The organism is Plantactinospora sp. KLBMP9567, assembly GCF_033446045.1.
In the GTDB taxonomy this organism is placed as follows: domain Bacteria; phylum Actinomycetota; class Actinomycetes; order Mycobacteriales; family Micromonosporaceae; genus Plantactinospora.
Genome location: NZ_JAWQRR010000003.1, coordinates 57,672 through 267,593, shown reverse-complemented (window position 1 = coordinate 267,593; position 209,922 = coordinate 57,672). Strand labels below are relative to the sequence as shown.

167 protein-coding genes, 3 pseudogenes and 1 riboswitch (1 of these 171 cut by a window edge) are annotated in these 209,922 nt (G+C 72.1%); of the genes and pseudogenes, 78 read left to right on the top strand and 92 right to left on the bottom strand.

The genetic code is table 11. The features are described 5' to 3' along the window. Positions 1-110: 110 nt before the first annotated feature. Together R6Y94_RS01800 and R6Y94_RS01795 are read right to left on the bottom strand one after the other, a co-directional pair. Entirely contained in the window at positions 111-1,427 is a 1,317-nt protein-coding gene (locus tag R6Y94_RS01800) for an ABC transporter substrate-binding protein (protein WP_318393962.1), read from the bottom strand. Between the two features lie 46 nt (positions 1,428-1,473). Further along, positions 1,474-2,601 carry a branched-chain amino acid ABC transporter permease gene (locus R6Y94_RS01795; protein WP_318393961.1) on the bottom strand — a complete coding sequence of 376 codons (1,128 nt, stop codon included), beginning with the start codon at positions 2,599-2,601 and terminating at the stop codon, positions 1,474-1,476. 65 nt (positions 2,602-2,666) lie between these two features. Here R6Y94_RS01795 and R6Y94_RS01790 point away from each other — a divergent pair, with 65 nt between their 5' ends. Then, a complete protein-coding gene (locus tag R6Y94_RS01790; RefSeq protein WP_318393960.1) occupies positions 2,667-3,890 on the top strand; it encodes a transposase in 1,224 nt (407 codons plus the stop codon). On the opposite strand, the gene R6Y94_RS01785 is transcribed toward R6Y94_RS01790, so the two are convergent. The 6 genes from R6Y94_RS01785 to R6Y94_RS01760 form a co-directional block, all read right to left on the bottom strand. Beyond that, complete coding sequence (locus R6Y94_RS01785) at positions 3,887-4,777, bottom strand: branched-chain amino acid ABC transporter permease (protein ID WP_318393959.1); 891 nt, start codon at positions 4,775-4,777, stop codon at positions 3,887-3,889. The genes R6Y94_RS01790 and R6Y94_RS01785 overlap by 4 nt on opposite strands. Further along, positions 4,774-6,750: an AMP-dependent synthetase/ligase gene (locus tag R6Y94_RS01780; RefSeq protein WP_318393958.1), complete on the bottom strand. Its 1,977-nt coding sequence runs from the start codon at positions 6,748-6,750 to the stop codon at positions 4,774-4,776. The genes R6Y94_RS01785 and R6Y94_RS01780 overlap by 4 nt, the downstream gene beginning before the upstream one ends. Next, the gene (locus tag R6Y94_RS01775; protein ID WP_318393957.1) at positions 6,747-7,628 is read right to left on the bottom strand and encodes an ABC transporter ATP-binding protein; all 882 of its coding nucleotides are present in this window, start codon (positions 7,626-7,628) and stop codon (positions 6,747-6,749) included. Before R6Y94_RS01775 ends, R6Y94_RS01780 begins: the two co-directional genes overlap by 4 nt. Further along, on the bottom strand, positions 7,625-8,416 hold the full coding sequence (locus R6Y94_RS01770) for an ABC transporter ATP-binding protein (RefSeq protein ID WP_318393956.1): 792 nt from the start codon (positions 8,414-8,416) through the stop codon (positions 7,625-7,627). The genes R6Y94_RS01775 and R6Y94_RS01770 overlap by 4 nt, the downstream gene beginning before the upstream one ends. 545 nt (positions 8,417-8,961) lie before the next feature. Beyond that, the gene (locus R6Y94_RS01765) at positions 8,962-9,432 is read right to left on the bottom strand and encodes an NUDIX domain-containing protein (RefSeq protein WP_318393955.1); all 471 of its coding nucleotides are present in this window, start codon (positions 9,430-9,432) and stop codon (positions 8,962-8,964) included. Beyond that, on the bottom strand, positions 9,429-10,148 hold the full coding sequence (locus R6Y94_RS01760; protein WP_318393970.1) for an XRE family transcriptional regulator: 720 nt from the start codon (positions 10,146-10,148) through the stop codon (positions 9,429-9,431). The genes R6Y94_RS01765 and R6Y94_RS01760 overlap by 4 nt, the downstream gene beginning before the upstream one ends. 294 nt (positions 10,149-10,442) lie before the next feature. Here R6Y94_RS01760 and R6Y94_RS01755 point away from each other — a divergent pair, with 294 nt between their 5' ends. From R6Y94_RS01755 to R6Y94_RS01730, 6 genes are all read left to right on the top strand, one after another. Continuing rightward, positions 10,443-10,631 (top strand): hypothetical protein, encoded by a 189-nt coding sequence (locus tag R6Y94_RS01755; RefSeq protein WP_318393954.1) that lies wholly within the window; start codon positions 10,443-10,445, stop codon positions 10,629-10,631. Next, on the top strand, positions 10,628-10,879 hold the full coding sequence (locus R6Y94_RS01750) for a hypothetical protein (RefSeq protein WP_318393953.1): 252 nt from the start codon (positions 10,628-10,630) through the stop codon (positions 10,877-10,879). Before R6Y94_RS01755 ends, R6Y94_RS01750 begins: the two co-directional genes overlap by 4 nt. Then, on the top strand, positions 10,876-11,277 hold the full coding sequence (locus tag R6Y94_RS01745; protein WP_318393952.1) for a hypothetical protein: 402 nt from the start codon (positions 10,876-10,878) through the stop codon (positions 11,275-11,277). The genes R6Y94_RS01750 and R6Y94_RS01745 overlap by 4 nt, the downstream gene beginning before the upstream one ends. Positions 11,278-11,468: 191 nt before the next feature. Further along, positions 11,469-12,662, top strand: a complete 1,194-nt coding sequence (locus tag R6Y94_RS01740) for a sensor histidine kinase (protein WP_318393951.1) — start codon at positions 11,469-11,471, stop codon at positions 12,660-12,662. Continuing rightward, a complete protein-coding gene (locus R6Y94_RS01735) occupies positions 12,659-13,321 on the top strand; it encodes a response regulator transcription factor (protein ID WP_318393950.1) in 663 nt (220 codons plus the stop codon). Before R6Y94_RS01740 ends, R6Y94_RS01735 begins: the two co-directional genes overlap by 4 nt. Positions 13,322-13,499: 178 nt before the next feature. Beyond that, positions 13,500-15,644, top strand: coding sequence for an MMPL family transporter (locus R6Y94_RS01730; protein WP_318393949.1), 2,145 nt, complete (start codon positions 13,500-13,502; stop codon positions 15,642-15,644). A gap of 27 nt (positions 15,645-15,671) precedes the next feature. Here R6Y94_RS01730 and R6Y94_RS01725 read toward each other — a convergent pair whose 3' ends face one another. From R6Y94_RS01725 to R6Y94_RS01705, 5 genes are all read right to left on the bottom strand, one after another. Then, positions 15,672-16,238 carry a CHRD domain-containing protein gene (locus R6Y94_RS01725; RefSeq protein WP_318393948.1) on the bottom strand — a complete coding sequence of 189 codons (567 nt, stop codon included), beginning with the start codon at positions 16,236-16,238 and terminating at the stop codon, positions 15,672-15,674. A 142-nt stretch (positions 16,239-16,380) separates the two neighbouring features. After that, positions 16,381-17,784, bottom strand: coding sequence for a Si-specific NAD(P)(+) transhydrogenase (sthA, locus tag R6Y94_RS01720; protein WP_318393947.1), 1,404 nt, complete (start codon positions 17,782-17,784; stop codon positions 16,381-16,383). A gap of 99 nt (positions 17,785-17,883) precedes the next feature. Further along, on the bottom strand, positions 17,884-18,738 hold the full coding sequence (locus R6Y94_RS01715) for a phosphotransferase (RefSeq protein ID WP_318393946.1): 855 nt from the start codon (positions 18,736-18,738) through the stop codon (positions 17,884-17,886). An 18-nt stretch (positions 18,739-18,756) separates the two neighbouring features. Beyond that, complete coding sequence (locus tag R6Y94_RS01710; RefSeq protein WP_318393945.1) at positions 18,757-19,260, bottom strand: metallophosphoesterase; 504 nt, start codon at positions 19,258-19,260, stop codon at positions 18,757-18,759. A gap of 648 nt (positions 19,261-19,908) precedes the next feature. Further along, entirely contained in the window at positions 19,909-20,379 is a 471-nt protein-coding gene (locus R6Y94_RS01705; protein ID WP_318393944.1) for an Hsp20/alpha crystallin family protein, read from the bottom strand. A 100-nt stretch (positions 20,380-20,479) separates the two neighbouring features. Between R6Y94_RS01705 and R6Y94_RS01700 the strand changes: the two genes are divergently transcribed. Continuing rightward, positions 20,480-21,241 carry a hypothetical protein gene (locus R6Y94_RS01700; protein ID WP_318393943.1) on the top strand — a complete coding sequence of 254 codons (762 nt, stop codon included), beginning with the start codon at positions 20,480-20,482 and terminating at the stop codon, positions 21,239-21,241. A 280-nt stretch (positions 21,242-21,521) separates the two neighbouring features. Beyond that, the gene (locus R6Y94_RS01695) at positions 21,522-22,655 is read left to right on the top strand and encodes a lytic polysaccharide monooxygenase (RefSeq protein ID WP_318393942.1); all 1,134 of its coding nucleotides are present in this window, start codon (positions 21,522-21,524) and stop codon (positions 22,653-22,655) included. Between the two features lie 192 nt (positions 22,656-22,847). Here the strand turns inward: R6Y94_RS01695 and R6Y94_RS01690 are convergent, their stop codons facing one another. From R6Y94_RS01690 to R6Y94_RS01670, 5 genes are all read right to left on the bottom strand, one after another. After that, positions 22,848-23,789, bottom strand: coding sequence for a hypothetical protein (locus tag R6Y94_RS01690; RefSeq protein ID WP_318393941.1), 942 nt, complete (start codon positions 23,787-23,789; stop codon positions 22,848-22,850). Positions 23,790-23,890: 101 nt separating this feature from the next. Beyond that, positions 23,891-24,793 carry a DUF2726 domain-containing protein gene (locus tag R6Y94_RS01685; protein WP_318393940.1) on the bottom strand — a complete coding sequence of 301 codons (903 nt, stop codon included), beginning with the start codon at positions 24,791-24,793 and terminating at the stop codon, positions 23,891-23,893. 214 nt (positions 24,794-25,007) lie between these two features. Continuing rightward, positions 25,008-26,366 carry a ferredoxin reductase family protein gene (locus R6Y94_RS01680; protein WP_318393939.1) on the bottom strand — a complete coding sequence of 453 codons (1,359 nt, stop codon included), beginning with the start codon at positions 26,364-26,366 and terminating at the stop codon, positions 25,008-25,010. Between the two features lie 196 nt (positions 26,367-26,562). Then, the gene (locus R6Y94_RS01675) at positions 26,563-27,696 is read right to left on the bottom strand and encodes an NAD(P)/FAD-dependent oxidoreductase (protein ID WP_318393938.1); all 1,134 of its coding nucleotides are present in this window, start codon (positions 27,694-27,696) and stop codon (positions 26,563-26,565) included. A 196-nt stretch (positions 27,697-27,892) separates the two neighbouring features. Continuing rightward, positions 27,893-29,089 (bottom strand): monooxygenase, encoded by a 1,197-nt coding sequence (locus R6Y94_RS01670; RefSeq protein WP_318393937.1) that lies wholly within the window; start codon positions 29,087-29,089, stop codon positions 27,893-27,895. Positions 29,090-29,280: 191 nt separating this feature from the next. Here R6Y94_RS01670 and R6Y94_RS01665 point away from each other — a divergent pair, with 191 nt between their 5' ends. Further along, entirely contained in the window at positions 29,281-30,162 is an 882-nt protein-coding gene (locus R6Y94_RS01665; protein ID WP_318393936.1) for a YcnI family protein, read from the top strand. A gap of 51 nt (positions 30,163-30,213) precedes the next feature. Here R6Y94_RS01665 and R6Y94_RS01660 read toward each other — a convergent pair whose 3' ends face one another. Then, entirely contained in the window at positions 30,214-30,723 is a 510-nt protein-coding gene (locus R6Y94_RS01660; protein WP_318393935.1) for a hypothetical protein, read from the bottom strand. Between the two features lie 280 nt (positions 30,724-31,003). On the opposite strand from R6Y94_RS01660, the gene R6Y94_RS01655 reads away from it, so the two are divergent. Then, the gene (locus R6Y94_RS01655) at positions 31,004-32,581 is read left to right on the top strand and encodes a restriction endonuclease (protein WP_318393934.1); all 1,578 of its coding nucleotides are present in this window, start codon (positions 31,004-31,006) and stop codon (positions 32,579-32,581) included. A gap of 19 nt (positions 32,582-32,600) precedes the next feature. Here the strand turns inward: R6Y94_RS01655 and R6Y94_RS01650 are convergent, their stop codons facing one another. From R6Y94_RS01650 to R6Y94_RS01620, 7 genes are all read right to left on the bottom strand, one after another. Next, positions 32,601-33,008 (bottom strand): helix-turn-helix domain-containing protein, encoded by a 408-nt coding sequence (locus R6Y94_RS01650; RefSeq protein ID WP_318393933.1) that lies wholly within the window; start codon positions 33,006-33,008, stop codon positions 32,601-32,603. Positions 33,009-33,076: 68 nt separating this feature from the next. Then, positions 33,077-33,205 carry a hypothetical protein gene (locus tag R6Y94_RS01645; RefSeq protein ID WP_318393932.1) on the bottom strand — a complete coding sequence of 43 codons (129 nt, stop codon included), beginning with the start codon at positions 33,203-33,205 and terminating at the stop codon, positions 33,077-33,079. Positions 33,206-33,634: 429 nt separating this feature from the next. After that, on the bottom strand, positions 33,635-36,964 hold the full coding sequence (locus R6Y94_RS01640; RefSeq protein ID WP_318393931.1) for an MGH1-like glycoside hydrolase domain-containing protein: 3,330 nt from the start codon (positions 36,962-36,964) through the stop codon (positions 33,635-33,637). A 56-nt stretch (positions 36,965-37,020) separates the two neighbouring features. After that, positions 37,021-38,574, bottom strand: a complete 1,554-nt coding sequence (locus tag R6Y94_RS01635) for a ricin-type beta-trefoil lectin domain protein (RefSeq protein WP_318393930.1) — start codon at positions 38,572-38,574, stop codon at positions 37,021-37,023. 97 nt (positions 38,575-38,671) lie between these two features. Next, complete coding sequence (locus R6Y94_RS01630) at positions 38,672-40,123, bottom strand: glycoside hydrolase family 43 protein (protein WP_318393929.1); 1,452 nt, start codon at positions 40,121-40,123, stop codon at positions 38,672-38,674. Between the two features lie 146 nt (positions 40,124-40,269). Beyond that, positions 40,270-42,750: a beta-L-arabinofuranosidase domain-containing protein gene (locus R6Y94_RS01625; RefSeq protein ID WP_318393928.1), complete on the bottom strand. Its 2,481-nt coding sequence runs from the start codon at positions 42,748-42,750 to the stop codon at positions 40,270-40,272. 181 nt (positions 42,751-42,931) lie between these two features. Beyond that, complete coding sequence (locus R6Y94_RS01620; RefSeq protein WP_318393927.1) at positions 42,932-43,861, bottom strand: hypothetical protein; 930 nt, start codon at positions 43,859-43,861, stop codon at positions 42,932-42,934. A gap of 350 nt (positions 43,862-44,211) precedes the next feature. On the opposite strand from R6Y94_RS01620, the gene R6Y94_RS01615 reads away from it, so the two are divergent. Beyond that, positions 44,212-45,336, top strand: coding sequence for an acetate/propionate family kinase (locus R6Y94_RS01615; RefSeq protein ID WP_318393926.1), 1,125 nt, complete (start codon positions 44,212-44,214; stop codon positions 45,334-45,336). Positions 45,337-45,393: 57 nt separating this feature from the next. Here the strand turns inward: R6Y94_RS01615 and R6Y94_RS01610 are convergent, their stop codons facing one another. Genes R6Y94_RS01610 through R6Y94_RS01595 form a run of 4 tightly spaced genes read right to left on the bottom strand, consistent with a single transcriptional unit; the run spans position 45,394 to position 49,572 of the window. After that, positions 45,394-46,299, bottom strand: coding sequence for an NAD(P)-dependent oxidoreductase (locus R6Y94_RS01610; protein WP_318393925.1), 906 nt, complete (start codon positions 46,297-46,299; stop codon positions 45,394-45,396). Positions 46,300-46,322: 23 nt separating this feature from the next. Further along, positions 46,323-47,222, bottom strand: coding sequence for a carbohydrate ABC transporter permease (locus R6Y94_RS01605; protein ID WP_318393924.1), 900 nt, complete (start codon positions 47,220-47,222; stop codon positions 46,323-46,325). Beyond that, entirely contained in the window at positions 47,219-48,199 is a 981-nt protein-coding gene (locus R6Y94_RS01600) for a sugar ABC transporter permease (protein WP_318393923.1), read from the bottom strand. Before R6Y94_RS01600 ends, R6Y94_RS01605 begins: the two co-directional genes overlap by 4 nt. Beyond that, positions 48,196-49,572, bottom strand: coding sequence for an ABC transporter substrate-binding protein (locus R6Y94_RS01595; RefSeq protein ID WP_318393922.1), 1,377 nt, complete (start codon positions 49,570-49,572; stop codon positions 48,196-48,198). The genes R6Y94_RS01600 and R6Y94_RS01595 overlap by 4 nt, the downstream gene beginning before the upstream one ends. A gap of 131 nt (positions 49,573-49,703) precedes the next feature. Here R6Y94_RS01595 and R6Y94_RS01590 point away from each other — a divergent pair, with 131 nt between their 5' ends. After that, positions 49,704-50,981 (top strand): enolase C-terminal domain-like protein, encoded by a 1,278-nt coding sequence (locus R6Y94_RS01590; RefSeq protein ID WP_318393921.1) that lies wholly within the window; start codon positions 49,704-49,706, stop codon positions 50,979-50,981. 46 nt (positions 50,982-51,027) lie between these two features. Here R6Y94_RS01590 and R6Y94_RS01585 read toward each other — a convergent pair whose 3' ends face one another. Beyond that, on the bottom strand, positions 51,028-52,224 hold the full coding sequence (locus tag R6Y94_RS01585; protein ID WP_318393920.1) for an ROK family transcriptional regulator: 1,197 nt from the start codon (positions 52,222-52,224) through the stop codon (positions 51,028-51,030). A 312-nt stretch (positions 52,225-52,536) separates the two neighbouring features. Then, on the bottom strand, positions 52,537-52,704 hold the full coding sequence (locus R6Y94_RS01580; RefSeq protein WP_318393919.1) for a hypothetical protein: 168 nt from the start codon (positions 52,702-52,704) through the stop codon (positions 52,537-52,539). 301 nt (positions 52,705-53,005) lie between these two features. On the opposite strand from R6Y94_RS01580, the gene R6Y94_RS01575 reads away from it, so the two are divergent. After that, a complete protein-coding gene (locus R6Y94_RS01575) occupies positions 53,006-54,181 on the top strand; it encodes a low temperature requirement protein A (RefSeq protein WP_318393918.1) in 1,176 nt (391 codons plus the stop codon). Between the two features lie 433 nt (positions 54,182-54,614). Here the strand turns inward: R6Y94_RS01575 and R6Y94_RS01570 are convergent, their stop codons facing one another. From R6Y94_RS01570 to R6Y94_RS01560, 3 genes are all read right to left on the bottom strand, one after another. Continuing rightward, a complete protein-coding gene (locus tag R6Y94_RS01570; RefSeq protein ID WP_318393917.1) occupies positions 54,615-54,857 on the bottom strand; it encodes a hypothetical protein in 243 nt (80 codons plus the stop codon). 95 nt (positions 54,858-54,952) lie between these two features. Continuing rightward, a complete protein-coding gene (locus R6Y94_RS01565; RefSeq protein ID WP_318393916.1) occupies positions 54,953-55,546 on the bottom strand; it encodes a nucleotidyltransferase domain-containing protein in 594 nt (197 codons plus the stop codon). Between the two features lie 127 nt (positions 55,547-55,673). Beyond that, the gene (locus tag R6Y94_RS01560; protein ID WP_318393915.1) at positions 55,674-56,717 is read right to left on the bottom strand and encodes a LacI family DNA-binding transcriptional regulator; all 1,044 of its coding nucleotides are present in this window, start codon (positions 56,715-56,717) and stop codon (positions 55,674-55,676) included. A 450-nt stretch (positions 56,718-57,167) separates the two neighbouring features. On the opposite strand from R6Y94_RS01560, the gene R6Y94_RS01555 reads away from it, so the two are divergent. The 10 genes from R6Y94_RS01555 to R6Y94_RS01510 all read left to right on the top strand — a co-directional run bounded on the left by R6Y94_RS01555 (position 57,168) and on the right by R6Y94_RS01510 (position 70,232). Next, the gene (locus tag R6Y94_RS01555; RefSeq protein ID WP_318393914.1) at positions 57,168-58,151 is read left to right on the top strand and encodes an LLM class flavin-dependent oxidoreductase; all 984 of its coding nucleotides are present in this window, start codon (positions 57,168-57,170) and stop codon (positions 58,149-58,151) included. Positions 58,152-58,283: 132 nt separating this feature from the next. Continuing rightward, a complete protein-coding gene (locus tag R6Y94_RS01550) occupies positions 58,284-58,631 on the top strand; it encodes a hypothetical protein (protein ID WP_318393913.1) in 348 nt (115 codons plus the stop codon). A gap of 322 nt (positions 58,632-58,953) precedes the next feature. Next, positions 58,954-60,336, top strand: coding sequence for a M28 family peptidase (locus R6Y94_RS01545; RefSeq protein ID WP_318393912.1), 1,383 nt, complete (start codon positions 58,954-58,956; stop codon positions 60,334-60,336). Positions 60,337-60,470: 134 nt separating this feature from the next. After that, positions 60,471-61,421: a hypothetical protein gene (locus tag R6Y94_RS01540; protein ID WP_318393911.1), complete on the top strand. Its 951-nt coding sequence runs from the start codon at positions 60,471-60,473 to the stop codon at positions 61,419-61,421. A 70-nt stretch (positions 61,422-61,491) separates the two neighbouring features. Next, positions 61,492-63,186: an ABC transporter ATP-binding protein gene (locus tag R6Y94_RS01535; protein ID WP_318393910.1), complete on the top strand. Its 1,695-nt coding sequence runs from the start codon at positions 61,492-61,494 to the stop codon at positions 63,184-63,186. 88 nt (positions 63,187-63,274) lie between these two features. After that, positions 63,275-65,116, top strand: coding sequence for an ABC transporter ATP-binding protein (locus R6Y94_RS01530; protein WP_318393909.1), 1,842 nt, complete (start codon positions 63,275-63,277; stop codon positions 65,114-65,116). Positions 65,117-65,460: 344 nt separating this feature from the next. Then, on the top strand, positions 65,461-66,819 hold the full coding sequence (locus R6Y94_RS01525) for an extracellular solute-binding protein (protein WP_318393908.1): 1,359 nt from the start codon (positions 65,461-65,463) through the stop codon (positions 66,817-66,819). Positions 66,820-66,843: 24 nt separating this feature from the next. Further along, positions 66,844-67,788: a sugar ABC transporter permease gene (locus R6Y94_RS01520; RefSeq protein ID WP_318393907.1), complete on the top strand. Its 945-nt coding sequence runs from the start codon at positions 66,844-66,846 to the stop codon at positions 67,786-67,788. Positions 67,789-67,790: 2 nt separating this feature from the next. Next, complete coding sequence (locus R6Y94_RS01515; protein WP_318393906.1) at positions 67,791-68,690, top strand: carbohydrate ABC transporter permease; 900 nt, start codon at positions 67,791-67,793, stop codon at positions 68,688-68,690. Between the two features lie 33 nt (positions 68,691-68,723). Further along, the gene (locus tag R6Y94_RS01510; protein WP_318393905.1) at positions 68,724-70,232 is read left to right on the top strand and encodes an alpha-N-arabinofuranosidase; all 1,509 of its coding nucleotides are present in this window, start codon (positions 68,724-68,726) and stop codon (positions 70,230-70,232) included. Positions 70,233-70,296: 64 nt separating this feature from the next. Here the strand turns inward: R6Y94_RS01510 and R6Y94_RS01505 are convergent, their stop codons facing one another. The 6 genes from R6Y94_RS01505 to R6Y94_RS01480 all read right to left on the bottom strand — a co-directional run bounded on the left by R6Y94_RS01505 (position 70,297) and on the right by R6Y94_RS01480 (position 95,262). Continuing rightward, positions 70,297-70,905, bottom strand: coding sequence for a hypothetical protein (locus tag R6Y94_RS01505; protein WP_318393904.1), 609 nt, complete (start codon positions 70,903-70,905; stop codon positions 70,297-70,299). Then, positions 70,902-71,240 carry a hypothetical protein gene (locus tag R6Y94_RS01500; protein WP_318393903.1) on the bottom strand — a complete coding sequence of 113 codons (339 nt, stop codon included), beginning with the start codon at positions 71,238-71,240 and terminating at the stop codon, positions 70,902-70,904. Before R6Y94_RS01500 ends, R6Y94_RS01505 begins: the two co-directional genes overlap by 4 nt. Continuing rightward, on the bottom strand, positions 71,188-76,110 hold the full coding sequence (locus tag R6Y94_RS01495; RefSeq protein WP_318393902.1) for a caspase family protein: 4,923 nt from the start codon (positions 76,108-76,110) through the stop codon (positions 71,188-71,190). Before R6Y94_RS01495 ends, R6Y94_RS01500 begins: the two co-directional genes overlap by 53 nt. A gap of 147 nt (positions 76,111-76,257) precedes the next feature. After that, positions 76,258-76,503 carry an MbtH family protein gene (locus tag R6Y94_RS01490; RefSeq protein ID WP_318393901.1) on the bottom strand — a complete coding sequence of 82 codons (246 nt, stop codon included), beginning with the start codon at positions 76,501-76,503 and terminating at the stop codon, positions 76,258-76,260. After that, on the bottom strand, positions 76,500-94,169 hold the full coding sequence (locus tag R6Y94_RS01485; protein ID WP_318393900.1) for a non-ribosomal peptide synthetase: 17,670 nt from the start codon (positions 94,167-94,169) through the stop codon (positions 76,500-76,502). Before R6Y94_RS01485 ends, R6Y94_RS01490 begins: the two co-directional genes overlap by 4 nt. A gap of 70 nt (positions 94,170-94,239) precedes the next feature. Then, positions 94,240-95,262, bottom strand: a complete 1,023-nt coding sequence (locus R6Y94_RS01480; protein WP_318393899.1) for an iron-siderophore ABC transporter substrate-binding protein — start codon at positions 95,260-95,262, stop codon at positions 94,240-94,242. A 327-nt stretch (positions 95,263-95,589) separates the two neighbouring features. On the opposite strand from R6Y94_RS01480, the gene R6Y94_RS01475 reads away from it, so the two are divergent. From R6Y94_RS01475 to R6Y94_RS01465, 3 genes are read left to right on the top strand one after another with little or no spacing between them, the layout of a single operon-like run. After that, complete coding sequence (locus R6Y94_RS01475) at positions 95,590-96,663, top strand: iron ABC transporter permease (RefSeq protein ID WP_318393898.1); 1,074 nt, start codon at positions 95,590-95,592, stop codon at positions 96,661-96,663. Positions 96,664-96,668: 5 nt separating this feature from the next. Then, a complete protein-coding gene (locus R6Y94_RS01470) occupies positions 96,669-97,733 on the top strand; it encodes a FecCD family ABC transporter permease (RefSeq protein WP_318393897.1) in 1,065 nt (354 codons plus the stop codon). A 2-nt stretch (positions 97,734-97,735) separates the two neighbouring features. Beyond that, positions 97,736-98,617, top strand: coding sequence for an ABC transporter ATP-binding protein (locus tag R6Y94_RS01465; RefSeq protein ID WP_318393896.1), 882 nt, complete (start codon positions 97,736-97,738; stop codon positions 98,615-98,617). Between the two features lie 157 nt (positions 98,618-98,774). Here R6Y94_RS01465 and R6Y94_RS01460 read toward each other — a convergent pair whose 3' ends face one another. After that, positions 98,775-99,086, bottom strand: coding sequence for a hypothetical protein (locus R6Y94_RS01460; protein ID WP_318393895.1), 312 nt, complete (start codon positions 99,084-99,086; stop codon positions 98,775-98,777). 166 nt (positions 99,087-99,252) lie between these two features. Here R6Y94_RS01460 and R6Y94_RS01455 point away from each other — a divergent pair, with 166 nt between their 5' ends. Then, complete coding sequence (locus tag R6Y94_RS01455; RefSeq protein WP_318393894.1) at positions 99,253-102,276, top strand: glycoside hydrolase family 3 C-terminal domain-containing protein; 3,024 nt, start codon at positions 99,253-99,255, stop codon at positions 102,274-102,276. Positions 102,277-102,352: 76 nt separating this feature from the next. On the opposite strand, the gene R6Y94_RS01450 is transcribed toward R6Y94_RS01455, so the two are convergent. The 4 genes from R6Y94_RS01450 to R6Y94_RS01435 are packed head-to-tail and all read right to left on the bottom strand — an operon-like array spanning position 102,353 to position 107,649. Beyond that, complete coding sequence (locus R6Y94_RS01450) at positions 102,353-104,521, bottom strand: hypothetical protein (RefSeq protein WP_318393893.1); 2,169 nt, start codon at positions 104,519-104,521, stop codon at positions 102,353-102,355. Continuing rightward, entirely contained in the window at positions 104,518-105,810 is a 1,293-nt protein-coding gene (locus tag R6Y94_RS01445; RefSeq protein WP_318393892.1) for a sugar ABC transporter substrate-binding protein, read from the bottom strand. The genes R6Y94_RS01450 and R6Y94_RS01445 overlap by 4 nt, the downstream gene beginning before the upstream one ends. Before the next feature lie 50 nt (positions 105,811-105,860). Next, entirely contained in the window at positions 105,861-106,742 is an 882-nt protein-coding gene (locus tag R6Y94_RS01440) for a carbohydrate ABC transporter permease (RefSeq protein WP_318393891.1), read from the bottom strand. After that, positions 106,735-107,649 (bottom strand): sugar ABC transporter permease, encoded by a 915-nt coding sequence (locus R6Y94_RS01435; protein ID WP_318393890.1) that lies wholly within the window; start codon positions 107,647-107,649, stop codon positions 106,735-106,737. The genes R6Y94_RS01440 and R6Y94_RS01435 overlap by 8 nt, the downstream gene beginning before the upstream one ends. Positions 107,650-107,975: 326 nt before the next feature. Between R6Y94_RS01435 and R6Y94_RS01430 the strand changes: the two genes are divergently transcribed. Further along, complete coding sequence (locus R6Y94_RS01430; RefSeq protein WP_318393889.1) at positions 107,976-109,070, top strand: LacI family DNA-binding transcriptional regulator; 1,095 nt, start codon at positions 107,976-107,978, stop codon at positions 109,068-109,070. A gap of 12 nt (positions 109,071-109,082) precedes the next feature. After that, a complete protein-coding gene (locus R6Y94_RS01425) occupies positions 109,083-110,468 on the top strand; it encodes a glycoside hydrolase family 5 protein (RefSeq protein ID WP_318393888.1) in 1,386 nt (461 codons plus the stop codon). Positions 110,469-110,590: 122 nt separating this feature from the next. Here the strand turns inward: R6Y94_RS01425 and R6Y94_RS01420 are convergent, their stop codons facing one another. Together R6Y94_RS01420 and R6Y94_RS01415 are read right to left on the bottom strand one after the other, a co-directional pair. Continuing rightward, on the bottom strand, positions 110,591-111,007 hold the full coding sequence (locus R6Y94_RS01420) for a PPOX class F420-dependent oxidoreductase (protein ID WP_318393887.1): 417 nt from the start codon (positions 111,005-111,007) through the stop codon (positions 110,591-110,593). Positions 111,008-111,052: 45 nt separating this feature from the next. Continuing rightward, positions 111,053-112,405, bottom strand: coding sequence for a M14 family zinc carboxypeptidase (locus R6Y94_RS01415; protein ID WP_318393886.1), 1,353 nt, complete (start codon positions 112,403-112,405; stop codon positions 111,053-111,055). Positions 112,406-112,450: 45 nt separating this feature from the next. Between R6Y94_RS01415 and R6Y94_RS01410 the strand changes: the two genes are divergently transcribed. After that, positions 112,451-113,116 (top strand): helix-turn-helix domain-containing protein, encoded by a 666-nt coding sequence (locus R6Y94_RS01410; RefSeq protein ID WP_318393885.1) that lies wholly within the window; start codon positions 112,451-112,453, stop codon positions 113,114-113,116. Positions 113,117-113,224: 108 nt separating this feature from the next. Here R6Y94_RS01410 and R6Y94_RS01405 read toward each other — a convergent pair whose 3' ends face one another. Further along, the gene (locus tag R6Y94_RS01405; RefSeq protein WP_318393884.1) at positions 113,225-113,947 is read right to left on the bottom strand and encodes a restriction endonuclease; all 723 of its coding nucleotides are present in this window, start codon (positions 113,945-113,947) and stop codon (positions 113,225-113,227) included. 267 nt (positions 113,948-114,214) lie between these two features. Here R6Y94_RS01405 and R6Y94_RS01400 point away from each other — a divergent pair, with 267 nt between their 5' ends. Then, positions 114,215-114,646, top strand: coding sequence for a CU044_2847 family protein (locus R6Y94_RS01400; protein ID WP_318393883.1), 432 nt, complete (start codon positions 114,215-114,217; stop codon positions 114,644-114,646). A 17-nt stretch (positions 114,647-114,663) separates the two neighbouring features. Here the strand turns inward: R6Y94_RS01400 and R6Y94_RS01395 are convergent, their stop codons facing one another. The 3 genes from R6Y94_RS01395 to R6Y94_RS01385 all read right to left on the bottom strand — a co-directional run bounded on the left by R6Y94_RS01395 (position 114,664) and on the right by R6Y94_RS01385 (position 118,489). Beyond that, a complete protein-coding gene (locus R6Y94_RS01395; protein ID WP_318393882.1) occupies positions 114,664-115,347 on the bottom strand; it encodes a CPBP family intramembrane glutamic endopeptidase in 684 nt (227 codons plus the stop codon). A gap of 41 nt (positions 115,348-115,388) precedes the next feature. Next, positions 115,389-116,981 carry a polyprenol phosphomannose-dependent alpha 1,6 mannosyltransferase MptB gene (gene mptB / locus R6Y94_RS01390; protein ID WP_318393881.1) on the bottom strand — a complete coding sequence of 531 codons (1,593 nt, stop codon included), beginning with the start codon at positions 116,979-116,981 and terminating at the stop codon, positions 115,389-115,391. 146 nt (positions 116,982-117,127) lie between these two features. Beyond that, a complete protein-coding gene (locus R6Y94_RS01385; RefSeq protein WP_318393880.1) occupies positions 117,128-118,489 on the bottom strand; it encodes a lysine N(6)-hydroxylase/L-ornithine N(5)-oxygenase family protein in 1,362 nt (453 codons plus the stop codon). 197 nt (positions 118,490-118,686) lie between these two features. On the opposite strand from R6Y94_RS01385, the gene R6Y94_RS01380 reads away from it, so the two are divergent. Then, positions 118,687-119,646, top strand: coding sequence for a methionyl-tRNA formyltransferase (locus tag R6Y94_RS01380; RefSeq protein WP_318393879.1), 960 nt, complete (start codon positions 118,687-118,689; stop codon positions 119,644-119,646). Positions 119,647-119,809: 163 nt separating this feature from the next. Here R6Y94_RS01380 and R6Y94_RS01375 read toward each other — a convergent pair whose 3' ends face one another. From R6Y94_RS01375 to R6Y94_RS01365, 3 genes are all read right to left on the bottom strand, one after another. Then, positions 119,810-119,980: a hypothetical protein gene (locus tag R6Y94_RS01375; protein WP_318393878.1), complete on the bottom strand. Its 171-nt coding sequence runs from the start codon at positions 119,978-119,980 to the stop codon at positions 119,810-119,812. Between the two features lie 126 nt (positions 119,981-120,106). Then, positions 120,107-120,961 carry an AraC family transcriptional regulator gene (locus R6Y94_RS01370; RefSeq protein WP_318393877.1) on the bottom strand — a complete coding sequence of 285 codons (855 nt, stop codon included), beginning with the start codon at positions 120,959-120,961 and terminating at the stop codon, positions 120,107-120,109. A 90-nt stretch (positions 120,962-121,051) separates the two neighbouring features. Beyond that, on the bottom strand, positions 121,052-121,843 hold the full coding sequence (locus R6Y94_RS01365) for a histidine phosphatase family protein (RefSeq protein WP_318393876.1): 792 nt from the start codon (positions 121,841-121,843) through the stop codon (positions 121,052-121,054). Between the two features lie 335 nt (positions 121,844-122,178). On the opposite strand from R6Y94_RS01365, the gene R6Y94_RS01360 reads away from it, so the two are divergent. Continuing rightward, positions 122,179-122,970, top strand: a complete 792-nt coding sequence (locus R6Y94_RS01360) for an NAD-dependent deacylase (protein ID WP_318393875.1) — start codon at positions 122,179-122,181, stop codon at positions 122,968-122,970. 98 nt (positions 122,971-123,068) lie between these two features. Here the strand turns inward: R6Y94_RS01360 and R6Y94_RS01355 are convergent, their stop codons facing one another. From R6Y94_RS01355 to R6Y94_RS01330, 7 genes and pseudogenes are all read right to left on the bottom strand, one after another. Beyond that, positions 123,069-123,548: a hypothetical protein gene (locus R6Y94_RS01355; protein ID WP_318393874.1), complete on the bottom strand. Its 480-nt coding sequence runs from the start codon at positions 123,546-123,548 to the stop codon at positions 123,069-123,071. 614 nt (positions 123,549-124,162) lie between these two features. Further along, a pseudogene (locus R6Y94_RS44970) lies at positions 124,163-124,450 on the bottom strand (glycoside hydrolase family 15 protein); the annotation flags it as partial. 143 nt (positions 124,451-124,593) lie between these two features. Beyond that, on the bottom strand, positions 124,594-125,856 hold the full coding sequence (gene mmsB, locus R6Y94_RS01350; RefSeq protein WP_318393873.1) for a multiple monosaccharide ABC transporter permease: 1,263 nt from the start codon (positions 125,854-125,856) through the stop codon (positions 124,594-124,596). A 6-nt stretch (positions 125,857-125,862) separates the two neighbouring features. Next, a complete protein-coding gene (gene mmsA, locus R6Y94_RS01345) occupies positions 125,863-127,476 on the bottom strand; it encodes a multiple monosaccharide ABC transporter ATP-binding protein (RefSeq protein WP_318393872.1) in 1,614 nt (537 codons plus the stop codon). 108 nt (positions 127,477-127,584) lie between these two features. Continuing rightward, the gene (gene chvE, locus R6Y94_RS01340; protein WP_318393871.1) at positions 127,585-128,712 is read right to left on the bottom strand and encodes a multiple monosaccharide ABC transporter substrate-binding protein; all 1,128 of its coding nucleotides are present in this window, start codon (positions 128,710-128,712) and stop codon (positions 127,585-127,587) included. Positions 128,713-128,845: 133 nt separating this feature from the next. After that, on the bottom strand, positions 128,846-130,387 hold the full coding sequence (gene araA, locus R6Y94_RS01335; RefSeq protein ID WP_318393870.1) for an L-arabinose isomerase: 1,542 nt from the start codon (positions 130,385-130,387) through the stop codon (positions 128,846-128,848). A gap of 311 nt (positions 130,388-130,698) precedes the next feature. After that, positions 130,699-131,241, bottom strand: coding sequence for a DUF523 domain-containing protein (locus tag R6Y94_RS01330; protein ID WP_318393869.1), 543 nt, complete (start codon positions 131,239-131,241; stop codon positions 130,699-130,701). 532 nt (positions 131,242-131,773) lie between these two features. Here R6Y94_RS01330 and R6Y94_RS01325 point away from each other — a divergent pair. Next, entirely contained in the window at positions 131,774-132,184 is a 411-nt protein-coding gene (locus R6Y94_RS01325) for a four-helix bundle copper-binding protein (RefSeq protein ID WP_318393868.1), read from the top strand. Between the two features lie 56 nt (positions 132,185-132,240). On the opposite strand, the gene R6Y94_RS01320 is transcribed toward R6Y94_RS01325, so the two are convergent. Next, positions 132,241-132,444: a hypothetical protein gene (locus tag R6Y94_RS01320; RefSeq protein ID WP_318393867.1), complete on the bottom strand. Its 204-nt coding sequence runs from the start codon at positions 132,442-132,444 to the stop codon at positions 132,241-132,243. Between the two features lie 177 nt (positions 132,445-132,621). On the opposite strand from R6Y94_RS01320, the gene R6Y94_RS01315 reads away from it, so the two are divergent. The 9 genes from R6Y94_RS01315 (at position 132,622) to R6Y94_RS01275 (ending at position 143,943) form a co-directional block, all read left to right on the top strand. After that, positions 132,622-133,200, top strand: coding sequence for an RBBP9/YdeN family alpha/beta hydrolase (locus tag R6Y94_RS01315; protein WP_318393866.1), 579 nt, complete (start codon positions 132,622-132,624; stop codon positions 133,198-133,200). A 188-nt stretch (positions 133,201-133,388) separates the two neighbouring features. Beyond that, positions 133,389-134,885, top strand: coding sequence for a hypothetical protein (locus tag R6Y94_RS01310; protein ID WP_318393865.1), 1,497 nt, complete (start codon positions 133,389-133,391; stop codon positions 134,883-134,885). A 213-nt stretch (positions 134,886-135,098) separates the two neighbouring features. Continuing rightward, a complete protein-coding gene (locus tag R6Y94_RS01305) occupies positions 135,099-136,289 on the top strand; it encodes a trypsin-like peptidase domain-containing protein (RefSeq protein WP_318393864.1) in 1,191 nt (396 codons plus the stop codon). A 70-nt stretch (positions 136,290-136,359) separates the two neighbouring features. Further along, complete coding sequence (locus R6Y94_RS01300; RefSeq protein WP_318393863.1) at positions 136,360-137,442, top strand: glycosyltransferase; 1,083 nt, start codon at positions 136,360-136,362, stop codon at positions 137,440-137,442. After that, entirely contained in the window at positions 137,429-138,925 is a 1,497-nt protein-coding gene (locus R6Y94_RS01295) for a hypothetical protein (protein WP_318393862.1), read from the top strand. The genes R6Y94_RS01300 and R6Y94_RS01295 overlap by 14 nt, the downstream gene beginning before the upstream one ends. Beyond that, positions 138,922-140,136, top strand: a complete 1,215-nt coding sequence (locus tag R6Y94_RS01290) for a glycosyltransferase (protein WP_318393861.1) — start codon at positions 138,922-138,924, stop codon at positions 140,134-140,136. Before R6Y94_RS01295 ends, R6Y94_RS01290 begins: the two co-directional genes overlap by 4 nt. After that, on the top strand, positions 140,133-141,395 hold the full coding sequence (locus tag R6Y94_RS01285; protein WP_318393860.1) for a hypothetical protein: 1,263 nt from the start codon (positions 140,133-140,135) through the stop codon (positions 141,393-141,395). Before R6Y94_RS01290 ends, R6Y94_RS01285 begins: the two co-directional genes overlap by 4 nt. 27 nt (positions 141,396-141,422) lie before the next feature. Then, positions 141,423-142,694, top strand: coding sequence for a DUF1800 domain-containing protein (locus R6Y94_RS01280; protein WP_318393859.1), 1,272 nt, complete (start codon positions 141,423-141,425; stop codon positions 142,692-142,694). A gap of 1 nt (position 142,695) precedes the next feature. Further along, positions 142,696-143,943, top strand: coding sequence for a DUF1501 domain-containing protein (locus R6Y94_RS01275; RefSeq protein WP_318393858.1), 1,248 nt, complete (start codon positions 142,696-142,698; stop codon positions 143,941-143,943). Positions 143,944-143,962: 19 nt separating this feature from the next. Here R6Y94_RS01275 and R6Y94_RS01270 read toward each other — a convergent pair whose 3' ends face one another. The 3 genes from R6Y94_RS01270 to R6Y94_RS01260 form a co-directional block, all read right to left on the bottom strand. Beyond that, positions 143,963-145,519: a sugar transferase gene (locus R6Y94_RS01270; RefSeq protein ID WP_318393857.1), complete on the bottom strand. Its 1,557-nt coding sequence runs from the start codon at positions 145,517-145,519 to the stop codon at positions 143,963-143,965. Between the two features lie 258 nt (positions 145,520-145,777). Continuing rightward, complete coding sequence (locus tag R6Y94_RS01265; protein WP_318393856.1) at positions 145,778-146,857, bottom strand: LCP family protein; 1,080 nt, start codon at positions 146,855-146,857, stop codon at positions 145,778-145,780. 321 nt (positions 146,858-147,178) lie between these two features. Continuing rightward, positions 147,179-147,334 (bottom strand): hypothetical protein, encoded by a 156-nt coding sequence (locus tag R6Y94_RS01260; protein ID WP_318393855.1) that lies wholly within the window; start codon positions 147,332-147,334, stop codon positions 147,179-147,181. Positions 147,335-147,507: 173 nt separating this feature from the next. Between R6Y94_RS01260 and R6Y94_RS01255 the strand changes: the two genes are divergently transcribed. The 7 genes from R6Y94_RS01255 to R6Y94_RS01225 all read left to right on the top strand — a co-directional run bounded on the left by R6Y94_RS01255 (position 147,508) and on the right by R6Y94_RS01225 (position 156,502). After that, positions 147,508-148,017: a hypothetical protein gene (locus R6Y94_RS01255; RefSeq protein ID WP_318393854.1), complete on the top strand. Its 510-nt coding sequence runs from the start codon at positions 147,508-147,510 to the stop codon at positions 148,015-148,017. After that, a complete protein-coding gene (locus tag R6Y94_RS01250) occupies positions 147,971-149,473 on the top strand; it encodes a HAMP domain-containing sensor histidine kinase (protein ID WP_318393853.1) in 1,503 nt (500 codons plus the stop codon). The genes R6Y94_RS01255 and R6Y94_RS01250 overlap by 47 nt, the downstream gene beginning before the upstream one ends. Beyond that, on the top strand, positions 149,470-150,129 hold the full coding sequence (locus R6Y94_RS01245; RefSeq protein WP_318393852.1) for a response regulator transcription factor: 660 nt from the start codon (positions 149,470-149,472) through the stop codon (positions 150,127-150,129). The genes R6Y94_RS01250 and R6Y94_RS01245 overlap by 4 nt, the downstream gene beginning before the upstream one ends. A 200-nt stretch (positions 150,130-150,329) precedes the next feature. Further along, complete coding sequence (locus R6Y94_RS01240) at positions 150,330-151,553, top strand: phosphotransferase (RefSeq protein WP_318393851.1); 1,224 nt, start codon at positions 150,330-150,332, stop codon at positions 151,551-151,553. A gap of 139 nt (positions 151,554-151,692) precedes the next feature. Continuing rightward, a complete protein-coding gene (locus tag R6Y94_RS01235; RefSeq protein ID WP_318393850.1) occupies positions 151,693-152,181 on the top strand; it encodes a hypothetical protein in 489 nt (162 codons plus the stop codon). Positions 152,182-152,378: 197 nt separating this feature from the next. Continuing rightward, positions 152,379-154,778: an APC family permease gene (locus R6Y94_RS01230; protein ID WP_318393849.1), complete on the top strand. Its 2,400-nt coding sequence runs from the start codon at positions 152,379-152,381 to the stop codon at positions 154,776-154,778. Positions 154,779-154,966: 188 nt separating this feature from the next. Then, entirely contained in the window at positions 154,967-156,502 is a 1,536-nt protein-coding gene (locus tag R6Y94_RS01225; RefSeq protein WP_318393848.1) for a serine/threonine-protein kinase, read from the top strand. A 37-nt stretch (positions 156,503-156,539) separates the two neighbouring features. Here the strand turns inward: R6Y94_RS01225 and R6Y94_RS01220 are convergent, their stop codons facing one another. From R6Y94_RS01220 to R6Y94_RS01180, 9 genes are all read right to left on the bottom strand, one after another. Beyond that, positions 156,540-157,079, bottom strand: a complete 540-nt coding sequence (locus tag R6Y94_RS01220) for a DUF3558 family protein (protein ID WP_318393847.1) — start codon at positions 157,077-157,079, stop codon at positions 156,540-156,542. 13 nt (positions 157,080-157,092) lie between these two features. After that, positions 157,093-158,652: a hypothetical protein gene (locus R6Y94_RS01215; protein ID WP_318393846.1), complete on the bottom strand. Its 1,560-nt coding sequence runs from the start codon at positions 158,650-158,652 to the stop codon at positions 157,093-157,095. 157 nt (positions 158,653-158,809) lie between these two features. Continuing rightward, positions 158,810-162,037 (bottom strand): BTAD domain-containing putative transcriptional regulator, encoded by a 3,228-nt coding sequence (locus tag R6Y94_RS01210; RefSeq protein WP_318393845.1) that lies wholly within the window; start codon positions 162,035-162,037, stop codon positions 158,810-158,812. 4 nt (positions 162,038-162,041) lie between these two features. Beyond that, on the bottom strand, positions 162,042-162,326 hold the full coding sequence (locus R6Y94_RS01205) for a hypothetical protein (protein ID WP_318393844.1): 285 nt from the start codon (positions 162,324-162,326) through the stop codon (positions 162,042-162,044). A gap of 149 nt (positions 162,327-162,475) precedes the next feature. Next, positions 162,476-163,780, bottom strand: a complete 1,305-nt coding sequence (locus R6Y94_RS01200) for a radical SAM protein (RefSeq protein ID WP_318393843.1) — start codon at positions 163,778-163,780, stop codon at positions 162,476-162,478. Positions 163,781-164,048: 268 nt separating this feature from the next. Next, complete coding sequence (locus R6Y94_RS01195; protein ID WP_318393842.1) at positions 164,049-165,446, bottom strand: acyl-CoA synthetase; 1,398 nt, start codon at positions 165,444-165,446, stop codon at positions 164,049-164,051. Positions 165,447-165,581: 135 nt separating this feature from the next. Next, entirely contained in the window at positions 165,582-166,028 is a 447-nt protein-coding gene (locus R6Y94_RS01190; protein WP_318393841.1) for a VOC family protein, read from the bottom strand. A gap of 66 nt (positions 166,029-166,094) precedes the next feature. Continuing rightward, entirely contained in the window at positions 166,095-167,294 is a 1,200-nt protein-coding gene (locus tag R6Y94_RS01185; RefSeq protein ID WP_318393840.1) for a low temperature requirement protein A, read from the bottom strand. A 156-nt stretch (positions 167,295-167,450) separates the two neighbouring features. Further along, a complete protein-coding gene (locus R6Y94_RS01180) occupies positions 167,451-168,563 on the bottom strand; it encodes a glycerophosphodiester phosphodiesterase (protein WP_318393839.1) in 1,113 nt (370 codons plus the stop codon). A 339-nt stretch (positions 168,564-168,902) separates the two neighbouring features. Here R6Y94_RS01180 and R6Y94_RS01175 point away from each other — a divergent pair, with 339 nt between their 5' ends. The 3 genes from R6Y94_RS01175 to R6Y94_RS01165 are packed head-to-tail and all read left to right on the top strand — an operon-like array spanning position 168,903 to position 172,653. Further along, positions 168,903-169,460 carry a PadR family transcriptional regulator gene (locus tag R6Y94_RS01175; RefSeq protein WP_318393838.1) on the top strand — a complete coding sequence of 186 codons (558 nt, stop codon included), beginning with the start codon at positions 168,903-168,905 and terminating at the stop codon, positions 169,458-169,460. After that, positions 169,453-170,190 carry an ABC transporter ATP-binding protein gene (locus tag R6Y94_RS01170; RefSeq protein WP_318393837.1) on the top strand — a complete coding sequence of 246 codons (738 nt, stop codon included), beginning with the start codon at positions 169,453-169,455 and terminating at the stop codon, positions 170,188-170,190. The genes R6Y94_RS01175 and R6Y94_RS01170 overlap by 8 nt, the downstream gene beginning before the upstream one ends. A gap of 3 nt (positions 170,191-170,193) precedes the next feature. Then, positions 170,194-172,653: an ABC transporter permease gene (locus R6Y94_RS01165; protein WP_318393836.1), complete on the top strand. Its 2,460-nt coding sequence runs from the start codon at positions 170,194-170,196 to the stop codon at positions 172,651-172,653. A gap of 84 nt (positions 172,654-172,737) precedes the next feature. Here R6Y94_RS01165 and R6Y94_RS01160 read toward each other — a convergent pair whose 3' ends face one another. The 3 genes from R6Y94_RS01160 to R6Y94_RS01150 all read right to left on the bottom strand — a co-directional run bounded on the left by R6Y94_RS01160 (position 172,738) and on the right by R6Y94_RS01150 (position 177,680). Further along, entirely contained in the window at positions 172,738-174,063 is a 1,326-nt protein-coding gene (locus R6Y94_RS01160) for a cytochrome P450 (RefSeq protein ID WP_318393835.1), read from the bottom strand. Positions 174,064-174,150: 87 nt separating this feature from the next. Beyond that, entirely contained in the window at positions 174,151-175,224 is a 1,074-nt protein-coding gene (locus R6Y94_RS01155; RefSeq protein WP_412102668.1) for a ribonucleotide-diphosphate reductase subunit beta, read from the bottom strand. Beyond that, the gene (locus tag R6Y94_RS01150) at positions 175,215-177,680 is read right to left on the bottom strand and encodes a ribonucleoside-diphosphate reductase subunit alpha (protein ID WP_318393968.1); all 2,466 of its coding nucleotides are present in this window, start codon (positions 177,678-177,680) and stop codon (positions 175,215-175,217) included. The genes R6Y94_RS01155 and R6Y94_RS01150 overlap by 10 nt, the downstream gene beginning before the upstream one ends. Before the next feature lie 187 nt (positions 177,681-177,867). Next, positions 177,868-178,099: riboswitch (cobalamin riboswitch) on the bottom strand. A gap of 262 nt (positions 178,100-178,361) precedes the next feature. Here R6Y94_RS01150 and R6Y94_RS01145 point away from each other — a divergent pair. Then, complete coding sequence (locus tag R6Y94_RS01145; protein ID WP_318393834.1) at positions 178,362-179,180, top strand: SDR family oxidoreductase; 819 nt, start codon at positions 178,362-178,364, stop codon at positions 179,178-179,180. A 384-nt stretch (positions 179,181-179,564) separates the two neighbouring features. After that, the gene (locus R6Y94_RS01140) at positions 179,565-180,926 is read left to right on the top strand and encodes a condensation domain-containing protein (protein ID WP_318393833.1); all 1,362 of its coding nucleotides are present in this window, start codon (positions 179,565-179,567) and stop codon (positions 180,924-180,926) included. A gap of 160 nt (positions 180,927-181,086) precedes the next feature. On the opposite strand, the gene R6Y94_RS01135 is transcribed toward R6Y94_RS01140, so the two are convergent. Then, a complete protein-coding gene (locus R6Y94_RS01135; RefSeq protein WP_318393832.1) occupies positions 181,087-181,740 on the bottom strand; it encodes a class I SAM-dependent methyltransferase in 654 nt (217 codons plus the stop codon). Positions 181,741-182,025: 285 nt separating this feature from the next. Between R6Y94_RS01135 and R6Y94_RS01130 the strand changes: the two genes are divergently transcribed. Then, positions 182,026-182,427 carry a heme-binding protein gene (locus tag R6Y94_RS01130; RefSeq protein WP_318393831.1) on the top strand — a complete coding sequence of 134 codons (402 nt, stop codon included), beginning with the start codon at positions 182,026-182,028 and terminating at the stop codon, positions 182,425-182,427. A gap of 80 nt (positions 182,428-182,507) precedes the next feature. Here R6Y94_RS01130 and R6Y94_RS01125 read toward each other — a convergent pair whose 3' ends face one another. Together R6Y94_RS01125 and R6Y94_RS01120 are read right to left on the bottom strand one after the other, a co-directional pair. Continuing rightward, on the bottom strand, positions 182,508-183,056 hold the full coding sequence (locus R6Y94_RS01125) for a DJ-1/PfpI family protein (RefSeq protein WP_318393830.1): 549 nt from the start codon (positions 183,054-183,056) through the stop codon (positions 182,508-182,510). Beyond that, entirely contained in the window at positions 183,016-183,921 is a 906-nt protein-coding gene (locus R6Y94_RS01120) for an AraC family transcriptional regulator (RefSeq protein WP_318393829.1), read from the bottom strand. The genes R6Y94_RS01125 and R6Y94_RS01120 overlap by 41 nt, the downstream gene beginning before the upstream one ends. A 527-nt stretch (positions 183,922-184,448) precedes the next feature. On the opposite strand from R6Y94_RS01120, the gene R6Y94_RS01115 reads away from it, so the two are divergent. The 10 genes from R6Y94_RS01115 to R6Y94_RS01070 all read left to right on the top strand — a co-directional run bounded on the left by R6Y94_RS01115 (position 184,449) and on the right by R6Y94_RS01070 (position 195,488). Then, positions 184,449-185,651 (top strand): dipeptidase, encoded by a 1,203-nt coding sequence (locus R6Y94_RS01115; RefSeq protein ID WP_318393828.1) that lies wholly within the window; start codon positions 184,449-184,451, stop codon positions 185,649-185,651. Continuing rightward, positions 185,648-187,285 carry an ABC transporter substrate-binding protein gene (locus tag R6Y94_RS01110; protein ID WP_318393827.1) on the top strand — a complete coding sequence of 546 codons (1,638 nt, stop codon included), beginning with the start codon at positions 185,648-185,650 and terminating at the stop codon, positions 187,283-187,285. Before R6Y94_RS01115 ends, R6Y94_RS01110 begins: the two co-directional genes overlap by 4 nt. Before the next feature lie 35 nt (positions 187,286-187,320). Beyond that, on the top strand, positions 187,321-188,274 hold the full coding sequence (locus tag R6Y94_RS01105) for an ABC transporter permease (RefSeq protein ID WP_318393826.1): 954 nt from the start codon (positions 187,321-187,323) through the stop codon (positions 188,272-188,274). Positions 188,275-188,503: 229 nt separating this feature from the next. Then, the gene (locus tag R6Y94_RS01100) at positions 188,504-189,400 is read left to right on the top strand and encodes an ABC transporter permease (RefSeq protein WP_318393825.1); all 897 of its coding nucleotides are present in this window, start codon (positions 188,504-188,506) and stop codon (positions 189,398-189,400) included. Between the two features lie 3 nt (positions 189,401-189,403). Next, entirely contained in the window at positions 189,404-190,579 is a 1,176-nt protein-coding gene (locus R6Y94_RS01095; protein ID WP_318393824.1) for a Xaa-Pro peptidase family protein, read from the top strand. Next, the gene (locus tag R6Y94_RS01090) at positions 190,576-191,445 is read left to right on the top strand and encodes an alpha/beta hydrolase (RefSeq protein WP_318393823.1); all 870 of its coding nucleotides are present in this window, start codon (positions 190,576-190,578) and stop codon (positions 191,443-191,445) included. Before R6Y94_RS01095 ends, R6Y94_RS01090 begins: the two co-directional genes overlap by 4 nt. Further along, entirely contained in the window at positions 191,445-192,443 is a 999-nt protein-coding gene (locus R6Y94_RS01085) for an ABC transporter ATP-binding protein (protein ID WP_318393822.1), read from the top strand. Before R6Y94_RS01090 ends, R6Y94_RS01085 begins: the two co-directional genes overlap by 1 nt. Further along, the gene (locus tag R6Y94_RS01080) at positions 192,430-193,422 is read left to right on the top strand and encodes a dipeptide ABC transporter ATP-binding protein (protein WP_318393821.1); all 993 of its coding nucleotides are present in this window, start codon (positions 192,430-192,432) and stop codon (positions 193,420-193,422) included. The genes R6Y94_RS01085 and R6Y94_RS01080 overlap by 14 nt, the downstream gene beginning before the upstream one ends. A gap of 36 nt (positions 193,423-193,458) precedes the next feature. Then, entirely contained in the window at positions 193,459-194,661 is a 1,203-nt protein-coding gene (locus tag R6Y94_RS01075) for a dipeptidase (protein ID WP_318393820.1), read from the top strand. A 98-nt stretch (positions 194,662-194,759) separates the two neighbouring features. After that, entirely contained in the window at positions 194,760-195,488 is a 729-nt protein-coding gene (locus R6Y94_RS01070) for a GntR family transcriptional regulator (RefSeq protein WP_318393819.1), read from the top strand. A 40-nt stretch (positions 195,489-195,528) separates the two neighbouring features. Here the strand turns inward: R6Y94_RS01070 and R6Y94_RS01065 are convergent, their stop codons facing one another. Both R6Y94_RS01065 and R6Y94_RS01060 read right to left on the bottom strand, forming a co-directional pair. After that, positions 195,529-195,936 (bottom strand): GntR family transcriptional regulator, encoded by a 408-nt coding sequence (locus R6Y94_RS01065; RefSeq protein ID WP_318393818.1) that lies wholly within the window; start codon positions 195,934-195,936, stop codon positions 195,529-195,531. 120 nt (positions 195,937-196,056) lie between these two features. Continuing rightward, positions 196,057-196,671, bottom strand: a complete 615-nt coding sequence (locus R6Y94_RS01060) for a TetR/AcrR family transcriptional regulator (protein ID WP_318393817.1) — start codon at positions 196,669-196,671, stop codon at positions 196,057-196,059. A 225-nt stretch (positions 196,672-196,896) separates the two neighbouring features. Here R6Y94_RS01060 and R6Y94_RS01055 point away from each other — a divergent pair, with 225 nt between their 5' ends. Further along, a complete protein-coding gene (locus tag R6Y94_RS01055; protein ID WP_318393816.1) occupies positions 196,897-197,244 on the top strand; it encodes a nitroreductase family deazaflavin-dependent oxidoreductase in 348 nt (115 codons plus the stop codon). A 17-nt stretch (positions 197,245-197,261) separates the two neighbouring features. Here R6Y94_RS01055 and R6Y94_RS01050 read toward each other — a convergent pair whose 3' ends face one another. Together R6Y94_RS01050 and R6Y94_RS01045 are read right to left on the bottom strand one after the other, a co-directional pair. After that, a complete protein-coding gene (locus tag R6Y94_RS01050) occupies positions 197,262-198,104 on the bottom strand; it encodes an ABC transporter permease (RefSeq protein WP_318393815.1) in 843 nt (280 codons plus the stop codon). Beyond that, entirely contained in the window at positions 198,101-199,111 is a 1,011-nt protein-coding gene (locus R6Y94_RS01045) for an ATP-binding cassette domain-containing protein (protein ID WP_318393814.1), read from the bottom strand. The genes R6Y94_RS01050 and R6Y94_RS01045 overlap by 4 nt, the downstream gene beginning before the upstream one ends. Positions 199,112-199,197: 86 nt before the next feature. On the opposite strand from R6Y94_RS01045, the gene R6Y94_RS01040 reads away from it, so the two are divergent. Further along, positions 199,198-199,998: a TetR/AcrR family transcriptional regulator gene (locus tag R6Y94_RS01040; protein ID WP_318393813.1), complete on the top strand. Its 801-nt coding sequence runs from the start codon at positions 199,198-199,200 to the stop codon at positions 199,996-199,998. Positions 199,999-200,221: 223 nt separating this feature from the next. After that, complete coding sequence (locus tag R6Y94_RS01035; protein ID WP_318393812.1) at positions 200,222-200,497, top strand: hypothetical protein; 276 nt, start codon at positions 200,222-200,224, stop codon at positions 200,495-200,497. Between the two features lie 77 nt (positions 200,498-200,574). On the opposite strand, the gene R6Y94_RS01030 is transcribed toward R6Y94_RS01035, so the two are convergent. From R6Y94_RS01030 to R6Y94_RS01010, 5 genes and pseudogenes are all read right to left on the bottom strand, one after another. Next, positions 200,575-200,754, bottom strand: a complete 180-nt coding sequence (locus R6Y94_RS01030; RefSeq protein WP_318393811.1) for a hypothetical protein — start codon at positions 200,752-200,754, stop codon at positions 200,575-200,577. A 31-nt stretch (positions 200,755-200,785) separates the two neighbouring features. Further along, complete coding sequence (locus tag R6Y94_RS01025) at positions 200,786-201,022, bottom strand: IS3 family transposase (protein ID WP_318393810.1); 237 nt, start codon at positions 201,020-201,022, stop codon at positions 200,786-200,788. Next, positions 200,998-201,717: pseudogene (locus R6Y94_RS01020) on the bottom strand (IS3 family transposase); the annotation flags it as partial. The gene R6Y94_RS01025 and the pseudogene R6Y94_RS01020, both read right to left, overlap by 25 nt. Then, on the bottom strand, positions 201,708-202,019 hold the full coding sequence (locus tag R6Y94_RS01015) for a transposase (RefSeq protein WP_318393809.1): 312 nt from the start codon (positions 202,017-202,019) through the stop codon (positions 201,708-201,710). The pseudogene R6Y94_RS01020 and the gene R6Y94_RS01015, both read right to left, overlap by 10 nt. A 104-nt stretch (positions 202,020-202,123) precedes the next feature. Then, the gene (locus tag R6Y94_RS01010; protein WP_318393808.1) at positions 202,124-202,363 is read right to left on the bottom strand and encodes a hypothetical protein; all 240 of its coding nucleotides are present in this window, start codon (positions 202,361-202,363) and stop codon (positions 202,124-202,126) included. A 197-nt stretch (positions 202,364-202,560) separates the two neighbouring features. On the opposite strand from R6Y94_RS01010, the gene R6Y94_RS01005 reads away from it, so the two are divergent. The 5 genes and pseudogenes from R6Y94_RS01005 to R6Y94_RS00985 all read left to right on the top strand — a co-directional run bounded on the left by R6Y94_RS01005 (position 202,561) and on the right by R6Y94_RS00985 (position 206,433). After that, positions 202,561-203,601: an SDR family oxidoreductase gene (locus R6Y94_RS01005; RefSeq protein ID WP_318393807.1), complete on the top strand. Its 1,041-nt coding sequence runs from the start codon at positions 202,561-202,563 to the stop codon at positions 203,599-203,601. Positions 203,602-203,751: 150 nt separating this feature from the next. After that, positions 203,752-204,276, top strand: coding sequence for a MarR family transcriptional regulator (locus R6Y94_RS01000; protein ID WP_318393806.1), 525 nt, complete (start codon positions 203,752-203,754; stop codon positions 204,274-204,276). 552 nt (positions 204,277-204,828) lie between these two features. Then, positions 204,829-205,140: pseudogene (locus tag R6Y94_RS00995) on the top strand (molybdopterin cofactor-binding domain-containing protein); the annotation flags it as partial. Between the two features lie 22 nt (positions 205,141-205,162). Next, on the top strand, positions 205,163-206,125 hold the full coding sequence (locus R6Y94_RS00990; protein WP_318393805.1) for an XdhC family protein: 963 nt from the start codon (positions 205,163-205,165) through the stop codon (positions 206,123-206,125). Then, positions 206,119-206,433 carry an XdhC family protein gene (locus R6Y94_RS00985; RefSeq protein WP_412102667.1) on the top strand — a complete coding sequence of 105 codons (315 nt, stop codon included), beginning with the start codon at positions 206,119-206,121 and terminating at the stop codon, positions 206,431-206,433. Before R6Y94_RS00990 ends, R6Y94_RS00985 begins: the two co-directional genes overlap by 7 nt. Before the next feature lie 223 nt (positions 206,434-206,656). On the opposite strand, the gene R6Y94_RS00980 is transcribed toward R6Y94_RS00985, so the two are convergent. After that, complete coding sequence (locus R6Y94_RS00980) at positions 206,657-207,553, bottom strand: LysR family transcriptional regulator (protein WP_318393803.1); 897 nt, start codon at positions 207,551-207,553, stop codon at positions 206,657-206,659. A 59-nt stretch (positions 207,554-207,612) separates the two neighbouring features. Further along, positions 207,613-208,134 carry a chloramphenicol phosphotransferase CPT gene (gene cpt, locus R6Y94_RS00975; protein WP_318393802.1) on the bottom strand — a complete coding sequence of 174 codons (522 nt, stop codon included), beginning with the start codon at positions 208,132-208,134 and terminating at the stop codon, positions 207,613-207,615. Here cpt and R6Y94_RS44965 point away from each other — a divergent pair. The 3 genes from R6Y94_RS44965 to R6Y94_RS00965 form a co-directional block, all read left to right on the top strand. Next, entirely contained in the window at positions 208,056-208,562 is a 507-nt protein-coding gene (locus R6Y94_RS44965) for a pyridoxamine 5'-phosphate oxidase family protein (protein WP_412102666.1), read from the top strand. The genes cpt and R6Y94_RS44965 overlap by 79 nt on opposite strands. Beyond that, a complete protein-coding gene (locus R6Y94_RS00970; protein ID WP_318393801.1) occupies positions 208,457-209,299 on the top strand; it encodes a S1 family peptidase in 843 nt (280 codons plus the stop codon). The genes R6Y94_RS44965 and R6Y94_RS00970 overlap by 106 nt, the downstream gene beginning before the upstream one ends. Positions 209,300-209,384: 85 nt before the next feature. Continuing rightward, positions 209,385-209,922: the 5' portion of a nucleoside hydrolase gene (locus tag R6Y94_RS00965; RefSeq protein ID WP_318393800.1), read on the top strand. It continues 413 nt past the right edge of the window; the window shows 538 of its 951 coding nt (coding positions 1-538); the start codon lies at positions 209,385-209,387; the stop codon falls past the right edge of the window.

Sequence of the window (209,922 nt, the reverse complement as noted above, 5' to 3'; positions counted from 1 at the left end):
GGGGGGGGGGTGGGGGGGGGGGCGGCGCGGGGGGGGCATTTGGCGCCGGCCCCCCCCGCCCCGCTCAACCCCGGCCCACCCGGATCCCCCGGGGGCCGGTCCCGCGCTGGTCAGAACTTTTCGTAGCAGGGCCGGTCCAGGGTGTACGCCTGCGCGGTCGGGCCCGCGGTCAGCGGCCGGACCTGGGTCACCCCGGTCGGGGCGGCCCGGTCCGGCCGGTACACCGCGGTGACCCGGACCTGCCCGTCGTTCGGGCCGGCGGCGTAGTTGCCGGCGCCGGCCGGCAGCATGCCCTCGTAGTCGACCGAGGTCAGCGACTTGACCGCGGCCAGCACCCCGGCCCGGGTCAGGTCGCCGTCGGCCACCGCCTTGGCCAGCGCGGCCTTCATCGGATACGACCACACCCAGCCGGCGGTGTACCCGTCGTTCGGGGTGATCTGGCCCAGCGCCTGGCGCAGCGCCTGATGCCCCGGGGTGTCGGTGCCCCACGCGCCCCACGGCGCGGTCTGCTCGTAGCGGGCCAGCAGGGCCGGGGCGGCGGCACTCTGCAACAGCGCCGGGTTCCAGGTCGGGCTGGTGCCGATGAAGCGGCCGGTGAAGCCCCGGGCCGCCGCCTGGCCCACGATCGCCGCCGCGTCGGCCGGCCCCATGGTCAGGATCACCAGGTCCGGCCGGCCGGAGAGGATCGCCTGGATCGCGCCGGCCTGCTTGTCCGCGCCGGTGTCGGTCTTCACCGCGGTGAAGCCCAGCCCGAGGCTCTGCGCGGCGAGCTTGGCGCCGGCCGCCGCGTCGTCGCCGTAGTCCCCTGCCAGGTGTACGGCCAGCACCGACTTCACCCCGTGCGCCTCGCGGGCGTAGTCGAGCGCGTTCATCGACTCCAGGCAGTAGTTGGCGCCGGACTCGACGATCACGTCCTCGAAGGCGTACGCCGAGGTCCAGGCGGCCGGCGCCGCGACCACGCTGCTGGCCTTCATGTCGGCCAGGATGGCGGCGGTGGTCGGCGAGCCGAGGGTCTGGGCCAGGGCCAGCACGTTCGGCTTCATCTCCTGGTACGCCTGGTTGTGCGTCTGCGGGTTGTATTTGTTGTCCCGGATCCAGCGGGTCACGTCGACCTCGTAGTCGCCGATCCCGCCGGCGGTGTTCACCCGCTTCCAGAACGCCTTCTGGGCGTCGGTGATCGGCACCGCCAGCGCCCGGAACGGCCCCTCGGTCAGGTCGGAGATGATGCCGAGATAGATGCAGCCCTTGTTCCGGTCCACCGCCTCCGGACACGGCTCGGCGGTGACCCCGACGTCGGTCTTCACCCCGGAGGCGTCGGTCTCGGTGTCCCCGCCGCGACATCCGGCGAGTGCGGTGCAGAGCAGCAGGGCGACGGTCGCGGCGGCGACGCGACGCGATCCGGAGCCGGACAAACTGTTCCTTCCCATGGCTACCTCACAAGTCAGTAGGAGCAGCTCAGTAGGAGAACGGCGGTCAGTAGGAGAACGGCCAGGTTTTCCAGTAGTTGCGGACCCGTACCCAGATCCCGAACAGGCCCCGGGGCTCGAAGATGAGAAAGACGACGAGAAGTACGCCGTAGAGGATCGTCTCCACCTGGAAGACGTTCGGCACCTCGTTCGGCTGGGCGCTGAGGAACGGCACCCACGCCTGTAGCTCCCGGGTGAACCGGGGCAGCAGGGTGATGAAGAACGCCCCGGCGATCGCGCCGGAGATGGTACCCGCACCGCCGATCAGCACCATCGCGATGTACTGCACGGACAGCAGCAGGCTGAACGAGCCCGGGTCGAAGAACCCGGTGATGGTGTAGAGCAGTGCCCCCGCGCAGCCGGCGTACGCCGACGAGACGGCGAAGGCGATCGTCTTGTACCGGGCCAGGTTCACCCCGATCACCCCGGCCGCGATGTCCCGGTCCCGGATCGCGGTGAACGCCCGCCCCACCTTCGAGCGGGCCAGGTTGGCGGCGGCCAGCGCGAAGCCGAGCAGGAGCAGCAGCATCAGCCAGTAGAGCTTCTGGTCCCGGGTGCCGAGCGGGCCGGTGGCGGCGATCGGCTGCCCGAAGAACTCCAGGGTGGCCGCCGGCCGGCCGACCCCGGCGCCGCCGGTCAGCGCCGACCACTCGCTGAAGACATGCTGTCCGATGAAGACCAGGCCGAGGGTGACGATCGCCAGGTAGAGCCCGCGCAGCCGGGTGGCCAGCGGGGCGACGAGCATTCCGGCCAGCCCGGCGGCCAGGCCGGCGGCGGGCAGCCAGACCGCGATGTTGGTGATCCCGAACCCGATCACCCGGCCGTCCGGGTCGCCGCTGACCGCCGCCGCCGTGTAGGCGCCGACCGCGAGGAAGAACGCGTGCCCCAGCGAGACCTGACCGGCGTACCCGGTGACCAGGCCCAGCCCGATCGCCCCGATCGCCGCCACGCAGCAGAGCGCGAGCAGTTGCAGCACCTCGTCGGTGAGCAGGAACGGACACGCGAGGGCGACGACCAGCAGCACCGCCATCGCCGCCCGCTTGGCCGGGGTGTCGAAAAGGCTCAACTCTTGCGCGTACGAGGTGTGCAGGTCGGGACGTCCGCGCAGCCGGGTAGATCGGCCGGTGGCGCTCATCTACTACCACCCGAGAAGCCCCTGGCTGCAGCCATGGGGAGGTAAGGGTAGCCCGAGCTGTGGAAATGTCGTACCCGGCGGGGACGCTGGTCGGTGTGGAGGAAGTGGTGCGGTACACCTACCGGTTGCGTCCCGGCGCGGCTGCGACCGCCGCACTCCTGGCCGAGTGGGGCCGTTGTCGCTGGCTGTGGAACGAGGCCGTGCACCAGCAGAAGTCCCGGCGCAGGCCGACGTTCTGCAAGCTGTCGAAGCTGCTGACCGAGGCCCGTGCCCGGTCGTCGTGGCTGCGTGACGGTTCCCAGGTCGCCCAGCAGCAGACGCTGCGCACCTACGCCGCCGCCCTGAACGACTCGTTCAAGGTCAAGGGCCGTGGCCGGCCGAAGGTCAAGCGGCGCAAGGACGCCCGGCCGAGCCTCGAATACACCAGGCGCGGCTTCTCGATCCGGGACGGTCGACTGCGGCTGCCCGGCGGCGTGTCGGTCCCGGTCGTCTGGTCCCGGGACCTGCCGTCCGAGCCGACCAGTGTCCGGGTCTACCGGGACAACCTTGGCCACTGGCACGCCTCCTTCGTCGTCCGTCGTGAGGTCGCCGCGGCGCCCGACGCGGACGGGGCGATCGGTGTCGACTGGGGTGTGACGACGACCGCCACGACCACCGACCCGGTCTACGACCTGCCGCACCTCGGCCACCGGAAACGGTGCGCCGCCGAACTGGCCAGGGCGCAGCGCCGGATGGCCCGACGCCGACGGGACAAGGGCGCCCGGCCGTCGAACGGCTACCTGCGGGCCAAGCGCCATGCGGCGAAGGTCGCGAAAAAGGCGGCCCGGCAGAACACCCACGACGCCCGGCTCTGGGCGAAGCGGGTCATCGACAATCATGCGACGATCGCCGTCGAGGACTTCAAGCCGAGCTTCCTGACCAGGTCCCGGATGGCCCGCAAGGGCGCCGACGCGGCGATCGGCGCCGCGAAACGGGAACTGATCGACCCTGGCATGCGGGCGGGCCGGAAGGTGGTGCTGGTACCGCCCGCCTACACCACCATGACCTGCTCGCAGTGCGGTACGAGAGCCAAGCACCGCCTCGGGCCGGGTGTCAGAGTCTTCCGGTGCGACAGTTGCGGATACACCGCCTGCCGCGACCGGAACGCCGCGAGGACGATCCTCGCCACGGCAGAACGCGGCCGTGCTGGCGCCCACGACATAAGACATGCGATCACCTCCTTCCGGGAGGGCGTTCGGATGCGGTCCGAGCCAGAAATCCCCCGGCTTCCAGCCGTGGGGAAGCGTTAAACCCGCTCCACCTCCCTCGTGCCGAAGAGCCCGTACGGGCGGACCAGCAGGACCAGCAGCATCAGCACGTACGGGCTGATCACCGAGACGTTGCCGCCGAGCCAGGGCGCGTGCTGCTGGTAGGTCGCGGTGAGTTCCTGGATCGTGCCCACGGCCAACCCGCCGACCACCGCGCCGGGCAGCGAGTCGAGTCCACCGAGGATGATCACCGGCAGGGCGGTCAGCGCGATCAGCCAGAGCGCCGCGTCGACGCTGGCCCCGGCGGCGGCGAAGGTGCCGGCCACCGCTGCCAGCCCACCGGCCAGCCCCCAGGAGAGGGCGAAGACCGCACCCACCGAGACGCCCTGGGCCAGCGCCGCCTCCTGGTCGTACGCGGCGGCCCGCATCGCCAGTCCCATCCGGGTGTAGCGGAAGAACGCGAAGAGCCCGACGATCAGCACCGTGGTGGCGAGCAGCGCGGCGAGGTGCCGCTGTTGCAGGTCGATCCCGGTGCCGGGGACCGCCACCGTACGCAGCCCCCACGGGTCGCCGACGTGCCGGACGTCCAGCCCGATGAACCCGTTGACCACCACCCGGACGGCGACGTCCACCCCGAGGGTGATGATGGCGACCACGAACGCCGGCCGGCCGACCATCGGGCGCACCGCCACCCGTTCCACCCCGAGCGCCAGCCCGGCGGTGAGTACGGCGGCGACCGGCACCGCCACCCAGAAGCCGACCGGCCCGGCCAGATAGGTGACCAGCACCGCGCCGGCCAGCATGAAGGCGGGCTGGGCGAAGCTGATCACCCGGGTCGCCTTGTAGATGATGACGAAGCCGAGGGCCAGCAGCGCGTAGACGCTGCCGGTGCCCAGGCCGCGCAGCAGGCTCTCGACCAGCTCGGTCATCCCGCCTCCCCCGGTCCGGTGTCGGCCGCCTCCGCAACGGTCTTCGCCGGACCGCGGGCGTACAGCTCGTCGATCAGGTCGGCGAAGCGTTCGGCGACGGCGGCCCGGCGTACCTTCTGGGTGGCGGTCAGCTCGCCGTCGTCGTGGTCGAGTTCCTTGGGCAGCAGCGCGAACCGCCGGACCTGCTCGACCGGCGCCCGTCCGGCGTTCACGGCGGCGACCAGCCCCTCGACCAGGGCCCGGACCTCGGGTTTGCCGGCCAGGTCCCGATAGGTGGTGTACGCCAGCCCCCGGCGCTGCGCCCACTCCGCCACGGTCTCCAGCTCGATCCCGATCAGCGCGGTCAGGTACGGCCGGCGGTCGCCGACCAGGATCGCCTCCTTGACGTACGGCGACGCCTTCAGCGCGTTCTCGATCTCGGAGGGGCCGACGTTCTTGCCACCCGCCGTGATCATGATGTCCTTGGCCCGGTCGGTGATCCGCAGGTGGGTGCCGTCGACCCACTCGCCGACGTCGCCGGTGCGCAGCCAGCCGTCGGCGTCGAACACCGCCGCCGTCGCCGCCGGATCCCGGTAGTAGCCGGCGAAGACGCCCCCATGCCGGGTCAGGATCTCCCCGGTCTCCTCGTCGATTCGCACCTCCACGCCGGGGTGCGGCTCGCCGACCGTGCCGAGCCGGACCCGGCCCGGCCGGTTGCCGGTGGCCACCGCGGTGTTCTCGGTCATCCCGTACACCTCGTGCATCCGGATGCCGATGCCCATGAAGAACCGCAGCACGTCCGGGGCGATCGGGGCGGCACCGGAGGCGGCGTACCGGACCCGGCGCATCCCGATCCGTACCCGCAGCGCCCGGTAGCAGAACAGCCAGCCGATCCCGTACGCCAGCCGGGTGCCGGCGGTGTGCCGGCCACCGGTCCGGACCAGCGTGCCGGCGATCCGGTCGGCGACCCCGAGCCACAGCCGGGCGTTCCACCGCTTGACCGGCGAGGCGTTGGCCAGCCGGATGGTCACCCCGGCGAGGATCTTCTCCCAGATCCGGGGTACTCCGAACAGGATGGTCGGCTGTATCTCCCGCAGGTTCGACTGCACGGTGTCGATCGACTCGGCGAACGCCACCTGCACCCCGGCACCGGCATTGAACCAGGTGGTGAAGATCCGCTCCGCGACGTGGCAGAGCGGCAGGTACGACAGCAGCAGGTCGTACGGCCCCGGTGGCGGATCGGTGAACCCGCCACCGTCGACCAGTACCCGGATCGCGAAGTCCACGTTGGCCACGGTCAGCATCGCGCCCTTGGCCGGGCCGGTGGTGCCGGAGGTGTAGATCAGCGTGGCGACGTCCCCGGCGGTCGCGGCCGCCATCCGGGCGGCGACCGCCCCGGGCTCGGCGGCCCGGTGTTCGACGCCGATCGCCAGCAGTTCGTCCCAGCCGAGCAGTGCGGGGTGCCGGTAGCGGTGCCGGATGCCGCGCGGTTCGAGATAGACGACCCGCTCCAGCTCCGGGCACGCGTCGATCACCTCGAGCGCCTTGTCGACCTGCTCCTGGTCCTCGGCGATCAGCACCCGGGCGCCGGAGTGCGACAGCAGGTAGCCGACCTCCGGCGGCGGATTGGTCGGATAGAGCCCCACCGTCATCGCCCGCAGCGCCACGGTCGCCACGTCGGTGAAGAGCCACTCCCGACGGTTCTCGGCGTGGATCGCCACCCGGTCGCCGGGCTGCACGCCGAGCGCCAGCAGCCCGTGCGCCACGGTCTGCACCGTGTCCCAGTAGCTGGCCCAGGTCACCTCCTGCCAGATGCCCCGGTCCTTCTCCCGCATCGCCACCGCGTCGGGGGTGGCGAGGGCACGGTCCCGGACTCGTACCGCGATGGTGCTGGCCGGGACGGCGCCGGCCGGCGGGTCGGCGGTGCCGGCAGTGGTGGTCGCGGTCACCGCGACGGCGGCCGGCACGGTGTCGTCGGCGACGGGTTCGGTCATGACTGCTCCTCCCGTCGCGGATCGTCGCCGCCCTGCCCGGGGTCGCGCCGGCCGTCAGCGGTGCCGGGCGCGCTGCCGCCGAGGTAGGCCCGTACGACGTCCGGGTGGTGCGGGATCTCCGCCGGGCTGCCGGTCGCGACGACCTGGCCGAAGTCGACCACCAGCACCCGGTCGGCCAGGTCCATCACCAGGCCCATGTCGTGTTCGACCAGCACGATCGGGATGTCCAGCTCGTCGCGGATGTCGAGGACGAACCGGGCCATGTCCTCGGTCTCCTCCAGGTTCATCCCGGCGACCGGCTCGTCCAGCAGCAGCAGTTTCGGCTCCATCGCCAGGGCCCGACCCAGCTCGACCCGCTTCTGCACCCCGTACGGCAGCAACCCGACCGGCATCCGCCGCCACCGTTCCAGTTCCAGGAAGTCCACGATCTCCTCGACCGCGGCCCGGTTGGCGATCTCGGCCCGCCGGGCCCGGCCCAGCCAGCCGATCGCGGCGAGCGGGCCGTAGCGGATGTGGTGGTGCCGGCCGAGCAGCAGGTTGTCCAGCACGGTGAGGTTGCCGAAGAGTTCGACGTTCTGGAAGGTCCGGGCCATGCCCAGCGCCGCGATGGCGTGCGGCCGGCGGCCGACCAGGTCCACGCCGTCGAAGACGACCCGGCCGGTCTGCGGCCGGTAGACCCCGGAGAGGACGTTGAAGATGGAGGTCTTGCCCGAGCCGTTCGGCCCGATGACGGCGAAGAGTTCGTGCCGGCCCACCGTGAAGGTCACCCCGTCGATGGCCCGTACCCCCGCGAAGTGCAGCCGGACGTCCTCGAAGCGCAGGATCGGGTCGTCCTCGACCCGGCCCGCCGCACGCTCGGCCGCCGCCACGGCGGTCACGACAGCCACCGCTTACGCCGCCGGTAGTGCTTGACCTCCCGGAACGACCGCCGGCCCGCACCGGCCGCGGCGCCGAGACCGAGATAGAACTCCCGGATGTCGTCGTCGGCCAGCAACTGGTCGGCCGGCTTGTCCAGCACCACCTGGCCGGTCTCCAGTACGTAGCCATGGGTGGCCAGCGAGAGCGCCATGGTGGCGTTCTGCTCGACCAGCAGGACTCCGGCACCGGTCGAGTTGATCGCCACGATCAGCTCCCGGACCTGGTCGACCAGCCGGGGGGCAAGTCCGAGGCTGGGTTCGTCGAGCAGCAGGTAGCGCGGCTGCGCCATCAGCGCCCGGCCCATCGCCAACATCTGCTGCTCGCCGCCGGAGAGATATCCGGCGGTGTGCCGGCGGCGCCGGGCCAGCACCGGGAAGAGCCCGAAGACGTGGTCCAGCCGGGCCGGGATCTGCCGGTGCGCGGTGTGTCCGCCCAGCCGCAGGTTCTCCTCCACGGTCAGTTCGGCGAAGATCCGGCGTCCCTCCATCACCTGGCAGACGCCCCGGCGGACCACGGCGGCCGGGCGGAGCCGGTGGATCGGTTCCCCGTCGAGCGTGACCGTGCCCTTGGTGACCGCGCCGTCGTGTACGTCGAGCAGGCCGCTGATCGCCCGCAGCAGGGTGGTCTTGCCGGCGCCGTTCGCGCCGAGCAGCGCGACGATCCCGCCGGGCGGTACCGCGAGGCTCACCCCGCGCAGCACCAGCATCACGTCGTCGTAGACGACCTCCAGATTGCGCACCTGCAGCATCCGGGAACCCCCGGTTCTCTGTTGTGGCGCGGCTCACAAAGTTACCGGACATTAACCACGGCGCAACGTCCCGTCAAGAGCATCAGTGCTACGGGCGCCCATTCCACCGGATCGGTGGAGGCTGGGCGTACCGAGTAGCGTCCCTTGTGGACTCGCAGGCCGGTCGGCACCCTGACCTGCCACCGCTCTCGGTCGACGGGCTCGTGGGCGTCGCCAGCGTGTGCCTGGTGCGCCCTCTTCGGAGGTTGTGATCGGGCAACCCGTTGCTTCCGGTTACCGTTCGGGCTGGTGATCTCCTGACGTCGGGTCGTGTGTCCGAGGCGGCGTGGGGATGGGGTATCTGCCGGAGACACTGTCGAGCTGCCCCGCTTGTGCGCCCACTGTCCCGGGCTGCCCGAGCCCCGATCCCCGCCGGCCCGTCGTCGACCGAACCGCATCACCACGCGCCGTCTCGACAACCCGGCTCTCCGTGCCCCGTCTGTGCACCCAGCTCGACAGTCTGCGCACCGACTACTCCCCGGTCGGCGGTCGGGTCGCTCATCCTGTCATCCGATGTGCGGCGCCTCCCCAGCCAGCCAGTGATCGATCCGGAGCCGGACCGACTCGTGCATCTGGAGATCCGCGACGGCAGCCGGTGCGAACCAGCCGACCTCGGTAGACTCGTCGCTGACCGCGAGCGTGCCGCTGGCCGGGCGTGCGGTGAACGCGAGCACGAACTCCTGTCGCACCTCCCCGTCGGCGTACGCGATCAGGTGCCGGGGGTCGGTGTAGATCCCGAGGATGCCGGTCAGCTCGACGTCGAGTCCGGTTTCCTCCCGGACCTCCCGGATCACGGCGTCGCCGAGGGTCTCGCCGAGATTCATCGTGCCGCCCGGCAGCGACCAGTTCCCGGAGTCCGCCCTCCGCTGAAGCAGGATGCGGCCCTGCTCATCGACCACCAGCGCGGCCCCGCCGGGTACCAGCGAGTTCGCCGCCGGCGCGGACGGATCGTCGAAGTAGTCCACGCGCCGGCTCACCGGCTGACCTCCCGCATCTGCACTGTGTCCCAGACCTGTAGAAACTGCTCGGCGAAGGTCTCGAAGATACCGAAGGCGGACAGCCGGCGGAGATGCAACGCCGGGTGCTGGTAGCCGCGATACCGGAACAGGTGCGGGGTCGCGATCGCCTGGTTGTCGAACCGAAACCACGAGTTGTAGAGGTGAACGGTGTGGGTGCCAACCTGCACGCCGTCGATGTCGGCGATGCGGCCGAGCATCGTGAAGGCGTTGCGGATGCGGCCGGGCAAAGTGCCGCCGAGTTGCTCCAGCTCGTCCCGCTCCTTCACGTGGTCACAGTCCGGGTCGGCGAGCGCGATTCGAACCCGGGCGCCGGCCGCGCACTTCTCGGCGATGAGGTCGTGGACCGTAGGCATCAGCTCGAAGATGAACGGAGCGGCGTACCCGAGAATGTCAATCTGTTCCCGGGCGCCGGTCAACAGACCCACCCACAGATCCGTCGGAACCTCAGCGCGGTGCGCGTACGCCGACACGACCTCGCCGGTCGATGCGAACCCCGGCGCCTGGTCTGGCCGGGCGGTCGGCCAGAGGGCGGCCTCTTCCTCGCCGAGTGCGGCGGCGACGGCCAGCCGGTTCCGGCGGTGCGGCACTCGGCCACCGATCCAGCGATCGATGGTCTTGCTGTCCACCCCAATCCGATGGCCGAGCGCGGTGGAGTCCAATTCGGCGCGCAGCATGGCTGCCCGCAGCCTGTCGTTCACACCCCCGACGGTACAACCGCGATGGGGACGCTTCCGGAACGTCAAAACGTCCGTTGAAGCGTCCTACGCGCCGTTCAGCCGTCCCGCCACCCTCCGTAGCGTCCGCGCCACGGGCGCACGGCGGTGGGACGTCGAACCACCGGTCGCAACCGAGCGCCCCGGCCGGCTCGGGGTCCCGCCCCCGGTGCCCCGGGCCGGCCACCGGATCAGGTTGAGAGTGGCGCTCCGTGACGTAGGGCTCCGGGGCGCCACGGACCGAGAGGGACGGGCGTGAACGGCATCGTGGACCAACAACAGACCGACGAGCAGATCGTGGTCCAGCACCTCGCCGGGCACCGGTGTGCGGAGTGCGCACCCAGGGGCGGCTGCATGCGGATGCTTCGGATCATCCGCCGCCGCCAGGCGCGTACCGACCTCGCCGCCGCGCTCGCCAGCCGAACCGAGGTGACGGGACGGTGATCCGGATGGTCCGACGCTGGCTGACGGTGGAGTGGCCCGTCCCGGTCGAGTGCGCCTTCGCCCGCCTCGTACTCGGCACGCACGCGCTGCGGGAGTGCGGCCGGTGCGGGCCGGACGGCTGCCCGCTCTGGTCGTGGGCGGCCGAGGTCCACCGGCGGGAACACGCCGTGCGGGTGCTGCTCGGCGGTACTCTGCCGGCAGCGGTCACGGCCGGGGACGTCCTCGCGGCACTGGAGCGGGTCCGGTGAGCATGGTGCCGGAGAGCGCGCCGGGTCTGGCGATCACCTGGGCGCACCGGATTATCACCGACCATGCCGAGGGTCGCGGCTGCGGCCAGTGCCGGGCCCGCTGGTGCCCGACCGCCGAGTGGGCGCTCTGGGTCGTCGTCACCGAGCACTTCCCGCCGCCCGGTGATGGCGGGCAGAAGCTGGTGACCACTGTCGCCCGGCAGGTGTTGACAGGCCACTGGCCGTACGGTGTCGACGGCTGCCGGCCGTGCGGCCTGCCGGACTGCACCCGGATGCAGGTCGCGGCGACCTGGTTGCGGGTTGTCCGGGACGACTACCTGCCGCCAGCGGTTCAGGCCCTTCGCCCGACGGTGGTGCCGACGGACGAAGAGTTGCGCCGGATCACCGGAATGGACTGACGAGAGGAGACCCGGGACGTGGTGCACCGAATTCAGGCGGCCGGCGCCAAGCGGAGAGCGTGCGACGAGGTGGTGGCGAAGCTGTCGCCGACGGAGGGGACGACAACGGATCGGGGCGTACCGCGACGGCGGTAGCGGCCGTACGCCGGGCGGTTGATGCCGATGGCCCCGGCGCTGGCTACGGTTCGGAGGTGGACCGGGAGCGACGGTGGTGGGGGCTGACCGCACCGGCCTGGGCCGTGGACACCGGCCTGGTACTCGGAGTGGGCGTGTTGCAGCTCTACACGTCGTGGGCGGCGGCTCGGAACCAGCCCGCCGCGCGCCCGCTCGACGTGTGGGCGTACCTGATCCTGGCCGGCACCCCACTGGCGCTGGCCGTACGGCGGCGGCATCCCGAGTGGACGCTCGCGGTCACGGTGGCGGGCGCTGTCGGATACTTCGCCCTCCAGTACCCCTACGCGCTCTCCCCGCTGGCCGCGTTGATCACGGTCCACCTGGTGATCGGCCGGGGCCGCCGCGTGGCGGGCTGGGCGGGGGCGGGCTGCCTCGTCGTGGTGCCGGTCGGCGCGGCCCTGCTGCTGGCCCGGAATCCGGACGACGTGGTGGCGTCCCTGATGTGGTCGCTGGTCGTCGTGGTCGTCGGTCAACTGGCCGAGGTGTACCGGGCCCGGCGCGAGCACGTTTGGGAGGTGGAACGGCGGCTGGTCGCGGCCGAGCACGGCCGGGAGGAGGAGGCGTTGCGTCGGGCGCACGAGGAACGGCTCCGGATCGCCCGGGAACTGCACGACGTCACCTCGCACACCATCTCGGTGATCGCTCTCCAGGCCGCCGCCGCCACCGAGGCCGTCGACCGGGCCGACGGCCGGGAACAGGTCCGGACGGCGCTCGGGGCGATCCGGACGGCCAGCCGGCAGGCGATGGCCGAGATGACGGCGACGCTGGGCGTGCTTCGACCGGACCGGGGCGCCGGGCTGCGCCGGCCGATGCCCGGGGTCGCCCAACTACGGGGCCTCGCCGGCACGCTCGACGGCACCGGGGTACGCGTCGAGTTCGTCGAGACCGGTCTCCCCCGGCCGCTGCCGCCGGCCCTCGACCTGACGGTGTACCGGGTGGTGCAGGAGGCGCTGACCAACGTGCTGCGGCATGCCCGAGCGCGCCGGGCGGTGGTGACACTGCGGTTCGAGACCGGCGCGGTGGTGGTGCAGGTGGACGACGACGGTCGGGGCGCCGACCCGGCCGCGTGCGCGGAGCCGACCGGGCACGGGCTGGTCGGGATGGCCGAACGGGTGGCGGCGGTCGGCGGTCGACTCCGGGTCGGCCCTGCCCTCGGGCAGGGGTTCCAGGTCGTCGCCTGGCTACCGCTCGCGCCGGAGGCGGTGGCGTGATCCGCGTCCTGCTCGCCGACGACCAGCCGCTGGCCCGGGCTGGGGTCCGCGCGCTGCTGGAGAACGCCGCCGACATCGCCGTGGTCGGCGAGGCGGCCACCGGCGCCGTCGCGGTCCGGCTGGCCCGGGAGGTCCGGCCGGACGTCGTGTTGATGGACATCCGGATGCCGGAGCTGGACGGGCTCGCCGCCACCCGCCGGATCGTCGCCGACGACCGGCTTTCCGGGGTACGGGTGGTGGTGCTGACCACCTTCGACCTCGACGAGTACGTCTACGAGGCGCTTCGGGCCGGCGCCAGCGGTTTCCTCGGCAAGGACGCCGAGCCGGACGAGTTGCGGCACGCCGTCCGGGTGGTGGCCCGGGGCGACGCGCTGCTGGCACCGGGGATCACCCGCCGGCTGATCGCCGAGTTCGCCGCCCGGCCGGACGGGCAGCCGTGCACCGCCCGGCTGGACGGGTTGACCGACCGGGAGCGTGAGGTGCTCGGCCAGGTCGCCGAGGGGCTCGGCAACGCCGAGATCGCGGAACGGCTGCGGATGAGCCCGGCAACGGTGAAGACGCACGTCAACCGGATCATGGCCAAGCTCTCGGTGCACGACCGGGCGCAGCTCGTGGTGATCGGCTACGAGACCGGCCTGGTCCGACCCGGCTGGCTCTGACCGGCCGACGCTCTCCCGCCCGGCTGCCCGGTCGCGACTGTTCCTCGCCGCCGCCCCGGCCGGTCCCCGCTACGCCTACGGCGGTAGCCGAACGCCCGCCCCGGTTGGATGACCGCCCGCGGTCGGCCTACCTAGCGTCGGGACCGCCATTCCGACCGGTACGACCGAGGAGCACCCCATGTTCGGACTCGCCCCGACAGCCCGCGCCTGCGTACGGCACCGTTGGCTGGTGCTGCTGGGCTGGGCCGTGCTCACCGCCGCCCTGCTCGGCCTGGCCGGCGCACTGCCCAGTACGGCGAGAGTGGACTTCCGGATGCCCGGCTCGGAGAGCCAGCGAGCCGCCGACCTGCTGGCCGAGGCCGGGTTCGGCGATCTCGGCGCGCCGGACGGCACCCTCGTGGTCGCCGCCCCGGCCGGCGTACGCGAGCCGGACGTCCGGGCCGCGCTCGACGGGTTGCTGCACCGGCTCGACCAGGTACCCGGGGTCTCGGTCGGCAACCCGTACCGGCCGCCGGGCGGGCAGATCTCGGCCGACGGGCGGATCGGCACCGCCGAGATCGGTCTCGGTGCCGGGGTGAGTGCACCGGAACAGGCCAACCGGGCCGCCCAGGTCCGGGCGATCCGGGACGCCTTCGACGCGCCCGGGATCACGGTCGAGCTGGCCGGGGACGCCTTCGCGGACTCCTCGGCCGGCGGCCTCGCCGAGGGTGTCGGACTGCTGGCGGCGGCGGTGATCCTGCTGGTGGCGTTCGGCTCGCTGATCGCGGCCGGGCTGCCGCTGCTGGTCGCGGTGGTCGGGGTCGGCTGCGGCAGCGCCCTGCTGGTGCTGCTCCGGCACGTCGTCACGATGCCCGACTTCGCGATCTACCTCACCATCATGATCGGGCTGGGCGTCGGCATCGACTACGCGCTGCTGGTGGTGACCCGCTACCGGAGCGCGCTCGCCCGGGGACTCGACGTGCCGGAGGCCGTGGTCGAGGCGATGGAGTCCGCCGGCCGCTCGGTACTCTTCGCCGGAACGACCGTGATCATCGCGGTCTCCGGAATGCTCTTCCTCGGTCCGGAACTCGGCGGCGGACTGGCGCTGGCCGCCGGTTGCGGCGTGCTGCTGGTGATGCTGGCCGCCCTCACCCTGCTGCCCGCGCTGCTCGGCCTGGTCGGCCACCGGATCGACCGGTTCGGCCTGCCGCACCGCCGGTCGCCCGGCCACCCGACCGTCGAACCGCACCCGGGTGTGGCCGCCGTGCGCTCGGCACCGGCGTACCGGTGGAGCCGGGTCGTGCAGCGACGGCCGTGGCTGCTCACCTCCGTCGCGCTCGGCCTGCTGGTGCTGCTCACCCTGCCGGCGCTGGGGCTGCGGCTCGGTTGGTCGGACGCGAGCGACCGGCCGACCAGCGACACCACCCGCCGGGCGTACGACCTGGTCGCCGCCGGCTTCGGACCGGGCGCGAACGGTCCGCTGCTGCTGGTCGCCGCCGACCCGGCCCGCAACAGCGCCCCGGCCGGGCCGGCCGGGCTGCGGGCCGCCGCCGGCGCGGTGGCCGGCACATCGGGGGTCGCCGGGATCTCCGAGGTGGTCCCGCTGGACGGCGGGATCAGCGTGGCGGTGGTGACGCCACGCACGGGTCCGCAGGCGGCGGAGACCGCCGAGCTGGTGCACCGGCTCCGCGACGAGGTGCTGCCGCCGTTCGCCGGGCCCGGATCCCCGATCCTGGTCACCGGCGCCAACGCGGCCGGGATCGACTTCGCCGAGTTGAGCGTACGGCGGCTGCCGTGGCTGGCCGGTGCGGTACTCCTCGCCTCGTTCCTGCTGCTCACCGTCGTGTTCCGCAGCCTGCTGGTACCGCTCAAGGCGGTGCTGGTGAACCTGCTCTCGGTCGGCGCGGCGTACGGGGTGATCGTCGCGATCTTCCAGTGGGGATGGTTGGCCGGGGCGCTCGGCACCGGGGACGGCGGCCCGGTCGACGCCTGGGTGCCGACGATGCTCTTCGTGGTGGTCTTCGGGCTCTCCATGGACTACGAGGTGTTCCTGCTCTCCCGGATCCGGGAGGAGTACCTGCGCACCCGCGACAACGCCGGCTCGGTGGCCGACGGGCTCGCCGCGACGGCCCGGGTGATCAGTGCCGCCGCCGCGATCATGGTGTGCGTCTTCGTCGCGTTCGCCGCCTTCGACGACCGCGCGCTGAAGATGATGGGGGTAGGACTGGCCACCGCGGTACTGGTCGACGCCACGATCGTCCGGCTGGTGCTGGTACCGGCGGCCATGCAGCTCCTCGGGGACCTGAACTGGTGGCTGCCGGGCCGGCGCACGCGTCGGGGCTGACGAGGTGGCGTGGGACCGTCGCGCCGGTCAGTGCCGGTGACGGCCGAGCTGGGCCCGGATCTCGCCGCCGGGATAGAGCGAGCTGTGCACGTTCACGTACGCGACACCGGCCCGGACCGCCGCGACCAGTTCGTCGAACTGTCCCGCCGTGATCCCCTGTGCGGTCGGGCCGATCACGTCGACCGGTCGGATCGTCCCGGTGATCGTTGCCGGTGCGGCCGGACAGGACTGGGTACCCGCGGGGCCGTTGCCGAGGTTGGTGCAGAGGAAGGCGCTGATCCCGCCGCTCTGGGCCCGGCCGCCGACGTGGATGTGCGCCTGGGTGACGTTCCCCTCCAGCGCCTCGTAGCTGAGTCGGTAGGTCAGCTCCTGCTCCTGTTCGTCGATGGCGAAGCTGAACCCGCCCTTGCCGCTGGTCGAGATCGCCAACGGGTCCTCCTGGTAGCCGGTCAGCCGCTCCCGTACGACGCCCCAGCGCTCCCGGTCGTCGTCGTTGCGGTCGGCGTTCCCGTACGCGATCCGGACCGTTCCCGCCCCGGCGGCCAGGAGGGCGACCACCGAGGCCACCGCGCCATACCATCGTCGGATCATCATCGTCGCGCCTCCCCGGTCGCTCCGGCCATGCCCGTCACCCGGTTCAACGGGCGGGGAACAGCCGAGACACGACACTCAGGTGACGGATCGTGGACAGAGAGTAATTGTCGACGGAGTGGTCGCCCTGCGGCTCGACGGGCGGTCAGTCCCGCAACCGGGCGAGGTGCCGCATCTTGTTCATCGCGTCCAACGCGGCGACCTTGTACGCCTCGGCCAGCGTCGGATAGTTGAAGACCGCGTCGACCAGGTAGTCGACGGTGCCCTGGCAGCCCATCACGGCCTGTCCGATGTGCACGAGTTCGGTGGCCCCGGTGCCGAAGATGTGCACCCCGAGCAGATGACCGGTGTCCGGGGCGACCAGTAGCTTCAGCATCCCGTACGAGTCGCCGCTGATCGCGCCCCGGGCCAGTTCCCGGTAGCGGGAGATGCCGACCTCGAACGGCACCTTGTCCCGGGTGAGTTCGTCCTCGGTCCGGCCGATGAAGCTGATCTCCGGGATCGTGTAGATGCCGATCGGCTGCACCTCCGACAGCGCCCGGACCGGTTCGTCGCAGGCGTGGTGCGCCGCCAGCCGGCCCTGCTCCATCGAGGTGGAGGCGAGGGCGGGAAAGCCGATCACGTCGCCGACCGCGTAGATGTGCGGCACCGTCGTCCGGAACTCCGCGTCGACCTCGATCCGGCCCCGCGCGTCGGCGGTCAGTCCGGCATTCTCCAGGTCGAGTTCGCTGCCCAGCCCCTGCCGGCCGGCGGAGTACATCACGGTGTCGGCGGCGATCCGCTTGCCGCTCTCCAGCACCGCGATGGCACCCCGGGCGTGCCGCTCCACCGCCGCCACCGCCTCGCTGAACCGGAACGTCACCGCCAGGTCCCGGAGGTGGTACTTCAGCGCCTCCACGATCTCCAGGTCGCAGAACTCGAGCATCCGGTCCCGCCGCTCGACCACGGTGACCTTGGTGCCGAGTGCGGCGAACATCGAGGCGTACTCGATGCCGATCACCCCGGCACCGACCACCACCATCGAGTTCGGCACCCGCTCCAGGTTGATGATGCCGTCCGAGTCGATGATCGTACGCTCGTCGAAGTCCACACTGGCCGGTCGCGCCGGCCGGGTACCCACGGCGATGATGATCTTCTCGGCGGTCACCTTCGACTCGCGCCCGACCGGGTCGGTCACGGTCACCGTGTGCGGGTCGGCGAATCGGGCGTTTCCGGTGATCAGCCGTACCCGGTTGCGCGCCAACTGGCTGCGCACCACGTCGACCTCCCGGCCGATGACGTGCTGGGTCCGCGCCGTCAGGTCGGCGACGGTGATGTCGTCCTTGAGCCGGTAGCTCTGGCCGTACACCTCCCGCTGGCTCAGTCCGGTCAGATAGAGCACCGCCTCGCGCAGCGTCTTCGACGGGACCGTGCCGGTGTTGATGCACACCCCGCCGACCATGTGCTGCCGTTCCACCACCGCCACCCGGCTGCCGAGCTTGGCCGCCGCGATCGCGGCCTTCTGACCGCCCGGCCCCGAACCCACCACGAGCACGTCGAAGTCATGCACCCCTACAGTCTGGCAGGCGGATGATCGGAACGCGCCGGGCCGATCGGCCGGTTACCCGGCGCGGTGACCGATTCACCGCCAGCCACCCATCCGCCGGCTTCACCGCCAGCCGTCCATCAACCGGCGCAGGTTCTGCCGCCACGCCTGCACGAAGCCGGGTTCGCCGCGCCCGTGCGCCCAGACCACGATGAAGACCGCGGTCAACGCCCCGCAGGCGTGCAGCACCGCCCGGTCGGCGTCGTCGAGGGTACGCCCGTAGCCGGCCAGGAACGCGTCGGCGAGGTCCGGCCGGTCCCGCCAGGGGCCGAAGTAGAGCCGGTTCAGGTCGTTGACCCAGACCTCCGGCCCGGCCCACTCGAAGTCGATGACGTGCACCCGCCGCTGGGCGCGGTGCCGGTCGGCGTCGGCGACCAGCCAGTTGCGCGGGCTGTAGTCGAGATGGCACGGCACCCGGGCCGGTGCCGCGACGCCGGAGAGGTTGCGCAGCTCGGCACGGACGAAGTCGAGTTCCCGCGGTTCGAGCAGCCGGCTCGCCCGGACCGAGAGCCGGTCCAGTTCGTCGTGCTTCTCGGCGACCAGGTCGGTCCAGGGCGGCAGCGTCTCGGTGCCGTGCAACCGACGCAGCAGTACCCCCGCCTCGCGCTGCACCTCCGGATCCGTCCCGTACGACAGGCCGGCCTCGCCCGGCACCCCCGACAGCACCAGCGCGAGCCGTTCGTCGTCGTACGCCCGCAGCCTCGGTGCGTGCCCGCCGAGCCCGGGCACCCAACGCCGGTACGCCGCCAGCTCCCGCCGGTACCGTTCCGGGTCGCCGTGCCCCTTCACGAACCAGACGGCCCCGTCGCCGTCCCGCACCTCCAGCACGCCCGCGACACCGTGCCCCCAGGACCGGTCCGCGACCACCTCTCCCGAGCCGAGCACCTGCCGCGCGTACCCGACCAGCTCGGCGCGCATGGTCGGCTCCTTTCCGGGTCAGGTCCGGCGCGGCAGGCGGTGCAGTACGACGTCGTCGAGCCGGCCGGCCGATATCTCGGCGGTCAGATAGCTGGCGTACGGCTGGCGGCGCCGGTCGGTCGGCGAGCCGGGGTTGAGCAGCCGCAGCCCGCCCGGCGCCTCGCTGTCCCAGGGGATGTGGGAGTGGCCGAAGACCAGCAGGTCGCAGCCGCCGAACCGGTCGGCACAGCGGCGCTCCCTCCCGGCGGCCGGGCCGGTCTCGTGCACCACCGCGACCCGCAGGCCGGCCAACTCGACGCGGGCGACCTCCGGCAGCCGGGCCCGCAGTTCCAGGCCGTCGTTGTTGCCGTACACCCCGACCAGTCGGGCGGCGCGGGACTCCAACGTGTCGAGCAGCGGTTCGTGCACCCAGTCACCGGCGTGGATGACCACGTCCGCCTCGTCGACCGCCGCCCACAGTTGCGACGGCAGGTCCCGCGCGCGCTTGGGCACGTGGGTGTCCGCCATCAGCACCAGGCGCACGGCTCCACCCTAGCCGGCGGCCGCGTCCGGGCGGGGAAGAAGCGCCGCGGCCCGGCCCACGAGAGGTGGGCCGGGCCGATGGTTGTCGGGTGCCGGCGCGGCCGTCACGCCTACGCGCCTGGCGCGGTGTCTGGGACCGTCGCCGCGCCACCGGAGCTGCCGTCCGCCGGACCCCCGGGAGAGAAATCGACGAGAGATACGGCCGAGTCATCACCTGCCTCTGCGTGCTGGTCGGCCCGTGCGGTTGCCCGGAGGACCGCGTTGCCGACGCCATCGGCTTGCTGTGGGACCCGCCTCGACCGCGACGAACCGTACGCCGTCGGGCGGTCCGACGGGCCACAGTGGAGGACGTGGCCCGGGTTGTGGTCGGGCCGGCGGAGGGGGTGGCGGCGGGTTCCAGCAGGCGTCGATGAGCGCCTCGAACTCTGCCCGCATCAGGTCGTCGTCCCGCTGAACCAGCTCGACGAATGCCTCGTGCACCGACCGGGGCGTCGAGACCTCGTGCCGTTCGCCGCTGCGCATCTTTGTCACCCCCCACCGCCGACGGCACCGGAAGCCGGCGAACCGCCGGACCGGTTCGGCTGTGCCTGTCAGGCGCTGATGACCTTCTGTGCGCCGGTCAGGCGCTGATGACCTTCTGTGCGCCGGTCAGGCGCTGATGACCTTCTGTGCGCCGGTCAGGCGCTGATGACCTTCTGGTGATCCGCCGGAGGTGATCGCCACCCGGCGGGGCTTCGCCTGCTCCTTCACCGGGATCCGCACAGCCAGCACACCGTTCTCGTGGCTCGCCTCGATCCGGTCGGTGTCGAGACCGTCGCCGAGGAAGAGCTGCCGGGAGAAGACCCCGAGCGGTCGCTCGGAGACCTGCACGCGGGCGCCTTCGCCGAGGCTCGGCGGCCGGCGCTCGGCGCGGACGGTCAGCAGGTTGCGCTCGACGTTGATCTCGATCGCGTCCGGGGCGACCCCGGGTAGGTCGAACGCGACGACGAACTCCTCGTCGTTGCGGTAGGAGTCCATCGGAATGACTGTCGGCCGGGACCAGGTGCCCGAACCCGGTGTGCCGAGGGCCTGCTGCGCGAACCGGTCGAGCTCGCGGAAGGTGTCGGTGCGCATCAACATCAGATCCACCTCCTAGCGCTGGCAACAGTGCTGTCAATGCGCGACACATCCTTTGTAGCATGTCATCTGAACGATGACAAGGAAATCCGTCATCTAAACGATGACAGATGCCGAGGACGGGAGACGGATGGTCCAGCAGGGACAGGCCGACCCGGGGCGGCCGACCGGAGCCGGCGCTGCGGTGACACCGACCGGCGCGGCGTTCGACCGCGTGCAGGCGGTCACCAGCCGGGTCGGCGACCCCGCCACCTTCCCCGGGCGGGCTGCCGACCCGTCGGCAGCTCCACCGGGGGCCACGGCGGGGGACGGTGCCGAGGTGACGGCCGACCAGGTGCTCACGGCCCTGGTCGCGCTCCGGCACCTGCGTGCCGAACTCGAGTCCTGGGAGCCGCGACTCATCGCCGCCGCACGCCAACGCGGGGCGAGTTGGGCGGAGCTGGCACCGGCGCTCGGGGTGGCGAGCCGGCAGGCCGCCGAGCGTCGCTACCTGCGACTGCGCCCGGCCGAGGACGACGCCGCGCCGCAGACCCGGGACGACCGGGTACGCGCCGAGCGGGACCGCCGGGCCGGCGACCGCGCGGCGGCCCGCTGGGCCCGGGACAACGGTGCCGACCTGCGCCAGCTCGCCGGGCAGATCACCGCACTGACCGATCTCGGTTCGGCGGCCCGCCCCAGCCTGGACCGACTGCACGACGCCCTCGGCGGCACCGACCCGAACGCGCTGGTCCGGCCGCTCTCCGACGCGCAGCGACACCTCCGCGCCGACCATCCGGGCCTCGCCGCCCAGGTCGACACGATCAACGAACACCTCGACGAGGTACGCCAGCGCACCGCGCAACGACGCGGCCAGCCCCGCACCTGAGCACCGGTCGGGTCACGGGTCAGGTGGCCAGTCCGGCCGCCGCCAGCAGTCGCCGCCAGGCGTCGGCGTACTCCCCCTTGGCCCGGCCCCTGCGTACCCGGCGGTCGGGACGCCCGCACCGCCGACGCCCCTCTTTGTTGTCATCCCAAACTATTGACAAGCACCATCTGGCGATGTGAATCTCTGTTCAGGGACACCGCCGCCGGAGCCGGGTGGATGGTGCGGGAGCGCCGGGCAGCCTTCCGCGTACTCGCTCGTGCAACCGACGTCTGGGGATCCCATGTCTTCACTCGCGCAACCTGTGAATCCGGCCCGGCGCCGCGCCCCGATGGTCCTGCGGATCCTCGCTCTCGCGGCGGCCACCGTCGTCCTCCTCGCCACCGCCCTCGCTGTCTCGCGGGACACCGCGAACGCGCACGGTTCGACGATCAACCCGGCCTCGCGCAACTACGGCTGCTGGAAGCGCTGGGGCAGCGACTTCCAGAACCCGGCGATGGCCACCCAGGACCCGATGTGCTGGCAGGCCTGGCAGGCCGACCCGAACGCCATGTGGAACTGGAACGGCCTCTACCGGGAGGGCGTGAACGGCAACCACCAGGCCGCCGTGCCGAGCGGCCAACTCTGCAGTGCCGGCGAGACCGGCGGCGTCCGGTACGCCGCGCTGGACAACCCGGGCAACTGGCAAGCGGCCAACGTCGGCACCAACTTCAACGTCACCATGCACGACCAGGCGCTGCACGGGGCGGACTACTTCCTGATCTACGTCACCCGGCAGGGGTTCAACCCGCTCACCCAGCGGCTGGGCTGGAACAACCTCGAACTGGTCCGGGAAACCGGCCGGTACGCGCCGGGCGAGGGCACCCGGGAGACCGGCGACCCCGTACTGAACGGAGTCTCCGTCACGATCCCGGTCAGCGCGCCGGGACGGTCCGGCCGGCACATCGTCTACGTGATCTGGAAGGCCAGCCACGCCGACCAGAACTACTACTGGTGCAGCGACGTCAACTTCGGCGGCAGCGGTGGCAATCCCCAGCCGACCGCCACTCCGACGCCGACCCGCACCACCCCGCCGCCGACGAGCGAGCCGACCCGTACCCCGCCGGCCGGTGGCTCGGGCGGCTGCTCGGCGGCGTACACCGTCACCGGTACCTGGTCGGGTGGTTTCCAGGCCGACGTACGGGTCACCGCCGGCAGCACCGCGATCAGCGGCTGGACGGTGACCTGGACGTTCGCCAACGGGCAACAGGTCAGCAACTCGTGGGGCGCGACGGTCACCACCAGCGGAGCCAGCGTCACCGCCCGGAACACCGGCTACAACGGCAGTCTCGCCGCCGGGGCCAGCGCCAGCTTCGGGTTCCTCGGGTCGCAGACCGGCAGCAACGCCGTACCGACCCTGAGCTGCGCCGCCGCCTGACCCCCTCCGGCAGCGGCCAGACATCGGGCCGGGTCCGTGTCGGCGCGGACCCGGCCCGATCCGTCCGGCGCAACCGCCGGCCGCCCTCGCCCCTGGCTCGGTCGCTGCCGCCGCGCAACGCTGGTCTGCCGGCACGCCGACCTGAACTGGTCACTCTCCCGGGCCGGGTCCACCACCACCCGGATGTCCCGGTCAGCCGCCGGCCGAGGGGGTTGCCGCGGGACAGGTGCTGCCGGCGTAGCGGAAGAGCGAGTCGGTGACGTCGTTCCGGATCGACTGGCGCCGGGTCAGTGAGTACGTGCTGACCACCGGTTCCGCGGCCAGCGGGTCCGGTCGGACCGGGCAGGCGTCGAGGCGGTCGAGCAGCCACACCCGTTCACCACTCGGGCCGGTGCCGGTACTGAACGACAGGGTCAGCGCCGTGGTGCCGACGTACCGGGGCGGCGGGGACGGCTCCAGGCCGGGCCGGGTCAGGCAGGCCGGCGACGCGTCGACCACCCGGGCCGTGACGACGACGTGCCCGTCCGGATCCTCGGTGGCCCGTACCGACCCGGGTTGCTGGGCGACCTCGATCCGCTGCCAGTCGTCCCAGAAGTTCCCGGTCGGGCGGGACGCCGTCGGTGCCGGAGTGCCGGTCGGCAGAAGCACGTCGCACCGCCGGGCGTTGCGGTGCAGCTCGTCGAGGGCGGTGCTGTAGGCGTCGTCGCGGTGCAGCGCGTCGAGGTACGGCGTGACGTCATTCGGGATCCGCGCGTCCAGCAAGGTGAAGAGCCGGTCCAGATAGGCGTCCAGGAGTTCCGGTCCCGGACCGACCTCGTCCGCCGGTATCGACAGCAGGTGGCGCAGGCCCGTCGGACAGGTGCTGGCGAGCGACGGGACGTTCGTCACGAGCGCGGCGGCCGCGACGGGATCGTGGCAGACCTCGGCGAACGCGGCCCGCTCCCGCACCTCCTGCTCGGCGTCGAGCGAGGCGGCCCGGTGGTCGATGTACCAGGTCGCGACCGAGGCGAGCGCGATGAACGCGGCGCCGAGCATGGCGCCGACCGATCGGGTACGACGTCCACCGTCGCCGCCGCGCCCCGTGTCCGGGTCCGCCGGCGCGGCGGGTGCGTCGTCGCCGGTCCGCTCCGCCACCACCGACACCTCCCTTGGTCGTCTCCGGCCCCACGGTAGTCAGTCGCGACAAGATCCCCCTCGACCGACGCACCCGCTGTCGGGTCAGGGGCGGCGGCGATCTAGTCGAACGAGACGTGCTCGAAGCCGTACGGATTGAGCAGCTTGTCGCGGCGCCGGCGCAACCCGTCGAGTTCGTCGGCCAGCCGCTCCCGGGCGGTCAACGGCAACCCGACGGTCTCGCGCAACCGGAGCCGCTCCCCCACCGCCATCGTGGCCAGGTCCTCGGCGAACCGGCCCGGCTCGATGCCGCAGGAGAAGCGGTGCTGCCACAGCCGGACCCGTTCGAAGAGGTACGCCCCGGGCCGTACCTGGAGCCAGGCCCAGCCCTCGGCGGGGCCGTCCTTCCAGTCCAGACGCAGGCTGCGCAGGATCGGGTCGACCAGCTCCCGGTCGACGTACGCGTCCACCGCGGTCGTCCGGGCCGCCGCACCGAGATCGTTGACGTGCCCGCTGTTGCCGTCCGGCAGCCGACCGACGATGTCGCGGTAGCTACCCGGGGCCTCCGGGGCGAGTTCGGCGTACTCGGCCGGGTCACCGGTCGCCGCCAGGAAGGCGCGGGCGTCGATGACGTACTCGACGATCCGCCGGCCGTGCGTGGCCGGCTGCAACGTCGCCGACTCGATCCGGAGCAGTTCCAGGCCGACCGCGTCGCAGACGGCGTGCTTCATCCGGTCGTCCCGCTGTGTCTGCGCGGTCTGCACGCTGGTATCGACCAGCTCGACCGCGAACGGCGCCGCCTGACCGCCCGGGTCGGAGACCACGAAGTCGAAGCGGCCCCGGCTGGCCACGTTCCACTGGTTGCTGGTGATCCCCTCGGGCCGGCGCGGCACGAGTTGGCCGAGCCGCTGGTCGGGCCGGGCGATCCGACCAGCCCGCTCGATGGTCCCGCCGGACGCCCCCGGCTCGGCCGGAAGCCGGGTGGATCGTGCCGACGGGCGTCCGCCGCCACCGGTCTCTGCCATCTGTTCCCTGGTCCGTAACATCCGCTCGCCGCCTCCGACACCGCCCCTCCGGCGGCAGATCCCACCATGCTAGGAACTCGCCGCCGTCCCCGCGTCGCCGGTCCGGGTCACCCGGGCCGGCGAAGGCGGCGACCGTTTCCACCCCCACCGGGCAGTTGCTCCGCGAACTGGATCCGGATCCGCTGCCGTACCCGGAACGTCCCGGTACCCCCGATCAGCCGGCCAACCCGAACCGCTCTGTGTGCACCTGGCGCTGCGGCACCTGGAGTTGCCGGAGGCTGCGCAGCACGGCAGCGGTCATTCCGGCCGGGCCGCAGACGAAGATGTCGCGCTCGTGGATGTCCGGTACCAGCTCTCGCAGGTGGTCCGGTCCGAAGATCGGGCCCGTCGGCGGTACCGGCCGGGACGGGCCGGTGACCAGTCGCAGTTCGGCGCCCCGGGCGTCCGCCAGCGCCCGCAGTTCGTCCACGAGCACGGCGTCAGCCATGGAGCGCACCCGGTACAGCACGACGATGTGACCGTCGAGGCTCTGCAGGAGCGAACGGATCGGTGTCACGCCGACCCCGCCCGCCACGAGCAGGGTTGCCGGTCGGGTCCGGTGCATGCCGGTGAAGGCGCCGTACGGTCCCTCGGCGAACACCCGTGTGCCGACCCGGAGCCGAGGCAGGGTGGCGGTGCCGGCGCCGACCGCCTTGGCGGTCAGCCGTAGCGATCGACCGTCGGGCGCCATGGAGAGCGAGAACGGGTTGGCCTGCCACCAGCGGTCACGGGTGAGAAAGCGCCACAGGAAGAACTGGCCGGCCTGTGCCGGCAGCCGGTCGAGGCGGCGCCCGGTGACGTGGATCGACACCACGGTGTCGGATTCGGGTACGACCCGGGCGACGCGGAAGCGGTGCCGGAGGTTGCGCCACAGCGGCAGGAGCACCCGGCCGGCCAGTACGGCGCCGAGCGCGACGCTCCAGAGCGTCCACCAGTACGCCGTCGCGAACGTGGACGCCGTGAAGGTGGTGCCCACCGCGATCTGGTGGGTGAGGGCGAGGAGCACCGCGACGTACGTGCCGAGGTGCAGCAGGTGCCAGGTCTCGTAGGCCAGCCGGCGGCGGGCGAATCGGGCCGACACGAGTCCGATCGACAGCAGCAGGCCGGCCGCGACCATCGCCCATAACACCCCTTGCCAAGTCGACGCCAGGTCGACGACCTGCCCGCCGATCGACGTCCCGGACATCATGGCCAGACCGACCACCGTGCATGTGGCATGGACGAGGATCGTCCAGAGCAGGGTGAAGCCGGTCCACCGGTGCCAGGCGGTGAGCCGGTCCATCCCGATCCGGCGGTCGAGCCACGGCAGCCGCGCGACCAGCAGCAGCTGCAACGCCATGATCATGGCGGCATGCAGGCCGAAGAACCGGCCGAGGACGAAGTAGACGTTCGACCCCGGGTACGGGGACAGCACCAACAGCGTGTTCACCACTGCCACGTTGGCGGCGACGACGAACCACAGTGTGAGGCGACCGACCGTCCCTGGGGGTACCCGGGGAATGGCGACGTGTTGGACAGCGGGGGTGGTGGTCACTCGGGCGATCCCTCCTCCGGTAAGCCGGTTCGCGACGGACCGGGGACGGTTCGCCGGACCCGGCGGTGGCACCGTACGCGATGGCGTACAACCGCCGACACGGATCCGGTGGCCCGGGAGACTGGGACTGTCGGAAAGACGACGACGTGGAGAACCCGCGTCTGGTCTGTCCGGCCGAGCTGGTTGCCCGATGCCGTTACGGGTGGTCGAACGTCGGGTCCGCGAGCCGTGGGTCGAAATCGGGAAACGAGCCGTCGCCGAACAGGATCCGCGCTGCCAGGACGCGACCGGGACGACGGCGTAGCACGGCGACCGCCGCCTCTGCCGCTGCGGGGTACCGGATGCCGGCAAACGCGCGCCGGAGCAACAGCCGGCCGCGGAACCGGGTCCGCAGCGCGTTCCCGTCGTAGCGACGCAGGGTACGCGGATCGCCGGTACGCAGATAGCTGGCGACGACCGCCGCGGCCAGTTCGGACATGCGTAGGCAGGGGTCCAGCCCGCCGGCGGTCAGCGGCGACACCGCACCCGCCGCATCTCCGACGAGCAGCCCGGCGGGACATGCCAACCGCCGTAGCACACCGCCGACCGGGATCGGACCACCTCGACGCTCGACCGGACCGGTCGGCGCGGTGCGACCGGGGGCGTCCGCGGCGAAGGTATCCAGCAGGTGGCGGATTCCGGTACGCATCGCGCCCGGATATCCCGCGACGCCGACGTGGGCATGCCGGCCGTCGTCGATGACCCAGCCCAGGTACCCGGGGGCGACTCGGGGGTCCAGCACGCAGTGGAACGCCGGGATGGTGTTTCCCGGCGCGATCGGGTGGACGATCTCGGCACCGACGAGAAGGCGTCGGTTGACGTCGAGGCCGAGATCACGGGCTACCCGGGAGCGGGCGCCGTCCGCGCCGACTATGAACCGGGTCCGCACCGGTTCCGCGCCTGCGAACCGTACAAGTCCCATCGAGGCGTCGACATACCGCACGCCGAGCCGGACCCGTACCCCGGCCGACGCCGCCGCACGGTCTGCGTACTCGTACACGGCCGCCATGTCCGCCACCCGGTATTCGTCCCGGTCACTGGTGAGCCGGATCGGTGCCCGCCGCGACGGCGGGTACAACAGCACATCCCGGATGCCGGGCCCGAGCAGATGGTCCGGCAGATCGAAGTCGTCGAGGGTACGACGCACGAAGATCCCTGTCGTCCGGATGCCCGTCGAAAGCGACCTGCGTCGGTCGACCACCATCACATCCAGTCCTCGTTGCGCGAGCAGCCGGGCTGTGTGCAGACCGGCCAGGCCCGCACCCACGACCAGTACATCCACTGTCTGCACACCCTGCGACGATAGGACCACCAGCCGGCCCGTACGGCCTTGTGCACGCAATCTGCCCGGCATCTCCACACCGTCGACACACTCCCTTTGCCGTAGGAGTGCCGTCGCTGCCGCGCCGGTGCCTGCCTAGGTTTCTCCGCGCTCCGCCCGCGGTTCGGGCAGGGCGCCGCGGCCGTGCGGCGGGATCCGGGTTGCGTCAGGCGGGCCGGGACAGGATGACGATGCCGAGGCACATCTCGTCGCTGGTCCCCTCGCCCCAGACGACGTACCGGGGCGGCAGGTTGCGCAGTTGGGGCAGGCGCTGCCGCAGCGTCACGTCGTGGGTGCAGGTGACCCGGTAGACGTCGCCGGGCCTGACCGCCACCGGTTGCGGCAGGGGGCGGTTGGCCTGCTCGTCGAAGTTGTACGTCGGGATGTCGAGCAGGGTCCGCGCCTTCGGGGTACCGGGGTTGAGTTCGATCTTGATCGCGCTGCCCAGCAGGTGCATGTGACCGGCGACCGCCTGCACCACGCCGGCCTCCCTGACCTGGTGGTCGCAGCGCTGCGTGTTGCCGGCGGCCGGCGCACGCCCCCGGTTGCAGTACTGGTTGAGCTGCTCCGCCTGCTCACCGGCCTCGGCGCCGAACCGGTGCCGCACGTCCCGCACCGCCGCCTCGCGCTGGCAGAGTTCGCCACGCTCATCGGGTGCGCAGGGCAGCTCGACCGGGGCCGCCAGCAGCTCGGTGGAGAGCGGGCTCACCTCTTCGGAGCCGCCGACGAGGCGCAGCCGGATGCCGGACTGGTCGGTGTCGTTGCCGCCGGCCCGGACGTCCATCAGGTTGTAGTGCACCTGCATCACCAGTTGGGTGCCGGGCGGCATCGGATAGCCGAGGCCGGGCGCCAGCAGCGTCTCGTTCGCGCCGGGCGCCCAGTGCGCCACCCAGGCCGCGTCGCCGATCCCGGCGTCGCCGAAGCAGGTCCAGCCGTCGCCGGGGGTCTCCGCGTCGAGCTTGCGGGCCGGCGCCACCTCCGCCGGATCGAGCCGGAAGAAGATGGCGTGGTGCACCATGTCGCCGTTCTGCGGCAGGAACTGGCTGCCGGTCAGGAACGCGGACTCGGTCAGGGCCGGGTCGACCAGGAAGCAGCGGTATTCGTCGGTGCCGCCGTTCGGCGCCGACGGGCGGTACGGCCGCGCCATGTCCAGGTTGACGAACCGCTCCCCGGAGCGCAGCGGCGCGGCCGGTGGAATGTCGACTGCGCCGTGCGCTCCGCCGTGGGCGCTGGCGGAGGCGGTCGCCGCCGCCTTCTCCGAGCCGTCGTCCGGGTCGGCCCCGCAGGAGGTGATGAGGAGGGTGGCGGCCAACGAGGCGGCCACGATGACAAGAGGGCGTACGCGTCGATGCACGTTTTTCATAACGCCGGGCCTCCGCACAGGATCCGGGCTGATCCGCAACTATCAGATGAAGTCGGAACTTTCCGAGGATAACTCTTAAGCGGTCGCGAAGACACCCCGAGTGGACGGCGTAACATACCGGCCCGTTGGTTGAACCTTTTTCGCTCGACAGCCGAACTACAGGAGTATCGGCCGGACGAAGGGACTTCACTGTGCGTCACAGGGCAATGTGCTGGGTCGTCGCCCTGCTCACCGCCACGGTCGCGGGTACGACCCTCGGTGCCGGAGCCGCGACCGCCGACGTCACCGTGGCCCCGGTGCAGGCCGTACAGGGTGGGGCGGCGAAGCTGACCTTCCGGGTCACCGAGGACCGGGCACCGGCGCACACCACCAAGATCGAGTTGTTGATGCCGGAGTCGGCTCCGGTCGCGGAAACGTACCCGATGTCGGACCCGCAGTGGGCGCCCCGGATGACGATGCGGAAGGTGGACCAGACGCTCGGCGGGATCCACCACGGGCAGGTCACCGAGGTGGTCGCCAGCATCGTCTGGACCCGCGCCGGCGCTCCCGCGCCGGGGGCCGGCCCGGCCGAGTTGGTCGTCTCGCTCGGCCCGCTGCCGCAGACCGACCGGATGACGTTCCACCTCGTGCAGACGTACTCGGACGGTCATGTCACGAACTGGAACCAGCCGCCCTCGTCCGAGGTCCCGCAGCCGGAGTTCCCGGCGCCGGTGCTGACCCTGGCCCCGCCGGCCGCCGCGGCCGGCCCGACCGCGGCGGCGCCCGGGGCCGCCGGGGCGGAGGCGCCGGAGAGCGGCACCGCGGCCGACGACCCGGACCAGGGCTTCGGTTCGCTGGCCACCGGCCTGGTCGCCGGACTGGTCCTCGGACTGGCCGTCGCCGCCTGGCTGTATCTGCGCCGCCCCCGGTCCGGGGGCACCGACCGGGCGGAGGCGCCGCCCGCCGGGTCGGACGGCGGCGCCTCCCCGGCGGAGCCGGCGCCCGGCACTCCCGCCGACCCGGCAGCGGCCCCGGACGCCCCGCCCGGCGAACGGGCGACGAGCGGCGGACGGGCGTGGCGGCTGCGCGAGTGAAACCCTCGACGAGCGCGGTTCAGGTCGGACGGTCTTCAGGTGGAGAAGGGCTCAGCCGCCGCTGTCACTCTCCTCGGTCTGTTCGTCGGGCTGCGTGGTCTCGCCGCGCCGGAGTACGGCTTCGGGGGCGCAGAGCACGGTCACCCGGTAGGTGACGCCGAGGTTGGAGAAGATCTGGCCGCGCAGACCGAGGCAGAGCCCCACCCCGGGGAGCCCTTCGGGGTGCTCGAAGAACTCGACCACCGGCTCGGCGACCGCCCCCACCAGTCCCTGGGTCCGCAGCGCGGTGCTGGCCACCTGCAGCAGGCCCGCGCCGACCTGCACCTCGACGTCGTCGAGCCGGTCCACGTCGTACCAGTGGGTGTCGGGCAGGAAGAGCTGCCAGTCCACGCCCCGCTGCCGGTAGTCGGGCCCCAACTGGCCGCTCTCCGGATCCGGCCGGTCGCCGATCCAGGCCATCCCGGCATAGTCGCTGCGCAGCCGCCGCGCGTCGGTGGCGAACTCCGTCACGACGGTGTCGAGGCGCGGCTGGGCGACGAGGTGCACATCTGCGTCGGTCACCCGGGGCACCCTAGCACCGCCCGACCTGGCGGGTAGCCCGGCCACCCCTGCCGTCACCAGGGGCGTTCCCGACCCGGATCGGCGGGTTCGCCCCGCACGCTACCCTGGGGTCCCCGCTGGACGCACCCGGCGCCCTGGGACCAAGATGTGCATCGAGCGATGGCGGTCGACGGAACGCCGGGAGAAGGGACGTCAGCTCGGGGGGACGGGACGCCACCGGTCACCGATGGTGAACGGTGCTGGAAGCTGATCGGGGACGTACATGGGCATCATGGGGCAGATGCAGCGGGCGCACGCACAGCAGGTGCACGCGCAGCAACGAGCATCGACCACCCCGTACCAGCAGCACCAGCAGATGCTCTGGGAGGCCGAGCGCGCCCGGCAGGCCGCCGAGCGGGCGGCGGAGGCGGACGAGCGGGAGCGCCGACGACTCTACGTGGAGGCCAGGGCGGCCCGGGTCAAGGCCGCCAACACCAACCTCCAGTCCCAGTTGGACGAGCTGGACACCCTGCTGCGGACCACCCTGGCCATCGACGACCACATCGACCTCGAGCGGCTGAAGAAGCAGGCCAGCTATCCGGAGTTCACGCCGGGCGAGCTGGGCATGCCGCTGCGGGCGCCGGACTGGCGACGTTTCGCGCCGCCCGAGCCGAACGCGCTCGGCAAGATGTTCGGCGGCGAGGCCCGCTACCAGCAGTTGCTGACCGAGGCGGAGCAGGCGTTCGAGAAGGCCAGGGCCAAGCACGCGGCGGGCGAGGCGGCCCGGCAGCAGCGGCTCGCCCAGGCCCGGCGCAAGTACGACAAGCACTGCCAGCAGCTCGATGCCCAGGTCGCGAGCCACAACGCCGAGATCGACAAATTCGGTGCCGCGCTGGCCGCCGCCGAGCCGAACGCCGTGGTGAAGTACTTCGGGCTGGTGCTCGGCAACTCGGTCTATCCGGAGGACTTTCCGCAGCGCTACCGGCTCGCCTACGTCCCGGACTCCCGGCTGATCGTGGTGGAATACCTGCTGCCGACCGTCGCGGTGGTGCCGAGGGTCCGGGAATACCGGTACGTCAAGGCCGGCGACGAGGTGCAGACGGTGGCCCGCCCGGCGGACGAGATCCGGCAGCGGTACGCCGACGTGATCACCCAGGTGGCGCTGCGTACCGTGCACGAGCTCTTCGAGGCCGACCGTACCGGGCTGGTCGAGACGATCGTCTTCAACGGCATCGTCGAGACCACCCACCCCGGCACGGGGCAGGCGGTCCGGCCCTGCCTGGTGACCCTGCGGACCAGCCGGGACGCCTTCACCGCCATCAACCTGGCCAAGGTCGATCCAGCGGCCTGCCTGCGGCACCTGCGGGCCACCCTGTCGCCCCGGCCGGAGGATCTGGTCGAGGTACGCCCGGTGCTGGAGTTCGACGTGGTCGACAAGCGCTTCGTCGACGAGGTGGACGTACTGGCCGACCTGGACCATCGCGCCAACCTGCACAAGTTGAGCCGGACCGAGTTCGAGGACGTGATCCGGAGCCTCTTCGGCAAGCTCGGCCTGGAGATCCGGACGACCCGGACGGCGCCGGACGGCGGCCTCGACTGCGTGGCGTTCGACCCGCGCCCGATCTTCGGCGGCAAGGTGGTGATCCAGGCCCGACGGGACCGCGGCACCATGGACGTGTCCGCGGTGCGGGACCTCTTCGGCACGGTGCTGGGCGAGGGTGCGACCAAGGGCATCCTGGTGACGACCAGTGGCTACGGCCCGGAATCGTTCGAGTTCGCCTCCGGTAAGCCGCTGGAGTTGATCGACGGCTCCAACCTGCTGCACCTGCTGGCCGAGCACGCCGAGATTCGCGCCCGGATCGACCCGAACGAGCGCTGACCCGCCCGTCGGCCGGGAGTCAGTCCGTGCCGGCGTTGCGGCGGTCGTACGCCTCCCGGGCGGCGGCGATCGCCTGCCGGTGCCGTTCCGCCCAGCCGGTCAGCACGAGCAGGGAGTCGTAGAGTTCCCGGGCCATCTCGGTGGCGACGTACTCGACCCGGGGCGGGACGGTGGGATAGGTGGTCCGGACCAGCAGTCCGTCACGTTCGAGGTTGCGCAGGGTGAGGGTGAGCATCCGCCGGCTGATTCCCTCGACCGAGCGCTCCAGTTCGGTGAAGCGGATCGGTCCCCGGCTCGCCTCGATGATGATGCCGATGCTCCACTTACCGCCCACCCGGTCCAGAACCTCGCGAACCGTGCAGGCCCGGACGTGGTCGCCGAGACAGGCCGACCCGTCGACGTCCGGCTCCGCGTTCGGCTCGGTCATGATGCGCCTCCTTGGTCCGGCGGCAATAGTCACATGGGCCTGATCGGCCGACAACCCGCACCCAGGGCTTACCCGCCCTGGTGCCGGCCGTACGGATCGGCGGCCGGCACCAGGGTCGGGGCGGTATCGGTCAGCCGGTGATCGCCAGGTCGGCGGTTGTCCACCGAGCCGCCGGTGGCCCAGGCGTCCAGCGGCACCGTCGACCAGGATGAAGTTCGCCGACTCCCGGGGGCGGCTCTGGGTCCACGGCATCTCGCCGTTCGCCCAGCGGGCCGGGATGTAGACGGTCTTGGCCGGAGCGACCGCCGGGGGTGCCTCGGACACCGGGCCGGTCCCGGCGGCCGGGGCGCCGGACGCCGTCGGCCGAGGTCGCCAGCGCCAATGACGCCGCGATGGCGACGGCGCCGCGACGCAGTCTCGACGTGGTCATCGGAGTCTCCCCCAGAAATGGTCAGGACGGTGTGCGCGGTACTCGTGCGCCGGTGGTGGTGGCGAGATGGCGGGTGCTGCGCCGGTACGGGTGGATGGTGGTCCGGTGCCGGCGTGCGCCCCGCCCCGGGCCGTCCGGACGCCCTTCTGGAGCATCCGGACGGCCCTGTGCGGGGTCGGTCCGGGGGCGGCCGGGCTCAGGGGCTGTACGCCTTCACCTCCAACAGCCCCACCGAGCCCTGGCCGCTGGTCAGCGCCACCCGCAACCGGGTGGTGCCGATGCTCGGGAAGGTCACCCGGTTGTACTGGTTGGCCGCGACCGGATAGCCGCTGGCACCGGGCACGTCGGCGTAGGCGCTGCCGGTCCAGTACTGGAGTTTCCAGGAGGCCGGGACGCGCACCCCGCCGTTGTCGTCGAAGAAGTAGACCTCGGCGGCGTTCAGGGTGCGGCTGGTCGGCCAGGTCAGTTCGGCCCACTGCGCGCCGGTGTTCGGCCAGGTGCCCCAGCGCGGGTTGACGGTGTCGTTGGAACTCGGCGGCTCGATCCCGTCGTTGATCGCTGCCACCGACTCCCAGGCCGAGGTGTACGACGCGGACGGCGTCGCCGCCCCCGCCACGTTGGCACCCGGCTCGGGGTCGGGGTCAGGATCGGGATCGGGATCCGGGTTGGTGCCGCCCCGGTTGTAGACCTTGATCTCGGTCAGCCCGGTCTTGGCCGAGCCGGAGGCGTGGGTGAACTGCACCCGCAACCGGGCGGTGCTGACCGCGGTGAAGGTGACCCGGTTGTAGTTGGACTGCGGTGTGCCCGGGGACTTGGCCTGGGAGGCCGCGTTCACCCAGGCACTGCCGTTCCAGTACTGCACGTTGTACGAGGCCGGCGGCCGGTACCGGTTCGTCGCCCGGTCGTTGCGGAACCAGAGCCGTACCTCGTCGACGGCCCGGGCCTGACCGAAGTTCAGCTCGTACGAGTCGGTGGCGTTCGGCGTCCCGTAGCTGCCCCAGACCGGTTCGTTGATCGGGAAGCCGTCGATCGCCGCCCCGGTGGAGGTGCCGGAGGCGGTGTACGACGCCGTCGCCGTCGACCCCTGGGCCAGGTTCGGCGTGGTCGAGGTGAGGTCGGCGCCCGCCTTGGCGAAGATGTCCACCATCCGGGCACTGTTCTGCACCACCTGCTGCGGCAGTTGCAGCCCGGAGACGGCGGTGCTGAAGTTGGTCGTCCCGCCGGCCGGCAGGGTGACCGCACCGGTCGCCGGGTTGTAGAGCACCCGGGTCAGCCGGTCCACCGTGAACGCCCGGGTGCCGTTGAGATAGACCGAGTAGCCCTGCGGCACCCCGGAATACCGGCTGACCCCGTCGGCCGGGTCGTCCCAGACCACGCTGAGGTTCATGTTGCGGTACCGCAGGTTGTTCACGGCGAAGTGCGACCAGTTGATGTTGATCGGGGACAGCTCGACGGTGTTGTCGGAGCGCGGCCGCAGCCCGGCGACGTCCTCGACCACCGTCCAGTTGCTGCTGCCCAGGATGTTGTGGTGGATCCAGGACCGGTAGGCGATGGTCCGGGACGACGGGTTCCAGTCCGCCCAGAACTCGTTGGCGTCCGGCCACTGGGTGTTGCCGCCGATGTACTGCGCCCAGGCGTTCCAGTAGAGGAGTTGCTTGTAGTTCTCGGCGGTCATCCACTGGTTGGGGTAGTTGCGCAGCACCGAGGAGTAGAGCCGGAACTGCACGGTCGAGTTGATGGTGGAGAAGTTGTTGCTGCCCGGCTGGCCGGCGGCCGCCGCCGCGGCCTTGTCGCGCTGGTTGGCGGTGAAGAACGGGAAGATCGGGTACTCCGCCGGGTCGTCGTAGAGGCGCAGCGCCTGCCGGTACTGGTCGGTGTTCGGCATCAGCCCGACCGAGTACGGGTAGTAGTTGTTGATCTCCTTCCACGGCACGTGCGTGTTGGTGGAGACGTGCTTGTGCTCCAGCAGTTGCCGGGACGGGTTCCACAGCACGTTGACGATGCCGTTGCGGATCCGGTCGGCGATCGTCTGCATCTCGTTCGCCTTCGCCGTGTTCCCCAGCAGCGTGTACGCCTGCACCGCCGCCATCGCGTTGCTCCAGACGTACGCGCCCTCGGCCCGGTCCAGGTTGCCGGCCCGCCAGTGGAACGACACCGCGTCGGCGTCGTTGCCGGTCATCGCGCCCCAGTCGTACTCGATGATCCCGTTGTTGTTGGTGTCGTAGCTGGCAAGCTGCCCCTTGACGTCCTGCTCGGCGTAGCGGGCCAGGTTCGCCACGATCGCCGGCTGGCCGCCGTGGATCTGGTAGCTGCGCCAGGCCGCCTCGGAGACGTACTGGGTGTAGGAGTTCGACCAGTTCTCCGGGTCACCGGGGTTGTCGGAGAAGCGGCCGTTCCGGGAGACCTGCCCGACCGAGGTCCACGGCCCGTACGAGTAGATCGGGTTGCGCAGGTACTTCAGGTCGTCGATGTGCATCGGCTGGGTCAGCACGATCGCGTTGTTGTAGCCGAGCGCCCCCTCCACCGAGGTGGGGAACTGGAAGTCCTGGCCGGGGATGTCCACGTCCAGGTAGTTGAAGCGCATCAGCCACCAGCGGTAGTAGATGTTCTTCTTGATCGCCGCGTCCGGCACGTCGATGTACGGGATGTTCTCCGCCCACCACCGGTTGTACGCCCGCACGTGGGTGGCGAACGCCGTCGCCGGGGTGTAGCCCCGGTAGGCGTTGTACTCGGTCAGCGACTCCGGTATCTCGTTCGCCACCAACCCGAGCTGCACCTTGGTGCTGACCGACTGCCCGGCGGCGAGCGTCACCGACCGGTTCAGCCCGCCCGAGCTGACCGTGAACCCGTCCCCGGAGAGCCGGGGATAGAGCGTGGTCAGGTTGTTCTTCACCGCCCGGGTGCCGGTCAGCTCGCTGCCGCTGCCGGTGGCGGCGTACGGCGAGGTGGCCCGCAGTTGCAGGGTCACCGAGCCGGAGCCGTTGTTCACCACGTTCAGGTTGGTCACCGCGACGTTCTGCGCGGTGATGAACTTCGACACCTCGACCCGGACCGAGCCGCTGGTGTAGACACCCCGCCAGTGGCTCGGCGACTGCCACCGGCTGGAGACCTGCTCGGTGAAGGTGCCCGGGGTGACCGCCACGGTGTACGCGGCCTGGCTGCTGATGTTGTCCCAGTACGCCGCGTTGCCGGCGAAGCCGATCTGGGCCGGGTTGTGGGTGTACATGAACATGCCCCGGCCCCGGGTCATCAGCCAGGCGCCGGCCGGGTCGTTGCCGGGCCGGGCGAGCAGCCGGTCCAGCCAGAAGTCGGTGCCGCCGCTCTCGGCGTCGTAGATCGCCTGCATGGTGTTGCCGGTGCTGTAGCCGACCGGCGGTGCCGGAACGGCCGGCCCGGAGAAGGTGGGATAGCCGATGGTCTGCGCGGCCGTGGCCGCCGTCTGGGGTACGACGAGGGCGCCGGCGGCCAGCACGACCGCGAGTACGGCCGCCCGTGCGCTCCGCTTCAGGCCCGTGCCGAACCGCATCGGGGCACCTCCAGGGGGTCGACGGTGGGGAACGGCTCTGCTACGGCGGAGCGGGCTCATCCCCGGCTCCACTGTTGGGCGGGCTGGCCGGTGCAGTCGGCGAGGACGAGGGCCATGCCGCCGGGCTGGGGCGTGGTGGCGAGGCAGCGACCGCCGGGTACTCCGGCCACCGAGCCGTCGGGCCGCAGGCTCCACCGCTGGCCGGCGCCGCCGGTGCAGTCGGAGAGCAGCACGGCGGTCCCCGCCGTGGCGCCCGGCCCCGATGTGTCCAGGCACCTGCCGTGCATCCGCAGGGTCTCCCCCACCTGCCGCACCGCCTGGTCCGCACCGCCGTCGCAGGTCCCGAGAACAGGTTGGACCGCACCGGCGGGTACGTCGAGGCAGCCTCCCGAGGCGCCGTTGACCATCCGGAACGTCGTCGGCGCGGGAGCCGGGGCGGCGGCGTTGCGGATCAGGAACAGGTTGTCGGCGACGTTGTAGTAGGTGGCCAGGTAGCTGCCGGCGGCCGGGGCGGTGTGGTAGTAGTCGTCGTGGTTGCAGTCCAGCCGCTGGTCGTGCGCCCGGTCCGGGCACCTGGTCTGGATCACCGTGCTGGCGTTGTCCTTGTAGCACATGACGTCCCACTCGTCGACGCAGTGCGCGTAGCCGGAGGCGTTCGGGGCGTTGTTGTTGACCGCGCCGAGGGTGTGCCCGAGTTCGTGCGCCGCGACCCCGGCGTTCCAGCAGCCGCTGTCCGCGCGGGCGTACTCGGGGCCGGAGTTGGAGCGGTTCTGGTCGGTCTTGCGGGTGTCGCCGGCAAAGCCACCGATGCCGCAGTAGACCCGGGCGTCCACGAACTGGAGGTACTTGCGATCGGTACGGGTGTAGCCGGCCGCCCGCACCGCGTTCAGCAGCGGTGCCCAGTCGTTGGCGTTCAGCGCGGCGTCGGGGATCTGCACGTCCCGGACGACCGGGCGGCAGGCGCCGTTCACCGTCTCGGTGACGTACCGGACCCGCCGCGAGCCGCCGGTCTCCCGGGCGCTCTCGTAGAAGATCGCGTCGACGCTCTCGGCCAGGGTACGGAAGGTCTCCAGGTACTGGGCGTACCGGTTCACGCTGCCGTGCACGTAGAGCACCTCGACCCGCCGACCGGAGACGCCGTCACCCTCGCAGACCGGCAGCGCCCGGGGCGCGAGTCGGGCCGCACGCGGCGAGATCGGCTGGATCTCCCGGTCCACTGACAGGCCGGCGGGCGGGCTGTCCGGGCCGTGCGTACACATCGTCGGGACGATCCCGGCCACCTGGTAGGCGCCGACGCAGGGACCGGTCCGGGCGGCGACGAGCCCGCCGTACACCAGACCCCGGGCCGGATCGTCGGCCGGAACTCCGGAGAGCGGCCGCGCGGCGGGACCGACCGGTCCGTGCCCGTGCGCGGCGGGGGTGCCGGGCGGATGGTGGTGGTCGGCGGTGCCGGGCGGATGGTGGTGGTCGGCGGACGGCGGGCCGGCCGCCGGAGCGGCCCGGGAGTCGGCACCGGCGGGTCCGACCAGGGCGAACAGGACGAGGAGCAGGCCGGATGCGCCGGCCAGCAGCCGGGTACGGCCACGGGGGCGGGGGGCGGGGGTTGCCATGAGGATTCCCTCCTCGGCGAGGTGGACTGCCGCCGTCGGCGGCGGGACGGGGTCCGGGGCCCGGCCGGACGGGGGTAACCGGCCGGGCCCCGGACGGCTAGGGCTGGTAGGCGAGCCACTCCAGCAGACCGGTGGAGAAGCCGGACCGCGAGGTGATGTTCAGCCGCAGCCGGGTGGTGCTGACGGAGTTGAAGGTGGTGACGTTGTAGGCGTTGCCGGCCACCCCGCAGCTCGACTGGCCCGGCACGTTCGCGTACGCGCTGCCGATCCAGTACTGCACCTGGCAGGAGGCGGGCAGGTCGATGCCCTGGTCGTCGTCGAACCAGTAGGTGGCGATCCGGTTCACGGTGCGGGCCGACGGCCAGGTGTACTCGACCCACTGGGTGCCCTGCTCCGGCCAGTTGCCGTACGCCAGGTTGCTCTTGTCGGCCGAGTTGGCCGGTACGCCGCCGTTGTTCAGCGCCGCCAGGCTCTCCCAGGTCGAGACGTACGAGGTGGTGGCGGTCGCCGAGGTGGCCAGGTTGGTGCCGGCCGGCGGGCCGCCCGGATCGGGGCCGGGCCCAGGGCCGGGACCGGTGCTGGTCTGCACCACCCGCTGCATGGTGCCGTCGGCGTTGAAGTAGAGCCGGTCGACCGCGACCGAGCGGCGGAAGTTACCGCCGCCGGGAGCGTTGGCGGTGTGGTAGACCATGTACCACTGGCCGTTGAACTCCACCACACCGGCGTGGTTGGTGGTCGAGGAGACCTGGCCGAGCACGATGCCCCGGTGCGTCCACGGTCCCATCGGGTTGGTGGCGGTGGCGTACCGCTGGCAGGCGTAGCTGGACGAGGTGACGCAGCCGTTCGTGTCGTTGGCGGCGTACATCATGTAGTAGAGGCCGTTGCGCTTGAACATCCACGGGGCCTCCCAGAAGTTGCTCAGCCCGGTGGGGGTGACCACCGGCCCGTCCAGCTCGATCATGTTCGACTTCAGCCGGGCCGCCCGGGCACCCCAGTAGCCGCCCCAGTAGATGTACGCCTGCCCGTCGTCGTCGACGAAGACCGTCGGGTCGATGTTCAGCCCGGAGGAGTTCGGGGTGCTGTCGCTGATCAGCGGTCCGCCCTTGGCGTCGGTGAACGGGCCGAGCGGGCTGTCCGCGACCGCGACCCCGATGTCCATCCAGCCGGCACCCCGACCGTTCACCGAGGTGTACCAGTAGTACCTGCCGTTGCGCGGCTCCACCTCACTGGCCCAGGCGTCTGCGCCGGCCCATCCGAAGGTGGCGATCGAGGCCCGGGCGCCGTGCTGGGTCCAGGTGCTGGCGTCGGTCGAGGAGAGGACGTGCCACTCCCGCATCCGGAAGTTGTTGTCCCCGACCGGTGCCTCGTCCCGGCCGGCGTAGATGTACATGGTGTTGCCGACCACCAGCGGCGCCGGGTCGGCGGTGTAGATGCCGGTGACGATCGGGTTCGCCGCCGAGGCGGGGCCGGCCGGTATCGCCAGCCCGACCCCGGCCAGCAGTCCGGCGACCCCGCCGGCCGCGGCCCGGAACCATCGTCTGCTGCGCACTGAACCTTTTTCAACCTCCCCCTGCGGTCCGTCGTGGCCGCAGGCGGAAGTCGGAGCGCACACGCCGCACGGTTCAGGTTGAAAAAAGTTCACTGTCCGCTCTCCTGTTCGGTGTGGGGGTGGTGGTCAGGCGGAACGGGGCGACGTCACAGGCCGGTCGAGTTCAGCTCGGCGATCTCGGCCGCACTCAGCGCCCGGGCGTAGACCCGGAAGCCGTCCACCGCGCCGGTCAGGTAGGGGTCGCCGGAGTACTGCGACCGGCCGAGCCAGTTGTTGGCGGTCGAGCCGAGCGCGGCGGGGCGGGTGGTCAGGGCGGTGTTCCGGGCCACCTCGACGCCGTTCACGTAGAGCACGCCGGTGTTGCCGGTCTGGGTGACCGCGACGTGCGTCCAGGTGTCGACCGGCAGCGCGGTCGGCCCGTTGATCTGCTGTTCCGCTCCGGCTCCCCCGCTGGTGATGGCGAACCGGACGGTGCCGGCCCCGCTCTGCGGGGTGAGGAAGAGGTACGCCCCGGTCCCGGTGCCGAAGTCGAAGACCCGGGCCCAGGCCGCGGCGGCGGTCCGGCGTACCCAGGTCGCCACGGTGAACGCGGTCGCGCCGGCCAGCAGCCCGGCCGGCAGGCTGACGTGCCCGCCGGTGCCGTTCAGGTTGACCGCGTTGCCGCTCCGGCCGGTGGTCCAGTTCGCCCCGCCGGTCAGGGTGCCGGTCCTGCCGTTGCCGGTGGCGTCGGCGGCGGAGGTGCCGGCGGCCTCGTCGAACCGGTAGTGCGCGACGAACGGGGTCGGCGGGGCGCCGGTCACCGTCCAGTAGACGGTGTAGCGCTGGCCGTGCATCTTGTAGAACGGCAGCAGCGTGACCGCGCCGGTGCTGGCGGTCGCCGTGTACTGCAACGGGGTCGAGGTCGGCGTGATGGTAGCCGGGTTCAGGGTCGGCAGCGCGGAGAGGTTGGTGTCGCCGTACGCCCCGGCGAGCACGATCGGTCCGTGCTTGACCGCCTGCACCGTGGAGTTGTCCGGGGTGGCCTCCCGGGTCAGCGCCATCGGCAGGCTGATCTCGACCACGTCACCGGAGGACCATGTCCGGTTGATCCGGGCGAAGCTGCCGGCGGCGACCCCGGACTGCACCGCGCCGTTCAGCCGCACCTGCGCGCCGGTGGCCCAGCCGGGGATCCGGATCCGCAGGTCGATCGCGCCGGAGCCGGTCACGGTGAGCCGGCTGGACGGCGCCTCCGGGAAGGTGGTGTCCTGCTGCACCGTGATCCCCCGGCCCGGCCAGACCAGCCGGGAGGCGGCGAAGAGGTTGACGTAGAGGATCTCGCCGTTGTGGAAGTAGATGCTGTCGGCGAGCTTGGTGTGAGTTTCCATCCCGGTGCCGTGACAGCAGGTGAAGTTGCTGTAGTCGTTGCTGTACGTCTTGATCCCGCCGGCCCGCAGCGGCACGTAGTAGCAGTGGAAGCCATGCGACGAGCTGGGGTTCTGCGCGCCGATCAGGTGGTTCCAGAGCGCCCGCTCGTAGTAGTCGAGGTAGTCCAGCCGGCTCGGGTTGGTGAAGAAGAGCTGCCGGGTCAGCTTCAGCATGTTGTACGTGTTGCAGCACTCGCAGGTGCTGTCGGAGAGCTCGCTGGCGATCCGGTTCGGCGCCTTGAAGTACTCCCCGTTGGAGTTGCCGCCGATCACGTAGCTGTGCCGGCCGACCACGATGTCCCAGAAGTTGACCGCGATGTCGCGGTACCGGGTGGTGCCGGTGGCGTGGTATTCGCGGATCGCGCCGAGGATCTTCGGGATCTGGGTGTTGGCGTGGTAGTTGTTCAGCGCGTCGGTGTTCGCGGCCAGCGGGTCGAAGATCTCCGCGTGGTCGAAGTAGCGGGCCGTGCTGAGGTGGTCCGGGTTCTCGGTGAGCTGGTAGAGGTTGGTCAGCACCTCGTTCATCCCGCCGAACTCGGTGTCCAGCATGTTCTGCCGCTGGGTCTGGCTGAGCCGGTCGTTGCGGAGCTTGACCCAGGTCGCCATCCGGGTCAGCACGTCCAACGCCTGGGCGTTGCCGGTCAGCAGGTGCATGTCGAGCAGCCCGGCCATGATCTTGTGCAGCGTGTAGTACGGCGCCCAGACCTGCTGCCGGGCCTCCACCCGGTCGATGAAGCTCTCCGGGTACGCCGACAGGTAGCCGGTGTTGTAGCCGGCGGTGGTGGCCCGGTTCTGGCAGATCGCGAGCTGGGCCACCAGGTAGTCGCCCTTGGTCTTGAAGGCCGCCTGTCCGGTGTTCGCGTACGCCTGGGCCAGTGCGGTCAGCACGTGCCCGGTGGAGTGGCCGCGCAGTTCGGTGCTGGGCGACTCCCAGCCGCCGCAGGCGGTCGCCGAGGAGGAGAGTCCGTAGTTGAGCCGGAAGGTGTGCAGCAGCCGGTCCGGGTCGAGGAAGTTCAGGTACGCGCGGGTACGGCCGGCGTTCGCCTGGAACGGGCCGGCCAGCAGGGTGACCGCGGAGAGCGGGAACGCGTACGCGGAGACGCCGATGTCGGTCCGGGCGGCGGCGGCCGGTGCGGCCGGCAGGGCTCCGGCGACCGCGGTGCCGACCGCGACGGCGGCCCCGGTCTGCAACAGGGACCGGCGGGACAGGGTGGTTCTGGGCATGGTTGGTCACCTCCGGGGGCGGGGGGGGGGGCCCGCCCCCCCCCCCGGGGGCCCCCGGGGGGGGCCCCCCCCCCCCCGGGCGCCGCCGGACAGGGTGGTTCTGGGCATGGTTGGTCACCTCCGGGGGCGGGGGGTCGCCCGGCCGGACCGGCCGGGCGACCCTAGGGTTCGAGCGACCAGGTCAGTAGCCGTAGCGGCTCTTCAGGTGCCGCCACCAGTCCCGGAACATCCAGAGGTCGAACTCGGTGATCGACCTGGCGGTGCCCGCCTTCATGAGGAAGCAGCACACTCCGGTGGGGGTCCAGTCGTAGAAGTCGTCCAGCCCGTAGGTATGGCCGATCTCGTGCAGCAGGATGTACATGTCCGCGGCGTTGATGTTGTTCATGAAGTACTCGCGGCCCAACCGCTGGCCCCAGTCACCGCCGTGACCACCCCCGAAGCCGTCGGTCAGCCAGAGCGAGTGGTCGTAGTGCCGGGCCGCGCCGCCGGGACAGTTCGGGTACTGGCCGTTCTGGTTGAAGAACCGACCGCACGGCGCCGCGCACTGCGGGGCGTTCTCCCGGATGTCGTTCACGTAGATGTCCACCGAGTTGTCCGACCACTGCAACTGGGACCGGTTGCGGACCGCCCAGCCGACCACCCGGACCGGGACGTCGGTGTACGGGAACGCGTTGTGCCCGACCATCACGTCCATCCACTTCTTGTACTGCCGGGCCAGGGCCGCGTGGATCTGGTCCCGCTGGGCGGCGGTGACGGTGGCCGAGGAGTCCCAGCGGACGCAGTAGTTGATGTAGCCCCCGTTGGCGAAGAGCTGGTCCCAGCCGTAGTTGCGGAAGCCGTACAGGTTGCCGTTGTTGTAGGTCTGCTCCTGGTGCCGCCAGACCTCGTCCAGCGGGGTGACCAGGTTGGCCGGCGGGCTCCAGGTGGACAACAGGGTCGCGTCGGTTCCCGCGCGGCCCGCCGCCCCGTCGCCGGACAGCCCGGTGTCGAACGCGCCGGCGGTCGCGTCCCGGGTCGGGTCGCCGGCCGGAGCGGCCTGCGCAACCCCGACGCCGGTCACCAGCATGACCGCCGTGAGCAGTGGCACCAGGGCCTGCCACCATCGCCTCATCTTCAGTTCCTCCTCCGCTCAAGTGATTGATGATGATCAATTTCTTGGCGCCGGGTCCGCCAGAGGTTCGGCGGCGTGGTGGGGTTACGGCGTTCAGCACACGATGGCTTACGAAAAGGTTTTCGGCAAGGTGTTGCGCATATTACGAGGGCGTAACGGTGAGACGTAAGTATCGGGAGGAACAGTGGTTGATCTTCCGAGATGTTCCGAAAAGGTTCTCGAAGCGGTTTCGGAAGTGCGTACCGCCGGGTTGCCGGGCGTGGACGGCGGCGGGCTGGGTAACGCGATTGCCAGCGACGACGCCACGGGCGCGATTGCCAGCGGCGACGGACGGGGCGGAGGAGGCACGGATGCCGACCGGGACGAGCGGGCCGCCACCCGGCCCGCCGGTCGTACTGACCGTCAACGCGGGGTCGGCCAGCCTCCGTCTCGACTACGTCCGGGCCGGCGAGGTCACCGACGGCCTGGCCCGGACCGAGCCGCCCGGGTCGGCCGAGGCGGACCGGGCGGTACGCGACTTCCTCGCCGTCCACGACCCGCCCGACGCCGTCGGTCACCGGCTGGTGCACGGCGGTGACCTGGTCCGCACCCCGACCCGGCTGGACGACGCCCTCCGGTCCGGACTCGACCGGCTGGGCACGCTGGCCCCGCTGCACCTGCCACCCGCGCTACGCCTGCTGGACCGGATCCGGGAGCAACTGCCCGACGTGCCGCAGGTGCTCTGCCCGGACACCGCCTTCCACGCCCACCTGCCGGCGGCCGCCGCCACCTACCCGCTGCCCGCGCAGTGGCGCCGGCGGTGGGGCCTGCGCCGGTACGGCTTCCACGGCCTGTCGTACGCCTACGCCCTGCGCCGCACCGCCGAACTGCTCGGCCGGCCGGCCGATGGCCTCCAACTCCTGCTGGCCCACCTCGGCGGCGGCGCCTCGGTCTGCGCGGTCCGGGACGGCCACAGCGTCGACACCTCGATGGGTTTCACCCCGCTCGACGGCATCCCGATGTCGAAACGCTCCGGTGCGGTCGACCCGGGAATGCTGCTCTGGCTGCTCGAGGACGACCGGCTCACCCTGGCCGAGCTCTCCGAGGGACTCAACTCACGGTCCGGGCTGCTCGGCCTCTCCGGCGGCCGCTCCTCCGACACCCGTGACCTGGTCGCCGCCGCCCCGGACGACCCGGTCTCGGCACTCGCGCTGCAGGTCTACGCCCACCGGGTACGCCGGGAACTGGCCGCCGCCGCCACCAGCCTGGACCGGCTGGACGCGCTGGTCTTCACCGGCGAGATCGGCTGGGACCAACCCGAGGTACGGCACGACGTCTGCGCCGGGCTCGGCCTGCTCGGCGTCACGCCACCGCAGGGCGGCAACCGGGAGACCGACACCATCGTCTCGGCCCCCGACGCCCGGGTCCCGGTGCTGGTCGTCGAACCCCGGGAGGACCTCCAGGTCGCCGCCGAGACCCTCGCCGCACTGCGCTGACCCTCGGCTCGCCGACCCGAGGTGATCTCGGCCCGCCGAAGCAAGGTGGTCGGCCGGTCAGTCGGTCCCGGTGCCGTCACGCCAGCCGTACCGGGTCTGGAAGCCGAGCAGCCGGCGCGCGGCGGAACTGTCCAGCGGCGAGTCGAAGCCGTCCAGCGGCGCCCGGAGCTGTGTACCCGGGTGGAACCGGGCCAGCAGCTCGGCCGTCGGTACCGTCGTGGAGGTGTCCGGTGCGGCGACGTTGAAGACGTGGTGACCGGTCAGCCCCGAGGTCAGCGCGGCGTGCACCGCCCGGGCCGCGTCCCGGGTGTCGAGCCAGGCCCACAGCTCCCGGCGGTTGGCCGCCACGTCCCGTCGGATCCGGGCGAGGTGGCCGGTCAACCGGTCGCCGTCGCCGACGAACGGGAACCGCAGCAGGATCGTCGGCATCCCCCACCGCCGGGTGGCGAACGCGCCGACCTGCTCGGTCATCGTCTTCGACAGCCCGTACGAGTCGATCGCCACCGAGGGCTGTGCCTCGTCGATCGGCACGTACGGCGGGGACAGGTCCCGCCCGGCCCAGGCGTACCCGTACGCCGCGACGCTGGACGCCGCCACCGCGCACCGTACGCCGGCCCGGCCGGCACCGTCGAGCACGAGATAGGCGCCCTGGACGTTCTGGGCCAGGGTCTCGTCCTCGGGTACCTGGCCGGGTGCGGCGATCGCGGCGAGGTGCACGACGGCGTCGACCGGCGGGCCGAACGGGCGCAGGCTCTCCTGCACGAACCCCCGGTCCCGGACGTCGCCGACCAGCACCAGCTCGGCCTTGGGACTGGCGAACGGCGACCGGTCCACGGCGACCACCCGCAACCCCGAATCGGCCAGGTACGGCACGACAACCGCGCCGATCACCCCGGCCGCGCCGGTGACCAGTACCACGGCGTCGGCGCCCGGCACGGACTGCCGGGTCCCCTGCTGGGACATCTGCTCTCTCCCTACTTCCCCGGTCAGCCCTTGATCGCCCCGGTGAGGCCGTTCACGAAATAGCGCTGGGCGGCGAGGAAGAGGATCACTACCGGGATGACCACGATCAGCGCACCGGCCATCAGCGAGTTGTACTGCACCACCTGCGAGGACCTCAGCGCCTGGAGCGCGATCGGCAGCGTGTAGGTCGCGGGGTCGTTGAGCGACACCCGGGTCAGCAGGTACTCGTTCCAGGTCGGGATCGCGGTCAGCAGGGCGATGGTCACCAGCGCGGGCCGGGCCAGCGGCAGGTAGACCCGGGTGAAGATGCGCAGCTCGCCGGCGCCGTCCACCCGGGCCGAGTCGCGCAGCTCGGGCGGTACCGCCCGGAACGCGTTGGTCAGCAGCAGCACGGCGAACGGCGCGGTGCCGTTGACGAACGGCAGGACCAGGCCGAGGTGGGTACCGAGGATCGCCAGCCGGTTCTCCAGCAGCACGACCGGGAGCAGGGTGACCACACCGGGTACGAAGAGCAGCGCGACGAAGAGCCGGTACAGCGCGGTACGGCCGGGAAAGTGCAGCGCGGCGAAGGCGTACGAGGCGGCCGAGTAGATCACCACGACGCCGACCGTGGTCGCCGCGGTCACCTTGAGACTGTTCAGGAAGTAGTCGAAGAAGTGCAGCCGGTTCCAGGTGTCGACCAGGGTGCTCAGCGTCGGGTCGTGCGGGACGAGGTGGCCGCCCGCGATGACCTCCTGCGGGGTCTTGAAGGCCGCCGAGACCATCCAGAGGAAGGGATAGAGGCTGACCACGGCGTACCCGGCGAGCAGCAGCCCGACGACCGTCCGGGCGATCACGTCCCGGGGCGGCCGGCGGTGGGCCCGGGCCGGCGGTGCGGGCGGGGCGGCGGCCTCGATCGCGGCCGGTGCGGCACTGACCGTCATCCTCGCTCCCGGGTGACGCGCAGGTGGACGAAGGCCACCACCAGGGCGGCGACGAAGAGCATCCAGCCCAACGCACTGGCCAGCCCCAGCGTCGGGGCAAGTTCGGACTGGAACGCGAGCCGGTAGGTCTGTAGGCCGAGCACGTTGGTGTGGTCGCCCGGACCGCCATCGGTCATGATCAGGAAGATCTGGAAGCCCTGGAGCGCGTCGCGCAGGTTGAGTAGCAGGATCACCGCGGTGATGCCGCGCAGCAGCGGCCAGACCACACTGAGGTTCACCCGCCACCAGCCCGCGCCGTCGATCTGGGCGGCCTCGGTCAGCGCCGGGTCGATGGTCTGCAGACCGGTCAGGTAGAGCAGTGTCGCGACCGGTACCGCGGACCAGACCATGATCACGATGAGCGTCGGCAGCGCGGTGTCGGGATTACCGAGCCAGCCCTGCGGCTGGGACAGCGAGCCGAGGCCGAGCGCGCCGAGCAGGGTGTTGATCGCGCCGTTCGGCTCCAACACGTACTGCCAGGCCAGGTAGACCGCGATCCCGGTGGTGATGTAGGGGACGAAGTAGACCGAGCGGAGCAGCCCGACGAACCGGCGCGCCCGGTTGAGCGCCAGGGCCAGCGGAAAGGAGATCGCGACGGTGAGCAGCGGTGCCGCGATCATGACCCAGACGGTGTTCAGTGCCGCCGCGCGGACCGGCGGGGAGAAGACCGGGCTGGCCCAGAGCAGGTCGGTGTAGTTGCGCAGGCCGACCCAGAGCCAGGTCGGCGTGAGCCCGTTCCACTGTACGAAGGAGAGTTGCAGCCCCCAGAAGAGCGTGTAGACACCCATCACGGCGAAGAGCACGATGGCCGGGGCGACGAAGGCGTACGCCCAGGCGACCTCCCGGGGCTGGTACCGCCGCCGCCCCCGGCGGGCCGGGCCGGTGCGGCCACGCCTGGCCGTGACCGCACCGGGTGACGTGGGTACGTCGGTCGTCATTTCCCTGCCCAGTACCCGTCGATGATCTTCTGGAGCCCGGCGGCCGCGGTCGGCACATCGGCCTTCTTCAACGGGGTGAGTTCCATCAGCGACCGGGCGACCACGGCCGCGTCGTACGACGGCGGCTGGTGCGTGGTGTCGCCCGGGTTGTACGCCTCGGCACCGGAGCCGAACGAGCCGATCATCGCGCCGAGCACCGGGCCGAGGGTGCCGGTCGGGTCGTCGCCGAGGTTGACCGGCGGGATGTCCAGGGCGTCCCTGGCAAACTGGCTGGCGACGTCCGGCTGGGCGAGGTGCTCCAGCCACTTGACCGCGCTCTCCTTGTTCTTCGTCGTCGCCGAGACCGACAGCCCGGTCAGCGCGAACGGCGCGAGACTCAGCTCGGGCACCGCGCCGCCCCGGGGCGAGGGCACCGGGAACGTCACGATGTTCTCCGCCTTCATCCCGTTCTGGGACAGGAACGCGAGGGTGAACGTGCCGCCGACGACGAACGAGGACCGGCCCTGTACGAACGCGAGGTCCGCGTCGTCGATGGTCAGCGTCTGGGTGCCCGGCATCCAGTACGGCGTCACCTGGTGGTAGCTCTCCAGCACCGACCGGCCGTTGCCGGAGGTCCAGTTCCGGGCCGGGTCGCCTGAGAAGAGCCCGGCGAAACCCGCCTTGCCCAGCTTGCCGTACGCCATCGGCTGCATCAGCCACTCCATGCCGGTGGTCGGCGCCTGGAAGCCGATGCTCAGTCCACCGTCCTGCGGGCGCGCCTTGCGCACCGCCTCCAGCGCGGCGACGAAGTCCTCCCAGGTCTTCGGCGACTCGGTGATGCCGGCCGCAGTCAGCCGCTCCTTGTTGGCGTAGACGATCCCGAAGGTGCCGATCGTGAGCGGTACGCTGAACCGCTGGTTGAGCTTGATGCCCGCGGTCTTGGCACCCTTCTCCTGCGACTGCTTGAAGTACCGCTCGGTGACGGTCCCCTCGGCCGCGACCGACGGCAGGTAGCGGTCGGTCCAGGTGGCCTCCTCGGTGAGGTCCTCGAGCAGGCCGGCGGCGCCGAAGGTGAAGTCGTCGCCGTTGGTGTGCACCTCGAAGACGTCGGGCAGGCTGCGGGTCTGCGCCGCGGCCTGGACCCGGGCGATGAACGCGTCGTCCGGGGTGATCGCCTCGACAGTCACGCCGACGCCGGTCTTCTGCTTGAAGCTCTCGGCGGCCTTCTGCAGCGCCGCGACGTGCGACTGCTTGAAGGTCCACATGGTCAGGTTGTTTCCGCTCGACGAGTCACCGCCGCCGCCCGGACCGCAGGCGGTGACCGCCCCGGCGAGCGCAAGGATCGTGGTGAGTGCGAGACAGGTACGGGCTGATCGAGGTAGGTATCGGTTCACGCTGCGCCTCTTCCATGCCTACGGGGGCTTGCTGGTCGCGCCGACGAAACAGAACGTAAATCAATTTGATATATAGTGTCAACATCGTCGTCGAGTCCAGAGAGGGCAGCTCGATGTCCCCGTCCCCGTCAGTGGAATCCCCTGGCCCGGCGCCGATCCTGGCCCCGGCACCATGGACCGCTCCGGCCGGCATCCGGGTCACCCGGGTACGCACCTTCCTCTGCGCCCCGCAGGGCTGCCCGTACGTCATCACCCGGGTCGAGACCGACCAACCCGGGTTGTACGGTCTCGGCTGCGCCAGCGATCCACAGCGGACCCTCGCCATCCGGTCGGTCGTGGACGACTACCTCGGCCCGATGCTGCTCGGCCGGGACCCGGCGGACATCGAGGACCTGCACCGGCTGCTGGACAACAGCGGCTACTGGCGCGGCGGCTCGATCGCCAACAACGCCCTCGCCTCGATCGACGTCGCGCTCTGGGACATCAAGGGCAAGGTGGCCGGTCTCCCCCTGCACCAGCTACTCGGCGGACGCGCCCGGGGATACGCGGAGGCGTACACCCACGTCGACGGTGCGGACGAGGCGCAGGTGGTGGAGCTGGTCCTCGCCGCGCGGGAACAGGGCTACCGGCACGTACGGGTGCAGGTGGCCGTACCCGGGACGGACACCTACGGCACCGCCCCAACCGACGAGCGGCAGGCGCAGGACCGCCGGCTGCGGCGGGAGTCCTGGGACAGCCTCGCTTATCTCCGGCACGTCCCGCCGGCACTGGTCCGGATCCGCGAGCGTGTCGGGCCCGACATCGAACTGCTGCACGACGTGCACGAGCGGCTGACCCCCGCGCAGGCTCGGCAGTTCGTCCGGGCCGTCGAGGACGCCCGGCTCTATTTCCTGGAGGACGCCCTGGCACCGGAGGACGCGGCGCACTTCCCCGGCCTGCGGGCCGCCGGCAGCACCCCGCTGGCTGTCGGCGAACTCTACGCGGACGTCACCCAGTATCTGCCGCTGTTGGAGCAGCGGGCCGTCGACTACACCCGGATCCGGATCCCGACGCTCGGCGGGCTGACCCCGACCCGCAAGCTGGTGGCCGTCTGCGAGCTGTTCGGGGTGCGCACCGCGCCGCACGGGCCGGGTGACGTGAGCCCGGTCGGGCAGGCCGCGAACGTCGCCCTGGACATCTCCTCCCCCGCCTTCGGCGTCCAGGAGGCGGCGACCTTCCGAGACGCGACCCTGGAGGTCTTTCCGGGTGCACCGGTGCCGGTCGGCGGCCGGTTCCACCCGGCCGAGGCGCCCGGGCTCGGTGTCGACTTCGACGAGGCGGCGGCACGGCGTTACCCGGTCACCGCACCGCTGGAACACGACCGGTGGGCCCTGCTGCGCGCCACCGACGGCAGCGCGCACCGCCCCTGACAGCGCGGCCCGTCGAGATGCGGGCCGGTTCCGCTCCACCGAGCCGTCAGGCGAGCAGCAGAGACTGGGGTCGGGCGGAGAGGGTCTGATCGAGTACCAGGCAGGCGGCGCCCACCGCGCCCACGTCGTCGCCGAGCGCCGTACCCGTGACCGCCGTCTCGTGCATCTTCCCGACGAACGGCGACGACGCGACGATCGGGTTGATCACCGGCAGGAAGAGCCGCCCCAGGTGCGGCCAGATCGGACCGCCGAAGACGATCAGTTCCGAGTCGACCAGGGTGGCGGCGGCGCTGACGCCGAGCCCCACCCGGCGCGCCCAGCCGTCGATGATGCTCCGCGCGCTGGCGTCTCCGGCGTCGGCGAGCGCCACCAGGTCGAGCAGGCTGCGCTCCGCCTCGCCGGGGCCGACCGGCGCCTTCTCCGGACCCAGCACACCTCGCTCGATCGCCTCCTCGACCAGCGCGTAGGTCGTGCAGTTGGCGTCCAGCCCGCCGATCTCGCCCGCGTTGCCGGAGACGCCGCGCAGCACGACGTCGTTGACCACCACACCCATCCCGGAGCCGGTGCCGAGGTAGAAGAAGAGGAAGTTCCCGGAGTGCACGGCGGCGCCCGCCCACCGTTCGGCGATGGCCGCCGCGATGACGTCCTTGTCCATCACCACCGGCCAGCCGGTGGCCAGGGACAACTGGTCCCGCAACGGCACCCGCTCCCAGCCGGCCAACTGCGGCGGCTCGACCACCGCGCCGGCCACCGGGTCGATCGGCCCGGGCACCGCGACCCCCAGCCCCAGGATGCGCTCGCGCGGAATGCCGGACTCGTCGACCAGCCGCTGCACTGCGGTACTCATGTCGGCCAGCGTCTCGGCCTGGTCCACGACCTGCGGCGTCGGTTGCCGCATGCTGTGCACCACCCCGCCGACCAGGTCGAGCACCACATAGGTCACCACGGCCGGATCGAGGTGTACGCCGATCGCGAAGCTGCCGCCCGGGCTCACCTGCAACACGGTGCGGGGCTTGCCGACCCGCCCGCCCTTCTTGCCCGCCTCGACCACCAGTCCGCGGTCGAGCAGCCGGCGGCAGATGTTGGAGACGGTCTGCGCCGACAGGCCGGTCGCGGCGGCGAGCTCGACCCGGCTCAGCCCGTCGGTCGCTCGCCGGATCGCGTCCAGCACGACCGACTCGTTGAAGTCGCCCACCCGGGGAAGGTTGGTCCCCCGCCGAACAGTCGGTTGGTCGATCGTCACGCCCGTTCTCCCGGCTCGGATCTGGGGTGCCTTGAGGGTAACCGGCCGGCAACCGTTCCCGGCGGCACGCCCGGCTGGGCGGCGGCGCGGTTCATCCGACCTGCCGGATCGGGCGAAGGGCGCTAGCGGACCCGGCGGGGGGTGCGGGCAGCCCGTCCGCCGTGCTCGCCTCCGCCACGGAAAATCCTCCAGGGTCCGCTTGCTGCCGCACGCGCCGGTGCCTCGGTGGGCATCGGCACGTGCCGGAGGCCCTATCTTAAATCAAACTGATGTACTTATCATCCACCGGCCCCCCGGCGAAGGACGGGCCGGTCAGGCCATCAGTCGGGTCAGGAAGTCACCGATCCCCTGGGCGATGGCCATCAGCACCGCCCCGATCGTCTCGACGAGCTCGGCGGCACCGTCCGGCCGGAACGCGACGAAGAAAATCAGGAAACCCACGAATAGCCAGGTGAGAACCTTCTTGGCAAGTACGGGCATGTCTCCTCCGCTGGGGCATCCCCCGTCTCGTACGACCTCGGAAAGTCTCGGTGTCACGAGCTGGCGCACTCCGGCGATCGAGTGCTTCGCATCCCCGTCCGGACCGGCCCGCAAACGACCCCGCCGACCCGACCCGGCGCCGCCGGTCGGCCCGACCTGAGCCCGCGCCACCCATCCCGATCACGCCGCTCCCGGATACCGCAGTATTGCAGCACAATGGCGGATAAGATGGCGATTATCCCTTGTTATCTGCTTCATGCCCCTCTAACGATCGGCCGGAGGATCCCCGGGTGGAGGCAGGTTGACCAGCCCTGGCGGCCGGCCGGACGTCCTGCGCGGGCCGGAGGACGCCCGGGTCACCACCATCGAACTCTTCTTCGACGTGGTCTACGTGCTGGCCGTGACCCAGTTGACCGAGTTGCTGCTGCACCGGTTGCACCCGGCCGGCGTGGCCGATGCCGCGGTGCTGCTGCTCGCCGTCTGGTGGGCCTGGGTGGACACCGCCTGGATCACCAACTGGTTCGACCCGGACCAGCCCAGGGTGCGGGTGCTGCTGATCGGGCTGATGGGGATCAGCCTGGTGATGTCCTCGGCGCTACCCGAGGCGTACGGGGACCGGGGGCTCTGGTTCGCCGTGGCGTACGTGGCGCTGTCGGTGGGTCGTTCGCTCTTCGTCGCCTCGGCCCTGGCCCGCCGCTCCAACCTGCACCGCAACTTCCAACGCCTGCTGGTCTGGCGGACGGTCTCCGCACCGCTCTGGCTGGCCGGCGGGTTCGCCTCCGGCCCGCTCCGGCTCGGCCTCTGGGTGGCGGCGGTGGCCATCGACAGCGCCGCGGCGGCCTGCGGCTTCTACGTGCCGGGATGGGGCCGGTCGAGGCCGGCGGAGTGGGCGATCAACGGGGCACACCTGGCCGAGCGGGCCCGACTCTTCGTGATCATCGCGCTCGGTGAGTCCATCCTGGTCACCGGTACCGTCTTCGGCGCGCTGCGACACGACTGGGCCACCCTCGCCGCACTGGCCAGCGCTTTCCTCGGCAGCGTGGCACTGTGGTGGATCTACTTCGACCACAGCGCCGAGGCGGCCCGGCAGGCGATCGCCGTGGCCGAGGAGCCGGGTCGGCTCGGCCGGTCGGGGTACACCTATCTGCACATCCCGATGGTGGCCGGCGTCATCGTCACCGCGGTCGGGGACGACCGCACGCTGCACCACCCGACCGGGGAGAGCGACCCGGCGGTGATCGGCAGCGTGCTCGGTGGACCGGTGCTCTTCCTGGCCGGATTCCTGCTGTTCAAGAGCGCGATCCTCGGCGTCCGCTCCCGGACCCATCTCACCGCCGTGCTCGTGCTGGTCGCGCTCGGCCCGCTCGGGCTGGTACTGAACCCACTGGCGCTCTCCGCCCTGTCGACGGTGGTGGTGGCGACGGCCGCAGCCCGCAGCACCCTGCTCGTGGCCCGTACCGTGAGGCACTCCGGTTGAGCCACTCCCGCGCCGGCGGACCGCTCCCGCCGGTGCCCCGGATGCCGCTCCCGCGGTTGCCCCGGCAGCGCTGGCGGCGGCGCGACGCGCCGCCACCGGCACAGCTCGACGGTCCGCCGGTCGCTCCGCGGACCGAGAAGCGAGCGCCGCAAATTTTCGGGGCGCCCCGCGCCGACCTGACCTGCGGTCATCTCTGTCTGCCGTTGTCCGCAACATGATTCGTCAGCGAATTGGCTGGTCAGCACCAGACTGGCGCCGACAGCAGGGCGACGACGGCGCGTCGGAAATGTTCCGGAAACGTCGACCCTCGGAATCACCGATGCAACACTATGCATCCATCAGGGTCGATTGATGCCACACCGCCCACCAGGGATCGAACGTGGGCGGATCAGGTGCCCTCGACCCTCCCGCACCGCCGTGGCGGCGAGCAGGCTCAGCGACAGTGCGTACACGACGATCCTGAACCGTCGGTGACGGTCAGCGGCACCAGTAGTTGGACCGTGGTGGTGGCGGTCACCTCGCCGCAGTCGATCAGCACCACCTGGAGCGGCAGCGCCAGTTTGAGCAGCAACGACACCGTGTTGACGATGCGCTCCAACGGCAGCGGCAACACGTTCGGCTTCACCACGATGATGAACGGCAACTCCGGCGCCCGGCCGCAGGTCCGATCCTGCACCGCCGGGTAACCGAGACCGTCCCCCGCCGGCCGTGCGCCCTCCGCACGGCCGGCGGCATCGGTTCGTACCGGGATCGCCGAGCGGGGCCGGCCGGTCAGCCGGTGAGCCGCGCCCGCCACGGGTGGGTCGGGTGTACCAGGGCCAGCGCGTCGTCGAGCCAGCGTCGTGCCGGGTCGTCCAGCAGCGGCAGGGCGGTGGCGAAGTCCGCCTCGTCCTTCGCCCGGACGGCCTTCGCCTTGAACAGCAACACCACCTCCGGCACCAGGTACGGAACCCCGTCCGGGTCGTACCGGACGATGTCGGCGTACGGGCGGCGGATCCGGTCGTCGCGCCGGCAGATCCAGACGCCCCCGTCGTGCGGCTCCCGGAACACGTCCAACCGCCACTGTCCGGTGGCCCGCTCGTACGCCCAGGTCTGGTGGCTGGTCCGCATCGACTCCGGAGTCAACGGCAACAGCCGGCCGTCGTGCGGTACGGCGAAGCCACAGTCGCCGAAGCGCTGCCGCACCTCGGCGAACCGCTCCGCCGGTACGGCTATCTCCAGATCGTCGTGCGGCCGGGAGGATGCGCCCCGGCACAGGTCGATCGCCCAGCCAGCCGCCACGTACCAGGGCAGGTCGAGGCCGGCCAGCCGGTCGGCGACCACCGACGGCGGCCAGGGGTCCCAGGCAGCGAGATCCGGTGTCACCGGCCGACGGTAACCAACCCGGTCCGGTGCCCGGCTCCGCCCTGGGCGCCGGGCCGACTCGGCGAAGGGTGTCGGGCGCATCCTGTCGGCGAGGTGCGGGTGGGCGTCCCGCACCGGGCGCCCCGGGTCAGGCCGACTGCCGGCGGACCAGGTGGGTGTCCAGGAAGATGGCCGGCGAGGGGATCTCGTCGCCCCTGATCTGCGCTACCAGCAGCCGGGCCATCTCGGTACCCATCGTGATCACCGGTTGGTGCACCGAGGTCAGCGGCGGGTTGGCGTGCAGCGCCAGCGACGAGTCCTCGTAGCCGACCACCGCCACGTCCGCCGGGATGCGCCGGCCGGCCTCGTGCAGCGCATGCATGACCCCCAACGCCATCAGGTCCGAGGCGGCGAAGACCCCGTCCAGGTCGCCGCGCCGGTCCAGCAGCCGGCGCATCGCCTCGAGGCCGCTCTTCGCGCTGAAGTCGCCGTACTCGATCAGGTCCTCGGAGACCGGTCGACCGTGTGCGGCGAGCGCCTCGCGGTAGCCGGTCAGCCGGGTCACCCCGGCGCCCATGTCCTGCGGCCCGGCAACGGTGGCAACCGCCCGCCGGCCGATTCCGATCAGGTACTCGACCGCCTGCCGGGCGCCGCCGGCGTTGTCCACGTCCACGAAGTACGCCGGTTGCGCGTCCGGGCCAAGCATCCGGGCCGGCCGTCCACCGAGGACGGTTGGCAGCCCGCGCTCCATCAGCAGGCCGGGCAGGGGATCCGCGTCGTGCAGCGAGATCAGCATCACCCCGTCGACGTGCTGGTCGGTGAGCTGGTGCTCCATCTTCTCCCGCCCGCCCGGCGACTGGATCCAGGAGAGCCAGAGCTGCAGCGGGGTGTCGGCCAGGCCGGCGCTGACCCCTCGGGCGATGCCGGCGAAGAACGGCTCGCCGAACGCCCGCTCGCCGGACTCGGAGATGACCAGCGCGACCGAGTCGGTCCGCTGGGTGACCAGGGCCCGGGCGGCGCGGTTCGGCACGTACCCGAGTTCCCGGACCGCCGCCCACACCGCGGCCCGGACCGTCGGGCTGACCTGGGAGGAATTGTTGACCACCCGCGAGGCGGTGCCGCGTCCGACGCCCGCTCTGGCCGCGACCTCGCTCAGCGTGGGCCTGGCGGGGTCGCGGCGCTGAGATCTCATGATCTGCTCCCGGGACTTGCGTTGATCAATGGTCGCTCCAGGGTAGGCGGCTGCCGACCGACCCCGTGCCCGGCCGGTGCACCGCGCCGACGCGCCGCTCACCGAGGTTGTTACATCGATGATGATATGGTTATCGCCCAGCTTTCGGCCCCGGCCGTCCGGTCGGTCCCGCCACCGGTTCGACCATCGGCGGGCAGGGCTGCCCCGGCTCGGCGGACACCCGGCCCGGCGCCGCCGACCCGTCGGGTTCCGCCCGTTCGGTCGGACTCGTCAGATCCGGCGCCTTCGGACTGATCGGGTAGCGGCCGGCCCGACACCGCGCGACCCGCGAGACGGCAACCCCGAAACCGGATCGAACTCGTCGGATCCGGCGCCTTCGGATCGGTCGGTGAGCGGCGGCCCGGCAGCGCCCGACCGGCCAGACGGCATCATCGAGACCGAAGGAGCCCGATGACCCGGTTCGGTTGGTTCCTCGGTCACGAGGAGTGGCAGCCCGAGCAATTGCTGGCCCAGGCCCGCCGGGCCGAGCAGGCCGGTTTCGACGCGGTACTCGTCTCCGACCATCTGCAACCCTGGGTGGACGACGCCGGGTCGGCCGGCCACAGCTGGGCCACGCTGGGTGCGATCGCCACGGCGACCCGGAGCGCCACGCTGGTCTCCGCAGTGGCCTGCCCGCTGTTCCGCCAGCATCCGGTGCTGGTCGCGCAGGCGGCCGGCACGCTCGACCGGCTCTCCGGCGGGCGGTTCCACCTCGGGGTCGGCACCGGGGAGGGCATCAACGAGGCACCGCTGGGCCGGTTTCCGCCGTACCCGGAGCGGCTGTCCCGGATGACGGAGGCACTCGGGCTGCTCCGGCCACTGCTGGCCGGCAAGACCGTCACGCAGCCGGACGGGGCGTACTACCCGGTCTCGTCGATCCGGCTGCACAGCCCGCCGCTGACCGGCGTACCGGTGCACCTGGCGGCGGCCGGTCCCCGCTCGGCCGCCACCGCCGGTCGGCTCGCCGACGGGGTGATCAGTTCGGTGAAGGATCCCGAACGGACCGGCCGGGAGGTGGTGGACGTGGCTCGGGCGGCGGCTGCGGCGGCCGGGCGTACGCCACCGCGGGTGGTGCTGAGCAGCTTCGTCGTGCTCGCCGACAGCGATGACGATGCGCTGCGGGCGCTGCGGCCCTGGCGCGGTCTGCGTACGCCGGGCCGGCTGGTGGCGTCGAGTCCGATCCGGCTGCGCCAGCGGGCCGACCGGCTCGGCCGGGATGCGATCCTCGCCCGGTATCGGCGGGTCGGCAAGCCCCGGCAACTCCTCGGCTTCTGCGAACGGCTGCTCGACCGGCTCCGCCCGGACGTGCTGGCCCTCCAGGTGGCCGCGACGGATGGCGTCGCCGCGCTCGAAGGCTTCGCCGGACTGGTCGACCGACTGCGCCAGCGGTGGTAGAAGAAGGTCCGGTCGATCGAGCGCCCACGCCTGTCGACCTGCGGATCGGCGCTGCCGAAACACCGCGGACGACAGATCGTGTCATCCCCTCCCGGCCACACGATTAGAACACCTGTACGATAGAATATCGAGGTGTATGACAGCCGAGACCAGGCTGGCGGCCACGCCCGCCTCGCCGCCCACCAGCCCACCGACCGCCGACTCGTCCTCGCCCGGGTGCACCGGATCGCCACGGACTACGCCGGTGGTTATCGCGAGGGTCTGACCCGGGCCACCGCCCTTGCCGAGCTCGCCGATCTCGCCGCCGACGCCGACCTGCTCGCCCAGGCCGCCGCCATGCACGCCGTCGCCGACAACTGGTATGCGATCAACGCCGTCGACCTGCTGCTGGAGGCGGGCGCCCCGACCGAGCTCGTCGACTCCCATCTGGACAGCGGCGCCTGCCCCGACCCGGACGGGGACGGGATCGACTGGCTGTGACCGGGACTGGATCGACCGACAGTGCGAGGGACGGGATCGACTGACAGTGACGGGGACGGCAGCGGTGCGCCGGCGGGCGGCGCCGGCCCACCGCCGTCGTGATCCGGAGCCGTAAATCGATCTTGAATTCGGTCGCCGGCCGGGGCTACATTCACTGCACCGTAACCCCGAATTCCCTCACCGTGACCACGTTCTTTCGACGGTGACCACCCCGCGGTCCGCGCCGGTGATGTCGGCCGGACCGGCGCAGCCAGGAGGGACCACATTGGAGAGTCGCCCCGACTTCCCCACTGCCGACACCAAGGGCCCCGAGGAGTCCGCGGTGAGCCGACGCCGGGCGATCGCGCTCGGCCTGGGCGGTGCGGCCGCTCTCGCCACCGCCGGCCCGGCCTGGGCGGTGACCGACCAGCGGCCCGGTGCCGTCCGTCCGCCGAGCCTGGGTGTGCACGACCGGCTGGTCGCTGGCCGGGTCTCGGCCCGGCGGGCGCTGCACCACCTGCGGCATCTCTCCGAGAAAATCGGCCCGCGCATCGGCGGCACCTCCTCGGAGCGGACGGCCGCGAGATACCTCGCCGACGAACTCGACGACCTCGGCTACCGGACGAGCCTCCAGCCGTTCACCGTCGCCGACAAGTTCCTCGGCCAGCTCAGCTCCCGTCCCGGCCTGCCCGACGACCTGAACTGGCAGGTCGGCGCGTCGCCACACGCCGCCCTCGACACCAGGGTCACCGGCCGGGTGGTGGACGTCGGCGCCGGAGCACCGGAGGACTACCCGGCGGACGTCGCCGGCAAGGTCGTACTCGTCGACTACGTCGCGGCGCGGCGCGAGACGCTGGTCGCCACCGCCGTGGCCAAGCAGGTGTCGGCGGTGGTCTTCCTGCCGGCCGACCTCGTGGAGCCGCGCCGGGCACAGGCCTTCGCCCCCACCCTGCCCGGTTCGGCCACCTCCCCGGTGCCGATCCCGGTCGTCGGCGTCGCCCAGGCGCAGAAGCACCGGCTGCGGGAGCGGCTGGCCGCCCGCCCGCTGACCCTGACCGTCGCCACCTCGGCGCACCGGGGCCTCACCTCGCACAACGTACTCGCCGAGCGGGCACCACGGTGGGGCGGGCGGAACAGCCCGGTGGTCATGGTGAGCGCGCACTACGACACCGTGATCGGCGCACCGGGGGCCAACGACGACGGCTCGGGTACGGTGCTCTGCCTCGAACTGGCCCGGGTACTGCGTAGCCTGCCGGTCGACGCGACGATCCGGTTCGGACTGTGGGGTTCGGAGGAGCAGGGGCTGATCGGCTCCCGCTACTACGTCACCCAACTGCCACAGGCCGAGCGGGACCGGATCGTCGCGGTCTACCAGAACGACATGGTGGCGACGAGCTGGGATCCGGCGACCCGCTACTGGCTGCTCTCCTTCGACGGTCTGCCGAACCGGGCCACCGACGAGGTGGCCGCCGCGGCGACCCGGCTCGGCTACCAGCCCCGGATCTCGCCGGTGACGCAGCGCGGTTCCAGCGACCACCAGTCGTTCCAGGAGGTCGGCATCGCCAGCGCCAACTTCTCCTGGCGGGGCGAGGAGTCTCCGGCGCTGCTGGAGCCGCCGTACCACAGCCCGGAGGACACCATCGAGAAGAACATCAGCCTGTCCCGGCTCCAGGTGTCGCTGGAGCTGGTCGGCACCGCCGCGTACACCACCGCCCGGCGCCCCTGACCGCGACGCCGGCCCGGTGACCCGGGCCGGCGTACCAGGCTGTCGGCCGCGCACGGTTCGACCATGCGATCCGCATGGTCGAACCGTGCGGCGCGCGCCTGCCGGTTGACCGGCGGCCCCGACAGCCTGGAGCCATGACATCGACGACACCGGACACCACGGTCCGGAACACCGAATCCGCCGGTACCCCGCACACCCTGCCCACCGCCGCCGGGACGTCCCGGCGGCACGCCGCCCGGCACTTTCTCCGGCACTTCGCCGAGATGACGATCGCGATGGTCGTCGGGATGCTGCTGCTCGGACCGGTCTGGGAGGTGCTGGCCAGCGCCCTCGGCGCCGCGACCGGGCCGGCCCTGCCCGAGGTGCTCGACCGCCCCGACGTGGCTGCGCTGGTGATGGCCGGCAACATGACGCTGGGCATGGCCGTCTGGATGCGCCACCGCGCACACGCGTGGGCACCGGTCGCCGAGATGAGCGCGGCGATGTACCTGCCGTTCCTGCTCTTCCTTCCCCCGTTCTGGCTGGGGGCGGTGAGCGGGGAGTTCCTGACGACCGCCGGTCACGTGCTGATGCTGCCCGCCATGCTGCTCGCGATGTTCCGCCGGCTGGACGAGTACAGCGGCGGACACCGGGGCGCTGCCCCGGCCGCCGTCCCCGCCACGGCCGTCCCGGGCGGCGGCGGTGCGGCCCGGCGTGTGGTCGAGGTGCTGAAGCGACGCTGGCCGACCTGGCTGGCCCTGACGGTCACCATCGACAACTGGACCGACCCCCTGGTGCTGGACGCCTGGGTGATGCTGATCCTCCCGGTCGGCTACCTGGTGATCGGCACCGTACGCCGGCAGTTCGGCGACCGGCGGATCCTCGCGCTGCAACTCGCCGGGCTGGCCGGCTACCTGCTCCTGGTGGCCGGCGCGCTGATGGTGCCGGACGACCTGGGCCGCTATCTGGTCGGCTTCGGCTGGCTCGCCCACTCGGTCTGGGACTACGCCCACCACCGGGTCAACCGGGTGGTCCCGCGCGGCTTCTCCGAGTGGTGCGGGATCGTCGACGCGGTGATCGGGATTACGATCCTCTTCCTGGCCTAGGGCGGGGGTCGCGGCTCGGCAATGGTTTAGGTTAGCCTAACCTTCAATCGTCAAGCGAAGGAGCCCGAGCGTGCGGACCGGCAGTCCCACGGCACGTACCGTGCTGACCGGCGCCATCACCGGCCAGCTCCGGCACGTGCTGGCCAGCGCGGGACTCAGCGCGAGTCACCAGGCCGGCGAGGCACTGGTACCGGTGCTGATCGGAGTGGTCATCGACCGGGCCGTCGGCCGGGGCGGGGTCGTGGACCTGATCGGCTGGATCGGCGTACTGGCCGTGGTGTTCGCGGTGCTGTCGACCAGCTTCCGGTTCAGCGCCCGTACCGGTGAACGCGCGGTCGAGCAGGCCGCGCACCAGCTCCGGATCTCGCTCACCCGGCGGATCCTGGACCACCGGGGCGGAGCCGAGACCGGTCGGCTGCCCGGTGCCCTGGTAGCCACCGCCACCGGTGACGCCGATCGGGTCGGCGCGGTGAACCGGGCCTTCGCCACCGCGATCGGAGCATCCACCGGTCTGCTGGTCGGCGGCGTCGCCCTGCTGGTGGTCTCGGTCCCGCTCGGCCTGCTGGTGCTGGTCGGCGCACCACTGCTGCTCTGGCTGGCCCACCGGCTCGGCCGCCCGCTGGAGCGGCGCAGCCACGCCGAGCAGGAACGGGCGGCGGACGCCTCCGGGGTGGCCGCCGACCTGGTCGCCGGCCTGCGCGTGCTCAAGGGTCTCGGCGCGGCGCCGGCCGCGGCCCAGCGCTACCGGCGGACCAGCCGCGAGTCGCTGGCCGCCACGGTCCGGGCGGCACAGGCCCAGGCCTGGTACGACGGCACCCTGCTCATCATCACCGGACTCTTCGTGGCCGCCGTCGGCCTGCTCGGCGGCCGGCTCGCGGCGCAGGGCGACCTCAGCGTCGGGCAACTCGTCGCGGCGGTCGGCCTGGCGTTGTTCCTGCTCGGACCGCTCTCCATCTTCGGCTGGGTGAACGCCGAGTTCGCCCAGGGCCGCGCCTCCGCCGACCGGATCGCCTCGGTACTCGGCGCACCTCCGGCGACGCCCACCGGAAGCGGCTCCCCCGGCACTCCGGTACTCGGCCGGGTGGAGCTGCGGGACGTCCGGCACGGCACGCTGCGCGGCGTCAGTCTGCACGCCGCCGCAGGCGAACTGGTCGGCATCGTGGCGACCGACCCGGCCGTCGCCGACGACCTGCTGCGCTGCCTCGGTCGCGACGTCGACCCGGACGCCGGCACCGTCGAGCTCGACGGCGTCGGGCTGCACACCCTGGACCCCGAGCGGCTGCGGGCCACCGTCCTGGTCGCGCCGCACGACGCCGACCTGTTCGAGGGCACCCTGCGGGACAACGTGAGCGCACCGGCGAGCGGTGAGACCGACCTGGGCCGGGCGCTGGCCGCCGCCGACGTGGACGAGGTGGCCGGCACCCTGCCGCAGGGGATCGAGACGCCGCTCACCGAACGCGGACGGTCGCTCTCCGGTGGGCAGCGCCAGCGGGTGGCCCTGGCCCGGGCGCTGGCCGCCGGGCCGCCGGTACTGGTCCTGCACGATCCGACCACCGCGGTCGACGCGGCCACCGAGGCCCGGATCGCGACCGGGCTCCGGGAACTCCGGCAGGGCCGGACCACCCTGCTGGTGACCACCAGCCCGGCGCTGCTCGCGGTCACCGACCGGGTGGTGCTGCTCGACGACGGCGCCGTGCGGGTCGAGGGCAGTCACCCGGACCTGGTCCGGCGGGACGCCACCTATCAGTCGTCGGTGCTGCGGTGAACGCCGGCCGAGACGCCCGGGACGCTTTCCCTGGCGTCGACGCCGAGGTGGACGCCGGCCGAGCGACCAGGACGGGAGAGATGCCCCGATGAGCGAGCCCGCCGGAGCCGACCAGCCGGCCCGTGAGCTGCTGCCGACCGCGACGGGGCGGCAGGTCCGGGACACCCTGGCCGAGTTGCTGCGGCCGCGCCGGTTCCTGGCTGTCCGCGCCCTCGGCCTGCTCGTCGGCTCCACCGCGGCCGGGCTGCTCACCGCCCCGCTGCTCGGGCACATCGTGGACCTGGTCGTCGACGGACGGCCGCCGGGTGCGATCACCACCCCGACGGTGCTGCTCGGACTGGTCGCGGTCGTCCAGGGGATCTCGCTGGCGCTGGGGCTGTCCCAGGTCGCCCGGCTCGGCGAGGGCATGCTCGCGGACCTGCGGGAACGGTTCATCGGCCGGGTACTGGACCTGCCGCTGGAACAGGTCGAGCGGGCCGGGTCCGGCGACCTGACCGCGCGGGTCACCGGGGATGTGACGGTGATCGCCGAGGCGGTGCGGGTGGCGCTGCCGCAGCTCGCCCGCTCCGGCCTGACCATCGGCCTGACGCTGGTCGGGCTCGCCGTGCTCGACTGGCGGTTCCTGCTCGCCGCGCTGCTCGCGGTGCCGATCCAACTGCACACCGCCCGGTGGTACGCCCGCCGGGCCCAGCCGCTCTACGCCAGCCAGCGGGTGGCGCACGGCGCCCAGCAGCAGCAGTTGCTCGACACCGTCGGCGGTGCCCGGACCGTACGCGCGTTCCGGCTCACCGAACCGCACCTGCACCGGGTGTCCGGCAGTTCCGCCGCAGCCGTCGAGCTGACGCTGCGCGGAATCCGGCTGATGACCCGGTTCTTCAGCCGGCTCAACCTCGCCGAGTTCATCGGCCTGACCGCCGTGCTGGTCACCGGTTTCCTGCTGGTGCGCACGGACGCGGTCACGGTCGGTACGGCATCCGCCGCCGCGCTCTACTTCCACAACCTCTTCGGCCCGCTCAACGCCGCGCTGAGCCTGGTCGACGACGCGCAGTCGGCCGTCGCCAGCCTGGTCCGGCTGGTCGGCGTCACGCGGTTGCCGGCACACCGGCGGCCGGAACACCGGCCCGTGCCGGTGGACGGCGGCGTCGAGGCGAAGGAGCTGCGGCACGCGTACGTGCCGGGGCACGACGTACTGCACGACGTCACGTTCAGCGTGGCGCCGAACGAGCGGGTCGCACTGGTCGGGGCGAGCGGCGCCGGCAAGACCACGCTGGCCAAGCTGATCGCCGGGATCCACCGGCCCAGCGGCGGGAGCATCCGGCTCGGCGGTGTACCGATCGAGGACCTCGGCGCCGCCGTGGCCGGCCGGACCGTGGCCCTGGTCAGCCAGGAGGTGCACGTCTTCGCCGGACCGCTCGCCGAGGACCTGCGGCTGGCCGGGCCGGACGCCACCGACGACGAACTGCTCGCCGCGCTGGACCGGGTCGGTGCGCTGGGCTGGGTACGCGCGCTGCCGGACGGGCTGGCCACGGTGGTCGGCGACGGCGGGCACCGGCTGACGGCAGCGCAGGCCCAGCAGTTGGCCCTGGCCCGGTTGGTGCTGGCCGCACCGCCGGTGGCGATCCTGGACGAGGCGACCGCCGAGGCCGGTAGTGCCGGCGCCCGGCAGTTGGAGATGGCGGCGGCGCGGGCGCTGGACGGGCGTACCGGACTGGTCGTGGCGCACCGGCTGACCCAGGCGGCGGCCGCGGACCGGGTCATCCTGCTGGACGCCGGCCGGGTGGCGGAGACCGGCACGCACGACGAACTCGTCGCCGCCGGCGGCCGGTACGCGGCGCTCTGGGCGGCCTGGACCGGCACCCGGGACACGCCTGCGCAGGACCCGGCGACGGGGCAGCGGCAGCCGGAGCCGACGACCGGCACCGAGCGCTGAGGCCCTGGCCACCGGGCACCGGGCACCGGGCACCGGGCACCGGGCACCGGGCACCGGGCACCGGGCAATTGAAACGATAAGAATCCGGTGGGTGGCCTGGCGCTCCGCCCTCGGCTGTCGGGCGGCCGGCCACATCCGGAGCCCGCGCCGCTTTTCTCCGGGAAAACGGTGACTACCGATTGACGGCCTTGCCGCGAGCGGCAACAATCTGCACCAGTGTGATCGCTAACATCGGGCCCGCTCCGGCAGCGACCACCGGCGCGGTGCTGCCTCGCCCTACCGCCGGAGCCCCCGGGATTGGTGCCTGAAACGGTTCATCAACTACTCCGGTCAGGAGGGGAACCATGCATGGTCCGCCACCCGCCCCCCGGCCTTCCGGGCCCGCACTCAGCCGCCGGGGCGTACTGCTCGGCGCGCTCGCCGGTGCCGGCGCCGCGACCCTCACCGGCTGCGCCACCCCGTTCGGCGCCGGGCTGCTGAAGACGGAGGCGGCGCCGGGCGCCGTCGAGTACTGGAACCTCTTCGGTGGCGGGGACGGCGTCCGGATGCAGCAGATCCAGGACGCCTTCCGCCGGGCGAACCCCGACACCCCGCTCAAGGCCATCACGCTGGCCTGGGGCGACCCGTACTACACCAAGCTCTCCCTGGCCACCGTCGGGGAGGAACCGCCGGACGTGGCGATCTCGCACCTCACCCGGATGAAGACCCTGGTCGACGCGGGACTGCTCGAGGAACTGCGCCCCGAGGACCTGGCCCGGCACGGCATGGCAGCGGAGAACTTCAACCAGCGGGCCTGGCAGGCCGGGCTGGTCGACGGCCGGGCGTACGCGATCCCGCTGGACACGCACCCGTTCGTCCTGTTCTACAACACCGACATCTGCCAGCAGGCCGGACTGCTCGACTCCGACGGCCAGCTCAGGCCGATCGTCGGCGAGGCGGCATTCGCCGACGCGCTCACCCGGGTCAAGCAGGTGACCGGCGGGTACGCCGCCACGCACGGCATCAACTCCGACCCGGCGTCGCCATTCCGGTTCTTCCAGACCCTCTACTCGCAACTCGAAGGCGAGATCCTGGCCGACGACGGCACCCGGGTGGTGCTCGACGACGCCAAGGCGGGCCGGGTGCTCGACTACCTGCGCGCCCTCACCGTCGAGCAGGGGCTGATCCCGGGCGGTGCCGACTACCCGGGTGCGATCGCGATGTTCGCCACCGGGCAGGTCGGCTTCCACCTGAACGGCGAATGGGAGATCAGCACCTTCCAGACCGCCAAGATGCCGTTCGGGATGACGCTGGTGCCCAACATCTTCGGCGGGCCGCACGCCGTGCAGGCCGACTCGCACACCCTCGTCCTGCCGGCCCGCCCCGACTCCGACCAGGCCCGGCTGGACCGGGCGCTGCACTTCGTCCGGTTCGTTCTCGACCAGAGCCTCACCTGGGCGGAGGGCGGGCACGTCCCGACCTGGCTGCCGTTCGCCGAGAGCGACGCCTACCGCCGGCTCAGTCCACAGTCGAGCTACGCCGCCGCGGCGGACACCGCCGTCTACGACCCGCCCGGCTGGTACTCCGGCTCCGGCTCGAACTTCGAGAACGTGATCGGCTCGGCGGTCGGCGCGGTGGAGGGTGGGCAGCTCACCTCCCAGGCCGCGATCGCGCAGATCCGGTCGCAGCTCTCCATCCTCGCCCAGACCCCGTCGCCGGTCTGACCTGACCTCATCGAGGAGGTTGCCGTGGCCACCACCACCCACTCCCCCGACCGGACCGGTACCGGATCCGCTTCATCGCGGCCCGCCGCCGACCGGCGGCCCCGGAACGGCCGGCCCGCGCTGCTCTTCCTGGCTCCGTTCCTCGCGCTCTACCTGCTCTTCATCATCGGCCCCGCGCTCTACGGGCTGGTGATGAGCTTCTTCCACACCAGCATGGTCCGACCGGGGCTCGGCGAATTCGCCGGCCTGAGCAACTACGCCGAGGCGCTGGGCAGTTCCGACTTCTGGTGGGCGCTCTGGCACACCGGCTGGTTCACCGTACTGACCACCCCGCCGCTGGTCATTCTGGCGCTGGCCTTCGCACTGCTGGCCGAGCGGGCCCGCCGAGGGCGCTGGTTCTTCCGGCTGGCCTTCTTCCTGCCGTACGTGCTGCCCTCCGCCGTGGTGGCGCTGATCTGGATGTGGATCTACACGCCGGAACTCGGCCTGCTCAGCCGGACCGTCGACGCGATCGGCCTCAGCGCGCCGAACTGGCTCGGCGACCCGGCCTGGGCGATGGTGTCGCTGGCGATCACCACCGTCTGGTGGACCCTCGGCTTCAACTTCGTGCTCTACCTCGCCGGCCTCCAGGACGTCCCCCGGGACCTCTACGAGGCGTCCGCGATCGACGGCGCCGGGCCGTGGCAGCAGATCCGCCGGATCACCCTGCCGCTGCTGGCCCGCACCACCACGCTGGTGGTGGTACTCCAGGTGATCGCCTCGCTGAAGGTCTTCGACCAGATGTACCTGATGACCAACGGCGGCCCGAACTTCAGCACCCGCTCGGCGCTCCAGTACGTCTACGACGTCGGCTTCACCGACTACCGGACCGGCTACGCCGCCGCCGCGTCCACCCTGTTCTTCCTGCTGGTACTGACGGTCTCCACGGTCTGGCTGGTCATGACCCGCCGCCAGGAATCGGAGGTGTGACGATGGCGCTCCTCGAATCGACCCGCGACACCGACCGGGACCGCCGCACCGAGGCCGGTAGCGCGTCGCTGGCGAACTCGGTCGACCGACGACTCCGGCTGTTCAACCGCTGCTGCATCGGGATCCTGGTCGCGTTCGCGCTGCTCTGGCTGGTGCCACTGGCCTGGGCGCTGGACACCTCGCTGAAGCCGAACGCGGAGACCACCGACCCGACCTGGTGGATCGAGAACCCGACGTTGGCCGCCTACCGCACCGTGCTGACCCAGAGCGACATCCTCAACTGGTACCTCTCCAGCTTCGTCACCTCGACCCTGTGCGCGGCCGGTACGGTGCTCACCGCGAGCATGGCCGCGTACGCGCTGTCCCGGCTGCGGTTCCGGTACCGCCGGCTGGTCTACTGGTTCGTGCTCTGCGGCCTCCTGATCCCGAGTCAGGTGCTGATCGTGCCGCAGTTCCGGGAACTCGGCAGCGTGCACCTGCTGAACACCTGGTGGGCGGTGTTCCTGCCGCAGGTCCCCACAGCCATCGCGATCTTCATCTTCAAGCAGTTCTTCGACGGGATCCCCCGGGACCTCGACGAGGCCGCCCGGATCGACGGCGCCGGCTTCTTCCGGACGTACCGTCGGGTCGTCATGCCGCTGTCCCGGCCCGCGGTCTCCGCCGTGACGATCTTCACCTTCGTCTGGAGCTGGAACAACCTGCTCTGGCCGCTGCTCGCGGTCACCGACCCGGAGCTGATGACCATCCCGGTCGGCCTCGCCGCCATCCAGGGCACCTACGGCATCCGCTACGCCGACACGATGGCGTCGGCGGTCCTCGGCGCGCTGCCGCTGGTCCTGGTCTTCCTGCTCTTCCAGCGCCGGATCGTCGAGGGTATCGCCGGCACCGGGCTGAAAGGCTGACCATCGCACCGAAGATCGACTGTTGGAGGTTTCGTGCACCAGGCCGCGTTGACCATCGATCCCGCGTTCCGGATCGCCGAGGTCGACCCGAGGCTCTACGGCTCCTTCGTGGAGCACCTCGGGCGCTGCGTCTACACCGGGATCTACGAGCCGGGACATCCGACCGCCGACGAGCACGGGTTCCGCCGGGACGTGGCAGAGCTGGTCCGGCAGCTCGGCGTACCCGTACTGCGCTATCCGGGCGGCAACTTCGTCTCGGGCTACAACTGGGAGGACGGCATCGGGCCGCGCGAGTCCCGGCCCCGCCGGCTCGACCTGGCCTGGCGCTCCATCGAGACGAACGAGATCGGCGTCGACGAGTTCGTCCGCTGGAGCCGCCGGGTCGGCAGCGAACCGATGATGGCGGTCAACCTCGGTACCCGGGGGGTGGACGCCGCCCGGAGCCTGCTGGAATACACCAACCACCCGGGCGGGACGTACTGGTCCGACCTGCGGCGGCAGCACGGCAGCCCGGACCCGTACGACATCAAGCTGTGGTGTCTCGGCAACGAGATGGACGGTCCGTGGCAAACCGGGTTCACCACGGCCCGGGAGTACGGCCGGCTGGCGGCGCAGACCGCGCAGGCGATGCGCCGGGTCGACCCCTCGATCGAACTCGTCGCCTGCGGCAGCTCGGGCAGCGGGATGCCGACCTTCGGCAGTTGGGAGGCGACGGTACTGGAGGAGACCTACGACCTGGTCGACTACGTCTCGGTACACAGCTACTACCAGGAGCACGACGGCGACCGGGACAGCTTCCTGGCCAGCGCGGTCGACCTGGACCGGTTCATGGAGTCGGTGGTGGCCACCTGCGACCACGTCCGGGCGGTCGGCCGGCACCGGAAGCGGATCAACCTCTCGGTCGACGAGTGGAACGTCTGGTACCAGAGCCGGTTCGTCGGCGAGGAGAAGCTCGACTGGGCGGAGGCGCCCCGGCTGATCGAGGACACCTACTCGGTGGTCGACGCGGTGGTCGTCGGCGATCTGCTGATCTCGCTGCTCCGGCATGCCGACCGGGTCAAGATCGCCTGCCTGGCACAGCTCGTCAACGTCATCGCGCCGATCCGCAGCGAGCCGGGCGGGCCGGCCTGGGTGCAGCCGACGTACCACCCGTTCGCGTTGACCTCCCGGCACGGTCGCGGCACCGTGCTGCGGGTCGAGCCGACCGGCCCTGCGCACGACACCGCCCGGCACGGCGAGGTGCCGAGGGTCACCGCCACCGCCGTCCGGGACGACGAGTCCGGCGCGGTCACCCTCTTCGCGGTCAACCGGGACCAGCGGGAGCCGCTCGCCCTCGACGTCGACCTGCGGGCCTGTTCCGGTCTCGTCGGCGGGGAGCACGTCGTGCTGACCGACGCGGACCCGGAGGCGACGAACAGCGCGGAGGCGCCCGAGCGGGTGACGCCGAGCCGGCTCGCCGACCTCAAGGTCGAGGGCGGACAGGTGAGCGCGGTCCTGCCGGCGCTGTCCTGGAACATGATCCGGCTGACTCCGACCGGCTGACTCCGGAGCGGACTACGCAGCGGAGCCGGGCCGGGTCCGCCGACCCCGGCCGACGACAGCGAGGTCAGGGTGGGCAGTTCCGGGCGGGCTGGAGCCCGGTGACCGTGCTGAGCGGCACGATCCGGTGCACCGGGTCCCCCTGCCCCACCTGGATGATCAGGCTCCCCCGATCGGTCCCGATCAGGGCTCCGCAGAGCGTGCCGCCCTCGGTGGTGACGGTGACCAGCGCGCCGGCCGCAGGGGTGGCGCCCGGACCCAGCCAGGTGAATCCAACCGCCACCGCCACCAGACCGATACCGGCCAGGGTCAGCCGGCGAGCGCGCACGATCGCCCGCTGTACGCCCACCACCTCGGCCCGGGTCCATTCGGCCAGGTCCTCTCCCGTCAGCAGGCACTCGTCGGACGGCGTACCGGCCGCGGCGCGGATTGCGGTCAGGGTCGCCCAGACCAGCCCGGCCAGGGCCAGCCCGAGCAGCAGCACCACCAACCAGCGGTACGGGGCGGCCAGGGTCGCCACGGTGTCCCGCCCCTTGATGATCAGTACGGCGCCGAGCAGCGTGGTGAGTCCGGCCAGTCCGGTACGCCAGCTCTCCGCCTGCTTGCGGGCCGCGTCGAGCTGGTGGAACCGGAGTTGGTCAGCCCGCTGCGCCCACCGCCAGCGCTCGATACTCACGGCAGTTCCACCTGCCAATACGCCCCGCAGCCCTGGTCCCACGCCTCCGCCGGCCGGTTGGCGTGCACGTGGCCGCAGTCGCAGTAGACGGTACGCGCGCCTACCGGCCGGTCGATGCTGCGCGCGCCGCTGCGGCCGAGGAATCCCTTGTGCCCGGAGGGGATGCCGTACTCCCAGAGGACGGTGGTGTGTCCACCACACCCCGGACACGATCCGGTCACCTCGATCCGGCGCCCGTCCGCCGTCGGCGCGACGGTAAACCCGTCCCGCTGCAACCGGTGGTCAGCCAGTCGGTACTCGACCGGGCGATGGTGCTCGATGCGGGGTTCCGTCACCCTGGACCTCCTCCTCGTCTCGCGTCCCGGGCTCGTCGACCTGGAATCCGAGCAGTGCGGCGTACCGGCGCAGCCGGGCGCGGACCTGCCCGGTCGACTCGCCCACCTCGTCCGCCGCCGCCGCGACGTGCGCCGGGCCGACCGTGCCGCACAGCGCGGGCGCCTGCCCGTCCAGGTACCGGGTGACGACCAGCAGGTCCTGCCAGTGCACGAGGTCGTCTGGGCAGGCGTCGACCGGGTAGTCGAGGGTGACGCCGAGCGGAACGAACCGGGCCAGCCGCTGGTGGGCATACGCCACCGTCCAGCCGAACCGGCCAGCGACCTGGATCAGCTCCAGCGCGTCGACGGTGTCCCGGTAGAACTCCTGGCCGTGCTGGTCGATCCGGGTGAGCAGGGCCCGGTCGTACCGGTCCGGCACCAGGTCGCGGAAGGCTGCCAGGGTCGCCTTGTCCAACTCCGGCAGCGGGGCGCCAAGCGCCCGGTACGGTTCGAGGTCGTCCAGGAACTCGCCCACCGACTGCCGGGCGCTGGACGCGGCGACGACGATGTCGCCCGCGCCCAACTGCCAGGACGGCTCGGCGTCCGGCTCGGAGGTCCGGTGCCACGGGCCGATCAGGGCGAGCCGCTCCTCCCAGTGGTGGCAGGTGGCTACACTGGTCAACGCTTCGGTGGGAAGCTGGCTGAGGTCGATCGTGTCCGGCAGCAGGGTACGCAGGTATTCGGTGACCGCCCCGATGCCGCAGTCCAGGTAATAGGCCAGGTCGACCAGGTGCGGTACGGTCACCGGCCCGCCCGGGTCGACGATGTCGAGCAGCCGGCGGAACCGGGCCAGCCGCTCGTCGAACCCGGCGAAGTCCCGCGACCCGATCTCCCGGGCGATCGCGCGTAGCGCCTGCCATCCGGTATGCAGCGTGTACGAGGCGGTCACCGGGTCGTACCACTGCAGGTCGTCGACGGCGAAGGCCCGCTCCGCGTCGGTGGGGGTGAAGTCCGGGTACGCGTTCATGTCGGGCAGCCGGAGCAGGCCCGTCCCGGCGAGCCGGGTAAGGTCCCGGTGGATCTGCCCGGTACTCGTCCCGGTCCGGGCGCTCAGCACGAGCAGGTGCAGCGGGGTGAGGCGCTGACCGACGGTGTGTACGTGGCGCAGCGCCTCCCGCTCCAGCGTGGTCAGCTCGTCCGGGTAGCGGTCCCGGCCGGCGACGGTGTAGCCGAGCGGGGCGAACTTGTCGAAGAGCGCGAGCACCTGGTCGACCGGCCGGCCGAGGTTGGAGCTGGCCCGCAGCACGTGGGCGGGGCTGACCGACGGTCCGATCCACGGCGGCCCACCGTCGAGGTCCTGGGAGAACAGGTTCAGCTCCGCCTGGTTGAACACGTGGTCCCGCAGCGCCGCAAGGTCGCCGGCCGGCGGGGACCAGCCAGGCGGCACGAGCTGCCCGGCGCGGCGGAGCACCTCGTCCAGCGGGATGTGCAGCCCGGTGGAGACCCGGCCGAGCCAGCCGCCGACCGCGCTCCGCGGCGGCTCGCCCGGTGGTGCCCAGGCGGCCAGGGCCAGCACCAGCACCTGGTCGTCGGGCTCGAAGGTCCGGGCGAGCGGCGGGATGACCCGGGCGGCCGACAGGTCCAGTCCGACGATCGCGAACCGGCGCAGCCGGCGCAGCCGCTCGGTCCCTCGGTGCTCCTCGTGGGCGGCGAGCTCGAGCAGCGTGTCCGCGGTGGGTCGGCCGTACCGGGCCGGGTCGCGGTAGTTGCCCCGGTAGAGCGATTCGAGCATGTCCGCGTCGAAGGGCTCCACGGTCGGCAACCCGTCGGTATGCACGACGGCCGGGACGAAGTCCTCGCCCAGAGACGGCGCGGAGCCCCGCCACACGCCGAACCGCCACGCCCGCAGCCACGCCTGGTCCTGGCCGATCCACCATGCGCCCTCGCCGGTGAACAGGTCGAGGTCCACCGGCAGGCAGCCGACCCGACGGATCGGCACCGAGACGCCGTGTCCCCAGGGCCCCTCGACCGGCAACTCCTGGTCCACCCCGGCCAGGTAGCTGAAGACGTCCTGGGCCACCGACGGGGTGGATCGGGTCACCTCCCAGAACCAGGAGAGGTTCAGTCCGGGCCAGCGGGCGAGTTCGGGCAGCGAGGCCCGGATCTGGTCGCGTACCCAGGCCTTGTCCCAGTTCCGCAGCGTGTTGCGGTCCACCGTGAACTGCGGGCGGCGGACGTCCCGCAGGTTCACCACGAAGCCGTGGGTCTCCTCGTTCGTCTGGATGCCATCGGCGGCGAGCCCGCCCTCCCCGGAGACCCACCACAGGTCGGCACCGTACTTCAGCGGCGCCGCCGTGGCGTCCGGGTAGCGGAGTTCCTCCTCCTGCCACGTCTCGTGTCCGGCGCCGTCCTCGGCGACCTCGACCCGGAACTCGGCCAGCCAGAGCAGCCGGCGCATCGTACGCAGTACGGAGATCCGCTCCTCGCCGGTCAGGTAGAGGCGGACCCGGGTGCCGCCGGTCGGCAACTCGTCCGGGGCGGTGGTGATCTGGAACAGGCTGCCGCTGCTGGCAATCCGCACGCTGTGCGCCTGCGGCGCGACCAGGTCGTCCTCGCCGACCGGCCGGGTGACGATCTGTATCTCGTCCGCGATCATGAAATAGCTGAACACCCCGACCCCGAACTGGCTGTTCGGCACCAGTCGCAGCGGCGGGTCGAGATCCTGCCAGCGGGCCTGCTCGTGCCGGAAGCCCTGCCGGTAGACGAACCGCTCACCGGCGTTGGCGAAGGTGTTCTTCAGCGCCTCGACGGTCATCCCGACGCCGTTGTCGACGCACTCGACGTACTCCCGGCCGTCGGCGGTGTCCCGGCCCTGCCGGAAGGTGATCAGCCCGGTCCACGGGGCGGTCGGCCGGCCGATTCGTTCCCGGTAGCGCCGCCGGACGTGCCGGTAGCGGCAGGCGTCCAGGGCGTTCTGGTACAGCTCCCGGATCGCCAGGGCCGGCTCGCCGTACAGCTGGCGGCCCATCAGCAGCTCCCGGATCTTCTCGTCGGAGAGCCGGAACCGCAGCAGCGGGGTCTCGTACGCGGGCGTGCCGTCGTGGTGATGTTCGGGCCGCAGCCCGGCCGCGTCGAACCGGGCCGGCAGGTTGCCGAGCAGCTCGTCGGCGACGGCCAGGTCGCGGGTCGTCTCCCTGGCCCGCTCGGCGCGCATCGCCACCTCGCTGAACGCGTCATGCATGGCCGGGTGGTCACAGACGGCGTGCAGGTGCAGCACGTCGGCGCCGCGCCGCCAGTCCAGCCGGGCCATGGCCGCCAGCAGCGCCGACAGCGGCAGCTCGGCCCCGATGCCGACGTGGTCGACCACCACGGTCGGCATCCGCCGGGGATCGGCGGCGACGATCCCGGCGAGCCAGAGCGCGACGGCCAGGCTCCGGAACCGCGCATCGAAGTCCGGTCGGTTCAGCCGCTCGACCAGCCGCCGGTCGTCCGGGTCCGCGCCGACGCCGTGCATCAGCGCCCGCAGCACCGAACAGAGTTCACTCTCGGTCATCGTGCCGGTCGGTCCGGACGCCAGGGTGGCGGCGAGCCGACGGCAGACCGCGGTGGCGGCGGCACTCTCCCACAGCCGGAGCCGGTCGCCGAGCCAGCGGTGCACCAGCCACATGGCCAGCGCGTCCCGCGCCTCCGGCCGGTCCCGCCGGGCCAGTCCCTCGGCCCGCCGGCAGACGTGCTCGTGCATCGCGTGCGTGATCTCCAGGTCGGCCCGGGGACCGTCCCGGTAGGTCCGGGAGAAGTCGGTAGGCGCTATCGCCGCCGCCTCCCGCAGGCCGCCCGCGATCGCTGCCTCGCGCAGGAACGGCACCGCCGCGAGGATGCCGACCTCCTCGGGAGTCAGGCCGGCCGGCGCGGTCACGAACGATTCGACCGCCGCCAGCACCCGTACCGGATAGTCCTGGGTCGACCATGGGTCCCGCACCCCGGCCCGCTCGGCGAGGGCCTCCTGCGCCTCGCCCCAGCGCCTCGCACACTCCTCGACCACCCCGGTCACCGCAGCCCTGATCCGTTCGGGGTCTGTCCCGACACGGCACCGGTCCCACAGCGGGGTGTCGGCGACCGCGCGCCGCCACGCCTCGCTGACCTGGTCGCCCTCGCAGATCACCACGTCGCCCCGGACCCCGGTGCCGGCACCGTGCCGGGCCCAGACGATTTCCGGGACCTGTTCCACCCCGTCGATCCGGGCGGCCCTGCGGGCCATCTGCCGCTCGACCTCGGCGTAGACCTCGTCGAGGGTACGGGCCGGGCTGCGCCGGTCCAGCGCCTCGGCCAGCACCTGGGTGAAGAAGCTGCCGGTGTCGGCGTACCGGCTGCGCTGTCCGGGGCGGCAACTGTTGACCAGGGCGAAGTCGCCACCGGCCGGGTACGGCAGCAACCCGCCCTGCGGGGTGGAGCCCAGCGGGCCGGCCGGGTCCTCCCGACAGGCGTCCACGAAGAAGACCACCAGCCGGGCCCGGCAGTGTTCCAGGTAGCGCGGCACGAGCGGCACCAGGCCGTCCCGGTCGGGCCGCTGCCCGCCCGGCTCCGGATAGGCGTCACAGGGAGCTAGATAGCTCTGCCCGTCTATGACCACACCGTGACCCGAAAAGTACAGCAGCAGTACCCCGCCGGGCGGTGCCTCCTGGCACGCCCGCAGCACGGCGGCGCGGATCCGGCTCCCGGTCGGCTCCCGCTCCACGTCGCCACCCACCCCGCAGTGCCGGACCTGGTAACCGGACTGCCCCAGCGCTGTGGTCATCCGGTCGATGTCGTTGGCCACCACGTCGCGGATCGGCGGAAACAGGTCGCTGTCGCAGGCGGGCACACCGATCAGCAGGGCATGGCGATCTGTCACGAGCTAGCCACCAGGAGACGAGGGGCCCACATTCTCGCATATCCCGCGCCTGTGGCGGCAAAGGCGAGCGCCCACCCCGGTTGGCAAGGGCCCCTATACAGAAAGCGATAGGGGGCCCTTCCTCGCCTCCTCGTCCACCGAGGACGGTCAGCGTGCCGGGTCGGCGACTACCGACCCGGCCATCCGCTCCCGCAGGCTGCGCGGGCGCAGATCGGTCCAGTTCTCCTCCACGTACGCCAGGCAGGCGTCCCGGGACTGCGGGCCGTCCGCGCCGAACGTCACCGCCCAGCCGGCCGGTACCTCCACGAAGGACGGCCAGAGCGAGTGCTGCCCCTCGTCGTTGACGAGCACCAGGTACTGCCCGTCCGGGTCCTCGAACGGATTCGTGGTCATGAGCAGATCCTCTCCGGGTGGTCGGCGGGTACGCCGTCCGACTGGGTGGTCAGGGGTTGTGCCTGATCGGCGGTTCCGGTCCCGAGCGCCGAGAGTGGCAGATCCGGCCGGGCGAGCGCCGAGGCGAGCAGCCCGAGCAGCTCGTCGGTGAGCCGGTGCGCGGTCGGCGGGTCGAACAGCTCGATCGCGTACTCCAGTTCGCCGTGCACCGGGCCGTCGCCGACCGGCTCGTAGAAGCTGACGGTGAGTTCGGCCCGGGTCGTCCCGGTCGGCACCGGCGCGAACCGCAGCGCCACCGCACCGCCCGGACCGTCCCCGCCGTCGGGGCTGTCCGGGCCGTCCAGCCCGGCCTCCTCGTGGTGCACCAGCATCACCGGCGGCAGCGTCCAGCCGGCCGACAGGGTGCGGCGTACCGCGTCGAACGGGACGTCCTGGCGGTCGAAGGCGCTCAGGTCCGCCTCGCGGATCCGGCCCAGCAGCTCGGTGAAGGTCGGGTCGCCACCGGTGTCGGTGCGCAGCACCAGCGGGTTGACGAAGCAGCCGACCAGGTCGGCGAGGGCCGTCTCGGTCCGGCCGGCCACCAGGGTGCCGATCGGCACGTCCGGCCCGGCGCCGATCCGGTGCAGCAGCGCCGCGAGAGCGGCCTGGAACACCATGAACATGCTGGTCCCGGTCTGCCGGGCCAGCTCGTCGACGGCCCGGTGCGACGCCGCGTCCAGCACGAACTCGACCCGACCGCCGCGCCCGGACAGCGCCGCCGGTCGCGGCCGGTCGGTCGGCAGCGCCAGCCGATCCGGTACGCCGGCCAGCGCCTCCCGCCACCAGTCGAACTGCCGCGCGTGCCGGCTGCCGGGGTCGGCCGGATCGCCGAGCAGGGTACGCGCCCAGCGGGCGTAGTCCGGATAGCCGACCGGCAACGGCGACCACTCCGGTGCCCGCCCGGCGACCCGGGCCGCGTACGCGATGCCGAGGTCCCGGGCCAGTGGCACCACCGACCACTCGTCCACGCCGAGATAGTGCATCGTCAGCAGCAGTACCCGATCCCCGCCCGGACCGGTCAGCAGCCGGGCCCGCAGCGGCGGCTCCCTGGTCGGGTCCACGCCGGCACCGACCAACTCGGTGATCCGGTCGTCGAGCGGTAGCGCGCTCTCCGGAAGCACCTCCAGGGGCACGCGGTCGACCACCGGCACCGGTACCGGTGCGCCGCCGGCATCGGCCGCGAATGCGGTACGCAGCGGCTCGTGCCGCTCCACCAGGTCGGCCAGCGCCGCCGCCAGCGCCGCCGCGTCCAGCCTCGCCGCGTCGCCCGGCCCGCTGCCCGCCCCGTCGCCCATCGCGTCGCCCGGCCCGCTGCCTGCCGAATCGCCTAGCCCGCTGCCTGCCGAATCGCCTAGCCCGCTGCCCGTCCCGTCACCCGGTCCGCCGGCCGCGCGGACCAGCAGGGCGAGGTCCCAGCCGGTCCGACCGGCGGAGTTCGGCTCGGCCGTGGCACGGTGCAGATCCCACCAGATCCGTTGCACCGGAGCCGCGACCGGCCCGGCGACCTCCTGTGCCGGGCGCAGTGCCGGACGCTCCGCCACCGCCCCGGCGAGCCGGTCCGCCAGCCCGGCCACCGTCGGCGCCTCGAAGATGTCCCGCACCGCCAGGTCGACGCCGAGCGCCGCCCGGATCCGGCCGAGCAGCCGCATCGCCGCCATCGAGTGCCCGCCGAGGGCGAAGAAGTCGTCCGAGATCCCCACCTTCGGCAACCGGAGTACCTCCGCGACCAGTTCGGCGAGGGTCTGCTGTGCCGGGGTGGAGGGCGCCTCGTCGCCGGTCAGCGCCGCCCAGTCCGGCGCGGGCAGGGCACGCCGGTCCAGTTTGCCGTTGGCGGTCAGCGGCAGCGGACCGTCGAGTACCAGCACGGCGGACGGGACCATGTAGTCGGGGAGCAGCTCGGCCGCGTGTGCGCGTACCTCGGCGGGGTCGAGCGGTCCGGCGGCCGGCACGACGTACCCGGCGAGTCGGGTCAGGTCGGCGTTGCGGTGCACCACCACCGCTGCCTGGCGTACTCCCGGGTGCCGGGCCAGCACCGCCTCGACCTCGCCCAGCTCGATCCGGAAGCCCCGGATCTTCACCTGGTCGTCGACCCTTCCGAGGAAGTCCAGGATGCCGCCGGCCCGCCACCGCGCCCGGTCACCGGTGCGGTACATCCGGGCTCCGGCCGGGCCGTACGGGTCGGCGACGAAGCGCTCGGCGGTCAGCCCGGGACGGCCGAGATAGCCACGGGCCAGACCGCGCCCGCCGACGTACAGCTCGCCGGCCACCCCGGGCGGTACCGGGCGGAGCCGCTCGTCCAGCACGTAGGCCCGGGTGTTCGGGTCGGGCAGTCCGATCGGCACCGCACCGGACCAGTCCGGCTCGGCCCGCCAGAGCGTGGAGTTCACCGTCGCCTCGGTCAGCCCGTACGCGGCGAAAAGCCGTAGCCGCTGCGCCCATCGCCCGATCAGGTCCGGCGGCACCGTCTCGGTGCCGACCAGCACGACCAGCCCGGCCGGCAGTTGGCAGTCCGGCGGCAGTGCCGAAACCAGGGACGGCGGCAGGATGGCGTGGCTGACCCGTTCCCGTTCCAGTAGGTCCACCAGGGGCCGGCCGGGCGCCCGAGCCTCGTCCGGGGCCAGCACCAGCCGACCGCCGGCACACAGCGCCATGGCCAACTCGAAGACGAAGACGTCGAAGCCGGTCGAGGCGAACTGGAGTACCCGGGAGGAGCCGTCCACCCCCATCCGCTCGGCGGCGGTCGCGACCAGACTGCCGATCCCCTCGTGCGGCACCACCACACCCTTGGGCCGACCGGTGCTGCCCGAGGTGTAGATGACGTACGCCGCGTGGTCCAGCCCGGCCGGTACCGCCGGCCCGGTCCCGGCCGGGTCGGCCGGCGTCGTCGGCACCGGCTCCGGCCGGACCGGCTCGACGAGCAGCCGGTCCACTCCGGGCAGCTCCGGCAGCCGCTCGGCGGCCTCCGGTGTCGTCACCACGGTTCGAGCGCCGGAGTCCTCGACCATGTATGCCAGCCGGTCGGCCGGATGGCCGAGGTCCAGCGGCAGGAACGCGGCACCGAGCCGCAGCACCCCGAGCACCACCGCCACGGTCTCCAGCGAGCGGGGCACGGCCACCCCGACCACCGTTTCCGGGCCGACGCCGTACCCGGCGAGCAGTCGTGCCACCCGGGCCGCCTCGGCGTCGAGCTGGGCGTACGACAGGGTCCGCCGCCCGTCGACCACGGCGACCGCCTCCGGGTTCTGTGCCGCCCGCCGGGCGAACATCGCCGGCAGGGTCTCCTCCGGCACCGACCGGCCGGTGGCGTTGAACTCGCGCAGCACCCGGTCGCGCTCGTCGCCGACGAAGACGTCGATCCGGCCCACCGGCGTTGCGGGGTCGGCGACGACTGCCTTCGCCAGCCGGAGCAGCCGCTCACCGAGGAGCGCCACCGTCTCCCGGTCGAACAGGTCGGTCCGGTACTTCAGCAGGCAGCTCAGCACGTCGTCGTCCGGCTCGACGGTGTCGGCCGTCCCGACCGACCCGCCCTGCGCGAGGGACCCGGCCGGCGCGAGGGACCCGGCCGGCGCGAGGGACCCGGCCGGCGCGAGGGACCCGGCCGGCGCGACGGACCCGGCGAAGTCGAAGACCAGGTCGAACTTCGCGGCCGGGGTGTCGACCGGCTCGTCGGTGACGGTCAGCCCGGCCAGGCCACTCCACTCGGCGGTCCGGTTGCGGTGCACCACCATCACCTGGAACAGCGGGTTACGGGAGACCGAGCGGGCCGGGTTGACCGCCTCTACCACGGCCTCGAACGGCACCTCCTGGGCGGAGAAGGCGGCCAGGTCGGTCTGCCGGACCCGGGCCAGCAGCTCGGTGAAGGTCGGGTCGCCGGACACGTCGGTTCGGAGTACCAGGGTGTTGACGAAGAACCCGACCAGATCGTCGAGGGCCGCGTCACCCCGCCCCGCGATCGGCGCGCCGAGCGGGATGTCGGTGCCGGCGCCGAGCCGGTGCAGCAGCGCCGCGACCAGCGCGTGCGCCACCATGAACAGGCTGGTACCGGTCCGGGAGGCGAGCCGGCGCAGCCCCGCGCCGACCTCGGCGGGCAGCACCACGGAAAGTTCCGCCCCGGCCGGGTCCGGTCGTCCCGAGCGGGCCCGGTCGGTGGGCAGCACCAGCTCCTCCGGCGCCCCGCTCAACGTGGTACGCCAGTAGTCGAGCTGCCGGGCGGCCAGGCTGGCCGGGTCCGCCGGGTCGCCGAGCAGCCGGCGCTGCCACAGGGTGTAGTCGGCGTACTGGACCGGCAGCGGTGCCCATTCCGGCGCCCGTCCCGCCCGCCGGGCCGCGTACGCCGTGCGGAGGTCGCGCAGGAACGGCCGGTCCGACCACTCGTCGGTGGCCACGTGGTGCAGCACCAGCACCAGGACGTACTCCTCCGCCCCACCCGACTCCCGGCCACCCGGGCCACCCGGGCCGCCTGACTCCGGGCCACCTGACTCCGGGCCACCTGACTCCGGGCCACCTGACTCCGGGCCACCCGACTCCGGGTCGACCGCGACGAGAGTTGCCCGCAGCGGCAGTTCGGTGGTCAGATCGAACGGGCGACGCACCGCGTCCCGGACGATCCCGGTCACCTCGGCCGGAGCGGCGGCGACGCTCTCCAGCACCGGCCGGGCGTCGGCCGCCGGCAGTACCCGCTGGTACGGCCGGCCGTCCCGCTCGCCGAACAGGGTCCGCAGCGTCTCGTGCCGGCCGGTCAGGTCGGCCAACGCGGTACGCAGCGCCGCCACGTCCAGCGGCCCGCGCAGCCGTACCGCGATCGGGAAGTTGTACGCCGCCGACTCCGGCGCGAGCTGCTGGATCACCCAAAGTCGCTGCTGCGCGAAGGCGAGCGGCAGAACGGCTGGGCGCTCGGCCGGGACCAGCGCGATCCGGGCCGCACCGCCATCTTCCGCGCCGTCCGGCCCGACGGCCCCGATCCGGGCGGCCAGTTCGGCGACCGTCGGCGCCTCGAACAGGTCGCGGATCGCCAGCTCGGCACCGAGCGCCACCCGGGCCCGGCTGACCAGCCGGATCGCCAGCAGGGAGTGGCCGCCGAGGTCGAAGAAGTTGTCGTCGACGCCGATCTCCGGCACGCCGAGCAGCTCGGCGAAGAGGACACAGAGCGCCTCCTCGGCGGCGGTGGCCGGCGGACGGGCGGCCGCACCGGCCCGGACGGTCGGGGCCGGCAGCGCCGCCACGTCGAGCTTGCCGTTCACGGTCAGCGGCAGCCGGTCCAGCGGCACCAGCGCGGCCGGCACCATGTAGTCCGGCAGCCGCCGCTTCAGGTCCGCCCGGAGGGCGGCCAGCACGGCGTCGTCGTCCGGCTCCGTCCACTCTGCGGTGCGGACGAGGTAGCCGGCCAGCCGGCGTACCGCCGGGTCGGTCGAGGAGTCGACCACCACCGCGGCGTGCGCCACCAGCGGGTGTTCGGCCAGCGCGCTCTCGACCTCGCCCAGCTCGATCCGGTACCCCCGGATCTTCACCTGGTCGTCGGTGCGCCCGAGAAAGTCCAGGTTCCCGTCCGACCGGCGTCGGACCAGGTCACCGGTGCGGTACATCCGCTCCCCCGGCGCACCGTACGGGTCGGCGACGAAGCGCTCGGCGGTCAGCCCGAGCCGCCGGTGGTAGCCCCGGGCCAGCCCGATCCCGCCGATGTACAGCTCACCGGGGGCGCCGGGCGGGACGAGTCGCAGGTACGCGTCGAGTACGTAGGCCCGGGTGTTCCAGATCGCCCGGCCGACGGTCGGGGTGGCGCTGTCTCCGGTGCCGCCACCGAGGGTGTTGATGGTGTACTCGGTCGGCCCGTACAGGTTGTAGCCGGCCGTACCCTCGGTGTCCCGCAACCGGTTCCAGACCGCCTCGGAGACCGCCTCGCCGCCGAGCAGCACCAGCACCGGGCGGTGTCGAGGAGTCCCGCCGGTGTCGTCCGTCGGCTCGCCGAGCGGCTCGTCGACCGGCTGGCCCAGCGGCTCGCCGAGCGGCTCGACGACCGGCTGGCCCAGCGGCTCGCCGGCAAGGTCGTCCCGGTCGAGCAGGCCCTCCTCGATCAGGTGGTGTGCGTAGCTCGGGGTGACGTTGACGACGTCGATCCGGTGCCGGTCACAGTAGGCGACCAGCGCCTGGGCGTCCCGGCGCAGCTCCTCGTCGCAGACGTGCACCTCGTGCCCCTCGACCAGCCAGAGCAGCTCCTCCCAGGACATGTCGAAGGCGAACGAGACGGTGTGCGCGATCCGCAGCCGCCGGCCACCGGCCGCCGCCACGGTCGGGTCGAAGATCGCCTCCCGGTGGTTGAGCTGCATGTTCGTCAACCCCCGGTACGGCGTCACCACCCCCTTCGGCCGACCGGTGGAGCCGGAGGTGTAGATCAGGTACGCCGGGTGCTCCAGCCGGTCCGGATCGGTCCGGGCGAACCCGGCCGGCAGTTCGGCATCTGTGAGCGCCGCGCCGGAGAGCCCGGCCAGCTCGGCCTGTACCGCCGGATCGTCGAGCGGCACCGTCGGCGTGTCGGTCCCCGGCAGCCCCGCCCGGACGGGAGTCACCGTCAGCAGGCACATCGGGGCGGTGTCGGCGAGTACGAAGGCCAGCCGTTCGGCCGGATGGTCCAGCTCCAGCGGCAGGTACGCGGCTCCGGTGCGCAGTACCGCGAAGAGCGCGACCACCATCTCGATCGACCGGGGCAGCGCCAGCGCGACCACCATCTCGGGTCCGGCGCCCCGGGCGACCAGCAGCCGGGCCAGCCGGTTGATCCGGGCGTCGAACTCGGCGTATGTCAGGGTGCGGCAGGCGTTGACCAATGCGACCTCGTCCGGGGTCCGGGCGGCCTGCTCGGCGAGCAGGTCGGCGACGGATTCGGTGCCGATCGGGTGCCGGGTGGCGGTCCACTCGGCGGCCAGTCCGGCCCGTTCCGCCCCGGTGAGCAGGTCGAGCCGGCCGACCGGGATCTCCGGCTCGGCGACCAGCCGGGCCAGCAGCGCGACGAACCGGTCCAGCAGGGTCCGGGCCACCCGACCCGGTACGACGTCCGGCCGGTGGTCCAGGGCCACCCGGAGCCGCTGTGCCGGGGTGACCACCAGGGTCAGCGGATAGTGCGTGGCGTCCACCCCGTCGAGGGCAGCGATCCCGTGCCGGTCCCGCAGCCGGGCCGACTCCCCCTCGTCGACGAAGTTCTGCAACACGTAGAGGGTGTCGAAGAGCCGGGCGTGCCCGCTGGCCCGCTGCACCGCGCCGAGCCCGAGGTGGTCGTGCGGCATCAGTTCGATCCGCTGCTCGCCCAGCCGGCGCAGCAGGCCGAGCACCGGTTCGCCGGGCTCGGCGGTGACGCGTACCGGCACGGTGTTGAGGAAGAGCCCGATGATGTTCTCCACGTCCGGCACGTCCGCGTGCCGGCCGGCGACGGTCATCCCGAAGACCACGTCGGTGCGGCCGAGGTGACCGCCGAGCACCAGCCCCCAGGCAGCGGTGAGCACGGTGTTGAGGGTCAGTCCGTGCCGGCGGGCCAGTCCGCGCAGCCGGTCGCCCAGCGCGGTCGGCAGTTCGGCCCGGACCCGGTGCGGTACGACCGGTGCCAGGCTCGCCTCCGAGGCGACCAGGGTCGGCTCGGCGAGGCCCGCGAGAGCGTCCCGCCAGGCCCGACCGGCCCGCTCGGTGTCCTGGGTGGCCAGCCATTCCAGGTGGTCCCGGTAGGAGCCGGCCGGCGGCAGGTCCCGGTCGTCGCCGTCCCGCTCGTAGAGGGTGAAGAGCTGTTCGACGAAGAGTTCCTCGGACCAGCCGTCCCAGAGCACCAGGTGGTGGCTGACGACGAGCCGGTCCCGGTCGTCGCCGAGCCGGAGCAGCAGCAGCCGGCACAGCGGCGGCCGGGTCAGGTCGAACCGGGTACGCCGGTCCTCGGCCATCAGCTCGGCCATCCGGGCCCGCTGGGTCTCCGGATCGAGGTCGGTCAGGTCCACCTCAATCACCGGCAACTCGGGGGCCACCCCGACGAACTGCACCGGCCGGGGCAGCCCCTCGCTGACGAACCCGGCCCGCATGCTGGGGTTGCGGGCCAGCAGCGCGGCTCCGGCCCGGCGCAGCCGGTCCAGATCCAGCCGGTACCCGAGGTCGAAGGCGTCCTGCGCGGTGTAGACGTCCAGCGCCGAGGTGTCGTAGCTGGCGTGGAAGTACAGCCCCTCCTGCAACGGTGAGAGCGGCCAGATCTCCGCCACCGGTACCGGGCTGGTCCGCTCGATCCGGTCGATGTCGTCCCGACCCAGCGACAGCCCAGCCGCGATCGCCGGGGTGGGCCCCGCGTCCGCCCTGTCCGGGCCGACGGTGCCGACCGGCGGGACGGCGGCGGTGCTGAGCTGGCGTAGCGCGTCGAGCCACTCGGCGGCCAGCCCGGTCACGTCCGGCTCGTCGAGCAGGCCGTCCGGCCACGTCCAGGTCGCGGTCAGCACCGGCCCGGCCGGGGTCTCGGTGGCGACCGCGTCGACCTGGACCAGATGGGTCAGGCCCAGCCCGCCGTTGACGGCGGTGATCGCGTCGGACTCGGCCGCCGGCGTCCAGTCCAGCTCGGTGCCACCGGGGAACCGGCCGTAGTAGTGGAACAGCACCTGGGCCGAGGAGAGTCCGGCCAGGATCGGCGCCGCCTGTGCGTTCAGGTGCCGCAGCAGCCCGTGGCCGAGGCCGCCGTCCGGAACCGCCCGGATCCGCTCGCCGACCGTAGCCAGCAGGTCGATCGGGTCGGTGCCGGCCGGCAGGCGTACCGGCTGGACGCTGGTGAACCAGCCGACCGTGCGGGAGAGGTCGAGCTCTGGTTCGATTTCCTCCCGGCCGTGCCGTTCGAGGTCGACCAGCAGGTCGGCAGCGCCGTCGCGGCCGTGCCGCTGCTGCCACCGGGTCACCCCGAGCCGGAACGCCGCGAGTAGTACTGCGGTGACCTCGGCACCGACCGCCGCCGGTACGGCGGTGAGCAGCGGCAGCGTCTCGGCCGGGTCGAGGCGTACGACGTGCTGGCGGGCCGGTCCCGCCACCGGCTGGGTCTGCGCCGGCAGCAGCTCCGCTCCCGGGGCGAGCGTCTCGGCCCAGTGCGCCAGCTCCGCCAGCCGCTCGGGGCGCTGTGCGTGCTCGCCGAGCACCCGGGCGTACCGCCGCAGCGAGGTGCCGACCGGGGCGAGAATCGGGGGCTGCCCGGCCCGTACCGATGCCCAGGCGGCGGCCAGGTCCGCCAGCAGGATCCGCCAGGAGACGCCGTCGACCGCCAGGTGGTGGGCCGCGAGCAGCAGCCGGCCGGGTCGGTCGCCGGAGTCGAACCAAACCGCCTGGAGCATGCTCCCCTCGTCCGGATCCAGCCGGTCGGTGGCGGCGGCGGACTCGGTGGCCAGCACGGCACGCAGCCCGGCGTCGTCCAGCCCGGCCACGTCGACCCGGCGTATCAGGCCGGCCGCCCGCACCACACCGGCCGGGGTCGTCTGGAGCGACCAGAGTACGGAGGCGATCCGGCGCAGCCGGAGCCGCAGGCCGGCGTGCCGGTCCAGCACCGCCTGGAGGACCTCGGCCAGCGACCCGAGGTCCAGCTCGGCCGGTACGACCAGCAGGGTGCTCAGGGTGAACCGCTCGATCGGCAGTCCGGTCTCCCGGAGCCAGTGCACGATCGGCAGCAGCGGCACCTCACCCAGCTCGTCCGGATCCGCGCCCGGTACGCCGACGGCGCGATCGCCGACCGGGGTCGCGGTGCTGGCCGACGGAGAACCGGCCGCCGGTGCGGCGGTCGTCGAGGCGACCGTCATCGAGGCGGCGGGCGTCGAGGCGGTGCCGGCCATGGTCGGCGGGTCGCTCGGGGACAGGGCGGTGTCGCCGCCGCCGGCCCGGGCCAGCGCTCGCGGGGTCCGGTGCCGGAAGACGTCGCGCGGCGCGACCGCCAGTCCGTGCCGGCGGGCCCGGCTGGAGACCGCGATGGAGAGGATGCTGTCGCCGCCGAGGGCGAAGAAGTCCGCGTCGGCACCGACCTCGGGCACCCCGAGGACCTCGGCGAAGATCTCCCGGAGCAGCCGCTCGGCCGCACCGCCCCTGGCGGGCCGTACCGGACCGTCCACATCCGACGTCTTGGTCAGTGCCGGGGCGACGGCGGCCGTCGTGCCGGCGCCCTGTGGGGCGGGCAGGGCGGCCCGGTCGAGTTTGCCGCTGGGGGTCAGCGGCAGCGCATCGAGCACCACGAACCGGCCCGGCACCATCGACTCGGGCAGCCCGGCCCGGGCCGCTGCGCGGACCGCCTCGACGTCGAGCCGGAGTCCCGCCACCGGCACCAGGTAGCCGACCAGACCGGTCCGGCCCCGACCGTCGACCCGGGCGGCGGCAACCGCCTGCGCCACACCCGGCCCGGTCCGGAGCACCGCCTCCACCTCGCCGAGGTCGATCCGGTGCCCCCGGATCTTGACCTGGTCGTCGCTGCGGCCGACGTATTCGAGTACGCCGTCGGTACGCCACCGCACCAGGTCACCGGTGCGGTACATGCGCTGCCCCGCCGGCCCGTACGGGTCGGCGACGAAACGCTGCGCGGTCAGCTCGAACCGGGCGTGGTAGCCGTACCCGAGCTGGGTTCCGGCGACGTACAGCTCACCGGGTACGCCGGGTGGGACCGGGCGGAGGCAGTCGTCCAGCACGTACAGCCGGGTGTTGGCCACCGGGCGGCCGATCGGCACGGTGCGTTCCGCGCCGCCGTCATTCGCCCACCAGGTGACCTGCACCGCCGTCTCGGTCGGCCCGTAGAAGTTGTCCAGCGCCGTGCCGGTCTGCGCGTGCCAGCGCCGGGCCAGTTCCGGCGACAGTGCCTCGCCACCGCAGGAGACCCAGCGCAGGCTGGCCGCCCACGTGCGGTCGGCGGCCAGCTCGTCGGCGAGCAGGAACGCCTCGACCAGCGACGGTACGAAGGTGACCGCGGTGACCCGGTGCCGGCGGACCAGCCCGGCGAGCCCCCTCGGGTCACCGGCCTCGTCCTCGCCGGGCAGCACCACGGCGGCACCGGCGGTCAGCGGCCAGAAGATCTCCCAGACCGAGGTGTCGAAGCTGGCCGGGGCGAGTTGCAGCATCCGGTCGTCGGCACCGAGCCCGAACCGCCGCTGTGACCAGGCGAGCTGGCTGACGATCGCCCGGTGGCCGACGAGTACGCCCTTCGGGTGGCCCGTCGATCCCGAGGTGTAGATCAGGTACGCCGGTGATTCCGGATCGCCGCCGTCACCGGCCGGAGCGACCGCGCTCGACGGCCCCTCCGGTTCTGCCGTGGCGGTGACCAGTAGGTGTGGCACGCCGGCCGGCCGGGGCAGCCGGGCCATCACGTCCACAGTGGATACGATGGCCTGGGCGCCGGAGTCGGTGAGCACCACGGAGAGCCGCTCCCGGGGATGCGTGACGTCCAGCGGCAGGTACGCGGCACCCGCCTTCAGGACGCCGAGCAGTGCCACCACCAGTTCGGCCGACCGGGGCACCGCCACCGCGACGACGTCACCCGGCCGGACCCCACGGGCGGCCAGTCGCCGGGCCAGCCCGGCGGCCCGCCGGTCCAGGTCGGCGTAGTCGAGTCGCCGTTCGCCGTCGATCAGCGCGACCGCGTCCGGCGTCCGGGCCGCCTGCGCGGCGACCAGGCCGTGCAGGGTCTCCGGCGGCACCGGGGCGACCGGGCCGGTGAGCCGGGCCAGCGCCGTACCGCGCTCGGCCGCCGGCAGCAGGTCGATCCGCCCGACCGGCCGGTCCGGCTCGGCGACGAATACGCCGAGCACCTCGGCCAGACCGCAACGGAGCTGGCGTACGGTCGCGGCGTCGATCCGGCCCGGGTCGTACTCGACGGTGAGGTCCAGCGACTCGCCGGCCGGCGACACCAGCAGGGTGACCGGATAGTGGGTCGCCTCCCGGAACTCGACCCCGGCCAGGGCGAGACCGCCGGCCCGCCCGGCCGGGATCGGGTCGACCGGATAGTTCTCCATCACCACCAGGCTGTCGAACAGCTCACCGCCGCCGGCCAGCCGCTGGATCGCCGGCAGCCCGAGATGCTGTGCGTCGAGGAGTTCGGCCTGCTCCCGCTGGAGCCGGCCGGCCAGCTCGACCAGCGGTTCGGCCGGAGTCCAGCGCAGCCGGACCGGCAGGGTGTTGATGAACAGTCCGACCATCGCCTCGACACCGTCCAGTTCGGCGGGCCGGCCGGAGACCGTACTGCCGAAGACGACGTCACGCCGGCCGAGGCGCCGACCCAGCACCACCGCCCAGGCGGCGTGCAGCACGCTGCCCACGGTCAGCCCGGCCGCCCGGACCTGCCCGGCCAACCCGGCGGCCACCTCGGGCGGCAGCGCCACCCGGACCCGCTCAGGGTGGAACATGCCGTCGAAGCCCTCCTCGGCCTCGGCGCCGAGCCGGGTCGGACCGTCCAGTCCGGCCAGCGCAGCCCGCCAGGCGCCGCCGGCCGCCGCCCGGTCCCGGCTGGCCAGCCACTCGAGGTACCGCCGGTACGGGGTGACCGGCGGCAACCGGTCCGGCTCGCCGTCCGGGGCGTACCGGGCGAGCAGGTCCCGCACGGTCACCCCGGCCGACCAGCCATCGGTGACGATGTGGTGGTGGGTGAGCAGCAGGCTGTGCCGCTGTTCCGCCCACCTGACCAGTACGCAGCGCAGCAGCGGCGGTCGGGTCAGGTCGAACGGGGCGGCCCGCTCCGCCTCGGCCAGCGCCTCGAACTCGGCCGTCCGCTCCGGTTCCGGGTACCCGGTCAGGTCGACCTCGCGCCACGGCAGCGCGATGCCGTCCGCGACGAGCTGCACCGGCCGCCAGTCGGCGAGCTGCGGGAACGCGGTCCGCAGCGGGGCGTGCCGGTCAAGCACGTCCTGCCCGGCCCGGCGCAGCGCGGCGGCGTCCAGCGGGCCGCGCAGCTCGATCACCTGCTGCACCCGGTACGGGTCCCGGTCCGCTCCGGCGGCGACGGCGTGGAAGTAGAAGCCCTCCTGCAACGGGGTCAGCGGCAGCACGTCGGCGACCGCCGGTACGGCGGCGGCGAGGGCGTCCACGTCCTCCTGGCGCAGTGGCAGCAGCGGGAAGTCCGACGGGCTCGGCCCGCCAGCCCCCGGCCGGGCGGCGTGCCGCACCAGCGCCTCCAGCGCGGCGAACCAGCCCTGCGCCAGCTCCGCCACGTCCGCCTCGGCGAGCAGCGTCGCCGGCCAGGCCCAGGTCACGCCGAGCCCGGGCCCGTCCGCCCGGTCCTCGGTGAACGCGTTCACCTCCAGCGTGTACGGCGCCACCGGCATGCCCGCGTCGAAGCCACCGGCGAGCAGGCCGAGCCCGGGCAGCGCCGTCCAGCAGCCGTCGGCGGAGGACTCCACTCCGAACCGGCCGAGGTAGTTGAAGCTGATCTGCGGCTGGGGCAGCCCGGCCAGTACGGCGGCGGTCTCCGGGTTGAGGTGCCGGAGCAGCCCGTACCCGAGCCCGTGGTCGGGGATGGCCCGCAGCCCTTCCTTGATCCGCTTCAGCGCCCGGCCGGCGTCCTCGCCGCCGGACAGCGCCTCGTCGAGGTCGATCGGCCCGAAATCGAGCCGTACCGGGAAGATGCTGGTGAACCAGCCGAGGGTGCGGGACAGGTCGACGCCGTCGGCGATCTGCTCCTCCCGGCCGTGCCCCTCCAGCGCCACCAGCGCGGGTCCGGGCAGACCTGTCCCCCGGCGCCGACGCCAGTCGGCGAGCGCCAGGGCGAACGCGGTGAGCAGCACGTCGTTGACCCCGGCGGAGAACGCCGCCGGAATACTGGTGAGCAGCGGTGCGGTCTGCTCGGCCGGCAGCCGCAGGGTGAGCCGGCGGACGCTGTCGAGGTCGCCGACCGGGTTCAGCGGCCGGTCCGCCAGCGCCGGGTCGTCGCCGCGCAGCAGCTCCGTCCAGAGTGGCAGCTCGGCGGTCCGGTCCGCCGACTCGGCGTCGGCGTGCACCAGCTCGGCCCAGCGGCGCAGCGGGGTGCCGACCGGCTCCAGCCGGGGCGTCCGGCCGGCCAGCACGTCGGTCCAGGCGGCGGCCAGGTCGGGCAGCAGGATCCGCCAGGAGACCCCGTCGACCACCGCGTGGTGCACCACCACGACCAGCCGGCCGGCCCGGTCCGGGCCGGCGTCCAGCCAGACCGCCTGGAGCATCACGCCGGCCTCCGGTGCCAGCCGGGCGCCCGCGAAGTCGGCGGCGGCGGAGATCCGGTCCCGCAGCGCCTCGTCGGTCAGCCCGGCAGCGTCGACCCGGTGCAGCCGGTCCGCCGCAGGTACGGTGCCGGGCGCCGATACCACCAGCCGGCCCGGACGCTGCGAAGTGGCCCGGACCAGCCGGGACCGGAGTACGTCGTGCCGGTCGACCACCGCCTGGAGCGCGGCGGCCAGCCGCTCGACGCTCGCCTCGGCCGGTACCCGGACCGCCAGCCACTGCGCGAACGCGTCGATCGGCCCGCCGCACTCGTCCAGCCAGCGCATGATCGGGCTGAGCGGGAACTCGCCGACCCCGGCCCGGGGATCGTCCTGCACGGCCCGCGACAGCGACTCGGCCACCGGCGCCAGCTCGGCGACGGTACGACGCTGGAAGACCTGGCGCGGCGTGACCACCAACCCGGCCTGCCGGGCCCGGATCACGAGCTGGATCGAGACGATGCTGTCCCCGCCGAGGGCGAAGAAGTCGTCCTCCACCCCGACCTCGGGCAGCCCGAGCACCTCGGCGTAGAGGGCGCAGAGCACCTCCTCGCGGGCGTCCCGGGGCCGGGCTCCGGTGCTGCGCGCCGCGAAGTCCGGCGCCGGCAGGGCGGCCCGGTCCAGCTTGCCGCTCGGCAGCACCGGCAGCCTGTGCAGCGGTACGAAGGCGGCCGGCACCATGTGGTCGGGCAGCCAGCTCCGGGCGTACGCGCGCAGCTCGGCCAGCAGGGCGGTGACGTCCCGGAACGGCGCGGGTCGGTTGGCGTACCCGTGCAGCGGGGCCTGCTCCGGCAGGGCCGGCCGGTACGCCGGTTCGGCGGGTACCGCGTCCGGGCGGGAGAAGAGCAGGTCGAGGCGGCCGTCGCCGGCGGTACCGGACCAGGTGACCTCGACCCGGTAGCCGTGCCGTTCGGCCAGCTCGTACACCGCCTCGGGATCGACGGCCGACCCACCCGCCGGGCCGGTGCCGCCGTTCGGGCCGGTGCCGCCGTTCGGGCCGGTGCCGACGGAGAGTTCCCGGTAGGCGGCGAGGTCGGCGTCCAGCCGGGCGTTCGGCACCCCGGTCACCCGCAGCACGGCCGGCCGCGCCGAGTCGAGCCGGTCGGCCAACCCGGCGAGCCCGGCCGGCTCGGCGGCCCAGGGCAGCTCCACGACACCGTCCACGTTGGACTCCGCGCTGGCGGCGATGCGCAGCACCACGTCGTACCGGTAGCGGGTGAGTTCGTTGTGCGCGTGGCCGCGCTTGACCCAGAGGTCGACCGCGGTGATCGCCGACACCTCCCGGGCCAGCGCCGGGAAGAGGTCGGGATCGAGCAGCAGCTCGCCCTCCCAGCGCAGGCTCTGCTCGACGGCGGCCAGCGCGGCCCGCCGGCCGTCCGGGTCCGGCCGGCGGCGACCCGCCTCGATCGCCCCGCGCAGCGCGCGGTGCAGCCGCAGGTTGCGCACGTCGCCGACGAAAACCGTGCCACCCGGTGCCAGCAGGCCGACCGCCCGGCGCAGCACGTCGGCCAGGTAGTCGACGCTCGGGAAGTACTGGACCACGGAGTTCAGCACGACGGTGTCGAAGTAGCCGGCCGGCAGCCCGTCGGTGACGTCGGCCGGCTGGGCCCGCAGCTCGACCCGGTCGGCCAGCGCCGGGACCGCCGCCACCTGGTCGCGCAGCGCCTCGATCGCCGCCGGGGAGAGGTCGGTACCCCAGTACGCCTCCACCTCCGGCGCCACCCTGGCCAGCAGCAGGCCGCTGCCGACGCCGATCTCCAGCACCCGGCGCGGGCGCAGCGCGAGGATCCGCTCCACCGTCCGGTCCCGCCACTGGCGCATCTCGGCCAGCGGGATCGGCAGCCCGTCGTAGCTGCTGTTCCAGCCGGTGAAGTTCTCCCCGAACCGCTCGGTGCGCCCGGCGGTGTAGAGCAGTTCGTGCAGCTCCCGCCAGTCGTCCACCCGGGCCGACTCGACCCCGTCCCGCTCCGCCGGCCGGGCCAGCGCCGGTACGACGTAGGCGGCGAGCCGTTGCTGACCGTCGCGCCCGGGCCGGGCCAGTACGGCGACCTGGCCGACCGCCGGATGCTGGGCCAGTACCGACTCGATCTCGCCCGGCTCGATCCGGTACCCCCGGATCTTCACCTGGTCGTCGGCGCGGCCGAGGAACTCCAGCCGCCCGTCCGGCAGCCAGCGCACCAGGTCACCGGTGCGGTAGAGCCGCCCGCCGGCCGGCCCGTACGGGTCGGCGACGAAGCGCTGCGCGGTCAGCCCCGGCTGGCCGAGATAACCCCGGGCCAGCCCGGTGCCGCCGAGGTACAGCTCGCCGGTGGCGCCGACCGGCACCGGCTGGAGGGCGGCGTCCAGCACGTAGCACCGGGTGCCGGGGTCGGGGCGGCCGATCGGCACCACGCCACCGGGCGGGGTCTGCGGGTCGCACTCCCCCAGCGTCGAGTTGACCGTCGCCTCGGTCGGCCCGTACGCGTTGAACATCGGCCGGTCCTGGGCCCACCGGGCGACCAGTTCCGGGGAGACCCGCTCGGTACCGGCCAGCAGGGTCGCCCCGGCCGGCAGGGTCAGCTCCCGGGGCATCGCGGCAAGCAGGGCCGGCGGCAGGATCATGAAGGTCACGCCGTGCCGGTGGGCGTACTCGGTCAGCGCCGGGCCGGGCACCCGGCGCTCGGCCGGCACCACCACCAGCCGGCCGCCGGAGAGCAGCCCGAGGCAGAGGTCCCAGAACGCCACGTCGAAGCTGGGCGAGGCGAACTGGAGTACCCGGCTGTGCGGCCCGACGCCGAGTCGGGCGCTCTGGGTGGCGACCAGTTTGGCCACCCCGGCGTGCGAGACGACGACCCCCTTGGGCCGGCCGGTCGACCCGGAGGTGTAGATGACGTAGGCGGCGTTCTCCGGTGCCGGCGACGGCAGCTCTGCCGGGCCCGGCTCGACCTGATCGGTGTCGGTCAGCTCGTCGAGCAGCAGCCTCGGCAGGCCCGGGGTCTCCGGCAGCTCGCCGGCCAGTTCGGCGGTGCTGACCAGGCAGACCGGCCGGGCGTCGGCCAGCATGAAGGCGATCCGCTCGGCCGGATAGTCCTGGTCCACCGGCAGGTACGCGCCGCCGGCCTTGAGCACCGCCACCTCGGCCACGATCATGTCCACCGAGCGGGGCAGACAGAGCGCGACCACCCGCTCCGGCCCGACCCCCCGGGCCCGCAGCGCGTACCCGAGCCGGTTCGCCCGGGCGTCCAGTTCCGCGTACGTCAGCTCGACGTCCTCGCAGACCACCGCGACCGCCCCGGGTGCCCGGCGTACCTGCTCGGCGAAGAGTTCCGGCCAGGTCGCCGGGGGTGCCGGCCGGACCGTGGAGTTCCACTCGACGAGGATCCGGTGCCGCTCCACCGCCGTCGGCCCGGCATCTGCCGTCGGCCCGGTCTCGGCGCGGTTCAGGTCACTTGTGGGCACGACGAAGTACCGCCTCTCGCGAGCGGGTGGGAACGGTCCGGTGTGCGGAGTGTCGGGAATCGGCCGGCGGTCAGCCGTCGCCGAGCAGCGGCAGGATCTGGTCCAGCGCGTACGGGACGCTGAGCACGGTGCTGAACGAGAGCGCACCGCCGAGCGGCGGGTTCTCGTACGGCAGGAAGACCGCCCGGTTCTGCTTCGCCACGTCCAGGGTGGCGTAGACCTTGTCCGCCTTCACCCGCGGCTCCGCGCTGGCGTCCGAGGTGAGGAAGAGCAGCCTGTCCACGTCGACCAGGTCGAGCCGCTCGGAGCCGATCTCGGCGGCGTACTCCTTGCCGGCCGCCTGCACGATGCTGTCCGGCACTGTGAAGCCGAGCTGGGTCATGAAGACCACCTTCGGGTCGCTCGGCGCGAAGACCGCGTACTTGCCGGCCTCGTACGGGTCGACCACCGCCACGGTCTTGCCGGCGAAACCGGGGTGTTCCTGCCGGGCCTTGGCGAACCGGGCGTCCACGTCGGCGATCAGCTTGTCTGCCTGCTCCGGCTTGCCGAGCGCGCGGCCGGCCTGCCGGGTCATCTCCTGCCACGGCGCGGCGTAGTCGGCGAAGCCCTTCGGCTGGGCCACGGTCGGGGCGAGCTGGGAGAGCTTCTGGTACTGCTCCTGGGTCATCCCGGAGTAGAGCCCGATGATCAGATCCGGACGCAACGCGGCGATCTTCTCGAGGTTGTAGTCGTCCCGCTCACCGACGATCTCCGGCGGGGTGCTGCCCCACAGCGGCTGCGCCCACGGCCACTTGCCGTACGGCCGCTCCAGGAACCAGTCGATCGCACCGACCGGCACGACGCCGAGGGCGAGCACCGGGTCCTGGTCGCTGAGCCCGAGCGTGACCACCCGGCTGGGCGCCTTGGTGATCTCGGTGCTGCCGTACTTGTGCTCGACCGTCACCGGGAAGGTGCCACCGGCGCTCGTCGAAGGCGTCGGGTCGGCGCCGTCGTCGCCACCGCCGCAGCCGGCCAGGCCGAGTACGAGGGCGGCCAGCGCCGCCGCCAGTCGGACGGGCCGGGGACGCATCGTGCGGGCGGGTGTCGTGGACATCGGCTCCTCTTCGGTCTCTCGGGTTTCCCCCGCCGGTTCGGCGGTCGGGCGGACATCCGTCTCGGCGGCCCGGCACTGCGCGCCGGCTCGGAATGCGGTCGCGCGACATCCGGCGACGGTGCCTCGACGTCGGGCCCGGCACCGGCGTCCGGTTCCGATGACGGTGATAGTAAGGTAATCCTTACCTAACCTCAACAGCTTCACCGGGACAGACCTCCCCATCCATCGAAGCCATGAACTAAGGTATACCTACCCTAAGAAGCGAAACCCCTGCACATTGCCGGCGGAAGAGACCCGATTTGCCGGCGGAAGAGACCCGAGGACCGCGTGACAACCGACCAGGCACCACCGGTGAGCCGACCCGCGCCCGTCCGGGCGCCGGGTCACCGGTCCAGGCATCCGGTCAGGCTCTTCCTGGTCGCCACGACCGTCCTGATTGTGCTGTCCCTGCTCTCCGTCGCGGTGGGCAGCCGGCAGATCCCGCTGGACCAGGTGGTGCAGACCCTCCTCGACCGGGCCGGGGCGCGCGGCGCCGACGACCCGCAGATCGAGGCGATCGTCTGGGGCGTACGCCTGCCGCGCACCGTGCTCGGCCTGCTGGTCGGGATGGCACTGGGCCTCTCCGGCGCCCTGATGCAGGGGCTGACCCGCAACCCGCTCGCCGATCCCGGCCTGCTCGGGGTCAGCGCCGGCGCCGCGCTCGGCATCGTCGTCGCGATCGCCTGGTTCGGCATCGCCACGCTCTACGGCTACATCTGGTTCGCCTTCGCCGGTGCCCTGCTGGCCAGCGTGGTGGTCTACCTGCTCGGCGGGCTCGGCCGGGGCGGCTCCACCCCGGTCAAGGTGGCGCTGGCCGGCATCGCGATCACCTTCCTGCTCAACTCGGTGACCAGCGCGGTCGTGCTGCGCGACCCGGAGGCACTCAACCGCTACCGGTTCTGGGCGGCCGGCTCGCTCTCCGGGCCGGACTTCGGCACCATCGGCCAGCTCCTGCCGTTCCTGGCCGCCGGCACCGTACTCGCGCTGGCCGCCGCCCCCGCGCTGAACAGCCTCGCCCTCGGTGACGACGTCGCGGCCGCGCTGGGCCGCCGGGTCGGGCTGGTACGCCTGCAGGGCACCCTGGCGGTGACCCTGCTCGCCGGAGCCGCGGTCGCGGTCGCCGGGTCGATCGTCTTCGTCGGGCTGGTGGTGCCGCACGTGGCCCGGCTGATCACCGGCCCGAACCACCGCTGGCTGCTGCCGTTCACCATGGTGCTCGCACCGAGCCTGCTGCTGCTGGCCGACATCGTCGGTCGGGTCGTCGCCCGGCCGAGCGAGGTCGGCGTCGGCATCATCGCCGCGTTCATCGGCGGTCCGTTCTTCATCATGCTGGTCCGGCGCCGCCGGCTCGCGGAGCTCTGATCGGGGTGACCCTCCTCGACCTGCGCCGCACCGGCGGGCGTACCGCGTTCCGGATCGGCCGGCCACCGGTCTCCGGTGTACTCCGGGCGCGGCTGCTGACCTGCTGCCTCGGGCTCGCCGCACTGGCCTTCGTGGTCTTCTGCGTCGGCATTGCCACCGGCGACTACCCGGTCAGCCCGCTGCGGGTGGTCCCCGCGCTCTGGGGTTCCGGCGATCCGGGCCAGGTCTTCATCGTGCGGGAGCTGCGGCTGCCCCGGGCGCTGACCGCCGTACTCGCCGGTGCCGCGTTCGCCGTCTCCGGGGCGATCTTCCAGACCATCACCCGTAACCCGCTGGCCAGTCCCGACATGATCGGCATCAACGCCGGTGCCACCACCGCCGTGGTGGCCGCCATCGTGCTCGGCGGCGCCGGGCTGAGCCTGCCGGCGCTGGGCCTGATCGGCGGGCTGGTCACCGCCGCGCTGATCTACCTGCTGGCCTGGCGGCGTGGCGCCACCGGCTACCGGATCGTACTGGTAGGCATCGCCGTCTCCTGGATGTGCGCCAGCGCCACCGACTACCTGCTGACCCGGGCCCAACTGACCGAGGCGCAGGCGGCGCTCGGCTGGCTGGTCGGCAACCTCAGCGGTCGCGGCTGGGAGACGGTCGGTCCGCTCTCCGCCGCGGTGCTGACCCTGCTGCCCGCCGGGATGCTGCTCGGGCGGTGGACCCGGACCCTGCACCTCGGCGACGAGGTGGCCCGAGGGCTCGGCACGCCCGTGCAACTGGCCCGGCTCTGCCTGGTGGTCGTCGGCGTCGCGATGGTCGCGTTCGCCACCGCCGCCACCGGGCCGGTGCTGTTCGTGGCACTGGCCGCACCGCAGATCGCCCAGCGGCTGGCGGGGCTCTCCGCGCCGCCACTGCTGGCGTCCGCGCTGACCGGGGCCCTGATGGTCTCGGCCAGCGACCTGGTGGCCCGCTGGATCATCCCGGACGTCGACCTGCCGGTCGGCGTGGTCACCGGGGCGCTCGGCGCGGCGTTCCTGCTCTGGCTGCTCGTCCGGGCCAACCGCGCCGGTTCTGGAGGCTGACGATGACCGTGGACCTGACCATCACCGACTCCGCGCTCGACGCCCCGCCGCCGGGTGCGGCCGGTCACCCCGAGCTGCGGGCCGAGCGGCTGCGCCTGGCGTACGGCGAGCGGGTGGTCGTCGACGACCTCGACCTGGTGATACCGGCGGGCCTGATCAGTGTGATCGTCGGCGCCAACGCCTGTGGCAAGTCCACCCTGCTCCGGGCGCTGGCCCGGCTGCTCAACCCGACCGCCGGCAGCGTCCAGCTCGACGGCCGGGCGATCCACTCCCTGCCCACCCGGCAGGTGGCCCGGCAGGTGGGGATCCTGCCGCAGGCACCGGTCGCGCCGGACGGCCTGACCGTGCTCGACCTGGTCGGCCGGGGGCGCTCGCCGCACCAGACCTGGTGGCGGCAGTGGTCGCCGGAGGACGAGCGGGCGGTGACCGACGCGCTGGCCGCGACCGGGGTCACCGAGCTGGCCGACCGGCCGGTGGACGAACTCTCCGGCGGGCAGCGGCAACGGGCCTGGATCGCCATGGCGGTGGCCCAGCAGACCCCGGTGCTGCTACTGGACGAGCCGACCACCTTCCTGGACCTGTCGCACCAGATCGACGTACTCGACCTGGTGGTGGACCTGAACCGGCGGGACGGCCGGACCGTGGTGATGGTGCTGCACGACCTCAACCAGGCGTGCCGGTACGCCGACCACGTGATCGCGATGAAGGGTGGCCGGATCGTCGCGCAGGGCGAACCGTCGAGTGTGGTCACCACCGACCTCGTCGACGAGGTCTTCGACGTGCGGTGCGAGGTGAGCGTCGACCCGCTGACCGGCACACCGCTGGTGATCCCGACCAGCCGGCACCACCCCCGGCCGCTGATGCCGGTGGCCGCCGGCGCCTGACCGGTCCTGGCTCGACCGTCCACAGGGCTCCGGCGACCACCGCCCGCGTCAGCGGCGACGGTTCAGTGAACCTTTTCCGACCTCCCTCCCCTTGCGGCGCGGTGGACCGCAAGGCCGGGCGCGGTCCGTGAGCGCCGCGCGGTTCAGGTGGAAAGGGTCAGTCGCTGGCGCAGGTCGTCGTCGCGAGGTACGGCCCGGTGCTGCTGCCCGGGTAGTACGGCGTGAGCGTGGTCGCCGGTCGGGTGCCCGCCGGACAGGTCTCGGAGAGCACCCAGCGCGGAGTGAACGGGTCCGGCACGCACTGGTAGATCCGCTGGTCGTGGTCGACCGGGTAGCGGCCGTACAGGCTGAGACCGTCGGCGCTGCACGGCCGGGCCTGTGCGGCCTGTGCCGGTACGGCGGTGACTCCGACCGCCGCGCCGGCCCCGACGATCGCGAGCACCGCGACCCGGGTGGCGAACTTCTTCATCGGTTCCTCCCCTTCCGCACTCCCATCGATGATGAGATCGTTGGGTAATTAAACAAAGTCGTGCCGGGCTAGCACAACGAACCTTTCCACCTCCCCTTGCGATCCGTGGTGGCCGCAGGTCAGAGTCGGGGCGCGCGCGGCGCGCCGTCCGGGTGGGAAAGGTTCGATGGACGGGGGACGCATGGAACGCGGCACCGACGGACGTCGGCTCGTCCGCAGTGGCGCGGCGGCACTGGTGGCGGTGCTGCTCAGCATGGTGGTCACGGCCGGCACCGGCACCGCGGACCCGGCCGGCGGGTTTCCCTTCCGGGACCCTCGGCTGCCCGACGGGCAACGGATCGACGACCTTCTCGGCCGGCTGACCCTGGACGAGAAACTCTCCCTGCTGCACCAGTCGCAACCGGCCATCCCCCGCCTGGGCGTCGGCTATTTCAAGACCGGCACCGAGGCCCTGCACGGAGTGGCCTGGTCCAACGACGTCGACGCCGACTGGCACGTGGTGACCGCCACCGAGGCCACGGTCTTCCCGCAGGCGCTCGGCCTGGCCAGCACCTGGGATCCGGACCTGGTCCGGCGGATCGGCTCGGCCGTCGGCGACGAGGTGCGCGGCCACCACGCCGCCGATCCGGACGTCTGGGGCCTCCAGGTCTGGGCGCCGGTGGTGAACCTGCTGCGGGACCCCCGGTGGGGCAAGAACGAGGAGGGCTACTCCGAGGACCCGCTGCTGACCGGCGCGATCGCCACCGCGTACGGACGGGGCCTGAGCGGGGACCATCCCGAGCGACTCAAGACCGCACCGGTGCTGAAGCACTACGCGGCGTACAACCGGGAGGCGGAGCGGAGCCTGACCTCGGCCAGCCTGCGACCACGGCTGCGGCACGAATACGAGGACCCGCCCTTCCGGTCCGCGATCGCGGCCGGCGCCGCCACCGGAGTGATGGCCGGCTACAACCTGGTCAACGGCCGCCCGAGCCACGTCAACCCGGACTTCGCCGAGGTGATCCGGTCGTGGACCGACCGCGACCTCTACCACGTCAGCGACGCCTGGGCTCCGCACGCGCTGACCCAGCTCCAGGGCTACTACGCCGACGAGACCGAGGCGTACGCGGCGATGCTCAAGGCCGGGCTGGACAGTTTCACCGTCGACGACGGCCAGCCCGGGCCGATGGTGGCCACCCTGCGCGCCGCGCTCGACCAAGGGCTGCTCACGGTCGCCGACGTGGACGCCTCGGTCCGGCGGGTGCTGTCGATCCGGCTCCGGCTCGGGCACTTCGACCCGGACGGCGGCCCGTACGCACACATCGGTCCGGAGGTGATCGGCAGCCCCGCACACCGGCAGCTGAACCGGGAGGCGGCGGAGCGGGCGATGGTGCTGCTGCGCAACTCGGCCGGCACCCTGCCGGTGGACCCGACCCGGGTCCGGAACGTCGCCGTGATCGGCCCGCTGCACGACGCGCTGCACGGCGACTGGTACGGCGGCGCCCTGCCGTACCGGGTGACACCGCTGGCCGGGATCCGGGAACGGCTCGGCGACCGCGTCACGGTCACCGGCGTCGAGGCGCTCGACCGGGTGGCGCTGCGCGACCTGGCGACCGGGCGGTACCTGACCGCCACCGGCACCGCCACCGGGGAGAACGTCGTCGCGGCGGCCGGTCCGGCCACCGCCGCCGCGCAGTGGGACCAGAACGACTGGGCGGGCGACGTCAGCACGCTGCGCAACGCCGGCAACGGGCACTACCTCGCCGGCAACTGGGGGCCGTACCACACCGCCGAGACGGAGATCGGCGGATGGTTCGTACCGCAGCAGTTCGCGCTGGAACGGGAGCCGGACGGTGCCTACCTGATCCGGTACGCGGGCTACGAGACCAACGAGAGCTGGTGGCCGTACCCCGGTCGGTATCTGACGGTGGGTGCCGACGGCGCGGTCGGCACCGGCGAGCGCGCCGCCGCCGCCCGGTTCGCCCGCGAGGTGGTGGAAAGCGGCGCCGCCACCGCCGCCGCGGCGGCTGCCCGGGCCGACGCGGCGGTGGTCGTGGTCGGCAGCCATCCGCTGGTCTACGGGCGGGAGAACGCCGACCGGCGCGGCCTGGCGCTCGGTGCCAGCCAGTCCGCACTGGTCGAGGCGGTCACCTCGGCCAACCCGGACACCGCGGTGGTGTTGGAAACCAGCTATCCGGTGACCCTGGCGGCCGAGCCGGCGACGCTGCTCTGGACCACCCACGCCGGGCCGGAGACCGGCCGGGCACTGGCGGGCACGCTCTTCGGCGACCGCAACCCGGGCGGGCGACTCAGCCAGACCTGGCCTCGCGCCGACGCCGACCTGCCGCCGGACCTGCGCGACTACGACATCATCCGGTCCGGGCAGACCTACCTCTACCACCGGGGCGAGCCGCTCTTCCCGTTCGGGCACGGCCTGTCCTACACCCGCTTCCGGTATGCGAACCTGCGGGTGAGCGCGCCGTCGGCCGGGCCGGACGACTCGGTGACGGTGACGGTTGAGGTGACCAACACCGGCCGGCGGACCGGCGACGAGGTGGTGCAGCTCTACACCCGGCAACGCACGTCCCGGGACCGGATGCCGCTGCGGCAACTCCGCGCCTTCGGGCGGGTGACCCTCGCCCCCGGCCAGACCCGTCGGGTGACGTTCGCCGTCCGGGCGACCGAACTGGGGCACTGGGACGTGACCCGGGACCGCTGGGTGGTCGAGTCCGCCGAACACGACCTGCTGGTCGGCGGCTCCGCCACCGACGTCCGGCAGCGTGGCACGCTGCGGGTGCGCGGCGAGACGATCCCGCCCCGGGACCTGTCCCGGCCGACCCGGGCGGAGAACTTCGACGACTACGACGGAATCCTGCTGGTGGACGAGACGAAGGTGCGTGGCACCGCCGTCGAGGGTGCCGGCTCCGGCGGCTGGATCGCGTTCACCGGCACGGCCCTCGACGCCCGCTCGCGCACCCTCACCGTCCGGGCCGCGAGGCCCGGGCCGGGCGACGGGACCATCGAGGTACGCCTCGACTCCCCGACCGGTACGCTGCTGGGCCGGGCCACCGTGCCCAGCACCGGCGACCGGTACGCGTACACCACCGTGCGGGCGGCGCTGGCCGGCACGACCGGGGTCCGGGACGTGTACCTGCGGCTCGGCGCCGGCCTGCGAATCAGCGAGTTCAGCATCGGGCCGGGCGACGGCTGAGGTCGCTCAGGGCATCCGGCGACTTCACCATCGGAGCGACGGCCGACTGAGGCCGGTCAGCGCATCCGCTGGTCGGTCAGGGCATCGGGTGCAGTCCCTCGTGCCGGACCGTCCAGCTTCCGTCGTCCGGAAAGCCGGGGGTCGGCCGGCCGGCGTCCGCGTCCGAGCCCCGGGCCATCAGCGCGACGGCGGCCAGCAGCCCACCGTTGCCGGGCAGATAGACCGGCAGCGCGGCGGTCTGCCGGTTGTGCCCGTTGGGCAGGTAGCCGTTCTTCGGTTCGGGTCGCAGCAGCGCGTCGACGGCGGTGTGCGGCTCGCCCAGCCGGGTCGCCGTCATCGCGATGGCCGGATAGTCCCAGCCCCAGGTCGACGGCCAGTCCCAGTCGGCCAGTACCCCGTGCAGGGTGGCCCGCATGACCTCCGGGTCGACCAGCTCGGTGGGTGGTACGAGGCCGAGGGCGTACAGCATCGACGGGTGGTCGTCCCGCACCGTGTACGGCGGTACGTCGACGGCGGTGTAGACCCCGTCCCGGACGTACGGCCGGACCAGGTTGACGGCGACCTTCTCCCAGGACGGCTCCGCCGGCAGGCCGAGCAGCACCCGCCAGGACTGCGCGACCCGCAGTCCCCAGGACCAGTACGCCAGCTCGAAGGTGGGGTTGGTGAGGCTCTCCCGGACGTCGGCGTACGACTCCTGGGCCGGGACCAGCGGCGGGCCGATCTGGTAGCCGCGCTCGCCCCGGACCGGGTGGTCGGCCATGAACGTCGCCGTGTCGAGGACGACGTCGGCGTACCGGTGCAACGCGGCCTCCGGGTCGGTGCTGGCACGCCGGACCAGCTCGGCGAGGAAGATCGGGTGCGGCTGCTGCCAGAGCAGGAACGGCCCGATCGGGCTCGGACTCTCCCGGCCGTCCGGGCCGACCTGCTTGGGCCAGCGGGCACCGGCACAGCCCTGCCGGCGGGCGGTCTCCCGGGCCCGGGGCAGGATGCCGGCGTACCAGCCGAGACTGCGTTCCAGCAGGCCGGGACGGCCCCAGAGCGGGAAGTGCGCCCCGTGCCACCAGTGCATCTCCAGGTGGAACCGGCCGCGCCAGGAGTTCACCATCAGGCCGGTCTCCTGCGGGGGCAGCGTGCCGGCGCAGTGCACCGCGGTCAGGTACTGGGAGAGCACCACCCGCCGTTCCAGCTCGACCGCCCGGTCGTCCCGGCTGCCGGCCAGTTCGACCGCGCCACCGCCGCGCCAGAATTCCGGCCAGTGCCGGGCGGAGGCGGCCGCGACCTCGGGAAAGGACGGCAGCGCGGTGCCGGCGGCCGAGCCGGCGCCGGGCGCGAACGCGACGACCAGCTCGACGGCGGCCAGCCCGGTGCTGACCAGGAACTCGTGCCGGCCGACGTGCAGGATCCGGGCGCCGTCCGGCAGCGCGATCCCGACCGAGTACGCGGTGTCGTCGAGTACCCGGCGCAGCACCGCCCCGTCCGGGGTCGGGCGCAGTCTGGACGAGTGCGCCTGCGGCCGGGACCAGTCGGCGGCGTTGCTCCACTCCGGCGAGCCGTACGGGAAGGCGATCCGCACCGCGAGGCCCTCGGCGAGCAGCGTCGAGGAGACGCGTACGGCGACGACGTCACGGTCCGGATGGCAGACCGTGTGCACCTGGACGGGTGTGCCGGCCAGCCGGAACCGGCTGGTGATGGTGCCGGTCCACAGGTCGAGCCGCTGGTGCGGGTCGGTCAGCTCGGCCGGCTCGGGCGCCCGGATGCTGACTCCGGAGCCGGCCGAGCGGGCCGTCCAGACCAGCCCGATCCGGCCCAGGTCGAGCCGGTGTGGATTGCCGCGCAGCCACGACTCGGCCGGCGACTCCGGGGCCTCGCGGGTGCCGGAGAGCGTGCCGCGCATGTCGACGTACTCGACCGGGCCGCGCGGCGTCGGATAGGCCCGGCAGGTCTCCGCCAGGTCGTACGCCCGCCCGGCCGGCACGCTGTGCCAGCCCCACTGTGCCTGGGTGCCGAGCAGCGTGCCCGGCGTGCCGATGCCGCCGGGGTCGTGCACCGGGTAGTGCTCCGGAAAGGTCTGCAAGCCGGTGACGTCGACGGTGTAGCAGAACTCCCCGTTGCCGACCGAGAGCGGGGACTCCGGCAGGATGCCGGTCAGCTCGACCGCGTGCCGGTCGACGAGGGCCCGGCGGTCGATCCGGGGCCCGTCCTGCTCCGCCAGCCGGCCGTCGTCCCCGTTCCGGTCCGGGGTCACTTGCCGATCGCCGCCTCCACCTGCTTGACGAACTCGTCCGCCGCGTCGGCCGGGGATTTCCGGTCGAAGAGCACCTCGGCGTTGAGCCGTTGCAGGATGAGCCGGGTGTCGGTGGAGCCGGTCGGCCCGATCACCAGCGGCGGACCCACCTGCGGGGTGACCCGCTCGATGAACTTCGCCTGGGCGGACTGGTCCGGGTTGAGTGCCGGCACCACCGCCGAGAGCACCTCGGAGTTGGCCGGAATGCCCCGGTCGGTCAGGATGATCTTTCCGGCCTCCGGGCTGTTGACCAGGAAGTCGACGAACTTCGCCGCCTCCTTCGGGTGTTCGGTACGGGCGTTGATGGTGTAGATCTGCGAGGCCTGCAACCACATCCCCGGCTTCTGGGCGCCCTCCCCCGGTGCCCGCAGCAGCTCGAGCGGCTGTCCGGACGCCTTGCGCAGCGAGCCGAGCTGGTTGCTCCAGTCGAACTGCATCCCGGCCAGCCCTCGACCCATCAGGGTCTGCTCCGGGGCCGGCTGACCCTCCAGCTCGGTGGTGACCGAGGCCGGCGGGGTGGCGCCGGAGTCGCGCAGCCCGACGGTCATCGTCCACCACTCGGTGATGGTGTTCCGGCTGATCGCGACCTTGCCGTCCGCGGTGTACAGCCCCTCGCCGCGCTGCCGCGAGTAGAGGTCGAACATGTCGGCGCTGCTCGGGTCGGCCGCCCCGTAGGTGCCCTTCGGCGACTTCGCCGAGATCTCCCGGGCGATCCGGGCGAAGTCCTCCCAGGTCCACGTGCTGTCGTCCGGCAGCGGTACGCCGGCCTTCTGGAAGACGGTCGGGTTGACCACCACCGCGAAGGTGTTGACCCCGGTCGGCACGCCGTACTGCTTCTCCTCGAACCGCCCGTTGCCGAGCGCGGCGGCGTCGATCTTGTCGGTCTTCAGTTCGTTCTGCACCCGGGCCAGGTCGAGCAGCGCACCCCGGTCGCCGTACTCCCGGGGGTAGGCGCCGCCCAGCGTGATGACGTCCGGCGCGTCGCCGGCCGCGACCTCGGTGGCGAGCTTGTCGAAGTACGCGTTGAAGTCGGACGACGAGCCGGTGACCTTGATGTCCGGGTTCTGCGCCTGGAAGGCGTCGATCACCTTCTGGGTGGCCTGGGCCCGGTCGTTGTTCCCCCACCAGGAGAACCGCAACTCCACGGGCCCGCCGTCGCCCCCGGAGTCGCCACAGGCGGCGACCGAGAGCAGCAGGGTGGCGGAGACGGCGACGGTGCTGAGGCGGGTCCGGACGGATCTGGCTCTCATCGGAGCTCCTTCGCTGACGGTGGGTGTGCGAAGCGGTGGGTTGGAACGGTTCACTTGAGGCCGGTCGTAGCCAGCCCCTGCGTCAGATAACGCTGGCCGGCGAGGAAAAAGCCGAAGATCGGCGCAAGTCCGACGATGGACATGGCGAAGAGCTGACCCCAGGCGGTTTCGCCCTGACCGTCCATGAAGGACCGGAGCGCGACCGGGACGGTGTAGAGGTCGGGGTTGGTCAGGAAGATGAGCTGGCTGAAGAAGTCGTTCCAGGTCCAGATGAAGGTGAACAGCGCCGAGGTGGCCAGCGCCGGTACGGAGAGCGGCATGATGATCCGCCAGTAGATCCGTAGGTGCCCGCAGCCGTCCATCCGGGCCGCCTCGTCCAGCTCTCTGGGCAGGGAGCGGATGAACTGCACCATCAGGAAGATGAAGAAGGCGTCCGTGGCGAGGAACTTCGGCACGATCAGCGGCAGGCTGGTGTTGATCCAGTCGAGCTGTGAGAAGAGGACGTACTGCGGCACGATCAGCACGTGGATCGGCAGCATCATCGTGGCGAGCATCGCGGCGAAGAGGACCCGCCGGCCCGGGAACTCCAGCCGGGCGAACGCGTAGGCCGCCAGCGAGCAGGAGAGCAGGTTGCCGACGATCGAGGCGATCGCGATCACCGCCGAGTTCCACAGGTAGTGCTGGAACGGATGCTCCAGCGCCGTCCAGCCGCCGGTGTAGTTGCCGAGATCGAACTCGCGGGGCCAGATCGACGGGTCCCGGAAGATGACCTCGGTCGGCTTGACCGAGCTGGAGACCATCCAGAGCAGCGGATAGATCATCACGACGCCGAAGACGATCAGCAGGGCGTGCTTGGAGATCCGCCGCACGGGCGGGTCGGCGCGGGCCGCCGGCCGTACGCTCGCCCCGGCGGCGGTGGTCAGGTCAGTCACCGTAGAACACCCATCGCTTGGCGAAGAGGAAGTTGACGCCGGTCAGCACGGCGATGATGACCAGCAGCGTCCAGGCCAGCGCGGACGCGTAGCCCATCTCGAACGAGCCGAAGCCGCGCTCGTAGAGGTAGAGCGTGTAGAGCAGGGTGGAGTCGGCCGGGCCGCCGCTGCCGCCGCTGACCACGAACGCCTGGGTGAAGCTCTGGAAGGCGCCGATCATCTGGAGGATCAGGTTGAAGAAGATGATCGGGGTGAGCAGCGGGATGGTGATCCGGAAGAACTGCGAGACGGCGCCGGCGCCGTCGACCGAGGCCGCCTCGTAGTACATGCTCGGGATCTGGCGGAGCCCGGCCAGGAAGATCACCATCGGCGCGCCGAACGTCCAGGCGTTCAGCACGACCAGGGTGCCGAGCGCATAGTCCGGATGGGACACCCAGCTCACACCCTCGACACCGACCTTGGCGAGCAACTGGTTGATCAGCCCCTCGCTGCCGAAGATCTGCCGCCAGAGGATCGCGATGGAGACGCTTCCGGCCAGCAGCGACGGCAGGTAGTAGACCGACCGGTAGATGGGCAGCCCGCGTACGCCCCGGTTGAGCAGCATGGCCAGGCCGAGGGCCAGGACGAGCTGCAGCGGTACGGAGACGAAGACGTACTGGAAGGTGACCAGCAGCGACTTGTGCAGCCGGGAGTCCGAAAGCATCCGCCGGTAGTTCTCCAGCCCCAGCCACTCCGGCGGGCTGAGCAGGGTGTAGTCGGTGAAGGAGAGATAGAGCGAGGCCAGGATCGGCCCGATGGTGAACACGACCATCCCGACGATCCACGGTGTCAGGAAACCGTACGCCACCCGGGTCTCCCGGCGGCGTGGCCCGGACCGTGCGGTGGGTCTGCCCGTGCGATCGCTCATCGGAGCACCCTTCGGCGGAGATACGTCGCGGGTGGAGCCTCGTGCTGCCCGTCATGCCCGCCATGCCCGCACGGCCCACATCCGGGCTGGGTAACCAGTTTCTAACAAAGCCAACATCAACTGTCAACGCATCGAACACTCGCTAACTAGCTGTGGAAACATCGCAGCACACGCCGGTGGCCGGGTGGGAGAAACCGGTTGCTTCCAAGATCGGGTAACCGGTATCTTCGGTGCCCACGAGATGGCCACCAGGGCGTCAGCGGACGACCACTGCCCGATATCCTCAGTGGACGGTCGGCGCGGCGGCCACCCTTGGGGGATTCGAGATGAGCCTGACCGGAGACCGCCGCGCCGGGCAGTCGGCCGACGAACCGACCGGCGGATCGCGACAAGCTCGCCGCAGATCCGCCCGGCCGGACCGCCCCTCGGCCACGATCGGCCGGGTCGCCGAGGCCGCCGGAGTCTCCCGGGCGACCGTCTCCCGGGTGATGAACGGCAGCCCGACCGTGGCGGCCGACCTCGCCGCCCGGGTCCGCGCCGCCGCCGAGGCGCTGAACTACGAACCCAGCCTGGTCGCCCGCAGCCTGGCACTGGGGCGTACCAGCACGGTGTCGCTGATCGTGCCGGACCTGTCCAACCCGATGTTCCAGGACGTGCTGCGCGGGCTCAGCCACGCCGCCGCCACCCGGGGTCACCGGCTGCTGGTCGCCGAGTCCAACGAGAACGTCGCCGAGGAGGCGATCCTGGCCGTGGAGGCGCGGCGCCGCTCCGACGGGCTCGTCCTGGCGTCGCCCCGGGTACCGGAGGCCGAACTGCGGGCCCTCAGCGACCGGCTCGCCCCGCTCGTCCTGGTCAACCGGGACCTGCCGGGCAGCAACGTGCCGTCGCTCTCGGTCGACTACGCGGCGGGGATCGCCGCGATCGTGGCCCACCTGCGGTCCCTCGGCCACCGCCGGATCGTCTACCTGGCCGGCCCGGCGGCCAGCACGTCCAACCGGGAACGGCAGGCCGCACTCCGGGACACCTGCGGCGCCGAACCGGTCTGCGCGCTCACCGAACTGTCCTGCGGCGCCACCTTCGACGACGGGCACGCGGCGGCCCGGGCCGTGCTGCGCAGCGGCGCGACCGCGGTGGTCGCGTTCAACGACATGGTGGCGTTCGGCGCGCTCAGCGGCCTGCACGAGCTGGGCATCGGGGTACCGAGGGACCTCTCGGTGACCGGCTTCGACGACATCCCGTTCGCCCGCTACACCACCCCGCCGCTGACCACCGCCTCGATCCCCCGCAACGAACTCGGCCGGCAGGCCTGGGATCGGCTCTGGGCGCTGCTGGGCGGCGGTCCGGCCGGGCACGACGTGCACTTCCAACCCCGACTGCTGGTCCGGGACAGCACCGGGCCGGTACCGGCCGGACGAGCGTAGGCGGTGGTAACGGTGACCGGACCGGGCTGGATCAGGGTCGACGGGGAGCGGCTGGTCGACGCGAGCGGGCGGACCGTCCGGCTCGCCGGGGTCGGCCTCGGCGGCTGGCTCAACATGGAGAACTTCATCACCGGCTATCCCGGCACCGAGTCGCAGCAGCGCAAGGCCCTGCGCCGCGCGCTCGGCCCGGAGGGCTACCAGCGGTTCTTCGACCGGTTCCTGACCGACTTCTTCGCCGCCGAGGACGCCGGCCATCTGGCCTCGCTCGGCCTCAACTCGGTACGCGTACCGTTCAGCTACCGCCACTTCGAGGACGACGACCGGCCGTTCCTGCTCAAGCCGGACGGATTCGGATGGCTGGACCGGATCGTCGGGCTCTGCGCGGACGCCGGCCTGCACGTCATCCTCGACCTGCACGCCGTGCCCGGCTACCAGAACCAGAACTGGCACAGCGACAACCCGACGCACTGGGCACACTTCTGGACCCACCGGCACTTCCAGGACCGGGTGGTGCACCTGTGGCAGGCAATCGCCGACCGCTACCGGGACAATCCCGTTGTTGCCGGCTACAACCCGGTGAACGAGCCGGCCGATGCCTCAGGTGAGGTGATCGGACCGTTCTACGACCGGCTCGTCCGGGCCGTCCGCGAGGTCGACGACCGGCACGTACTTTTCCTGGACGGCAACCGCTACTCCACCGACTTCGCGGCCTTCACCGAGCCGTACCCGAACACGGTCTACACGGCGCACGACTACGCGCTGCCCGGGATCGCCGCCGGCAGCGAGTATCCCGGTACCACCCGGGGTGAGTACTTCGACCGGGCGGCCGTGCAGCGCACCTTCCTGCGCCGCACCGAGTTCATGCGCCGCACCGGGACACCCATCTGGATCGGCGAGTTCGGCCCGGTCTACACCGGTGAACCGGAACGGGACGCCTCCCGGCTCCGACTGCTCGCCGACCAGCTCGAGATCTACCGGGAACACGGCGCGAGCTGGGCGCTCTGGACCTACAAGGACATCGGGTTGCAGGGCCTGGTGTACGCGGCCGAGCAGAGCCCGTACCGGCAGCGGATCGCACCCGTGGTGGCAAAGAAGGCCCGACTCGGCTCCGACTCGTGGGGCGGGGTCGACCGGGAGGTCCGGCACATCCTCGACCCGATCGAGGAACTCTTCGCGCGGGAGTTTCCGGACTTCGACCCGTACCCGTGGGGGCGCCGGGCCTGGATCAACCTGCTGGTCCGGAACATCCTGCTCGCCGAGCCGCTGGTCGGCGAGTTCGGCCGCTGCTTCGAGGGGGTGGACCCGGACGAGGCCGGACGGCTGGCCGCCTCGTTCGCGTTCGACGCCTGCGTACGCCGGGAGCCGCTGGCCGAGGTGCTGCGCGCGCACCTGGCCTGATCGACCTGATCCGCCCGGCCGGGCCGGCACCGTGGGCACGGTCAGGATCATCGAGTTCAGGTGTCGAAGTGCTCGGGGCATCATCGTCGATATCTTCGGCTCGTCGACGAAAGCCGCCCTTTCTATCGCCCGGTGATGCCGCTGGCCCGCTCGACGGCAAAGCGGATGACTACGCGTCCGTCGGCATGAATGCCTTCGTTGAATGCTTCCCAGTCCGGGTACTCGCCGCTGAGCGCGCTGTGGAGGCCTACCAGGGCCTCACGATCCAGGCCCAGGGCTGGAGGCAGGATCTCGGCCGTGCCCTCGATGTGTACCCATGGCCCGAAGAACGGGCTGGTGAAGACGCATGCAGAGACCTGCGGACACCGCTGTAGGTTACGGGTCTTGGCTCGCGCACTGGTCGTGCTGAGCACGACTCGGCCGGTGCCGTCAAGTGCGACGATGACCGGTGAAAGCTGGGGATGCCCGTCCTTGCGGAAGGTGCTGAGAACGGCGTGGTGATGGGTTCGCAGAAATTCGCGGGCCTGTGCAGGGTCCATTTCTTCTCTTCCGGTCAGGCAGGTGCTCGCTGCGCGAGAGGCGTACTACCGGCCGGTGCCGGCTGAGTGCGCCTCGGTAAGGAGTGCTGCGGTGGTGAGGATGGCGCCGAGTTGAGCGCCGAGCAGGCGGTGGAGCGGCACGGGTGTGCACGGTGCGTCAGCATCAGCGTCATTCACCCAGTCCGTGAACAGGTCGTCGAGGGCGTGGCGGGCATCCTGGACGGCCGGCGTGTGAGCGCCGCGGCTGGCCTCTTCGTCGAGCAGCCGCAATGCAGTACCGCAGGCGCGCAGCCGAAGGGTGTGGGCGGTCTGCCGCGCGGCGAATCGTTCGGCGACGGTGGCCAGGGCGTCACCGGCCTGCCGTGCCTGCTCGCGAAGCGCTGCGGCCAGGGCGCTGGCAGTCCGGCGAACGTCGGCCAGGGAACGGGCGAACGGCGAGCCAGGAGTGGTCATCATTTCGAGTACCGGATCGATGGCCTCGCCAATCTCCGGGGAGACCGCTTGCAGCATGTCGGCCGTGGCGGCCAGCACGCCGGAGCACCGCTGATCGCACGTGGTTTCCTCAGCGCTCTGCGGGCTGGCCCAGAGAGGCACTTCGATGACGAGGGGAAAGGCGCCGCGCCGCCCGGCGTAGTGCAGGCTGAAAGCGCCCATCGGACCGCCGATCCCGGTCATGGCGTGATGGGCTGCTCTCAGCGACGGGACGGCGAACACGCCGGGGCGGATGCGCCTGGTGCCGGGCAGTTCGGCATCACCGACGTGAAGCGGGATGCCGGTCCATGCGGACAGGCCGGCCAGCGCGTCAGCGATGTCAGGCCGCTCCTCGCCGATGTAGTAGTACACGCCGCCGAACTCGGCGTTGTGCAGCGAGCACATCAACTGTGGCCGAAGAGTATCGATCGCGTGCATCAGCGCGCGGGATTCGGGCAGCCCGGCATCCGAGCCACCCGGAAGCGGGAACGTCCACTCCACCTGCTCGCGCAACGGTGGCCGGTAGTGCCGGCGGGCGTAGTGCCGGCGTGTGAGTGGGCCGACATACCAGTCTTCGTTCAGCCGCGCGCCGTCGGGGTCGACGCAACCGATGAGATGCCAGGTGCAGTCCAGCCGTTCACGGAGGGCCTCATCGGTGCAGAGCAGTTCGGCCAAGTACGGAACGGTGAGAAAGCCGGCCGGCTCGTTGGGATGCGGGCCGGCGAACACCAGCACATCGCACGGGCCAGAACCGATGCTCAGCAACTCGATGGGCCTGCCCTCACGGGAGGTGCCGACGCGCTGGCGGCACGCCAGGTCTGGATAGCGGTCCGCTATCGCGGCCAGCCGCTCCCCAACCTGGTCGGGACCGGGAAAGCAATGCTGGCGCGGGATGCCGTCCAGAATCGCGGCGAACTCCGAATCCATGGATAATGACATTACTTGGATAAGGACGCTATCTCAAGGAGAACGATGGCAACGCGAGCGCAGATCCAGCAGAGGAACCGGCAGGCGCTGCTGGAGGCCGCGATCGACCTGATCGCCACCCAGGGATACCGGGCCGCGACCGTCGAGGCGATCGCAGCCCGGGCCGACCTGACGACCGGCGCGGTGTACTCAAGCTTCGGCGGCAAGCGGGAGCTGTTCTATGCAGCCATCGCCTCCTGCCGGGATGAACTGCTACCTCACCTGAAGGTGAACCTGCCGCCTCGGTGCACGGCGGCCGAGGTACTCCACCGCTTCGGCACGGTGATGGCCGGTGCCGCGGCAACGCCCGGCCTCCGGCGCCTGTACCTGTTCGAGCTTGAACTGACGACCCTGGCCTTGCACGACAGACGCTTCGCCGACCAGGTGCGCCAGGACGGCGACCCGGTCGTCGACACACTCGGCACAGCCCTCACCGGCCGGCCAGCCGCGCACGGCGTCATCCTCGACAAGCTATCGGCGCAGCGAGTCGCAACCGCGGCCGCCGGGCTCGCCCGCGGTCTTCTCCAAGGCTGCCTCTTGCGAGACATCCCCGCCGACGCCAGCCTGATCGCCGACGCGTGCGCCGCGCTCGACAATATTCCACCCGCTAACACCGCTGACCGTCCCGCCGCTCATGCCACCGAACCGCAAGCACCGCCACAACCGCATTAACCAACGCGCATAGCCGGGTCGAAGCGGTCGATCGACTGCTGGCACCGGATCTACCTCAACGCGTACATGCCGGAGCTGCAGACCGGTCCACCCCACGGGATGGACTGCTCAGCGCCGACCCAGCGCCGCGGGCGGCAGCCCGGTGTACGCCCACTCCCCCAACGCCGACCGGTCCACCAGCCCGATTCCCAACTCACGGGCCAGCCGCAGTCCGTCACCGGCCGCGAAGAACCCGTTGGTGACGATCACACAGATCTCGCCCCGGTGAATGCTGCGGCAGGTGCCGGCGAAGCGCTGGATCGCCGCACTGCCCACCCGGTTCCCCGTGCTGTGCCGCTTACACTGCACGACCACCCGGCCCCCGTCCCGGGCGACAGCCGTGATGTCCGCGCCCCGGTCGGCGGCACCGCCGCAGACGGTCACCCGGGAGAATCCCGACCTGCTGAGCAGGGCAGCCACCCAACGCTCGAAATCCGGCCCGGTCATCGTGTCGGTCGTCTCGACGTGCCGGGCCCGTACCGCCGCGTCGGCCTCCTCGCGGAACCGCGCCCTGACCAGCAGGGTCAGGATCCCGGCGCCGGCCGCTACCAGGCCGACCGCGATGGCCAGGGCCCGGACCGGATGCCGCTGGACGAAGTCCACGACCAGCCAGCCCAGCACCAGCGCGCCGGCCACTCCGGCGAGCCACCAGCCCGACCGGTCCGACGCCGGGTTGCCTCCCCGGCGTCGGCGGGTGTACGAGCGGCGGAGGCGCGGCCGGCGCGTACGGGATCGGTAGTGTCCCCTGACCCGGGTGCCGTCCCGGCGGGTGTACGACTGCACTCGCGGCATCAGGCCTCCTGGCCGGGGATGGACGACAGCCGACGCACCACTCGCGGTGTCACATTCCAGAGCTGCGTACGTCCGACGACGTGAGGTGGGGCATCGGCCGGCCTCCCGCTCGCAACCGCGTCGCTCCGCACTGGACCTTCGAGGGTATCGACGGCGGACAAGGTGGCCGGGTCGGCGTTCGACCGAGGGCTTCGCCGACCGTCCGAAGGGGTGGTAGTCCGCCACTAGAATGAGCCGGCCGCAGTTCGTCGACCGGTGAGGACGGCAATGACCTACTACGTGGAGATTCCGGTCGACGACGACAGCACGGTGCTGGTCGAGGTGACCCACCAGGTCACCGGAGTCGCGCCGGCCGGTCGTCCCCGCGAGGTGGTCGCCCGGCTGTCGGAGACGTTCGGCGAGGCGTTCGACCGGTTCCACCGGCTCGCCCAGAGTGCGGCCGCACGGGCCCGCGATGCTGGCGGGGCCGACCGGGTGGCGATCGAATTCGGTCTCAAGGTCGCCGCGAAGGGTGGTTTTGTGGTCGCCGAGACCACCGGCGAGGCGCACATGAAGGTCACCTTCGAGTGGAACCGCCGCGCCGAACCGGTTCCCGGCACCGCTGAGCCGGACCGGGGCGCCCCCGAGGAGCAGGCCGCAGACCCCGACCACACGTCCGACCGATCGGCCGTCGCGGACCCGCCGACGACCGCCGGCTGACCAGCCCGGCGGGACACCTACGCCGCGCCGTGGTAGAAGAAGTCGCCCAGCCCGACGGTGAAGACCAGCAGCCCGTACAGGGCGTGTTCGACCGAGGCGACCAGCAGCGAGCCGGTGCGCTGGTAGCGGCGGGCGAAGAGCCAGCCTCCGGCCAGGGTGGCCAGCACCGACAGGGCGTTCCCGAAGATCAGGTGGACGAACCCGAAGGCCACGGCACTGGCCGCCACCAGCCAGCGCCCGGAGCCGAAGACCGGGGCGTACCGGTGCATCAGGAAGCCCCGGAAGATCAGCTCCTGCGGATAGACGGAGAAGAGCGGGTAGAAGACCATGATCGCTGCCCAGAGCAGCGGCGACTGCCGGGGCAGCGCGAAGAGCCGGTCCGGGGCGAGCACCGCCAGTGCCGCGACCGCCAGTACGGCGGCGACCGTCCACAGCCGGAGCATCGGGAGCCACTCGGCACGCAGCGCCGCCCGGCCCCACCAGCTCCGCCGGTCGAAGTCCGGGCGCCGCCACAGGTAGCCGGCGGCGAGGCCGGCCAGCAGGAGCAACGGCGGGATCGGGCTACCCGGACTGCCAGCCAGCACGTAGCCGAGCACCGCGCCGAAGAAGAGCAGCGTGTACTCGACGGCCAGGTAGCCGCGGCGGGCGGCCGTGGGCGGCACGGCGGGCGGTCCGGCGGCCGGAATCAGGTCGGCGGTCACCCACGAAGGGTGCCCTGCCGAGGTGAACAGCGGGCGACCCGCTACACCGGCGACCGGCGCTGCCTGAGGACGGCGCGGACCCGGCGCCGCCGCCACGCGTCGACCCGGCCGAGCAACCTCCGCGACCGCCCTACCAGCTCCCCGGAGCGCCCGAGCACCGTCCGTGAGCGTCTCACCAGCATCCGCGCAGGCCCGGACACCAGAGGTGAACGTCGTGCCAACTCCCGCGAGCGCCCGGCCGGCATCCGGGCCGGCCCGGCCGGCCTCCGCCCCGCCCAGCGGGTCAGCAGCCAGCCGACCAGGGCCAGGTCGAGCAGCGCTCCTGGGACCTTGGTCTTGGTGACCAGTCCGAGGCTGTCCGGCAGGGTGAGGAAGACCAGCCCGGCGGAGCCGGCGTCGAGCAGGGTACCCAGCCGTCCCCGGGGTGCGGCGGCGGCCAGCACGGCGACCCCGGCAAGGGCGTACCAGGCGTAGAAAACCGGGCCGAGCAGCGCGGTGGCGAGCAGTGCCACCCCGGCCGCCGGTACGGCGACCGCGACGCCGCCGCGCAGCGCCCGGCGCCAGGCGAGCAGCAGGACGGCGCCGAGCGCCGCCAGCCCCAGCAACCGGGCGACCTCGACGGCGCCGCCGAACGCCTCGGGCCGGCCCGCCGCGCGTAGCCCGTAGCCGACCGCCATCCCGACCCCGGTCGGAATCGACGACCACTGCACGCTGCCGGCGGTCGCCGGCCAACTCCGGACGAAGCCGAGGCCGTGCCCGGTCACGCCCGCCAGCAGCAGGACGGTGCCGAGGGTCGCGCCGGTCAGGACGGCACCCGCCGCGACGCGACGCCGGCCGGTGCGCGCCCAGGGTACGACCGCGAGCGCGAACGGTACCGCCACCAGGGCGGTGGCCTTGACCGAGGCGGCGGCCCCGAACGCGACGCCGGCAAGGGCCAGCCGGCCGACCACGGTACGCAGCTCGGCCGCGGCCAGCAGCCCGAGTACGACCAGCCCGGCGAGCAGAGCGTCGTTGTGCGCCCCGGAGACGACGTGTACCAGCGGCAGCGGGCCGATCGCGCCGAGCCAGACCACCCGGGCCGGGTTCCCGCCGCAGTGCCGGGCCAGCCGGGCGCCGGCGGCGGCGGCCAGCAGCACGCCGACGATCGCCACCAGCCGCAGCACCGTGACGGCCAGCGGCAGGCTGCCGGCCGACACGCTCGCGGCGACCCCCTCGACGAGCAGCCAGAGGGAGCCGTACGGCGCGGGCGTGTCCCGCCAACTCGGCGCGACCCAGTCCAACCACCGGCACGGCAGCGCGTCCGGCCCCACCGCGTACGGGTCGAGCCCGGCCCGGACGATCTCGCCCTGACAGGCGTACGCGTAGACGTCGGAGCTGCCCAGCGGCGGCGCCAGCAGCAGCGGCACCGCCCAGAGCGCGCCGGTACCCAGCAACCAGCCCGGCGCGGCGACGGTGCGCAGTCGCCACCAGACGGCGGCCAGTCCACCGGCGCCGACCAGCCACAGCCCGACGCCGACCGCCCAGCCCGGCCCCCGGTCGGTGGCCGAGCCGGCCAGGTGGGCGCTGGCGGCCATGAGTGCGCTGCCGAGCAGGCCCAGCCAGCGCAGTCGGGCCGGTGAGAGGCTCTCCCGCATTCGCGCAGGGTTACCGGGGCAGGTGAACCTCCGACCCGCTCCCGGCTACCTGCCGGCGAACATCCGCCGACCGTCCGCCGACCGCGGACAGCCCCGAACATCCGCCGACAGTCCGGCGCGCACCGGCGACGGGAACGGCCGGCGAGTCAGCGGAGTCCGGCGGAGCCGGGCGCGCCGGCGTACTCGGGTTCGCGGTCGAGTGCCGGGTCGGCGGAGCGGGCGCAGATCGAGCCGAGGATCTCGGCGGCCCGGATGGCCGTGTTGGAGAGCAGCGAGGAGGAGATGCCGTGGCTGTGTTCGGTGCCGCCCTGGAGGTAGATGCCGGCCCGGACCTCCGGGCCGGTCCGCAGCCGGTAGTCGCGGTCGACCAGTGCCCGCCCGGCGTTGTCCCGCAGGCACACCTGCGCCGCCTCGCCGAGCAGGTCGAACGGGTCGACCGGCCGGTATCCGGTGGCGAAGACCACCACGTCGGTGTCGAGCACCGTCTTCTCGTTGGTGACCAGCGACTCCACCACCATCCGCACCCCCTCGGGGGTACGGACCGTCTCGACCAGCCGGGACAGGTTGAGGATCCGGAGCCGCTCGACGCCGCGTACCTTCTCCTGGTAGACGCGCCGGTACAGCTCGTCGATGAGTTCCTGGTCGACCACGGAGTAGTTGGTGTTGCCGTGGTAGGCGAGCATCATCTCCTTCACCTCGGGCGGAGCGGTGAAGTATTCCTGCACGGCCGCCGGGTCGAAGATCCGGTTGGCGAAGGAGCTGTCGTCGGCCGGGCTGTAGCCGTACCGGGAGAAGACCGCGCAGACCTCGGCGGCGGGGAACTCCCGGTGCAGGTGGTCGACGGCCTCGGCCGCGCTCTGCCCGGCGCCGACCACGACGAACCGGGACGGCTCCGACGGGACCAGGCCGCGCAGGTTGGGCAGCAGGTCGCGGCTGTGCCAGACCCGGGTGTCCAAAGTGATCCCGTCCGGCAGGTACGGCCGCAGCCCCACGCCCAGCACCAGGTTGCGGGCCCGGTAGCTGACCGGGGCGGCGGAGCAGGGGCCGGCCTGGGCGAGTACCTCGTAGTGGTCGAGTTCGCCGTCCCGCCAGACCGGGCGTACGTCGACCACGTCGTGCCCGTACCGGACCATGTCGTCGACCTGGGCCGCCGCCCACTCCAGGTAGTCGTGGAACTCGACCCGGGACGGGAAGAGGTTCTTGTGGTTGATGAAGTCGATCAGCCGACCCCGGCTCTGTAGGTAACAGAGGAAGCTGAACCCGCTCGCCGGGTTGCGCAGCGTCACCAGGTCCTTCAGAAACGACACCTGCATGGTGGCGTCGTCGAGCAGCATCCCCCGGTGCCAGCCGAAGCTGGGCTGGCGCTCCAGGAAGACGGCGCTGTCGATCCGGCCGGGGCCGGCGGTCGCCTCGCGGATGGCGATGGCCAGGGCGAGGTTCGACGGGCCGAAGCCGATGCCGAGGAGATCGTGGACCTGGGAATCGTCGCTGCGATTGGTTCGTGACATACCTGTCCCATCAGTCTGCCGGCCGGTCGGCGGCGTGGTGGAGGACTGGATCCCGTACGGACCCGGTGCGGCTGGCGCGGACGGTCGACCATCCGTGGCATTTAGGTTAGGCTAACCTACACCAAGGTCAAGAACAATATGGACCACCTGACCAGTGCGACCAGGGCGAGACAGACCGACCGAAGAGGAGACCGTCGATGCGGGTTGTGATGTTCGGCTACCAGACCTGGGGGCACCGCACCCTACAGGCGCTGCTGGACTCCGAGCACGAGGTGACCCTGGTCGTCACGCATCCGAAGAGTGAGCACGCGTACGAGAAGATCTGGGACGACTCGGTGGCCGAACTGGCCGAGAAGCACGAGGTACCGGTGCTGCTGCGCAAGCGACCCGGTGATCCCGAGCTGCTGGAGCGGCTCCGGCAGGCGGCACCCGACGTGATCGTGGCGACCAACTGGCGTACCTGGATCCCGCCGGAGATCTTCAACCTGCCGCCGTACGGAACGCTGAACGTGCACGACTCGCTGCTGCCGGCGTACGCCGGGTTCAGCCCGCTGATCTGGGCGCTACTCAACGGCGAGCGCGAGGTCGGAGTCACCGCGCACCTGATGGACGAGACCCTCGACGCCGGCGACATCGTGCTGCAACGCGCGATACCGGTCGGCCCGACCGACACCACCACCGACCTGTTCCACCGCACGCTGGAGCTGTTCGGCCCGATCACCGTGGACGGACTGGCGCTGATCGCCTCAGGACGCACCGACTGGACCCCGCAGGACCGGTCGAAGGCGAGTTTCTTCCACAAGCGCTCGCTCGAGGAGAGCCGGATCGACTGGAACTGGCCGGCCGAGGAGCTCGAGCGGCTGGTGCGGGCGCAGTCCGACCCGTACCCGAACGCCTTCACCCACCACGACGGCGCGCGACTGCGGATCCTGGCGGCCCGGGTCTCCGAGGCCCGCTACGGCGGCACGCCCGGCCGGATCTTCTACCGCGAGGGCGACGGTGTGGTGATCGTGGCCGGCGCCGACGCGCGGCGCGGGCAGCGGCCCGGCCTGGCGATCACCCGGGTACGCACCGACGACGGCCAGGAGTACGCCGCCACCGACTACTTCCGGACCATGGGCGGTTACCTGACCCGCTACCCGGACGGCCGGCTCTAGTGCGGTGTGTTGGCGGTGCTCGGCCCGGACCGCCCGTCCCGACACCAACAGACCCTGCCCGTCCGGGCCGGCGACCGCGTACGGATGGATCGCCCCCAAATCCACCCCCGCCACGGGTCCGGACCACACCCCGGCTCGTATTCCGCCACCGGAACCTCGGCAGTCACATCAAGGAACAGCCGGCCACCCTCGCAAGCAGCGTGACCGACCGGACCCGGTCGGCCGGGTAGGACAGATGTCGGGCCAGCCGCAGCCAGAACGGGCGGGTGCCACGTGCGGTCGGGACCCGCACCCGACGGGCGTCCAGGATGAAGGTGCCGTGGTACCAGCGCACCGGCAGCAACCCACGCCGACGACGCGGAAACCGGACCGTGGCGTCGCCGACTATCACTCGTTACCTATCGAATGTCAATAGGTCAACCGCCAGCGACCTGCGGCCGTTCGGCCTGCGTACCCACGCTCAGAGGCGGCGGACCTGCTTCCGGTACGGGCCGGGGCGTCCCGTCCACGAGTCGCGGAACTGGCGGGGAGTCATCCCGTACGTCCGGGCGAAGGTACGAGCGAAATGCGCCTGGTCGTGGAAGCCGGTCAGCACGCTCGCCTCGGCCAGCGGCACGCCGCGCCGGATCAGCTCGCACCCGTGGTCGAGCCGCAGCCGCAGGTGCAACGCGTGCGGCGGCAGTCCGAAGTGTGCGACGCAGGCCCGGGTGACGCCGAACCGGCTGGTACCGGTCACCCCGGCCAGCGCGGCCAGCGTGACGTTCTGGTCGAGGTGCGCGGCGAGGTGGTCGCGCGCCGGCTCGGCGATCGCGGCGGCCCGGACGGTGCCCGGAGGCGGCGCCGCACCGGCGACCTTGGCCAGCGCCAGCACGAGGTCGAACAGGCCCGCCTCGCAGGCCAGCGCCGGGGTCGGCCCTTCGAACAGCCCGAACAGCTCCACGTAGCGGTGGGCAAGGCCGGGATCGGGCAGCACCGGTGGGTCGAACCGCAGCCGCACCGGGTCGGTCACCTCGGCGACCAGATCCACCGGTACGCACATCACCCGCCACCGTCCGTCGGGGTCGTCCGGCGTGCCGGCGTGGGCCGTACCGGGATGGTGCACGACCAGCCGGCCCGGTGGCACCCGGTACCCGGCGTCGCGGCGCCGCACCGTACCGCCATGCCCCTCCAGCAGCACCAGCTTGAAGTCGTCGTGCACCGCGTCGCGGTACGCCTGCGCCGGGCCGACCAGCAGCACCACGTCGGTCAGGTCGTCGCGCCGCCACGGCCCCCGGCCGGCCGGCGGCCCCTGCTGGGGCGTAGCTGCGGAAACCATGACGACCGAGCCTACGGCCGCCGACCGAAGAGCTACCGAAAGGCCGTACCCGACCCGACGCCTCCGCCCGGCCCGGGTCGCCGGGAGCCTTCAGGCGGGATCGGTGGGCAGATGATCGACAACGTCGTACTCCACCAGCACCGGGCCGTCGTCCCCGTCAACCCAGGTGCTGAACGACGCGTTGGCGACCGGGCCGGCGGCGACCACGGCGCACAGCTCGGCCAGCGACAGCCGCTCGATCAGGTGACGCAGCATGAGTACCACGGAGTCGTGGGCGACCAGCAGCAGTCGCCGGCCGGCGTGGGAGGTGCGCAGGTCGGCGAGGAGCGGCGCGAGCCGGTCCCCGACGTCGAGCAGCGATTCGCCGCCGGGCGGCCGGTACCGGAGTTCGTCGGTTTCCCGCCGGCGGGCGGCCTCGCCCGGGAACCGTACCCCGATCGCGGCCCTCGTCAGCAGCTCCAGCTCGCCCATCTCGCGATCCCGCAACCGGTCGTCGATGAGCGGCGCCGGCAGCCGGACACCGGCCGCGTCGGCAGCCGCCACCGCGAACCGCCAGGTCTGCCGCGCCCGCCGGTAAGGCGAGCAGATCACCACCTCCGGCCGCTGCCCCGCCGGCAACCCCGCCAGACGCCGCCCGACCGCGGCGGCCTGCCTCTCGCCCAACGGCGACAGCGGAATGTCCCGGTCCCGGCCGACCAGACCCGTCTCGCCGTGACCGGCCGCTTCGGCCACGGCGAACGCCACGTTCGCGGTGCTCTGGCCGTGCCGCACCACCGTCAGGTCGAGACCGCGGATCCGGCGGTCGCCGTCCGGGCCGCCGGACGCGCCCGCGTGCACGCCGTCCGTCGACGCGAGCGGGCGGGGCGCCTCGTCCAACACCACCTCGTCACCACCGACGGCCGACGGCTCGGGATCCTATCCGGACCAGCGTCCCACACCTCGTTCCGGTGCGACGCCGTCCGCCCCGCTCGGACCGCCGCCGAGCGGCGTTGACCCCCGCCCGGACCGGGGGTCGAGGATCCGGATTCGTGGCGCGCCGCGCCGGGCCGGCGCTCGCCCTGGGCAGGTCCCGCGCGAAGCGGCGGTGCTGCTCCGCCGCTCCATGCCGGCCGCCGCACGGCAGTCTCATCGCGGATCGCCACGACCAGCACGCCCGACGGCTTCTAAGTTCCGGCCGCGCACGTCGGGACGGAGGCGGTGGTGGCAGGATCTCCCGGATGGAGTACGCCCTGCCGCCCGATGCGGCCGCTCCCCTCGGCCAGGCGCGTCGGGTCGTCGTCTTCACCGGCGCCGGGATGTCGGCCGAAAGCGGTGTGCCGACCTTCCGCGATGACCTGACCGGGCTGTGGGCCCGCTTCGACGCCATGCAACTCGCCACCCCGGAGGCGTTCCACACCGACCCGGACCTGGTCTGGGGCTGGTACGAGTGGCGGCGCGCCCGGGTACGGCGGGCCAAGCCCAATCCCGGGCACCTAGCCACGGCCGCCATCGAGGCTCTGGTCCCGGACACCGTGGTCATCACCCAGAATGTCGACGACCTGCACGAGCGGGCCGGCTCCCGATCCCCGGTCCATCTGCACGGCAGCCTCTTCGCGCCCCGCTGCATCGCCGAGGACGCCCACCCGGCGGCCCTGCCAGAGACGCCGCACGGCGAGACCGCCGGACCGGACGAGGGCGGCCGGGTGCCACCGCCCCGTTGCAGACACTGCGGCGCGCTCGTCCGTCCCGGTGTGGTGTGGTTCGGGGAGGCACTGCCCGAGGCGGCGTTGACCGCGGCGGTCGAAGCCGCGGTGAGCTGCGACGTCCTGCTGACGGTCGGTACCTCTGGTGTCGTCTATCCCGCCGCCGAGATTCCCCGGATCGCGGCACGCTCCGGCGCCACCGTTATGCAGGTCAACCCGGAACCGACACCGCTTGACGAGGTCTGCGCGATCAACCTACGCGGCACCGCGGCCCACGTGCTGCCCGCCCTCGTCGCCGCCGCACGGGACGCCATCGGGACGACGTGATCCGCCGGACGGGACCCCCATCGGGACGAGGTGATCCGCCGGACGGGACGGACCCGCCCGACCTGACATCGGTGAGCCCCAGCTGACGTAGGTGCGCGTCACATGACGTAGGTGAGGCTGACCCAGAAGACGAGTGCGGAGGCGGCGAGCAGCCCGCCGAGGGTGGTCGCCATGAGCACCAACGCCGGGGCGATCCGGACCCGGACCCGCAGCAGCAGGTACACGCCGATGGCGGCGATGAAGGCGATCACCGCGAGGTAGACCACGAGCAGGAAGCTCGCGGCGACGACGGCAGCCGCACCCGCGGCGGCCACACCGGCCCGGCGTGGCCCGAGGTCGCGCAGGAAGACAGGGTAGGCGACACCGGCGGCGAAGACGGCGACGAAACCCAGCACGGCCGGAAGGGCGAGCGTGGCGAGGTAGAGCATCAACAGGAAACTGGCGGTGATGCCGATCGTCACGGCTCCGGCGGCCCCCGCGGCGCGCCGCGGGCCGAGGTCGCGAAGAAGAACCAGGTAGGCGACGGCGCCAGCGCAGATAGCCGTGCCGCCGATGAGGATCGCGAGGGACGAGTCCACGTTCTTCCTTCGGGTCTGGGGACGAGCGGTCGTCGGACCCTGGGAATCGTACGAAACCTCCGCACCCCCGGAGGTTCCCCGCCGTACGCTGGCCGCTCGCCCGGCCCTCCGCACGCTCTCGGGGCCCGGGATGCGGACGACCGGTGCGGCGGGAGATCGCTCCGACGTCCCGACGACGCCCCGGAGCAGGCCAGCGCAGAGCTCGGGCCTACCGGTCCGCCGTCGCCCCGGTCCTCGATCACTACCGGACGCTCGGCCGGCTGACGTCCGTCGACGCGACCCGCACACCGGACGGGATCGTCGCCGGGAGCATCACCGCCCCTTCGGGCCGGAGCAACACGGTCGACCGTCCGGTGAGGTCGGTCGTCCCGGCGGCGAGGCACGGGCGAGGCGCCTGCCGGCATGGCAGGGTAATCGCCGTGACATCGACCCTTCCGCCCGACGTGAGCGGATAGCCGGTCCCGACGGACGCCCGGCAGGCGGCGGCTGCCACCGGTCAGCACCGCCCGGAGCGACGGACGGTGCGCGGCCACCCGGTTCCGGCGGGTACGGGCACGGGTGTTCGCAGGTGGCGTCCTGGACCATGCGGACCGGATCGCGAGCACGGCCTGGATCAGCGCGGCGTGGGTCAGGGTCTGCGGATAGTTGCCGAGGTGGGCGCCGGTGACCGGGTCCATCTCCTCGGCGTAGAGACCCAACGGGCTCGCCCGGTCAAGGAGTGCCTCGAACAGCTCGACCGCCTCGACCCGCCGTCCGGTGGCGGCGAGGGCCTGAGCCAGCCAGAACGAGCAGGGTAGGAAGGCGGCCTCCGCGCCGGGCAGGCCGCCGACGCGGGCCCGCTCTCCGAGGCGCGTCCCGGATCGGCCATCGGCCCGCCTCCCCGACTCCCGAGTGGGTCGCACGGCATCGGGCACGCCCGGCTCCGGCGCCACCACGATCCTGATGGTTCATCCGGATTTCCACCGTAAGCGCCATGGCCCTCCGACGCCGCGCGGCTCGCCGTACCGACGACGAGCCGCGCTCCCCGATCGACGAGGAGCGGGTACTACCGGGAGGCTCCGGCGCGCCGCTTGGTCCAGACGTCGAAGGCCACCGCCGCGAGCAGTACCGCACCCTTGACCAGCATCACCCGCTCGCTGGGCGCACCCATCAACGACATGCCGTTGTTGATGACGCCCATGATCAGACCGCCGGTGATCGCCCCGACCACCTTGCCGACGCCACCCTGCACGGCCGCCCCGCCGATGAACGCCGCCGCGATGGCGTCGAGCTCGAAGGCGTTGCCGGCGGTCGGCCCGGCCTGGTTGAGCCGGCCGGCGAAGATGACTCCGGCAAGCGCGGCCAGTACACCCATGTTGACGAAGATCCAGAAGATCACCGACTTGACCTTGACGCCACTCAGGGTCGCGGCCTGGAGGTTGCCGCCGACGGCGTAGATCTGCCGGCCGAAGACGACCCGGCTGGTCAGCAGCGAGTACGCCAGGATCAGCCCTGCGAGCAGGATCAGCACCCAGGGCAGGTTCTTGAACCGGGCCAGCTGCACGATCACCGTCATCACCACGACGCCGGCCAGGACGAGCTTGAGGACGAAGAGCGGAAGCGGCTCGACGCTCTGCTGATAGCCGAGTCGGGCCACCCGGCCGCGCCACTGCACCAGCACGATGCCGGCCATCGCCGCGATCCCGACCAGCAGGCTGAACAGGTCAGCCCCGCCCAGCGGGCCGAGCCCGACGTTGCCCAGATAGCCCTCGGTGAAGCCGTTTGCGAGAGTACGCACCGGGTCCGGGAACGGGCCGATGCCCTGATTGCCGAGGACGGTCAGGGTGAGCGCCCGGAACAGCAGCATGCCGGCCAGGGTCACGATGAAGGCCGGGATGCCGAAGTAGGCGATCCAGAACCCCTGCCAGGCACCGATCAGCCCGCCGGCGACGAGGGTGATCAGCAGGGCCAGCGGCCACGGTACGTCGTGTTCGACCATCAGCACCGCCGCGATCGCCCCGGTGACCGCCACCACCGAGCCGGCGGAGAGGTCGATGTGCCCGGCGATGATGATCAGGATCATGCCGATCGCCAGGATCAGCACGTACGAGTTCTGCACGACGATGTTGGAGATGTTCTGCGGCTGGAGCAGTGCCCCGTCGGTCAGCACCGAGAAGAGCAGCACGATCAGCGCGAAGGCGACGTAGATGCCGCTCTGCCGCAGGTTCACCGACAGCCGGCGGCCGGCGCCGCCGGCCGGGGCGGACGGTTCACCGAGACCGGGTCCGCTCACCGCGACGTCGGCGTTGGTGGGTGCGGTGGCGCTCATCGAGGTCTACTCCTGTCCGTTCGTCGGGTCGCCCGGCCGGCCGGCGGCCGCCGGACCCGGATCGCCCGAGCTGGTGCGGGCGTCGCCGTGGTCGGCCTGGCCCTTGGTCATGTACCGCATCAGGTGCTCCTGGGTCGCCTCCGCGCGGGGCACCTCGGCGGTGACCCGGCCGGCGGAGAGGGTGTAGATGCGGTCGCAGAGGCCGAGCAGTTCGGGCAGCTCCGACGAGATGACCAGAATGGCCTTACCCTCGTCGGCGAGCCGGTTGATGATCGAGTAGATCTCGTACTTGGCGCCGACGTCGATGCCCCGGGTCGGCTCGTCGAGGATCAGCACGTCGGGATTGGTGAAGATCCACTTCGAGAGTACGACCTTCTGCTGGTTGCCGCCGCTGAGCTTGCCGGTCACGCTCAGCACGCTCGGCGCCTTGATGTTCATGCTGGCCCGGTATTCGTCGGCGACCTGGTATTCCCGGTGGTCGTCGACCCAGCCGCGCCGGGCCAGCCGGGTCAGGCCGGCGGCCGAGACATTCCGCTTGATGTCCTCGATCAGGTTGAGGCCGTACCGCTTGCGGTCTTCGGTCGCGTACGCGATTCCGTGCCGGATCGCGTCCCGCACCGACCGTACGCTGATCTCCCGGCCGTCCTTGACCAGCCGGCCGGAGATGTCCGTCCCGTACGAGCGCCCGAAGACGCTCATCGCGAGTTCGGTACGGCCGGCGCCCATCAGCCCGGCCAGCCCGACGATCTCGCCGCGCCGCAGCGTGAGGTTGGCGTTCGAGACCACCACCCGGCCGTGTTGGCTGGGGCTGTGCACCGTCCAGTCCTCGATCCGCAGCACCTCGCTGCCGATGCGCGGCTCGCGCGGCGGGAACCGGTGGTCGAGGTCCCGGCCGACCATCCCGGAGATGATCCGGTCCTCGGTCACCTGGTCGGACTCGGGGTCCAGGGTCTCGATCGTCCGGCCGTCCCGCAGGATGGTGATCCGGTCGGCGATCGCCGCGATCTCGTTCAGCTTGTGCGAGATGATCACGCAGGTGATGCCCTGGTCACGCAGGCCGCGCAGCAGGTCGAGCAGGTGCGCCGAGTCCCGGTCGTTGAGCGCCGCGGTGGGCTCGTCGAGGATGAGCAGCCGGACTCGCTTGGAGAGCGCCTTGGCGATCTCGACGAGCTGCTGCTTGCCGACACCGATGTCGCTGACCTGGGTCACCGGGTTCTCGTAGAGTCCGACCCGGGCCAGCAGCTCGGCGGCCTCGTGGTTGGTCCGGTTCCAGTCGATCAGGCCGCGGCTGGCCCGCTCGTTGCCCAGGAAGATGTTCTCGGCGATCGAGAGCTGCGGGCAGAGCGCCAACTCCTGGTGGATGATGACGATCCCGCGCCGCTCGCTGTCCCGGATGTCGGAGAACTCGCAGGGCTCGCCGTCGAAAGAGATCTCCCCGGAGTACGAGCCGTGCGGGTAGACCCCGGAGAGCACCTTCATCAGGGTGGACTTCCCGGCGCCGTTCTCGCCGCAGATCGCGTGGATCTCACCCCGGCGCACCGAGAGGCTGACCTCGTGCAGTGCCCGTACCCCGGGAAAGGTCTTGGTGATGTCCCGCATCCGCAGAATGTCGTCGGTCATGCCAACGGATCGCCTCCAGGGTCGGTGGGTCGGCCGGTGTCGCCGGTCGGGCCGGCATGGCGCGGCGGCCGCCTCGGGGATCGACCCGGGGCGACCGCCGCGACCGTACTACTGGAGCTGCTCCGGCTTGTAGTACCCGGTGTCGATCAGCGTGGCCTTGTAGTTGGCCTTGTTGACGATCACCGGGTCGAGCAGGAAGGAGGGCACGACCTTGTTGCCGTTGTCGTAGTCCTTCTCGTTGTTGACTTCGGGCTTGCTTCCCTTGAGCACCGCGTCGGCCATCTTGACCGCCACCTCGGCGAGCTGCCGGGTGTCCTTGTAGACGGTCGAGTACTGCTCACCGGCGATGATGGACTTCACCGAGGCGACCTCGGCGTCCTGGCCGGTCACGACCGGGTACGGCTGCCCGGCCGTGCCGTAGCCGTTGCTCTTCAGCGCCGACAGGATGCCGATCGACAGCCCGTCGTACGGCGAGAGCACCCCGTCGACCTTCGTGCCGCCACCGTACGTCTTGGTCAGCAGGTCCTCCATCCGGCGCTGCGCCGTGCCGGCGTCCCAGCGCAGGATGGCGACGGTCTTGAAGTCCTTCTGCCCGCTCTTGACCACCAGGGTGCCCTTGTCGATGTACGGCTGGAGCACCGACATCGCGCCGTTGAAGAAGAACGTGGCGTTGTTGTCGTCCGGCGAGCCGGCGAACAGCTCGACGTTGAACGGTCCCTTGGCGGTGCCGTCGCTGCCGTCGGAGTTCTTCAGCTTCAACCCGACCAGCAGCGAGGTCGCCTGCTGCACCCCGACCTTGAAGTTGTCGAAGGTGGCGTAGTAGTCGACGTTCGGGCTGTTGCGGATCAGCCGGTCGTACGCGATGACCGGGATCTTGTTGTCCGCCGCGTTCTGCAACTGGGTGGTGATGGCGGTGCCGTCGATCGAGGCGATGATCAGCACTTTGGCGCCCTTGGTGATCTGGTTCTCGATCTGGTTCACCTGGGCCGGGATGTCGTTCTCGGCGTACTGGAGGTCGACGGTGTAACCGAGCTTCTCCAGACCCGCCTTGACGTTGTTGCCGTCGTGGATCCACCGCTCGGAGGACTTCGTCGGCATGGTGACCCCGACGAGCGCCCCGGCGTTGTCGCCGGAGCCGGCCTCCTGGTCCACGGTCTTGGTACTCGATCCGCACGCGGTGAGCGTGGCGGCGAGCGTGGCGGCGCTGGCCACCGCCGCGAGCCGGACGAATTTCATCTGGTCCTCCATTTCCTGGTACGGCGTGCGGGTTTCCGGTCCGCCGCCGGCCCGGGTCACGGGACGGCCGGCGAGGTGGCGGGGCGGGCCCGCCCGGGCGATGCTGCCCCGGCGCGGGCCTAACGGGTCAGGGTCAGCCCCGGCCGGGCAGCCCTTGGGCGAGTCGGTGGTATGCCTGGTTCCAGCGCAGCCGGTCCCGGAAGTCCGCGGTCGTGGTCCGCTCGTCGATCAGCACCAGCTCGGTGTGCAGCATGTCCGCGAAGTCGCGCAGCGTGGCCGCGCCCACCGCCTGGGTCAACACGGTGTGGTGCGGCCCCCCGGCGGTGAGCCACGACTCGGCGGAGGTGCTCAGCGACGGTGCCGGCTTCCACACCGCGCGGGCGACCGGGAGCCGGGGCATCGGCTCGTCCGGCGGCACCACCTCGATCTCGTTGGCGACGAGGCGGAACCGCTCACCGAGGTCGGCCATCCCGATCACCACCCCGGGACCGGGAGTGGCGTCGAAGACGAGCCGGACCGGGTCCTCCCGGCCGCCGATGCCGAGCGGGTGGATCTCGCAGGACGGCCGCCCACTCGCGATGCTGGGGCAGACCTCGAGCATGTGCGCGCCGAGGATCTTCGGCTCGCCCGGTCCGAAATGGTAGGTGTAGTCCTCCATGAACGAGGTGCCCCGGGAGGACCCGACGCCCATCGCCTTGACCGCGGCGAGCAGCGTCGACGTCTTCCAGTCGCCCTCGCCGCCGAAGCCGTAGCCGTCGGCCATCAACCGCTGCACGGCGAGCCCGGGAAGTTGCCGCAGCCCGCCGAGGTCCTGGAAGTTCGTGGTGAACGCCCCGAAGCCGCCTTCGGCGAGGAACTGCCGCAGCCCGGCCTCGATCCGGGCCGCGTACCGCAGCGACTCGTGCCGGTCGCCGTCCTTGGCCAACTCGGGGGCGAGCCGGTAGGTGTCGGCGTACTCGCCGACCAGGCGCTCGATTTCCTGGTCGGCGACCCGGTCCACCACCTCGACCAGGTCGTTGACCCCGTAGGTGTTGACCGAGACGCCGAACCGCAGCTCCGCCTCCACCTTGTCGCCCTCGGTGACGGCGACGTCGCGCATGTTGTCACCGAAGCGCGCCAGCCGGAGGTTGCGCAGGTGCGCGAGGCCGAGCGCGGCGCGGGCCCACTCGTCGATCCGGGCCACCACGGTCGGGTCGGAGGCGTGCCCGGCGACCGTCTTGCGGGCCAGTCCGAGTCGGGTCTGGATGAACCCGAACTCGCGGTCGCCGTGCGCGGCCTGGTTGAGGTTCATGAAGTCCATGTCGATGGACTCCCAGGGCAGCGCCTCGTTGAGCTGGGTGTGCAGGTGCAGCAGCGGCTTGCGCAGCGCGTCCAGGCCGGTGATCCACATCTTTGCCGGCGAGAAGGTGTGCATCCAGGCGATCACGCCGAGGCAGCCGGGGTCGGCATTCGCCTCCAGCAGGACAGCGCGGATCGCCGACGCCTCGGTCAGTACGGGTTTCCAGACGATGTCCGCGACGATCTGACCGGAGCCGGTGAGCGTGCGCAGAATCTGCTGCGACTGGGACGCGACCTGGTCGAGGGTCTCCGGACCGTACAGGTGCTGGCTCCCGGTGAGGAACCAGATCTGCGGATGCGTGGCCGGCGGCATGTCCACCTCTCCTACTTGGGGCATGGCTCCTGCCAGCCCCGACTGTCTGGTCGCGATCACGTCGCGAGCCGAGTGTTACCGCTAACATTGGAGCAGTCAAACCGTACACCGTAACGCTTCAGTAACGGGAGCGCGGTAATCCGCAGGCCGTGCGTTGAGGCGTCGAACGGTCGGTCCGGGACGTCGAACGGTCGGTGCCCGACCCGGCACCCCGGGGTACTCCGGCCGCCCCGGTCGGTCTCCGGCCGATCAGCGCCGCCATCGCAGGAACGACCAACCGGTCGACGGTCTCGTCGGGGCACAGGTGCGCCGGTTGCCGGGCAACGGGCGGGTGCTCAGTCCGGGGGCGCCGCCGGAGCGGGCGGGAACGGTATCGAGGCGTCGTATTCGTGGTGCGCCACGACCTGGAACCCGTTGCGGAGCAGCAGGGCCGCCGTCACCCCCTGGCCGGGGACCCGGTTCCGCCGGAACGTCCCGTCGCTGATCTGCCGGCAGCCGCAGGACGGGCTGTAATCCTGGAGTACCGCCCCGACCGCCCCGGATGCCTGGGCGATCCGCAGGGTCCGCCGGGCACCCGCCAGGTACGCCTCGGTCACGTCCTCGCCCCGGTGGGTCAGCACCCGGACGCGGCCGTCCAGTACGTCGAATCCATCCCCGCCCACAATCTCGGCACGGTCGCGCGGGGTCGGCAGCCCGCCCATCACCTCCGGACAGACCAGCCGGACCCGGGCATCGGCGCCGGGCGCCACCTCCTCCTTCGCGGCGCCACCGTCGTACGCGCAGCAGGTCCCGGCCAGGCAGGCGCTCATCAGGAACAGTGGCCTGCCCTCCTGGGCGAAGGTGGTCGGGGTGTTGTCGGTACCACGCGTTGCGTCCATATCCGGTCCTCCGCGATTCGCCAGCAGATCGGCGCGGAACACCGCGCCGCCGGACAGAAGTCCGGAACACGGCGCTACCGACAGAAGTCTAGGCGTCCGGCCGAAACTCGAACCGCCGCAACGAACCGGGGCCGGACGGGCGGCAGCAGACGGCGCCGGGCGGAAGGGAGCGGAACCGGGCGGGACCGGGCACGGGACGGGCGGCACCGTGCGGAAGCAGGCGGCACCGTGCGGAAGCAGGCGGCACCGTGCGGAAGCAGGCGGCACCGTGCGGAAGCAGGCGGCACCGTGCGGAAGCAGGCGGCACCGTGCGGAAGCAGGCGGCACCGTGCGGGAGCAGGCAGCACCGACGGGACGCCGGAGGGCGAAGCGCGGCTGGGGGCGGCGGGCGCACAAACGGGGCAGCTCGACAGTGCGCCACGGAGATGCTGCCCGGTCGGCCGGAGCCCGAATGGACCTCGCCGGCACCGGGTATCGGCAGGTGGACGGCCACCGAACGCGGAGCCGACCGCCGACGCGAGGAGACGCGAACATGACTGCCGCCACCCGGCCCATGCTGGCCACCTACCCGGGAGAGATCAACCTCGACCGCGACCTGCTGGCCAGGTCGATCGACGCGTTGCTCGCCTGCGCCCAGGCCTGCACCTCGTGCGCGGACGCCTGCCTGAGCGAAGCGGACGTCGCCCAGCTCGTCAAGTGCATCCGGACCGACCTGGACTGCGCCGACGTCTGCTCCACCACCGCGCGGGTGCTGTCCCGGCACACCGGCTACGACGCGAACCTCAGCCGCAGCCTGTTGGAGGCGTGCGCGACCGCCTGCCAGTCCTGTGCCGACGAGTGCGAGCGGCACGCCAAGATGCACGAGCACTGCCGGATCTGCGCCGAGGCCTGCCGGGTCGCTGAACGAGCCTCCCGGGAAGTACTGGCGGCGATGAGCCGCTGAGCGGTCCGACCGCCCGACGAGGGTCAGCGGCCCTCGCGCGTCAGTCGCGTCGCCGGTCAACGGGCGGCCCGCTCGGCGGCGGCGTGCCACCAGCCTGGTGGAGACGGTCCCGTGACCGTCGAGGTCAGCTGGTCCGGATGCAACCCGAGCCGGCGCAGTGCCTCCGCCCGCACCCGGACGTCGTACCAGCCGCGCCACCGGCCGTCCGGTCCGGGGCCGCAGGCCAACCCGCACCGGACGTCGTCGGAGTCGAAGGGCATCCAGTCGATGCCCCGGTCACGCAGTCAACCGCGCAGCGCGGCCGCCGGGTGCAGCCGACCGGTGTTCTCGAACGCCAGGACGCGGATCCAGGCCGGAGTCGGTGCGGTCATGCCGCTCATTCTGCCCCGTTCGGCCGCGCGCGAGCCACCGGGATAACACCGGACTAGTTTGGTGCCGTGACCACCGACCCCGGAAAGCAGACGCCGACGCGGACCCTGCTGGTGCCGGGACGCGGTCGCCCGAAGTCGGAACACTGGTTGCGGCGCTGGGCCGACGCACATCCGGAGTACCGGTGGGCGCCCTATCCGCCCGGTCCGCCGTTCACCCTGTCGGACCGGGTCGCCGCGCTACACGAGGCCGTCCGCGCGGCACCGGACCCGGCGGTGCTGGTGGCGCACAGCGCCGGCTGCCTCACCGTGGCGGCCTGGGCGGCCCGGCACACCGGCCCGATCCGGGCTGCCCTGCTCGTCACCCCGCCCTACCTCGACCCGGCGTGGGAGCCCGACCCGAACCGTCCACCGGACGACAGCGTCTACGGCCCGGTGCCGCGTACCCGGCTGCCGTTTCGGTCGATCGTGGTGGCCAGCCGTACCGACCCGTACACGACGTTCGCACAGTTCGCGGAGTACGCCGAGGACTGGGGCGCGGAGCTGTTCGACGCGGGCGACGCCGGACATGTCGAGACCGCGAGCGGCTACGGCCGCTGGCCCGCCGGTGAGCGGCTGCTCGCCAAGCTCCACCAGGAGCCGGATTGAACAGCTCGGACGCCTTGGGCACCGTCCACTTCGCCCCTGTCGCACCCGACACCCTGAGTCAGTACCCATGTACTATCACCGGACGACTGCGGCGGGCACTACACGACCACCGGGCCTCCGGAGGGGCCTCGGGCGCACTGGTCACGCCTCGCTAGGATCCGCACAGAGCGAAGCGGAAGTGGGTTGGGATGCAGCCAGTGGGTCCGTACCAGTTCATCGAGGCGGTCAGCCTGTGCCAGGTGGGCAGCGTCTGGTCCGCCATCGACGGGCAGGGCAACTCGTACACGGTGGCCGTGCTGGACGCCGCCGTCGCGGGTGACCAGCGCTGGCGGGACGCGTTCGTCGGCACCGCCCAGGCGCTGGCGCAGCCCGGTGCGGGCGGCCCCCGTTACGTGCACGCGGAGTTCGCCGCTCCCGCACCGTGGGTCGCCTACGCCGCCAGCGAGACCAACGGCGGCGAACGACTCTTCGCGGCGCTGGGCATGGAGTGCCGGCCCGCACAGGAAGGACTGGGCGACGGCGAGTCGCCGACCATGAAGACCGCCGCCGTCACCGCGCAGACGACCACCGGAACGCCGGACGGCTCGCCCACACCCGACAACGACGAACTGGCCACCCCCACGACCAGGCTGACCCCGGGTGTGGCGCCACCCAACCCGTGGCAGGCCGGGCCACCGCAGTCATCGCCGCCGGTGAACGCGACCCCGACGTCGTCGCCGCCGCACCAGACCCCGGCCCCGCCGCACCAGACCCCGGCCCCGCCGCACCAGGCTTCCGTGCCACCGGACCAGAGTTCGGCGCCGCCGTACCAGGTTTCCGTGCCACCGGACCAGAGTTCGGCGCCGCCGTACCAGATCTCGGTACCCCCGGACTCGGTCTCCGGGCCGCCGCAGCCGCTTCCGGAGATGCCGCGCGCTTACCCGGCCGACACGTCGGCGAACGCGTCCGGGTACGACCCGCTCTACTCGCCGGTGCGGCACATCGTGCCCTCCGAGCCGAAACCACGCCGCAACGGGCTCTGGATCGGCATCGCGGCACTGGTCGTGCTGCTCCTCGTCGGCGGTGGAACGACCCTGGCCCTGACCGTCGGCGACGACGGTCCCGCGCCGCCGGCCACGACCCCGCAGGCGGTCAGCCCCACCCCGTCGGCGGTGGCGATCCCGACCGCCCCGCCGGTCGCGCCGGGCAAGGAGCCGCCGAAGGAAGTGAAGTGGCCGACGGACTGGCCGAAGTTCAATCCGAGCTTCCCGTTCCACACCCTCGAAGTGGAGGGGCTCGGTTTCCCGCTCAAGACTCCGCAGGCCTGGCAGTGCACACCGGCCGGACAGGCCGAGGGGTACGCGAAGTACAACTGCGGCGTACCCCCGGGCTCGGGACCCGAGATCGGGGGCGAGTTGGTCGTCCGGTCCTGCACCCCGTGCGACGGGGACACGCGGTTCAGGATGCGCCTGGCCGAGGAGGCGTGGGGGCTGCAGTGGAACCGCGCCGGAGGGTCGGCCCTCTACGCCGAGTCGTTCCAGCTCGAGGGCAATCCCGACCGGCGGTACGGCTTGGTCCTGATCGGCTACTACCGCACCGGCACCAATGTCGACCGGCAGATCGTGCTCCGGATGACCTCACCGGTGGACGGTGCCGGCCAGATTCGCCGGGTCGCGAACTACCTGCGCGATACGCTGATCTTCTGAATTGAAGATCAGCGCTATTCCGATTGCCATCCACGCGTTGCCGAGAACGGATTCGGGTCGTCAGTGAGCAGAGACGTCCATCGCGGCGCAGAGAACGCCTCGTCTCACCGGGACACCGACGCCGACCGGCGTGGCCGGTCGCACCCACGGCGAATCCTGCAAACTTCCCGCACACCGCTGTTCGCGGTGGCACTCGCAGGCATCGTCGTCGGCATGGCCGGCCCGCCCGCGGCCGCGGCGCCGGGGCTCACCCCGAACGAGCCGGCGACCGCGGTGGCCGGTAGGAGCACCGTCTATCTCGAGGCGACGTTCACCGGCTACCTGCGGTACGCCGCACCGGACGGCACCAGCCGGCAGGAGCGGGTCACCGTACACCGCCGGTGTGGTGGCGTGATAGTCAACCCGGACGGACACGTCGCCACCGCCGACGGCTGCGTACGTCCCGACGAGCGGGAACTGCTGGCCGAGGCCCGGTACGCGCTGGCCCAGGCCATGGTCGAGGCGGAACGGCTCCCCGCCGACGGGCTGGAGGATTTCGTCCGCGTCATCGGCGAGACGGCCAGTTTCTCGGGCCCGCGTCCCGGCACGAAACCCTCGTCGGCGCTGTGGGGGCAGTTGGGTGTCGCCCGGCCGGGAATCACCGCCGAACCCGCGATCCGGGCCAGCGTGGTCGAGCCGGATCGGGGTACGGCGCAGCAGAGCCTGGCCCTGGTCAAGCTCTCCCGCTCGGGTCTGTCGGCGATCGAGGTCGGCGCCGGTGCCGGCCCCGAGCCGGGCAGCGAAGTGGTGGTCCTGGGCTACGGGCCCGACGAGCCGGAGACCGGATCCGGCGACTACCGGCAGCGGGCCCGGCCGGTCGAGGCCAGCGACTGGAGCGGACCGGACCGGCTGGCCGGCGACGGCCTCGGACCCAGCTTCCGGGGCAGTCCGGTGCTGGACACCGACGGGCGGCTCCTGGCGATCCTGGACAGCGACCCGTCGACCACCGACGGACGCAGCCGGCTACTCGTCCCCGCCAGCGAGGTCGCCGCACTGCTCGCGGAGGCCGACGTCGCGAACCGGTTGAGCGAGGTCGACCGTGCGTACCGGGACGGGCTGCGGGCCTACTTCGCGGGACAGTTCTCCACCGCTGTCCGCCGGTTCGACGAACTCCTCCGCCTGGCGCCGTCGCACAGCTCCGCACAGACGTACCGGGAACGGGCGCAGCACCGGCTCGAGGTCGACGGCGACGCGGTCGAGAACTCGGCGCACTGGCTCCGCTATCTGCTCTCGGCGGCCGCGGGAGTCCTGCTCATCGTCGCCGCCGGCCGCATCCGGCGTTTCATCCCTGTACTACTATCTGGCGCGGCTCGCCGCACGGTCCCGCGCCGGTGGAATTCCGGGCGGCCCGCTGCGCGGCCGTGACGGGGGCTCGAGGGGAGGAACGGACATCGCGGCGTCATCTGCGGAGACATCCGGCGCCCGGACCGCACCGTTGGCAGGGCACGCCGTCGCACTGGTGCACGAGTGGTTCGGCGCGACGGGCGGCTCGGAGAACGTGTTCCTCTCGCTGCACGCGATAGTCCCGCACGCCACCGGGTTCGTGCTCTGGCGGGACCGGGACGCCCGACGCGGGCTCGAGTTCCGGGAGTCCTGGCTCGCCCGTACGCCGCTGCGCCGGGCGAAGGCGCTCGCCCTGCCGGTCATGCCGCTGACCTGGCGTACCCTGACCCGTGAACGGTTCGACGTGGTCATCTCGTCGAGCCACGCGTTCGCGCACACGGTCAAGCTCCGCCAGGACCAGGGCACCCGATACCTCAGCTACGTCCATTCGCCGGCCCGCTACCTGTGGAGCCCCGACTTCGACGGACGCGGCTCCGGCGGGCTCCTTGCGCTACCCCGGTCCGCGTTGCGGCACACCGACCGGCGACTCAGCCGCCATGTGCACAGCTACGCCGCGAACTCGGCCGAGGTGCGCTCACGCATCCAGCGGTTCTGGCGCCGCGACGCCCGGGTGATCAACCCGCCGGTCGACGTGGACTACTACGTGGACCCACCCGCGCCGCAACGCCGGCAGAATCGCGACTACCTGCTCGGGGTGGGGCGCTGGATCCCGTACAAGAACTTCGACCTCATGATCGAGATCGCCGACGCCGCCGGCCTGCCACTGGTCATCGCCGGCTCCGGGCCGGCGGAGGAGTCCCTGCGACGTGCCGCCGCCCGGGTACGGGTGCCGGTCAGCTTCGAGCACCGTCCGTCGCAGGAACGGCTCCGCGAACTTTACTGGGGTGCCAGGGCGCTGCTCTTCCCCGCGCACGAGGACTTCGGCATCATCCCCGTCGAGGCGATGGCCTGCGCCACGCCGGTGATCGGCGCCCGACGCGGCGGCCTGCTGGAGACCGTGGTCGACGGGGAGACCGGCTTCCTGCTCGACTCGGCAGACCCGCACCGGTACGCCGACGCGCTGCGCCGCCTCGACGAACTGGACCCGTCCCGGATCACCGCCCGCGCCGCCGACTTCTCGGCGGACGTGTTCGCGGGCAACGTGGCGTCGTGGGTCACCGATGAAGCGCACTGACCGCGGCGACGGTGCCGGCGTGGCCGCGTACGTCACCCGCGCGAACGGCACCCGCTGGCGTACCGCTCCCATCGTCGCGTCGACGGCCGGAACCCTACTCGTCGCAGCCCTCGGCGTCACCACCGTGCTCCCCCGGCCCACCGTGGCCGGGGTGCTCGGACTGGTCGTGGTGGCGATCTGCCTGGCCGCGCTCTACCACGCCACCGTCGCCGAGTCGTTCGCACCCGTCGCGGTGACGTTCTGGGCGTTCGTCGGGGTGTGGGTCGGCTTCGCGCCGCTGCTGCAGATCCGGGACCGCCGGCTGCCCTGGCCCGACCTGCCGCTCTACCAGCACTACGTCACCGCCCAGGTGATCCTCGTCCTGGCCGTCACCGCCTACTGGGCCGGCTACACCCGCCGGCTGCCCGCGCCCCGCGCGGTCTCGTCCGGCCGCCTCCAGGTCACCGTGGAGAAGGCGGTCGTGCTGACCGGGCTGGCCCTGGTGATGGCGGTGGTATGCCTGCCCCGCACCGGTGGGCTGGCGGTCCGGTTCACCAGTCGCGACGACCTGCAACGCGCCATCGAGCAGGCCGGTCTGCGGGGCGGCCAGGACCTCGCCCTCCTCGGGCTGCTCAGCACGCTGCCGGCCGCGACCAGCGTGGTCGCGTTGATCCTGTGCCTGCTCTGCTGGCGCAACCGCTGCTATGCCGACCCGAGGGCACGGCTGATCCTGGCCGCCGGCACGGCTGTCGCGGTGGCCCTGAACCTCGTCTACAACAATCCGTTGACCGCGAACCGGTTCTCGTCGTTCAGCGTGATGCTGGCCGCCGGGCTGGCGCTGGTCAGGCTCCGCCGGCAACGCTGGCGTACCCTCTTCTCGGTCGGGATGCTGCTCGGGCTCGCCGTCCTCTATCCACTGGCCAACCTGTTCCGCAACGACCGGTCACGCGGAAACCTGCGGCTGGGCCTGGACGCCTACTACACCTGGGACTTCGACGGATTCCAGCAGACCGTCAACGCCGCCTTCTACGTCGACAGCCAGGGCCACACCTGGGGCCACCACCTGATCTCGGCGCTCTTCTTCTGGGTACCGAGGTCGCTGTGGGAGGGCAAGGCGATCCCCGCCGGAAACGTCGTCGCGGACAGCCGCGGTTACGAGTTCCAGAACCTGGCCCTGCCGTTCTGGGCCGAGGTCTTCGTCGAGTTCAGCTTCGTCGGCGTGGTGGTGCTGTTCTTCTGCTACGGCAAGCTGGCCCGGCGACTCGACCGGGCGCTGAACACCTCGCCGGCGAACCTGCCGGTCGCGCTGGCCGTCATCTTCGCCGCCTGCCAGATCGGACTGCTGCGGGGGCCGCTCGGCGCCCAGATCCCGTTCGTCGGCGCCGCGTTCGTGGTGCTGCTGGTCGGAGTCTTCGGCTGGCACGGTCGAGTCTGGGGCCTCACCCGGCGAGACGAGGTCGGTCCGGTGGCGGAGCCGAGCGACCCGGTCCAGGTGCCGACGTGAGCCGCCCCAGGATCGCCGTCCTCGCCGACTGGTGGTGGCCGAACCTGGTGGGCGGGGCGGAGCGGTCGTCCCGGTCCGCCGCGCTGGAACTCGCCCGGACCGCCGAGGTCGCGGTCTTCGTACCGGCACCGGCAGACCAGGTGTACCCCGACGGGCCGCTCACCGTGCACGCCGTGCGACGGCCGTACGCCCGGCGGGTGCACGCCGACTCGGCGCTCCGGCGTGGGTTGGAACTGTTGACCGCGTGGCTGCTGCCGACGGTCGCCTCCCGGCAGATCCGCGCGCTGCGGGCGTACCGCCCGGACGTGGTCGTCGCGACCAACATCTCCCGCACCGGCCCGTGGCTGCTGCGCTGGGCCAGGGCGAACGGTGTCCGGCTGGTGCGGTCGTACCACGACCTGAGCGACACCTGCTGGCGGCGGTCCCGGCGCCGGGGCGCCCGGAACTGTGTCGAGATCTGCGCGGACTGTCGGGTCAAGACCCGGGTAATGCGCCGGGCGACGCCACCCGCGACGATCGCCGTCTGCGTCTCCGGCTTCGTCCGGGACGAGTTGGAACGGGCTGGCCTGACCAGCGGGGAGACCAGCCTGGTGGGCTATCCGCTGATCGGCCCGCCGTCGGCCGCGCCGCGGGCGTACCGCCGCGACCCGGCGCGGGTGGTCCTCGGTTATCTGGGCCGGGTCGCCCCGGTGAAGGGCGTCGAGGCGGCGATCCGCACCGCCGCGGCGTACCGGCGGAACACGGGCGTGGCCGTCACCATGCTCGTGGCCGGCGAGGGCCAGCCGGACTACCTGCGGACGCTGGCGGACCTCGCCACCGGGCAGCAGGTCGAGGTGGACTTCGCGGGCCACCTGGACGTCGAGGCGTTCTGCGCCCGGATCGACGCGGCGCTGATCCCGTCCACCTGGATGGAACCGTTCGGCCGGGTGGCGGTGGAGGTGGGCAGCCGCGGTCGGCCGATCCTCGTCTCGCGGGTGGGCGGCCTCCCCGAGGCCGCCGCCGTCTCGGGAGGACGGTACGCCTTCACCGACTTCACCGACCCAAAGGCCGCCGCCCGCGCCCTCGGCGAACTCCTCGACCCGCGGACGGATTCCACGTCGGCACCGGCGCCGGGCCCGATCCCGGCGATGCCGCTGGAGCAGGGCGTGGTGACCGCGGTCGCGCGGGCGTTGCAGGGCTGGCCCGGGAACCGGGAGGAGCAACGGGCGTGACGGAGACGGCGACGGCGACCGGTGGGGCCGCACGGTCCGGCGGGCGGTCCTGGTCGACGCCGGCGCTGACCCTGGGTCAGCTCGCGCTGATGGCCACCAGCCTGGTGTTCAGCCTCTCCCTCGGCTACGCGGGCGGGCTGGCGGCGGTCGGCGCCGTCGCACCGGCGATGCTGGTCTTCCAACTGAGCTGCGGAGTCCTACAACGTACCCTCGCCGAGGCGACGCTGCTGTCCACCGCCCACGAGGGCCGGCGCGCCGAGCGGGCGACCTGCCGGTGGTCGGTGGCCGCCGCGCTGGGCGGCGGCCTGCTCGGCGCCGTCGTGGCACTGCTGTCCAGTCTCGCCGTCCCGGACGTACCGGTGGAGTTGGCCCTCGGCTACGCGGCCGGGATCCCGTTCGTGCTCGCGCTCGACGTCGGCCGGTCCGCGGCGGTGGCTGCGGGCGCGGCCCGGTCGGCGTTCCTGGAGTCGGCGCTCTGGCTCGTCGTCCAGACGGCGTCGATGCTGTGCTTCGCGGCACTGGGCTCGCCGGTCGGCATCTGTCTGTCCTGGGCCGTGGTGAACGCCGCCTTCTTCCTCGTCGCCGCCGGCCAGTCCGATCGCCGGCCGGCGCTGCGCGGGCTGCTGCGGTGGCTGCGCTCCCGCCGGGCGAGCATGGGAGCGGCTTCGCTGGACGCCTTCGTCGTCGGCGTGACACCCGTACTCGCCATGCAGGTCACGGCGTTTGTCAGTACGGCCGCCACGCTCGGCGTCATCCGGGTGCTGCAACAGGTGCTCGCTCCGCTGGCGTTCGTCTCGATCACCTTCCGGCGGGTGCTGATATACCGGCGGCGCGCCGACAGCGCCAGTACGGTCTGGCAGGATCTCCGCGACGGGTTGCTGTCGCTGGCTCTGATGGCCGCCGGTGCGGTGCTGCTCGGTCTGGCGGTGGTCCTCGGTCGGCGGATCGTGCCCGCACTGGCCTTCGTCCCGGTCGGCACCGCGCTGGTCGCCGCCGGTGTGGAGAAGGCGGCGCTCGGCTTCTCCTACGGGTGCTCGTTGAGCAGGTTCGTCCGAGGTGAGTTCGACGTCCTGCTGCGCGCCCGCTACGTCATGCTCGGCCTCACCGTGCTCGCGGCACCGCTGATGACTCTCTGGTGGGGTGCGGCCGGCTACCTCGTCGGGTCGTCGCTCGGCATGGTCGGCTACTCGTTCGCCGTGCTCGGCCTGCGGGACGGTCGACGACCCGTTCCGGCCGGGCCGCGGCCCGGGTTTTCCTGATCGGAGTCTGTCCCCTATGTTTGCTGTATGACCGACGTCGTCGCGCTCCTGCTGCGCCGGGCCGGTTTCGGTCCCACCGCGAGCGAGCTGTCGGCGGCGCGACAGGCCGGCTACCCGGCGACGTTGTCCGCCCTGCTCTCCCCCGCCGGCCCGGACGTCGGCGCGACCAGTGCCCCCGTGCCCGTGCTGGCTCGGGATCCGTACGCGGGACAGCGCGACCCCACCCCGGAGCAGAAGGTCGCGTTCGAGCGTCGCCGGGAGATCGAGACCGAACAGATCACCCGGTGGTGGGTGGATCGCATGACGGTCGCCAGCCACCAGGCGGTGGAGAAGCTGATTTTCTTCTGGCACGGTCACTGGGCCACCTCGATCAAGAAGGTCCGCAGCCCGCAGCTGATGATGGTGCAGCACCGCACCTTCCGGCAGTCCACCGACTTCGTGACCATGGCCCGACAGATGGTGGTCGACGCGGCGCTCTCGCTCTATCTGGACGGCAACCGCAACACCCGGCGTGCGCCGAACGAGAACCTCGCCCGTGAGCTGTTCGAGCTGTTCATGGTCGGCATCGGTCACTACACGGAGAAGGACGTCAAGGAGGCGGGCCGGGCCCTGACCGGGTGGCGTTACAGCCTGGCCCAGGAACGCTCCATCTTCAACCCGGCGGAACACGACCCGGGCAGCAAGACGATCCTCGGCTCGACCCTGGACTTCACCGCGGCCACCCTGATCGACCTGTTGCTGGCCCAGGAGGCATGTCCACGGTTCGTCGCGTCCCGGCTCTGGTTCCGCTACGGGTCGTCGACCCGTCCACTGCCTGAGGCGCTGCGGGACAAGATGGTCGCCGCGTTCCCGATCCCGATGGCGATGCTCAAGGTGATGTTCTCCGACGACGCGTTCCACGCCACCAACGGCGAGATGGTGAAGCAGCCGATCGAGTGGTTCATCGGGGCCCTGCGCCAGCTCGGGCTGCGGCCGGCAGCTCTGCCGACGGAAACCCACGACGAGCTGCTCAAGATCTTGGAAGACCTGGGCCAGCTTCCGTTCGCGCCGCCCAACGTCGGAGGCTGGCGCTCCGGTGGCGCCTGGCTGACCTCCGCCGCGGCCCAGGTCCGGCTACGTCTCGCCGGCAAGATCGCCGAACGGGCCGCGATCGACCGGCTGACGCCGGAGAGTTTGGCATATCTGCTCTGCGTGGACGCCTGGTCCAACCGGACCTACGCGGTGCTACGCGACGCGGCCAGTGACCCCCGCCGGCTACTGACCCTCGGACTCGTGAGCCCGGAATACCTGGTGGCCTGACATGATGGACCTACGGACGCGGCGTCGGTTCCTCCTCACCTCCGGAGTGGTCGGTGCCGGTGCACTGGCTGCCGGGGCCGGCACGTTGGGGCTGGTCGAACTGCTCCGCACCGCAGAGAGTGCCCGTGCCGCCACCGATGGCAAGCTCGTCGTGGTCACCCTGTACGGCGGCAACGACGGCCTCAACACCGTCGTGCCGTACGCGGATTCCGCGTACCACTCGGCGCGGCCGGAGCTGGCGTACGACCCGGCGGAGGTGCTGCACCTCGACGACCGGCTCGGGCTCAATCCGAAGATGCCGGGGCTGAAGAAGCTCTGGGACGCCAAGCAGCTTGCCATCGTCCTCGGCGTCGGATACCCGCGGCCGGACCGCAGCCACTTCCGGTCGATGGACATCTGGCAGACCGCCTCGCCGGCCAACCCCGTGCCGACCGGCTGGGTGGGGCGCTGGCTGGACGGCACCTCGGCTCCGCCGGAGACGGCGGTGAGTTTCGAACCCGTGCTGCCGCCGCTGCTCGCCGGGGAGAGCCGGGCCGGTGCCTGCGTCAGCCCGGCCGGCCTGAAGCTGCCGAACGGGATAACGCCGGAGATGATCGCGGCACTGGGCCGGTCCGAGTCGGCCGAACCGGCACTGCGGGCCCGGGCCGCGTCCGCCTACGCGGACCTGCTGCACGTGGAGCACCTGATCCGCGAGGCGGAGCAGGCGCCGAAGGATCCGGCCGGCCAGGAACTCGAACTCCTCACCACCGGCACCGGCCGGACGAGTTCCCTCGGTACCCAGCTCGCCCTGGTGGCGCGCTGCGTCGAGGCCGGCGTGCCGACCCGGGTGTACTCGGTGAGCCTGGACGGCTTCGACACCCACGCCGACGAGATCGGCGCCCACGAGAGCCTGCTGAAGCGGCTCGACGACGCGTTGTCGGGTTTCGTCGCCCGGATGTCCCGGACCGAAGCCGGCCGGCAGGTGACGGTGGTGGTATACAGCGAGTTCGGCCGACGGGTCCGGGCGAACGCCTCGGACGGCACCGACCACGGCACCGCCGGCCCGGTGTTCGTGCTCGGTCCCCGGGTGGCCGGCGGTTTCTACGGCGAGCAGCCGAGCCTGACCGACCTGGACGACGGGGACCTGAAGGCGGGCCTGGACCTGCGGACGGTGGTCGGCACTCTGCTCGATTCGGTGTTGGACGCCGAGCCGGAGCGCTATCTCGACGGTTTCCAGGGCCGGTGGCTGCCGCTGCTGCGGACCGAATGACCTGCCCGGTGACGCCGGATCACCGACCGCCGCCCCGGAACACCTCCGCGATCGTCCGCACCAGCACCTTGGTGTCCAGCCAGAGTGACCAGTTCTCGATGTAGTAGTTGTCGAACCGGGCCCGGTCGGAGATCGGAGTATCGCCGCGCAAGCCGCTGACCTGGGCGAGGCCGGTCAGACCGACCGGTACCCGGTGCCGCATCGCATAGTCGGGATGCTCGGCGGAGAACTTCTCCACGAAGTACGGGCGCTCCGGGCGGGGCCCGACGACGGTCATGTCGCCGCGCAGGATGTTCCAGAGCTGGGGCAACTCGTCGAGGGACGTACGGCGCATGAACCGGCCGATCGGGCCGACCCGGCGGTCGTCCGCGATGGACCAGTTCGTCTGGGACTCGTGCTCGTCGCGGGGGCGCATGGTGCGGAACTTGATGACCTTGAACGGCTTGCCGTACTGCCCGATCCGCTCCTGCCGGAAGAAGATGCCCCGGCCGCCGTCGAGGAACGTCAGCATCGCGCAGAGCAGGATGACCGGACTGAGCAGGACGAGCGCCACGGAGGCCAGCACGAGGTCGGAGGCCCGCTTGACCGCCCAGCGCGGCCCGGAGAGCGTGGTGTACCGGATCTGCACGACCGGGATCGCTCCGATGTGGTCGGGCATCCCGCCGGGGGAACGGGAACCCCAGAGCCGTTGTACCGCCCAGAGGTCGCAGCGGGCGCTTGCCGGGCGGCTCAGCAACTCCATCAGCGCGGGCTCCGGGCACTCCGGGTCGGCGATGATCAGGACGTCGCACTCCGTCAGCGCGATCCGCTGCTCCAGGTCCTCGAGGGTGCCGATCAGCGGCGCCGCGCCCGGGAGGTGACGGTGGGTGGAGTCGACGCATCCGGCGAACCGGAGGCCGTACCGGGGGTTACGCCGGAGCAGGCGGGCCAGTTCCAGCGAGATGGGGCCACTGCCGATGATGATGGCGTTGTGCTCCACCCAGCGCCGCTGGCGAGCCAGTACGACCGCACGCCGGGTGATGGTGCGCCCGACGATGACCAGTCCGGCGGAGAGGGCGACGCCCCGCATGAAGCCGGCGACGTACTCCACCGAGCCGTGCCGCGTGGCCGCAATGATCGCCACGGTGCCGGCCGAGGCGAGCAGCCGGCCGCAGAGGGTGGGGAGTTCGTCGAGGATGCTCACGTGCCGGCGACCACGATAGAGCCCGCCGGCCGCGAAGATGGTCACCGTGAGAGTGGCCGTGAACAGCGTCCCCCGCCAGTAGCGGTCGGTCAGCAACAGTGGGGTCAGCAGGGCGACGAGGTCGACCGGAGCTGTCACCATCCAGGCACGCAGGCTGCGGGTCCGCTTCGAGGTGGCGGAGCCGGCGTAGGGCAGCACGGCGGTGGTGTCGAGCCCGGGCCCGGCACGCTCCGTCACGGTCTGCTCCGCCGCCCGAGGGCGTGGGAGCACCCGCTGGTCAGTCTCGTTGACCGGCCGGGACTGCTCCACCGTCGGCGGCGCCAACCGACCGGCGTCGTGGCTGAGCGCCGATTCCATCGCCGCGCCGGGCTGCACCGCCGGCCAGCTCGTCATCTCCATGACCTCCCCCCGGAGCACGGTCGCGGCGAGCCGAGACCGTGCGAAGCCGCCAGCAGGATACGGCCCGGCCGCCCGTGTTTCCAGGGGCTACCCGTCCACTTCCGGCGCGGCTGCGCCGGTGGCGACGCAGCGGAGCGAGCCGCCGAGGCTGCCGTGCCCCCGCTGGACAGTCGACGGACGGTGGTGGTCGTCGGAGTCGTGCCCCGCCCGCCGGTCCACAACGGACGCCCGGACACGGCGGTTGGCGTACCGCTATTTCTTGGCGTTGCTCAGGATCTCCGGTACCGCGTCCCGGCGGACCGCCTCGTAGAACTTCTTGGCCTTCTCCCGGTCGGCGAAGACGACACTCTCGCCGCCGACCCGGCCGGTGCCCTGGGTCGGACTTGTGACGAACGTCAGGTTGCCGCTGCGCAGATGCCGCAGCTCCATCCCCATGTCGAGCATCGAGAGGGTCTTGTCGACCGAGACCGCATCGGCGGAGGCCCGGATGAACGAGTTCAGCTTGGCGGGGTTGGCCAGGGTCCCCCCGGAGGCGGCCTTGTCCAGGATGGCCCGGATGACCTGCTGCTGGTGCCGGATCCGGGCGAAGTCCCCGTCCTTGAACGCGTAGCGCTCCCGGGCGAAGTCCAGCGCCTGCGCGCCGTCCATGACCTGCGTGCCCTGCTTGAACTCGCGGCGGCCGCTGGGCAGCAGCGAGTGTGTCGAGGTGAAGCCCTCCTCGACGGTGATCCGCACACCGCCCAGCGCGTCCACGATCTCCTTGAAGCCGGCGAAGTCGACGAGCGCCACGTGGTCGACGCGGACCCCGGTGAACTTCTCGACCGTCTGCACCATCAGCGGGATGCCGCCCCAGGCGTAGGCCGCATTGATCTTGGCGTCCCGGCCACCGTGCTTGCCGTCCTTGGACTTGGGCACGTTGACCCAGGTGTCCCGGGGGATCGAGACGAGCTGGGCGCTGGACCGGTCCGCCGGCAGGTGGGCGAGGATGATGGTGTCGCTGCGCGATCCGCCCGTGCTGGACGGGTCACGGGTGTCGCTGCCCAGGATCAGGATGTTCTTGGCGTCCTTCGCCACCTTGACCGGGCGCGACTCCTCGGGAACGGTGTCGAACGCCTCGACCCGCTCGATGCCCGATTCCAGGGAGTGGACGTAGAAGCCCGCCGCGACCGCTCCCCCACCGCCGAGCAAGGCCAACACCAGCAGCGTGATGAGGACTATCCGCCTGGTGCGCCGCCGCCGCTTGGGGGCCGGCGCTTCGGTGGGCCTCCCGTCGGGAGTCACCGCGATGACCTCGGTGGAGTCGGACTCCGCGAGTTGGGGTCGCTGTGGCATGGCTCGATGCTACTGACCGGCGCAACAGCCTACGGCCCGGGATCCCAGGCGTACCCGGACCATCCGACCGGGACGACCGCGTCGCAGGGCAGGAGGTGCGCAGCCGGTAGCCGAAGCCGCGCATCGTCTCGATGACGTCCTCGCCGAGCTTTCCAGCAGCACGAACTCCCGGCCGGTCAGCGCCACGTCCCGACCGTGCACGGTGACCTGCCGGGACCAGAGGTCGAGCCGAGTCGGGCCGGCGGCGGTGCCGGTCCGCCACCAGAGTGCACGCGCCCAGCTCACCGACCTGCCACCGGCGCGGCGCCAGTGCGCTGAGCTTCACCGCCAGTTCGCGAAGAACCCCAGGTCGATCCGCTCGGGTTGGAGGAATTGCAGATGCGGGACATCGGCCAGGATGTGCAGGTCGCCGACGATCCGGGCAATCCACTCCAGTTCGTCGGTGACCACCGCGATAGTGCCGCGCGTCGATGGCACGTACCTCGAACCGGTGCACCCCGGCGAAGAGGAAGTGGTAGCTGGTCAGGCTGGTGAATGTTCTCTTGTCTATGCTCTTCCCGCCGTTTTGCCGGCCCGGCCGGGCCCGGACGATGAGAGGCTTCTCATCCATCCCTCATCAGGACGTCATCAGGCTCCGGCAGCCTGGCGGCATGAGCTCGCAGAAGGTCGCCACCGGAGTCGGGCTGGGGGCGCTGGCCGGGTTGCTCGCCGGAGTCGGTCTGCCGGCGCTGCTGCCGCACGATCGGGTTCCGGTGATCCAGATCATCAGTCCGGCCACCCAGACCACGACGACCGACGGGGGCGACGATGCGGCCGGCCCGGTCGACGACGAGAGCCTCGGCCCAGCCGAGCGCGGAGGCGATGATGACGACGCCGGAGGCGACGGAACCGGTTCCGACGACGGAACGAACGACGGAGGCGGTGCCGACGACGGAACGGACGACGGCCCGCCGCGCACCGGCGGTGGCGACGACGACGGCGACGACGGGGCACCCGCTGGTGGTGACGACGGGGACGACCGACGACCACCGCGCAACCAGCCGCCCGCCGACGACGACGGGGCCGACGACGAGGACGACCGGGACGACGACAGCTCCGGCGACGACGACGGAGATGACGACGGGGACGGGGACGACGACGGGAACAGGGACGGGGACTGAGCCGCCGGGCCGGCGCTGGCGACCGACGCTCGGGCTGCGGCTCCGGCTGCTCGGCTGGGCCCTGGCGCTACTCGCCGTCGCCAGCCTGGCCTCGGTGGTGGTGATCCGGCAGGTGCTGCTCAACCAGTTGGAGAACCGGATCGCCGCCGACATGCGCCAGGAGGTCACCGAGTTCCGCCGGCTCGTCGGCGGTCGGGATCCGCAGAGCGGGCAGCCGTTCGGAACCGACCTGCGGGCCATCGCCGACACCTACCTGCTGCGCAACGAGCCGCAGGCCGGTGAACTGGTACTCGTCTTCGTCGACGGGGCGTTCTACCGGGCGACGGCGAACCCGCCGTACGACCCGAGCGGTGACGCGGCCCTGCTGCGCAGGTGGACCGGGCTGGCCGACAGCGCGTACGGGCGGATCGCCGACACTCCGGCCGGCTCGGCGCGCTGGCTGGCCGTACCGGTGGTGATCGACGGCGCGGTACGCGGCCAGGTGGTCGTCCTCGAGTTCGGTGCCGAACGGCGGGCCGAGATCGACCGTGCGGTACGCCTGATGGCGCTGGCCTGCCTGCTGGTGATCGTGGTGGTGGCCGCCGGTGGTTACCTGGCGATGGGCCGGGCGCTGCGTCCGCTGCGGACGGTCACCGAGACCGCCCGGACCATCGAGGAGACCGACCTGTCCCGGCGGATCGAGGTCACCGGCACCGACGAGGTCGCCGACCTGGCGCACACCTTCAACGGGATGCTGGGCCGGCTGCACCGGGCGTTCGCCGCGCAGCAGGCGTTCGTCTCCGACGCCGGCCACGAGCTGCGTACCCCGATCACCATCGTCCGGGGCCACCTGGAGTTGATGGGCGACGACCCGGACGAGCGGGCCGAGACGGTCGCGCTGATCACCGACGAGCTGGATCGGATGAACCGGATGGTCAACGACCTGCTGATGCTCGCCCGCGCCGAACAGCCCGACTTCCTGCATCCCGAGCAGGTGGAGGTCGCGATGATGATGCACGATGTCTACGCCAAGGCCGTCGCCCTCGGGGACCGGGACTGGCGGCTCGGCGAGCTGGACGAGACGGCGGTGTGGGCCGACCGGCAGCGGCTCACCCAGGCGTTGATGCAGCTCGCCCAGAACGCCGTCCAGTTCACCGACGCCGGCGACACGATCGAGCTGTCCGCCCGGGCCGAGCGGCCGGGACAGCCGGGCCGGGTGCTGCTCTCGGTCCGGGACGCCGGGGTCGGCATCGAGCCCGAGGACCGGGAACGGATCTTCGCGAGGTTCGCCCGCGCCGAGCACGCGCCGCGACGGCATGCCGAGGGCTCCGGCCTCGGGCTGGCCATCGTGGCCGCGATCGCCGAGGCGCACCGGGGCACGGTCGCGGTGGACAGCGTGCCCGGCGCCGGGTCGACCTTCACCCTGGTGCTGCCGGCCAGCGCGGTACGGCCACCGGCGACCGGGGGCGACCGGTGAACCGGGTACTCATCGCCGAGGACGAGCCGCGGATCGCCTCGTTCCTGACCAAGGGGCTGCGGGCGGCCGGCTACGTCGCCACGGTGGTGACCAACGGCGTGGAGGTGGCCGCGGCGGCCCGCAGTGGCGACTACGACGTGCTGATCCTGGACCTGGGACTGCCCGGGCAGGACGGGCTGGCGGCACTGGCCCAGATCCGGGCCAGGGGCGAACGGCTGCCGGTGATCGTGCTGACCGCCCGGGACGCCGTACCGGACCGGGTCGCCGGGCTCGACCTGGGCGCCGACGACTACATGACCAAGCCGTTCAGCTTCGAGGAACTCCTCGCCCGGGTCCGGGCCCGGCTGCGCGAGCACGGCCAGGCCACCCCGACGGTGTTGCAGGCCGGGCCGGTCCGGCTCGACCTGGTCCGGCGTACGGCGACGGTCGACGGCGTCCCGATCGAGCTGACCGGCCGGGAGTTCCTGCTCGCCGAGACGCTGCTGCGGCACCCGGGTCAGGTGCTCAGCCGGGAGCAGTTGCTGGACCGGGTCTGGGGCCTGGCCCACGACCCCGGCTCGAACGTGGTGGACGTCTACATCGGATACCTGCGCCGCAAGCTCGGCACCGACCGGATCAAGACGGTACGCGGCATCGGCTACCGGCTGACCGCCTGACCGCTCTCCGGCCCTCTCCGTCGGCTCCGGTCCTCTCCGTCGTCCCCATCGTGTCCGTCCTCTCCGCCTCCGCAGTCTCTGGTCAGGCGGCCCCGGGCGGGTGGCTGAGTCGGGGCGGGCGGTCGGGTCGGGCGGGTGGCTGAACGGATTCTCATGGTCGGTTCACCGCCACCTCACGACCGGGCGGGATCGTCGCTGGCATGTCGACGACCAGCACCATCCCGACCGGGCGAAGCGGCGACCGCCAGCTCGCCCTGCTCACCGGAGCGGCCGCCGAGGACGTACTCCGGGCCGCGTTGCGACCCTCCGGCGGTGAACTGCTCGACTGGCGGGCCGTCCAGGTGGAGCACCAGCCGGGCCGCCGGGTCACCGCCGCCTACCAGGCCCGGATCCGTTGGCCGGACGGGCGGGTCCGGGACGAGCGGCTGGCCGCCTGCACCGGACGCGCCCCGGCCGGCACGGTGGTGCTGGGCAACGGCACCGACCGGGTGGCGGCGTGGCGCTTCCCGTACGACCCGGCGTTGCCGGCGCTGCGCGGCGCGTACGACGAGGGGGGCGTCGCCGCCCTGCTGCGCGACCTCGGCCTCGGCGACGGCCCGGTGGACCTGCGGGTACGCGCCTACCGGCCCCGGCGGCGGGCGGTGATCGAGGCGGCCGGCGCGGGCGGCAGCGTCTTCCTGAAGGTCGTCCGCCCCGAGCAGGTGTCCGAGCTGCACGACCGGCACCGGCTGCTGGTCCGGGCCGGGGTACCGGCCGCACCCAGCCTGGGTTACACCCCCGACGGGCTGCTGGTGCTCCAGGCGTTGCCCGGGCAGAGCCTGCGCCAGGCGCTGCGCGGCCGGGCACCGCTGCCCTCGGGACGGGCCCTGCTGCACCTGCTCGACCAGCTCCCGGCCGAGCTGACCCGGGACCGGCCCCGACGCTCCTGGCGGGAGAAGGCCCCGCACTACGCCTCGATGCTCGCCACCGCCCTGCCCGGGGTGGCCGACCAGGCCACCGCGCTGGCCGCGGCGCTGACCGACGAGTCGACCCCCGGTCCACCGGCCGTGGTGCACGGCGACCTGTACGAGGGCCAACTGTTGGTCGCCGGTGGCCGGATCACCGGTCTGCTCGACGTGGACACCGCCGGACCGGGCGAGCGCCTGGACGACCTGGGCTGCCTGCTCGGGCACCTCTCCGTGCTGGCCCTGATGCACCGGGACCGGGCGGCCGCGATCCAGCGGGCCGGTGCCGGCTATCTGGCCGCGTTCGAGCAGGTCGTCGACCCCGCCGAGCTGCGCTACCGCACGGCGGCCGTGGTGTTGTCCCTGGCCACCGGCCCGCACCGGGTCCAGGAGCGGAACTGGCCGGCGGGTACCCGGGCCCGGCTCGAACTGGCCGAACTCTGGCTGGACAGCGCCCGGCGGCTCCGTCGGCGTAGCTGACCGGCAGCGCGCCGTGCGGTCGGCGAGGTACCGGCCGGAGAGCCGTCGGGGTCGATGAGTCAGGTCTCATCCCGGCGTCAGGACTGTCTCATCCGCGGGTCGGAGGCTGTAACCAGAGCAGATCATCGAGGAGGAAGAGATGCGCATCAACCGTACGTGGCAGATCGTCATCGGCGGCGCGGGTGCTGCCGCACTGGTCGCCGGTCTCACCGCCGGCGCGGCGACGGCCAGCGACGGGATCGAGCTGCGGGACAAGGTCCAGCCGATCCAGTTGCAGGGCGGCCAGTACGACTCCGGCGCCGTCGACGACTCGCCGGAGTCCGCCGACAGCGCTCACCAGTCGCCGTTCGACTCGGCGAACTCGGTCAGCGACAGTCCCGGGGACCCGGGCTGGGTCGACCCGTCGCCCGAGTCGGCGGACAGCGTCAACGCCTCGGCCGCGGACTCGCCCGCCAAGGCGAAGCCGGTGGTCAAGCCGAAGAAGGACGTGCCGAAGCCGAAGTCGAAGGTGGTGGACGACAGCCCGGACGACTCCCCGGCACCGGTGCGGAAGAAGAAGAGCGGCGGCGGCTCGGCCGACTCGGGCGGCTCCGCCGACTCCGGCGGGTCGGCCGACTCGTCCGACTGACGGACGCGCTACCCGGCGCGACCGCCTCTGCCCCTCCCTGCGCCGCGGCCCGACCACCCCCGGTTGGGCCGCGGCCCGCTGTCCGGGGCGGCACGACACGGAAACGGTACCCGGCCGGCCGCTCCGGTCCGGTGCCGCTGCGCGCCGCGCTGGCGGCGGTCCCCGCCGGTACTTTCCGGCCGGGTATCGCCATTCCCATGCCCGGGGCGAGCCGGATCGGTGACAGTGCGAGGCGGGAGCGGTGCCGGACTGAGGCGGAGATGGTGGGGCGGCAGGAGCGGAACGGGCCCGGTGCGACGCCGCCGGAGAACCCGACGATCACCTTCAGCCCGTCGGCCGAGTTCCCGCCGCTGAACGAGACGGAGCTGGCCGCCCTGCACGACGTCGGCCAGCGGTGGCGGGCGGACCTGCGGGACCATCCACCCCGGGACGCCGTACTGCCGCTGGATCCGAGTCTCGAACAGTACCGGCACCGGCCGGCGCCGAGCCGCTTCCACCGGCTCGGCCAGATCCAGATGTTCCCGACCGAGCGGCGGGGGCAGTTGACCGCGACCGGCGCGGCGAGCACCACCGGCAGCCGGTTCGGCCGGGCCGGTGGTGCCCTCCGACGCGTCCTGCTCGGACCGCCGCTGGCCAGCACGGCGGTACTCCAGGAGCGGATGCGGAAGCTGGTCGCCCTTCCGGTGCTCTCCTCCGACCTGCTCTCCTCGGTGGCGTACGGGCCGGAGGCGATGATCGCCGTCCTGGTGCTGGCCGGCAGCGGCGCGCTGAGCCTCTCCCTGCCGATCGCCGCCGCGCTGGTGGTGCTGATGATCACGGTCGGTACGTCGTACCGGCAGACGGTCTACGCCTATCCGCACGGCGCCGGCTCCTACCTGGTGGCCTCCGGCAGCCTCGGTCCCCGGTTCGGGCTCACCGCCGCGGCCGGGCTGATCCTCGACTACGTGCTGACCGTCTCGGTGTCGGTGGCGGCCGGGGTGGGGGCGATCACCTCGGCGCTGCCCGGGCTGGCCCCGTACACGGTGCTGTTCGGGCTGCTGGTGATCGCCGGGTTGCTCGCCGGCAACCTGCGCGGGGTACGGGCGGCCGGCCGGCTCTTCGCCGCGCCGACGTACCTCTTCATCGCCGCCATCGGACTGCTCTTCGTCGTCGGTCTGGTCCGGGCTGCGGGCCGGGGATTCGAACCGGTCCCGCCACCTCCGGTCGGCGCGGTCGAGGGGCTCGGCCTGCTGGTGGTGCTCCGCGCCTTCGCCTCCGGCGCGTCCTCGATGACCGGGATCGAGGCGGTCGCCGACGCGGTTCCGGCGTTCCGGCCGGTGGAGTGGCGGCAGGCGCGGACAACGCTGACCTGGATGGTCGGCATCCTGGTGGTGCTCTTCGCCGGGCTGACCCTCCTGATCCACTTCAACGGGCTGGTGCCCCGGGCCGACGAGACACTGCTGTCCCAACTCGCCCGCGCGACGTTCCGCACCGGGCCGTGGTACGCGCTGATCCAGGCCGCCACCACCCTGGTCCTGCTGCTGGCCGCGAACACGGCGTTCAACGACTTCCCCCGGCTGCTCTACTTCCTGGCCCGGGACGGCTACGCCCCCCGGCGGTTCCTGCACATGGGAGACCGGCTCGCGTTCAGCAACGGCATCATCGCGCTGGCCGTGGCGGCGGCCCTGATCTTCGTGGCGTTCGGCGGCTACACCCAGTTGTTGATCCCGCTCTACGCCGTCGGGGTCTTCCTGGCCTTCACCCTCTCCCAGAGCGGCATGGTGATGCACTGGCGCCGACGCCGGGAGCGGGGCTGGCGCTGGCGGGCGGCGCTGAACGCGACCGGCGCGGTGCTCTGCGCCCTGGTCCTGGTCACCGCCGCGATCACCAAGTTCTTCGAGGGTGCCTGGGTCGTGGTGGTCGCCGTGCCGCTGCTGGTGCTGCTCTGCCTGCACATCCGGTGGCACTACGACGCGATGCGGCAGGCACTGACCCTGCCGGCAGCGGCACCCGGCCCCGACCCGGCCCGGCCGGACGGCGGCCCCGAGCCCGCACAGCCACGGTCCAGTGGCGGCGGCGACGCCGAACAGGCACGGCCGGGCGGCGGGGATGCGGCCGGGCGGCCCGGCGCGGCGGAGGATGCCCGCCGGCCGAACGAGGTGGAGGAGACGAGCGGACCGGGTGACCTACGGGTCGATCTCAGCCCGGGCGAGGTACGGCACCTGGTGGTCGTACCGGTGGCCCGGCTGAACCTGGCCGCGCTGCGGGCGCTGGCGTACGCGACCTCGCTCGGGCAGCCGGCCTTCGCCGTGCACCTCAGTCCGGAACAGGAGGAGGCCGACCGGTTCCGCCGGCAGTGGGAGACCTGGGGCGCTCACCTGCGGCTGGAGACGATCATCTCGCCGTACCGGACCGTGATCGCACCGCTGGCCCAGTACGTCGCGGCCCTGCACTCCGTCCGCCCGGAGGTCACCCTGACCGTGGTGGTACCGGAGATCGTGGTCCGGCATCTGTGGCACCAACTGCTGCACACCCGGACCGAGCTGCGGCTCCGTCGCGCGCTGCGGGACGTACCCGGTGTGGTGGTCACCAGTGTGCCGATCCACCTGCCCGAATAGCACACCGGAGGGCATCGCGCCCAGGTGACGCCGGGGACACCCGCTCGGACGATCGCATCCGCCCCGTCGACCACCGCCCGGTTCCGCCCTCGACCGTTCGGTCGAGTTGCTGCCCGATCGATGACAATGCCGGTACGGTCGGCGTGTGGGCCGGGCGGGGCGCAGCCGCGCAGCGCAGACTTGTCCGCGTGGAGGCGCAGCAGGTACTCGGCGGCCGCTACCGGCTCGAAGACCAGCTCGGCCGGGGCGGCATGGCGGTGGTCTGGCGGGCCCGTGACGAGGTGCTCGGCCGTCCGGTCGCGGTCAAACTGCTGGCCGGCCCGCACGCCCGGGACCCGGTCTCGCGACGGCGGATCCGGCACGAGGCGCGGGCCGCGGCGGCGCTGTCGCATCCCAACATCGCCCAGGTGTACGACTTCGGCGAGTCGGTCACCGGCCTGACCTGCATCCCGTACGTGGTTATGGAGCTCGTCGAGGGCAGCACCCTCGAACAGCGCCTCGCGACCGGGCCGCTGCCGCCGAGGGTCGTCTTCCGGATCTGTGCCGAGGTGGCCGCGGCGCTGGCCGCCGCCCATGACCGTGGCCTGGTGCACCGTGACATCAAGCCCGGCAACGTGATGGTGACGCCGTCCGGGGCGAAGGTCGTCGACTTCGGCATCGCCGCCGCGGTCGGACCGGGCGACGCGGACGAGTGGGGCGACGAACTGCTCGGCACCCCCGGCTATCTCGCGCCGGAACGGATCAGCGGCGACGCCGTCGTCCCCGCCTCCGACGTGTACGGCGTCGGGGTTCTGCTCTACCGCCTGTTGGCGGGACGCCCGCCCTGGAGCGCGGAGACCGCGACCCAGATGCTGCGGGCCCACGTGTACGTCGAACCGGCGCCGCTGCCGCCGCTGCCCGACGTACCGGCGAAGGTCGTCGAGCTGTGTCGACGCTGCCTCGACAAGGACCCGGAACGGCGCCCGGCGGCCCGGGAGGTGGCCGCCGTGCTCGCCCGGGCCGCCGGGGTACGGATCGTCGGCGACGAACTCGCCCACTCGCTGGCCCCGGCCTCGGTCGACGGCGAACCCTCGACCGTGCTGGTGCCCCGGGCGGCCGGCGGCCGAGGCGGCCGGTTCCGGGCGGGAGTGCTGGCGACCGGCGGGGCGGCCGTCGCGGTCACCGCGCTGCTGCTCTGGCTCGCCGATCCGCTCGGCTCGGGACTGGGCCGGCACAGTGGAGCGGCGGAGCCCGGTCCGAGCGGCCGGCCGACCGCCGGGACCGGGCCGTCGGGGCGCACCGGTGGCGGATCCGTCTCCCCACCGCCGTGGCCGGTTCCGCTGACGCCGCTCGCCGGCGTCCCGGCGACACCGCCCGGCAGCCGGGTGCCCGGCCCGCTGACCGGATTTCCCCCGGGCGGTCAACCCGGCGGCGGTCCGGGCGGCCCGACACCGACCGGGCCGGGCGAGCCGGAGCCGTCGGCGCCGGACTCACCACCGCCACCGACTCCTGCGCCGGAGGAGAAGACCCTCACCTCGGACGGCGGTTCGGTCCAGGCGGCCTGCACCGACGGCGACGCCTGGCTGCTCTCCTGGACGCCGCACCGCCCCTACCGGACCGACGAGGTCGAACCGGGTCCGGCGCCGGCCACGATGGTCAGGTTCCGGCACGGCAACCGCACCGTGCAGATGACCGTCACCTGTACCGACGGCGTCCCATCGACCACGAACACCGCCTCGGAGTGAGCCGGGCGGGGACTCGGGGCATGCCGCCCGACCGCGCTCACATCCGGCTGGCGACGGTGCCGGCCACCTCCTCCAGCGGCTCGCGGCTCTCCTTCGGGTCGTTCAGCAGTACCAGCTTGACCGCGACCCACTGGCCGCCCTTCTGGACGAAGACGGCGCCGTCCTCGGCGTACGCCTCGTCGCCGACGCCGGGCAGCGGCCAGATCTCGTGCTCCAGTTCGCGTTCGATGTCGAGGAACTTCTTCGCCCCGTCCCCGACGTAGATCTCCACCTGTGCGGTCGGGCCGGTGACCGGCCCGGTGTAGCTGCACGTCTCGCGGATCGGTACGGCGTCCTCCAGCGGCGTACCGGCCAGTTTCTCGGCCTCCGCCTTGGTGACCAGTGCGCAGGGGTCCAGCGACGCGGCCGCCGGTGCCGCCGAGGTCGGCTCGGTCGCCGGCTCGGCGCCGGTGGCGGCCGGCGGGGCGGCCGGCGGAGCCGCGGGCGGGTCGCCGCCACCGAACCGGCCGCACCCGCCGACGAGGGCGAGCGCGAGCGCTGTCAGGGTCACCAGCACCAGGCGGCTACGGACGATCATCAGGGAGTTCCTCTCAGCCCACGCAGAGCGGGACGTTCGGCAGGGTCTGGGCCGCCCGGTGGATCGGCCACAGCTTCTCGGTCTCGAGTTCGAACTTCAGCTTCGCCGGCAGCAGCTTCTGCAGCGCCTCGACCGCGACCGACGAGGCGGTGATCCCGAACCCGCCGCCGACCTTGGCGTTCAGGCTCGCCGACACGCAACGGGCCAGCGGGGCGCCCAGCGCCGAGCCGTTGGTGACGCCGAGGTCGACCACGAGCTTGGCGTACGGGCCGGCGAACGCCGCCGGGATGCCGATGCCGAACTGGATCTTCGTCTCCACGGCGAAGGCGAGGCCGCTGGGGCCGACCGAGATGCCGGTGATCGAGTCCATGATGCTGCGGACCACCGAGAGGGTCGGCTTCTGCAACGTACCGCCGATCATGCCGAGGGTGCCGTTGACCGCCCACTCCCCGGCCGCCTTCACCGTGGTGTTCCGGCCGCTCAGACCGGTGCTGACGATGAACTTCCAGGTGTTGCTGTAGACCAGCGGCTCACCCGGAATCGGAATGTTGATCTCGACCGGGACCTCGACGCGGACCTTCTTGTTGTCGTCCGCGCCGTTCGCGGCACCGGCCGAGACGTCGACCGAGATGCTCCGGATGCCGTCGACCGCGAAGGTGGCCGAGCCGCCGATCCGCCCGTTCGAGATCGGGACGTCGGCCCGGATCCGCAGGTCGGCGACGTTCATCGCGAAGTCGATGTAGACCTTGAGGTTCTCGTTGGCCGCGTACCCGATCTTCAGTCCGAGCTTGCCCGGCGTCCGGTACGGCTGCGCCTCCCAGTCGCCGACGCTGACCGTGAAGTTCCGTTCCCGCGCCGATGGCATCCGGCCACCACCGGCCGGGGCGAGCCGCACGGGATTCATCGCGAGCACGGTGGTCCCGTCCTCCTCCGGCGCCGGAGCCGCGGCCGGAACGGTCAGCGCCGCCGGAAGAGTCAGCGCGGCGGGAACGGCCGGCCCAGTCGGAACGGCCGGCGGCCGGGGCCCGGCGCCGCCGCCGAGCCCGATCGGTGTGACGGCGTCCTCCGGCGACCGCGTCCCGGCCGGCACGCTCACCGCCCCGGGCAGGTTCGGGACCTCCTGGTACGCCAGGTCGGCCTCGTCGAACCGCTGCTCGGAGCGGAAGTGGGCGTCCCGGAACACCTCGGTCAGCGTCACCGGCGCCAGGCTGACGGCAAGATCGTCCCCGGTCCGCCGCGCCTGTACCACCCGGCCGACCGCTCGGCTGGTGGCGTACATGATCCGGCCCGGTTCGAGGTCGTCGGCGCCCGGCGCGTCGGCGTCGAGTACCCAGGTCGTCCCGTCCGCGCTGGCCGACCGGATCGCCTCCGGTCCGCCCTCGACGAGCACCACGTCCGGCTGGTATCTGATCGACCGGTCGCGGCTCGGGCCGTATCCGTAGCTGCGGCCCGCCTCGCTCGCGGCGGCCCCACCCGCCGGTTCGTCGCCGCCGGGCCGGAGGCCGCACGCGGCAACGCCAGCCAGCAGGACGGTCACCCCGAGTAGCGATCCGTACCGCCGCCAACTGGACATCCGCCGCCTCCGCGCTCGATCCCGCCGCGTCGGGCGGGCTGCCACCGGCCGGCCGCGCCAGCCGCCCCCGCCGGCCGGACCCGGAGCCGGGACGTGGCGTCCCGGCCGGCACCCCGCCGTCCGGGCTCCATGATGGTCGGCGATGTTCGGAGGCGGTTCAGGAATCGTTCAGGGGGCCGGCGGCCGTGGCGGTGGCCGCCGGAAAGGCCGCCGGCTGCACCTCGATCTCCCGCATCCGGTCGAGGTAGTCCTGGTAGCGCCGGGCCGCCTCGCCGTGCCGCCCGGCCGCCGACAGCGCGGTGACCAGCCCCAGGTGTGCCGATTCGTCGTAGCCGTCCTCGGCGGTCAGCCGCAGGTACCAGCCGACCGCCGCCTCCGACCGGCCCGTTCGCAGGCACCGGCGGGCCAACCGGCGGATCAGCTCGCGGTGCAACTCGGCCAGGGCGGTACGCGGACGGGCCACCCAGTCCCCGGTCACCTCGCCGTCGTCGCAGAAGTCCCCGGAGTACATCCCGACGACCGCCTCCAGCCGGCCCAGTATCTCGACGCCGCCCGCCTCGTCCCGCTCGCCCACCGGCGCACCGCCGTTCACCCGGGTACGCCCGTCCGGCGGGCTCGCACCGTCGGCCGCGATCGCCGACCGTGCCGCGTCGTGAAACCGCACCGCGTCCACCGACACCTGGTCCGGGTTGATCCGTACCGTGGCCGGATCGGTCTCCAGGTATCGGTCGGCCGGGTGTCGGCGGTCCGGGTCCAGCACGGCGCGGACGGTCGAGACGAGCACCGAGAGCCGGCGCAGCGCCACCTCCGACGGCGTCTCCGGCCACAGCACGGCGGCCAGGGTCTCCCGGCCCAGCGGCCGGCCGAGCTGGCCGGCCAGCACCTTCACCAGTTCCCGTGCCTTGCGGGACTGCCAGGCCGCCGCCGGTACCGGCACCCCGGCCAGCCGGACCACGAAGTGCCCCAGGGTCTGCACCTCGACCTCCGGCACCGGCGCCGGTCCGATCGCCGCCAGCGGCCCGGCGACGTGCCAGGCCCCCTCGCGTACGCCGAGCCGGTGCAGCCGCTGGTAGGCGACCTCCTCGGCCGGCCGGTCCACCCCGAGCCGCGCCCGCAGCAGCGCGTTCGTGGCCAACGCGACCTCGTTGCCGGCATCGGCCCAGATCTGTGCCGCCTCGACCAGCCCCACCATCGGACGGCCCGACGTCCGGCCGGCGTCGGAGCCGCCGGCACCGCCGGCCGTACCCGCCGGGCCGGCCAGTCCGGTGGCGAGCGCCGCGAGTTCGATCGCCTCGGCCAGCCCGGCCGGATCGCGCCGGGGTCCCGCCTCGGCGCGGGCCCGCTCGGCGTGCCGGCGGGCCGAGGCGACGTCTCCGGAACAGAGCGCCACCCAACCGGCGGCGAGTTCGGCCACGGTCGGTCCGTTGGCGCTCGGCATCGCCAGGGCCCGCCGGGCGTACTCGGCCGCCGCGGCCGGGTCGTCGGCGTACCGGGTGCGGGCCAGCCCGGCACACGCCTCCATCAGCACCTGCGCGTTGCCGCCCGGTTCCGCCATCGCCAGCGCCGCCCGGTAGCCGGCCACCGCCTGGCTGGTCGAGCCGCAGACCCGGTGCACCCGGGCGGTCAGCAGCAGTCCGAACGCGGCCAGCGGCGACCCGTCGCGCTGCCACAGGCTGAGCGCCGCGTCGGAGTCGGTCCGGGCCCTGGCCAGTTCGCCGAGCCCCAGCCACGCCTCGGCGCGGTTGTGCAGGGCCAGCGCCAGCAGCAGCCGCTGCCCGGTCTGCTCGCCGAGCCGGATCGCCGCGCCGAGCTCCTCGGTCGCCGCCCGGTACCGGCCCTCCTCCACGAGCCGGGAGCCGACGTTGCAGTGGATCCGCAACTGCTGGGCGAGGTCACCGGCCCGGACGGCCGCGGCGAGCGCCCGGGCGTACGCGTGCTCGTTGCCGGCCCGGTCCCCGGCGCTGAACGCGGCCAGCGCCCGGGCCACGTACGCGGCCGCGATCGCGGCGTCGTCCCGGCTCTCCTCGGCCAACCGGACCGCCTCGTCGGCGAGTTCCCTGGTCCGGGCCCCGTCTCCCCGGGCCCACCGCACCGCCGCCCGTCCCGCCATGACCTGCGCCTGGTCGGCCAGCCCGGACGTCCCGCCCCCGGGCGTCCAGGTGCCGGGCGCGGCCCGTTCGAGCAGCGCCTCCGCGTCGTCGAACTCGCCCCGACGGTGCAGCAGCGTGCCGAGCTGCCAGGCCAGCGCCGCCGGCAGCGGCATCCCGGCCGGTACCGCCGCCAGGTAACGCAGCGCCTCGTCGTGCTGCCCGTCGCGTACCGCCGACTCGGCGAGCACCAGGTCGGCGTCGGGTATCCCGGACGGTCCACCCAGGACCAGCCGGGTCGCCCGGAGCGGGGCGAACTGACCGGCGGCGAGCCGGCGCCGACCGGCCAGCTCGCGCAACGCCCGGTCGTACGCCCCGGCGACCCGGCCGCGCGGACCGGCCCGGCGGATCGCCGACAGTGTCCAGAGTGCGGCCAGGTCGGCGTCGTCGAGCGTCGACGAGAGCTCGTCCAGTCCCGGCGGCGCCAGCGCCCCGACCTCGCGGGGACGCGTGGCCCGGTGTCCCCGTCCCGCACCGAACTCGGTGGCGAGGCCGGTGATCGCGGCGACCACCCCGGGTGAGTCGGCACAGTCGAGCGCGCTGCGCCGGACGATCGGGTGTTGCCCCGCCGGGCCCGCGGCCGCCAGCATCCGGCGTACCTCGGCCGGGGTGAGTGCGAGATCCGCCGCGGTGATCTCGCCGAGCCGGCCGGCGGATCGCAGCGGGCCGGCCGGGAACGGCACCGGGTCCCGTCCGGCGACCACCAGCACCGTGCCGGCGGGCAGCCGGGTGGCGAGCGCCGCCAGCAGGCCCGCGCTCGGGCCAGCGTCCAGCAGGTGGGCGTCGTCGAGCACCAGGCGGATCGCGGCGGGAACGGACCCGGCCGGGCCGGCACCGGCGGCCGGGCCGGTGGTCGCAGTGGCAGCCGGGCCGGTGGTCGCAGTGGCAGCCGGGCGGGCGGCGGCCAGTGCCTCGACGAGCAGTCCGGCGAGTACTGCCGGGTCGTCCAGGGTGTTCGGGACGGGTACCTGGATGCCGGCGCCGCGTAGCGCCGCCGCGATGGCGGCGAAGAAATGCTGCGGATCGCGATCGGCTGGACGGAGGGTGTGCCAGGTGCTCCGCCGCCGGTCCGCCCAGTCCCGCAGCAGGGTCGTCTTGCCGGCGCCCGGATTGGCGACGACGGCCACGAGACGGCGGGTGGAGAGCTGGTCGAGACGCCTGATCAGCCTCGGCCTGGGCAGCACGACCGGATCGGGCCACCCGTCGCCAGCCGGTGCCCATCCCCCACCGGTGGTCACGGCATCAGGTTATCCGCCGGCCGGAGACGACCGTCCGGCGACATCGGCGGGACAGGCAGGTGTCCCGGGCGGTCGTCCGGCGGTCGCCCGTCGGCGGCAGGGCGGTTACCCCGGTCCGCGCCCTCCACCTGTGCCATGCCGCTCCTCCCGCCCCCGGGAACGCCTCGATGACATGATCCAACAGCCCGGCAAGCTTCTCGTCGTACCGGTACGGCGCGACCGACGGTCCGCCGGGCAGGGCGAGGATCTCGACGGCGAGGGCGTCATGCACGTGGCGTGGGACGCCCACCGGGCGGTCACCGGCGAGGGGCTTCCGCCCGGCGTCCCCACCGTCGGCTACCCGGATCTCGACCCGGCCTGGAACTTTCGACTTCGCCGACAGGGCCGAGATGCGGCGCCGGCTGCCTCGACTGACCGCCCTCTGCCTCGGGCCGGACGTCAGTTCGGCGGCAGGGTGTCCATGAAGGAGCTGACCGAGAAGACCGCGTTGCCGGCACCGGGCGGGCCGTACCCGGGCGGGCTGCTCAGCCCGTTCGCCTCCATCGTCGCCCGGTACGCCTCCAGCAGCCGGATGTGGTATTCGAGCGGCGCGCCCTGCGGGTTCGTCCGGCCCAGCGGCGTGGTCGGCTCCGGGCACCAGGTGGTGAACCGGGGAGTGATCCCCCGGGACATGAAGAACTGCAACCCCTCGGTGGTCGACTCGATCGCCTCGTCCACGGTGCTGAAGCCGAACGGCTCGGCCATCTCGATCCCGGCCACGAAGTTCGGAATGACGTTGCGCGGCCCGAAGATCTCGGCGGAGTCGAGGATGCGGCGGTGCCACTCCTCGCGACCGACGTACCGCTCCTTGCCCGGGCAGTAGAGCTCGAAGAGCCGCTTGTCCCAGACCTCGTAGTTGGGGTGGTAGATCCGGATCCCGTAGTCGTGGAACCGCTGCACGTCGGCCTTTGGCAGGGCCTGGGCGACCACCTTGCCGATCCACCGGCCGGGGAACCGTTCCTCGATCGCCTTCGCGTACCGGCCGTAGAAGTCGGCCTCGGCCAGCCCGTCGACCTTGGAGGTGACGCTACCCCCGGTCAGGGTGTATGCCTTCGAGGCGCCGAGGGTGTCGTGCCGGTCGATGATCTCCATCGCCTCCAGCACCTCGTCCACCGGCTTCACCCCGGTGTACGGCCGGCCGGCCGCCTTGTGCTGGCGCCAGTTGTGGTTGATGTCGCAGTACTGGCACTCCTCCTTGGCGCCGAAGTACTGGCAGACCCGGAAGACGGTGAGGTAGATCAGGTAACCCCACTGGATGGTCGGGGCGACCTCCATCACCGACTTGCCGCCCGCGAGGGTGTGCCGGTAGTACTCCGGCATCGGTGGCAGCCCGACGTCGGCGATCGGCCGGTCGTCGAGATAGAGCCGGAGCACCCCGTCGCCGCCGTCCTTGACCCGGTACGGCGAGTCGGGGTTGACCCGCACCGAGACCACCGTGCGGCGCAGCTCGTACGGGCCGCCGGTCAGGACGATCTCCTCCGGCGGCCGGCGCAGCGCCGCCGAGCCCAACTCGGGCAGCGTGCGGTGGTCGAAGGAGAAGATGAAGTACGACTTCGGCTTGACCTCGCCGTTCTCGTTGTCGGTCAGCGCCGAGTCGTCGAACGCCATGCCACCGCGCAGCAGGTCCTCCTTGAGGACCGCCTCGCGCGGGATGTGCGGGAAGCGCCCCATCAGGTCCTCGACGAGATCAGTGCGGGTCTGCACGCGCGCTCCTCCGGTCCGCTACGACGCCGTCGGATCTGCCGACGAGCCTGCCGTCACCATGGCACCCCGCGCCGGCTGGCCGGCGACCGCCTCCTCGGCGGTGTGCCCCCGACCACGCTACCCGCGCCCCGTCCGGGCCCACCGAGTGGATCAAGCATCGGCGAGGCGGCCGGGTGCGCAGGTACGGCCCGCGGTACCCCGTCGGGCAGTTGACGGCATCGCAACCGTGCCATCACGGAGCGCAGTGCCCTGGGTAGATCGTCAACACCTATCCGGGCAACTGCCGCTTCTGCACCTTGCCCATCGCGTTGCGGGGCAGCGCGTCGACCAGGTGCACCCGGCGGGGCCGCTTGTGCCGGGACAGCCCGGACGAAACGAAGTCGATCAGCGCCTGGGCGGTCACGCCGTCGCCGACGACGTACGCCACCACCTCCTGGCCGAGGTCCGGATGCGGGGCGCCGACCACCGCCGCCTCCCGGACTCCGGGGTGGGCGAGCAGCATGTTCTCCACCTCACCGGCGCCGATCCGGTATCCGCCGCTCTTGATCAGGTCGACGCTGGCCCGCCCGACGAGCCGGTGCTGCCCGTCCGGCCCCACCGTCGCCACGTCGCCGGTGCGGAACCAGCCGTCCGGGGCGTACGACGCCCGGGTCGCCTCCGGCATCCCGAGATAGCCGCCGAAGAGGGTGGCGCCGCGGACCTGGAGTTCCCCGATGCTCTCGCCGTCGGCCGGCAACACCGCACCGGCGTCGTCGACCAGCCGGGTCTGGACGCCACGCAGCGGCAGGCCGACGTGTCCGGGCCGGCGGTCGCCGTCGACCCGGGTGCTGAGGGTGATCAGGGTCTCGGTCATGCCGTACCGCTCGATCGGGCGGTGCCCGGTCAGCCCGGCCAGTCGGGCGAAGACCGGCTCCGGCAGTGGCGCACTGCCGGAGACCAGCAGCCGCGCGCTGCCCAGCGCCCGGGCCGATCCGGGATCGTCCACGATCCTCGACCACACCGTCGGTACGCCGAACAGCAGCGTCCCGCCGGCCGCCGCGTACCGGTCGGGGTGGGGCCGGCCGGTGTGCACCAGCCGGGAACCGACCCGCAACGCCCCCAGTACGCCGAGGACCAGCCCGTGTACGTGGTACAGCGGAAGCCCGTGCGCCAGGGTGTCGTCCGGGGTCCACGCCCACGCCTCGGCCAGCGCGTCCAGGTCGTGCGCGATCGCGTCCCGGGCCAGCAGGACCCCCTTGGGCGCCCCGGTCGTGCCGCTGGTGTAGAGGATCAGCGCGGTGGCCGTACCCGATGGCTCCGGCAGTTCGACGGACGGCGCCGACCCGGCGGCGCGGACCGGCTCGACCGGCACCGGTACCGGGTGCGGCGGCGGGGTGTCCGCCAGCAGCAGGGCGGCTCCGGAATCGGTGAGGATGTGTGCCAGTTCCACCGGCCCGGCGTCGGCCGGCACCGGCACCACCGGTACGCCGGCCATCAGCCCGCCGAGTACCGCGACCACCCCGGAGAGCGAGGCGGTCGCGTGCACGGCGACGGCCGGCGCACCCACCAGCCGGCCGGCGACCCCGGCGGCGGCGGTCCGGAGTTCCTCCCAGGAGGCCGCCTCACCGTCGACCCGGACCGCGTCCGGACGGTCCGGCAGCACCCCACCCAGTGCCGGCAGCAGCATCGTTCCTCCCGTCCGTCGGCTGACGACGATCCTGCCAGGTGGAGCTGACCGCCGTGCCTACCGTCGACGGTGGGTGACCGACCCGCGTCGACCGTGAGTCGACCGTGAGGAGTGTGCCGGCGGGCGGCCGAGCGGTCAGTGGGACGCCCGGTCCTGTTCGGCCAGGATGCCGGTGCCCTGACCGACCTCGATCAGGTAGCCGTCCGGGTCCCGGAGATAGCAGCGGATCTCGACGCCGTGGTCCTTCGGCTCGGTGAGGAACTCGCCGCCCCGGGACGACCACTCGGCGTACACTCGCCGGACGTCGGTCACCCGGATGTTCATCGCGCAGCCGAGCGTGTTCGAGTCGGCCGGAGCCTGCGCGTTGACCGTCGGCTTGTCGTCGGTCGGGCCGCCCTCGGTGTTGAGCACCAGATAGCTGTTGTGGAACCGCAGGACGCAGGGCTCGCGCTCCCGCACGCAGGTGGCGCCGAGCACCCGCTGGTAGTACTCCCGGGACCGGTCGACGTCCCGGACGATCAGCAGGGTGGAGAGCATTGCCCCGCCCTTGGGACGGAAGTAGTCGGGTGCCTCGTCCGTCATGGTCGACTCCTTGTCCTGGGACTTTCTCCTGACCTTTCTCCCGCCTTCTCCTGGACGCGTTCGTGGTCAGAGCGGAGCATTCGGCTCGATCGCGAACTGTCCCGGGTCGCGCAGCGCGTCGGCGACCACGACCCCGGCCATGACCGCGGTGGCGAGGAACGGCGCGGCGAGCAGGGGCAGTACGAGGGTGACCGGGGTGAGCAGGGCGAACGCCAGCAGGGCGTACCAGCGGGTCGCCGCGACCTTCCGGTGCGCCTCGCGCTCGTCCCACATCCGCCCGACGAGGAAGAGCACCGGACCCCCGAAGATGATCCCGATCCAGGCCATGTCGTGCTCGGCGTACGGATCGTGGATGAGCAGGCCGTAGCCGACCGCGGTGGCGACGATCCCGCAGACCATCACCAGGTGGGTGTATCCGGCGATCCGGGTGAACCGGAGCTGGTCACGGCTCCGGTGGATGGCCTCGACGAGCGCGGGCCCGGGTTGGTAGAAGTAGATCCGCCAGAACAGCACGGTGGTGACGAAGGTCGCCACGAAGACCGCGGTACGTTCGACGGCGAAGCCGACGGGGCTGAGCACGAAGCCGCTGACCAGGATCGCCTCGCCGAGCGCGATGAGCAGCACCTGCTGGTAGCGCTCGGCCAGGTGCTCCGCGCTGACGACCCAGTTGCCGGCGTTGCTGCGGCCCACGCCCGGCGTCGGCCAGCGCAGTGCGGCACCGAGGAACTCCACGACCACCGCCACCGTCCAGAGGATCCCCCGGCCGGTGCCGCCGCTGAGCGCCCCGGCGATCCAGCCCACCGAGGCGATCGTCGACCAGCAGAGGATCCGGATCGACTCCGCGTTGCGGGGATGCCCGCGCAGCGCCACGATCAGAATGAGCGGGCGACTCATCTGGACCGCGACGTAGGTGCTGGCGAAGATCACGCCGCGCTCGCCGAAGGCCTGCGGCAGCGACACCGCCATGATCATGGCACCGAACATCGAGGCGATGACCACGAGCTGGACCTCGATCCGGCGGGGGTCGAACCGGCTCGTCGTCCAGGCGGTGAACAGCCAGACCTGCCAGAGGGCGAGTAGGACGAGGAGGGTCTGTCCCAGTTCGGAGACCAGGGTGCGGCGGCTGACCGTGAAGTCGTCGGTCAGCCGCTGGGAGAGCCGGGTGAGTGCGAAGACGTACACCAGATCGAGGAAGAGCTCCAGGAAGGTGGCCCGCCCCTGGCTTCTGGAGTCGCCGAGGTGTCCGCGTCGGTCATCGGCCGCCACGGACCATCCGCCTTGTCCCGATCTGCCCCGTCACTCGGCAGTCATACCACGACCGGCGGCCTCCGCCCGGGCATAACGGCGGACCGGTGGGCGACAACCCCGCCCGGGGCAGCCGCCCACCGGCGCCGTACGGCTCGCGGCGCTCTTCCGGTCAGCTCAGGCCAGCCCGGCCCGGGCCGCTACGGCGGTGTCCGGGTGGTCGCTGAACACCCCGTCCAGGCCGAGTCCGTAGAAGAGCTCGTACTCGGCGATGATGTCGCCCCGGGCGTTCGGGTCGGCGCCGGTCCGGAAGTCGGTCGGCAGGAACTGGTTTTCTGCCCGGAAGGTCCAGGCGTGCACCACCAGGCCGGCCCGGTGCGCGTCCCGGACCACGGTGGTCGGGGCGAGCAGCTTGCCGCTGGAGTCCCGGGGTACCAGCAGGTTCTTGTTCGTCCCGATGCCGTCGGCGTAGCTGTCGATCCAGCGGAGGTTCTCCGGCTTGACCAGGTCGGCATAGGTACGCGGGTCACCGGCCACCGTGAAGTCGTACGGGCGGCCGGCCGCGTCCAGCAACTGGGCCAGCCGTACGTCGGTCAGCTTGTTCAGCTTGCGGAGGTTGGCGGTCTCGAAGGACTGGATGATCACCGGGTCCTTCTTGTCGGTCATGCCGTTCTTCCGGAGTGCCCGCACCAGCGGCTCCTCCAGCGGCAGTCCGATCGACTGGAAGTAGCTGGGGTGCTTGGTCTCCGGGTAGATGCCGATGGTCCGACCCAGCCGGCGGCTCTCGCTGCGGGCCAGGTCGATGACCTCCTGGAGGGTCGGCACCGGCAACTGGCCGTCGAACGCGGTGTTGGTCACCCGTACCTGCGGCAGCCGCTCCTCGGCTCGCAGCGTCTTCAGCTCGGCCAGGGTGAAGTCCTCGGTGAACCAGCCGGTCACCGGAGCGCCGTCGATGGTCTTGGTGGTCTTCCGGCCGGCGAACTCGGGGTGCGCGGCGACGTCGGTGGTGCCGGAGATCTCGTTCTCGTGCCGGGCCACCAGCACCCCGTCCCGGGTCGAGACCAGGTCGGGCTCGATGAAGTCCACACCCATCCGGATCGCCAGCCGGTAGGCCTCCAGGGTGTGCTCCGGACGGTAGCCGCTGGCGCCGCGGTGCGCGATCACCAGCGGGCGGTCACCGGCCACCGGCCGCGACCGGTCGTCGTGCGCGGCGGCCTGGCTGGCCGGCACCGCCACGGCGGTCGCCAGCAACGCGCCGGCCAGGCCGAGCGCGGAAAGGGTACGTGCCAATGTCGTCTCCCGTCGGTCGAGGCGGTGCCGTGCCGCTGGGCGCGGCTCCGCCCGTGGATCGACCTGGAATCCAACCCCGCTCCGGCGACCAGCAGTCGGGCAGCGGCTGTCCGGATGGTGAACCTCCGGGGTGTGGGGGCCCGGCCTCGGTCCCGGCCATCCGATCTCCCTCCCCCTCGTCCGCCCGGGTCGACCGGAATTATCGCCGACCGTCCACTCCGGCACGCCCGATCGGAACGCGGGCCGGGGTCGAGGAAGAAACGTCGGCGCCGCGCGGTCCGGCTTGACCATCAATACCTAACGGTTAGACTCTAGCGGCTAGACGTCGGAGGTCGGTGGATGAAACACGTTGTGCTCGGGCTGCTCGCCGCCGGCCCGGCCCACGGCTACGAGCTGCGTCGGCGCTACGACGAGCTGTTCGCCGACGCCGGCGGCGAGGTCAACATCGGCCAGATCTACGTGACACTGGGCCGGCTGGAGCGGGACGGGCTGGTCGCACACACCACCGAGTCCGGCGGCGACCGGCGCGACCGCAAGGTCTACCGGCTCACCGCACCCGGCACGGCGGCGCTGCACGAGTGGCTCTCCGCCCCCTCGGATCCCCCGCTGGTCAAGCCGGACGTGCTGCTCCGGCTGGTCGCCGCCCGGCTCGCCGCGCCACTGCTGCCGGACGTGGATCCCCGGACGGTCATCACCGACCACCGGCAGCGCTGTCTGGAGGCGCTCCGGGAACTCGACCGGCAGGCGGCCCGCACCGCCGCCGGGAGCGTCAGCGGCCTGCTGGTGCAGGCGACCGCGCTGCACCTTCAGGCCGAGCTGCGCTGGCTGGAGGCGTGCCAGCAACAACTCGCGCAGATCGAGGTCAAGACCTCCTGGAAGGGAGACGGCGATGAGTGAGCCGCTGCTGCACGCCCGCGGCCTGGTACGCACCTACCACGGCGGCGTACGGGAGCTGGCCGCCCTGCGGGACGTCTCGATCGAGGTGGCGACCGGCGACTGGGTCGCGGTGACCGGGCCGAGCGGCTGCGGCAAGTCCACCCTGCTGCACCTGCTCGGCGGGCTCGACCGTCCCGACCGGGGCGAGGTGTGGCTGGCCGGCCACCGGATGGACACCCGCCCGGAGAGCGAACGGGCCATGCTGCGGCGCCGGCACGTGGGCTTCGTTTTCCAGTTCCTCAACCTGGTGCCGACGATGACGGTGGCCGGCAACGTGGAGCTGCCGCTCGTGCTCCAGGGCGTCGGCCGCCGGGACGCGCGCCGCCGGGTGCTGGAGGTCCTCGACGAGCTGGGCGTGGCCGAGGTTGCCGACGCCGCGCCGGCCGAACTCTCCGGCGGCCAGCAGCAGCGGGTGGCCCTGGCCCGCGCGGTGGTGCACCGCCCCGACGTGCTGCTGGCCGACGAGCCGACCGGGGCGCTGGACTCGGCCGCCGCCGAGACCGTCCTCGACCTGCTGCGCCGACGCCACCAGGAGGGTCAGAGCATCGTGCTGGTCACCCACGACCACCGGGTCGCGGCGGCCGCCGACCGGGTGGTGACCATGCTCGACGGGCAGATCGCCGACGAGCGGGACCTGACCGGCTCGGCCGGCCGGCCGGCGTTCGGCAACCTGATCGACCTGGAGGGCTGAGCCGTGTCCGCCGTCCTCCGGCTCGCCCGCTCCGGCCTGCGCGGCGGCAACCGGGCCACCGCGATCGCCACCGTGCTGGTCGCCGCGCTGGCCACCACCGGCGTGGTCGCCGGGCTGTCGGTGCGGGATCAGGGCGGCGCGGAGGTGGACCGGATCTACCGCGACGCCGGCCGCCCCGACCTGGTCGTCTACGGCACGCCGGAGGCGCTTGAAGCGGTACGCCTGGACCCGGCGTTCGCGGCGACCGCCCCGGTGACCCCGTACCTCGATGCGGCGGTCGTGCTCGGCCGGGACTCGGTCGACGCCCGGGTCACGACCCTGCTCACCGGTCCGTCCCTGGTGGGCCGCCCGCTGCTGCGTACCGGTGCGTGGCCGGCGGCCGGCGTAGCCGGGGAGGTGGTCTTCGACCAGGCCGCCGCGACCGAGGCCGGCATCCGCGCCGGTGACCGCGTCCGGCTGACCGTCGGCGGTCGGCCCGCGACCCTGACCGTGGTCGGCACCGCGGTCGACCTGACGGACTGCTTCTATCCGGACTGTGCCCCGATCCGGCTCTTCGTCGATCCGGCCACCCTGGCCGCCCTGGCCACGCCCACCCCGCCGCCGACCGCCGATTCGACACCGACGACCCACCCGGCACCGACCGGCCGTCCGACACCGACGACCCACCCGACACCGGCGGGCGCTGCCCCGAACGCGGTGCCGCCGAGTGCCACTCCGAATCCGGGCCCGCCGGGCGCCGGTGACCCGGCCGGGTCGCCCGGGACCGGTCGATCGACGGCGGGCGGCCGGACGGCACTGCTGGTCGCCCGGCTGGTCGACCCCGGCCAGGCCGACGCGGTGGCCGCCCGGGTCGGCACCCGCAGCGGCATCGAGGGAGTCCAGCCGTGGCCGGACACCAGGGAGGACATCCTCGTCCGGGACCGGATCTTCGGCGCCTCGCTGGCCGGCTTCGGCATCTTCGTCCTGCTCGCGGCCGCGTTCGTGGTCGCCGGTACCGCCACGGCTCGGCTGATGGCCCGCCGGCGGGAGATCGCGCTGCTCCAGTCGATCGGCTACACCACCCGGCAGGTGATCACCGGTCTGCTCACCGAGGCGCTGCTGCTCGGGGCGGTGGGCGTACTCGCCGGGTGGATGGCCGGCACCCTGCTCGCCCCGTACCTCCAGATCGGCCTCGGCGGCGCGCTCGGCCGGCCGGGCCTGCGGATCGCACCGCTGTCGCTGCTCGGCTCCGCCCTGCTGGTCGGCACGGTGCTCGCCGCGGCCACCGTCCTGCCGGCCTGGCGGGCGGTCCGGCAACCGGTCTCCGAGGTGTTGGGCAACGCCCCGCCGCGCGGCGCGGCCCCGGCCCGGGTCGCCCGGATGCTCGACCGGCTCCGGCTCGGCCCCGCCTGCCGGTACGGTCTCGGTGCCGTGCTCACCCGTCCCGGGCGCTCGGCACTGACCGCCGCCGCCCTGGCGGTCGCCGTGGCGGCGGTCGTCGTCGGGGTCGGCTTCACCGCCACCGTGGACCGGCTGATCGCCGAGCCGGCCCGGACCGGTGACCCCTACGACGCCGTCGTGGTGGCGGACGGCACCGCCCCGGCCACCGTGACCGCCGCGCTGGCCGGTACGCCGGGCGCCGCCGGCTGGTACAGCCAGCTCGACCGGCGGACCACCCTCGGCGACCAGACGTTCCTGTCCCGCGCGATCGGTGGGGATCCGGCCGACGCCAGGTTCCTGATCCGGGAGGGCAGGCCACTGCGGGCACCCGGCGAGGCGATCGCCGGATACGGTCTGCTGCGCCGGTTCGGGCTCCAGGTCGGCGACACGATCGAGGTCAGGGCCGGTGACACCCCGTTGCGGCTGACCGTCGTGGGCTGGTACAGCGAGACCGAGGACACCGGGGAGCTGCTGATGTACCGGGCCGAGATGCTGCCCGGGGTACCGCCGGACGCCTACCTGGTCTCGGCCGGCCCGACCGGTACGCCGCAGGCGCTGGCCGCCGCACTGCGCGACCGGCTCGGCCCCGGCATCACGGTGCACGCCCGGACGTCCGACCCCGACGACCTCGGTACGTACACCCTGGCGATGCGCCTGCTGGCGGCCCTCGTTCTGGCGGTCAGCCTGGCCAACCTGGCCGCCGCGCTGCTGACCGGTGCCCGGGAGCGGGCGCGTACCCTCGGAGTGCTCCGCGCGGTCGGGTTCACCGTCCGGCAGACCCTCGCCCAGTCCGCGACCGGCGGTGCCGCGCTCGGCCTCGCCGCCGCGCTCGCCGGCCTGCCGATCGGCCTGCTGGTGTTTCGGCTGCTCACCGACCAGGTACTGGTCGGCATCGGCGCCGGTCCCGGTCTCGCCGAACCCCCCTCCGCCATGCTGCTCGCCGCGACCGTGCCGGCGACCGCCCTGGCCGGCGCGTTCGCCGGCGTCCTGGCCGCCGGCCGGCTGGCCCGGACCCGGGCCGCCGACCTGGTCCGCTACGAGTGAGGCGCGGCGCCCGGTCCGGCCGTCGAACCGTTCGGGAGACGGGCCGGCATGACGGCTGCCGGCGGCCCGGGCGGTGAGCGCCGCTCAGAAGGTGACCGGCAGGCTGCTCAGCCCTCGGGTCCGGAACGACGGCCGCCAGGCCAGCTCGGCCGGGTCGACCGCCAGGGCCAGCTTGGGAAACCGCTGCAGGACCGCCCCGATCGCGATCTGCGCCTCCAGCCGGGCCAGCGGCGCACCGACGCAGTAGTGGATGCCGTGCCCGAGCGTCAGGTGCGCGTTGTCCGGCCGCTCCAGGTCGAGCGCGTCCGGATCGGCGAACCGCTCGGGATCCCGGTTCGCGGCGGCGACGCAGAGCAGCACCGTGGCCCCGGCCGGGATCGTGACCCCGCCGATCGTGAGGTCGGTGACCGCGAAGCGGCGCAACGCGACCGTGCCTGGCGGCTCGTAGCGGAGCAGTTCCTCGACGGCGGCCGGCGACGGTTCGGCACCGGCACGTACCAGCGCCAACTGCTCCGGGTTGCGCAGCAGGGCGAGCAGGCCGGTACCGATCACGTGCACGGAGTTCTCGTAGCCGGCGAAGAGCACCAGGAAGGCGAGCGAGGTCAGTTCGTCCTCGCTCAACCGGTCGGCGCCGCTGTGCCGGCCCGCGCCCGCGGCGCCGCCGCCGGCTGTCGGGCCGGGGCCGTCCGGCGCACCCGAAGCGGCACCGTCGACGCCACGAGCGGCGTCGTCCGCACCGGTGTCCCGGGCCGCGATCATCGCGGTGAGCAGGTCGTCGCCGGGGTTCCGTCGCTTGTCGGCGATGAGCCGGACCAGGAGGTCCTGGATCGCCAGGACCGCCCGGCCAGCCGAGCGGGCATCGTCGGTCGGCGGGGCGAGCATCACGTCGGTCCAGCCGCGCAGCGCGGCCCGGTCCGCCTCCGGCACCCCCAGCAGGTCGGAGATGACGGTGACCGGCAGCGGACCGGCGTACTCGGCGACCAGGTCCGCTCGCCCGGCCGGGGTGATCCGGTCCAGCAGCCGCTCGGCCGCCGCCTCGATCTTCGGCCGCAGCCGGGCGATCCGCTGTGGCCCGAAGGCATGCCGGACCAGCCGGCGGATCCGGGTGTGGTCCGGCGGATCCATGTTCAGCAGGTTGGCGTCCAGTGCCGGCGGCAGCGAGAAACCCTTCCATCCGTCGGTGGAGTTCGCCTTGTCCAGCGACAGCCGCGAGTCGGCGAGCCCGGCACGGACGTCGGCGTAGCGGGTCACCAGCCAGACGTTCGCGCCGTCCGGCAGGGTGAGCCGGTGCACCGGGGCGGCGGTGCGCAGCGCGGCGAACCCGGGATAGGGATCGGCGATGAACCGCGCGTCGAACAACGAGGCGGCGGAGATGGGGGCTCGGTCTTCCGTCTGCGGCGCTCCGGTCACCCGGCCAGGCTACCGGTGGCCGCGCGGTCCGCCGGAACGGTACGCGCGCGGCGGCCGACCGGCACGCCGCGCGCGCAATGTGGCGGGTCAGAAGTCGTCGTCGAACCGGACCGTGCCGGTCACCCCCACCTGGTACGCCGAGACCCGCCGCTCGAAGAAGTTGGACAGCTCCTGCACGTCCTGCAACTCCATGAAGGCGAACGGGTTCGCCGACCCGTACAGCGGCTCGATGTCGAGCTGGGCCAGCCGGCGGTCCGCGACGTACTGGAGGTACTCCCGCATGTCCGGCAGGGAGAGTCCGGAGACTCCGCGTTCGAGCAGGTCCTCGGCGAACTGCACCTCGCACTCGACCGCCTCGGCGAGCATCTCGCGGACCTGTCCGCGCAGCTCGTCGTCGAAGAGGTCCGGCTCCTCCCGGCGTACGGTGTCGACGATGTCGAAGGCGAACGCCATGTGCATCGACTCGTCCCGGAACACCCAGTTGGTGCCCGAGGCGAGCCCGAGCAGCAGTCCCCGGGACCGGAGGAAGTAGACGTACGCGAACGCGCCGTAGAAGAACAGCCCCTCTATGCAGGTGGCGAAGCAGATCAGGTTGAGTAGGAAGGCCCGACGGTCGTCCCGGGTCCTCAGCGCACGCAGCTCGAAGACGGAGTCGATCCACCTGAAGCAGAACTCGGCCTTCCGGCGGATCGACGGGATGTTCTCGATCGCGGCGAAGGCGGCGAACCGCTCCTCGTCGTCCGGCACGTACGTGTCGAGCAGGTTGAGGTAGAACTGCACGTGCACCGCCTCCTCGAAGAGTTGGCGGGACAGGTAGAGCCGGCCCTCCGGCGAGTTGACGTGCTGGTAGAGGTTGAGCACCAGGTTGTTGGCCACGATCGTGTCGCCGGTGGCGAAGAACGCCACCAGCCGGCTGACCAGGTGCCGCTCGGCCGGAGAGAGCCGCTCCAGGTCGGCCAGGTCGGCGTGCAGGTCCACCTCCTCGACCGTCCAGGTGTTCCTGATCGCGTCCCGGAACCGGTCGAAGAAGTGCGGGTAGCGCATCGGGCGCAGGGTCAGGTCCATTCCGGGGTCGAGCAGCATGGGTACCTCACGGTCGCTGGGGCATCGGTCGGTGGTGCCGGGGTCGGTCGTCGGGGTACCGGTGGAGGTCACTGACATGCCTCGCAGGACTCCGGGTTCTCCAGCGAGCAGGCCGGCGCAGGTTCTCCGTCGCGAAGCCCTGAGACGACCCCGTCCGGGGAGTCCGCGCCGGGCAGCGTCACGGGGGCGAGCGCGGGTCGGGAACCCTGCGGCACCGCGACCGTCGCCTGCTGGATCCGGGTGGCCGGGCGGGACCGCAGGTAGTAGGTCGTCTTCAGCCCGGACTTCCAGGCGTACAGGTACATCGAGCTGAGCCGGCCGATGTCGGGCGCGGCCATGAAGAGGTTCAGCGACTGGGACTGGTCGACGTAGGGTGCCCGGGCGGCGGCCAGGTCGATCAGCGCCCGCTGCGGCAGCTCCCAGGCGGTACGGAACAGCTCGCGTAGCTGCGCCGGCAGTTCCTCGATGCCCTGTACCGAGCCGTCCGCCCGCTTGATCGCGGTCCGGATCCGCTCCGTCCACAGCCCGCGTGCCTTCAGCTCCGCCACCAGAGCGGTGTTGACCTGGAGGAACTCTCCGCTCAGCGTCTCCCGCTTGAACAGGTTGGAGACCTGCGGCTCAATGCACTCGTAGCAGCCGGCGATCGACGCGATGGTGGCCGTCGGGGCGATCGCGACCAGCAGCGAGTTGCGCAGTCCGTACGCCGAGATGCGGTCGCGCAGCGCGGCCCAGCGCGCGGTCTGGCGGCCGGCCACTCCGTGCAGGTCGGGTTGGAGCTGCCCCGCCGCCGCCCGGGTCCGCGGGTACGCCGGATGGGCGCCGAACCGCTCGGCCAGCCCGGCCGAGGTCTCCAGCGCGGTCAGGTAGATCTCCTCGGCGATCCGGGTGGAGAGTTCCTCGGCGGCCGGCGAGTCGAACGGCAGCCGCAGCGCGAAGAACACGTCCTGCAACCCCATCACGCCGAGCCCGACCGGTCGCCAGCGCGGATTGCTCGCCGCCGCCTCCCGGCTCGGGTAGTAGTTGATGTCGATCACCCGGTCCAGGAAGGTCACCGCGGTCCGGACGGTCTCCCGCAGCCGTACCCAGTCGATCCCGTCCGGGGCGGCGGCTGCGCCGCCCGGGGCGGCCGGGCCGGCGACCAGGTGTGCGGCCAGGTTGACCGAGCCCAGGTTGCAGACGGCGGTCTCGGTGTCGCTGGAGACCTCGAGGATCTCGGTGCAGAGGTTGGAGAGGTGCACCACGTTGCCCGACTCGGCGGTCTGGTTGCACAGCCGGTTCGAGGTGTCCTTGAAGGTCATCCAGCCGTTGCCGGTCTGGGCCAGCGTGCGCATCATCCGGCCGTAGAGGTCACGGGCCCGGACCTGGCGGACGTAGCGGCCCTGCTCCTCGGCGGCCCGGTACGCCGCGTCGAACTCCGCACCCCAGAGGTCGGGCAGCTCCGGCACCTCGTCCGGGTCGAACAGCGACCACGTCCCGTCCGCCTCGACCCGCCGCATGAACTCGTCCGGGATCCAGTTGGCCAGGTTCAGGTTGTGGGTCCGCCGGGCCTCCTCGCCGGTGTTGTCCCGCAGTTGCAGGAACTCCTCGACGTCCGGGTGCCACGGTTCGAGATAGACGCAGGCCGCGCCCTTTCGCCGGCCGCCCTGGTTGACCGCCGCGACCGACGAGTCGAGGGTACGCAGGAACGGGACGATCCCGTTGGACGCGCCGTTGGTGCCCCGGATCAGCGCGCCCCGGGAGCGGACCCGGGACCAGGCGATGCCGATCCCACCGGCGAACTTGGACAGCCGCGCCACCTGCGCGTACCGGTCGTAGATCGAGTCCAGTTCGTCTCGGGGCGAGTCGACCAGATAGCAGGAGGACATCTGGGTGTGCCGGGTGCCCGAGTTGAACAGCGTCGGTGAGCTGGGCAGGTAGGCCAGCGACGCCATCAGCCGGTAGAAGCCGATCGCCTCGTCCGGGGTACGGGACAGCCCGCAGGCGACCCGGAGCAGCCAGTACTGCGGGGTCTCCAGCACCAGCCGGTCCACCGGATGCCGCAGCAGGTACCGGTCGTAGACCGTACGCAGCCCGAAGTACTCGAAGCGCCGGTCGACGGCCGGGTCGACGGCGTCATCCAGCTCCCGGGCGTGCGCCCGGACGAACTCGGCCGTCTCGTCGCCGATCAGGCCGTGCCGGTGCCCGAGTCGGATCGACTCGCTGAACGAGCCGACGCCCTGCCCCCGGACCTCCTGGTCGAGGTATCCGGCGAGCAGCCGGGCGGCCAACCGGGAGTACTGGGGCTCCTCCCCGATCAGGTCGGCGGCGGTCTGCACGCAGAGCCGGTGCAGTTCGGCGGCGGTCGCCCCGTCGGGCAGGCCGTTGACCGCCCGGGTCGCCACCCGTACCGGGTCGACGTCGGAGAGGTCGTCGGCCTCGTGCCGCAGCGCGCGGGCGATCGTGGCGACGTCGGCCGGCGCGGTACCGCCGTCGCGGCCCCGGACCCGCGGCGGTCCGGCGTCCCGGCCGGTACGGTGACCGGCGGTACCCGACATCGTCGACCGATCGGCGCGTCCCGGTGCTGCCCCGCTCGGCGTGGCCTCGGTGACCGTCACAACTCTCTCCTCGCGCACTCGACTCCTCCAATGGAGGAGGAGCCCGCGCGGAGACGCCGACGGGCACGCGCTTGGCGTACGTCGGTGGCGTCGGCCGTCCCGCGCGGCCTCGGACCGCCGCGTACGGGCTCGTACGCGGCGCGCTGGCAGGTCTTCGGACTCGTGGGCCGGCCGCGGGCGTACCCGGGTTCGTCTACTGGCCGTCGCTTCCCAGGCGGTCCGGTTTCCGGCCGGACGACCCAGTGCGTGATGACGGCGGTCGTTCCCACTCACCGCTGCGGGGCAGTCCCGGACTCCCACCGGGTTCCCTCTTGCCTCGACCGCCGGGCGGCGGCCGAACCAGCTACGATCAACACCATATATAGGGACGGCCCGAAAGTCATACCCCAAGATGTCGTGTCGGCGTGTCGGCCTCCGCCCCCGTCCGCCGGGCGACGGGCGGTGGACGCGGAACGAGCGGGACGGCGACGGCCGCCCGTTCCCCGCCGCCGGTGACGTGGCGCGGGCCCGAGGCGCGGTCACAACGACGGGTGGTCGCCCGTCCTTCCCGCGACACCACCGTGGCCCGCCCGCCGACCGCCGGTCCGGGGCGGCCCGGTCCGACGACACGCGGAGAGATCCATGGAGATCCTGATCACCGGGGCGACCGGGCGGCTGGGTCGGGTACTCACCCCGGAACTGGCCCGGGCCGGGCACACCGTACGGGCCGCCGGCCGGACTCCGGCGCCGACCGGGAAGCCCGGTCCGGACCGATCGGCGGACGGGGGTGGCGGCGAGGCACGCCGGGTCCGACTCGACCTGGTCACCGGGGACGGGCTACCGGCCGCGGTCGACGGGGTCGACACGGTCGTCCACCTTGCGTCCGCGCCCTACCAGGGCAGCTACACCCGCCAGGTCGACGTGGCCGGCACCCGCGGACTGGTCGAGGCCGCCGCCCGGGCCGGGGTACGGCACCTGGTGTACCTGTCGGTCGTCGGCGCCGACCGTGTGCCGTGGCCGTACTTCCGGATCAAGATCGAGGCGGAGGCGGCGGTCGCGGCCGGCCCGGTGCCGTGGACGGTGCTCCGGGTCACCCAGTTCCACGGGTTCCTGGCCGAGGCGCTGTCCCGGCTGGCCCGGCTGCCGGTGCTGCCCGTCGATCCGGGAATCACGGCGCAGCCGGTCGACGTCGCCGACGTCGCCGCGCACCTGCGCTGGCGGGTGACCGCCGCACCCGGCGAGGCGACCGAGGAGTTCGGCGGGCCGGCGGAACTGGACGCCGGCACGATCGCCCGGGAATGGCTGGCGGCGCGGCTGATCCGGCGTCGGATGCTCCGGCTGCCGGTGCCGGGCCGACTCGGCCGCGCCTTCCGAGCCGGTGCACTGGTTCCCTCGACCGGCGACCGAGGGCGGATCACCTGGCGCGAGTACCTTGCCGGCCCGTCGGAGCAGGCGGGATAGCGCAGCCGTCCGGACTCGCCGGAGCGTGGTGTGCGCGAGGCTCACCGAACGGATTGACGCGATGATCTAGGCGAGCACCATTCCGCAGAGCGGAACGACGAGCGGGCATAATTCCGGCGAAAAGCCCCCGGATCCGATCGTGCGCGCGGCGGGAAGACAGCGCGGCACCACCCCTGGTAACGTCGGCGACACTCGGCGTCGAATCATGGATCTCCATGTTTCCGTGCGCCGTCGTCCCTTGTACCGACAGGTGCTCGAACAGGGAGTTGTCGCTGTCCACATGAGCCTCTCAGTTCTTCTCGCGTCGCGGGTACGGGCCGCGCCAGGCCCGGTGGTCGTCCCCGGGTCTCCGGCCGCGTCCACCCGGCCTCAGGAGGTGACGGGATGACCAGTTCGGTCGACGTACGGGATGGCTACCCCCTCTCGCCGGTCCAGCACGGCATACTCCACCCGGCCTCCGACGAGGCGGATCCGGCGGCCGACCTCGAACAGGTACGGCTCGTCATCCGTGGCCGGCTGCGGGTCGCCGAGTTCCAGCGGGCCTGGCACCAGGTGATCGCCCGGCACGAGGTGCTGCGCACGGGGTTCGTCCGGCACGGGGCCGAGGAGTTTGTCCAGGTGGTCGTGGCCGAGCCGCCGGCACCCGAATGGCACCTCGACGACCTGCGGACCATCCGGGCCTGCCAGCGTCGGCGCGGCCTCGCCGAGTTCCTCGCCGCCGACCGGGTTCGGGGTTTCAGCCTGGAAGACCCGCCGCTGTCCCGGTTCGCCCTGCTCCGCGTCTCCGAGACCGAGCACCTGCTGGTCTGGACGGTCCACCACCTGGTCGTCGACGGCTGGAGCCTGCCGATCCTGCTCCGCGAGGTACTGACCGAATACCGGGCAGCGACCGAGGGCCGGGACGCCCCGCTGCCGGCTCCGGCGCCGTTCCGGGACCACGCCGCCTGGGCCGCCACCCGCGACCTTGCCGAGGCGGAGGATTTCTGGCGCACGGAGTTGTCCGACCGGCCCGCGTGCGGTCCACTTCAGAGCGATCCCCCAGACTGGCAGGGAGAGCCGGCGGACGCCTTCGACGAATACTCCCTCGAACTGACCGGCGAGGACACCTACCTGCTGCACGAGACCATCGGTCAGCAGCGGATCGCGCGGGAAACGGTGCTCCAGGGCTGCTGGGCGCGGCTGCTCTCCGCCCGCACCGGCACCGGCGACATCGTCATCGGTTCGACGGTCGCCGGCCGGGCGGCCGGGACGGCGGAAGCCCTGGTCGGACCGCTGACCAACACCGTGCCGGTCCGGGTTCGGATCCGGCCCGACCAGCCGGTCGGGGTGTGGCTGCGCGGGTTGCAGGCACGCCAGGCACTGGCCCGCCCGTTCGACCACGTGCCGCCGGCACTGGTCCGATCCTGGGCCGGGCTGCCCGCCGGGGTGCCGCTGTTCGAGACCGTGCTCGACTTCGAGACCTACCCGATGGACAACGACTTGTTCACCGGTACGGCCGACGCGTCGACTCTCTCCGTACGCTTCGACGGCCGGTGGTCGGCGTCGCATCACCCGTTCAACCTGCTCGTCGTGCCTGGCGAGCGACTCGGGCTGCACGCCAGGTACGACCTACGGCATCTTGCGCCGGAGACGGTCGAGAGCCTGGTCACCGACCTCGCGCTGCTGCTCAGCCTGGTCGCCACGGATCCGGACCGCCCGGTCTCGGCGCTTCGCCCGCCAGACGACGAGCCGCTCGCCACCGGCTAACGCCCAGCGCTGTCGACGGACAGCTCTGTGCAGCGAAACCGGCACGGCTCGACCCGTCACCTCGCGTCGCTGGAGACGAGGCGGGCCGGTCGGCCCTCAGGTGGCTCGGAACCGGCCACCCGTGGACCCGCCCGAACGGTCGCTCCGCGCGCAGGCGTCCTCAGATCGGCGTGCGATGGGCCCTGACCACCAGGTCGCGAATGCTCATCCGCGTCGAGCCGTGCTCGACGTACCGTGTCCGCGACTCCGCCACGTCGACCTCCCACAGTTCCCGGGTCAGGGAACCGGTGACGGCGTCCAGACCGATCGACGCCTTGCCGGGTGCGTGGGCCGCCGAATGCTCATCCGCATGATCGTGGCCGACGACGAGAAGCGTGCCACCGGGGGCGACAGCCTGGGCCAGCCGGGCAACGAACTCCCCGAAGGGAATGGTGGGGTGGACGTACTGGCTGACCACCAGGTCGTACTGCTTCGGCGGTTGCCAGGTTGTCAGGTCGGCCACGACCCAGGAGATGCGTGCTGCGACGTCCGGCTCGCGGTGCGCGAAGTCCTTGGCGTCGCTGACGGCCGTCGGTGAGACGTCGACCGCCGTCACCTGCCAGCCTTGCCGGGCGAGCCAGAGCGCGTCGACTCCGCGTCCGCAGCCCGCGTCGAGCGCCGACCCGACGGGAAGGCCGGTCACCTCGGCCACCAACTGAGGACTCGGCGAACCGTGCGTCGTCGTGTGCTCCCGGTAGTGGCGCTCCCACCACTGCGGGCCGAACGCGGGGTGATCCGCGTGCGGCGATCCATGCTGGTCGTGCGGCTCACTCATTGCTCTGCTCCTGGTGAAGTCGTCCGGAAGACCGGCGGCAACCGCCTAATCTGCTCGCGCTTCAACGGTGACGAGGGAGTGCGATCCCGGCAACTATCCTTGCTGCTTTGGCAAGCATGTCGTCGGGCAGATGCGGCGGATCATCCGGTTCGGTCCCGTAGGCCCGGTTACGCCACATACCGTCGGTCGTGACAGCGTACGGGGCCCGGGGCTCCCCGTCGGGAAGCCGCCGGCCCTGCTGGTCCGGCTGGCCGCCGGGACAGCACGTCGACGGGAGAGCACACCGTGTCCGCACTGACCCTGGCAGACGCCCGCCAGATCATCGCCGCCGCCGAGGCCCGGGCCAACGAGATCGGCCAGCCGCAGAACATCGCCGTTGTCGATACCGGCGGCAACCTCGTCGCGCACGTCCGGATGGACGGTGCCTGGATCGGCAGCATCGACGTCAGCATCAACAAGGCGTGGACGGCCCGGGCCTTCGAGATCCCGACCGGAGACCTCGGCTCGTACAGCCAGCCGGGCGCGCAGTTCTTCGGAATCCAGGTGAGCAACCACGGCCGTGTGATGATCTTCGCGGGCGGACTGCCGCTGCGGCGCGACGGCCAGGTCGTCGGTGGCATCGGAGTCAGCGGCGGCACCGGCGAGCAGGACCAGACCGTCGCCGAGGCCGGCGCGGCGGCGCTGTAACCGGTCCCCCGCGCGGTCCCGCTGGAGCGCCGAACGGCCGGCCTACTTCCCGCGCGCACACCGGCCGCACACCCCGCCGCTCAGCCGGCCACCGGCCGGGTACTCAGCCGCAGGCCGGCGGCGTGCCGGTCCCGGGCCGCCTGGGACGCCTTCGCCGGGGAGCCGGCGTCGAACGGTGGCTGGGGATCGTACTCGATGGCGAGCTGGATGGCCTCGGCGGTGATCCGGTCGGCGAGCTGCGCGGCAAGGACGAGTGCCATGTCGATTCCGGCGGAGACCCCGGCGGCGGTGAGCAGCTTGCCGTCGGTGACCACCCGCTGCGCCGAGTAGGTGGCAGCGAAGGAGGCCAGCCGCTCCGCGCTGCGCCAGTGCGTGGTGGCGGTACGCCCGCGCAGCAGTCCGGCGGCGCCGAGCAGCAGGGAGCCGGTGCAGACCGAGGTCGTCCACCGGGTGCCGTCGTGCATCCGCCGGATCCAGTCGAGCAGTGGCCCGCCGGCGAGATGATCATCAACGCCGGGGCCGCCAGGCACCACGAGTACGTCACAGGAGTCGATGTCGTCCAACGCGGCGTCGGCGGTCAGGGCCGGGCTACCGGCGTTGTTCCGGAGCGGTCCGGGGCTGGTCGCCACGAACACCACCTCGGCGCCGGGCAGCCTCGACCCGGGCCGCCTCGACGTACGCGGCGGGGGTCTGCCCGGTCTGCGCGCTGAACACCCTGGCGAAGTGCCGTTCGCTCATCCCGGCCCGGGCGGCGAGGACCGGCACGGTGAGGTCGTCGGCGAGGTGCTCGACCACCCATGCCTGGAGCTGGCGCAGTCCGCCGCGGGCCGGCCGCTGCGCGGCCAGTTGGGTGCTGAACTGGGCCTGGCCACCGGGACGCTGGACGAACATGACCAGTCGCCGGGCGATCGTCCGGGACGCCTCCGCACCCCGATCCTGCTCGACCAGGGCAAGCGCGAGATCGATCCCGGCGGTGACCCCGGCCGAGGTCCACACGGCCCCGTCCCGGACGAAGATCGGATCCGGTTGCACCGTCACCGCCGGATACCGGCGGGCCAGTTCGGCGCAGCTTCCCCAGTGCGTGACCGCGCGCCGGCCGTCCAGCAGCCCGGCCTCGGCCAGCAGAAACGCTCCACTGCACACGGCGGCGACCTGTCGGGCTCGTCCGGCGGCGGCACGAAGCCAGCCGATCAGGCGCCGGTCGGCGCACACCTCGACCCGACCGGGGCCACCGACGACCACCAGCGTGTCGATCGGCCCGACGCACTCGTCGAGACCGAGGTCGGCCGTCACGGTCAGGCTGCCGCTGGCCGTGACCGGCCCGCGCAGCGGGGCGACCACCTCCAGCCGGTAGCCCGGCACGACCCGTTCGGTCTGGGCGACCAGTTCGGCTTGCGCACCCCGTTCGGCCTGCGTGAACACCTCGTGCGGGCCCGTCAGGTCGAGCACCTGGAACCTCGGGAAGATCACGAAAACGATCCGGCGGACATCCACCCGTCCATCGTTTCGGGGGCAGCGATCTGGCAGCAATGACAGGACAGTGACGATTTCAGCCACCCCCGTCGGGTACCACCGCGTCGCCCGGCGGCGAGTCGACACTGGCGCAGCCACTGACCGCCTCTCGGAGCGGGCACAGGCTCCCGGGCGGTGCCGTCACCGCCGCTGCCGCGTCCCAGAATCTGGTGTACGGGTCAGCTTCCAGCAGTCGATCGAACGGCGCCGACGGCCGGTCCGGTCGGCAGTGGTCAGACCTCCAGGAAGTCGATCTTCACGCTCGCTGGCAGTCAACTTCGCCCCCTCGATCCCGACAACCATCGCCGACCACGTCGTCGACCTCGGTCCCGGCGCCGAAACGGGAGCCTGTTACCAGCGGATTTCCGGCACCGCCCGGCGACGTCCGGTAGATAACGGTCGGATCACGAGATCTTCCCAATGCGCAGTGATCTCACGTACGGTCCCGGAAAGGCAGGAGGTCAGACCTCCATCCTCATGCCTCTGAGTGTTCCGAGGTGAGCTGACTAGTGCAGGAACGTGCTTCCCGCTATACGGGATACCGGTCGTTCGACTATCTGACCCCGCAGGTCGACTTCAAGGTGTTCGACCTCGCCCCACAACTCGGTCGGGTGCCCGCGCACGACCTCGGCCTGACCGACGAGCAGTCCGACCGGGTCGCCCGGCTGCTGCGCGAGCACGCCGCGATCTCGTTGCACGAGCACCCGAAGATCCTGCCCGCCGACGTGACCCAGTTGCGGGACTACAACCGGACCGGGCGCAACTCCTTCGGCTTCGAGGGCCTGGCCCGGTCCGGCATGACCGCGGTGTTCGACAACTTCATGAACGGCACCGGCTGCGTGACCAGCGAGCACGCCTGGAAGTGGGACGACGTCATCTACGACATCGGGCTGCGCTTCGCCGACATCGCCAAGCAGGACTACGTCGTCGTGGCGACCGCCCTGGAGGAGATCTTCACCGCCAAGCGGAACGGCCAGCTCGCCCTGGTGGCCGGGCTGGAGGCGGCCACGATGATCGAGAACGAACTGGACCGGATCGACATCCTGTACGGCTTCGGCGTACGCCAGATGGGCATCGCGTACAGCCAGGCGAACATGCTCGGGTCGGGGCTCTCCGAGGACCGCGACGGCGGGCTGACCCACTTCGGCCGGCGCGCCGTCGACCGGATGAACAAACTCGGGATCGCCATCGACGTCTCGCACTCCGGCGACCAGACCTCGCTGGACGTGATCGAGGCGAGCCGGGTACCCGTCTTCATCACCCACGCCGGCGCCCGCGCGGTCTGGAACACCCCCCGGATGAAGCCGGACGACGTCATCCGGGCCTGTGCCGAGCGCGGCGGTGTGATCGGCATCGAGGCCGCCCCGCACACCACACTCTCGCAGGCGCATCCGCACCACTCGATCGAGTCGGTGATGGACCACTTCGTCTACTGCGTCGACCTGGTCGGCATCGAACACGTGGCATTCGGCCCGGACACCAACTTCGGTGACCACGTCGGGCTGCACGACAGCTTCACCGGCCACCTGGCGATCGGCAAGGCGCACGGCGCCGTCGACCACCCCCGGGTGCCGTACGTCTCCGGCCTGGAGAACCCGGCCGAGTGCTTCAGCAACATCGTCGGCTGGCTGGTCACGCACGGCTACTCCGACGACGAGATCGCCAAGGTCATCGGCGGCAACATCATTCGCGTTCTTCGGGAGGTTTGGTGAGCAGGAAAATTTCCGGCCGTACCCGCCGGTGGCGGGTCGCCGTCGCGCTCGGTACGGCGGCCGCGCTCGGCCTGTCCGGGTGCGGGCTCAACGAGGGCAACTCGTCGTCCGGGGACAGCTCCGGCGGCGGCGACGTACTGCGGATCGGCACCACCACCGACGTGTCGAACTTCAACCCGCTCCAGTCGCTGAGCAAGACCGACTCCTGGATCCTCAACGCGATGTACCCGCACCTGCTGAGGATCGACGAGAACGCCAAGAAGGCGCCGGAACTGGCCAAGGAGTACAGCTACGAGAACGGCGGCAAGACCGCGGTCTTCCACCTGCGCGACGACTTCACCTGGACCGACGGCAGGCCGGTGGTGGCCGAGGACGTCAAGTTCAGCGCCGAATCGATCATGAAGTACAAGCTCGGCAACGTGGCCGCCAAGCTGACCTGGGTCACCTCGATCGAGGCGCCCGACCCGACCACGGTCAAGTTCCACCTCTCCCAGCCGTACGCGCCGTTCGCCGAGGGCGTCGGGTTCTGGATGTCGATCGTGCCCAAGCACGTCTTCGAGTCCGCCGGTGACCTGTCGAAGTTCGCCAACGACTCCAACTGGGTCGGTGCCGGGCCGTTCGTGCTGGAGAGCGCCACCAAGGGCCAGCGGTACGTGATGAAGCGCAACGACAAGTACCCGCTGGCGCCTGGCGGCAAGCCGGCGCTCGGCAAGGTCGAGTTCCGGCTCTACCCGGACGTCAACACGATGATGCTGGCGCTGCGCAACGGCGACATCGACCTGATGGGCACTCCGGTGCCGGCGTCCGCGGCGAAGACCTTCGCGAACGACTCGAAGATCAAGCTGACCAAGGTCGGTGCGCTCGGCTTCGCCCACCTGACCTACAACATGAACAACAAGGACCTGGCCAAGCAGGATGTCCGGCAGGCGCTGTCGATGGCGGTGGACACCAAGTCGATCATCTCGTCGGTACTCCAGGGCGATGCCAAGGAGATGTCCGGACCGATCTCGCCGATCTTCGCCGACTACGACAACACCGAGATCCAGCCGTACCCGTTCGACCCGGCCGGGGCGAAGGCCAAGCTCGCCGCCGCCGGCTACTCCGACGGCAACGGCGACGGGCTCTTCGACGGCCTGGACCTCGGCGTCGCCTGCGACCAGTCGAACGCCAACCTGACCCGGGTGGTGCAGCTCTTCCGGGAGAGCGCGGCGGAGGCCGGCATCAAGCTGACCAACGAGTGCGTGGAACGGAACACCTTCCTGTCCCGTACCAAGGACGGCGAGTACGACATCGACGCGTCGCAGTGGGGCGTCTTCGACAACCCGATGGACCAGCTCCGCAGCACCTACCTCTCCAGCAACCCGGGCGGGATCAACTACAACCTGCTCAAGTCGTCGGAGATGGACCGGCTGATCAACGACGCGGCGGCCACCACCGATCCGGCAGCGTTCGCCACCAAGATCAAGAACATCGACAAGGTGGTGCACGAGCAGGCGTACCTGACGCCGCTCTACGTGGAGAACTTCCAGTTCGCCTACAACGCCAGCAAGTTCACCGGCTTCGTGGCCTCGCCATCCGACCTGCTCGGCATGGTCACCGCGTACTCGCTGGCCCAGGTCAAGCCGGTCGGCTGACCGACGCGACGAGGTAGAAGGGAGGGGTCCCCCACGTGGCACGCTTCGTGCTCAACCGGGCGCTGAAGGCCGTACTGACCGTCTGGATAGCGATCACCGCGACGTTCTTCCTGCTCCGGTTGCTGCCGGGGGACCCCACGACCCTGATGGTCGAGGGGGACATGACGCCGGAGATGCGGGCAGCGCTGCTCGAGACGTACGGGCTGGACCGGCCACTGCTGGAACAGTACGTCTCGTACCTGCGCGAACTGCTGCACGGCAACTTCGGCATCTCGTTCCGGCAGATCCAGCCGGTCACCGACATCCTGCTCGACCGGCTGCCCTGGACCCTACTGCTGGCCGGGGTGGCGTTCCTGCTCACCATCGCCATCGGCATCCCGATCGGGGTGTCCGCGGCGGCGCACCGGGGCCGCTGGCCGGACAAGCTGCTCCAGGGCTTCGGCATCGCCGGGCACGCCCTCTTCGTGCCCAGCGTGGCGATGCTGCTGCTGGTCTGGCTCGGCGCCCGGCTCGGCTGGTTTCCGATCGGCGGCGCGATCGACCCGGACACCCGGGGCGTGGCGGCGTACCTGAGCCTGGCGCACCACCTGGTGCTGCCGGTCGCGTCGCTGGTGCTGGTGCAACTCGGCCCGTACGCGCTGACCCTGCGGACCAACCTGATCGACGTACTCGGTGAGGACTACATCCGGGCGGCCCGGGCGCGGGGCCTGTCCGGCCGGCGTCGGCTGTGGAAGCACGGCCTGCGCAACGCGATCCTGCCGGCGCTGACCCTGATGGGGCTGCAACTCGGCACCCTGGTCGGCGGCGCCGTGCTGACCGAGACGGTCTTCGCCTATCCCGGCGTCGGCCGGCTGATCTACGAGGCGGTCGGGCAGCGCGACTATCCCGTCCTGCAAGGAGCGTTCATCATGCTCGCCATCACCGTGGTGGTCGCCAACGCGCTCACCGACCTGCTCTACGCGGTCCTCAACCCCAGGATCCGGCTGTGAGCGCGAGGAGCGAGCGTTCCGGGGCGGCTCGCGTGGGACGCGGTCGCGCCGGAATGCGAGGAGAGCCGGGCCTGCGAGCCCCGCAGTCGCGAACGGAAGAGGCCGCTGTGAGCGCGAGGAGCGAGCCGGGCCTGCGAGCCCCGCAGTCGCGAACGGAAGAGGCCGCTGTGAGCGCGAGGAGCGAGCCGGGCCTGCGAGCCCCGCAGTCGCGAACGGAAGAGGCACAGCCATGAGTGCGCCACTGGTGACCGAGGCGGAGGCGGCGGCGACCGCTCCGTCCGCGGAGCCGGCGATCGGCACCCGATCGGCCTGGCGGACGTTCTTCCGGCAGCCGTCCGGGCTGCTCGCCGCGGCGGTGCTGGTCGTGATGGCGCTGCTCGCGGTCTTCGCGCCGCTGATCGCCGACGAGCCGGGCGGTACCAGCGCGGACGTGCTGCGGTCGCCGTCCCGCGGGCACCTGTTCGGCACCGACGACCTCGGGCAGGACATCTTCGCCCAGGTGGTCTGGGGCACCAGGACCAGCCTGCTGATCGGGGTGGCGGCCTCACTGATCGCCATCGTGCTGGGTACGGCGATCGGGCTCGCCTCGGCGTACTTCCGCCGGGTCGACGCGGTCGGCACGATTGTCACCGACGTGATGCTGGCGCTGCCCACGCTGCCCCTGATGATCATGCTGGCCGCGATCGTCAACCCGAGCGTCTGGACGCTGACGGTGATCATCGGCGTCTTCGCCTGGCCCGAGGTGGCCCGGCTGATCCGCTCGCAGGGGCTGGTGGTCAGCACGATGCCGTACATCGACGGGGCCCGGGTGCTCGGCGCGAGCGGCTGGCGGATCGTCACCCGGGAGATCATGCCGGCGGTGGTGCCGCTGATCGTGGTCAGCGTGCTGCTCACCGCGTCCCGGGCGGTCATCTCGGAGGCCGGGCTGAGCTTCCTCGGCCTCGGTGACCCGGATGCCTGGTCGTGGGGGCGGATCCTGCTCAACGCGCAGCGCAGCGGGGTGGTGGCCATCGCCTGGTGGCAGACCCTCTTCCCGTCGCTGGCCATCCTGCTGCTGGTGCTCGCCGCGACGGTCGCCGGCATGCGGTTCAACGACATCCGAGACCCCCGCCGGAACGGAGGCTGACCCGTGCGTCTGCCCGACAGTTTCTACTCGTCCGTCCGGGCCCGACTCGCCGACGCGCTCGACGTACGCGGCCTCGACGGGTTCCTGGCCACCTCTCCCGCCGACGTGGCGTTCCTGTCCGGGTTCTTCTACATCGCCACCGAACGGCCGGTCTACCTCTGGATGCCCCGCGACGGCGACCCGCTGCTGGTGATCCCCCGCCTCGACGAGGAGTACGCCGCCGGGCAGGGCGTCGGCGTCGAGACGGTCAGCTACTTCGAGTTCCCCGGGGTGGTGAGCGCCGAACAGACCCTTGGCACGGCGCTGGTTGGCCGGCGGGCGAAGCAGATCGGGGTGAGCGCGGGGCTGTCGATCGGGGCGTACCGGGCGCTGTCCCGGGCGCTCGGCGGCAGCACGCTGGTCACCACCGACGCGGTGGCGAAGCTGCGGCTGCGCAAGTTTCCCGAGGAGATCCCGTTCCACGAGGCGGCGGCGCGGATCTGCGACCAGATGCTCGCCGCCGGCCGGGAGCTGATCGCGGACGCGCTGCGCCGGGGCGCCGCACTCCCCCGCGAGGACGAGATCGCCCGGCACGTCATCGGGTACGGCACCGACCGGATGTACGCCGACTACGACCTCGTCGTCTACACCACCAAACTGGCCGGCGGGCTGGTCTACGCCGGCCCGAACTCGGCGCTGCCGCACGGTCTGCCGACCCGGCGGCGGGTCCGGCCCGGCGACACCCTGATCCTCTCCCTCGGCGCGGCGGTGGCCAGCCGGTTCGTGGAGAGCGAGCGCACCTTCGTCGTCGGCGAGCCGACCGCGCAGCAGCGGCGCTACTACGAGGCGGACCGGGAGGCGCAGGAGATCGGCACCGAGGCGATGCGGGCCGGCCGGACCTGCGCCGAGGTGAACAAGATCTGCCTGGATGTGCTGCGCGGGCACGGTCTGGGCGACTACATCCGGCACCGGCAGGGGCACGGCATCGGGTTGCAGAACCACGAGGTGCCCTGGGTGGAGGACGGCGACCACACCGTGCTGGAGCCCGGGATGCTGCTCTCCAGCGAGCCCGGCGTCTACGTGCCCGGACACGCCGGCTACCGGATCTCCGACACCGTACTGGTCGAGGAGGCCGGGCCGCGCCGGCTGACCGGCTATCCGCGCGATCTCGCATCCAACACCATCGAGGAGGTCCGATGACGGTCGACAACTCGTCCGACTTTTCCGGCCGGCTGACGATCAACGGTGCCGAGCTGGTCGTCGAGGCGTTCGGACCGGTCGACGCGCCGGCGATGATCGTGCACCACGGCGCGCCCGGGCTGGGTTCCCGGTCGGAGCCGAAGCGGTCGTTCGGGCCGTTCGCCGACCGGTACCGGGTGATCGTCTTCGACGCACGCGGCTCCGGCGAGTCCAGCGACGACGAGCCGTTCACCCACGCACAGTGGGTCGCCGACGTGGACGCGATCCGGGAGTACTTCGGCTACGAGCGGATCGTGATGGCCGGCGGCTCGTACGGCGGCTTCATCTCCCTCGAATACGCCGTCGCACATCCGGACCGGGTCGCCGCGCTGATCCTGCGGGACACCGCCGCCGACAGCGGGCACAACGAACTCGCGGTCGAGAAGGCGAAGAACACCGACCGGACGGTGATCCCGCAGTGGGCGATCGACCGGATCGGCACCGGCCGGTTCGCCAGCAACGAGGAGCTGCGGGAGTACTGGAAGGCGATCCTGCCGCTCTACGACCACCGGCACGACCCGGCCAAGGACGCCGCGAAGCTGCACGCGACCCGGTTCCACTACCGGACCCACAACGCCGCGTTCGGGCAGAACATGCCGCGCTACGACCTCAAGCCGACGCTTCCCTCGATCACCTGCCCGACCCTGGTCACCGTCGGCCGGCACGACTGGCGTACCCCGGTGGCCGCCTCCCAGGTGATCGCCGATCTGATCCCGAACGCCGAACTGGTGGTCTTCGAGCACTCCGGACACTCGCCGCAGTTGGAGGAGCCGGAGCTGTTCCAGCGGACCGTGCGGGACTTCCTCGACTCGGCCGGGATCCGGTAATGGCCCTGCTGGAGGTGGAGGAGCTGCGGGTCAGCTTCCCCGGGCCGGGCGGCGGCGCCGGGTCGGCCGGCGCGGTGCACGCGGTCAACGGGGTGTCGCTGGCGCTGGAGTCCGGGCGGACGCTGGCGATCCTCGGCGAGTCCGGCTCCGGCAAGAGCGTCACCGCGCAGGCGGTGATGGGGATCCTCGACGTGCCCCCGGCCCGGGTCAGCGGATCGGTCCGGCTGCGCGGCCGGGAGTTGCTGACCCTGACCCCGAAGCAGCGGGACCGGGTCAGCGGCGAGGAGATCGGCATGGTCTTCCAGGACGCGATGGCCGCGCTCAACCCGGTCTACACCGTCGGCGAGCAGCTCGGCGAACTGCTCCGGGTCCGCCGGGGACTCTCCCGGTCCGCCGCCCGGCGCCGCGCGATCGAGCTGATCGACCGGGTGCACATCCCGGCCGCGAAGGACCGGGTACGCGACTATCCGCACCAGTTCTCCGGCGGGATGCGGCAACGCATCATGATCGCACTGGCCATCGCGCTGGAGCCGGACGTGCTGATCGCCGACGAGCCGACCACGGCGCTGGACGTGACCGTGCAGGCGCAGGTGATGGAGCTGATCGCGGAGATCCAGCGGGACAGCGGGATGGCGCTGCTGCTGATCACCCACGACCTGGGCGTGGTGGCCGATGTCGCCGACGACGTGGCGGTGATGTACGCCGGCCGGATCGTCGAACGGGCCACCGTGCAGCAGATCTTCGCCGGTCCGGCGCACCCGTACACCGAGGGGCTGCTCGCCTCGATGCCCCGGATCGACCGGCGCGACGAGGAGCTGTACGCCATCCCCGGCGCACCGCCGAACCCGGCCCGGCTGCCCAGCGGATGCCCGTTCCACCTGCGCTGCCCGCGCGCCGACGACGTCTGCCGGGCCACGCTGCCGACGCTGGAGCCGCTGCCCGAGGGCCGCGCCAGCGCCTGCCACCACCGGGAGGAGTTGCTGCATGTCCGCAGATGACGAACTGGTGCTGCGGGTCGACAAGCTGGTCCGGCACTTTCCGGTGAAGGGGAGGCTGCCGTTCACCTCCGGCGGGGTGGTGAAGGCCGTCGACGGGGTCTCCTTCACACTGCGCCGGGGCGAGACGCTCGGTATCGTCGGCGAGTCCGGCTGTGGCAAGAGCACCCTGGCCCGGATGCTGGTCGGGCTGGAGCGGCCGACCGCAGGCTCGGTGCGCTTCGGCGACGCGGTGGTGCACACCGCCCGGGGGCGGGACCTTCGGGCGCTGCGCCGGCGGATCCAGATCGTGCTCCAGGACCCGTACACCTCGCTGAACCCGCGCCGGACGATCCGGGAGATCCTGTTCCAGCCGTTCGAGATCCACCCGGACGTTTTGGACCGCAGGCGCCGGCTGGACCGGGTGAAGGAGCTGCTCGACCTGGTCGGGCTCGATCCGAGCGCGCACCTGGACCGCTATCCGCACCAGTTCTCCGGCGGGCAGCGGCAGCGGATCGGCATCGCCCGGGCGCTGGCCCTGCAACCCGACGTGATCGTCTGCGACGAACCGGTCTCCGCGCTCGACGTCTCGGTCCAGGCCCAGGTGGTCAACCTGCTGGAACGGCTCCAGCGGGAGCTGGGCGTGGCGTACGTCTTCATCGCGCACGACCTGTCGGTGGTCCGGCACATCTCCGACCGGGTGGCGGTGATGTACCTCGGCAAGCTGGTGGAGAGCGGCCCCGAGCCGATGCTGTACGACGCGCCGGCCCACCCGTACACCAAGGCACTGCTGTCGGCGGTGCCGGTGCCCGAGCCGGTCGGCCGGGCGGAGCGGAAACGGATTCTCCTCACCGGCGATCCGCCGAGCCCGGTCGACCCACCCTCCGGCTGCCGGTTCCGGACCCGCTGCTGGCAGGCGACCGAGACCTGTGCCATCACCGAACCACCGCTGGCCGGCGGCGACCGCGCGGTCGCCTGCCACTACCCGCTGGCCGCCGCCTAGCCGCTCGCACCGTCCGCGTTCTGTAAGGAGAAAGTCTTGCTGCAAGAACCCGCTTCCCGGTACCAGGGCCACAAGTCCTACTCGTACCTGGAGCCACACGCCGACTACCGGGTCTTCGAGCTGGCCCCGGAGATCGGTCGGGTGCCCGAACACGACCTCGGGCTCTCCGACGCGCAGCGGCAGCGGGTCACGCGCCTGCTCGCCGAGCACATCGCGATCTCCCTGCACGAGCACCCGGTGATCCTGCCGGCGGACGTGACCGAGTTGCGCGCCTACAACCGGACCGCCCGGCAGCGGACCGGCTACGAGGGGCTGGCCCGGTCCGGGCTGACCGCCGTCTTCGACAACTTCATGGCCGGCGCCTCCTGCGTGACCAGCGAGAACGGCTGGAAGTGGAACGATCTCGTCTACGCCCTCGGAATGCGGATGAGCGACCTTTACCAGCAGGACTACGTCACGCTGGCCACCTCGCTCGACGACATCCGGGCGGCGAAGCGGGACGGCCGGCTGGCCCTGGTCGCCGGCCTGGAGTGCAGCAGCCCGATCGAGAACGAACTCGACCGGATCGACATCCTGTACGGCTTCGGCGTGCGGCAGCTCGGCATCGCGTACAGCCAGGCGAACATGCTCGGCGGTGGGCTGTCCGAGGCCCGGGACGGCGGGCTGACCCACTTCGGGCGGCGCGCCGTCGACCGGATGAACAAACTCGGCATCGCCATCGACATCTCGCACTCCGGCGACCAGACCTGCCTGGACACCATTGAGGCGAGCCGGGTGCCGGTCTTCATCACCCACGCCGGAGCCCGCTCGGTCTGGAACATCGCCCGGATGAAGCCGGACGAGGTGATCCGGGCCTGCGCCGAACGGGGTGGGGTGATCGGCATCGAGGCCGCCCCGCACACCACGCTCTCGCAGGCCCACCCGCACCACTCGCTCGAGTCGGTGATGGACCACTTCACCTACTGCGTCGACCTGGTCGGCATCGACCATGTGACGTTCGGCCCGGACACGATGTTCGGCGACCACGTCGGGGTGCACAAGGTGTACGCCGGCAACTACGGCAAGGACGCGGGCAACAGGCCCGAGCACCCCCGGGTCGAGTACGTCTCCGGGGTGGAGAACCCGGGCGAGGCGTTCGGCAACATCGTCGGCTGGCTGGTCAAGCACGACTACTCGGACGACGAGATCGCCAAGGTGATCGGGGGCAACACCATCCGGGTACTGGAACAGGTCTGGTAACGACGTCGGGTGGTTGGCGTGCACCCGCTCGGGTGGGCGCCCAACTACTACACTCCGTACGCCGTAGCTGGCGCGGCGGAGCGAAGAGGTGAGGGTTGATGGCTCGGCGCGAGACCGCGCTACAGGCCGCGCAGGGCCAACTGCGCGATCTGATCGGCAGCGAGTTCCGGACCGGTGACAAGCTGCCCAACGAGCGGGAGTTGGCCGACCGGCTGGCGGTCAGCCGGGCCACCGTACGGGAGGTGCTGGGCCAGCTCGCCGCCGAGGGCGTACTGACCCGGACCTGGGGTGTCGGCACCTTCGTCAGCGAGCCGGCCGAACGGGTACCGGTGTCGATCGGCGACGTCACCGCGCTGCGGGACCGGATCACCGCCTCCGGGCACCGGCCCGCCCTCCAGGACGCGGCGGTGAGCCGGGCCGAGTGCCCGGACGACTGCGCCAAGATCCTCGGGCTGGACGTCGGCTCACCGGTCTGGCGGGTCGACCGGCTCTTCGCCGTCGACGGCGTCGCGGCGGCCTGGATCCGCGACCACCTGCCGCTGCGGGTCGGCGAACGCGAACTCGACCCGTCCGGCCTGGTCAGCATCGACCTGGACATGTTCGAGTTCCTGGCCGGCGCGACCGGGATGCCGGTACGCCGGGCCGAGATCGAGTTCGCCGCCGTACTCGCCGACGAGGCGGCCGTCGAACGGCTCAAGGTGCCGATCGGGCACCCGCTGGTCAGCGCCACCCAGATCGGCTACAACGCCGAGGGGCTGGCGCTGTTCCACGGGCACATCACGGTCCGGACCGACGTGCTGACCCTACGGATCACCCGGGGCGCCTGAGCCTCGCCCCCTGGCAGCACGTTGGCCGTCGGCGACGGGGTCATCCGGCAGCGGCCGGCGTACCCGTGGTCAACGCCGCCTGGACGATCCGGACAGCCTCGTCCGGGTCGATGCCGGCGCTGGTGACCACGGCCGCGTACGCGGCAGCGGCGCGTCGCGCGCGTTCGCGCCCCTGCTCACCGGCTGCCGACACGAAGGAGCCGGCCCGGCCCCGGGTCTCGATCAGTCCCGCCTCCTCCAACTCCCGGTAGGTCCTGGCCACCGTGTTAGCGGCCAGGTCGAGGTCGGTGGCGAGCTGGCGGATCGGCGGCAGGCGGGCGCCGACGACCAGGGTGTGATCCTGGATCTGCCGGGCGAACTGCACACGCAACTGCTCGAACGGCGGCACCGGCGAGGACGCGTCGATGACGATCCCCGGTCCCGCACCCGACGAGCCTCTGCCCACCATGCCCCCGCTCAGGTAGCAACCGTTGTCGCAGGACAATACGCCATGTTCCGCGCCACGGTGCCGGCGTCGGCGGCAGCCCCACCCCGACGCCGCTGTCGTAGACGGTGCCGAGCGCGAGTCCTACCTCCGGCGCGCTTCGAGCGCGTCCAGGATCAGGTCGAGGCCGTAGCCGAACTCCTGCGCGGGATCGTAGCCCGCCCGCAGGCCGTGGTCGACGATCATCTCCGTGAGGTACGGCAACTCGCCCGCCGGTAGGCGTTCGAGGATGCTGCCGGCCACTTCCTCGACATCGTCCGGCGTCGCCACCGGCAGGTTCGCCTCCTGGAGGACGAACCCGCTGATGTAGCTGTCGATGAGCGAGACAGCGTGCGCGGCCATCGGCAGCGTGAACCCCGCCTGCCGGAGGACGCCGAGCACGGCGTCGTGGTGGCGTAGCGTCGCCGGCCCCGGGTTGCGACGGGAGTCCATCAGGCCGAGAGCCCAGCTGTGCCGCGACAGGACCGCACGCGCGGAGGCGGCGCGGGCGCGGATCGCGGGGCGCCAGTCGCCGCACTCGGCGCTGGGTAGCGTGATCGCCGCGAACACCACATCGACCACGCCGTCGAGGATCGCGTCCTTGTTCGGTACGTGGTGGTAGAGCGACATCGCCTCTACGCCCAGTTCCTGCGCCACCCGTCGCATCGTGATCGCTGGCACGCCGCCGCGATCCGCGACCCGGATGGCGGCGTCCAGCACGCCTCCTCGGCTGAGCGGTTGCCGTGGCGGCGGTGCTGGCGACGGTGGTGACACGACGGCTCCAGGCGTACGGGCGGGTTGACAAGCTTACACGCGTAAGTCAGCCTTACGAGTGTAAGTCCGCCGAGGTGTGCACCCCGCCGGAAGTGCGACGAACCCCGGCCCACGACGTGCCCTTCCCGGCGAGAGGAGATCCCGATGCCGATGCCGAGGTGGTGGGGGCAGGTGAACAAGCGGCTGTTCAACCCTCGGGCGATCGCGGGCGGGAAGTGGCCGGTGCTGACTCACCTCGGTCGCTTCTCCGGCGCGACGTACCGCACGCCGCTCGACGCCTACCCGGTCGACGGCGGCTACCTGTTCATTCTGGTGTACGGATCACGCTCGGACTGGGTGCAGAACGTCCTGGCCGCCGGCGGTGCGCGGCTCCGCGTCGCGGGGAGGGAGGTGGAACTCACCGCCCCACGCCTCGTCGGGGAAGACGAGGCGTTCCAGTGCCTCCCCGCCGACGTGGCACGCCCGCCCAAGCTGCTGCGCATCACCGAGTTCCTCCGCATGGACCTCGTCGCGGGCTGACCGGTCGGTGCTCGTGGTCAGCGGCTGAGACGCTGGTACTGGCGTACCGCCAGGGGCAGGAAGATCGCGGTGATGACCGCCGGCCAGAGCACGGCAGTGGTGACGGCGTGCTCCTCGATCCAGTAGCCGCTGGCCACCGCCGGGGACTGGAACAGGTCCCGGATCGCCCCGGCGGTGGAGGAGACCGGATTCCAGGCGGCGACCGCGCCGAGCCAGCCCGGCATCAGGTCCGGTGGCGCGAAGACCGAGGAGACCATGCCGAACGGGAAGGCGAGCGCGAACAGGTTCCCGGCCGCCTCGGTGTTCTTCAGCATCAACCCGAGTTGGATTCCGACGAAGATGAGGGCCGTACGCAGCCACAGCAGCAGCGCGAAGGCGGTCAGGGTCGCGGCGAGACTGCCGCCGGGGCGCCAGCCGAGGACCAGCGCGATGACGACCAGGATGGCCAGATCCACCGTGGCGTGGATGACGTCGGCCAGGCCACGGCCGGTGACCACTGCGGACGAGGCCATCGGCATGGACCGGAAGCGGTCGATGAAGCCCCGTTCCTTGATCATGGTTACCGCGAAGGCGGTGTTCATGAAGCCGAAGGCCATCGTCATGGCGAAGAGACCGGGCATGGCGAACTCCAGGTAGCCGGCTCCAGCACCCTGCCCCGAGACGTCCATGGCGCTGCCGAAGACGTAGACGAACATCAGCACCATGACGATCGGAAAGCCGAGCTGCCAGGCGAAGTTGGAGGGCTGCCGGACGAGGTGCACCATCTCCTGGATCAGGATGGTCCAGCAGTCGACGGCCGCCCACCTGATCCGGCTGCCGAGGGTGTCACTGGGATCCGGCGCGAGGTGGATCGTCGTCATCTGCTGGCCTCCAGGTGCGCGGTCGGACGCATCTCGTCGGTGTGCGCGCCGGAATCCCGGCGTTCTTGGGTCAGGTGCAGGAAGGCCTCGTCCAGGGTGGGACGCCGCAGTCCCAGGTCGGCCACGGCGATGCCCCGCTGGCGCAGCTCGGCGGCGACCTCGGTCAACGCGGCCACGCCGTTGTCGACCGGGACGCTGACCGCCAGTACGGCGTCGTCCACCGTGGCCGTACGCCCGGTGGCCGCGACCTTGTCCGCGAGCGCGCCGATCGTCGGCAGGTCGGCCGGCTCGGCCGCGACGACCTCGAGTCGTTCGTTGCCGATCCGGCGTTTCAACCCGCTCGGGGTGTCCTCGACGAGGTTCCTGCCGTGGTCGATGACCCCGATCCGGTCGCAGAGCCGGTCCGCCTCGTCGAGGTAGTGGGTGGTGAGCACCACCGTGGTGCCGCGCGAGGCCAACTCGCCCACCGCCTGCCACACCTCGCGTCGCCCGGCAGGGTCCAGCCCGGTGGTGGGCTCGTCGAGAAACAGCACGTCAGGGGCGAGGATCATGCTGGACGCGAGGTCGAGCCGGCGTCGCATCCCACCCGAGAACTTCTTCGGCGTCCTGTCCGCCGCGTGCGAGAGGCCGAACTGCTCCAGCAGTTCCTGGGCCCGTTGCCGGGCGGCGGCCGCGCCGATGTGGAACAGGCGGCCGAACATCACCAGGTTCTGCCGGGCACTGATGTTGTCGTCGACCGCGGTGTTCTGCCCGGTCAGGCCGATGCGGCGGCGTACCAGGCGGGGCTGGGTCCGTACGTCGTAGCCGGCGACCTCGGCGCGCCCGCCGTCCGGCCGGAGCAGCGTGCACAGGATGCGCACGGCGGTGGTCTTGCCCGCGCCGTTGGGGCCGAGCAGGCCGTAGACCAGACCGCGCGGCACGGCGAGGTCCAGCCCGGCCAGTGCCTGGGTGTCGCGATATCGCTTCTGCAATCCCTCGGTGAAGACGACGTAGTCAGAAGTGGGCAAGGGAACCCTCCCTAGACTGGGTACGGTGTACGGAGATTAGCGTACGCTGTACCCAGAGCACAACCGACTTGTAAGCTGACGGCACCATGACGAGCGAGTTCACCCCCACCGAGCAGTTGCGACGCAGCATCGAACTCCTCTGGGGCGCCGACGAGCGCCCCGCCCGTGGCCCGAAACCGACCCTGACCCTGGACAAGATCGTCGACGCGGCGATCGCGGCCGCCGACCGGGAGGGCACCGCCGCCATCTCCATGCGGCGGGTGGCCGCCGAACTCGGGGTCGGCACAATGACGCTGTACCGGTACGTCCCCGGCAAGGCGGAACTCCTCGCGCTGATGCTGGACAGGGTCAGCGGGCCCGGCGACGAGGCGGTCCGGGCCGCGGACAAGGGCTGGCGGGAACTGCTGACGGCGGTGGCCCACGACTCCTACCGGCTGCACCTGGCGCACCCCTGGCTGCTCCAGGTCAACTGGACCCGGCCGGTGATGGGCCCGAACAGCCTCGCCGGGGCCGAGATCGTCGTCGCCGCGCTGACCGGTCTCGGCCTCACCAGCCAGGAGCGGATCGGTGTGATGATCACACTCGACGGCTTCGTCACCGGCTACGCCCGGCACCGGATCCTGTACGACGCCGCGGCCGAGGAGAGCGGGGTCAGCGACGAGGAGTTCTGGAGCCAGCACCTGCCGGTGCTGGAGCGGGCCATGGCCTCAGGCGACTACCCGGCGATGGCCGCACTCAGCGCGGACGCGTTCGACACCGGCTGGGACGAGACCTTCGAATTCGGCCTGCACTGCCTACTCGACGGCTTCGCCGCACTGTTCGCCGCCCGCCGCTCGGCCCCGGCGTCCGACCCGACGGAGGTCGATGGGTCCGCCGGCTGCTCATGACTCGGCAGGAAGATGCCCGGGGTCAGAGCCGGCGTACGCGGCGGGCGGCGGAAGCGGGCTGAGAGGACAAGACTGCATCTTGCGAGGTCGCGCGGCTAGTGTCCGTGACCATGAGTGGTGAAGTGATCATCTTGACCGGCCCACCCGGTGCCGGGATGACAGCGGCTACGACGTCGTTGTCGACGGCATACTCGGGCCATGGTTCCTGCCGCCGTTTCGGAAGATGGCAGAGCGGGACGGCCTGGCGGTGTCCTACGTATTCCTCAGACCCGACCTGCACACCACGTTGTCCCGCGCACAGGCGCGCAGCGGCGAGGAACTGAAGGATGCCGAGGCGGTCACCGGCCTGCATGGTGCATTCGCACAGCTCGGAGTACTTGAGGACCATGTCGTCGACAGCACCGGGCTCGACGCCGTGCAGACGGTCGCCGAAGTCCGGCGCCTCCTCGCGTCGGGAAAGTACCGGCTTCTGATCCGCGACGACAACGCCGCCACCTAACCCGGACAGCGGCGGGTCCCCGGAGTCGTCAGTACCGTTCCGGCCGGGCGGCCGAGGATTCCCGCACCGGGTGAGGACTACGCCGAAACGCCCCCGAGTGCGACGAACAGGCCGGTCCGGGCGTACGCGGCCGCGCCGCGCTCGTCGGCAGCGGCCAGTACCTCGTCCGCCGACGTCCGCCACCCGCGCCAGGCGCCCGCGATCTCCACGTAGTTTCCCAGCCAGACGACCAGCATCGCCAGGTCCAGCAGTGGCACCTGAGGTTCCCCCGATAACCCGGAGAGTGGTTTAGCTGGCGGGGGCCAGTTCGGGGTCGAGGGTAGTCGGGTCGGTTGTATCGATGTTCTTTGCGTACCAGACGGCCTTGTATTCGTCGGGTGAGAGCCAGCCGAGGTCCTTCTGGATGCGTTCCCGGTTGTACCAGCCGTCGATGTAGGTGAAGATCGCGTTCTCGGCCTCGTCGCGGGTGCGCCATGAGCACCGATAGACAAGTTCGATCTTCAGGGTGGAGAAGAAGTTCTCCATGAGCGCGTTGTCGTAGGAGTCGCCGACGGATCCCATCGAGGGCAGGATTCCGTTGTCCGCCAGGCGTTCCGTGAAGCGAATCGAGGTGTAGGTCGAGCGCGGTCGCTGTGGTGGATCAGCTGCCCGTCGCGGACGTCGCGTGACCAGATGCCGTACTCGAGGGCGGCGAGGACGAGGTCGGTGTTGCATCGGTCGGACGTCTTCCAGCCGACGATGCGGTTGGAGAACGCGTCGCGCACGGCTGCCAACCACAGCACGCCCTGGCCGGTGACGATGCGGGTGGCGTCGGCGACCCACAGCCGGTTCGGGCCCTGGGCGGTGAAGTCCCGGTTGACCAGGTCCGGTGCCGGGGCCGCCTTCGGGTTCTGGCGGGTGGAGCCGCCGCGCCAGCCGCGGCGCAGGAACGCGCCGGCCAGGTCGTGTTCGCGCATCAGCCGCTCGACGCGCTTGCGGCCGACACGGATGCCGCGCCGGGCCAGGGTGGCATGCACCCGCGGGCTGCCGTAGGTCTGCCCGGACCGCTCGTGAACCTCGACGATCTCGGTCAGCAGACCGCGGTCTTCGACCTCACGCTGGCTGGGATGGCGGTCGCGGGCGACCCAGCCGTAGTAGGTCGATGGGGCGACGTTGAGGACCCGGAGGATGGGCTCGACCCCGAAGCGGCCGCACAACTCGTTAACGAGCGTCATGACCGTCGCCGGGTCGGGTCGAGTTCCGAGGCGAAAAAAGCGCTGGCGGCTTTCAAGATCTCGTTGGCTCTGCGCAGCTCGGCATTCTCTTTGCGGAGCCGGCGTAGTTCCTCGGCCTCGGCGGTGGTGGGCTGGTCGAAGCGCTCACCGTGATCGGTCTGGTCCTGGCGGATCCAGTTGCGCAGCGCTTCGGGATGCACGCCGAGTTGCTCGGCCAGGCGCTTGATCACCGGCTTGGGGTCGGACTCCCGGTAGAGCCGCACCGCACGCTGGCGCAGCTCGTCCGGGTACTTGCGAGGGGCGGGCACGAAAACCTCCTGGTCAAGGTCTATCAGACCATGATCGAAAGCCTCCGAGCTACCGGGGGAACCTCAGTGGGCTCCGCTCGCGCTGCCCTGCGCGTGGGCAGGAGTCAGTCCCGGCTGATCGCGATCCGGTCGGACCCGGCCGTACAGGTGCCCTCCAGCGCGTCCGGATCCGTACGCCAGTTCCAGGTCGTACGGCACTGCCAACCGTCGACGGTCTGCCGCCACCCGTCGGCCGGCGGGGTCGCCACCTCCGCCGACTCCTCCACCCGTAGGTAGTAGTCCGTCACGATGCGCCCGGCCCGCTCACAGGTCACCGCCCCGCTGACGGTGAACCGCGCCGGCACGTGTAGCGGCGCCTCCGCCGTGTTGCGGCACAGCGTCGGGCCGGCCTGCCTCGCCAGCAGGGTCCCTGTCCCGACCCACGGCCGGCGCTCCCGGATTGCTCGACACGTCCTTCGGTCGTCTTTCGGTGGCTGCTGCTTCACTCGCGGAAGTAGCGCTTCGCAACTGTTGCGGGCCGCAACTGTCTGGAGGAGTAGTCGTGACCGATCCACAGCAGATCACCCGTCGGAGCGTGCTCGGCGCCGCCGCGGCGCTGGGTGCCACGGCCGGAGTCGGCGCCCTGCCCGACGCGGCAACTGCCGCCGGGCAGGACACCCCGGCCGTCGGCCGGCCGGGTCAGAAGGTCGCCCTGATCACGGGTACCAGCAGCGGCTTCGGAAGGCTGACCGCGCTCACCCTGGCCCGGGCGGGACACCGGGTGTTCGCCTCGATGCGCGAGTCGACCCGGGCCAACGCGCGCTCCGCCGGCGAACTGCGTACGGCGGCGCACCGCGAGCGGCTCTCCCTGGAGGTGGTCGACATCGACGTCCGGGACGACCGGTCGGTCCAGAGCGGCGTGGACCAGGTCCGGCGGCGGGCCGGGCGGATCGACGTACTGGTCAACAACGCCGGCACGGTCTGTCCCGGCGTACTCGAGACGATGACCGCGGCCGACGTGCAGCGCACCTTCGAGACGAACCTCTTCGGCCACCTCAGGATGAACCGCGCCGTGCTCCCGGCGATGCGCGCCCAGCGCGACGGCCTGGTCGTCCAGGTCACCACCGCACTCGGCCGCTTCGTCTTCCCGTTCCTCGCCACGTACTGCGGGGCGAAGTGGGCGTTGGAGGCGATGACCGAGGCGACCCGGTACGAGGTCTCCCGGTTCGGCGTCGACGTGGTGATCCTGGAGCCGGGTGCCTACTCGACGGACTTCGTGGACCCCAACGGGGTGGCCTACTACCGGCGCTACCTGCGTGACCTGAGCCCGGCCGACGCCCGCCGCCTGGCGGAGTACGGTGACCTCGCCCGCCGGGCCGAGTCCCACCTGGTCGAGGACTCCACGGCGGACCCGCAGGAGGTGGCCGACGCCGTCGCCACGATCGTCGACACCGCACGCGGCCAGCGTCCGGTCCGGGTGCTCGGGCCGGGTCTGGACGGCTTCCTCGGCGAGCTGAACAGCGTGGCCGCGGGCGTGCAGACCGCCGTACTGGAGGCGGCCGGCTTCGCCGACCTGGCCACCGCTCCCCCGCCGACGCGTTGACCGGCGGGTCCCGGCGCGGGCACCGGACCCGGCCGACCGGATCGTGGCCACGGCCGCCGGCCGCACCGTCCGGGATGCCGGTCGGCGGCTACGACCGCCGTGCCGTGGCGACGCCGGCCGGTGGCGGATGGCCACTGGTAGCTTGGGCCGATGCCAGGCTCCGGCCCCCGTCCGCCGTCGCTGCTCGCGCTCCCCTCCTACCTCGCCTCCCAGGTGTCCCGGTTCGGGCGGCGCCACCTCGAACGCGTACTCCAGGAGCACGATCTGGTGCTGGAGCACCACGCCATCCTGACCGCGCTGGACGACTTCGGCCCGCTGTCCCAGCAACAGCTGGCCGACTCGCTTGACCTGGACAAGAGTCATCTGGTCGGCCGGATCGACCATCTGGAAGGCCGTCGGCTGCTGTCCCGCGCCCCGGACCCGGCCGACCGGCGGCGCCACCGGATCACGCTGACGGCGACCGGCCGCAACCTCATCCGGCGGTTGCGGCCGGTCGCCCGGGAGTCCCAGGAAGACTTCCTGCGGACCCTGTCGCCCGCCGAGCGGAAAACCCTGGTGGGGCTGCTGGGCCGAGTCCTCGCCGCGAACGACGCGGCCCGCCGGGCGGGGGCCGCGACGCACCCGGTCGGCGGTGCTGCCGGCGGAGGATCGAGACCCGCCGCGGATGCCGGCTGACCGGTGCGACCGGTCCGGCGGCGGCGCGCGGCCGGCGATCCGGCACGGTAGGCAACGGTGCGGAAAGCCGGAAGAAAAGGAATTCAACCCATGACCGAGGCATTAGCCGGTCGTTAACCACAACTCCGTACCTTCGGGGCGCCGGTCCCCGGTCGCATCCCCCACTTGCCGGGACGGCAGCGCACGGGCGACCGCAACACGGCGGGTCCGACCCGGACGCCGTGCCGGCAGGTCGACAGGTGACGAGGTACCCGATGCACGACGACCCGGTGGGACGGCTGACGGAACTCTGGCAGCGGGCGGACGTCCTGGCTCAGCGGATCGAGGCGGTGACCCGACCGGACGGGAGTTGGGACGGCTCCGACGGCACCGGGACGGTGACGGTCATGGTGGACGCCGAGGGTCGGGTCGCCGCCGTCGCGGTCGAGCCGGAGTGGCGCCGTCGGATCGCCCCCGACGCGCTGGGCACCGCCGTCCGCGAGGCGGCCGGGGCGGCCCAGCACGGCCGGCTGGCCGACTGGGCCGAGTCGTTCGCCGACCCGCAGCCAGGCACTCGGCGGCGCGGTCTGGGCGATCGGCGCGGCGCTGACCGAGCACACCCTGGTCGACCGCCGGCACGGCCGGATCGTCACCGCGAACCTGGCCGGCTATCTGGTGCCGGTGGAGGCCGACGTGCCGGACATCGACGTGGTCTTCGTGGACAAGCCGGCGCCGGAGGCGAACGCACTGGGCGCCCGGGGCCTGGGCGAGGTGACCGCGACCGGCGCCAGTGCGGCCATCGCCAACGCCGTCTACCACGTCACCGGGCATCGGGTACGGGAGTTCCCGATCACCCCGGACAAGGTGCTGGCCGGGTGGCGGTGACCCGGCGGACGGTGGTGACGCCGTGCGAGAGGTACTGACGGAGCTGGCCGGCTGGTGGCGCCGGGGAGAGCCGGTCGGGCTGGCCACCGTGGTCGGTGCCTGGCGGTCGGCGCCCCGGCTGCCCGGCGCCGCCCTGCTGGCAGGTCCGGACGGCTCGGCGGTCGGCAGCGTCTCCGGCGGTTGCGTGGAGGCGGCGGTGTACGAACTTGCCGCCGAGGCGGTACGGACCGGCCGGCCATCGCTCCAGCGGTACGGCGTGGCCGACGACGACGCGCTGGCGGTCGGCCTGACCTGCGGCGGCGACCTGGACGTCTTCGTCGAGCGGGTGGATCCGGTGTCGTTTCCCGAACTGGGCGAGGTGGCCCGGGACGTCGCCGCCGGCCGGCCGGTCGCCATCGCCACCTGCGTCGCAGTCCCCCGGTCGAAAACACCTGTCGGCGGGCCGGCCGGGGCGACCGGCGACGCAACGACCACCGGCCGGCCGGTCGGCGCGACCGGCGGCGGAACGCCGGCCCAGTCGGCCAGTTCCGAGTCGGCGGAGCCGATGCTCGGCTCGGTGCCGGCACGACGGTTGGTGGTCTGGCCGGACCGGCACTCGGGCACGCTCGGCGCCGCCACGCTGGACCGGTCCGTGCTCGCCGACGCACGGACACTGCTCGCCGAGGGCGGCAGTCGGCCGCTGGACTACTCGCCGGACGGCCGGTGCCGCACCGGGCCGGGCGGCGAGAGCTGGCGGGTCTTCGTGTCCAGCTTCGCCCCGCCACCCCGGATGCTGGTCTTCGGCGCGATCGACTTCGCCGCCGCGGTGGCCCGGATCGGCGCGTTCCTGGGCTACCGGGTGACCGTCTGCGACGCCCGCCCGCTGTTCGCGACCGAGGCGCGGTTCCCCGACGCCGACGAGGTGTGGTGGCCTGGCCGCACCGGTACCTCGAGGCGGAGGCGGCGGCCGGCCGGATCGACGACCGGACGGCGGTGTGCGTGCTGACCCACGACGCGAAGTTCGACGTACCGCTGCTGGAGGTGGCCCTGCGGCTGCCGCTGTCCTACCTCGGCGCACTCGGTTCGCGCCGGACCCAGGCCGACCGGCTACGCCGGCTGCGGGCTGCGGGGGTACCGGCCGAGTCGCTGGCCCGGCTCGCCGCCCCGACCGGCCTGGACCTGGGCGCCCGGACCCCGGAGGCGACCGCGGTCAGCATCGCGGCCGAGATCATCGCGCTGGCCCGGGGTGGTACGACCGGCCGGCTCAGCCTCGGCACCGGCCCCATCCACCGCCAACCCGCCAGCACCACCTGACCCGCGACCAACGCGGGGCGGATCAGCAACGGTGGTGCGAATCTTCTGGCCACCTCCGTGAAGGCGAGGATGGCCGGATTCTGCTGGAGCGTCGTCCGGACCAGGGCGCTCGCGGCCGCCGGCAGGCCTCGTAACGGCAGCGCGACCACGTCCGGACGGTGCGCCTGCGCGGCGACCCCGGCCACGGTGGGATGGACGATCACCGCCCCGGCCAACGGACCGCTCAGGACGTCCAGCGTTCCCGGCGGGCGAGCTGACGGGCGGTGTCGACCAGTGCACGTACCGGCGGTGACGGGTGCCGTCGCCAGGCGATCTCAAGGTCGATCGTCGGCAACTCGTCGGCGGTGGGAAGGCAGGCAACCCCGTTGGGCAGTTGCCGCCCGAGCGACCAGGGCAGAAACATGAACCCCTGGTCGCGCAGGTTGAGGTTGAGGTTACGCAGGCCCGGCAGCGGGTTCTCCCAGACGTCGAAGATCTCGCCGCTGCTGCGCAGCGCGGCCAGCACGGTGTCGTGGTAGTGCGGCACGAGCCGGCGCGGGAAGAAGAGCAGGGTCTCCCTGCGGAGGTCGCTGAGCGCGACCGTACGTCGCCGTGCGAGTCGATGCCCGGCGCCGACCACGACGGCGTACGGATCAGGACGCAGTCGGGTCCGCTGGTACGTGGTCGGCACGGGGAGATGCCGGCCCAGCACGACGTCGAGTTCGCCCTCGTGCAGCGCGGTGCTGAGATCGACGTCCCATGCCTCCCGCGCGTCGAGCCGGATCCCCGGGTGCCGGTCACGCATCGCGGCGAACAGCTTCGGCATCTCCTCAAAGGCCGTGGTCACGGTGTAACCGACGCGTACCTGCCCACCCTCGGCCCGGCCGGCGCGGCGGGTCCGCTCCACGGTCCGCTCGGCCCCGATCAGGAGTTCGCGGGCGGATTCGACGAAGACCCGGCCCGCCTCGGTCAGTCGGGTGGGCCGGCGATGGAACAGGTCGACGCCGAGCTGCCGCTCCAGCTCCCGGATCTGCCGGCTCAACGGCGGCTGGGTCATGTGCAGTCGCTCAGCGGCAGCCTCGAAGCCGCCCGCCTCGGCAACCGCGATCACGTACCGGATGAGGCGCAGTTCGATCGGCATTGCCGTAAGGTATCTCGGCGGCCTCGCCGGGGATGCTCACACCGGCTGTCCGGACCAGATCACCTGAGCCGTGCGGCGATGGTCCGCGCACACGCCAGGGACGCGGTATGTGTAGTGTCCACCTCAAGGTCGTAGAGGACGCCCTGGTGCACCATCTCCGCCTGCGACACGGCCATTCCCTGGACCCGGTCTCCCCGGGCGACCTCACGGCCCGCGGCGACCGGAGCCTCGCACCGGACGCCGACCCAGAACACGTCCAGTCCGGCGAGAACCTTCTGCCAGAGCTGCTGCGACCCCCTTCCGCCGAGGAAAACCTCGTCGAGGATGACCCGGGCGCCGGCCCGGACCATCGCAGCGACTCCCGCCATCCACGCCGTCTGAAGCAACCGGAACTCCGGCCCGACTTTCACCCCGCCATCCGAAGTGAACTCGATGCCCGCATCCGTGGTCTGCATGGATGCGGGCATCGCATCGATCAGCGTGTCGACCCCGATGACAAGCCATGGATCTGGTAGGACCGCCTGCAGGCACCGGGCGATTCCCGACTTACCCGAGCTCGATCCGCCGTTCAGCACGATCACCTGAGTTGTCACCAGGCCACGATAGAGCCGCTACTCCCCCGGGCATCACCGGCTTCTCGTGGCGGACCACCTACCGTCGGGACGGCCGCCCCGTTCCGACCCCGGTGGGACTCGTCGCCGACGGGGGGGAATTGCTCGTACTCACCCAGCGGAACAGCGGGAACGTCGAGCGGATCCGCAACAACGCCACCGTCGAGGTGACGCATCGTCGGCGGCCGGGTAAAGGACGGCGGACCTTGATCCCGTGCCGAGGACTTGAAACCACAGCGGCGAGGACGGATCCTGGCTGTACATCGACAGCCGACAATCGGGGGTTTGCGGGATGCACCTCGTACCGGTCCTCGTCCTCACGCTCACCGCACTGCTGCCCGCCGCCCCGGCCACCGCAGGCGAGCACGGCAGTTCCTCGCAGGGTCCGGCCACCGTAACCGAGATACGGACCGCCGGAACCGCGTGGGGTGTCGACCCGGCGACCGGCCGGACCACCCTCACCGTCGACGAGTCGGTCGACAACGCCCAGGCCCGCGTACTGCGCGTCGTCGCCGAGCGCTCCGGAGCGGTGTTCCGCCGGGAACCCGGCCGCCTACGCCTACTCATCGCCGGCGGACAAGCCATTTACGGCGGCGCCGGCCGCTGCTCCCTCGGCGCCAACGTACGCGCCAGCGGCACGTACTACTTCGTCACCGCCGGGCACTGCACCCGGGCCGCCTCGACCTGGTACGCCGACAGCAGCCGGACGATCCCGCTCGGCCCCAACACCGGCAGCAGCTTCCCCGGCAACGACTACGGCATCGTGCGCTACACCGGTACGATCAGCCATCCCAGCGCGGTCTACACCTACCCGCAACTGCTGCCGATCACCGGCGCCGGTAACGCGTACGTCGGTCAGGCCGTCTGCCGCAGCGGAGCCACCACCGGCGTGCGCTGCGGCACGGTGACCGGCCTCAACCAGACCGTGAACTACGCCGAGGGCACCGTCTTCGGGCTCATCCGCACCAACATCTGCGCCGAGCCGGGCGACAGCGGCGGCCCGCTCTACTCCGCGTCGACCGGCACCATCCTTGGCATCCTCTCCGGAGGCAGCGGCAACTGCACCACCGGTGGGACGACGTACTACCAGCCGATCATGGAGATTTTGGCCGCGTACGGCGTCACCATCCCTTGACCTTCTCTCCGCTCCAAGAGTCGGCGCGCCTTGCCGTACGGTTGGGCGAACCGCTGTCGTCGATCTCAGAAGCGGGTTGTGTTCCGTGACCACTCCGGTAATCCTCGACTGTGACCCTGGCCATGACGACGCGCTGGCCCTCCTCCTGGCCGCGGCTGACCCCCGGATCGACCTGCTCGCCATCACCACTGTCGCCGGGAACCAGACCCTCGACAAGACCACGGTGAATGCGCGGCGGATCTGCACCGCCGCCGGCATCACCGACGTGCCGCTCGCCGCCGGGTGCGCCGGGCCGCTCGCCGGCGAACTGCGGGTGGCGCCGGAGATCCACGGGGCGAGTGGGCTCGACGGCCCGACCCTGGGCGAACCGACGGTGCCGGTCCTCGACGAGCACGCCGTCGCGCTGATCCGCCGGATCCTGCTCGATCATCCGGAACCCGTCACGCTCGTCCCCACCGGGCCGCTCACCAACATCGCGACGCTGCTGCGGGACCACCCCGAGGTGGCGCCGAAGATCCGCGAAATCGTGTTCATGGGTGGCTCGACCGGACGCGGGAACGTCACGCCGTACGGTGAGTTCAACGTGGTGGTGGATCCGGAGGCCGCCCAGATCGTGCTGCGTT

Bases quoted from the DNA above. Each gene is read 5' to 3' on its own strand.
- R6Y94_RS01800 (WP_318393962.1), bottom strand. From the start codon at position 1,427: ATGGGAAGGAACAGTTTGTCCGGCTCCGGATCGCGTCGCGTCGCCGCC.
- R6Y94_RS01795 (WP_318393961.1), bottom strand. From the start codon at position 2,601: ATGAGCGCCACCGGCCGATCTACCCGGCTGCGCGGACGTCCCGACCTG.
- R6Y94_RS01790 (WP_318393960.1), top strand. From the start codon at position 2,667: ATGTCGTACCCGGCGGGGACGCTGGTCGGTGTGGAGGAAGTGGTGCGG.
- R6Y94_RS01785 (WP_318393959.1), bottom strand. From the start codon at position 4,777: ATGACCGAGCTGGTCGAGAGCCTGCTGCGCGGCCTGGGCACCGGCAGC.
- R6Y94_RS01780 (WP_318393958.1), bottom strand. From the start codon at position 6,750: ATGACCGAACCCGTCGCCGACGACACCGTGCCGGCCGCCGTCGCGGTG.
- R6Y94_RS01770 (WP_318393956.1), bottom strand. From the start codon at position 8,416: ATGCTGCAGGTGCGCAATCTGGAGGTCGTCTACGACGACGTGATGCTG.
- R6Y94_RS01760 (WP_318393970.1), bottom strand. From the start codon at position 10,148: ATGCTGCGCGCCGAATTGGACTCCACCGCGCTCGGCCATCGGATTGGG.
- R6Y94_RS01730 (WP_318393949.1), top strand. From the start codon at position 13,500: ATGTTCGGACTCGCCCCGACAGCCCGCGCCTGCGTACGGCACCGTTGG.
- R6Y94_RS01725 (WP_318393948.1), bottom strand. From the start codon at position 16,238: ATGATGATCCGACGATGGTATGGCGCGGTGGCCTCGGTGGTCGCCCTC.
- R6Y94_RS01715 (WP_318393946.1), bottom strand. From the start codon at position 18,738: ATGCGCGCCGAGCTGGTCGGGTACGCGCGGCAGGTGCTCGGCTCGGGA.
- R6Y94_RS01705 (WP_318393944.1), bottom strand. From the start codon at position 20,379: ATGTTGATGCGCACCGACACCTTCCGCGAGCTCGACCGGTTCGCGCAG.
- R6Y94_RS01700 (WP_318393943.1), top strand. From the start codon at position 20,480: ATGACAGATGCCGAGGACGGGAGACGGATGGTCCAGCAGGGACAGGCC.
- R6Y94_RS01695 (WP_318393942.1), top strand. From the start codon at position 21,522: ATGTCTTCACTCGCGCAACCTGTGAATCCGGCCCGGCGCCGCGCCCCG.
- R6Y94_RS01685 (WP_318393940.1), bottom strand. From the start codon at position 24,793: ATGGCAGAGACCGGTGGCGGCGGACGCCCGTCGGCACGATCCACCCGG.
- R6Y94_RS01670 (WP_318393937.1), bottom strand. From the start codon at position 29,089: ATGAAAAACGTGCATCGACGCGTACGCCCTCTTGTCATCGTGGCCGCC.
- R6Y94_RS01655 (WP_318393934.1), top strand. From the start codon at position 31,004: ATGCAGCGGGCGCACGCACAGCAGGTGCACGCGCAGCAACGAGCATCG.
- R6Y94_RS01650 (WP_318393933.1), bottom strand. From the start codon at position 33,008: ATGACCGAGCCGAACGCGGAGCCGGACGTCGACGGGTCGGCCTGTCTC.
- R6Y94_RS01640 (WP_318393931.1), bottom strand. From the start codon at position 36,964: ATGCGGTTCGGCACGGGCCTGAAGCGGAGCGCACGGGCGGCCGTACTC.
- R6Y94_RS01635 (WP_318393930.1), bottom strand. From the start codon at position 38,574: ATGGCAACCCCCGCCCCCCGCCCCCGTGGCCGTACCCGGCTGCTGGCC.
- R6Y94_RS01625 (WP_318393928.1), bottom strand. From the start codon at position 42,750: ATGCCCAGAACCACCCTGTCCCGCCGGTCCCTGTTGCAGACCGGGGCC.
- R6Y94_RS01620 (WP_318393927.1), bottom strand. From the start codon at position 43,861: ATGAGGCGATGGTGGCAGGCCCTGGTGCCACTGCTCACGGCGGTCATG.
- R6Y94_RS01615 (WP_318393926.1), top strand. From the start codon at position 44,212: ATGCCGACCGGGACGAGCGGGCCGCCACCCGGCCCGCCGGTCGTACTG.
- R6Y94_RS01610 (WP_318393925.1), bottom strand. From the start codon at position 46,299: ATGTCCCAGCAGGGGACCCGGCAGTCCGTGCCGGGCGCCGACGCCGTG.
- R6Y94_RS01605 (WP_318393924.1), bottom strand. From the start codon at position 47,222: ATGACGGTCAGTGCCGCACCGGCCGCGATCGAGGCCGCCGCCCCGCCC.
- R6Y94_RS01600 (WP_318393923.1), bottom strand. From the start codon at position 48,199: ATGACGACCGACGTACCCACGTCACCCGGTGCGGTCACGGCCAGGCGT.
- R6Y94_RS01580 (WP_318393919.1), bottom strand. From the start codon at position 52,704: ATGCCCGTACTTGCCAAGAAGGTTCTCACCTGGCTATTCGTGGGTTTC.
- R6Y94_RS01560 (WP_318393915.1), bottom strand. From the start codon at position 56,717: ATGAGATCTCAGCGCCGCGACCCCGCCAGGCCCACGCTGAGCGAGGTC.
- R6Y94_RS01555 (WP_318393914.1), top strand. From the start codon at position 57,168: ATGACCCGGTTCGGTTGGTTCCTCGGTCACGAGGAGTGGCAGCCCGAG.
- R6Y94_RS01540 (WP_318393911.1), top strand. From the start codon at position 60,471: ATGACATCGACGACACCGGACACCACGGTCCGGAACACCGAATCCGCC.
- R6Y94_RS01530 (WP_318393909.1), top strand. From the start codon at position 63,275: ATGAGCGAGCCCGCCGGAGCCGACCAGCCGGCCCGTGAGCTGCTGCCG.
- R6Y94_RS01525 (WP_318393908.1), top strand. From the start codon at position 65,461: ATGCATGGTCCGCCACCCGCCCCCCGGCCTTCCGGGCCCGCACTCAGC.
- R6Y94_RS01515 (WP_318393906.1), top strand. From the start codon at position 67,791: ATGGCGCTCCTCGAATCGACCCGCGACACCGACCGGGACCGCCGCACC.
- R6Y94_RS01490 (WP_318393901.1), bottom strand. From the start codon at position 76,503: ATGACCACGAATCCGTTCGAGGACCCGGACGGGCAGTACCTGGTGCTC.
- R6Y94_RS01480 (WP_318393899.1), bottom strand. From the start codon at position 95,262: ATGTCCACGACACCCGCCCGCACGATGCGTCCCCGGCCCGTCCGACTG.
- R6Y94_RS01465 (WP_318393896.1), top strand. From the start codon at position 97,736: ATGACCGTGGACCTGACCATCACCGACTCCGCGCTCGACGCCCCGCCG.
- R6Y94_RS01460 (WP_318393895.1), bottom strand. From the start codon at position 99,086: ATGAAGAAGTTCGCCACCCGGGTCGCGGTGCTCGCGATCGTCGGGGCC.
- R6Y94_RS01455 (WP_318393894.1), top strand. From the start codon at position 99,253: ATGGACGGGGGACGCATGGAACGCGGCACCGACGGACGTCGGCTCGTC.
- R6Y94_RS01445 (WP_318393892.1), bottom strand. From the start codon at position 105,810: ATGAGAGCCAGATCCGTCCGGACCCGCCTCAGCACCGTCGCCGTCTCC.
- R6Y94_RS01435 (WP_318393890.1), bottom strand. From the start codon at position 107,649: ATGAGCGATCGCACGGGCAGACCCACCGCACGGTCCGGGCCACGCCGC.
- R6Y94_RS01430 (WP_318393889.1), top strand. From the start codon at position 107,976: ATGAGCCTGACCGGAGACCGCCGCGCCGGGCAGTCGGCCGACGAACCG.
- R6Y94_RS01420 (WP_318393887.1), bottom strand. From the start codon at position 111,007: ATGGACCCTGCACAGGCCCGCGAATTTCTGCGAACCCATCACCACGCC.
- R6Y94_RS01415 (WP_318393886.1), bottom strand. From the start codon at position 112,405: ATGGATTCGGAGTTCGCCGCGATTCTGGACGGCATCCCGCGCCAGCAT.
- R6Y94_RS01410 (WP_318393885.1), top strand. From the start codon at position 112,451: ATGGCAACGCGAGCGCAGATCCAGCAGAGGAACCGGCAGGCGCTGCTG.
- R6Y94_RS01405 (WP_318393884.1), bottom strand. From the start codon at position 113,947: ATGCCGCGAGTGCAGTCGTACACCCGCCGGGACGGCACCCGGGTCAGG.
- R6Y94_RS01400 (WP_318393883.1), top strand. From the start codon at position 114,215: ATGACCTACTACGTGGAGATTCCGGTCGACGACGACAGCACGGTGCTG.
- mptB (WP_318393881.1), bottom strand. From the start codon at position 116,981: ATGCGGGAGAGCCTCTCACCGGCCCGACTGCGCTGGCTGGGCCTGCTC.
- R6Y94_RS01385 (WP_318393880.1), bottom strand. From the start codon at position 118,489: ATGTCACGAACCAATCGCAGCGACGATTCCCAGGTCCACGATCTCCTC.
- R6Y94_RS01380 (WP_318393879.1), top strand. From the start codon at position 118,687: ATGCGGGTTGTGATGTTCGGCTACCAGACCTGGGGGCACCGCACCCTA.
- R6Y94_RS01370 (WP_318393877.1), bottom strand. From the start codon at position 120,961: ATGGTTTCCGCAGCTACGCCCCAGCAGGGGCCGCCGGCCGGCCGGGGG.
- R6Y94_RS01360 (WP_318393875.1), top strand. From the start codon at position 122,179: ATGGAGTACGCCCTGCCGCCCGATGCGGCCGCTCCCCTCGGCCAGGCG.
- mmsB (WP_318393873.1), bottom strand. From the start codon at position 125,856: ATGAGCGCCACCGCACCCACCAACGCCGACGTCGCGGTGAGCGGACCC.
- mmsA (WP_318393872.1), bottom strand. From the start codon at position 127,476: ATGACCGACGACATTCTGCGGATGCGGGACATCACCAAGACCTTTCCC.
- chvE (WP_318393871.1), bottom strand. From the start codon at position 128,712: ATGAAATTCGTCCGGCTCGCGGCGGTGGCCAGCGCCGCCACGCTCGCC.
- araA (WP_318393870.1), bottom strand. From the start codon at position 130,387: ATGCCCCAAGTAGGAGAGGTGGACATGCCGCCGGCCACGCATCCGCAG.
- R6Y94_RS01330 (WP_318393869.1), bottom strand. From the start codon at position 131,241: ATGGACGCAACGCGTGGTACCGACAACACCCCGACCACCTTCGCCCAG.
- R6Y94_RS01325 (WP_318393868.1), top strand. From the start codon at position 131,774: ATGACTGCCGCCACCCGGCCCATGCTGGCCACCTACCCGGGAGAGATC.
- R6Y94_RS01320 (WP_318393867.1), bottom strand. From the start codon at position 132,444: ATGCCCTTCGACTCCGACGACGTCCGGTGCGGGTTGGCCTGCGGCCCC.
- R6Y94_RS01310 (WP_318393865.1), top strand. From the start codon at position 133,389: ATGCAGCCAGTGGGTCCGTACCAGTTCATCGAGGCGGTCAGCCTGTGC.
- R6Y94_RS01305 (WP_318393864.1), top strand. From the start codon at position 135,099: ATGGCCGGCCCGCCCGCGGCCGCGGCGCCGGGGCTCACCCCGAACGAG.
- R6Y94_RS01295 (WP_318393862.1), top strand. From the start codon at position 137,429: ATGAAGCGCACTGACCGCGGCGACGGTGCCGGCGTGGCCGCGTACGTC.
- R6Y94_RS01280 (WP_318393859.1), top strand. From the start codon at position 141,423: ATGACCGACGTCGTCGCGCTCCTGCTGCGCCGGGCCGGTTTCGGTCCC.
- R6Y94_RS01275 (WP_318393858.1), top strand. From the start codon at position 142,696: ATGATGGACCTACGGACGCGGCGTCGGTTCCTCCTCACCTCCGGAGTG.
- R6Y94_RS01270 (WP_318393857.1), bottom strand. From the start codon at position 145,519: ATGACGAGCTGGCCGGCGGTGCAGCCCGGCGCGGCGATGGAATCGGCG.
- R6Y94_RS01265 (WP_318393856.1), bottom strand. From the start codon at position 146,857: ATGCCACAGCGACCCCAACTCGCGGAGTCCGACTCCACCGAGGTCATC.
- R6Y94_RS01255 (WP_318393854.1), top strand. From the start codon at position 147,508: ATGAGCTCGCAGAAGGTCGCCACCGGAGTCGGGCTGGGGGCGCTGGCC.
- R6Y94_RS01250 (WP_318393853.1), top strand. From the start codon at position 147,971: ATGACGACGGGGACGGGGACGACGACGGGAACAGGGACGGGGACTGAG.
- R6Y94_RS01240 (WP_318393851.1), top strand. From the start codon at position 150,330: ATGTCGACGACCAGCACCATCCCGACCGGGCGAAGCGGCGACCGCCAG.
- R6Y94_RS01235 (WP_318393850.1), top strand. From the start codon at position 151,693: ATGCGCATCAACCGTACGTGGCAGATCGTCATCGGCGGCGCGGGTGCT.
- R6Y94_RS01230 (WP_318393849.1), top strand. From the start codon at position 152,379: ATGCCCGGGGCGAGCCGGATCGGTGACAGTGCGAGGCGGGAGCGGTGC.
- R6Y94_RS01220 (WP_318393847.1), bottom strand. From the start codon at position 157,079: ATGATCGTCCGTAGCCGCCTGGTGCTGGTGACCCTGACAGCGCTCGCG.
- R6Y94_RS01215 (WP_318393846.1), bottom strand. From the start codon at position 158,652: ATGTCCAGTTGGCGGCGGTACGGATCGCTACTCGGGGTGACCGTCCTG.
- R6Y94_RS01195 (WP_318393842.1), bottom strand. From the start codon at position 165,446: ATGCTGCTGCCGGCACTGGGTGGGGTGCTGCCGGACCGTCCGGACGCG.
- R6Y94_RS01190 (WP_318393841.1), bottom strand. From the start codon at position 166,028: ATGACGGACGAGGCACCCGACTACTTCCGTCCCAAGGGCGGGGCAATG.
- R6Y94_RS01175 (WP_318393838.1), top strand. From the start codon at position 168,903: ATGAAACACGTTGTGCTCGGGCTGCTCGCCGCCGGCCCGGCCCACGGC.
- R6Y94_RS01170 (WP_318393837.1), top strand. From the start codon at position 169,453: ATGAGTGAGCCGCTGCTGCACGCCCGCGGCCTGGTACGCACCTACCAC.
- R6Y94_RS01155 (WP_412102668.1), bottom strand. From the start codon at position 175,224: ATGTCAGTGACCTCCACCGGTACCCCGACGACCGACCCCGGCACCACC.
- R6Y94_RS01150 (WP_318393968.1), bottom strand. From the start codon at position 177,680: ATGTCGGGTACCGCCGGTCACCGTACCGGCCGGGACGCCGGACCGCCG.
- R6Y94_RS01145 (WP_318393834.1), top strand. From the start codon at position 178,362: ATGGAGATCCTGATCACCGGGGCGACCGGGCGGCTGGGTCGGGTACTC.
- R6Y94_RS01140 (WP_318393833.1), top strand. From the start codon at position 179,565: ATGACCAGTTCGGTCGACGTACGGGATGGCTACCCCCTCTCGCCGGTC.
- R6Y94_RS01135 (WP_318393832.1), bottom strand. From the start codon at position 181,740: ATGAGTGAGCCGCACGACCAGCATGGATCGCCGCACGCGGATCACCCC.
- R6Y94_RS01100 (WP_318393825.1), top strand. From the start codon at position 188,504: ATGAGTGCGCCACTGGTGACCGAGGCGGAGGCGGCGGCGACCGCTCCG.
- R6Y94_RS01090 (WP_318393823.1), top strand. From the start codon at position 190,576: ATGACGGTCGACAACTCGTCCGACTTTTCCGGCCGGCTGACGATCAAC.
- R6Y94_RS01085 (WP_318393822.1), top strand. From the start codon at position 191,445: ATGGCCCTGCTGGAGGTGGAGGAGCTGCGGGTCAGCTTCCCCGGGCCG.
- R6Y94_RS01080 (WP_318393821.1), top strand. From the start codon at position 192,430: ATGTCCGCAGATGACGAACTGGTGCTGCGGGTCGACAAGCTGGTCCGG.
- R6Y94_RS01070 (WP_318393819.1), top strand. From the start codon at position 194,760: ATGGCTCGGCGCGAGACCGCGCTACAGGCCGCGCAGGGCCAACTGCGC.
- R6Y94_RS01065 (WP_318393818.1), bottom strand. From the start codon at position 195,936: ATGGTGGGCAGAGGCTCGTCGGGTGCGGGACCGGGGATCGTCATCGAC.
- R6Y94_RS01050 (WP_318393815.1), bottom strand. From the start codon at position 198,104: ATGACGACGATCCACCTCGCGCCGGATCCCAGTGACACCCTCGGCAGC.
- R6Y94_RS01040 (WP_318393813.1), top strand. From the start codon at position 199,198: ATGACGAGCGAGTTCACCCCCACCGAGCAGTTGCGACGCAGCATCGAA.
- R6Y94_RS01035 (WP_318393812.1), top strand. From the start codon at position 200,222: ATGGCAGAGCGGGACGGCCTGGCGGTGTCCTACGTATTCCTCAGACCC.
- R6Y94_RS01025 (WP_318393810.1), bottom strand. From the start codon at position 201,022: ATGGAGAACTTCTTCTCCACCCTGAAGATCGAACTTGTCTATCGGTGC.
- R6Y94_RS01000 (WP_318393806.1), top strand. From the start codon at position 203,752: ATGCCAGGCTCCGGCCCCCGTCCGCCGTCGCTGCTCGCGCTCCCCTCC.
- R6Y94_RS00980 (WP_318393803.1), bottom strand. From the start codon at position 207,553: ATGCCGATCGAACTGCGCCTCATCCGGTACGTGATCGCGGTTGCCGAG.
- R6Y94_RS44965 (WP_412102666.1), top strand. From the start codon at position 208,056: ATGGATCTGGTAGGACCGCCTGCAGGCACCGGGCGATTCCCGACTTAC.
- R6Y94_RS00970 (WP_318393801.1), top strand. From the start codon at position 208,457: ATGCACCTCGTACCGGTCCTCGTCCTCACGCTCACCGCACTGCTGCCC.